The sequence below is a fragment of the Collimonas sp. OK307 genome (genome assembly GCF_900113705.1).
GTDB lineage: Bacteria > Pseudomonadota > Gammaproteobacteria > Burkholderiales > Burkholderiaceae_D > Collimonas.
Genome location: NZ_FOQI01000006.1, coordinates 1 through 230,686 on the forward strand (window position 1 = coordinate 1; position 230,686 = coordinate 230,686).

General features: G+C 56.2%; 208 protein-coding genes, 2 tRNA genes and 1 pseudogene (1 of these 211 cut by a window edge). 64 read left to right on the forward strand and 147 right to left on the reverse strand.

All coding sequences use genetic code 11. The annotated features are described in order from the left end of the window. Nucleotides 1-455 (reverse strand): aromatic amino acid lyase (locus BM205_RS09630; protein ID WP_139227229.1); only part of this gene is annotated, 455 nt, incomplete at its 3' end. Further along, nucleotides 452-1,729: an allantoate amidohydrolase gene (locus BM205_RS09635; protein ID WP_092414487.1), complete on the reverse strand. Its 1,278-nt coding sequence runs from the start codon at nt 1,727-1,729 to the stop codon at nt 452-454. The genes BM205_RS09630 and BM205_RS09635, both read right to left, overlap by 4 nt. Before the next feature lie 337 nt (nt 1,730-2,066). On the opposite strand from BM205_RS09635, the gene BM205_RS09640 reads away from it, so the two are divergent. Next, a complete protein-coding gene (locus BM205_RS09640; protein ID WP_175511224.1) occupies nt 2,067-2,930 on the forward strand; it encodes a MurR/RpiR family transcriptional regulator in 864 nt (287 codons plus the stop codon). A gap of 151 nt (nt 2,931-3,081) precedes the next feature. Here the strand turns inward: BM205_RS09640 and BM205_RS09645 are convergent, their stop codons facing one another. Next, nucleotides 3,082-4,080, reverse strand: a complete 999-nt coding sequence (locus BM205_RS09645; protein ID WP_092414294.1) for a sulfonate ABC transporter substrate-binding protein — start codon at nt 4,078-4,080, stop codon at nt 3,082-3,084. Between the two features lie 386 nt (nt 4,081-4,466). On the opposite strand from BM205_RS09645, the gene BM205_RS09650 reads away from it, so the two are divergent. Together BM205_RS09650 and BM205_RS09655 are read left to right on the forward strand one after the other, a co-directional pair. Then, nucleotides 4,467-6,173: a sensor histidine kinase gene (locus tag BM205_RS09650; RefSeq protein WP_254783827.1), complete on the forward strand. Its 1,707-nt coding sequence runs from the start codon at nt 4,467-4,469 to the stop codon at nt 6,171-6,173. Nucleotides 6,174-6,185: 12 nt separating this feature from the next. Further along, nucleotides 6,186-6,872 carry a response regulator gene (locus BM205_RS09655; RefSeq protein ID WP_092414295.1) on the forward strand — a complete coding sequence of 229 codons (687 nt, stop codon included), beginning with the start codon at nt 6,186-6,188 and terminating at the stop codon, nt 6,870-6,872. An 84-nt stretch (nt 6,873-6,956) separates the two neighbouring features. Here BM205_RS09655 and BM205_RS09660 read toward each other — a convergent pair whose 3' ends face one another. From BM205_RS09660 to BM205_RS24260, 18 genes are all read right to left on the reverse strand, one after another. After that, a complete protein-coding gene (locus BM205_RS09660) occupies nt 6,957-8,519 on the reverse strand; it encodes a hypothetical protein (protein ID WP_092414296.1) in 1,563 nt (520 codons plus the stop codon). Between the two features lie 62 nt (nt 8,520-8,581). Beyond that, nucleotides 8,582-9,862 (reverse strand): glycosyltransferase family 2 protein, encoded by a 1,281-nt coding sequence (locus BM205_RS09665; RefSeq protein ID WP_254783829.1) that lies wholly within the window; start codon nt 9,860-9,862, stop codon nt 8,582-8,584. Beyond that, nucleotides 9,820-10,587, reverse strand: a complete 768-nt coding sequence (locus tag BM205_RS09670; RefSeq protein ID WP_092414297.1) for a class I SAM-dependent methyltransferase — start codon at nt 10,585-10,587, stop codon at nt 9,820-9,822. The genes BM205_RS09665 and BM205_RS09670 overlap by 43 nt, the downstream gene beginning before the upstream one ends. Before the next feature lie 65 nt (nt 10,588-10,652). Beyond that, entirely contained in the window at nt 10,653-12,203 is a 1,551-nt protein-coding gene (locus tag BM205_RS09675) for a hypothetical protein (protein WP_139227230.1), read from the reverse strand. Between the two features lie 188 nt (nt 12,204-12,391). Continuing rightward, nucleotides 12,392-13,303 carry a type II secretion system F family protein gene (locus BM205_RS09680; RefSeq protein ID WP_092414299.1) on the reverse strand — a complete coding sequence of 304 codons (912 nt, stop codon included), beginning with the start codon at nt 13,301-13,303 and terminating at the stop codon, nt 12,392-12,394. An 11-nt stretch (nt 13,304-13,314) separates the two neighbouring features. Then, a complete protein-coding gene (locus BM205_RS09685) occupies nt 13,315-14,307 on the reverse strand; it encodes a type II secretion system F family protein (protein WP_092414300.1) in 993 nt (330 codons plus the stop codon). A 13-nt stretch (nt 14,308-14,320) separates the two neighbouring features. Next, the gene (locus BM205_RS09690) at nt 14,321-15,667 is read right to left on the reverse strand and encodes a CpaF family protein (RefSeq protein ID WP_092414301.1); all 1,347 of its coding nucleotides are present in this window, start codon (nt 15,665-15,667) and stop codon (nt 14,321-14,323) included. Between the two features lie 70 nt (nt 15,668-15,737). Next, nucleotides 15,738-16,889 (reverse strand): AAA family ATPase, encoded by a 1,152-nt coding sequence (locus BM205_RS09695; RefSeq protein ID WP_092414302.1) that lies wholly within the window; start codon nt 16,887-16,889, stop codon nt 15,738-15,740. Between the two features lie 17 nt (nt 16,890-16,906). Continuing rightward, nucleotides 16,907-17,335 (reverse strand): TadE/TadG family type IV pilus assembly protein, encoded by a 429-nt coding sequence (locus BM205_RS09700; protein ID WP_092414303.1) that lies wholly within the window; start codon nt 17,333-17,335, stop codon nt 16,907-16,909. Beyond that, the gene (locus tag BM205_RS09705; RefSeq protein ID WP_092414304.1) at nt 17,332-17,775 is read right to left on the reverse strand and encodes a TadE/TadG family type IV pilus assembly protein; all 444 of its coding nucleotides are present in this window, start codon (nt 17,773-17,775) and stop codon (nt 17,332-17,334) included. Before BM205_RS09705 ends, BM205_RS09700 begins: the two co-directional genes overlap by 4 nt. Nucleotides 17,776-17,786: 11 nt before the next feature. Continuing rightward, nucleotides 17,787-19,058 carry a Tad domain-containing protein gene (locus BM205_RS09710; protein ID WP_092414305.1) on the reverse strand — a complete coding sequence of 424 codons (1,272 nt, stop codon included), beginning with the start codon at nt 19,056-19,058 and terminating at the stop codon, nt 17,787-17,789. A gap of 63 nt (nt 19,059-19,121) precedes the next feature. Beyond that, the gene (locus BM205_RS09715) at nt 19,122-19,328 is read right to left on the reverse strand and encodes a Flp family type IVb pilin (RefSeq protein ID WP_092414306.1); all 207 of its coding nucleotides are present in this window, start codon (nt 19,326-19,328) and stop codon (nt 19,122-19,124) included. Nucleotides 19,329-19,447: 119 nt separating this feature from the next. Next, nucleotides 19,448-19,654, reverse strand: coding sequence for a Flp family type IVb pilin (locus BM205_RS09720; protein ID WP_092414307.1), 207 nt, complete (start codon nt 19,652-19,654; stop codon nt 19,448-19,450). A 164-nt stretch (nt 19,655-19,818) separates the two neighbouring features. Continuing rightward, complete coding sequence (locus BM205_RS09725; RefSeq protein WP_092414308.1) at nt 19,819-20,091, reverse strand: hypothetical protein; 273 nt, start codon at nt 20,089-20,091, stop codon at nt 19,819-19,821. An 11-nt stretch (nt 20,092-20,102) separates the two neighbouring features. Continuing rightward, a complete protein-coding gene (locus BM205_RS09730; RefSeq protein WP_254783831.1) occupies nt 20,103-21,734 on the reverse strand; it encodes a type II and III secretion system protein family protein in 1,632 nt (543 codons plus the stop codon). A gap of 26 nt (nt 21,735-21,760) precedes the next feature. Then, nucleotides 21,761-22,600 (reverse strand): Flp pilus assembly protein CpaB, encoded by an 840-nt coding sequence (gene cpaB, locus BM205_RS09735; protein ID WP_092414309.1) that lies wholly within the window; start codon nt 22,598-22,600, stop codon nt 21,761-21,763. A gap of 30 nt (nt 22,601-22,630) precedes the next feature. Then, on the reverse strand, nt 22,631-23,215 hold the full coding sequence (locus BM205_RS09740; protein WP_092414310.1) for an A24 family peptidase: 585 nt from the start codon (nt 23,213-23,215) through the stop codon (nt 22,631-22,633). Nucleotides 23,216-23,286: 71 nt separating this feature from the next. Then, complete coding sequence (locus tag BM205_RS24260; protein WP_175511225.1) at nt 23,287-23,433, reverse strand: hypothetical protein; 147 nt, start codon at nt 23,431-23,433, stop codon at nt 23,287-23,289. Nucleotides 23,434-23,832: 399 nt separating this feature from the next. On the opposite strand from BM205_RS24260, the gene BM205_RS23990 reads away from it, so the two are divergent. After that, nucleotides 23,833-24,210, forward strand: a complete 378-nt coding sequence (locus BM205_RS23990) for a hypothetical protein (RefSeq protein WP_139227231.1) — start codon at nt 23,833-23,835, stop codon at nt 24,208-24,210. Nucleotides 24,211-24,279: 69 nt separating this feature from the next. On the opposite strand, the gene BM205_RS09745 is transcribed toward BM205_RS23990, so the two are convergent. The 11 genes from BM205_RS09745 to BM205_RS09795 form a co-directional block, all read right to left on the reverse strand. Then, complete coding sequence (locus tag BM205_RS09745; protein ID WP_092414311.1) at nt 24,280-25,140, reverse strand: hypothetical protein; 861 nt, start codon at nt 25,138-25,140, stop codon at nt 24,280-24,282. Nucleotides 25,141-25,418: 278 nt separating this feature from the next. Further along, nucleotides 25,419-26,207, reverse strand: coding sequence for a GntR family transcriptional regulator (locus BM205_RS09750; RefSeq protein ID WP_092414491.1), 789 nt, complete (start codon nt 26,205-26,207; stop codon nt 25,419-25,421). Between the two features lie 31 nt (nt 26,208-26,238). Further along, nucleotides 26,239-27,849 (reverse strand): gamma-glutamyltransferase family protein, encoded by a 1,611-nt coding sequence (locus BM205_RS09755; RefSeq protein ID WP_092414312.1) that lies wholly within the window; start codon nt 27,847-27,849, stop codon nt 26,239-26,241. Nucleotides 27,850-27,857: 8 nt separating this feature from the next. Then, nucleotides 27,858-28,820 (reverse strand): ABC transporter ATP-binding protein, encoded by a 963-nt coding sequence (locus tag BM205_RS09760; protein ID WP_092414313.1) that lies wholly within the window; start codon nt 28,818-28,820, stop codon nt 27,858-27,860. 18 nt (nt 28,821-28,838) lie between these two features. After that, nucleotides 28,839-29,810: an ABC transporter ATP-binding protein gene (locus BM205_RS09765; protein WP_092414314.1), complete on the reverse strand. Its 972-nt coding sequence runs from the start codon at nt 29,808-29,810 to the stop codon at nt 28,839-28,841. Nucleotides 29,811-29,857: 47 nt separating this feature from the next. Then, nucleotides 29,858-30,754 carry an ABC transporter permease gene (locus BM205_RS09770; RefSeq protein ID WP_092414315.1) on the reverse strand — a complete coding sequence of 299 codons (897 nt, stop codon included), beginning with the start codon at nt 30,752-30,754 and terminating at the stop codon, nt 29,858-29,860. After that, nucleotides 30,751-31,698 carry an ABC transporter permease gene (locus tag BM205_RS09775; protein ID WP_092414316.1) on the reverse strand — a complete coding sequence of 316 codons (948 nt, stop codon included), beginning with the start codon at nt 31,696-31,698 and terminating at the stop codon, nt 30,751-30,753. Before BM205_RS09775 ends, BM205_RS09770 begins: the two co-directional genes overlap by 4 nt. 30 nt (nt 31,699-31,728) lie before the next feature. Then, complete coding sequence (locus BM205_RS09780) at nt 31,729-33,180, reverse strand: ABC transporter substrate-binding protein (protein WP_371326479.1); 1,452 nt, start codon at nt 33,178-33,180, stop codon at nt 31,729-31,731. A 292-nt stretch (nt 33,181-33,472) separates the two neighbouring features. Then, on the reverse strand, nt 33,473-34,231 hold the full coding sequence (locus tag BM205_RS09785; RefSeq protein WP_092414318.1) for an MHYT domain-containing protein: 759 nt from the start codon (nt 34,229-34,231) through the stop codon (nt 33,473-33,475). 150 nt (nt 34,232-34,381) lie between these two features. Continuing rightward, nucleotides 34,382-35,965, reverse strand: a complete 1,584-nt coding sequence (locus BM205_RS24435) for a carbohydrate-binding protein (RefSeq protein WP_139227232.1) — start codon at nt 35,963-35,965, stop codon at nt 34,382-34,384. A gap of 482 nt (nt 35,966-36,447) precedes the next feature. After that, complete coding sequence (locus BM205_RS09795) at nt 36,448-37,485, reverse strand: cupin-like domain-containing protein (protein ID WP_175511226.1); 1,038 nt, start codon at nt 37,483-37,485, stop codon at nt 36,448-36,450. A gap of 546 nt (nt 37,486-38,031) precedes the next feature. Here BM205_RS09795 and tkt point away from each other — a divergent pair. Continuing rightward, nucleotides 38,032-40,107: a transketolase gene (gene tkt / locus BM205_RS09800; protein WP_092414319.1), complete on the forward strand. Its 2,076-nt coding sequence runs from the start codon at nt 38,032-38,034 to the stop codon at nt 40,105-40,107. Here the strand turns inward: tkt and BM205_RS09805 are convergent. From BM205_RS09805 to BM205_RS09820, 4 genes are all read right to left on the reverse strand, one after another. Next, nucleotides 40,093-41,403, reverse strand: coding sequence for a glucoamylase family protein (locus BM205_RS09805; RefSeq protein ID WP_092414320.1), 1,311 nt, complete (start codon nt 41,401-41,403; stop codon nt 40,093-40,095). The two genes, tkt and BM205_RS09805, sit on opposite strands and share 15 nt — an antisense overlap. Continuing rightward, nucleotides 41,400-43,073: a phosphoglucomutase (alpha-D-glucose-1,6-bisphosphate-dependent) gene (gene pgm, locus BM205_RS09810; protein WP_092414321.1), complete on the reverse strand. Its 1,674-nt coding sequence runs from the start codon at nt 43,071-43,073 to the stop codon at nt 41,400-41,402. The genes BM205_RS09805 and pgm overlap by 4 nt, the downstream gene beginning before the upstream one ends. Before the next feature lie 67 nt (nt 43,074-43,140). Next, entirely contained in the window at nt 43,141-44,169 is a 1,029-nt protein-coding gene (gene gnd, locus BM205_RS09815; RefSeq protein ID WP_092414322.1) for a phosphogluconate dehydrogenase (NAD(+)-dependent, decarboxylating), read from the reverse strand. A gap of 76 nt (nt 44,170-44,245) precedes the next feature. Next, nucleotides 44,246-44,485 carry a hypothetical protein gene (locus BM205_RS09820; protein WP_092414323.1) on the reverse strand — a complete coding sequence of 80 codons (240 nt, stop codon included), beginning with the start codon at nt 44,483-44,485 and terminating at the stop codon, nt 44,246-44,248. A 310-nt stretch (nt 44,486-44,795) separates the two neighbouring features. On the opposite strand from BM205_RS09820, the gene BM205_RS09825 reads away from it, so the two are divergent. Then, complete coding sequence (locus BM205_RS09825; RefSeq protein WP_092414324.1) at nt 44,796-44,948, forward strand: DUF3309 domain-containing protein; 153 nt, start codon at nt 44,796-44,798, stop codon at nt 44,946-44,948. Between the two features lie 114 nt (nt 44,949-45,062). On the opposite strand, the gene BM205_RS09830 is transcribed toward BM205_RS09825, so the two are convergent. Together BM205_RS09830 and BM205_RS09835 are read right to left on the reverse strand one after the other, a co-directional pair. Further along, on the reverse strand, nt 45,063-45,365 hold the full coding sequence (locus BM205_RS09830; RefSeq protein ID WP_092414325.1) for an ElaB/YgaM/YqjD family protein: 303 nt from the start codon (nt 45,363-45,365) through the stop codon (nt 45,063-45,065). A gap of 70 nt (nt 45,366-45,435) precedes the next feature. Beyond that, a pseudogene (locus BM205_RS09835) lies at nt 45,436-45,588 on the reverse strand (ferritin-like domain-containing protein); the annotation flags it as partial. 299 nt (nt 45,589-45,887) lie between these two features. Between BM205_RS09835 and BM205_RS09840 the strand changes: the two are divergent. Continuing rightward, nucleotides 45,888-47,156, forward strand: a complete 1,269-nt coding sequence (locus BM205_RS09840) for an NRAMP family divalent metal transporter (protein WP_092414326.1) — start codon at nt 45,888-45,890, stop codon at nt 47,154-47,156. A gap of 105 nt (nt 47,157-47,261) precedes the next feature. Here BM205_RS09840 and BM205_RS09845 read toward each other — a convergent pair whose 3' ends face one another. Then, nucleotides 47,262-47,747, reverse strand: coding sequence for an RcnB family protein (locus tag BM205_RS09845; RefSeq protein ID WP_092414327.1), 486 nt, complete (start codon nt 47,745-47,747; stop codon nt 47,262-47,264). A gap of 571 nt (nt 47,748-48,318) precedes the next feature. On the opposite strand from BM205_RS09845, the gene BM205_RS09850 reads away from it, so the two are divergent. Next, the gene (locus BM205_RS09850; protein ID WP_371326475.1) at nt 48,319-57,078 is read left to right on the forward strand and encodes a glycoside hydrolase family 94 protein; all 8,760 of its coding nucleotides are present in this window, start codon (nt 48,319-48,321) and stop codon (nt 57,076-57,078) included. Between the two features lie 21 nt (nt 57,079-57,099). On the opposite strand, the gene BM205_RS09855 is transcribed toward BM205_RS09850, so the two are convergent. From BM205_RS09855 to dctP, 11 genes are all read right to left on the reverse strand, one after another. After that, the gene (locus BM205_RS09855; RefSeq protein WP_092414329.1) at nt 57,100-58,026 is read right to left on the reverse strand and encodes an ACP S-malonyltransferase; all 927 of its coding nucleotides are present in this window, start codon (nt 58,024-58,026) and stop codon (nt 57,100-57,102) included. A 185-nt stretch (nt 58,027-58,211) separates the two neighbouring features. After that, nucleotides 58,212-59,357, reverse strand: coding sequence for an ABC transporter substrate-binding protein (locus BM205_RS09860; RefSeq protein WP_092414330.1), 1,146 nt, complete (start codon nt 59,355-59,357; stop codon nt 58,212-58,214). A 100-nt stretch (nt 59,358-59,457) separates the two neighbouring features. Then, complete coding sequence (gene mdcB, locus BM205_RS09865) at nt 59,458-60,390, reverse strand: triphosphoribosyl-dephospho-CoA synthase MdcB (protein WP_092414331.1); 933 nt, start codon at nt 60,388-60,390, stop codon at nt 59,458-59,460. Then, nucleotides 60,390-61,070 (reverse strand): malonate decarboxylase holo-[acyl-carrier-protein] synthase, encoded by a 681-nt coding sequence (gene mdcG, locus BM205_RS09870; protein ID WP_092414332.1) that lies wholly within the window; start codon nt 61,068-61,070, stop codon nt 60,390-60,392. Before mdcG ends, mdcB begins: the two co-directional genes overlap by 1 nt. Continuing rightward, nucleotides 61,054-61,764 carry a biotin-independent malonate decarboxylase subunit gamma gene (locus BM205_RS09875; protein ID WP_092414333.1) on the reverse strand — a complete coding sequence of 237 codons (711 nt, stop codon included), beginning with the start codon at nt 61,762-61,764 and terminating at the stop codon, nt 61,054-61,056. Before BM205_RS09875 ends, mdcG begins: the two co-directional genes overlap by 17 nt. A 2-nt stretch (nt 61,765-61,766) precedes the next feature. Next, nucleotides 61,767-62,666, reverse strand: coding sequence for a biotin-independent malonate decarboxylase subunit beta (locus tag BM205_RS09880; protein ID WP_092414334.1), 900 nt, complete (start codon nt 62,664-62,666; stop codon nt 61,767-61,769). Further along, the gene (gene mdcC / locus BM205_RS09885) at nt 62,663-62,977 is read right to left on the reverse strand and encodes a malonate decarboxylase acyl carrier protein (RefSeq protein ID WP_092414335.1); all 315 of its coding nucleotides are present in this window, start codon (nt 62,975-62,977) and stop codon (nt 62,663-62,665) included. Before mdcC ends, BM205_RS09880 begins: the two co-directional genes overlap by 4 nt. 80 nt (nt 62,978-63,057) lie before the next feature. Then, on the reverse strand, nt 63,058-64,719 hold the full coding sequence (gene mdcA / locus BM205_RS09890) for a malonate decarboxylase subunit alpha (RefSeq protein WP_092414336.1): 1,662 nt from the start codon (nt 64,717-64,719) through the stop codon (nt 63,058-63,060). Then, nucleotides 64,719-66,068 (reverse strand): TRAP transporter large permease, encoded by a 1,350-nt coding sequence (locus tag BM205_RS09895; RefSeq protein ID WP_092414337.1) that lies wholly within the window; start codon nt 66,066-66,068, stop codon nt 64,719-64,721. The genes mdcA and BM205_RS09895 overlap by 1 nt, the downstream gene beginning before the upstream one ends. Next, the gene (locus BM205_RS09900; RefSeq protein ID WP_092414338.1) at nt 66,065-66,655 is read right to left on the reverse strand and encodes a TRAP transporter small permease; all 591 of its coding nucleotides are present in this window, start codon (nt 66,653-66,655) and stop codon (nt 66,065-66,067) included. Before BM205_RS09900 ends, BM205_RS09895 begins: the two co-directional genes overlap by 4 nt. Next, nucleotides 66,652-67,671, reverse strand: a complete 1,020-nt coding sequence (gene dctP / locus BM205_RS09905) for a TRAP transporter substrate-binding protein DctP (RefSeq protein WP_092414339.1) — start codon at nt 67,669-67,671, stop codon at nt 66,652-66,654. Before dctP ends, BM205_RS09900 begins: the two co-directional genes overlap by 4 nt. Before the next feature lie 195 nt (nt 67,672-67,866). Between dctP and BM205_RS09910 the strand changes: the two genes are divergently transcribed. The 3 genes from BM205_RS09910 to BM205_RS09920 all read left to right on the forward strand — a co-directional run bounded on the left by BM205_RS09910 (nt 67,867) and on the right by BM205_RS09920 (nt 69,426). Then, entirely contained in the window at nt 67,867-68,556 is a 690-nt protein-coding gene (locus tag BM205_RS09910) for a GntR family transcriptional regulator (RefSeq protein WP_092414340.1), read from the forward strand. A 4-nt stretch (nt 68,557-68,560) separates the two neighbouring features. Continuing rightward, complete coding sequence (locus BM205_RS24270) at nt 68,561-68,863, forward strand: hypothetical protein (RefSeq protein ID WP_175511227.1); 303 nt, start codon at nt 68,561-68,563, stop codon at nt 68,861-68,863. Between the two features lie 197 nt (nt 68,864-69,060). Next, nucleotides 69,061-69,426 (forward strand): MerR family transcriptional regulator, encoded by a 366-nt coding sequence (locus BM205_RS09920; RefSeq protein ID WP_092414341.1) that lies wholly within the window; start codon nt 69,061-69,063, stop codon nt 69,424-69,426. 41 nt (nt 69,427-69,467) lie between these two features. Here BM205_RS09920 and BM205_RS09925 read toward each other — a convergent pair whose 3' ends face one another. Next, on the reverse strand, nt 69,468-70,103 hold the full coding sequence (locus tag BM205_RS09925) for a GlcG/HbpS family heme-binding protein (protein ID WP_254783833.1): 636 nt from the start codon (nt 70,101-70,103) through the stop codon (nt 69,468-69,470). Nucleotides 70,104-70,195: 92 nt separating this feature from the next. Continuing rightward, nucleotides 70,196-71,218 (reverse strand): AraC family transcriptional regulator, encoded by a 1,023-nt coding sequence (locus tag BM205_RS09930; RefSeq protein ID WP_092414342.1) that lies wholly within the window; start codon nt 71,216-71,218, stop codon nt 70,196-70,198. A gap of 212 nt (nt 71,219-71,430) precedes the next feature. On the opposite strand from BM205_RS09930, the gene BM205_RS09935 reads away from it, so the two are divergent. From BM205_RS09935 to BM205_RS09975, 9 genes are all read left to right on the forward strand, one after another. Then, entirely contained in the window at nt 71,431-72,411 is a 981-nt protein-coding gene (locus BM205_RS09935; protein WP_092414343.1) for a quinone oxidoreductase family protein, read from the forward strand. Between the two features lie 10 nt (nt 72,412-72,421). After that, a complete protein-coding gene (locus BM205_RS09940; RefSeq protein WP_092414344.1) occupies nt 72,422-73,270 on the forward strand; it encodes a TauD/TfdA dioxygenase family protein in 849 nt (282 codons plus the stop codon). Nucleotides 73,271-73,321: 51 nt separating this feature from the next. Beyond that, nucleotides 73,322-74,386, forward strand: a complete 1,065-nt coding sequence (locus tag BM205_RS09945) for a beta-keto acid cleavage family enzyme (protein WP_092414345.1) — start codon at nt 73,322-73,324, stop codon at nt 74,384-74,386. 23 nt (nt 74,387-74,409) lie between these two features. After that, nucleotides 74,410-75,816: an MFS transporter gene (locus BM205_RS09950; protein ID WP_092414346.1), complete on the forward strand. Its 1,407-nt coding sequence runs from the start codon at nt 74,410-74,412 to the stop codon at nt 75,814-75,816. Beyond that, on the forward strand, nt 75,816-76,469 hold the full coding sequence (locus BM205_RS09955) for a DsbA family oxidoreductase (protein ID WP_175511228.1): 654 nt from the start codon (nt 75,816-75,818) through the stop codon (nt 76,467-76,469). Before BM205_RS09950 ends, BM205_RS09955 begins: the two co-directional genes overlap by 1 nt. Further along, nucleotides 76,466-76,801 (forward strand): Rieske (2Fe-2S) protein, encoded by a 336-nt coding sequence (locus BM205_RS09960; RefSeq protein WP_092414348.1) that lies wholly within the window; start codon nt 76,466-76,468, stop codon nt 76,799-76,801. Before BM205_RS09955 ends, BM205_RS09960 begins: the two co-directional genes overlap by 4 nt. A gap of 197 nt (nt 76,802-76,998) precedes the next feature. After that, on the forward strand, nt 76,999-77,571 hold the full coding sequence (locus BM205_RS09965; RefSeq protein WP_092414349.1) for an RBBP9/YdeN family alpha/beta hydrolase: 573 nt from the start codon (nt 76,999-77,001) through the stop codon (nt 77,569-77,571). 196 nt (nt 77,572-77,767) lie between these two features. Next, complete coding sequence (locus BM205_RS09970; RefSeq protein WP_092414350.1) at nt 77,768-78,946, forward strand: porin; 1,179 nt, start codon at nt 77,768-77,770, stop codon at nt 78,944-78,946. Between the two features lie 395 nt (nt 78,947-79,341). After that, complete coding sequence (locus tag BM205_RS09975) at nt 79,342-79,836, forward strand: SgcJ/EcaC family oxidoreductase (protein ID WP_092414351.1); 495 nt, start codon at nt 79,342-79,344, stop codon at nt 79,834-79,836. A 152-nt stretch (nt 79,837-79,988) separates the two neighbouring features. On the opposite strand, the gene BM205_RS09980 is transcribed toward BM205_RS09975, so the two are convergent. Further along, the gene (locus BM205_RS09980) at nt 79,989-82,193 is read right to left on the reverse strand and encodes an OsmC domain/YcaO domain-containing protein (RefSeq protein WP_092414352.1); all 2,205 of its coding nucleotides are present in this window, start codon (nt 82,191-82,193) and stop codon (nt 79,989-79,991) included. Between the two features lie 201 nt (nt 82,194-82,394). Here BM205_RS09980 and BM205_RS09985 point away from each other — a divergent pair, with 201 nt between their 5' ends. The 3 genes from BM205_RS09985 to BM205_RS09995 all read left to right on the forward strand — a co-directional run bounded on the left by BM205_RS09985 (nt 82,395) and on the right by BM205_RS09995 (nt 86,728). After that, a complete protein-coding gene (locus BM205_RS09985) occupies nt 82,395-82,778 on the forward strand; it encodes a DUF2946 domain-containing protein (RefSeq protein WP_092414353.1) in 384 nt (127 codons plus the stop codon). A gap of 87 nt (nt 82,779-82,865) precedes the next feature. After that, on the forward strand, nt 82,866-85,232 hold the full coding sequence (locus tag BM205_RS09990) for a TonB-dependent receptor (RefSeq protein ID WP_254783834.1): 2,367 nt from the start codon (nt 82,866-82,868) through the stop codon (nt 85,230-85,232). A 35-nt stretch (nt 85,233-85,267) separates the two neighbouring features. Continuing rightward, a complete protein-coding gene (locus tag BM205_RS09995) occupies nt 85,268-86,728 on the forward strand; it encodes a PepSY-associated TM helix domain-containing protein (RefSeq protein WP_092414355.1) in 1,461 nt (486 codons plus the stop codon). Nucleotides 86,729-86,758: 30 nt separating this feature from the next. On the opposite strand, the gene selD is transcribed toward BM205_RS09995, so the two are convergent. The 3 genes from selD to BM205_RS10010 all read right to left on the reverse strand — a co-directional run bounded on the left by selD (nt 86,759) and on the right by BM205_RS10010 (nt 89,691). After that, nucleotides 86,759-87,817: a selenide, water dikinase SelD gene (gene selD / locus BM205_RS10000; RefSeq protein ID WP_092414356.1), complete on the reverse strand. Its 1,059-nt coding sequence runs from the start codon at nt 87,815-87,817 to the stop codon at nt 86,759-86,761. 66 nt (nt 87,818-87,883) lie between these two features. After that, the gene (mnmH, locus tag BM205_RS10005; RefSeq protein WP_092414357.1) at nt 87,884-88,945 is read right to left on the reverse strand and encodes a tRNA 2-selenouridine(34) synthase MnmH; all 1,062 of its coding nucleotides are present in this window, start codon (nt 88,943-88,945) and stop codon (nt 87,884-87,886) included. A 92-nt stretch (nt 88,946-89,037) separates the two neighbouring features. Further along, on the reverse strand, nt 89,038-89,691 hold the full coding sequence (locus BM205_RS10010; RefSeq protein ID WP_092414358.1) for a TetR/AcrR family transcriptional regulator: 654 nt from the start codon (nt 89,689-89,691) through the stop codon (nt 89,038-89,040). 131 nt (nt 89,692-89,822) lie between these two features. Between BM205_RS10010 and BM205_RS10015 the strand changes: the two genes are divergently transcribed. Then, nucleotides 89,823-90,674, forward strand: coding sequence for a metal-dependent hydrolase (locus BM205_RS10015; RefSeq protein WP_254783835.1), 852 nt, complete (start codon nt 89,823-89,825; stop codon nt 90,672-90,674). Nucleotides 90,675-90,792: 118 nt separating this feature from the next. Beyond that, nucleotides 90,793-91,398 carry a DUF2242 domain-containing protein gene (locus tag BM205_RS10020; protein WP_175511229.1) on the forward strand — a complete coding sequence of 202 codons (606 nt, stop codon included), beginning with the start codon at nt 90,793-90,795 and terminating at the stop codon, nt 91,396-91,398. Between the two features lie 77 nt (nt 91,399-91,475). On the opposite strand, the gene BM205_RS10025 is transcribed toward BM205_RS10020, so the two are convergent. After that, on the reverse strand, nt 91,476-93,404 hold the full coding sequence (locus BM205_RS10025) for an autotransporter outer membrane beta-barrel domain-containing protein (RefSeq protein WP_175511230.1): 1,929 nt from the start codon (nt 93,402-93,404) through the stop codon (nt 91,476-91,478). Between the two features lie 230 nt (nt 93,405-93,634). On the opposite strand from BM205_RS10025, the gene BM205_RS10030 reads away from it, so the two are divergent. After that, the gene (locus BM205_RS10030) at nt 93,635-94,102 is read left to right on the forward strand and encodes an Lrp/AsnC family transcriptional regulator (protein ID WP_092414362.1); all 468 of its coding nucleotides are present in this window, start codon (nt 93,635-93,637) and stop codon (nt 94,100-94,102) included. A gap of 76 nt (nt 94,103-94,178) precedes the next feature. Here the strand turns inward: BM205_RS10030 and metC are convergent, their stop codons facing one another. Further along, complete coding sequence (gene metC, locus BM205_RS10035) at nt 94,179-95,378, reverse strand: cystathionine beta-lyase (protein ID WP_092414363.1); 1,200 nt, start codon at nt 95,376-95,378, stop codon at nt 94,179-94,181. Between the two features lie 316 nt (nt 95,379-95,694). On the opposite strand from metC, the gene ilvD reads away from it, so the two are divergent. From ilvD to BM205_RS10060, 5 genes are all read left to right on the forward strand, one after another. Further along, nucleotides 95,695-97,569 carry a dihydroxy-acid dehydratase gene (gene ilvD, locus BM205_RS10040; protein ID WP_092414364.1) on the forward strand — a complete coding sequence of 625 codons (1,875 nt, stop codon included), beginning with the start codon at nt 95,695-95,697 and terminating at the stop codon, nt 97,567-97,569. A gap of 334 nt (nt 97,570-97,903) precedes the next feature. Beyond that, nucleotides 97,904-99,163, forward strand: a complete 1,260-nt coding sequence (locus tag BM205_RS10045) for a TIGR03862 family flavoprotein (RefSeq protein WP_092414365.1) — start codon at nt 97,904-97,906, stop codon at nt 99,161-99,163. A gap of 34 nt (nt 99,164-99,197) precedes the next feature. Next, the gene (locus tag BM205_RS10050; RefSeq protein WP_139227234.1) at nt 99,198-100,061 is read left to right on the forward strand and encodes a hypothetical protein; all 864 of its coding nucleotides are present in this window, start codon (nt 99,198-99,200) and stop codon (nt 100,059-100,061) included. A gap of 237 nt (nt 100,062-100,298) precedes the next feature. Next, on the forward strand, nt 100,299-102,935 hold the full coding sequence (gene mutS, locus BM205_RS10055; protein WP_092414367.1) for a DNA mismatch repair protein MutS: 2,637 nt from the start codon (nt 100,299-100,301) through the stop codon (nt 102,933-102,935). Further along, on the forward strand, nt 102,935-103,903 hold the full coding sequence (locus BM205_RS10060; RefSeq protein WP_092414368.1) for a hypothetical protein: 969 nt from the start codon (nt 102,935-102,937) through the stop codon (nt 103,901-103,903). Before mutS ends, BM205_RS10060 begins: the two co-directional genes overlap by 1 nt. Nucleotides 103,904-104,040: 137 nt before the next feature. Here the strand turns inward: BM205_RS10060 and BM205_RS10065 are convergent, their stop codons facing one another. Further along, nucleotides 104,041-104,583: an FKBP-type peptidyl-prolyl cis-trans isomerase gene (locus BM205_RS10065; protein ID WP_092414494.1), complete on the reverse strand. Its 543-nt coding sequence runs from the start codon at nt 104,581-104,583 to the stop codon at nt 104,041-104,043. A 105-nt stretch (nt 104,584-104,688) separates the two neighbouring features. Between BM205_RS10065 and BM205_RS10070 the strand changes: the two genes are divergently transcribed. Both BM205_RS10070 and BM205_RS10075 read left to right on the forward strand, forming a co-directional pair. After that, nucleotides 104,689-105,810 (forward strand): cupin domain-containing protein, encoded by a 1,122-nt coding sequence (locus BM205_RS10070; RefSeq protein WP_092414369.1) that lies wholly within the window; start codon nt 104,689-104,691, stop codon nt 105,808-105,810. A 696-nt stretch (nt 105,811-106,506) separates the two neighbouring features. Continuing rightward, nucleotides 106,507-106,815: a hypothetical protein gene (locus tag BM205_RS10075; RefSeq protein WP_175511231.1), complete on the forward strand. Its 309-nt coding sequence runs from the start codon at nt 106,507-106,509 to the stop codon at nt 106,813-106,815. Nucleotides 106,816-106,867: 52 nt separating this feature from the next. On the opposite strand, the gene BM205_RS10080 is transcribed toward BM205_RS10075, so the two are convergent. From BM205_RS10080 to htpX, 8 genes are all read right to left on the reverse strand, one after another. After that, a complete protein-coding gene (locus tag BM205_RS10080; protein WP_092414371.1) occupies nt 106,868-107,644 on the reverse strand; it encodes an MBL fold metallo-hydrolase in 777 nt (258 codons plus the stop codon). Nucleotides 107,645-107,723: 79 nt separating this feature from the next. Then, nucleotides 107,724-108,899, reverse strand: coding sequence for an outer membrane protein assembly factor BamC (gene bamC / locus BM205_RS10085; protein WP_092414372.1), 1,176 nt, complete (start codon nt 108,897-108,899; stop codon nt 107,724-107,726). Between the two features lie 58 nt (nt 108,900-108,957). Beyond that, the gene (dapA, locus tag BM205_RS10090) at nt 108,958-109,836 is read right to left on the reverse strand and encodes a 4-hydroxy-tetrahydrodipicolinate synthase (protein ID WP_092414373.1); all 879 of its coding nucleotides are present in this window, start codon (nt 109,834-109,836) and stop codon (nt 108,958-108,960) included. A 140-nt stretch (nt 109,837-109,976) separates the two neighbouring features. Next, a complete protein-coding gene (locus BM205_RS10095; protein WP_092414374.1) occupies nt 109,977-110,564 on the reverse strand; it encodes a class I SAM-dependent methyltransferase in 588 nt (195 codons plus the stop codon). A gap of 71 nt (nt 110,565-110,635) precedes the next feature. Next, on the reverse strand, nt 110,636-111,838 hold the full coding sequence (locus BM205_RS10100; RefSeq protein ID WP_092414375.1) for a tryptophan--tRNA ligase: 1,203 nt from the start codon (nt 111,836-111,838) through the stop codon (nt 110,636-110,638). A 37-nt stretch (nt 111,839-111,875) separates the two neighbouring features. Beyond that, nucleotides 111,876-112,541 (reverse strand): site-2 protease family protein, encoded by a 666-nt coding sequence (locus BM205_RS10105; RefSeq protein ID WP_092414376.1) that lies wholly within the window; start codon nt 112,539-112,541, stop codon nt 111,876-111,878. A gap of 158 nt (nt 112,542-112,699) precedes the next feature. Further along, nucleotides 112,700-113,323, reverse strand: a complete 624-nt coding sequence (locus tag BM205_RS10110) for an L-threonylcarbamoyladenylate synthase (protein WP_092414377.1) — start codon at nt 113,321-113,323, stop codon at nt 112,700-112,702. Between the two features lie 76 nt (nt 113,324-113,399). Beyond that, nucleotides 113,400-114,284, reverse strand: coding sequence for a protease HtpX (htpX, locus tag BM205_RS10115; RefSeq protein ID WP_092414378.1), 885 nt, complete (start codon nt 114,282-114,284; stop codon nt 113,400-113,402). A gap of 176 nt (nt 114,285-114,460) precedes the next feature. Between htpX and BM205_RS10120 the strand changes: the two genes are divergently transcribed. Further along, nucleotides 114,461-115,600: an SLC13 family permease gene (locus BM205_RS10120; protein WP_092414379.1), complete on the forward strand. Its 1,140-nt coding sequence runs from the start codon at nt 114,461-114,463 to the stop codon at nt 115,598-115,600. A 25-nt stretch (nt 115,601-115,625) separates the two neighbouring features. Here the strand turns inward: BM205_RS10120 and BM205_RS10125 are convergent, their stop codons facing one another. The 11 genes from BM205_RS10125 to dkgB form a co-directional block, all read right to left on the reverse strand. Beyond that, nucleotides 115,626-115,940, reverse strand: coding sequence for a cytochrome C oxidase subunit IV family protein (locus tag BM205_RS10125; protein WP_092414380.1), 315 nt, complete (start codon nt 115,938-115,940; stop codon nt 115,626-115,628). Between the two features lie 8 nt (nt 115,941-115,948). Then, nucleotides 115,949-116,641, reverse strand: coding sequence for a heme-copper oxidase subunit III family protein (locus BM205_RS10130; protein WP_092414381.1), 693 nt, complete (start codon nt 116,639-116,641; stop codon nt 115,949-115,951). Nucleotides 116,642-116,665: 24 nt separating this feature from the next. Further along, a complete protein-coding gene (locus BM205_RS10135; protein ID WP_092414495.1) occupies nt 116,666-117,307 on the reverse strand; it encodes a cytochrome c oxidase subunit 3 in 642 nt (213 codons plus the stop codon). Nucleotides 117,308-117,312: 5 nt separating this feature from the next. Further along, nucleotides 117,313-119,064, reverse strand: a complete 1,752-nt coding sequence (ctaD, locus tag BM205_RS10140; RefSeq protein ID WP_092414382.1) for a cytochrome c oxidase subunit I — start codon at nt 119,062-119,064, stop codon at nt 117,313-117,315. Between the two features lie 18 nt (nt 119,065-119,082). Next, nucleotides 119,083-120,270 carry a cytochrome c oxidase subunit II gene (locus tag BM205_RS10145; protein ID WP_092414383.1) on the reverse strand — a complete coding sequence of 396 codons (1,188 nt, stop codon included), beginning with the start codon at nt 120,268-120,270 and terminating at the stop codon, nt 119,083-119,085. Nucleotides 120,271-120,381: 111 nt separating this feature from the next. Beyond that, on the reverse strand, nt 120,382-120,882 hold the full coding sequence (locus BM205_RS10150) for a hypothetical protein (protein ID WP_092414496.1): 501 nt from the start codon (nt 120,880-120,882) through the stop codon (nt 120,382-120,384). A gap of 233 nt (nt 120,883-121,115) precedes the next feature. Beyond that, the gene (locus BM205_RS10155) at nt 121,116-121,946 is read right to left on the reverse strand and encodes a 3',5'-nucleoside bisphosphate phosphatase (RefSeq protein WP_092414384.1); all 831 of its coding nucleotides are present in this window, start codon (nt 121,944-121,946) and stop codon (nt 121,116-121,118) included. Between the two features lie 316 nt (nt 121,947-122,262). After that, nucleotides 122,263-123,165, reverse strand: a complete 903-nt coding sequence (locus tag BM205_RS10160; RefSeq protein ID WP_092414385.1) for an alpha/beta fold hydrolase — start codon at nt 123,163-123,165, stop codon at nt 122,263-122,265. Between the two features lie 52 nt (nt 123,166-123,217). Continuing rightward, a complete protein-coding gene (locus BM205_RS10165; protein WP_092414497.1) occupies nt 123,218-124,243 on the reverse strand; it encodes a patatin-like phospholipase family protein in 1,026 nt (341 codons plus the stop codon). Nucleotides 124,244-124,437: 194 nt separating this feature from the next. Then, a complete protein-coding gene (locus BM205_RS10170) occupies nt 124,438-125,436 on the reverse strand; it encodes an aldo/keto reductase (RefSeq protein ID WP_092414386.1) in 999 nt (332 codons plus the stop codon). Nucleotides 125,437-125,506: 70 nt separating this feature from the next. Then, nucleotides 125,507-126,316 carry a 2,5-didehydrogluconate reductase DkgB gene (gene dkgB / locus BM205_RS10175; RefSeq protein WP_092414387.1) on the reverse strand — a complete coding sequence of 270 codons (810 nt, stop codon included), beginning with the start codon at nt 126,314-126,316 and terminating at the stop codon, nt 125,507-125,509. A gap of 407 nt (nt 126,317-126,723) precedes the next feature. Between dkgB and BM205_RS10180 the strand changes: the two genes are divergently transcribed. The 5 genes from BM205_RS10180 (at nt 126,724) to BM205_RS10200 (ending at nt 132,076) form a co-directional block, all read left to right on the forward strand. Further along, nucleotides 126,724-128,958, forward strand: coding sequence for a TonB-dependent receptor (locus BM205_RS10180; protein WP_175511232.1), 2,235 nt, complete (start codon nt 126,724-126,726; stop codon nt 128,956-128,958). Nucleotides 128,959-128,988: 30 nt separating this feature from the next. Beyond that, nucleotides 128,989-129,675, forward strand: a complete 687-nt coding sequence (locus BM205_RS10185) for a Fe2+-dependent dioxygenase (protein ID WP_092414389.1) — start codon at nt 128,989-128,991, stop codon at nt 129,673-129,675. Nucleotides 129,676-129,945: 270 nt separating this feature from the next. Then, entirely contained in the window at nt 129,946-130,533 is a 588-nt protein-coding gene (locus tag BM205_RS10190; protein WP_254783839.1) for a 2OG-Fe(II) oxygenase, read from the forward strand. Nucleotides 130,534-130,709: 176 nt separating this feature from the next. Beyond that, nucleotides 130,710-131,489 (forward strand): slipin family protein, encoded by a 780-nt coding sequence (locus BM205_RS10195; RefSeq protein WP_175511233.1) that lies wholly within the window; start codon nt 130,710-130,712, stop codon nt 131,487-131,489. A 92-nt stretch (nt 131,490-131,581) separates the two neighbouring features. Beyond that, nucleotides 131,582-132,076 (forward strand): DinB family protein, encoded by a 495-nt coding sequence (locus BM205_RS10200; RefSeq protein ID WP_092414391.1) that lies wholly within the window; start codon nt 131,582-131,584, stop codon nt 132,074-132,076. 20 nt (nt 132,077-132,096) lie between these two features. Here the strand turns inward: BM205_RS10200 and BM205_RS10205 are convergent, their stop codons facing one another. Both BM205_RS10205 and BM205_RS10210 read right to left on the reverse strand, forming a co-directional pair. Further along, entirely contained in the window at nt 132,097-133,518 is a 1,422-nt protein-coding gene (locus BM205_RS10205) for an HdeD family acid-resistance protein (RefSeq protein WP_092414392.1), read from the reverse strand. A 31-nt stretch (nt 133,519-133,549) separates the two neighbouring features. Further along, nucleotides 133,550-134,437 carry an alpha/beta fold hydrolase gene (locus BM205_RS10210; RefSeq protein WP_092414393.1) on the reverse strand — a complete coding sequence of 296 codons (888 nt, stop codon included), beginning with the start codon at nt 134,435-134,437 and terminating at the stop codon, nt 133,550-133,552. A gap of 122 nt (nt 134,438-134,559) precedes the next feature. Between BM205_RS10210 and BM205_RS10215 the strand changes: the two genes are divergently transcribed. Genes BM205_RS10215 through BM205_RS10225 form a run of 3 tightly spaced genes read left to right on the forward strand, consistent with a single transcriptional unit; the run spans nt 134,560 to nt 136,207 of the window. After that, complete coding sequence (locus tag BM205_RS10215; RefSeq protein ID WP_092414394.1) at nt 134,560-135,012, forward strand: hypothetical protein; 453 nt, start codon at nt 134,560-134,562, stop codon at nt 135,010-135,012. 34 nt (nt 135,013-135,046) lie between these two features. Beyond that, on the forward strand, nt 135,047-135,652 hold the full coding sequence (locus tag BM205_RS10220) for a pyridoxamine 5'-phosphate oxidase family protein (protein ID WP_092414395.1): 606 nt from the start codon (nt 135,047-135,049) through the stop codon (nt 135,650-135,652). Between the two features lie 30 nt (nt 135,653-135,682). Continuing rightward, nucleotides 135,683-136,207 carry a DUF1697 domain-containing protein gene (locus BM205_RS10225; protein ID WP_092414396.1) on the forward strand — a complete coding sequence of 175 codons (525 nt, stop codon included), beginning with the start codon at nt 135,683-135,685 and terminating at the stop codon, nt 136,205-136,207. A gap of 148 nt (nt 136,208-136,355) precedes the next feature. Here BM205_RS10225 and BM205_RS10230 read toward each other — a convergent pair whose 3' ends face one another. The 7 genes from BM205_RS10230 to prpB form a co-directional block, all read right to left on the reverse strand. Then, a complete protein-coding gene (locus BM205_RS10230) occupies nt 136,356-136,769 on the reverse strand; it encodes an SRPBCC family protein (RefSeq protein WP_092414397.1) in 414 nt (137 codons plus the stop codon). Nucleotides 136,770-136,917: 148 nt separating this feature from the next. Next, nucleotides 136,918-138,498 (reverse strand): isocitrate lyase, encoded by a 1,581-nt coding sequence (locus BM205_RS10235; protein ID WP_092414398.1) that lies wholly within the window; start codon nt 138,496-138,498, stop codon nt 136,918-136,920. Between the two features lie 490 nt (nt 138,499-138,988). Beyond that, nucleotides 138,989-139,468 carry a pantetheine-phosphate adenylyltransferase gene (gene coaD, locus BM205_RS10240; RefSeq protein ID WP_092414399.1) on the reverse strand — a complete coding sequence of 160 codons (480 nt, stop codon included), beginning with the start codon at nt 139,466-139,468 and terminating at the stop codon, nt 138,989-138,991. Next, on the reverse strand, nt 139,468-140,658 hold the full coding sequence (prpF, locus tag BM205_RS10245; protein ID WP_092414499.1) for a 2-methylaconitate cis-trans isomerase PrpF: 1,191 nt from the start codon (nt 140,656-140,658) through the stop codon (nt 139,468-139,470). The genes coaD and prpF overlap by 1 nt, the downstream gene beginning before the upstream one ends. A gap of 27 nt (nt 140,659-140,685) precedes the next feature. Then, nucleotides 140,686-143,280 carry a Fe/S-dependent 2-methylisocitrate dehydratase AcnD gene (acnD, locus tag BM205_RS10250; protein ID WP_092414400.1) on the reverse strand — a complete coding sequence of 865 codons (2,595 nt, stop codon included), beginning with the start codon at nt 143,278-143,280 and terminating at the stop codon, nt 140,686-140,688. A 93-nt stretch (nt 143,281-143,373) separates the two neighbouring features. Further along, nucleotides 143,374-144,525 carry a bifunctional 2-methylcitrate synthase/citrate synthase gene (gene prpC / locus BM205_RS10255; RefSeq protein WP_092414401.1) on the reverse strand — a complete coding sequence of 384 codons (1,152 nt, stop codon included), beginning with the start codon at nt 144,523-144,525 and terminating at the stop codon, nt 143,374-143,376. Nucleotides 144,526-144,582: 57 nt separating this feature from the next. Next, complete coding sequence (prpB, locus tag BM205_RS10260; RefSeq protein WP_092414402.1) at nt 144,583-145,470, reverse strand: methylisocitrate lyase; 888 nt, start codon at nt 145,468-145,470, stop codon at nt 144,583-144,585. A gap of 262 nt (nt 145,471-145,732) precedes the next feature. Here prpB and prpR point away from each other — a divergent pair, with 262 nt between their 5' ends. Continuing rightward, the gene (gene prpR / locus BM205_RS10265; protein ID WP_092414403.1) at nt 145,733-147,379 is read left to right on the forward strand and encodes a propionate catabolism operon regulatory protein PrpR; all 1,647 of its coding nucleotides are present in this window, start codon (nt 145,733-145,735) and stop codon (nt 147,377-147,379) included. A gap of 96 nt (nt 147,380-147,475) precedes the next feature. On the opposite strand, the gene BM205_RS10270 is transcribed toward prpR, so the two are convergent. The 6 genes from BM205_RS10270 to BM205_RS10295 form a co-directional block, all read right to left on the reverse strand. After that, nucleotides 147,476-147,550, reverse strand: a tRNA-Val gene (locus BM205_RS10270). A 94-nt stretch (nt 147,551-147,644) separates the two neighbouring features. Beyond that, a complete protein-coding gene (locus tag BM205_RS10275) occupies nt 147,645-149,909 on the reverse strand; it encodes a RelA/SpoT family protein (RefSeq protein WP_092414404.1) in 2,265 nt (754 codons plus the stop codon). A 10-nt stretch (nt 149,910-149,919) separates the two neighbouring features. Further along, nucleotides 149,920-150,270: a RidA family protein gene (locus BM205_RS10280; protein ID WP_092414405.1), complete on the reverse strand. Its 351-nt coding sequence runs from the start codon at nt 150,268-150,270 to the stop codon at nt 149,920-149,922. 41 nt (nt 150,271-150,311) lie between these two features. Next, nucleotides 150,312-151,178 (reverse strand): alpha/beta fold hydrolase, encoded by an 867-nt coding sequence (locus BM205_RS10285; protein ID WP_092414406.1) that lies wholly within the window; start codon nt 151,176-151,178, stop codon nt 150,312-150,314. Nucleotides 151,179-151,422: 244 nt separating this feature from the next. Continuing rightward, the gene (locus BM205_RS10290) at nt 151,423-152,076 is read right to left on the reverse strand and encodes a 3-oxoacid CoA-transferase subunit B (RefSeq protein ID WP_092414407.1); all 654 of its coding nucleotides are present in this window, start codon (nt 152,074-152,076) and stop codon (nt 151,423-151,425) included. A gap of 47 nt (nt 152,077-152,123) precedes the next feature. Next, the gene (locus BM205_RS10295; RefSeq protein ID WP_092414408.1) at nt 152,124-152,822 is read right to left on the reverse strand and encodes a CoA transferase subunit A; all 699 of its coding nucleotides are present in this window, start codon (nt 152,820-152,822) and stop codon (nt 152,124-152,126) included. A gap of 173 nt (nt 152,823-152,995) precedes the next feature. Between BM205_RS10295 and BM205_RS10300 the strand changes: the two genes are divergently transcribed. Continuing rightward, nucleotides 152,996-153,571 (forward strand): LuxR C-terminal-related transcriptional regulator, encoded by a 576-nt coding sequence (locus BM205_RS10300; RefSeq protein ID WP_092414409.1) that lies wholly within the window; start codon nt 152,996-152,998, stop codon nt 153,569-153,571. Nucleotides 153,572-153,581: 10 nt separating this feature from the next. Here the strand turns inward: BM205_RS10300 and BM205_RS10305 are convergent, their stop codons facing one another. Further along, on the reverse strand, nt 153,582-154,001 hold the full coding sequence (locus tag BM205_RS10305) for an acyl-CoA thioesterase (protein ID WP_092414410.1): 420 nt from the start codon (nt 153,999-154,001) through the stop codon (nt 153,582-153,584). Between the two features lie 408 nt (nt 154,002-154,409). On the opposite strand from BM205_RS10305, the gene BM205_RS10315 reads away from it, so the two are divergent. Then, the gene (locus BM205_RS10315; protein ID WP_092414412.1) at nt 154,410-156,101 is read left to right on the forward strand and encodes an electron transfer flavoprotein-ubiquinone oxidoreductase; all 1,692 of its coding nucleotides are present in this window, start codon (nt 154,410-154,412) and stop codon (nt 156,099-156,101) included. Nucleotides 156,102-156,179: 78 nt separating this feature from the next. Here the strand turns inward: BM205_RS10315 and BM205_RS10320 are convergent, their stop codons facing one another. The 23 genes from BM205_RS10320 to BM205_RS10430 form a co-directional block, all read right to left on the reverse strand. After that, on the reverse strand, nt 156,180-156,737 hold the full coding sequence (locus BM205_RS10320; RefSeq protein WP_092414413.1) for an NUDIX domain-containing protein: 558 nt from the start codon (nt 156,735-156,737) through the stop codon (nt 156,180-156,182). A gap of 118 nt (nt 156,738-156,855) precedes the next feature. After that, on the reverse strand, nt 156,856-157,176 hold the full coding sequence (locus BM205_RS10325; protein WP_092414414.1) for a DUF2818 family protein: 321 nt from the start codon (nt 157,174-157,176) through the stop codon (nt 156,856-156,858). A gap of 4 nt (nt 157,177-157,180) precedes the next feature. Then, the gene (gene nuoN / locus BM205_RS10330) at nt 157,181-158,686 is read right to left on the reverse strand and encodes an NADH-quinone oxidoreductase subunit NuoN (RefSeq protein WP_092414415.1); all 1,506 of its coding nucleotides are present in this window, start codon (nt 158,684-158,686) and stop codon (nt 157,181-157,183) included. Between the two features lie 79 nt (nt 158,687-158,765). After that, complete coding sequence (locus BM205_RS10335) at nt 158,766-160,256, reverse strand: NADH-quinone oxidoreductase subunit M (RefSeq protein WP_092414416.1); 1,491 nt, start codon at nt 160,254-160,256, stop codon at nt 158,766-158,768. 58 nt (nt 160,257-160,314) lie between these two features. Further along, the gene (gene nuoL / locus BM205_RS10340) at nt 160,315-162,432 is read right to left on the reverse strand and encodes an NADH-quinone oxidoreductase subunit L (protein ID WP_092414417.1); all 2,118 of its coding nucleotides are present in this window, start codon (nt 162,430-162,432) and stop codon (nt 160,315-160,317) included. An 85-nt stretch (nt 162,433-162,517) separates the two neighbouring features. Beyond that, nucleotides 162,518-162,826: an NADH-quinone oxidoreductase subunit NuoK gene (nuoK, locus tag BM205_RS10345; RefSeq protein WP_092414418.1), complete on the reverse strand. Its 309-nt coding sequence runs from the start codon at nt 162,824-162,826 to the stop codon at nt 162,518-162,520. Nucleotides 162,827-162,838: 12 nt separating this feature from the next. Continuing rightward, complete coding sequence (locus tag BM205_RS10350; protein WP_092414419.1) at nt 162,839-163,495, reverse strand: NADH-quinone oxidoreductase subunit J; 657 nt, start codon at nt 163,493-163,495, stop codon at nt 162,839-162,841. Nucleotides 163,496-163,586: 91 nt separating this feature from the next. Next, nucleotides 163,587-164,075 carry an NADH-quinone oxidoreductase subunit NuoI gene (nuoI, locus tag BM205_RS10355; protein ID WP_092414420.1) on the reverse strand — a complete coding sequence of 163 codons (489 nt, stop codon included), beginning with the start codon at nt 164,073-164,075 and terminating at the stop codon, nt 163,587-163,589. Between the two features lie 17 nt (nt 164,076-164,092). Continuing rightward, on the reverse strand, nt 164,093-165,160 hold the full coding sequence (gene nuoH, locus BM205_RS10360) for an NADH-quinone oxidoreductase subunit NuoH (protein ID WP_092414500.1): 1,068 nt from the start codon (nt 165,158-165,160) through the stop codon (nt 164,093-164,095). Further along, entirely contained in the window at nt 165,160-167,502 is a 2,343-nt protein-coding gene (gene nuoG, locus BM205_RS10365) for an NADH-quinone oxidoreductase subunit NuoG (RefSeq protein ID WP_092414421.1), read from the reverse strand. The genes nuoH and nuoG overlap by 1 nt, the downstream gene beginning before the upstream one ends. A 126-nt stretch (nt 167,503-167,628) precedes the next feature. Continuing rightward, nucleotides 167,629-168,924, reverse strand: coding sequence for an NADH-quinone oxidoreductase subunit NuoF (nuoF, locus tag BM205_RS10370; RefSeq protein ID WP_092414422.1), 1,296 nt, complete (start codon nt 168,922-168,924; stop codon nt 167,629-167,631). After that, nucleotides 168,921-169,412, reverse strand: a complete 492-nt coding sequence (nuoE, locus tag BM205_RS10375; protein ID WP_092414423.1) for an NADH-quinone oxidoreductase subunit NuoE — start codon at nt 169,410-169,412, stop codon at nt 168,921-168,923. The genes nuoF and nuoE overlap by 4 nt, the downstream gene beginning before the upstream one ends. Nucleotides 169,413-169,549: 137 nt before the next feature. Continuing rightward, a complete protein-coding gene (locus BM205_RS10380; RefSeq protein WP_092414424.1) occupies nt 169,550-170,803 on the reverse strand; it encodes an NADH-quinone oxidoreductase subunit D in 1,254 nt (417 codons plus the stop codon). Next, nucleotides 170,803-171,399, reverse strand: coding sequence for an NADH-quinone oxidoreductase subunit C (locus BM205_RS10385; protein WP_092414425.1), 597 nt, complete (start codon nt 171,397-171,399; stop codon nt 170,803-170,805). The genes BM205_RS10380 and BM205_RS10385 overlap by 1 nt, the downstream gene beginning before the upstream one ends. Nucleotides 171,400-171,408: 9 nt before the next feature. Continuing rightward, nucleotides 171,409-171,885 (reverse strand): NuoB/complex I 20 kDa subunit family protein, encoded by a 477-nt coding sequence (locus tag BM205_RS10390; RefSeq protein ID WP_014005578.1) that lies wholly within the window; start codon nt 171,883-171,885, stop codon nt 171,409-171,411. Between the two features lie 3 nt (nt 171,886-171,888). Continuing rightward, nucleotides 171,889-172,248, reverse strand: coding sequence for an NADH-quinone oxidoreductase subunit A (locus BM205_RS10395; RefSeq protein ID WP_092357601.1), 360 nt, complete (start codon nt 172,246-172,248; stop codon nt 171,889-171,891). 201 nt (nt 172,249-172,449) lie between these two features. Continuing rightward, a tRNA-Leu gene (locus tag BM205_RS10400) sits at nt 172,450-172,534 on the reverse strand. A gap of 84 nt (nt 172,535-172,618) precedes the next feature. Next, a complete protein-coding gene (secG, locus tag BM205_RS10405; protein WP_092414426.1) occupies nt 172,619-173,047 on the reverse strand; it encodes a preprotein translocase subunit SecG in 429 nt (142 codons plus the stop codon). 76 nt (nt 173,048-173,123) lie between these two features. Next, nucleotides 173,124-173,873: a triose-phosphate isomerase gene (gene tpiA / locus BM205_RS10410; protein WP_092414427.1), complete on the reverse strand. Its 750-nt coding sequence runs from the start codon at nt 173,871-173,873 to the stop codon at nt 173,124-173,126. A gap of 138 nt (nt 173,874-174,011) precedes the next feature. Continuing rightward, complete coding sequence (locus BM205_RS10415) at nt 174,012-175,007, reverse strand: threo-3-hydroxy-L-aspartate ammonia-lyase (protein WP_092414428.1); 996 nt, start codon at nt 175,005-175,007, stop codon at nt 174,012-174,014. 92 nt (nt 175,008-175,099) lie between these two features. Next, nucleotides 175,100-175,885, reverse strand: coding sequence for a peroxide stress protein YaaA (yaaA, locus tag BM205_RS10420; protein ID WP_092414429.1), 786 nt, complete (start codon nt 175,883-175,885; stop codon nt 175,100-175,102). Between the two features lie 112 nt (nt 175,886-175,997). After that, nucleotides 175,998-176,249 (reverse strand): transcriptional regulator, encoded by a 252-nt coding sequence (locus BM205_RS10425; RefSeq protein ID WP_092414430.1) that lies wholly within the window; start codon nt 176,247-176,249, stop codon nt 175,998-176,000. Between the two features lie 90 nt (nt 176,250-176,339). Then, nucleotides 176,340-176,849, reverse strand: a complete 510-nt coding sequence (locus BM205_RS10430; protein WP_092414431.1) for a GNAT family N-acetyltransferase — start codon at nt 176,847-176,849, stop codon at nt 176,340-176,342. Nucleotides 176,850-176,916: 67 nt separating this feature from the next. On the opposite strand from BM205_RS10430, the gene BM205_RS10435 reads away from it, so the two are divergent. The 4 genes from BM205_RS10435 (at nt 176,917) to BM205_RS10450 (ending at nt 180,358) form a co-directional block, all read left to right on the forward strand. After that, nucleotides 176,917-177,837, forward strand: coding sequence for a DJ-1/PfpI family protein (locus BM205_RS10435; protein WP_254783841.1), 921 nt, complete (start codon nt 176,917-176,919; stop codon nt 177,835-177,837). 30 nt (nt 177,838-177,867) lie between these two features. After that, a complete protein-coding gene (locus tag BM205_RS10440; RefSeq protein ID WP_092414432.1) occupies nt 177,868-178,356 on the forward strand; it encodes a putative toxin-antitoxin system toxin component, PIN family in 489 nt (162 codons plus the stop codon). 84 nt (nt 178,357-178,440) lie between these two features. Then, nucleotides 178,441-179,643: a pyridoxal phosphate-dependent aminotransferase gene (locus BM205_RS10445; protein ID WP_256381760.1), complete on the forward strand. Its 1,203-nt coding sequence runs from the start codon at nt 178,441-178,443 to the stop codon at nt 179,641-179,643. A 22-nt stretch (nt 179,644-179,665) separates the two neighbouring features. Next, on the forward strand, nt 179,666-180,358 hold the full coding sequence (locus BM205_RS10450) for a glutathione binding-like protein (protein WP_092414433.1): 693 nt from the start codon (nt 179,666-179,668) through the stop codon (nt 180,356-180,358). Nucleotides 180,359-180,388: 30 nt separating this feature from the next. On the opposite strand, the gene greB is transcribed toward BM205_RS10450, so the two are convergent. Beyond that, a complete protein-coding gene (gene greB, locus BM205_RS10455) occupies nt 180,389-180,943 on the reverse strand; it encodes a transcription elongation factor GreB (protein ID WP_092414503.1) in 555 nt (184 codons plus the stop codon). 128 nt (nt 180,944-181,071) lie between these two features. On the opposite strand from greB, the gene BM205_RS10460 reads away from it, so the two are divergent. Together BM205_RS10460 and BM205_RS10465 are read left to right on the forward strand one after the other, a co-directional pair. Next, nucleotides 181,072-181,998 (forward strand): methylglyoxal synthase, encoded by a 927-nt coding sequence (locus BM205_RS10460; protein ID WP_092414434.1) that lies wholly within the window; start codon nt 181,072-181,074, stop codon nt 181,996-181,998. 232 nt (nt 181,999-182,230) lie between these two features. Continuing rightward, complete coding sequence (locus tag BM205_RS10465; RefSeq protein WP_092414435.1) at nt 182,231-183,448, forward strand: EAL and HDOD domain-containing protein; 1,218 nt, start codon at nt 182,231-182,233, stop codon at nt 183,446-183,448. A 15-nt stretch (nt 183,449-183,463) separates the two neighbouring features. On the opposite strand, the gene pnuC is transcribed toward BM205_RS10465, so the two are convergent. From pnuC to BM205_RS10480, 3 genes are read right to left on the reverse strand one after another with little or no spacing between them, the layout of a single operon-like run. Beyond that, nucleotides 183,464-184,069 (reverse strand): nicotinamide riboside transporter PnuC, encoded by a 606-nt coding sequence (pnuC, locus tag BM205_RS10470; protein ID WP_092414436.1) that lies wholly within the window; start codon nt 184,067-184,069, stop codon nt 183,464-183,466. Continuing rightward, nucleotides 184,069-185,295 carry a phosphotransferase enzyme family protein gene (locus BM205_RS10475; protein ID WP_092414437.1) on the reverse strand — a complete coding sequence of 409 codons (1,227 nt, stop codon included), beginning with the start codon at nt 185,293-185,295 and terminating at the stop codon, nt 184,069-184,071. The genes pnuC and BM205_RS10475 overlap by 1 nt, the downstream gene beginning before the upstream one ends. A 19-nt stretch (nt 185,296-185,314) precedes the next feature. Next, nucleotides 185,315-187,525: a TonB-dependent siderophore receptor gene (locus BM205_RS10480; protein ID WP_371326476.1), complete on the reverse strand. Its 2,211-nt coding sequence runs from the start codon at nt 187,523-187,525 to the stop codon at nt 185,315-185,317. Between the two features lie 291 nt (nt 187,526-187,816). Between BM205_RS10480 and msrB the strand changes: the two genes are divergently transcribed. Continuing rightward, a complete protein-coding gene (gene msrB / locus BM205_RS10485; RefSeq protein WP_092414438.1) occupies nt 187,817-188,302 on the forward strand; it encodes a peptide-methionine (R)-S-oxide reductase MsrB in 486 nt (161 codons plus the stop codon). A 210-nt stretch (nt 188,303-188,512) separates the two neighbouring features. Here the strand turns inward: msrB and BM205_RS10490 are convergent, their stop codons facing one another. From BM205_RS10490 to BM205_RS10515, 6 genes are all read right to left on the reverse strand, one after another. After that, nucleotides 188,513-190,522, reverse strand: a complete 2,010-nt coding sequence (locus BM205_RS10490; RefSeq protein ID WP_139227235.1) for a YncE family protein — start codon at nt 190,520-190,522, stop codon at nt 188,513-188,515. Nucleotides 190,523-191,114: 592 nt separating this feature from the next. Further along, entirely contained in the window at nt 191,115-192,023 is a 909-nt protein-coding gene (locus BM205_RS10495; RefSeq protein ID WP_092414440.1) for a 23S rRNA (adenine(2030)-N(6))-methyltransferase RlmJ, read from the reverse strand. A 170-nt stretch (nt 192,024-192,193) separates the two neighbouring features. Continuing rightward, nucleotides 192,194-192,724, reverse strand: coding sequence for a hypothetical protein (locus tag BM205_RS10500; protein WP_092414441.1), 531 nt, complete (start codon nt 192,722-192,724; stop codon nt 192,194-192,196). After that, entirely contained in the window at nt 192,724-192,978 is a 255-nt protein-coding gene (locus tag BM205_RS10505; RefSeq protein ID WP_092414442.1) for a GlsB/YeaQ/YmgE family stress response membrane protein, read from the reverse strand. Before BM205_RS10505 ends, BM205_RS10500 begins: the two co-directional genes overlap by 1 nt. Nucleotides 192,979-193,178: 200 nt before the next feature. Next, entirely contained in the window at nt 193,179-194,930 is a 1,752-nt protein-coding gene (locus tag BM205_RS10510; RefSeq protein WP_092414443.1) for a ClcB-like voltage-gated chloride channel protein, read from the reverse strand. 42 nt (nt 194,931-194,972) lie between these two features. Further along, nucleotides 194,973-195,320, reverse strand: a complete 348-nt coding sequence (locus BM205_RS10515; RefSeq protein WP_092414444.1) for a winged helix-turn-helix domain-containing protein — start codon at nt 195,318-195,320, stop codon at nt 194,973-194,975. Between the two features lie 247 nt (nt 195,321-195,567). Here BM205_RS10515 and modA point away from each other — a divergent pair, with 247 nt between their 5' ends. The 3 genes from modA to BM205_RS10530 all read left to right on the forward strand — a co-directional run bounded on the left by modA (nt 195,568) and on the right by BM205_RS10530 (nt 197,755). Next, on the forward strand, nt 195,568-196,284 hold the full coding sequence (gene modA, locus BM205_RS10520; protein ID WP_254783849.1) for a molybdate ABC transporter substrate-binding protein: 717 nt from the start codon (nt 195,568-195,570) through the stop codon (nt 196,282-196,284). A gap of 81 nt (nt 196,285-196,365) precedes the next feature. Next, nucleotides 196,366-197,043, forward strand: a complete 678-nt coding sequence (gene modB, locus BM205_RS10525; RefSeq protein WP_092414445.1) for a molybdate ABC transporter permease subunit — start codon at nt 196,366-196,368, stop codon at nt 197,041-197,043. Between the two features lie 10 nt (nt 197,044-197,053). After that, nucleotides 197,054-197,755: an ATP-binding cassette domain-containing protein gene (locus BM205_RS10530; RefSeq protein WP_092414446.1), complete on the forward strand. Its 702-nt coding sequence runs from the start codon at nt 197,054-197,056 to the stop codon at nt 197,753-197,755. A 50-nt stretch (nt 197,756-197,805) separates the two neighbouring features. On the opposite strand, the gene BM205_RS10535 is transcribed toward BM205_RS10530, so the two are convergent. From BM205_RS10535 to BM205_RS10560, 6 genes are all read right to left on the reverse strand, one after another. Beyond that, on the reverse strand, nt 197,806-198,894 hold the full coding sequence (locus BM205_RS10535) for a porin (protein ID WP_092414447.1): 1,089 nt from the start codon (nt 198,892-198,894) through the stop codon (nt 197,806-197,808). Between the two features lie 201 nt (nt 198,895-199,095). Continuing rightward, nucleotides 199,096-200,172, reverse strand: coding sequence for a 4-hydroxyphenylpyruvate dioxygenase (hppD, locus tag BM205_RS10540; protein ID WP_092414448.1), 1,077 nt, complete (start codon nt 200,170-200,172; stop codon nt 199,096-199,098). Nucleotides 200,173-200,217: 45 nt separating this feature from the next. After that, nucleotides 200,218-201,480 carry a Glu/Leu/Phe/Val dehydrogenase dimerization domain-containing protein gene (locus BM205_RS10545; RefSeq protein ID WP_092414449.1) on the reverse strand — a complete coding sequence of 421 codons (1,263 nt, stop codon included), beginning with the start codon at nt 201,478-201,480 and terminating at the stop codon, nt 200,218-200,220. A 42-nt stretch (nt 201,481-201,522) separates the two neighbouring features. Beyond that, nucleotides 201,523-202,317: an ABC transporter ATP-binding protein gene (locus BM205_RS10550; RefSeq protein WP_092414450.1), complete on the reverse strand. Its 795-nt coding sequence runs from the start codon at nt 202,315-202,317 to the stop codon at nt 201,523-201,525. Then, nucleotides 202,317-203,264 carry an ABC transporter permease gene (locus BM205_RS10555; RefSeq protein WP_092414451.1) on the reverse strand — a complete coding sequence of 316 codons (948 nt, stop codon included), beginning with the start codon at nt 203,262-203,264 and terminating at the stop codon, nt 202,317-202,319. Before BM205_RS10555 ends, BM205_RS10550 begins: the two co-directional genes overlap by 1 nt. Before the next feature lie 163 nt (nt 203,265-203,427). Beyond that, a complete protein-coding gene (locus BM205_RS10560) occupies nt 203,428-204,405 on the reverse strand; it encodes an ABC transporter substrate-binding protein (protein WP_092414452.1) in 978 nt (325 codons plus the stop codon). 203 nt (nt 204,406-204,608) lie between these two features. Between BM205_RS10560 and BM205_RS10565 the strand changes: the two genes are divergently transcribed. Then, nucleotides 204,609-205,085 (forward strand): Lrp/AsnC family transcriptional regulator, encoded by a 477-nt coding sequence (locus BM205_RS10565; protein ID WP_092414453.1) that lies wholly within the window; start codon nt 204,609-204,611, stop codon nt 205,083-205,085. A 91-nt stretch (nt 205,086-205,176) separates the two neighbouring features. On the opposite strand, the gene aceA is transcribed toward BM205_RS10565, so the two are convergent. The 5 genes from aceA to BM205_RS10595 form a co-directional block, all read right to left on the reverse strand. After that, nucleotides 205,177-206,472, reverse strand: a complete 1,296-nt coding sequence (gene aceA, locus BM205_RS10570) for an isocitrate lyase (protein WP_092414454.1) — start codon at nt 206,470-206,472, stop codon at nt 205,177-205,179. A 291-nt stretch (nt 206,473-206,763) separates the two neighbouring features. After that, nucleotides 206,764-209,133, reverse strand: coding sequence for a TonB-dependent receptor (locus BM205_RS10575; protein WP_092414455.1), 2,370 nt, complete (start codon nt 209,131-209,133; stop codon nt 206,764-206,766). Between the two features lie 170 nt (nt 209,134-209,303). Further along, complete coding sequence (locus BM205_RS10580) at nt 209,304-209,639, reverse strand: hypothetical protein (RefSeq protein WP_092414456.1); 336 nt, start codon at nt 209,637-209,639, stop codon at nt 209,304-209,306. Between the two features lie 356 nt (nt 209,640-209,995). Then, entirely contained in the window at nt 209,996-210,784 is a 789-nt protein-coding gene (locus tag BM205_RS10590) for a hypothetical protein (RefSeq protein WP_139227238.1), read from the reverse strand. 64 nt (nt 210,785-210,848) lie between these two features. Further along, entirely contained in the window at nt 210,849-211,061 is a 213-nt protein-coding gene (locus tag BM205_RS10595; protein WP_092414459.1) for a hypothetical protein, read from the reverse strand. 192 nt (nt 211,062-211,253) lie between these two features. Between BM205_RS10595 and BM205_RS10600 the strand changes: the two genes are divergently transcribed. The 4 genes from BM205_RS10600 (at nt 211,254) to BM205_RS10615 (ending at nt 214,542) form a co-directional block, all read left to right on the forward strand. Continuing rightward, nucleotides 211,254-212,312 carry a methionine ABC transporter ATP-binding protein gene (locus BM205_RS10600; RefSeq protein ID WP_371326477.1) on the forward strand — a complete coding sequence of 353 codons (1,059 nt, stop codon included), beginning with the start codon at nt 211,254-211,256 and terminating at the stop codon, nt 212,310-212,312. After that, the gene (locus BM205_RS10605) at nt 212,312-212,971 is read left to right on the forward strand and encodes a methionine ABC transporter permease (RefSeq protein WP_092414460.1); all 660 of its coding nucleotides are present in this window, start codon (nt 212,312-212,314) and stop codon (nt 212,969-212,971) included. The genes BM205_RS10600 and BM205_RS10605 overlap by 1 nt, the downstream gene beginning before the upstream one ends. 40 nt (nt 212,972-213,011) lie before the next feature. Beyond that, entirely contained in the window at nt 213,012-213,827 is an 816-nt protein-coding gene (locus tag BM205_RS10610; RefSeq protein WP_092414461.1) for a MetQ/NlpA family ABC transporter substrate-binding protein, read from the forward strand. Between the two features lie 136 nt (nt 213,828-213,963). Then, nucleotides 213,964-214,542, forward strand: coding sequence for an ATP-dependent Clp protease proteolytic subunit (locus BM205_RS10615; protein ID WP_092414462.1), 579 nt, complete (start codon nt 213,964-213,966; stop codon nt 214,540-214,542). A gap of 114 nt (nt 214,543-214,656) precedes the next feature. Here BM205_RS10615 and metE read toward each other — a convergent pair whose 3' ends face one another. Beyond that, the gene (metE, locus tag BM205_RS10620; RefSeq protein WP_092414463.1) at nt 214,657-216,945 is read right to left on the reverse strand and encodes a 5-methyltetrahydropteroyltriglutamate--homocysteine S-methyltransferase; all 2,289 of its coding nucleotides are present in this window, start codon (nt 216,943-216,945) and stop codon (nt 214,657-214,659) included. Nucleotides 216,946-217,083: 138 nt separating this feature from the next. On the opposite strand from metE, the gene BM205_RS10625 reads away from it, so the two are divergent. After that, entirely contained in the window at nt 217,084-218,004 is a 921-nt protein-coding gene (locus BM205_RS10625; RefSeq protein WP_092414464.1) for a LysR family transcriptional regulator, read from the forward strand. A 21-nt stretch (nt 218,005-218,025) separates the two neighbouring features. Here BM205_RS10625 and BM205_RS10630 read toward each other — a convergent pair whose 3' ends face one another. The 7 genes from BM205_RS10630 to BM205_RS10660 all read right to left on the reverse strand — a co-directional run bounded on the left by BM205_RS10630 (nt 218,026) and on the right by BM205_RS10660 (nt 227,509). Further along, nucleotides 218,026-218,625: a CVNH domain-containing protein gene (locus BM205_RS10630; RefSeq protein WP_175511235.1), complete on the reverse strand. Its 600-nt coding sequence runs from the start codon at nt 218,623-218,625 to the stop codon at nt 218,026-218,028. Between the two features lie 83 nt (nt 218,626-218,708). Then, nucleotides 218,709-219,233 carry a tetratricopeptide repeat protein gene (locus tag BM205_RS10635; RefSeq protein WP_092414507.1) on the reverse strand — a complete coding sequence of 175 codons (525 nt, stop codon included), beginning with the start codon at nt 219,231-219,233 and terminating at the stop codon, nt 218,709-218,711. Nucleotides 219,234-219,241: 8 nt separating this feature from the next. Next, nucleotides 219,242-220,441 carry a trans-sulfuration enzyme family protein gene (locus BM205_RS10640; protein WP_175511236.1) on the reverse strand — a complete coding sequence of 400 codons (1,200 nt, stop codon included), beginning with the start codon at nt 220,439-220,441 and terminating at the stop codon, nt 219,242-219,244. Next, complete coding sequence (locus BM205_RS10645) at nt 220,438-221,838, reverse strand: pyridoxal-phosphate dependent enzyme (RefSeq protein ID WP_092414466.1); 1,401 nt, start codon at nt 221,836-221,838, stop codon at nt 220,438-220,440. The genes BM205_RS10640 and BM205_RS10645 overlap by 4 nt, the downstream gene beginning before the upstream one ends. Before the next feature lie 194 nt (nt 221,839-222,032). Beyond that, on the reverse strand, nt 222,033-224,897 hold the full coding sequence (locus BM205_RS10650; protein ID WP_092414467.1) for a TonB-dependent receptor domain-containing protein: 2,865 nt from the start codon (nt 224,895-224,897) through the stop codon (nt 222,033-222,035). A 546-nt stretch (nt 224,898-225,443) separates the two neighbouring features. Then, nucleotides 225,444-226,844 carry a sensor histidine kinase gene (locus tag BM205_RS10655; protein WP_371326478.1) on the reverse strand — a complete coding sequence of 467 codons (1,401 nt, stop codon included), beginning with the start codon at nt 226,842-226,844 and terminating at the stop codon, nt 225,444-225,446. Further along, nucleotides 226,841-227,509 (reverse strand): response regulator transcription factor, encoded by a 669-nt coding sequence (locus BM205_RS10660; RefSeq protein WP_092414468.1) that lies wholly within the window; start codon nt 227,507-227,509, stop codon nt 226,841-226,843. Before BM205_RS10660 ends, BM205_RS10655 begins: the two co-directional genes overlap by 4 nt. Nucleotides 227,510-227,686: 177 nt before the next feature. Between BM205_RS10660 and BM205_RS10665 the strand changes: the two genes are divergently transcribed. Further along, a complete protein-coding gene (locus tag BM205_RS10665) occupies nt 227,687-228,082 on the forward strand; it encodes a MerR family transcriptional regulator (protein ID WP_092414469.1) in 396 nt (131 codons plus the stop codon). Between the two features lie 29 nt (nt 228,083-228,111). After that, nucleotides 228,112-228,501: a carboxymuconolactone decarboxylase family protein gene (locus tag BM205_RS10670; RefSeq protein ID WP_092414470.1), complete on the forward strand. Its 390-nt coding sequence runs from the start codon at nt 228,112-228,114 to the stop codon at nt 228,499-228,501. Between the two features lie 343 nt (nt 228,502-228,844). Here BM205_RS10670 and BM205_RS10675 read toward each other — a convergent pair whose 3' ends face one another. Beyond that, nucleotides 228,845-229,780 (reverse strand): LysR substrate-binding domain-containing protein, encoded by a 936-nt coding sequence (locus tag BM205_RS10675; protein WP_092414471.1) that lies wholly within the window; start codon nt 229,778-229,780, stop codon nt 228,845-228,847. A 199-nt stretch (nt 229,781-229,979) separates the two neighbouring features. On the opposite strand from BM205_RS10675, the gene BM205_RS10680 reads away from it, so the two are divergent. Continuing rightward, nucleotides 229,980-230,686, forward strand: the 5' portion of a protein-coding gene (locus tag BM205_RS10680) for an MFS transporter (protein ID WP_092414472.1). It continues 610 nt past the right edge of the window; 707 of the gene's 1,317 nt are visible here — the first part of the coding sequence; it begins with the start codon at nt 229,980-229,982; its stop codon lies off the right edge, out of view.

Genomic DNA, 230,686 nt, shown 5'->3' on the forward strand with positions numbered 1-230,686 from the left:
AGGTCGCCGGACGCGCCGACCGACCCTTTTTGCGGCATGATTGGATGGATACCGGCATTCAGGAAGGCCAGCAGACGATCGACTACTTCGACCCGCGGCGCCGAATAATTGCTGGCAAACGCATTGGCGCGCAACAGCATGGTGGCGCGACTGACTTCTTCCGAGAACGGTTCGCCGATACCGGCGCAATGGGCCTTGATCAGCTGGGTCTGGAACAGCTCGATGTGTTCGACCTTGATACGGGTGTCTTTCAGCAAGCCGACGCCGGTGTTGAAGCTGTACATCATCGGCGCTTCATCGTGCATCCAGGTCGATTCGATGTAGTCGCGGCTTTCTTTCAGGGCGGCGCGTGAAGAGTCGGCCAGGGTCACAGGCAAGTGCGGCGCACGGGCGACGTCGACTACTTGCTGCGCAGTCAGGTTGAAGCCATCTATGGTGATATTTGTTTTCGTCATTTTCTATTCGATTCAGATTTAAAATTTTCTACAAAATTGGTGAAAACATTGGCAGCCGTTTCTGCGTCTTCTACTGTCATGGTCTCTAGCGGATGATGAGAGATGCCGCCGTTGCCACAACGCACAAACAGCATGGCGACATCTGCGATTGCAGCCATCGCCATGGCGTCATGTCCGGCGCCGGATGGCAGATACCGCACCGGCGATCCGCACCGCTCGACTGCCGCTGCCAGTTGCGTTTGCAGCCAAGGGGCGCAAGGGACGCTGGCCGCCTCGTGCGTCTTTCGGGTCTGGATGATCACGTTGCGGCGTTGTCCGATCTTCTCGATTTCAGCCAGAACGTCGGCCGTCGCATGCCGACGCACCGTATCCTCGCCAGCACGGATATCTATCGAAAAAATCGCCTTGCCCGGGACTACATTGGCAGCACCGTTCGGCACATTGAACTGGCCGACAGTGCCAACCAGTCCCGGTGTTCCGCTACAACGCCGTTCAATGTACAAGCCGATTTCCGCTGCTGCCATGGCGGCGTCGCGCCGCATATCCATCGGCACGGTGCCGGCATGGCCGGCCAGGCCTTCAATCTCAACCATGAAGCGCGAGGCGCCGGAGATCGCGGTCACGATTCCCACTGGCAGGTCTTCGCTAAGCAGCATTGGCCCCTGTTCGATGTGGACTTCAACAAAAGCCAGCACCGATTCAGGTGCATAAGCCGCTTTCGCCAAGCCGACAGTATGGAAGCCTGACGCCGCCATCACCTCCCGCATCGTGTGGCCATCCTCATCACGGTTATCCAACACCGCCATATCGAAAGTGCCAGCCGCCGCACGGCTGCCGAGCAGGGTCGCCTTGAAGCGCACGCCCTCCTCTTCGGCGAAACCGATGACTTCAAGTGCAAACGGGAAGCGCTTGCCTTCGGCATTCCATCGCTGAACGCAGGCTATCGGTAGCAAGACGCCCAGATTGCCATCGAAAATGCCGCCATTGCGTACCGAATCGAAGTGCGACCCTGTCAAAAGAGCGGGAGCGCCTGGCGTCAGCCCCTCATAACGGCCGATGACATTGCCGGCCGCATCGCGCCGTACGTTCATGCCGGCTGCGCACATCCAGTCGGCCAGCTGCGCCGCAGCACCGTGGTGGGCCGGCGTCAGATAGGTGCGGGTCATCATGCCCGCCGTTTCTGTATGGACGGCCAGCGCCTGGGCGTCGGACATGATGCATTGGCCGATTTCGTTCGGATACTCTAGTGCCGGGTTAGACGATAACGTACTCATTTTTGGGCCGTGCTTTTCCATCTTTGTCTCCTAAGGTTTGAACACTGCCAAGCTTTATTGTTCTGTAAGCAAGGTGATGCGTTTTATGCGTCTACGCTTTTCAATCTTTCGCTGAATGTGGCAAGACGCATGCGTTTCTTAGTACTTATTCGTTGCCTGCTGCTTAAACCGGAAGTGAGGGATAAAGAACAACTTCCGCCACCTTGCTTTGGCAATTCTCTTTATTGGTAATTTATTTTCACGCACGACTCATTGAAAATCTTTTTTCACTTCGTGTCAAATCTTTTTTTCACATCGTGTAAAATAATTTTTCACTCGCATTTCATAGATGCAACTCATGACTAAAACAACATCTTCCGCGGCGGCGCTGTCGACGCGTATCCAGCAACATCTCAGTCAACTGCCCCAAGCTGAAAAGCGCCTGGCCGACATGATCCTGGAATCGCCTGGCCACATGGCTAGCTACTCGGCATCTGAAATCTCAAAAATGGCCGGCGTGTCCAATGCCACGATGACACGGCTGGTACAGCGTCTCGGTTATCAAAATTACGATCAGATGCGGCGCCTGGCCCGACAGGGGCAGGATTGGGGCTCACCGCTTTACCTGCTGGACCGGCCGGAACAAAACACCGCTGAAGATGGCGCCGACTTGTATGAGCAACATATCGCCTCCAGCACGCAGAACATTCGCGGCACGTTTGCCGGAATATCGCCCACGCTAATCAATGAAATCGGCAAGAAAATCGCCACGGCTCGCCAAGTGAGGATTTTCGGGCAGCGTAACAATTATTTTTTTGCCTCCTACCTGCGCTGGCAATTCATTCAGTTCCGCAGCAACGTTTATGTGTTGCCGGTGTCAGGAGAAACGATCGCGGAATATCTGGTCGGCCTGGAGCCTGAAGATCTGTTCATCGTCTTTGGATTGCGACGACGTAATCCGTTGCTTGCCGACTTGATTGCGGCGGTCAGCAGTTTCGGCGTAAAAACGCTGCTAATCACAGACTCTTCCAACCGTGGCGACCTGGGAGCGGACTGGGTACTCAAATGCGATACGAAAAGTCCGATACCGCTCGACAACCACACTGCGGTAATGGCGCTTTGCCACGTTTTGTCGGCACAGGTAATTGAAAAGGTTGGCAATGCCGGCCGGCAGCGATTGGTAAAAATTGAAGAGTTGCACGCAGCATTAAGGGAGTTGTGAGTTCCGCTCCCCATAAGGGCAAGTAAGGCGCCGGAACCGACCGGACTAAGCGAGAACAGAACTTTGAAGTGAAACCGCTTGTCCGGGCGACATGAAGATCATCAACCTGACATTAACGGCTAATCCAACTATCAGCAACTATCAGCAACTATCAAGTCAACGACGCCGGCCCCGCCTCGCGCACGTCGATTTTCTTCGGGATCAGTTTCAGATCGAAGAACGTATCAGCAATAACCTGCTGCTCAGCCAGGATCGATTTGCTGATCGGTTCGGTGCCGAACGAGGAGCGCTTGACCAACACATCGACGATGGGTTTCGGTATGCCCCATACCGCTGCCAGTTCGGCCGACAGCTCATTGCGATTGGCACTGCCCCAGACATCGATCTTGTTCAACTCGTCAATCGCTATGCTGAGCACATCGGCATTCTTGAGTGCGTAGTCTTTTGAGGAAAAGTAATAGGCGCGATTCTTGACCACGCCGGTAGCGTCGGCCAGGATGCGCGCCGACAGGCTCTGTTCCGCGGCAGCCAGATACGGATCCCAGATTGCCCAGGCATCTATCGCGCCTTTTTCAAATGCTGCCCGCGCATCTGCCGGCGACAGCCAGACCGGGGTGACGTCGCCATAGTTCAGGCCGGACTTTTCCAGCAACCTGACCAGGAAGTAATGCACATTCGAACCCTTGTTCAGGGCAATTTTTTTACCCTTCAGATCGGCCACGGTCTTGATGGCAGAATCGCCCCGGACCAGGATTCCCTCCACTGCCGGCCGCGGCACAGTTGCGGCGACATAAGCGATGGGCGTGCCATTGGCTTGCGCAAAGATCGGCGGCGCCTCACCGACATCGCCGAAATCGATGGAGCCGACGTTGAGCGCTTCCAGTTGCACCGGCCCGGCAGAGAACTCGATCCACTTGATCGTTACCCCCAGCGGCGCCAACCGCTTTTCCAACGTCCCGCGCTTCTTGAGCAGGCTTAACAAGCCTTTCTGATAACCGATCCGGAATTCCCGCTGTGCCGCATGCGCCAGCAATGGCGATAAAGCCATGGCAGCAAAGCCCAGGCCCAGGCCGGCCTGTAATAGTTGCCGGCGTTTGCCGGAGGCGCTAACGTTTGGTTTGTTCTTGTTCTTGCTATGCACGATGCTCATGTTGTCTTCCCTGGCTATTGGTGATTTCGAGTATACGAACACGGTTAGTTTCGTGAAAGTAATCATTGCTTCCATGCATATACGGTTTTTACATAGATGACCGTTGCTCGACAACACGCCGCGACCAAGCCCCCAAAACTCTCTCCTGACTTATTTTCCGTTCCGCGCAACACCGCTGCTCGAATAAGCCATCGCGACATTGACAATCCCATAAGGAATGTGCAGTATATAAATCAACACCAACAATGTTTAACAAAAAATTACAAACACAGAAACATTGTCAAAAGACATTATTTTATTTGGTGGTTTCCAGATACAAGCGCGCCTAATTGGCGTATCCGATAAACAAGGAGCGCGCAAGGAAACAAAGGGAGAGGATCACGTCAATGTCTTGGCGCGAAAACACTATGCCGGCATCCAAGTTGGACGAACAAAATGAAATCGCGGCAAGTCTGACCACAGATGCCGCCGATGCGCTGATGGTTGCCCGGATGCGGCTGGTCTTGGCTGTTTCGGGTTTACTGGCGATTTTTGTCGATCCTTCCGGCTTGAGCGGTGTCGACCATTTCACCTGGCTCGCCTTTTCCGGTTATATCGTTCACAGCATTGCCATCTACATTTTTTCGCTGCTTAACATACCGTTCTCGCAAAGCAAGCTGATCCACTGGCTGGATATCTGCTGGTATGCCTTGATCGTTTTGTTTACTGGCGGCATCAACAGTTTTTTTTCCCTGTTCTTCTTTTTCGCCATTCTCACTGCGTCTTTTCGCTGGGGTTTCGAAGAAGGCGCGCGAATTACCATCGCGTCAGCGCTGATGCTCATCTTAAGCGGCTTGATCACCGAGACCGGGCAAGATCTTCCGCGGCTATTGTTGCGCACCACCTTCTTGCTGACGTTCGGCTACATGAGCGCGCGCTGGGGGGAGTCGAAAATAGAACTAAAACGTCGCATCGCCTTGCTTCGCGATGTCAGTCGGCTATCGAATCCTCGTTTCGGGGTCGATCACACCATTACCTCTGTCCTGAAAAAAACATTAACATTCTTTAAAGGCAGCAGCTGCATTCTGGTGATGCGGGACAAGGATTCCGCGATCTATTCATTGCGGACTATAAAAGAAGGCGATGCGGAGCAATCGATCAATGCCATAGAAGTTCGTGCAGAAGCGGCATCACGGCTCATGGCTTTTTCCCAGGATCATGTCGTTGCGTACATCCGCCCGCTCGGACCGGCCATGTCAATATTCGGAGGGTCCCTGACGTACGACAGTGCGAGCGGAAAATGGATCAAACGCGATGAGGAAAAAAGCCAGAACATGGCCGAGTTGCTGGCGACAGATTCCTTTATCAGCGTTCCATTGTCATTACGAAAAGGTGACGGCCGCATTTATGTAGTCTCACAGAAGAACAGATTCAACAAAACGGATGCCCTGTTTTTGAGTCATATCGCCGAACAGGCATTTCCCGTTATCGAAAACATTGAAATTCTCGACCGGATGGCGTCGGAGGCCGTCACCCAAGAGCGGAAAAAGATCGCGTTGGATATTCACGATACTGCGATCCAGCCGTATATCGGCTTGAAAATGGGACTCAGCGCCGTGCGCAATAAAGCTTCTGCCGACAATCCGCTGATCGAGGATATCGACAAATTGATGGCAATGGCAGCACAGGTCATCGGCGATTTACGTCGTTATGCCGGAACATTTAAAAACGCACACGGACAGACTGAACCGGTATTTCTTGTAGTTCTACGTCAGCAAGCTGCGCAAGTCAGAGAATTCTATGGGATCGATATCGAGATCAGCATGGAGGGCGAACTCAACGTCAGCGATCGCCTGATTGCCGAGGTAATGCAAGTCGTGCGCGAAGGGTTGAGCAATATATGCAAGCACACCGTCGCGCAACGGGGATGCGTAAAACTCCAGTGTGTAAACGGATGGTTGAAGATTCAGATCGAGAATGAAGGCGCCGGCGCTCCGCCAGTCGATTTCGTGCCACGGTCTATTACCGAGCGCGCTGCCGCGCTCGGCGGAAGGGCGCACGTGAAGTCAGGGACGGACGGCGGAACATCCGTACATGTCGAGATACCCGTTTGAAGAGGTTAAATCATGAAGCCGGCAGAAGAAAGCATTCGCGTAATGTTGATCGACGATCATCAGACCATGCTGTGGGGACTGGGTAAATTGATCGACGGTGAGAAACCACGGATGGAGGTGGTCGGGACCGCGCGAGGCTGTGAAGAAGCCCTGGCCAAGTTTGAACAACTGGCCCCGGACGTGATTTTGCTGGACCTCGACCTGGACGGAAAAGACGGTCTTGATATCCTGCCGGCCCTGCTAGCGAATGGTGTGTCACGCGTATTGATCCTGACCGGCGAGCGCAGGCAAGCGACGTTGGATACGGCGGTTCTCAGGGGGGCTCGCGGGATAGTGCACAAGGACGCATCGGCGGAACAGGTGCTGAAGGCAATAGAAAAAACCCATCAAGGTGAACTTTGGCTTGACCGTGAAGCGCTTGGCAGGGTATTCGGTGAACTCATGACTCCTGTCGCTGTGCGCAAACCTGACTTTGAAGCGGAAAAGAAAGCAACCCTGACCGCCAAGGAACAAAAAATCATTCACACGATTGTCGAGGGAAGCGGCGCTTCGAATAAAACACTTGCGCAGCGGCTGTTCATCTCCGAACACACCCTGTGCAACCATTTGACCTCGATATATCACAAGCTGGATGTGAGCAATCGCCTTGAGTTGTACGTTTATGCGATCAAGCACCAATTGGGGAATCCTAATCCTTGATTGCAATTAAATGGGCAAGACAGCGAGCTCCAGGCGGACTACGCTGCAACTAAACGCGAGATCACCCCCAATACCGATCTACGGTCATTTTTTCAAGACTCGATAAAGATCAAAACGCGCATCGGTAGCCATAATCGACAATCTCGCAGAAGGAAATGATGCGAACGTTGCATGGTCCGCCACCCAAACGTAATCGTAATCCTGTAACACTCGGTCCCAATCCGGATTTTGACCGCGTGGTATTTCTGGCCCGGGCATGGGCGCCTTCGTCAACCGGAACTGTGGTGTGAGACTGACTGGCTGGGCTCCGGGCTGCGAGTAAAGCGACGGCACAAAGGCGGAGCGAGAAATTATGGCAAGACATGGCAAGAAGATGCCGAACATATCGACAAAAGTATCATTACTTTTCTCTTTCGAAAATGCGACAAACACGCGCGTTCCCGTCGGCAATTTGTCCAAGGCCTTGGTTGCGGAGGCGGTCAACGTGTCCGCTTGCTTCCAATAATCAACGATGACGATGGTCCGGACAAAGAGTAGGCATACGAGAAAGCTCGCGAGCAAGATCCGCAAACTCGGCGTCATATTCGATTTGAAGTCCGTACTTCCTAAGAAAATAAATGCGAGAGCGGTAAGTAACCGCGAGTCTGCCATCCACGACCCATAGAATTCGTGTGGCACAAGAAGATATGCAATGCCCACGAAACTAAGCGGTAACACCATCGAACGATGAACTACAAGCCAACCGGAGAAATGCCCTCGTATTAAAATAGTGCTCACGACAATCAACGTAAAGCCATCTAGCAACTTCTCGTAATTCATAAAAAAGACCGACACCAAATAAAATGGCTTTGCCAGAAGCGTGCCCATGATAAATTGGGGCAGCGTAAGTCCATGCAGGTCGATTTTTTGCAACTCCCCTGTCGGGCTGAACATCAAGAAAAACACAATCGGCACTATCAATGTCACGGCTAAAATACCTAAGGCACGCCAACGGCGCGCGCCCTCCTTCCCGAGCCCGACATGACGGCATTCGTAAGCTGCGACTACGAGTGCAAAAAAGGCAAAAGCAGACAAATGGCACAACAAAAGCAGTATTGCAATTAAAGAAAAGGCAAACATATGCCACCATCTAGGTGCACTGCTAACCAGGATCCAGGCAGTGATCGCCCAAAGTGCAACACCGATTCCGAACAGGAAATTCACCACCCCAAAGAGAAATATCTGATTGTAGAGAAAAAGAAATACCATAAACGGCCACGGCGAAAAGCGGCGGTGAAGTACGTAATGAAGGGCAATGGTGCCGCTTGATATTAATAGTAATAACAGGCCTAAAAAGAGCTTACCCGCCAACTCGAGCCCGACAATTGAAGCAAGCCCCGGTACCACGGCATCCATTGCCAAGTTCGGTATCGCTGCCCAGTGAATTTCATAAAAATTGTTCAGATCAGCTAATCGCCCGGCGTTGAGAAGGATATGCATGCGGGCGAGGTGATTGGGGTAGTCCGACAGCATAGGCAACGAACTATTGAAGATTGGAAACTGGACAATGGCTTGCAGGCCAATGAAACCAATCCCGTAGACCCAGCGTATGTTCCGCCCTAGCCATCGTGATAGAGGGGAGTATTGGCTAGAAATCGTTATGCTCAACTTAGTCTCCCTGCATATTTATTTTTCCTGTAAAACATGTGTGTCGTTTGCTTAATCTCACCTCAACGGGCCAAAGCCCGCATTGAATGAGCCGGAGGAAAATGACGCACGGAAGTTTTGTCGCAATGCGTCTCTGACCCGACTAATTTGTCAGCGCCCTCTTCGATCGGCTCGACGCTGGCCCGAACTGTTGGCGGCATACGCTGGAAACTGGTTACGGGCCGGCAGGTCTTCAAAAAATAAAGCGGTCGGTGCTTGCTTTCGTCGAACATACGGGCGAGATACTCCCCGATGATGCCGATACTCAGCAGTTGCATACCACCGAGAAACATGATCGCAACCAGCAAGGATGGATAGCCCGGTACCGGATTGCCATAAATCAGTGTGCGCAAGATCATGTAGAAGCCATACCCAAACGCCCCTATAGCGCTAACCATTCCGGCATAGGTAGCCACCTTGAGCGGGATGCCCGTAAAAGAGGTGATCCCTTCGAGCGCGAAGTTCCACAGCTTCCAGTAGTTCCACTTTGTGGCCCCCGCGAAACGGGGTGCGCGCCTGTAAGGGACGGCCTTTTGCGGGTAGCCGATCCAGGTAAACAGGCCCTTCATGAAGCGGTGCTGCTCACGCAACTGCGCAATTGCTCCGACCGCGCGTCGACTCAACAAGCGATAGTCGCCGGTGTCTTCGGGGATCCGGATCTGGCACATTTTCTGGATCAGTCGGTAAAACAAAAACGCGGTGACCTTTTTAAACATGCCCTCGCCGTCACGGCAAGTGCGCTTGGCGTATACAACGTCGTAGCCGGCAAGCCATTGCGCGATAAGTTCGGGAATCAGTTCCGGCGGATCCTGCAGATCGGCATCGATGACGATCACGGCATCGCTGTCGGCGTGATCCAGGCCGGCGGTAAGCGCAATTTCCTTGCCGAAATTGCGGCTCAGGTCTACCAGCATCACGCGCGCATCTCGCGTCTGCAGTTCGTTGACAACATCGACCGTGCCGTCGGTACTGCCATCGTTGACGTAAATGATCTTGCTGCTCATGTCCAGCGTATCGAGCACGGCGCACATTCGCATGTGGAATTCGGGCAAGACTTCCTGTTCGTTATATACCGGGACCACAATCGACAGCGATCTCCTGGGAGCTTGTTCTATCTCCATTTTATCGAGTAACATCGCTTTCCCCTCCAAATCAGAAAACATGTGACGCCCGATCAATGCATCTGAAAAATTAACAGAAACACGATGCAGGTCTATTGCAAGTCCGGTACATGCATAAGTTCCGCCAGCGTTCAGCACAACTATCTCTGGCGCGCCGTGCGCCCGATGTAATACTGGGTCCATAACAGCCCGGAGCCAGCCGTGCCTCGCAACTTCCGCTCCAGCCACTGCTCCAATCTCAACCCGAATGCCCCTCCAAATTCGGCAACCAAGGGCAGGTATAGCCCTGACTGGTATCGTTCCGTAACCTCAAAACCGGCGGCGACCATCTGACTCTCCACCGTGCGCGCCGTCATCAGATTGATGTGGCCAGTTTCCAGTATCGGTTCGCCGTAAATACGCCGCACCAACTGAATCACACCGGGAAGAAAAGCGACCTTAGCCGCCAGTTCGAGCGGACTGTAGCGCTGCGGCGTCGACAATACCAGCACCCCGCCCGGCTTCAGCAAACGCTGCATCCCGCTCAACGCTGCCGCCGAATTGGCAATATGTTCAACAACTTCGGTGCACAGAATGAGATCGAAGCTGTGCTCAGGCAAGGACGAGGCGCATATATCGTCCCGCGTCAGTTGCAAGTTGGGTAGGTTTTGCCGCAGGGGCGCGGCATGATTCAAGTAGGCTGCTTCGATGTCGGTCGCGTACAGTTCGTCAAACAGGCTCGCCAGCACAGGCAGGTAGACACCAGAGCCGGGGCCAACCTCCAACGCGCGCGCATGGGCAGGCGGCGCACAGCGGCGCAACGCATCAAAAATCCAGTCGCGCCTGGTGCAATGCAGCCAGCGTCGGGTCGGATTGCTGGAACGGTACAACGTTTCCTGCAGCGCCACCAATTCAAGTTCGGAAGCCATGCCATCTCCTTCTGGTTCCTTGGTCCCGGCTTGGATGCCGGGTTGTAATTTGTTCGACAGGACTACTAACCTGGTCCTTGGTTAGTCGCCTTGCTCAGCAGCGCCTGAAATTTCGAGGTATTGCGCAATAAAACTGAATAATGCCGGTCGACATAAACTTCTTTGAAGCTGCTATCCACCAACAAGAGCTGCCGGATCGGTGCGTCTTTGCCAACGATGACGAAGTCGATCGAAAGTCTGTCGAATTTCTCTTTCCAATTGGCTTTACCTTCATAGATGTCGAGGAAATCCAAAAAAAACTTATCGCCGTATACATCCGCGCGTCCGTCAATAAACACTTTCAAAGCCGGCGACAAACGATAAATCAGGTAGCCTCCGTTACCGTAGCTATTGAACATGTTGCCCGTAATGCCACTGGCCGCAACGAAGCTGGCGGCGTTGACCGGCAGCAAGTCATCGGTTTTCTCTTTGTCACCGGCATGAAAGGTCGGCGCGTAGGCCATCAGGCTGATAATAAAAATGACCAACACGATCCAGTTCAATGCAAATTCGCGTTGACCTATCTCGCTGCTGTTGCCCAGCCATTTGAAATACCAGCGCGCCAAACCCGATCGATGCCAACTCGCCGAAATAGCGGCTACAGTACCTCTTGAAAGCGCGAGAGCAATGAAAGGGATAACGGTTAAAACAGCCACAGGAATATGCCGTATCGCCAAGAAGCCGGTCACAAGGAAAAATATTGGAATCACCACTTCCGTGGTATCAGGCTTGCGTGATGCAAAAATGTAAGAAAGAATAAAGATCAGGACTAACGTCAAGTATGCTTTCGGGCCAAAATCACGGAAGTTCGGACTTTGCCATTCCTGTATCCGCTCGTTCGCCGCCATGCCCAACACCTGGAAAGGATATAACCAACGCGCCAAGAATTCCGGGTTGACCAGGCTTGCCAACGCTGTAGCGCATGTAATCTGCGTTAGCCAGACCAGGCGCTGTTTTTTTTGGGACTCTCTCACACCCGTCCAATAACCGATCCATTCGCACACCGTGAACAGGCCGATGAGGGCGATGCCGATCACGTAGCCGCCGTGGGCGTTTACCCAAATGACCATCAGGAGCGGCAGCAAAAGCAGGGATCGTCCTGCGTTGTAGTATTTATGGCTCAGCAGCACAAACAAGAAAATGGCGAAGAAAGCATAGGTAATCAGTTGTGGGCGCGGTGAAATGCTGCCCGCAAAAGGGACAATGGCGACAAGCATCAGGACAAACGCGACCGTCGGTGACTGCCCGATTCGCCGCGTAAGGACGAAGACAAGGCCGAGGGCGGACATAGCGAAAGTGATTGTTAACAGCTTGACGCCTAGCGGCCCCAACCATGCGAACATACCGTACAGTACGACCTCGAAGAGCCACTCATGTAGTACCCAGGGTTGTCCGAAACGTGTGAATGAGAAGATGTCGCCGGCCGGCAGCGCATGATGGGAGAAGATGTACTCTCCCGTTTTGAGATGCCAAAAATAGTCGGGATCAATCAGAGGCTGAATAAAAAGCAGAAACAGGAATGCGGCAATGAACGACAGCCTTGTTTTATTGAGTAGTGCGGTTATGGTCATTAACATGATGGCAGGCTTTTATGTACTTCGACATGAAAGAACCGTTCTGAAATGAATCAGCACAAACGATCTTGTGAAGGCTAATAACCAGAAGCTGAAAAATTCGCATCCCTCAAGCATTGCAACTGGCAAGGCCTCCCCATTGGCTGGGTGCGTTCTATTGTGCCCAGCCCTTTTGGCACCGTTTCAATCTCTTAGTGTCCCCCGCTCAGCATCGGCAGTATGGTTCTGATAATTTGAATAACAGCCGGCCCCAAGATGACCATGATGATTGACGGAAATATGAAAACCACCAAGGGGAACAGCATTTTTGTCGGAACCTTGGCAGCCATTTCCTCGGCACGCACTTGCCTCTTGTGCCTCAGGTCATCGGAAAATACCCGCAAGGACTCGCCCATGCTTGTTCCGAACTTGTCTGCCTGAGTCAACATGGTGGCGAACGTACCTATTTCCTCAACCCCCGTACGCAGCGCGAGATTACGCAAGGATTTCTCTCGTGTCCCCCCGGCTCTCATTTCCAGATTAGTCAAATGCAGCTCCTCTGCCAGGGCGACACTTTTCATCCTGATTTCGTCAGCCACTTTGGTGAGACCTGCGTCCAGTCCTAAACCGGCTTCGACGCAAACCAGCATCAGATCAGCTGCATCAGGGAAGCTTTCAAAAATTTCCCGCTTACGCATGCGGATCTTCCAATTGAGCAGAAAATTAGGCAGGTAACAGCCGATCATGGCTGCCAGCATCAGGTACAGCAAAAACGTCAGGCCGTCATAATCCATAATTGGTCTCAGCGCCAGGAATGCCAGGGCCGCAAAGACAAGGGGCAGTAATGTCTTGATGCCAAAATAAACCAGCCGCGCATCGTCATACCTGATTCCGGCATTGAGAAATTTTATGCGCAGCGGTGATGCTTCCCAATTACCGGTTGGCGAAGACAGCTTGGCAAAGGGGCCAACCAGATTGACGATGGTTTCAGTCCATTGCGGCTTCTCTGCCGGATTGGACATTGCTTGCAGCCGCTGTTCTGTTTTGGTTGGCGCCAGCCATAAAAACAATCCTGCCAGTGCCAACGTCACAGTGAAGAAAACGAGTATGGATAGTATTAGCATTTTATTCTCCCCTATACCCGGATTCTGACGATTTTTCTTAGAACAAGAATGCCGACAACCATCAATATGAGCATGTATTTGATTATCGCTATGCCGAGAGGATCGTGCCACAAGGGCGCCATGAAATCCGGATTCAGGAGACTCATGACTCCGCCCAACGCGAATGGCATTACTCCCAAAATCCAGGCAGATAAGCGTCCCTCGGATGACAATACCCGTATCTTGGAAAATAGCTTAAGGCGCTCACGAATCAAGCGGCTCAGATTGCCAAGCACCTCGGTCAGGTTGCCGCCTGAATCGCGTTGAATCAGCACCGCGACCACGAAGTAGCGCAGATCGGTAATCGGTACGCGCTGGCTCAGATTAGTCAACGCTTGTTGCATCGATACGCCGAAATTGACTTCATCGTGGACGATGCGGAATTCGCCGGCAATTGGCTCCGCCATTTCGTCCCCGATCATTTGCAAGCCGGACGAAAATGCATGCCCGGAACGCAATGCCCTAGTCACCAAATCCAGCGCTTCAGGCAATTGCTGTTCAATCCTGGTCAAACGACGGCTCCGCTTATAGCGTACATAGAGTAGAGGCAAAGCGGCCAATGCAATACCAACCGGCGCCCCCAACAGGATGGTTTGATGAATCAGCGAAGTCATCGTCAGGCAACCCGCTACTCCCAATGCCAGGCATGACAGCAGGAGCTTGGATACGGTCCAGTCCAGGCCAGCCTGCAGGATGAATTTATCCAAACTACGCGCTCTGGGAAGGTTCAGCAATATGCGTTCGAATACAGGTATTTCACTCAGCATCCGCTGTTTCAACAGTTGCGATTGCTTGGTTTGATCAAGCGAGGCTGAGAGTGCTTGCAGGCGCTTCGCAATTTTTTTTGCTTGCGGCCCCCTGTATGACTTCCACATCATATAGAAGCCTTCCAGAAACACGACCACCGCGACGAAAACAAGCACCGCTATGATCAGGAAGACGTTACCGCCGAGTGATTGCAGCATGATTGCCCTCCTTTCATTGATAGTGTCTAGCGGGATCGAACATGGCGTCTGGCAATGCAACGCCAAACGAGCGGAGACGTTCCGTAAACTTCGGCCTCACGCCCGTCGCATGGAAATAGCCTTGGACCTCGCCGTCGAGGCCAATACCGGTTTGCTTGAAAGCGAATATTTCTTGCATGGTGATCACATCACCTTCCATGCCGGTCAGCTCTTGAATGCTGGTGATTTTCCGCTTGCCATCGGTCAGTCTGATGGCTTGAATAATTACTGTAATGGCTGAAGCAATTTGTTGTCGCGTGACCTTGTGAGGCAGGTTGACATTTGCCATGCCAACCATATTTTCGAGCCTGGATAGCGCATCTCGCGGTGTATTGGCATGGATGGTAGTGAGCGATCCTTCATGGCCAGTGTTCATCGCCTGCAGCATATCGGCTGCTTCGCCGCCGCGCACTTCGCCAATGATGATCCGGTCAGGCCGCATCCGCAGCGCGTTGCGCACCAAAGCACGCTGGGTAATCTCGCCCTTCCCTTCGATATTCATTGGCCGCGTTTCCATGCGTACCACATGCGGCTGCTGCATCTGCAGCTCGGCGGCATCTTCGATGGTGACGATCCGCTCCGATACCGGAATGTAGCCGGACAGGATATTCAGCAATGTCGTCTTGCCAGCGCCGGTGCCGCCGGAGATGATCATGTTGACTTTAGCTTTGCTCAAACCCTCAAGCATGATCGCCATATCCGGCGTCAAGCTCTTGAGCTCGCTAATCAGGTTATCCATTTTGAGAGGAATATGCGCGAATCGGCGAATCGACATCATGGGGCCGTCCAGCGCCACCGGCGGAATGACCGCATTGACCCGGGAACCGTCGGGCAGCCTGGCGTCTACCATAGGGCTGGACTCATCAATCCGCCGTCCCACCAACGACACGATTTTGTCAATAATGCGCAGTAGATGTTTTTCGTCAGTAAAGGTGACGTTGGTAAGCTCCAACTTGCCCTTGCGCTCCACATAGATCTGCTCATAAGAGTTGACCAGGATATCGGACACGGTCGGATCGGCCATCAGCAATTCAAGCGGCCCGAACCCAAGCATTTCATGCTGGATGTCGCGGATAAGCGAGCGTCGTTCGACATCGTTGATCGCCGCTTGTTCGTCCTGAAGCAAGCGTTCAACCATCGTAGCGATTTCTTGCCGCAGCATTTCGGGGGCCAAGGTTTCCAGGGCCGTCAAATCGAACTTGTCCAGCAGCTTGAGATGTATCCTGCCTTTCAATATCTTGTACGCATCGCTTGCGACCGGTCCCTGTTGCCGCTCGACCGACTCTACCCTGACGGCGTTTAATTTTTCTCGGAAAGACATGTTATATGCTCCGGTTACGCATGCTGGTTGACACTGAGATTCGGTTGAAAATTTGCGGCTCCGGGCTCTTTCATGCCCGTCTGAATAGCCGGCCTAACAGACTGCGACTTTCTTCTTCCCTGGGACTGAGCGATAGCGCGAACGCGGCCAGATTCTTGGTCACCGCATTGGAGCGCGCCGCTTCAATCATCGGGTCCCCGTGATTGATCGATGCGTTGACCTCTTTATACGAATTGGGAACGGTGTGCAAAGTGATCGCCCCTAAAGCGTCCCGTATATGATCGATGCCAACGTCCCCGCTCCTCTCGAAGCGATTGACGATAAGCTCGACCTTGTCCATCGGATAGCCCAGCGATTTGAATATTGTCAGCAGTTTCTTGGCATTCCGAATGTATGGCAGCCCTGCTTGTAATACCGGGAAAATCCGGTCGGCACGATCCAGTGCCTTGATCGTCAACGTGTCCAGGGTTCTGCCTACATCGAGCAATATGAAATCGTATTGGGTTACTGCCAGGTTGAGGATGACGTCAACATGCTCAGGCTTCATCTCCATGGCTTGCGCAGGATCTTCCGGCGCTGCAAGTATGCTGTAGTTGGGCGCCACCCTGACCGTGCTGGCCGCCAGAAACGTGGCATCCAGCCGGCTGATATCCCGAGCGACGTCAGCCAGAGTCGAGGCGGGTGTGCCATCATGCACAAACGATAATGCCTCACCAAATTGCAGATTCAGGTCTATCAGCAGTACAGACTTGGCTTCCGCCAGCTGGTAGCCGAGATTGGTCGCCAGGAAAGTGGCGCCACTACCGCCTTTGCATGGCATGAATGCCAGTATCCGGCCAAGATTCCTGGCATGGCTGCCGATACGCTTGGCTGCGATGCGGCTGACAGCGGCTTCCAGCGCACTGGCAGTCACCGGCGAAGGCAACACTTCTCGCACGCCTGCACGCATCGAGTTGATCAGGAATTCCGGCGTGTGCGTGGCGCAGAGCAAAATGACTGCAATGCTCGGGTGATGGGTTGTGACATATTCGACCTGGGCAAGTTCGGCCGGATCACAGCACATGCCTTCAACCAGCATCAAATCCGGCTGCTCCTGTTCGGCGACGACACGCATCCGGCTTTTACCGCCTTCAACCAGCGTGGCCGAGTGCGAGTGTGCACCGAGCATCCTGCCCATCTCTTGCAGGCTGTTGATATTGGGAGAAATCACTGCGATCTTCATTTTCATTTCCCTGAGCGTTAGGAACAAATTGCTGCACTGTTCGGGTCTTGCCGCATGACTTCCCGTGGTAAATAAGTAGAGAAAACAGGCATCGGTATCGCGGCAAGTTTCGCGCTGCCGGCAATGGGCGATATCCATTGATAGTTAAGACCGGTGATCGTCACCGTTACCCCTACACAGGTAGAAGCGGTACAGCCCGACGGAGCCCACGCCAGACTGATGCCTGTAATCTGTGGCAAAAGAGTTTGCATCTTCGCCAGAACCACCGCCTGCTTAGTCGTGTCATCGCAGACAACGGCGTACCGCGCTCCAGCTCGAGTGGCCTCGTTTGCTGCATTCCAGGTAAAAAGCATGCGGCTGAAATCTGTTATTCCCAACAAAAAAGTCAGGAAAAGGATCATCACCAAAGCGAACTCCACAGCAGTAGCTCCAGATTGATTTTTCATATTGAGCTCCGCATCACCGCGCTGATATTGTTGTAAGTAATGGTGCCGTTCGTGCCAGCGAACGAAAGACTAAACACACTCCTGAACAAAGGCTGGAATTGATAGCCGCTCACCGTAACCGTCACGGTATTGATCAGAGGATTAGAGCCTGCCGTTACCCAGGTCGGCGTTATTGTCACGGTTGTCGAGTCAAGACCAAGCGCCAAAGGTGTTCCAGTTCCGGCAGTATTGCCGTAAACCACCAAATTTTTGGCTTCCGCGGTATGGGTTCCCGGCGTTTGCACGGATAGATAACGAACCGCATCCCGCACTGACTTGGTAATGATGTTGTACTGGTACATGGCTCGGCCAAATTCCGTTGTAATGAAAGTTAACAGCAGCAACAATGGCAGGATCAGGGCAAATTCAACGATCGCCGTGCCTTTCTGTCTGGTTTTCATGGCAAACCCTCTTAGCGAACTAAAACCGGGACAAGCGGGCCGGCCGCACCGCCTGCTAGCCCATTCGTTGTACATGGACTGCTCGTAGTGCCGGCATTGCCTAGAAACTCCAATTGCACTGTTGCTGTAGGCCCGCTTAACGGCTGCAACATGAACATGCATACGTAATCAATCACCTTGTTCGAGGTATTGACGACAGGTGAGGTCACCAACCTTCTGCTAAAGCCGTATAAATTGTGTTCGCCCCCGGCGCCAGGTGTAGCCAATGTTTTGAAACCACCTTTCATAGACAAACCCGTAATAGTATCTCCGCCGTTCACGCTGGTTCCGGTATTGTCATAAGAGGCAAAGGCCGCACGTTTCGTGGTGAAGTTGGCTGCACTCGGATCTGAGCCCGCTGCCGGCGTCCCCGACCAGGCGTTTTGTGGAACTGCGTTGGTCCAATTGGTCGAGGTATACGCATAGCCCGAATAATCGGGATGATTGACGCTGGGACCGGGATCATTATTCTTATAGATACCGAAACGGTAATTCCACGTGGCATCCACTGAAGATTGGATGCCCGGGGTTCCTAATGTATCGCCCAGCTTGGTGCCGCAATATCCTGGTTCGCCAAGTTCCGTTTTTGTCTCACTCGCGTTCGTGCTGCCGTTCAAGTTGTACCATCCCATTTCACCATTCGACTGCGTGCCATTGCCGATCATGTTGACCCACTCGCCGATCTGGAATCCGTAATTCGGAGCGGTTCCGGTTGCCTTGGGTTTCAATCCAACCGGGATCGGGCACGTGGTTTGGGCACTTGCACGGGTCGCCACCGCGAGCGCCAGTACATTTTTTGTATTCGAGTATGTCGCTGTATCACCGGAAAAAGCGCCCATGGATTGCAGCAACCACATTTTCACGCCTGACTGCGTATGCTGACATTGCGCATACTTGGCCTTCGTCGGATCGACAGTGGCAACATAGGCGGAGTCTTTGAAGGTAATATCTGCGTTGACGAGTGCCCCTTGGCCACTCCATGTGGCAGATTGGAAATTGACGCCGTTCAAGTTTCCCGCGGTCTTTCCGGCACTCCAAGCACGTGTCAACGCGGTGCCCTCGCCGTCAAGCTCTTGCGCTGCAGCCAAAGCACAACTGTCCATCGCCGTTTGCAATTCTGTTTTCACGACGAACAGATGACCAAAGTCCAGTGCAATTGCCATGAATCCCAGCAGGAGCAGCAGGACGAGCGATACGGTAACTATCACTGCCCCGTCCTGGCGATGGCTAACAACATGGCTCACGATGATGCCTTTTTTAGAATGGTTATAAAGTAATTTTTTCGAATACCTGGTTAAATAACAAAATCAACTGCATGCCGCTGTCGTCAGGCAGTTGGCTACGCGAGCAATAAAATTTGTGAAGTAGCCACCGGTGCCAAGCCCCTGCAATGCAAGAACCAGTGCAATCGACACGACAGCGATGATCAGCGCATATTCGACAACTTGAGCGCCTTCTTCCTCCTTGAGCAACTGAGCGAACATGATATTTTCCTTTGCTGCGTCAATATTCATTTAGTAGCGGCACGACTGAATTCTGGTGATTTAACTTGACCTTGAACCGCCATATTCAGAGCGGTGGTCGCGCGACCGTTAGCGGCCGCGGCGCCACCATCGATTTCTGCTGCCGTCCCTTAAGAGCAATTTGATGTGGAAAGGCAATTGTTAACACGGCTGATAAAAGTGCTGAATGTGGTGCCAGTCGTTAATCCCTTGAGTGCCAAAACCAGCGCAATCGACACGACAGCGATGATCAGCGCGTACTCGACAACTTGAGCGCCTTCTTCGTCTTTCGCAAAGGAGCGGATAGAATGCTTGGTAGCATTGAGAATGGTGTTCATTTTTTACCTCTCGAGAGTAGTTGTGAATCAAAATTTATGGCTTTGATGCTGCATCGGTATTACTTACTTCTGCTACTGAACTAAAAAGAACAAATGCCACCTTTTCCACTGACAACTTATCCTGTTGCCTTGATCATTAAAATCGCTGATGCATCAATTTGACGTTATTGGGCGCCGCCTAGACTGCCTCCAATATTGATAACATTGACCGCTGGCGGCGGCGACCTGAAAGTGCCTTGATAAAGAATGATGGCTTCCCTGCCTGCTTTGCCATCCATGCCTGCCACCTGATCCGGATTCTTTCCGGCGTCAGGATTAATGGTCATCTTGAGTTTGGCTTCGCGCACGGCGTCGCCGAACCTGGTGTCGTAGTTGGGAGTCACCGTCGAGCAGCCCGCCGTCAGGACGAGCAACAGTGCGATTGCGAGCTTGTTCATGGACTTTCCTTTTATTTGATTTCAGGAGCGGCGGCGGCAACAGAACCGACTTCGATTTCTGCGGCTGGAACTGGTGTTGCAACAGCGACTGGAACTGGTGCTGCGACAGCGGCTGGAACTGGAGCTGCCGCAGGGGCAGGAACTGGTGTTGCTTGTGCGGCTGGGACCGGTGCTGCGGCAGGGGCAGGAGCCTGTGCCGGAGCGGAGCCTTCCAGGCTGCCGTTGAAATACACTTCACCACGACTAGGTACGACATGGTTATCCGTCGGCAGCACAGGTACTTCCGCCAGCGGCTTCACCAGGTGCGGCGTAATCACGAATAGCAGTTCCGTCTGATCGGTCTGGAACTCTGAACTCCTGAACAGCGCACCCAGGACCGGCACTTCGCCTAAACCAGGAAATCGCTTCATGGACTCAGTGACGTTGTTCTTGATCAGGCCGGCAATGGCGAAACTTTGGCCATCGTTGAGTTGCACTGTGGTGTCTGCCCGGCGTACAGTCAGCGATGGCAGCACTGCAGTGACGCCACCGACAGTGGTGAACGGCGAGCCGACCTGCGACAGGTCCGACACTTCCGACACCATCTTCAAGTTGATCCGGGTGCCGTCCAGCACGGTCGGCATGAACTTCACGCCGATGCCGAACTCCTTTTCTTCCAGCGTGATCGTCGGTACGCCATTGTTGTTGGTTTGCGAGACCGGAATGAAAATCTTTCCCCCCGACAGGAAGCTGGCTTGCTGACCGCTGATAGCCATGATGTTCGGTTCAGCCAACACCCGCACCAGTCCATCATTCTTCTGCCCATCCAGGTTTACCGCGGTCCTGCCGATCTTCAACGCCTGCAGCAAGCCACCGCCGTTGCTCAAGAAACTGGACAGCAAGGAGAAGCTATTGCTGCCGCCGTTGCTGGCGCGGGTCAGATTGACACTCGCCCCAAGTTTGTCGAGCAGCGTCTTGCTGACCTCGGCAATTTTCACTTCCAGCATCACCTGTTGCGGGGTCATGATGCGGAGCATGTTGACCACCTTCTTGCCATCACCATAAGCAGTGGCCAGGCTCATCGCTTCGTCGAGCTTGACGGCGTCAGTGACTTTGCCGGTCAGCACCAGTGCGTTTTCTGCTCCCCGCACTTTAATCCCGGTTTCTTCAGGCATCAATTCGGTTATCTTGGCTTGCAGGCTGCCCGGATCGACGGTGACGATGATGTCCTTGATGACGCAGCGCCCATTCGCACCCTGCAAGACCACATTCATGGATCCGGTCTTCCTCCCTAGAAAGAACAGTTCTGTAGGACTGAGCAGCGTAATTTCTACGTCTGCCACGCCATCGGAACCTGCCTGTGCCGGCGCTGGCGGCGCATTCCCCGGTGCTGCCGGTGCGTTCTTGTCGGTCGTTGCAGGAGGCTTGCCTGCCCGGCTCGACGATTGACCGCCAATCAGCATGCGCGCCGCGGGTTCATCCAACCTGATGACACTCGATTTGCCGAGAGTGACATAAGTTACAGGATCGACCGTTACGGATCCGCAAGGTTTCAAACCTGAGGAGCCTGGGGCGTGAGTTGCAAAAGGCGCGGTTGCCGCGAAAGCGCCACCTGTCACAGTCAACGCAGCGAAGAAAATCGCATTTTTGTAGTTGTTATTCACTTGAACTGCTCCCTAGATTGTTTTAGTTAAAAACAGTTAAGTGCCCGGCTGCCGTTCTGAATGACCTCGACGCATTCCGAGGCTGAAGCTACCGCTGGCCTGCTGCGCGCTATCCTGGGCTTGGCCGCCGCAACCTTGGTCGGTAACACTTCTTTTTCTACGTGCTCTCCAAACAACTGGCTCTTGGTAATGCCTGCGGTGTCTACCGTCTTCTGATCCACCTGGTTGCGCAGCACCAGCGACAATGTACCGACACTGCGAGCAAGATCAAGTTTCTCCGCGTCTTCCAGCGACAACTCCAGTGTCACGGCACTGACCACCTTGGGCTTGGTATCGTCCCGGCCCGACTCCTGTGCTACCGCCAACACCAGCACATGTTCCAGGACGGTCTTGCTGATCTGCTTGCTCTCTTCGCCGTTGCCCTTGTCCTGCTGCGCATTCACCACGACGTCGACATAATTGCCGGGGAGTGCGAATCCGGCTACGCCGACCACGTCATTGACGCGCACAGTCATTGCGCGCTTGCCCTCCGCAATCACAGCCGAAAGACCGCCTTGCGTACCGACCGGCGCCAGCTTGCCTTCGAGAATGGCTTCGCCGCGTAGCACGCCGACTTTCACCACCCGATCCTGCACGTCCTTGATTTCCTTGAATGCGCCCGCTGGCACCGAACCGCTGGGCCAGTCGATGGTCGACAGCATTTGTGGATTGATCTTGCTGCCCAGTTCGATATCGGTCACGGCTACCACGACCTTGTTGGATGCGATGTTCCCTTGCTGCGATACCCATCCCGCCGCATAGACCGCGGCTCCGAGACCGATCGCCGCTGCCAGTAACAGCAATCCAAGTGCTTTGATGTTTTTCATATCCGGTCCCTGTCAGGTCTGACTTGTCGTCTACAAATAACCCAGTTGATTCGCCACCACATAACCAAACGTGCCAATTCCAATGCTGACGCCGTATGGCATTTTTCCTACCGATTTGCTTGCTTCCAAACTCACGTCTGGCTTGATGCCTCCGGCCGCAGAGAACACCATGGTTTGCACGATATTTTTTACGTTGGTGAAGATGCGCCCCAACGCTTTGTTAAACAACGCGAATCCCAATGCAACCAGGCCGCCTGCAATAAAAGTGGCGATGACTGCAAACACGATGTACGGCACGCCAAGGAACGCCCCGACCATCGCCATAAGCTTTACATCTCCCGCCCCCATCGCCTTGATTGCATAGAGCGGCAACATCATACAAAAGCCCAACAGCATGCCCTCGAACCCCCATAGCAATCCCGCCGGCAGCGAGGCCGCCGCCGCCGTGCTGTAGATCAGGCCGAACAGCGTGCCGCTCGCGGTCAGCCAGTTAGGTATCTTGTAGGTGCGGCAATCACTCACCGCGGCAATAATGAGCAGGATGAAGAGCACGCATATGCGTGGATCTTTCACCAGCATGCCGAGGAGTTGAAGTAGCGCGTAAAATTCTTGCATGATCAGTCTCTGTGCTCAGTGATAAGACATGTACCCGGAAAATCTCTGCAACTTGAAATCGACGTGATTTCTTATACTTCCTTGACCAGCGCCAGCAGCATCAGCAAACAAACCACGACGATAAGTGCGCCTACCAGCGCAAACTCTATTAGCGACGCGCCAGTATCTTCCATCAGGAAATACCGGGCGACATGCGACAGATCCTTGGAAAATCGCATAGGTTTCTCCTGAATGATTTTTCATGATTGGCTCGACTTGCCTCAACTAAGCGGCAATGTTTGTATTGTTGAATGGAGTATAGGCAGGAGGAAAAGCGGGGGCATGAACGATGAGTCCTAATTTGAATAGGACCGAGCGCCTTTTTTTTGATCAGGGAGGGCAGGAGTAATCCACTAGGACGGTCAGGAGAAATCCATCCGAAACGTATTTCTTACGCCGTGTGACCGCTCACCTAAATGATGCAGAAAAAGCGTATCAATGCTGGCTGGCAACTGGGAAACGCGCTGGCGGATCATCCCGGCATAAGTTGCTGTAAAGTTCAAAAATAATTTCCACACAGATTCATCCTGCCCGCCCCGCCAGATCTGGTTACGACTGAGAATTAGTAGCGAGTGACGATGCGCGGCAGAACGCAGCGTCTGTCGCAGCCGAATGTGCAGAGCCAGCCATTTTCTGCCCTCAGCCTGCCAAGGCTGATTTCCGCTCCTGATGCCAGAGGCGGAACGGGGGTTTTATTTCAAAGCCGGCAAGGTATTGACGCCGGCGAATTGCGGGAGATTTCAGACACCTCCCCGATGATGTTAGTTAGCGACGCTCGCCGCTCTGGTGTATCCGTATCGATGATGACGGCCACGGGGGCAACATTTTTATGCGTCAATGTCAAACGCCTGTCATATTATCCCGCTAAGATCTATCCCAACCTCATATATGGCTATCGATATGTGAGTAGATTCATCAATAGCCTTGTCACTTTGCAGATACCACTGGACGGCTAGAATCTTCTCACATATCGATAGCGTCCCTTCCCCGGCTATACGATCTTAAGCGAGCAATTTCACTTTCACTCAAAGTGGAGGCGGATTGGGCTGCAGGTATTCCTGTCCCGTGAGGTGCATCCGGGCGCCCAGCGGGCCGCCGACAGCATAGGGCAAGGAAGTAAGTAGCGAGTTCGCAAAGTCCCCCTTATATAACTTGGAACCCTGGTGGCTCAAATTTGAATTGGCGTCGATGTAGATCGACTCGCCAAGTCCTGACCATAGCCGGCAAAAACCGTAGTCCTCCGACAGATAGCGGCGTGTAACAGGATCGAGCATGACATCGAAGAAGCGGTAATGCAGCCCGCGGTCGGGGACATCAATGGTATCGGGTACATAGTTAAGCTCAGGATAGCTGGCGATCAACCGCTCGAACACGCTACGCTTGATCACCATGAAGCCGGTCGGCGCCTCCTCCATGCGCATGAAGCCGTCGGGTTGCACTTCCAGGTTGATCTGGTTGTCGCCATCGACAATTCTTGCATTGACCGTATAGCGCGTATATCCCGCCTCGAATTGCTGTTGGGTGGTTCCTGCCGGCAGGCCTTGCTGAGGCCAGTTTTCGCGTTTGAGCGGATATACCCCCGCCGCAATATCGTAGCCTGACCGCAGTAACCGGAATGCGGCTTCGGAGGAAAATCCGATGTCGGCGTCGATCCAGAACAAATGCGTCCATTGCGGGTTGGCGAGAAATTCGGCGACGCAGTTGTTACGCGCGCGCGTCACCAGGCTTTCTCCCTGATGCATGAAAACCTGCATCGGCATGCCGGAGCGCTCGGCTTGAATAGTAAAATTCAATAGCGATGTCACATAGTTCTGGAAATACTTTCCGTCATGGCTAGGTGTCATGATCAGGGGGCAAATACGTGTGAGATCAACCGGTTCTGGCATCTTCGTTTCTCTTGTCGATTTATTGTTGTTAACTTAAGACACACTTTGAGAGGTGAGCCCCGCTCATTTTACCAATATACGATGCGACGAGCAGCACGAACTAAGCGACGATAAGTGAATCGCCTCTCTCCGTAACCGTGATGTGGGGTCAGAGTCGAGTTTCGCGATAAAGCCTGCGAAAGTCACTCTGACCCCGCTTAGTGGACCACGGAGCAGGAGTCGCAAAACAAAAAAAACAAACCGACGATAAGTGAATCGCTTCTCTCCGTAACCGTGATCTAACGCATCACCTTGACCTGCACATACGCCAAGCGTTCAGCGCCAGCGGACGCCCGCGCGCTGTGCAGGCGATGCAAGGTAATTTGGGTGACGTCGACATGACCGTCTTCGATATGTGCAGTCATCAGCTTGACTGCATCGGCGGCGCCATGGGCGCCTATTTGCGCCAGGATCGCGACATGTTCGTCATAGGTCGACTGTACACAATCGCCATAGATGAAATCCAGACGGCGCACGATGCGGATGCGGTCGGTCAAACGCTCGAAAGTACTGGCCATTTCCAGGTTGCCGGCGGCGCGCACCAGCGCCAGGTGGAATTTCTCGTCAAGCATCGCTACCTTGCGTCCATCGCTTAAGCGTTCAGATGGCGGCACGCACCATATCGCCTTTTGCTGTTCGATCAACGCGGTATCGATAGCGCTGGCTGGTCCCGCGCACAGCTTGCTGATGGCATGGATTTCGATCAGTTTGCGCAATTCGTATAAATCTTCAAAGCGCTTGAAATCGATGGGCACCACTTCCCAGCCGCCCCGTACATAACCCTGCATCAAGCCATCGCCCTGCAGGCGCTGCAACGCTTCGCGCACCGGGGTGCGCGAGACATTGAAGTAGGCGGCGATTTCAGTTTCGGTAATCTGATCGCCCGGCAACAGGCGCATGTCGAAAATATCTTCGCGCAGACGACCGTATACATAGTCAGGTAAAGACACGCCTTTTGGCGCAAAGTCGCTACCGGCGTCGCTAACCGGAGCGATTACCTGCGGGTCGGTACCTGAGATTGTTTTCATGATTTCCGTCATTGCGTTGTTGCGTCGTTATTTACCAGGCCGCCACACAACCATCCGTACGCGGCTCGGTACCGCCGCATAACACGCCGTGCTGATCGCGCCAGATAATCTGGCCGCGGCCGAAACCGAGTTGATTGGCTGACCATGACGCCTCGTGTCCGAGGCCGCGCAAACCGCGAAACAGGTGCTCGGCGCTGGTGTGCTCGATGCTGACATTATTACCGCCCTCCCATTCCCAGCGCGGAGCGTCCAGCGAGGATTGCGGATTAAGGCCGAAGTCTACCGTGTTCATGATCATCTGCACATGCCCCTGCGGCTGCATGAAGCCGCCCATCACGCCGAATGGACCTACCGCCTTGCCATCCTTGGTCAAAAAACCCGGGATGATCGTGTGATATGGCCTTTTTCCAGGTGCCAGGCAGTTCGGATGGGCTGCATCGAGCGTGAAATTGTTACCGCGGTTATGCAAGGCGATGCCGGTTCCCGGCACCACCAGCCCGGACCCGAAGCCCATGTAATTGCTTTGGATGAAGGACACCATGTTGCCTTCATCATCGGCGGTGCTCAGATACACGGTGCCGCCGCGCGACGGCTGTCCAGCCACAGGCAACGCCGCGCGGGCGCCTATCAATTGGCGGCGCTCGTCGGCATAAGCATCGGACAGCAGATCCTCGACCGCGACCCGCATATGGCCGCTGTCGGCGATATGCGCCAGGCCGTCCGCATAAGCCAGCTTGATGGCTTCGATCTGACGGTGACAGGTCAGCAAAGTATCGCGTTCGCTGAAATCGAAGCCTTTCAGTATATTCAAGGCCAGCAAAGCGACAAGGCCATGGCCGTTAGGCGGAATTTCCCATACATCATAACCGCGGTAGTTACTGCTGATCGGCGCTACCCACTGCGGCTGGTATGCCGCCAGGTCGGCACTATCCAGATAACCACCGGCAGAGCGTACAAAGGCAGCAATCTCTCCGGCGAGCGCGCCACGATAGAAACTGGCGCCATTGTCGGCAGCGATCGCGCGCAAGGTATCGGCATGTCCCTGCGACCGCCAGACCTCACCGGCGCGCGGCGCCCGGCCGCCCACATTGAACGTATCGAACCAGGATTGAAAATGCGCGTCCTTGAACTCCTGTTGAAATAACTTGTATGCCTGCTGCCAGGCAAACGCCACCATCGGCGATACCGGATAGCCGTCTTGCGCCAGCGCGATGGCACCGGCCATGGAACGCTCCAGCGGCAGCTTGCCGAAACGCTCTGCCATGCCGGCCCATGCACCTGGCGTGCCGGGTACAGTGATCGGCAATGCACCGTATTTCGGCATGCTTTGATGCCCGGCCGCATGCAGTTTATCGATCGAAATTGCGCGCGGTGCAGCTCCGCTGGAGTTCAAACCGTGCAGTTCGCCCTTGTGCCAGATTAGTGCAAAGGCATCGCCACCGATACCATTGGCGGTCGGCTCGACGACGGTCAGCGCGGCAGCGGTAGCGATCGCCGCATCGATGGCGTTGCCGCCGGCTTGCAGGACCGTCAGCCCGGCATGTGCAGCCAGCGGCTGCGAGGTAGCCACCATGCCACGTTTGGCATACACCGCGCTACGGCGGGAGGCATAGGGATAATGATTGGGGTCGAAGGTGAACATGTTTTCTCTCATCGATAAAGGTGGCAACTTACGTATTCACCGGCAGCGAGCGCGGTCGTCTGCGGCGCCTGGGTTTTACAGATTTCCATGCAAGATGGGCAGCGTGGATGAAAATGACAACCGGACGGCGGCGCCGCCGGATTCGGAATACTTCCCTGCAGTACGATGCGCTCGCGCACCTGGTCCGGATGCTCGCGCGGTATCGCCGACAACAAGGCTTGGGTATACGGGTGCTTCGGAAAGTTATAGACGCTTTCGCAGCTGCCCGATTCGACCATGCGCCCCAGATACATGACGCCGATGCGATCGCTGACATGACGGATCACGGCCAGATCGTGCGATACGAACAGATAGGTCAGCCCCAGCTCTTTTTGCAGATCCTGCAGCAAATTCAGGATCTGCGCCTGGATCGAAACGTCCAGCGCCGACACGGCTTCATCGGCGACCACCAGTTTCGGCCGCGTGATGATGGCACGCGCGATGCCAACCCGTTGCCGCTGGCCGCCCGAAAATTCGTGCGGATGCCGGTCGGCATAACGTTGGCTCAGGCCAACCAGATCCAGGATGTCGGCCACTTTGCGCTTGCGGGTGGCGCGGTCGAACAGGCCGTGCACGATCAGCGGCTCTTCCAGCACCTCCCCGATTGTCATGCGCGGATTCAGCGACGCGAACGGATCCTGGAACACCATTTGCATATTGCGCCGCATCGCACGCAGCGCAGACGGCGACAACCCGGTCAGCTCCTGCCCCATGAAATTGATGTTGCCTGCGGTCGGTTCTATCAGCCGCAATACGCTGCGGCCGGTGGTCGACTTGCCGCAACCGGATTCGCCGACCAGGCCCAGCGTCGCGCCCTCTGCGATATCGAAGGAGACATCGTCGACAGCCTTGACCGGTGGCGCGCCACGGCGCCCGGACGAAAATTGCTTCTTTAGTCCGGTAACGTTCAACAAAGTATGGGAATTGGTCATATCGTCTTTACCTTGAGTTCAGTTCGAATTTAAGTTCGGATACCAGCAACGCGCCAGATGATCCAGACTAACCGCCGTCAATTCCGGCATCGTACTGCGACACAATTCTGCTGCTTTCGGACAGCGCGCGGCAAAGCGGCAACCGGCGCCGGCAGTGCCTGGCGGCGGCACCGAGCCTGGAATTGCTGTCAGCGGCTGCCCCGGTTTGGCCGCCAACGCCGGCCGGGCGCGCATCAACGCCTGCGTGTAGGGATGAGCCGGCGCATCGAACAGCTCGCGCACGCTGCTCTGCTCCACCACCTGCCCCGCATACATCACGACCACCCGTTCGCACATTTCCGCCACCACACCTAGATCGTGGGTGATCATCAGAATCGCCGTGCCCTGCTCACGCTTGAGTTCGCGCATCAAATCCAGGATCTGCGCCTGTATCGTGACATCCAGCGCCGTGGTCGGCTCGTCACAGATCAACAGACCCGGATTGCACAGCAAAGCCATGGCGATCATCACTCGCTGCCGCATGCCCCCCGACAGGCTGTGCGGATATTCATCGACCAGTTGCTCGACCCGCGACAAACCGACCCGTTGCAACATCGCCAGCACCTTGTGGTCAATCTGGCGTGAAGAAAAAGTGCTATGGACACGCAGCATTTCACCCAGCTGTGCTCCGATCTTGTGCAACGGATTGAGCGAAGTCATCGGCTCCTGGAAAATCATGGCGATCTGCTTGCCGCGTATCGCCCGCATGCCGGCCTCGTCTACCGTCAGCAAATCACGTCCGTCATAGCGCACGGCGCCACTCAGCCTGGCCTTGCTGGCCAACGGGAACAGACGCAATATCGACAACGCCGTTACGCTCTTGCCGCAGCCGGATTCGCCCAGCAAGCCGACGGTCTGGTTGGCGCCGACTTCGAATGAAACACCATCCACCGGCGCAATGCTTTTGCCGTGGCTGATAAATTCGACCTTAAGATTACTCACTTCCAGCATGGTTCATCTTTCTGGCGTTTGTCGGTTACAGTTCAGCGTTCGGCATTTCAGCGCTTCAGTTTTGGATCAAATACTTCGCGAATGCCGTCGCCTAGGAAATTAAAACCCAGCACCACGGCAAAAATCGCGATCCCCGGCCACAAGGCCAACGTCGGATTGCTATTCAGGTAGCCTTGGGCGATATGCAGCATCGAACCCCAGCTCGGGTCTTCCGGCCGCGCTCCCAGCCCCAGGTATGACAAGCCGGCTTCGGCAATGATCGCCGACCCCATCGCCAGGGTAGCCTGGATCACCAGCGGCGCCATCGCGTTCGGCAGTACGTAACGCCACATGATGCGCAAGTGGCCTGCGCCCACCGAGCGTGCCGCCATCACGTAGTCGAGATTGCGGATGGTCATGGCCTGGCCGCGCGCTAGCCGGATAAACGCCGGCGCAAAGCCGATGCCGACCGCTACCATCGCGTTGTAGAAACCGCCACCCAGCGCCGCGGATAATGCCAGCGCCAGGATCAGCGACGGAAAAGCTTGCAGTGCGTCGACAATCCGCATCACTACCCATTCATCCCAGAAACCGCGGAAATACCCGCTGGCGATGCCGATCGGCACGCCTACGCAAAATGCCAGGCCGACCGCAATCAGCGCCGCCTGCAGCGAAATGCGTGCACCGAACACCATGCGGGAAAAAATGTCGCGGCCCAGATCGTCGGTACCCATCCAGTGCGCGGCGCTCGGCCCGGCCAGGATGTTGCTGTAATCCTGATCGAAAACCGGATCGTGCGGCGCCAGCAGCGGCGCCAGCAAAGCCACCAGTATCAGCAGCGCGATGATCAGTGCGCCAATCACCGCCATGCGATTGCCCGCGAAACGACGCAGGCCGAGCCAGCGTTGGCGTTGCGGCAGTGTTTCGGCGACAACTGCCGCTGTTACCGGTAACGGGCGGCTCATGCGTACTCCCTGGCGATGCGCGGATCGATCATGCCGTACAGCAGATCCACCGCCAGATTGACGATCACCACCATCAGCGCGGCAGCCAGCACGCCGGCCTGGACGGTGACGTAGTCACGCTGGAAGATCGCATCGACAATCATCTTGCCCATGCCGGGAATACCGAAAATGCTTTCAGTGATTACCAGCCCGCCCAGCATGCCGGACACCATCAAGCCGCTGGCGGTCACCACCGGTATCATGGCATTGCGCAAGGCATGGCCGATCACTACTTGCCAGTCTTTCAAGCCTTTGGAAAAGGCGGTGCGGATATAGTCTTCGTTCAGCACTTCCAGCAAGCTGCTGCGCACCATGCGCATCAGGATTGCCGATTCGCGCAGACCGGTTGCCAGCATCGGCATCAGCATCGCCAGCAGGTTACCGCGCCAGTCTTCGCTGAACGGCACATAACCCGAAGCCGGCAACCAGCCCAGCTTGACGGCAAACAGCACGATGAACATCATGCCCAGCCAGAAATGCGGCACCGACATGCCGAACAGAGCCCCTAGGGTACTGAAGTAATTGGCGATGCTGCGCGGCCGGGCTGCCGCCAGTATGCCGGCCGGTATCGCTATCAGCACCGCGATGGCAAAGCTGCCCAGCGCTAGCTCGATCGTTACCGGCAGCCGTTGCAGCAACGCATCGGCGACTGGCGTGTGATCGACAAAAGAACGCCCAAGATCACCATGCAGCGCCGCCCACAGCCAATGGAAATACTGCACGTAGAGCGGGTCGTCGAGGCCGAGTTGCGCGCGCAAGGCCAGGGCGGCTTCGGGCGTAGCTTCCTGGCCGAGGATAGCCGTGACGGGATCGCCCGGCAGTATCGCCAGCAAGGAAAATATGACGATGCTGACCAGCAGCAAGGTTGGCAGCACGAGCAAGATGCGTTTCAGCAGTTTAGGCATGGTCTGGTGAGCCGGCAGGCGTATCTGTATCTACTTTGCCAGCGTTGCTGTGCGGATCACGCCGTCGGGAATGAACCTGAAACCTTTCACCGCCTGCGAAATACCGAATAGCACATTGTCGTGATTCAGGTAAACATAGGGCACTTGCTTGAGCAGGATTTGCATTGCCTGGTCGTAGGAACTTTTGCGCTTGGCGATGTCGTTTTCAATACGTGCTTGCTGCAACAGCGTATCGAGCTCGGGGCTGCCGTACCTGGAATAATTCAGCGAACCGTTAGTGACTACGAAATCGTAGATATTCTGATCCGGATCGGGACGGCCGCTCCACCCCACCATCAACGCTTCATAGTTGCCGGCCTTGCCGACCTCGATCTGGGCTGCCAGTTCGGCTTTTTCAAGCGTTACGTTAATACCGGCCGGACGCAGCATGCCTTGCACCATCTGGCCGACCTGCAGATCTTCCGGCGTAGTCGGCAAGATCAGGTGGAAAGCAAAACCGCTTTCCTTGCCGGCCGCTTTCAGCAAAGCCTTGGCGCGCGCCAGATCTACCTTGGGTGGTGCATCGTCGGCGCCGTGTGCAAATTGCACCTTGCTGAACGGCGAATGGCCAGGCGAGACGGCGCCGTTGTAAACTACCTTGGCAATCGCGGCGCGGTCGATCAGGATATCCACCGCTTGCCGCACTTCCGGCTTGTCGAAGGGAGGTTTCGCGGTATTGAAATAAAAACCGCGAAAACCCAGCGATGGCTGGTTGATCACGCTGTACCTGGCGGCTCCGGAAAGATTGCTCAACTCCTTGTAGGGAAAGCGATTGGTGATGTCGACCTGGCCGCTGCGCAGGTTGTTGAACGCCACATTGACGTCGTTCATGATTTTGTACACCACCTGATCCGCCTTGGGCAGGCCGGCTTGCCAATAATCGGGATTCTTGTCGAGCGTCAGGCTCGCACCTTTCAGGCGCCCCTTGTAAATGAAAGGGCCGGTGCCGACCGGGTTGTTGACATAGTCGTCACCGAATTTCCTGATCGCCGCAGGTGAAGAAATCATGCCGGCGCGATCGGTCAGGATCGACAGGAAAGGCGCAAACGGGGTCGACAACTCGATCTTCAAGGTGGCCGCGTCAACCACCGTGATTTGCTTGATGTACTTGAGATCGTTTCTACGCAGCGAATTCTTTTCCTGGGCGCGCAGCAGATTGAATTCAACCGCCTTGGCGTCGAATGGCGTGCCGTCCTGGAATTTGACGCCCTTGCGCAGGAACAGCGTATAGGTCTTCTGGTCGTCCGAGACAGTCCAGCGTTCGGCCAGCATCGGCACGATCTTGCCGCTCTCATCCAGATCCAGCAATTTGTCGAAAATACTCTGGTACACCATGCGCTCGGCGATCATTGACGACTGGCTCGGATCGAGTTTGCCGGGATCGTTGTCGAGTGAAATATTGATGGTCATCGCCATGGCGGAACAGCCGGCTGCGGTCATCATCAATGCGGATACGATCTGTAACGGCAAACGCTTGTTCATTCTTCATCCTTTGTTATGGGAGACGATGCGGCGCGACGATCATATGATGTCGCAAGTCTACATTGATGTATACAAGAAAGTAGACAAGCATTAATTGTGCCAATGCTGCGCCAATGAGCGTGCCAAAAACGTGCCGAGGCGCGGACCATGGCAGATGACTTGATGGATGACTTAGCTCAGGATGGCGAACGCACTATTTTCGTGACGCCAGGAAGGAAAACGGGCGATGCGAGTGCATCGCCCGCACATATTATTAACCGGCTTGCAGCTTGGCCTGATCGATGCTGTGCCCGGATACCACCCAGAATATATACAGCAGCACGGCCGAAGCCACGCCAAAGACCCAGATGCCAAGATCGTCGCCGCTGATCTGCCACATGCTTGCCGGCAGGTCGGCGCTGCAGATCATGCTGGCGGCACTCATGCCGACATAGTGCATGCTGCACACCGCCACCCCCATGACAACGGCGGCGACGATCCGATGTGACAATTTAGTCAGGTTGAACGCCAGCCATAACGCTGCCGCCGCTGCAACGATCGCGATGCCCACGGAGATACCGACAGTGGCTGGGTCCAGCGACATGATTGCACTTTGATGCATTGCGTACATGCCCATGTAATGCATCACGCATACGCCCACCCCCGCCAGCAAACTGCCCGCAAGCCAACCCGACAGCGTGAATTTTCCGCCCTTCCCGGCCAGATAAAGCGCAATCCCGGAAATCGCTATCGCGGCAATGAGCGATATGACGGTCAGCAGCAAATCATAAGTAATCGGTACTGCCAGGCGATATGCCTGCATGCCAATAAAATGCATGGACCAGATACCGATGCCTCCAAGTGCGATCGCAGCGCATAACGCCAACTCCCAATCCAGGCTACCGTTTATCCGGAACATCCATTTGGCACATTGCAAAGCGAGCAGTGAGCCAAGAAAGGAAATGAAGTAAGACAGCAAAACCAACGCCAAGGAATATTTCGGCACTAACAACTGACCCAATACTGGTTCCATTGCACACCTCCCGTTTTTTTAAAAAACAAATGACAATCCCTCTCTCTACAATGGCGAAATAGCTTCGCCTCCTGGCAAACACGATGCCGAATGCATCGAAAAAAGCCGGCTCGCAAGAGCCGGCTTTTTACCAGGTTACCTACCGATAAATCAAAGTCCGAGATCGCTGATGAACCGGTTGGTGTAGGTCATGCCGGTGTCACGGTCGAACGACCAATGATGCAAACCGGCGATCCCGTTCGCTTTGACCCACGCCGACAAGGTGTCGGTGTCGGCGATGGTGAAAGTCTCGCCGGGAGTGTCGTTTGCACCAATCATAGGCGTCAGCTCGATTTGGCTATACGGAACCTTGTAATAGCCGTGGAAGTCCATCGCCGCCTGGATTGCCGACTGCCCCATTTGGCAAGCGCCGCCGCTTACCACGCAGTTGCCGACAGTGGTCGAGCCATAGTCCATCGTCATCAGGTTGACGTAATAGTTTTTAAGGCCGGCCGATTGAATCGCTTGCATGACTGCGATCCCCATCGCACCCAACGGGTTGGGCGAAGCCGCTCCCATATCTACCGCAACCGATGAGCCGCTCTGGCTAGTCGCATTGGTAGCAATGGTGAAGCTGAAGCGCAGGTTAGGATACTTGATCTGGGCGGCCTGGACACGTGCTACCAGATTGTTGATGTCGGATTGGCTTTGGCCGTCTTCGATATCAAAATCGACGCCGATCAGGTTGGCGGAGTTGTAGGTATTGATAAAGGTGTTGAAGCCGGCGTCGGATGTACAGGTGAATGCGCCGGCAGAACCGCCGGTGGAAACGATGTACTTCTTGCCGGCAGCAACGAAGGACTGCACGTTGGTGGCAATCATCGCTGGTGAGATACCTCCCCAATTTTCGGAACCGCAACCGGCTGTTGCAAACGCCCAGGTGAGTACGGTGTTATGCGACGGCATGGCGCTGGTGACCGGCAGCGACGTGCCGGTTGCCGTGCTTTGCATGCCGCCTGTGTTCCAGTTGGCATCGGCCGTGACGTCCTTGTATGGACTGAACACAAAACCTGGCGTTGGTGTTGGTGTTGGAGTCGGAGTCGGAGTCGGAGTCGGCGTTGGCGTTGGCGTAGGTGTCGGCGTAGGTGTCGGCGTAGGTGTCGGAGTTGGTGTCGGAGTTGGTGTCGGCGTACCGCAAGAGCCTCCGGCTGTCCATAAGGTCGGCGATGCGGCTGGATTCCAGCCCGCGCCTGCATAATCGGTTTGAGTGACCAATGCCGTATATGGCGAACCGTTATAGCTGACTACTTCACCGACCGTGTAAGAACCGCCATCGGCCCAGACCACGCAACCGGGAGTCGGAGTCGGAGTAGGCGTTGGAGTCGGTGTTGGGGTGGGCGTTGGAGTGGGCGTCGGTGTAGGAGTCGGTGTCGGCGTGGGAGTTGGCGTACAGGCACCGCCGGAAGTCCACGGTTGTCCGCTGCCGGTGACGCCATTGTTGGTGGATGGATTCGCCCCTTGCGTCCACCAGTTTGCCGTGTAATTCACACTACTGTAGCTGGCAATATTGCCGGTATTGTAGGCCACGGTGGTATCCCACGCGGCGGCGCAAACCGGCACGCTGGATTTTGCGCTGGCGGAAATCTGCTTCTGGCTGGCGCCTGCGGTAGTGTCTTGCGAACCACCGTCGCTGCAGCCTGCCAGCATGCTGCTGATCAGCCCCGCGAGCAAGGTGATACGTAAATTTGTTCTCATGCGTCACTTCTCCTCATATCAAATGATGATGTGCGAGAAGCGAGCCGGGATATGCGGAGTCAGTTATCCGCAAATCCGACATGCACCTGCGCACTCCCTAAGCTGAGTCTGTTATATGTTTTTAAACTCACAGCTGGGCTGAGAATGGAGTCCGCAAAAATGAACGTCAAGTGGTTTAAAAAATTTACCGGGAAGCCAATACCACTTGAAAAACAGTTGAAATTTAAACTTGGAAAATTCTATGGTTTTTAAAATCGAAAAGAAAATTTCAACTGAAATTAAATTCTGCAAGGCAATAAAAACCTATCTGAAACTGTCGTTTCCTCTCTCTCCGGCAAGGGGAAATCAACGCTCGCGACAGTTCAAGGAAAAATGCCGACGCCAGCGATGCCATACCACTTTGGCAAAGGTCGTCATGTGGTCTTAGATATGCAAAAATCATCTTTGCCGAAATGCCTGCCGGCGCAGGCTGTGCCGAAGGGTTACAGCTCGTTATAGGTCGAATAGATCGTGCTGAAATTGTTGTCCGGCCGGAAGTTAATCAACGACACGGTTACGCTGGCCTCCAACCCTTCCACATAGTGCCAGCAGCCGACCGGCAGAAACAGCAGCTCGCCCGGCGCCAGTTCGCATTCAAGCACCTGCACATTGCGCATCAGCGGGAAACGATCATAGTCGATGGCATAACCGTCGATCGGCGTATAGCAATGATGGTGGTTGTAGACATACGCTACCTCGCATGCGGGGATCAGCTTGATACGCTTGCGGCCGATGACCTGCGCCATGAAGTTATTGGTCAGGTCATGGTGAAACGGGGTGCGCGTGCCTTTCGGACCCAGCCAGAGAAAACCGTCGTCCTGCGAATCCGGATTCAGGTATTCAGGCAGACGCCCGATGTCTTGCCACAATCCTGCCAGAGCCTGGCGATTAGCTGAGGAATTGTTGGCCGTCATGTAGAAATCGTTGCTCTCCTGCGCGCCATCGATCATTTCCAGGTAGCTGGCCAATGGCATCTTGCGCTTATGCAGGGTGGAGTTGATTTCATAGTTGGCATCTTGCGAACGCCCCATCTGCACTTCAACTTCACGCTCGCCGAAATGCTCGCGGAAGAAATTGAAATTCCACTTCGTCATCGCCGGCCACGCGTCCAGCATGCCGGTGATGATCACCGGCTTATTCAATAGATAATATTGGCGATAGAACTCGTCACCCGATAATTGATGGCTGCGTTCAATCACGGCGCTGTCAGGCGTCTGCCGATTCAGGGTACGGTAGATATCGAGAACCCAGTCATGCTTCTTCAAACGGTTCTTGATGCGCTGACCTGCCTGGCGTGCGCCTAGCAAGTAAGGATTGGCCAGCGCAGCCTGCATTTCACGCGTTGCTTCGTCCGGCGTCACTCCCTTGGAAACCAGGACGTTGAACAAGTCTTGCGGATTCGCTTCGAGCGCTATATTTTCACCGATCCAGCGGCGCCAGTCGTCATTGATGATGCTTGCACTGTGCTCAGCCTGCCCCATGAATTGTCTCCGTAGTTCCCGATCCCGCACGCCAATTGATATTTACGCTCACGCTCTTACTGATATTGCCTTCCGGCAGCAGAGTGCAACATTGGGATAATACGGATGAAATTGCAAGTGGTTTTTATTGTAGTCGGCAGCGGCAACGCCCCGTAAAAAATAAACTTTTTCTATGTGGCTTAGCGAACAGATAAATGCACCGTAGTTGGCTAAAGTTATCCCATCTTCCCTGCCAGGCCTCCGAAGCCTGGCGGTTCAAGCCTAGCGATAAGTACGCTGCGCCTGCTTTGACGACGAGATTGCATTACAACCAATTTCATCGGGAGACGTAAGTGTAAATATCGGACTACCGGGGCTGGCGGTCGGGAAACATACCAGCACCAAATTCCTCAATTCTTCAATTCCTGTATTACTGCCAGTTACATTAAACCGGCGAAAAGCGCCGCAAAGAATGCTATCGTTCTTTGATCGTGTGTTGCGTTTGCGTTGTGTCGGACTACCCCAGACGATCTCCAGATCCCCCCATCGAATTCAAGGAGTTGCCGAATGAGCTCAACGCTTTCCACCTCTGCACTCGACGAATTGTGCGTCAATACCCTACGCTTCCTGTCGGTCGACGCTGTCCAGCAAGCCAACAGCGGCCATCCGGGGTTGCCGCTCGGCGCGGCGCCGATGGCGTATGTTCTGTGGACGCAGTTTCTCAAGTATCATCCGGCCAATCCCCATTGGTTCGACCGCGATCGTTTTGTACTGTCGGCGGGCCATGGTTCCGCTTTGCTGTACAGTCTGTTGCATCTCACCGGTTACGACCTGCCGCTCACGCAGCTCCAGCAATTCCGCCAGTGGGGCAGCCGCACGCCGGGCCATCCCGAACGGGGCTTGACACCTGGCGTCGAAGTCACCACCGGTCCGCTCGGCCAGGGCTTTGCCAACGGCGTCGGCATGGCGATGGCGGAAGCGAATCTGGCCGCTCGCTACAATCGCGGCGACCTGGATGTCGTCAATCATTTTACGTACGGCATAGTGAGCGACGGCGACCTGATGGAAGGTATCGCCTCGGAAGCCGCATCGCTGGCTGGCCATCTGCAGCTAGGTAAGTTGATTTACCTGTACGACGACAACCGGGTCACTCTCTCCGCCGGCACCGACATTACGTTTACCGAAGATCGGGCACGTCGTTTCGATGCTTATGGCTGGCACACGCAAATAGTAGAAGACGGTAACAACCTGGCATCGATAGCACGTGCGCTGGACGCCGCGCGCGGCGAGACCGGACGGCCCTCGCTGATACTGGTACGCACTCATCTTGGGTATGGCTCGCCCAACAAGCAAGATAATTTCGAAGCACATGGTTCGCCGCTTGGCGTCGAAGAGTTGCGCTTGACAAAACAGAGGCTTGGCTGGCCGGAGCAGCCCTGGTTTTATATTCCCGAGGCCGCTGCTGCTCATTTCCTCGAAGCCGGTCAACTGGGGGAAAAGTCGGAATCGGCCTGGCATGCGAAATTCTCCGTCTACCAACAACAATTTCCCCAGCTTGCGCTGGAACTGCAACAGCTCATGCAAGGCGGAGCGGCAGCTTTGCCAGCCGGCTGGGATGCAGATATCCCGCAATTCCCGGCAGATGCCAAAGGCATGGCGACACGGGTCGCATCGGGCAAGGTCATGAACGCTATCGCCGCGCTTCTGCCGGCACTAATCGGCGGCTCGGCAGACCTTGATCCTTCTACTTATACCGCATTGAAAGGCACGGGGGATTTCGAACCCGCCGACATCATTGCAGGTGACAGGCAAGGTTCTGACGGCGGCGGCTGGAGTTATGCCGGCCGCAACCTGCACTTTGGCGTACGCGAACTTGCCATGGGCGCGATTATCAACGGCATGGCGGCCCATGGCGGCGCGCTGCCGTTCGGCGCTACCTTCCTGGTTTTTTCGGATTACATGCGGCCGGCCATCCGCCTTGCCGCGCTCATGGGCTTGCAGGTGATCTATGTGTTTACCCATGACAGCATCGCGCTGGGCGAAGACGGCGGCACCCATCAACCGGTAGAACAACTTGCCAGCTTGCGGGCGCTGCCCAATCTGCTCGTGCTGCGTCCGGCAGACGCCAACGAAACCGCGGTTGCCTGGCGGGTAGCGGTGCAATCGCATGAACGGCCGGTGGCGCTGGTGCTGACACGGCAGAATGTTCCGACCCTGGACCGCAGTCAATTTGCAGCGGCCGAAGAATTGCAACGTGGCGCTTATATCCTGACCGATGCGCCTGACGGCAAACCGGATCTGATTCTGATTGCAAGCGGTTCGGAAGTCGGGCTGATCGTGGCTGCGCGGCTGCAACTGCTGGCGCAAAACATCCAGGTGCGGATTGTCTCGATGCCGAGCTGGGAACTGTTCGATGAACAGCCACAGGCATATCGCGACACGGTGCTACCGCCGGCAATCGGCGCAAGACTGGCGGTGGAAGCTGGCGTCGCGCAAGGCTGGCATCGCTATGTCGGCGATCACGGCGACGTGCTGGCGATAGATCATTTTGGCGCCTCGGCTGCGGGTGAAGTTGTGATGCGCGAGTATGGTTTTACCGTCGACAACGTGTGCCAGCATGCTCTGGCGTTATTGCGCTCCTAACCAGCCGCCGGTGAAACCGGCGCGCTGCAAACCGTTTTTGATATAAGGGCAATTCCGCATCAGCCGCCACAGCATCTCGCTGCGATAGTTCTCGATCATGAGAATCATCGGCCCCTGGTCGATGCCGAAATGCCAGGGCGATACCCAACCGTAAGGGTTGGAACAGTTACAGGGGAAGCTCGGATTGAACGTCGCCTTGAAACCGTAAGGATTGCCGGTTTTCAGGCCGACCTGATGCACAAAATAATCGATGGTCGGCAATACGATTTCCGGCGCAAACGGCAGCGAAGCCACCACTACCCACGGCGCAATGGTGCCGTCATCGGGGCCGTGCGGTACGCCGCGTGCCACGTAGTCAAAAAATTCACGTTGGACACCGTTGACATCGAGCGTCGCCGGACCGGGGCCGTCGCTAGCGGTAATGCCCCAACAATACTCGCCGTAACCGGCAAAGCCACCGGGATTGGCGATCGCATATTGCTGCTGGACCAGCGTGGCGCGACGGCTGTTTTCGAAATAATCAATGCCTTTGCTGCGCATGGGGCTGTCTTGTATGCCGCGGAAATCCACCCAGATGTGCGACAGCTGATGCGTGAACATGGAGCCGGAATAGAAGTAATCGTAACCGTAGTTATCCTGCCACTGATAGGCCGAAGTCCAGTCGCCATAGCTATCTGCAGGCAAGGGATGGGTTGGCGAACCCAGCCCGAGGACGTACAACAACAGCGCCTCGTCGTAACCATCCCAGCGGTTAGGCAAAAACCCGGACTCTGGCTTCCATCCCATGGACACCGCCTGACCGCCATTCTGCGCCCATGGCCAGTCGACGCGCAGATAAAGCGCTTCGGCCAGTCTGCGGATTTCTCCTTCGTCGGCATTAACCGGGTCGTCGAAATAGCTGCCGGCCGTCAGAGCTCCGGCCACGAAAAAAGTAGTATCGATCGTCGACAGCTCGCATTGCCAGGCTCGGCGGCCGGTTTTCATATTCAGAAAATGATAGTAAAAACCCCGATAGCCGGTGGCGTCGGGTTCCGGTCCTTGCTGGCTGTTCCAGAAAAATTGCAGGGTCCTCAGCACCCTCTTGTGCGCGGCCTCGCGCGTGATGAAACCACGTTCTATCCCAACCGGGTACGCCGCAAGCGCCAGCCCCACGGCAGCAATGCTGGCAGGCCAGCCAAGCGCCGTTTTGTCGATCACCAGACCATTAGAGCGATTGGTCTCGTGCATGAAATAACTGAATGATTCGCGCTGCAGCATGTCCAGTTCGACTGCTGCCGTCAGCGCTTTGCGGTTCATGTTTTTGTTACATCCGAAGATTGCGAGCCGCCTGCCAGAGCGGCGTCGACAATCGATTGCGCTTCCTTCACGATACGCTGCAAATGATCCTCGCCTTGAAAGCTCTCCGCGTAGATCTTGTAGATATCCTCCGTACCTGACGGCCGCGCAGCAAACCAGCCACTTTCCGTGACCACCTTCAAGCCCCCTATCGGAGCCTGGTTACCCGGAGCCGTGGTAAGGATATGCTGGATTTTTTCGCCCGCCAGCTCATCGCGCTGCACTTGTTGCGGCGATAATGCCGACAGCATTTTTTTCTGCGCCGGCGTAGCGCTGGCCTCAACCCTGGTGCTTACAGGATCACCCAGTTCAGCCGCCAGTTTGCGGTAAACCTCACCGGGATCCCGGCCGCTGCGTGCAGTGATCTCCGCCGCCAGCAAGGCTGGCGCCAGGCCATCCTTGTCGGTAGTCCAGACCGAACCGTCAAGCCGCAGAAAAGTGGCGCCGGCACTCTCTTCGCCACCAAAACCGAGTGAGCCATCGCTCAAGCCGCCGGCGAACCACTTGAAACCGGCCGGCACCTCATATAGCTTGCGATTCAGCCTGGTGCTGATGCGGTCGATGATCTGGCTGCTGACAACCGTCTTGCCGACGTTGGCATCCTTCGACCATAAGGTCCGGTGCTGGAACAGATAGTCGACGGCAACCGCCAGGTAATGGTTAGCCGGCAGCAGCCCCGCACTTTTTGTGACGATGCCGTGGCGGTCATGATCGGTATCGCAGGCAAACGCAATATCGTAACGATCCTTCATTCCAAGCAGGCGCTGCATGGCGTAGGACGACGACGGATCCATCCGAATCCGGCCATCCCAATCGACTGTCATGAAACGGAAAGTCGGATCGACTTCGTCGCTGACCACGGTCAGGTTCAACCCGTAACGCTCACCAATCCGTTCCCAGTAATGCGCGCCGGCGCCGCCCAGCGGATCAACGCCGAGATGAATCCCGGCGCCGCGGATTGCCGCCATATCGATCACCTGGTCAAGCTCGTTCACATAGGTGTTGAGATAGTCGTAGCGATGTGTGGTGGCAAGGCGCAGCGCCTTCTCCACCGGCATTCTTTTGACATCCTTGAGAGCATTTTTCAGATAGACATTAGCTGCAGCCTCGATCCAGCCTGTGACATCGGTATCTGCCGCGCCGCCGTTCGGCGGGTTGTACTTGAAGCCGCCGTCTTCCGGTGGATTGTGCGAGGGAGTTATCACGATACCGTCGGCAAAACCGGTGCTACGGCCCTTGTTGTATCTGAGGATAGCGTGCGAAATCGCCGGCGTGGGCGTGTATTCGTCGCCCTCCGCCAGCATCACATCTACACCGTTGGCGGCCAATACCTCAAGCGCGCTGGCGCAAGCAGGAACTGACAGCGCATGGGTATCGATGCCTAGGAACAGCGGGCCGTTAATACCCTGTTTACTACGATAAGCGCAAATGGCTTGCGTGATAGCGAGAACATGCGCCTCGTTAAAGCTATGCGCGAAGGACGACCCGCGATGCCCGGAAGTACCGAAGGCGACGCGCTGTTCGGGAATTTCCGGATCCGGGACATTCGTGTAATACGCTGAGACCAGCCTCGGCACATCGACCAATAATGCCAATGGCGCCGGTTTTCCGGCCAGGGGGTTTATTTTCATCATCTTGTTCCTGGACAGCGGCAACTAATATTTTTGATGCTTTTAATATCTTCGTGCACTACCGTCGTCAATCTTCCTGTGGTTTAACCGGCTTTTCTATATGGCCGCCGAATCCTTGCCGCATGGCCGACAAGACCTTATCGGCAAAATCGCCTTCGCCGCGTGAGCTGAAACGTGTAAAAAGAGCTGCGCTCAAAATCGGTACCGGCACCGCTTCGTCGACGGCGGCGTTAATTGTCCAGCGCCCTTCGCCTGAATCCGACACGCGGCCGGCGTACCGGTCCAATTGCGGATCGTTCTGCAGCGCACCGGCAGTAAGATCCAGCAACCACGAGCCGATCACGCTGCCGCGCCGCCAGAGTTCGGTGATCTCGGGCAGGTCCAAATCATATTGATAATGTTCCGGATTGCGCAGCGGCGTTGTTTCCGCATCCGTATCGTGGCTGCGCTTGCCGATATTGGCGTTGCGCAGGATGTTCAAGCCTTCGGCATAGGCGCCCATGATGCCGTACTCGATACCGTTATGCACCATCTTGACGAAATGCCCGGCGCCTTGCGGACCGCAATGCAGGTAACCCTGCTCGGCACTACTGTCGGACTTCTTGCGGCCAGGCGTAGCACTTGCCGCATCAACTCCTGGCGCCAGCGTGGCAAAAATCGGCGCAATATGCTGCACAGCGTCCTTATCGCCGCCAATCATCAGGCAATAGCCGCGATCGAAACCGGCGACGCCACCGCTGGTGCCGACGTCAATGTAGTGGATGTTTTTTTCTTTCAATTCGATGCCACGGCGAATGTCATCGTGGTAATAGGAGTTTCCGCCGTCGATCACGATGTCGCCGGCGTCCAGCAGTGGTGTCAGCAGCGCCAGGTTTTCGTCGACCACAGCCGCCGGCAACATCAGCCACAGCACGCGCGGCTTGCTCAATTTGCTCACCAGGTCTTGCAACGACGATGCGCCTGTCGCACCGGGATGCACCAACGCTTGGACCGCATCCGGATGCAAGTCATATACCACGCATTGATGATCGCCTTTGGTCAGGCGCCTTACCATGTTGGCGCCCATGCGCCCTAACCCAATCATCCCTAGCTGCATCGTGCATCTCCTCGCTGAATAATCTTCACTTTGGAATCTTCCGGATTTGACTGTATTTTTACATCGCTTTTTAACGCTATTCTTTTCTTCGGTCTTCTATCATCGAAATGGCAACAACGCGGGCCTCCGCCTCAGCTTCCCGTTCGCTGGAAAATACGACATCAACCGCGACCCGTTGCGACGGAAAAATGTCATTTCTATGCATGGGATTGGTGGATGGCGCATAAATGGCCAGATTGGCTACCCAGTCTTCGCTGTCAGGCAACTGGATTCCGGAACATTCGATTTCGTAGTCACCAATTGTTTCGGTAAGCATTGCAGTCTCCAGGCGGTGTGAAAAATCAGTCTACCGGTATCTATCCCTATTTTTGTCGCATTTTGCATTCTGTCACAATAAACGCGGCACTTCCGATCAGACCATGTTTTGATCAATGCTACTACTGTAAATATCTGCAGAAAATCCGATTTCCAGGCAGGCGATTTTTTGTGCGGCAGCGTACAGACCGTGCGATCTTTCCCCACTATCTTGGTTCCATACTTAGCTGAAAAAATAACAGCGTTAAGTTCCTGTTGCAAGCTGCGCTCGTGCTTGCGAACCAGTCTTTTCACTTCTTTAGGAGCCAAGCATGGGCACCATCTTACTCATTCTACTGATTCTCGTCGTCATCGGCGCTCTGCCGAGCTGGCCGCATAGCCGCAACTGGGGTTACGGCCCAAGCGGCATTACGGGACTGATCGTTGTCATCCTGATCGTCATGTTGCTGACCGGGCGACTATAAACCGGCTTCGAAAAAAAGGTGGCGCAATCTAGATCTGGGATCTGCGCCACACCGTTTCCCGAGAGCTCGGAGAATCGTCTTAACACCGCACTATCGCTGCGCGCAGCCGTAGCTTTATTTTTTAGCCAGGATCACTCCGGCCAGAAATCCTACACCTGCAGCCGTAGCCAGCGCGCGCCACGGATTCTCTCTTACATAGACTTCGGCCGAATCCGCCATTTCCCTGCCGGCGACAATCGCATTAGCTTGTGCATCCTGGGCAGTGACCACGGCCTTGTCGAGCAGGCGCATGCCACGATTTCGCATTTCCTCTGCCTTGTCGCCAGTCAAATCAGCGGCTGCCAGCAATAAAGCCTGCGCATCCTTGATCAGCTTTTTTACGTCATCATTGACGACCTTCAAATTGTTTTCCAACATAGGATTCTCCTCGGATGGTGTGAGACGCGATCTTTGCGCCGGTATTATTCAACAAAATCATGCGCAGCACTCAAGCCAGCAAATCCCGCATATCATCAGCGTGTTCACCTTCCTTGACCATGATGCCGACCAGCATATGGCGCGTAGTCGGATCGCTGTCGCCGATGCGTTCGGCAATCAGATTGGCTTTGATCATGGCCTTGACGTCACTGACATCATCATGAATTCCGACGCACGATATCAACGGCAATTCTGTGCTTAAGCAATGTATCCAATGTATGTCGTATATTGCGAGAGATCGGTACGCTGACGCACATACTGCCAGTTTTAGTGCCTGACATATCGGCAAGTTCCCGTATTCATGGTTCGATAGCGTACAGACCAGGATAGCGTTCAACAATAAGCTTTTTTTGAGCAATAGCATGGAAACGCGAAATTCCTGCTGCAATGCACGAAGAAAAAAAACAACGCTGCTAACCTCAAACGAATAACAAGACTGACTTTCCGGCAAGCCGCTCACGAATGAAAAATCCAAAATCAAAAGAAAGCTGGTTAAGAAAACTCGGTCCGGGCCTGATTACCGGCGCCGCAGATGACGATCCTAGCGGCATTGCCACCTATTCCCAGGCAGGAGCGCAGTTTGGTTTCAACCTGTTGTGGACGCTGTTTCTGACCTATCCGCTGATGGTTGGCATCCAGATGGTCAGCGCGAAAATCGGCCGGGTCAGCGGCCATGGCCTGGCTACCAACATTCGCCGTCATTACCCGCCTTGGCTGTTATATGGCATCGTCGGCCTGCTGCTGGTGGCCAATACGATCAATATCGCTGCCGACGTTGCCGCCATGGGGGAAGCATTGAGGCTGCTGGTGGGCGGCCCTGCGCATTTTTATGCCTTGGGCTTCGGCCTGTTGTCGCTCGTGCTGCAAATTTTCATTCCCTACGATCGTTACGTCCGCCTGCTGAAATGGCTGACGCTGGCTTTACTAGCCTATGTCGGCACCGCCTTCGTGGTGCATACGCCGTGGACCGAGGTGTTCGAAAAAACCGTCTGGCCGCACTTGTCCTGGAAGCCTGAATACATCACCACGGTAGTGGCTGTATTCGGCACCACCATCAGCCCTTACCTGTTTTTCTGGCAAGCGTCGCAGGAAGTGGAAGACCTGCAAGCCAGTCCGGACGCGAAACCGTTGAGAGATGCCCCGGACCAGGCCCACGCCAACTTTCGCCGGATCAAGATCGACACCAGCCTTGGCATGGGCTTTTCCAACATCGTCGCCTACTTCATCATGCTGACGACCGCAGTCACCCTTGGCCTGCACGGCATCACGAATATACAAACCTCGGCACAGGCGGCTACGGCATTGCGCCCGATTGCGGGCGAGTTCGCCTTTTGGCTGTTTAGCGCGGGCATCATCGGCACCGGATTACTGGCTGTCCCGGTACTTGCCGGCTCGGCCGCCTATGCCATGGCGGGAGCGTTCCATTGGAAAAACAGCCTGGAACTGAAACCTGTGCTGGCCCGGAAATTCTATGGGATCATCGCCATCTCGACCGCCATCGGCGTAGCGCTCTGCTTCGCCCCCATCGATCCGATCAAGGCGCTGTACTGGAGTGCCGTGATTAACGGCGTCATTTCGGTGCCGATCATGTGCGTGATGATGCTGATGGCTGCGCATCCGAAAATCATGGGGCGATTCGTGATCACCGTCAAATTGAAAAGATTAGGCTGGCTCTGCACCGGGGTCATGGCTGTCGCGGTGCTGGCGATGTTTTGGACGCTCGGGAAATAGGCCGGAATCCGTGAAGCGCCCCAAATAAAAAAGCCCTCCTTTATGACCACTCAGGAGAGCTTTCTGTTGCAAGCCGTCAGCTACAAGACGGTAAACACGGCTTTGTCAGTTATTCAGGAGAAGCTGCAGGATGATACCGGTGGAAATCGCCACCAGCACGTAGTCGCCACCGGTTTGCACCCACTGATAACCGCGCGGCGGTGCATTCAGATGGTGGCCACGCCAGTCATTAACCACATATTGCCGGTTGCGATATTCAGGTGGCAGACGCTGGCCACGGTAAAATTCATGGTTCGGTCCGGCGCCACGTTCGCCTTGGTGACCGCGATTAGCCTGCCCGAAATCCCGGTTATCCCGGTTATCCCGGTTATCCCGGTTATCCCGGTTATCCCGATGATCCTGTGGCCTGCCTTGATTGTTGCGGTTGTCGTGATTGTCTCGGTTGTCTCGGTTGTCTCGATTGTCTCGGTTGTCGCCTTGACCGTCTCGTTGCTGGTGATCATTACGATCGCCGAAATTTTGAGCGAAGGCAGATCCGCCGGTGGTCATGGTTATCGCCATGATGGCGCAAACAATGGGTTTGAAGTTCATATTCGGCTCCATTTATTGGTAAGTATCATATTCGTCGCGTGCACTCGGGCGCGGGCCTCATACCTATCCTGACAGGGCCTGCTTACAAGATAGGCTTACCAAACTGAAAACTCTGTGCGCCAGCGCACCTAACTTACCTGACATTTGGCAACGCGCAGAAAGACGTCGACGCAGTCTGACGGAGCAGATGCGACGCGTTATGTTGCATTGCGCCACATTACATTGTGATTTTCACTATGTGCGACAGCGCACTGAGTTTATCCGGCATTTCACTTAACCTTGACCAATACCGTCAGCGCAATAAAATTAACGGGGCGAGCTCCAATTGATGTTCAAAGAGCGCCCGAAGAAACTGCTAAGCTGTAAAGCGCAGGCTGGCCCACAGCACACCAGCCGGCATTCCCGCTGCCTCAAATTCTATCGTCCCCTGTCGGACGCCTCTCTTGACAGCGAACTTGTGCTGTTGCCTGAAGCGCTATTTTGCAGGGCCAGAATCAGATCCTTGACAACCATGTCCACGCTCTGCGATCCGATTCTCTTCAGTTTCATTACATAAATAGAAACGTCAGAATTGAAAACAGACCCAAGATCTCTCTATGACAGTTTACTCGGCATAAAGAACGCATTGCTACCCGGCAGCATGCGTAACGGACCGGCAGAGGACGAGCTACCACTGCGCGCGGAACTGTTCAGCGCCTTGCAGATGGAGCAACACGGCCGTATCCTGGCCAATGCGCACAAACTCAGCAGCGAACGCGCGCGCGACCAACTGCTATCGCGTCTGGCAGACAATGAAAATGTCATCATCGATGCCTGTAACCAGCTGACCGAAGCAATCCAGGCTAGCCGCCAGATCACGCCTGCCGCTGAATGGCTGCTCGATAATTTCTATCTGATCGAAGAACAGATCCGTACCGCCAAACGTCATTTGCCAAAAAACTACAGCAAGGAATTGCCGCGCCTGCTGCGCGGCAATTCAGCCGGCCGGCCGCGCGTCTACGACATTGCGCTGGAAACCATTTCGCACGGCGATGGCCGGGTCGATCCCGAAAGCCTGAGCCGTTTCGTCGCCGCCTACCAGCAAGTTACCCCTCTGAAACTGGGTGAATTGTGGGCGATCCCGATCATGCTGCGCCTGGCGCTGATAGAAAACCTGCGGCGCGTCGCGGCCCATCTAGCCAACACACGCCTCAATCGCAATCTGGCCGACTCCTGGGCCGACGCCATGGCGGAGAGCGCCGAAAACGACCCCAGCAACCTGATCCTGCTGGTGGCCGACATGGCGCGCTCCAACCCGCCGCTGGACAGCGCGTTCGTCGCCGAACTGGTGCGCCGCCTGCAAGGGCAAAGCCCGGCACTGACACTGCCCTTGACCTGGCTGTCGCAACGCCTGACGGAATCCGGCCAGACCATCGAGCTGCTGGTCCAGTCTGAAACACAGCAGCAAGCCGCCGACCAGGTATCGATCAGCAACAGCATCGGCAGCCTGCGCTTCCTGAGCGCCATGGATTGGCGGGAATTCGTCGAAACCATGAGTGTGGTCGATCATGTCTTGCGCAAGGACCCGGTCGACGTTTATGCCCGCATGGATTTTTCCACGCGCGATCACTATCGGCATGTCATTGAAAAGATAGCCCGGTACAGTCCGCTGTCGGAATCCGACATTGCCGAACATGCGGTACGCCTTGCCGGCGCCGAGGCGACAGGTGTCGACCAACGCACCGGGCATGTCGGCTATTACCTGGTCGGCAAAGGCTTGGTGCAACTGGAACAAGCCGTCGCAGCCAGGCTTCCGTCGATGGAAGTGCTGCGGCGCGCGGGCAAAACAGCCCCCTTGGCCGCCTATATGGGCAGCATGCTGTTGATTACATTGGTAGTCACCGGTGGTATCGTCGCCAAGGCCTATGCCGACGGCGCAAGCGTTTGGCTGCTGGCATTGGTAGCCGCACTCGCTTTGGTGGCTGGCAGCCAGTTTGCGCATGCCATGGTCAACTGGGTGATCACCTTGGTCGCCGTGCCGCACCCGCTGCCGCGGATGGATTTTTCGAGCGGCGTTCCAGCCGAATCGCGGACGCTGGTGGTGGTGCCGACGATCATGTTCACCAGACAAAATATCGACAACCTGAGTGAAGCGCTCGAAGTACGCTACCTGGCCAACCGCGACGCCAATCTGCGCTTTTGCCTGTTGACCGATTTCGCCGACGCAAAAACCGAAACGATGCCGGAAGACGAAGGCCTGTTGCAGCATATCGAGCACAACATTCAAGAACTGAACAAAAAATACTTCCAGGATGAGGATAGCAATTTCCTGCTGCTGCACCGCCCGCGGCGCTGGAATCCACCAGAAAACACCTGGATGGGTTACGAGCGTAAGCGCGGCAAACTGGCAGATCTCAACGCATTCTTGCGCGGCGGTGCAAAAGACTGTTTTTCGCTTATCGTCGGCAATACGGAAAATTTGAGCAATGTCAGATACGTGATCACGCTCGATACCGATACCGAATTGCCACGCGATGCCGCCAGAAAATTCGTGGCCACCATGGCCCATCCGCTGAACCGCGCGCACTACGATGCCAGCCGCCAGCGCGTGGTCGAAGGTTATGGCATCCTGCAACCGCGCCTGGCGGTCAGCCTGCCCAGCGCCAGCGCCTCGCGCTACGAACTGTTGTGCGGCGGCGAAACCGGCATCGACCCTTACACCCGCACCGTATCGGATGTCTATCAGGATCTCTTTGGCGAAGGTTCTTTTGTCGGCAAAGGCATCTACGATATCGACAGCTTTGAACAGACATTGAAAGACCGCATGCCGGAAAACCGCGTGCTCAGCCATGATCTGCTGGAAGGTTGCTACGCGCGCTCCGGTTTGCTCAGCGATGTCCAGCTGTACGAGCAATATCCCGCCCGCTACAGTGCCGACATCAACCGTCGCCATCGATGGATACGCGGCGACTGGCAGATCGCTTCCTGGCTGCTGCCGAGGGTGCCAGGTGCACGTGACGCGGCAAGCGGCAAAATCGGCCATCACCGTAATCCGCTTTCAGCCTTGTCGCGCTGGAAGCTGTTCGACAACCTGCGGCGCAGCATAGTCCCGCTCGCGCTGACAGCCTTATTGCTGACCGGCTGGATCGGTCTGGCTTCAGCCTGGTTCTGGACCTGCGTCGCGCTCGGCATCCTGCTGATTCCCTCCATCTGCGCCAGCCTGTTGAGCCTGCTCAGAAAACCGGAAGACGTACTGTTTCGCCAGCATTTTTCCGCATCGCTGCGGGCAGCCCTTCAGCATTTTTCCCATGCGGCCCTGACCTTGATTTTTTTGCCGTATGAGGCCGCAGTGAACCTGGACGCCATTATCCGTACGCAATGGCGGATACTGGTTTCACATAAAAAACTACTGGAATGGAATCCATCCAGCGAAGTCAATCGCAAGACTGCGAACGGTTTGCTGTCCTACTACAGATCGATGTGGATCGCGCCGGTGATTGCCCTCGCCACGGCGGCGTGGCTGGTTGTCAGGAATCCAAGCGCGCTGCAAGCCGCTACGGTCGTTTTGCTGCTGTGGTGGCTATCTCCCGTTATCGCGTGTTGGATCAGCCAGCCGATTGCTCGCCGCATAACCCAGCTGTCTTTGGAACAGACTCGTTTCCTGAAATCGCTGTCGCGCAAGATGTGGCTGTTTTTCGAGACCTACGTCGGCCCGGAAGATAACTGGCTGCCACTCGACAATGTACAGGAACACCCGGTGGCGGTGGTCGCGCGCCGTACCTCGCCCACCAACATCGGCCTGTCCCTGCTGGCCAATCTGACCGCCTATGATTTCGGCTACATCCCATCCGGCCAGCTGTTGGAAAGAACCCAGAACACCTTCCAGACCATGGCTTCCCTGGAACGTTACCAGGGACACTTCTACAACTGGTACGACACCCAATACCTGAAACCGCTGCACCCGATCTATGTCTCAACAGTGGATAGCGGTAATCTTGCCGGCCACCTGATGACTCTGCGCCCCGGCCTGACCGGCTTGCTGGATACGCCGATATTCAGCGCCAGAGTATTTTCCGGCATTCGCGACACTTATGAAATCCTGCGCGATACGGCGGGCGGTGGTCCGCTGGCGAAACTGGTCCAGTTCGAAAAAGATCTGGAAGCTGCCTGCCAATCTGCACCAGCTACACTGATGGTAGTGCACGATTGCCTGCAAAGACTGAGCCATTGCGCGGCAGGTTTCGTTGCCGGCCTCGACACCGTTCCCGACACCCAGCTCAATGTCTGGGCCCGCGCTCTGGCCAGCCAGTGTCGTGAAGCTTTGCACGAGTTGAATATCCTGACACCGTGGATCCACATGCTGTCGCCGGCGGAATGGATAAATGATTTCCCGCAGCTGGACCAGATTCCCACCTTGCGGCAACTGGCGCAAAACCATGCCAATCTAGCGCCAGTGCTTGAAGCGAAGTTTGCTGCGGACGATGGTTTGCAGCAAACCCACGCGCAACCCGGCCTCAGCCAACTGGTGGCCAAGGGCAGCAGTCAAGCCGCCGAGCGCATGCTGCTGATCGAACAGCTGGTGACACAAGCTGCAGATTTTTCCCGCATGGAGTACGGCTTTCTGTACGATCCCGCCACACATCTGCTGGCCATCGGCTACAACGTCAGTGATCGCCGGCGCGATGTCAGTTTCTACGACCTGTTAGCCTCGGAAGCCAGGCTGGCCACTTTTGTCGCCATCGCCCAGGGCCAGATCCCGCAGGACAGCTGGTTTGCGCTAGGACGCCAACTCACCGTCGCCGGCGGCGAGCCGATCCTGTTGTCGTGGAGCGGCTCGATGTTCGAGTACCTGATGCCTCTGCTGGTCATGCCGAACTTTGAAAATACCTTGCTGGCCCAGACTTACCGGTCTGCGGTAAAGCGGCACATCGAATACGGCATGCAGCGTGGCGTGCCATGGGGCATTTCGGAATCGGGATATCACACTTTCGACGCCAGCCTGAATTATCAGTATCGCGCATTCGGCGTGCCTGGCCTCGGTTTCAAACGCGGCCTCGGCGACGATCTGGTGATCGCTCCATATGCGTCGATGATGGCGTTGATGGTAGCGCCGGAAGAAGCATGCCGCAACCTGCAGCAATTATCGGCTGAAGGCTTCGAAGGCGAGTACGGTTTCTTCGAAGCGATCGATTACACGCCGTCGCGGATTCCACGCGGCCAGCAAAACGCGGTAATCCGCTCATTCATGGCGCATCATCAGGGCATGGGATTCTTGTCGCTAGCCTATTTGCTGCTCGACGCTCCCATGCAAAAGCGTTTCGAATCGGACCCTTTGTTCCAGGCCACCATGTCGCTGCTGCACGAACGTGTGCCGAAAGCCAGTGCAACTTATTCTAACACCACGGAGCTGGCCGACATCCGTACTGCAGCAGTCGACCAAGGCATGCAAATGCGCGTGCTGCAGCGTCCCGATCCACGTACTCCGGAAGTGCAGCTCCTGTCCAACGGGCGTTATCACGTGATGATCACCAGCGCCGGCGGCAGCCGCAGCCGCTGGAACGATCTGGCCGTCACCCGCTGGCAAGAAGACAGCACCCGCGATAACTGGGGCACCTTCTGCTATGTCCGTGAATTGAACGCTGGCGAACCCGGCCATTTCTGGTCGACGGCATTCCAGCCCACACTGGCGCCGCCCGATAATTACGAAGTGATCTTCTCCGAGGGCCGCGCTGAATTCCGGCGGGGCGACAGCAATTTCGACATGCATACCGAAATCGTGGTGTCGCAGGAAGACGACATCGAATTGCGCCGTACCCGCATCATCAACCGCTCGCGTACACGCCGCACCATAGATATCACCAGCTATGCCGAAGTAGTGCTGGCGCCAGCCGCCGCCGATGCCACCCATCCGGCATTCAGCAATCTGTTTGTCCAGACCGAGATCATCGCCGCGCAACGCGCCATCCTGTGCACTCGCCGTCCGCGTTCGATGAATGAAAAAATGCCGTGGATGTTCCATCTGATGGCGCTGCACGGCGCCGATATCGGCACGGTATCGTATGAAACCGACCGCATGCAGTTTATAGGCCGCGGCAATACCGTCGCCGCACCGCAAGCGATGCGCGATCCGGAGCCGTTGGCGGGCAATGCCGGCCCGGTGCTCGACCCTATCGTCGCCATCCGCTATCAAATCACGCTTGAAGCAGAACAGACTGCCACCATCGACATGGTGACCGGTATCGGCGACTCGCGCGATGCGTGCCTGGGCTTGATCGAGAAATACCAGGACCGGCATCTGGCTGACCGCGTGGTCGAATTGTCCTGGCCGCATAGCCAAGTGGTGTTGCGTCAGCTTAACGCCAGCGAAGCCGACGCGCAGTTATATAGCCGGTTGGCCAATTCGGTTATTTACGTCAATCCGCTGCTGCGTGCCGACGCCAGTATCCTGATCCGCAATCACCGCGGGCAATCCGGCCTGTGGGGTTACGCCATCTCCGGCGATTTGCCGATCGTGCTGGTGCAGATCAAGAGCCAGGAAAACATCGAGCTGGTGCGCCAACTGGTGCAAGCGCACGCGTATTGGCGCTCGAAAGGGTTGATGATCGACCTGGTCATCTGGAACGAAGACCACGCCGGCTATCGGCAATCGCTGCAAGAACAAATCCTGGGACTGATTTCATCGGTTACCGGCGCCCATGAAATCGACCGCCCCGGCGGCATATTTGTGCGATTGATCGATCAGATATCCGATGAAGACCGGATTCTGTTCCAGTCGGTGGCCAGGGTGATCTTGAGCGACAGCCGCGGCACGCTGGTTGAGCAAATCAACCGGCGCGACCTGATGGAAATCCGCGTGCCGCGCCTGACACCGGCATTAGGACAGGCGCCATTTTCCGTCGCACAGGAGATTGAAGTGCCCAGCCGGGACCTGCTGATGGAAAATGGCCTTGGCGGCTTCTCGGCGGATGGACGCGAATATGTGATCACCACCTCCAGCACCCAGGTCACGCCGGCGCCATGGGTGAATGTCATCGCCAACCCGCAATTCGGCAGCGTCATTTCGGAAAGCGGACAAGCTTACACGTGGGGTGAAAACGCGCATGAATTCCGCCTGACGCCTTGGGCTAACGACCCCGTCAGCGACATCGGCGGCGAAGTATTCTATTTGCGCGACGACGAGAGTGGACACTACTGGTCCCCTACCCCGCTGCCGCGCCGCGGTACGGGCGACTATGTGACACGGCACGGCTTCGGCTACAGCGTGTTCGAACACATTGAAGATGGCATTGTGTCCGAGCTGACCGTGTATGTCGCAATGGATGCATCGGTTAAATATTCGGTACTGCGGGTGCGTAACGAATCCGACACGGTACGCAAGCTGTCTGCGACCGGTTATGTCGAATGGGTGCTTGGCGATCTGCGCCCAAAATCTGCCATGCATATCGTCACTGAAACCGATCCGGCTACCGGCGCGTTGTTTGCACGCAATCCCTACAACACCGAATTCACCGATCGTACCGCGTTCTTCGATGTCGACGCCGGCGCCCGCAGCATCAGCGGCGACCGCAACGAATTCATCGGCCGCAACGGCTCCTTGCAAAAGCCTGCGGCGATGGAACGTGTCCGTCTGTCAGGCAAGATCGGCGCCGGCCTGGATCCGTGCGCAGCAATGCAGATGCAATTCGAGCTGAACCAGGGGCAGCAACGCGAGATCGTGTTCATCCTCGGCATGGCCGATACCCGCCAGACCAACGTCAGCAACCTGGTGCAGCGCTACCGTGGTGCGGCTGCAGCGCAGGAGGCCTTGCAAGCGGTACATGCGTTCTGGGAGCGGACGCTGGGTGCAGTCCAGGTCGAAACACCTGACCAGGAACTCAATCTGCTCGCCAACGGCTGGCTGATGTACCAGGTCATCTCCTGCCGCCTGTGGGCGCGTAGCGGATACTACCAGTCCGGCGGCGCGTTCGGCTTCCGTGACCAGTTGCAGGACGCCATGGCGCTGGTGCACAACCAGCCGCAGCTGTTACGTGCCCAACTGCTGCTATGTGCTGCCCACCAGTTCATCGAAGGCGACGTCCAGCATTGGTGGCATCCACCTACCGACCGTGGCGTGCGCACTCATTGTTCCGACGACTACTTGTGGTTGCCGCTGGCGGTTCATCGTTACGTCAGCAGTACCGGCGATAGCGGTGTGCTGGACGAAAGCACGCACTTCCTGGAGGGTCGTGCGCTCAACCAGGATGAGGATTCATACTACGACCTGCCAGGCCGTTCAAACCAGGTGGGGACACTCTATGAACATTGCGTGCGGGCCATCGAGAGAGGCTTGAAATTTGGTGTGCACGGCCTGTCCCTGATGGGATCTTGCGACTGGAACGATGGTATGGACAAGGTGGGGGACAAAGGCAAAGGCGAAAGCGTATGGCTTAGTTTCTTCCTGTATGACGTGTTGACCGGCTTCGCTGAAATAGCCGAGATTCACGCGGACCAGGCTTTCGCCGACCGCTGTCGTTCTGAAGCAAGGCAACTACAGCAAAATATCGAAAAAAACGGCTGGGATGGCGGCTGGTACCGTCGCGCCTATTTCGACGACGGTACTCCGCTCGGCTCTGCCCAGAACGTCGAATGCCAGATCGATTCGATTTCGCAGAGCTGGGCAGTATTGTCTGGCGCCGGCGATCTGCACCGCGTGCAGATGGCGATGCAGGCAGTCGACAAGCGACTGGTACGCCGCACTGAAGCCATTATCCAGTTGCTGGACCCGCCGTTCGACAAATCCGACCAGGATCCGGGCTATATCCGCGGCTACGTTCCAGGTGTACGCGAGAATGGCGGGCAGTATACCCATGCCGCAATCTGGACCGTGATGGCCTTTGCCAAGCTGGGGAATCATTGGCGCGCCTGGGAATTGATGCGGCTGATCAATCCACTCAACCATGGCAAGACTGCCAGGAAAATCGCCACTTATAAAGTCGAGCCTTATGTTGTCGCCGCTGACGTCTACGCCAGGGCGCCGCATGTCGGCCGCGGCGGCTGGACCTGGTATACCGGATCGGCAGGATGGATGTATCGCCTGATCGTCGAATCGCTGCTTGGCCTGAAACTGGAAGGGGACAAACTGCATGTCACGCCATGCCTGCCGCACGACTGGGATACTTATCGGATGAATTACCGCTACCGGGATACCATGTACAAGATTGTAGTCACGCAAACTGCGGCCGGCGGTGCTGGCACTCAGGTTAGCGTTGACGGGGTGATGCAAATGGATGCGGTGATCGTCTTGCAGGATGACAAGCGCGAGCATGTGGTGGACATAACGCTGCCTGTGCAGCCAGATGCGAAAAAACCCTGACAGCGACGCAATTCACCAGTTTCACAAGCGTTGCAGCCAGCTGCGCACACCCTGCAGTGACCGGAACTCGCTCACCGAACGGCAGGCGATATGCGGATGACGCGCCTGCAGCATCCGCGACAACGCCGCGCCCGGCCCCAGCTCCAGCGCGACTGTGATGCCTTGCTCGGCACAGGCATCCATGCAATCGCTCCAGCGTATGGTTTGTGCCAATTGCTGTGACAACGCCGTTATCGCTTGCTCTTTTTTTGTCAGCACTTGCCCGCTCAGGCCCGAGAGCACAGGCACCGGCGGATCTATCAAAAGCTGCTGGCGTAGCTGCTGCGCAAATGGCTGGACTGCGTCAGCCATCAGCGGAGTATGGGAAGCCACCGTTACCGGCAGTACTCGAATCCTCCCATCCAGGCGTTCAATCTCGCCGGTTGCCGTATGCAGGTCCTGTGCAAGACCGCCCGCGATGCAGCTATCGGCTTCGGTCTCAATCGCCACATATAAACGGTATGGCGCCAGCAAAGGCGCTAACCTGCTGACAGTAATGCCGCTAACCGCGAACAGGATTTGAGGCGATGCCGGCTGCAGGCACGCATCCATCAATACTGCACGCGACATCGCCAGCTGCATCGCTTGCGGCGCAGAAATGGCGCCGGCGACATGGTAGGCAGCGATCTCGCCGACGCTATAACCGGCTACCAGCGCCGGCGGTGGCAACAACGGCTGCAAAGCAGACCAGACCGCAGCTGCAGCCGCCACAATCAGCGGCTGCGCCACCCGGTTTGAAAATAACAAGGTATCGTCAGCCAGTATTTGCTGCAGCGGCTGCCCCAGCACGGTGTCTGGCAGCCATTGTTGCAGCAATTCCGCGGTGGCCGGATCGGAGCGCGGCAGATCGAACATCGCAGCATGCTGCCCACCCTGCCCAGGGCACAGGATTGCCAGGCGCGGAGTCATGTCCGATCCGCCATGTGGTGTGGCTTAGAGCCTGTTTGAAATCTATTCATCAGCATCGGCATGTCCCCTCTCCCACAAATCGACGACATAGTGATGTGGGGTCAGAGTCAACTTTCGCAGGCTTTATCGCGAAACTTGACTCTGACCCCGGTTAGTTCGTGCTGCTCGTCGCATAGACCGTCAATTTAACGCAGTACGTAGCCATCCTTGCCTATCACTGTCAACTCGATGAAATTCAGGCCGTCGCGGCTGTTCGGGCCATATTTAAGCGTCATGCCGCCGATATCGTAACCGCCCATGCCTTCCAGGCCGCTGACCAGGCTTTCACGGGTCGGCTTGTTGCCGGCGCGGCGCAAACCTTCTACCAATACCTTGGCGGAAATGAAGCCTTCCAAAGTGGGATAGGAGTCAGACAATTCGGTGCGTGTCTTGAGCGCAGTCATGAATTCCTTGGATATCTGCGTGCTCGAACTTCTTGGATTCGGGAATACTTGCGTCATGCCGAGGCCACGCGCATCTTTACCCAAACCTTGCAAAAACACCTGCGAACTGACATTCGACAACGCAATCAGTTGCTGCGAGCCGCCAGCCTCGCGGTACAGTTTGATAAACGCGGCACATGGCTTGGCGGTGCAAATCAACAGTACTGCTTGTGGCTTGGCATCGAAAATCTTCTTCACTGCACCTTCCACCGCCACCGTGTTGCGCTCGTAATTGGCGATAACCGGCTCCGGCAACTTATGCTTCTTGATCGCCTGTTTCAAACCTTCCAGCGCGTCGTTGCCAAATGAATCGTTGGACACCAGCACCGCATAACGCTGCAATCCCATGCCGGATAACTGATCGATGGCGTTGCCGATTTCGTCCCGATATTTGGAGCGCACATTAAACAGATAGTGCTGCATAGGTTCATGTAGCGACGTAGCGCCGCTAACCGGAGCGATCAAAGGCACTTTGGCCTCATTGATGGCGCCCATGATGGATTCGGTGGTCGGCGTGCCGCGATACAGGAACAATGCAAACGCATTCTTTTCATTCAGCAGCTTACGGGTATTTTCAACAGTGCGCTTAGGCTCAAAACCATCGTCGAGCGACTCCAGCACGATCTTGCGGCCGAACACGCCGCCTTGCTTGTTGACGATGTCGAAATACAATTGCGCGCCGGCGGTTGCCTGTTTTACTTCCTCTGCCGCGGTGCCGGTAAAACCGGCCGACTGGCCGATCACGATGGTGTTGGAGGTAATACCCGGTTCTGCGTTAGCGCTACCAATTGCAAGTAAGCCAAACAAGCTCAGCAAACTGCTGCCGACTGCCAAAGACAACTTCTTCATTTCTGCTCCAGAGAGGATTAGGATTAATCAATTAATTGGTCGACGCATCAAGTATTCGGTCGCGACGGTAGCTACACGAGCAATCGGCAAACGGTCCCGATCACCGCAAGTAGCTAAGTCCATGCATGAAATAGGTGGCGGCCAATAAGTCGGCGGCGCCACCGGGCGACAGCTTATCCCGAATAAATGTATTATGGCAACTAATTGCGCGTTCGCGCCAATCTTCTGTTGCGCAGCCGCCTGCATCCAGAAATTGACGGGCGCTGGTTTTCACCTTATCGGCGCCGGCCAGCCCGCCCCGATGGTAGAGATTGGTGTCGTTGATCGTTGCCATCAAGGTGAACAAGGTATCGATAGCGGCGGCATCGTAGCCGCGCCCGGTTCCCAGCGTTTGCAGAAAACGCGGCAAGGCCAGCTCAAACAAGGACGGGAAGCCAAGTGCAGCCTCCTCGCTGGCGCCACTCACCGCATATTTTTGCGCCACCAGCGTGCCGTGCGAAGTTACCGCCCGATCCTGCATATGGCGGCTCAAACCGTCGCCCCACTGAATCAGCAAGCTGGCGCGAATCGCGGCAGCCGACAGCGGCATGCAGCGGGCATGACAATAACCCGCCGTTGCGCAGAGCATGCCAAGACAAAAAATCGCCCCTCTATGGGTATTGATGCCGGCAGTGGCTCGCAACATGGTTTGCTCGGCATCCATACCCAGTTGCTTCAACACGGCAAACTCCTTGCCTGCCATGCCTGCCTGCGTAATCCGTATGAAATAGTGGCGTAGCGCAAACAAGCTGCGCATGAAAGTGACAGCATCCATGTCGGCGTGACTGCCGCTGTCCACTGGCGACACCAGGCCGGGCTTTGGATAAAGTTGTAATTCACGGTACAGGCTACGCAAGGCCAACTGGCCAACCGTCAGGCAATATGCCCGCTGCTGGCGCAAATTCTGCTGTTGCGCCAAGCCGTCGCGGCGCAACTGCGGCGACTGCGGCAGCGACGGCTGCGCTCGCGTATCGGCACGGCGATTAGTCAACATCACGCACCTTCCAGGGTAGACATCAGTGCTGCCAGCGGTGTCAACTTGACCATGTCCCCGGTCTTGACCAGTACGCGTTGCTGGTTGTCCGCCTGCAGCGCCTGCCAGCATTCCTTCCAGGCCACAGCCTGCCCCTCCGCAAAGACGATCTCGCCATCCAGCGGCAACCGGGCCGCATGTTGTGCCAGCAAGCCGAGGCCGCGGGTCAATTCTTCGGCGCTGCCGGGCGCGAACAGCAGATCGATATCCGAACCCGGTCTTACATAGTTTTGCCGGGTCAGGATTTGCCAGGCCCACGAACCGTATATTCGCATCGCTATGCCGCCATCCCGGCAATCGCCGGCAAAGGCATGCAGCGCGCCGCTCCAGGCGGGTGGCGCATGCTTCAGGGCAGCGCGCAATGCCAGCGGATCTGTAATCCTCTGCACGTCGGCAAGCTGCGCCTTGAACGGGATTCTGGTCTTGTTGCCGTTGCTATCAGGTGGCAGCGCCAACCCAAGGCATAACTGGTCTTCCGGCGTGTCCGCTTCACGGCGGCGCAAAACCACCGGCCAGTCATGGCGCTGCCAGCGTTGCAGCACGGCTTGATAATTCACCTCGGCTGCCACCGCCGCCATCGTTTGCGCTGTGCGTTGCCAGCCGTCGGCGCTCAGCCAGACCAGGCTATGGCGGGCCAGCATAATCCATCACAGCCTGGGTTACCTGCCAGGCGTGGCTGCGGCCACCGCGTTGCAGGCCCGCTGCGCTGCGTTGGTCTTGCGGGCTAGCCTCGCGCAGAGCGGTTACCAGTTGCCCGGCCAGATCGCCATCCCAGATCGCTTCGATACCGCCCATACGCAGATAATTGACGGCGCCGGGTGCAAACACAGGATTGCCCTTGGCCAGTTCCGTCAGCCTGGCTTCCGGCACCTTGGTAATCCTTGCCATGGCGGGCAAACCCATGACCCGGATGGTGGCGTCCGGCAAGGCATAACAGGCATCGGCCATCAGCCCGCTGGTGATGAAGCCACCTGACAATGCCTGGTCGTAGACCAGTCCGACGATCTTGTGCTGTTGCCGCCGCGCCAGGTCGATGCACTTTGCCAGCTGCGCCATATAACTGTTAATACCCAGCATTTCATCCCGATGCCGCAGGCGCTGGCCTTGGGTATCGACCAGGATCACGATCGATCGCTGCGGATGCTGACGCACGGTCGCCAGGATCGCCTGCGCCTGCAACAAAGCGATTTCAACGCCGATCGCAGCGTGGCCGGTAGTGCCGATCACCGTCACGGTGTTGCCATCGACCTCTGCCGTGCCGCTCAGGAAATCATCTTTCTCAACCACGGTATGGCCATCGGGGAACAGCGTCGCTGCAAGGGTTTTCCAGTCCATGCTCAAGCTCCCAGCCGCAATTCGGCAGTGGCGGTAACGAAAGCGTCTGCTTCCAGCATCGGCAGCTGCGCGGCGTCGATCACGCCGATCAAGCTCCAGATTTCAAGCGGATCGGCTGCAGCGCCAAAGCGATCGATGCGATTCTGTAAAAATTGCTGTTCTGCTTCCAGCGCCTCCAGTGTCAACGGAATGTTGCCGGCTTTGGCATGGGATTCTTGCGCAATATCGAAAGCTGCTTGTCGAAACGCGGCGCTGCTGTCGGCCACCAGCATCTGGCAATCACCCAGCAAATAGCGATGCTTGCCGCCGCTGGTGCGCCACACCAGGGCACGGTCGCGTGAATCGAATTCTTCGACGCCGTTGGCAGTCTCTATCACCTCGGGCCCCGACATCGCCAGCCGCCCTTCTTCCGACATCACGATCGCATTGGCGCAGCGGGCGACGATGCCCATGCCGCCGAAACAACCGTTGGAACCGCCGACCAGCACAATCACCGGAATGCCGGCAGCGCGCACCTCAAGCAAGGCACGCATGACTTCGGACACGGCAATCAGGCCGGCATTGGCTTCATGCAAACGCACGCCGCCGGTCTCCAGCAACAGCAACACGGCATACGGACGGTCACGCAGAGCGCGCTGCAACAAACCGGTAAGCTTGGCGCCGTGCACCTCGCCCACCGCGCCGCCCATGAACCCGCCCTCTTGCGCCGCCACGAATACGCACTCGCCATGCAGCCGCCCCTGGCCGACCGCCACGCCATCGTCAAACGATACCGGCGCATCCAGCTGCCCCAGATGCGGGCTGACGGTTCTTAGCGCGGGTGGCAGGAACTCATAAAAACTGTCGACATCCAGCACCGCAAACAAGCGTTCGCGCGCGTTCGCTTCCAGGTAGCTGCTCATGGTGTTTTCCCGGTCATTGCCTGCAACGCCTGATCCAGGCGCAAGCTGACCACCGCCGGGGTGGCTCCCATGTCATTGATCGCGATACGGGCGTCGGCCAGTTGCCAGCGGTCCTGGAAATCGCCCAGCACAGCTTCCCAGATAGCACCGAATCCGCGCGCAGCAGTCCTGATTTCAATCGTGCAGGCGCCGTTCAGCGCAACCGATTCCACCAGCACTTCCAGGTTGCCCGAACTGACCACGCCGGACAGCTGGGCAGTGGGCGGAAGCCGGTGCTTACCATGCTCAAAACGAAAATTCAAAGTTTCCACGAGACCTCCATACAGCAATGCTTTACACCAACTCAAGTCTTGCCTCAGCTCATTACGTCAGCTCAATACTGCTGCCATCTTTACCAGTTCCTGAAGCGTCTCGGCGGATTGTACAAACCGCCCGAGGCGCGCACCAGATCCTTCATGCTTTTTGCCGCCAACAAGTCGCGCGTCGCCAGCCGTTTATCTATGCCGAGATCCTCAGGCCGCTGGATGATTCCCCGATCACGCAGGTTTTCGACCATGCGCTTGTCGCGCCCCAGCCCGACCGGGGTGTAGCCGGCAACGCCGCGCACTGCCTGCTCGCGTTCTTCGTCGCTGCGGCATAACAGCAAATTGGCCAGTCCTTCTTCGGTCAGGATGTGGCTCACGTCATCGCCATAAATCATCACCGGTGGAATCGCCATATCGGCTTGCTCAGCCAGCTCCCAGGCGTCCAGCCGTTCGACGAATGCCGGCTGCATGTGCTCGCGGAAGGTCTCGACGATTTGCACCACCAGTTTTTGTCCACGTGGAATCAGGTTCTTGCCTTCACGCGCCTGGCGTCCGGCTTTCAGCCAGGCCGGGCTGGCATGACGCCGGCCGCGCGCATCGGCGCCCATATTCGGCGCACCGCCGAAACCGGCGATGCGACCGGCGGTCGCAGTCGATGAATTGCCTTGCAAATCGATTTGCAGGGTCGAACCGATGAACATGTCGCAAGCATAGTGGCCAGCCATCTGGCTGAAAGCGCGGTTGCTGCGCATCGAACCGTCGTGACCGACAAAAAAAACATCCGGACGGGCCCGGATGTATTCTTCCATGCCGAGTTCTGAACCGAAGGAATGGATAGACTCGACGAAACCGGCCTCGATGGCCGGAATCAGCGCCGGATGCGGATTAAGCGCCCAGTGCTTGCAGATCTTGCCTTTCAAGCCCAGCGATGCGGCATAAGTCGGCAAAATCAGCTCGATCGCGGCAGTATCAAAACCGATACCGTGATTCAGGCGCTGCACCTGGTATTCGGCATAGATACCCTTGATCGCCATCATCGCCATCAATACCTGGATCTCGGATATCTGCGCCGGATCGCGGGTAAACAATGGTTCGATGTAGTGCGGGGTCGGCGCTTCCACCACGAAATTGACCCAGTCCGCCGGGATATCCACGCGCGGCAGCACATCGACTATCTCGTTAACCTGGGCGATCACGATGCCGCCACTGAAGGCAGTGGCTTCGACAATCGCCGGTGTGTCTTCGGTATTCGGCCCGGTGTAGAGATTGCCGTGGCGGTCCGCCGCCTGCGCTGCGACCAGGGCCACGCGCGGCGTCAGGTCGACAAAGTAGCGGCCGAACAATTCCAGATAGGTATGAATCGCGCCGATATTCAATTTGCCGGCCGCTACTAGCCTGGCGAGGCGCACCGCCTGCGGTCCTGAAAAGGAAAAATCCAGGCGATCGGCGACACCGTTTTCAAACACATCCAGGTGTTCAGGCAAAGCCAGCACCGACAGCAGCATGTGCAGGCCGCTGATACGGCTGGAATCGAGCCTGGCCAGGGCTTTGGCCAGGAAATCGGCCTGTTTCTGGTTATTCCCTTCCAGGCAAACCCGGTCGCCGGATTCCAGCACGCTGTATAGCAAGTCCGCAATCCGTCCGGTGTCTACCAGTTTGCCTTTGCAGGCACTGCCAAGGACGTTGGCGGCGCGCTGCAGGCGCTGTTCGCGATTGGTATTACGTAAATCCCAGCGCCGCCCGTCCATTACCTTACTCCCATCAACATATCAGGCAATCCGGTGACAATGCCCGGGAACAGGCAAAGCAGGATGATCGCCAGGAACATCAGCAGCAAGAACGGCAACGTGCCTTTGATCACATCCGATAACGGAATATCGGGCGCAATGTTCTTGATGACAAACAGGTTCAAACCTACCGGCGGATGGATCAAGCCCATTTCCATCACCACCGTCATCACCACGCCGAACCAGATCAGGTCGAACCCTGCTTCGCGCAGCGGCGGCAAGATGATCGGCGCGGTCATCAGGATGATCGATACCGGCGGCAGGAAAAAGCCGAGCACGATCACCATCAGCAAGATTACCGCCAGCAGCAGCCACTTCGACAGATGCAGGGCAACCACCCATTGCGCCGCCGACTGGCTGATATGCAGGTAACTCATGACATAGGAATACAGCAAGGACATGCCGATAATCAGCAGCAGCATGCAGGATTCCTTGATGGTCGAATTCAGGAACGGCATCAGGTCGCGCGGCCGCCACATGCGATACACCACTGCTATCAGCACGATCGCCAGCAATGCGCCGAGACCGGCGGTCTCGGATGGCGTGGCAAAACCGCCGTACAAGGCAATCATCACGCCGATCAGCAAAATCAGGAAAGGCAGCACGCGCGGCAGCATTTCAACTTTTTGCGCAAGGGTGAAATGCTCATCGTCCAGATAGGCCGACTTGACGCCGCCCTGGCTGTAGACGGCATGGGCAATCCGGTACTCCTTGCGCGCCCGGTACACGGCATAACCGGCAAACAGGATCACCAGCAGCACGCCAGGACCGACGCCGGCCAGGAACAGCCGGCCCAGCGATTGTTCCGACGCCACCGCATACAAGATCATGGTGATTGAAGGCGGCAACAGAATACCGAGCGTACCGCCGGCAGCGATGATGCCGGCAGCAAAGCCCGGTGAGTAACCGCGTCGCCGCATTTCCGGAATGCCGGCAGAACCGATCGCCGAGCAGGTTGCAGGCGAAGATCCGGCCATCGCCGCGAACAAGGCACAGGCAAAGACGTTGGCGATGCCGAGACCGCCCGGCACCCGGTTCAGCCAGGCATGGATCGCCGAATACAGATCGCGCCCGGCCGGCGATTTGCCGATGGCCGCCCCCTTCAAGATGAATAGTGGAATCGACAGCAAGGTAACCGAGGCGATTTCTTCGTACACGTTCTGTGTAACCGTATCAAGCGAGGACGCAGGCATGAAGAAATACATGAAACCGGTTGCGACGACACCGAGCGCAAACGCAATCGGCATGCCGGAACACATCACGACAATCGTGACAATGCCATACAAGGCACCTAAGGCAAGCGGACTCATTGCTCTCCCGAGACAGTTTTAGAATTGGCAGACGTGCTGCGGTCGGTCAGGCGTGTCAATACTTGCACCAGTATCTGCAAGGTCAGTACTGTCATGCCGAGCGCCATCAGCGAATAGGGAATCCACAATGGCGGTGCAAAAGTGGATGAGGTGGTCTGGCCTTCCGACCATGCTTCATGGAACAACGTCCATGATTTCCATGAAAAGAACCCACAGAACAGGAAAGAGATCACATCAACCAGCAGTAAACGCACCGCGTTCACTCCGGCCGGCAGTATCGAAGACAACGCTTCGATGCCGATGTGGCCGCGATACGACTGGGCGTAACCGGCACACAGGAAGATCACGCCAACCAGCATGAATACCGTGGCGTCGTCCTGCCAGTCGGTAGGAACATGAAAGAAATAGCGCGCGACCACTGAATAAGTCATGATCAGCGCTGTCAACATCAGCGCTGCCATGGAGAGATACAGCGCCAGTTTATTGAAGCGTTCGAGGACTCCGGCCAAGACCGCCACTACCGGATTATCCGGCATGGCAGGCAAGACGGGTCCGGCAGTCGGCTTCGTGTCGAAGCCGTGGCTCATAGGAGTTTCTCAGCCAGCTTCAGCAATTTTGCGCAGTTGTCGTTTCTCGCAGCGTAATCCTTCCACGCTGTGGTACGTGCGATGTCCTGCCACTTCTTGACCGTCGCCGCGTTCAGGTCGACCACCTTGGCGCCGGCTTTTTGATAGACCGCAGCTACGCCGGAATCGTCGAGCCGCGCAGCGTCAATGGCAAACTTCTCCATCTCGGCGCCAACGGCCATCACCGCTACCTGCTGTTCCTTGGTGAGGCGATCGAAGGTAGCCTTGGAAATCATCAAAGGTTCCAACATATACCAATAGGCTTTATCGCGGCCGGTGGTCAGGCTCTTGGACACTTCTTCCAGGCGGAACGAAATCAGCGAGGTAGATGACGTCATGGCGGCATCCATCGCCCCGGTCTGCATCGCCGCATAGATTTCGTTGGACGGCAGCGTCACTACCGCGGCGCCGGCTTCTTTCAGGATCAAGTCCATTTCACGCGAACCGCCGCGCACCTTCAGCCCCTTGGCATCGGAAGGATCGACAATCGGCTTGGTGCGCGACGCCACACCGCCGGCCTGCCAGATCCAGCTGACGATGATGACGCCTTTTTCGAGCAGGATGCGCGACAGTTCCTTGCCGACTTCCGCATTCTTCCAGGCCGCGCCTTGCTCGTACGAAGTCACCAGGCCAGGCATCAGGCCGATGTTCACTTCCGGCACTTCGCCGCCGGCGTAGTTAAGCGGCACCAGGGAAAAATCCAGGGCGCCTTTGCGCATTGCAGAGAATTGGGAGTTGGTCTTCATCAATGAAGAGCCGGGATAGATTTCGAATTTCAGGCTACCGTTGGTGCGCTTGCTGACTTCAGCGGCGAACACGCGGGTCAGGCGATCACGGAAGTCGCCTTCACTGATGGTGCCCCCGGGAAATTGGTGGGAAATTTTCAAGGCGCTCGACTGCGCCCAGACTGACGACATCGACCAGAACGGTGTGCTCGCCAGCGCGCCCAGCACCGCTCTTCTGCTGATTAAAGACATATCCCCACTCCTCTGTTGGAAAATTATCGATACAGTTTTAGCTACTTTTCACGCCATTATTGCTGAAGATAGATGCTATGTATTCTTCTTTCGTTTCCTTGTATACACGATATTCCATAAAACATTTTCATGTCAACGAATAAATACGCTTTACAATCAAATCTCGGTACACATAATCCCAGAAACGGCCAAATTATGCTCACAACAAAAAATCGCTCGGAATCGCTACGCGAAACCATCGAAGAAATGATTGCAGTTGGTGAGTTTCGCCCGGGCCAGCATCTCGATGAAACCGACCTGGCTATCAAGTTCGGCGTTTCTCGCACGCCTGTGCGGGAGGCCTTGATCCAGCTGGCTTCGATGGGCATCGTAGTAACTCGCCCGCGACGCGGCACCGTAGTTGCCGAAATCGGTCCACGCCAGCTGGTGGAAATGTTTGAGGTGATGGCGGAGCTGGAAGCCATGTGCGGACGCCTGGCGGCGCGCAGGATGTCCGGCGAAGAACACGCCAGCCTGCTGGCGGCGCACCAGGCCTGCATGGAAGCGCGCGACGCCCACGATCCCGACACCTACTTCTATAAGAACGAAGCCTTCCATGGCGCCATCTACGAAGGCAGCCACAACGCCTTCCTGGTGGCCCAGGCGCAATCGCTGCAGCGCAGGTTGCGGCCATATCGACGGCTGCAGCTGCGGGTGCGCGATCGTTTGAACGTCTCGTACCAGGAGCATGACGGCGTAGTGCAAGCCATCATCGCCGGCGACAGCGAGCTGACGGCCGACTTGCTGCGCCAGCACGTGACGGTTCAGGGGCAACGCTTTGCGGACCTGATCGCCTCGCTGCAGCAACTGACTGTGAAGCCGGAGCCGCTGTATAAATATAGCTAGCTTCTTGCAGCGGCCGGGCCTGGCCGCTACGCACTGGCAAGCACTGCAAGACGCCGAAGACGACTTCCATCAGCGTGAAGCCGAGAATAATCACGCTGGCTCCATGGGCGACAGCATAGATTTGCCATGCCGCAAAAAGGAATCGCGCCGCCGCATCGTAGCGGCCGAATTGCTGCTGCGGATCGCGGATACGCAATACAGCCCACACCGTGACAACAGATCCCAGCAAGTTTGCCATCAGCATGTGGACCGGCTCGAATGCTGGAAATCCGCCGGCCAGTTGCCACCTCTGCACCAGCCACAATAAACTCGCGTGCACCGCGGCAAAGGTCCAGGGTGTGGCAAAGCCGATGGTGGCCACCAGGTCGTACCAGGCACTGGCGCGGACGATGCGGCGATATTGCGTTTGATCGATCATTTTCTACCCTCCCCTCAAAAGAATGAATGAGCAATCAGGGTAAAGCCTCGGGTACACTCCAAGGTCAAGCAAAACCGGGAGAAAAAATGCGCATCGGCAGTTTAGCTTCGGCCAGCGGCCTTAGCCGCGATACATTGCGTTTCTACGAGGAGCGCGGATTGATACGCTCCGCGCGCGGCAGCAACGGTTATCGGATCTATCACCCCGAAACCGTCGAGATACTCGGATACATCCGGACCGCCCAAAAACTGGGGTTCAGTTTGAATGAGATCGGTGCTAGCTTGCCTGACTTGCTGGACACGCCAGCGCCCGACGAAGCGGTTGCCGCATTGCTGATGGAGAAAGTGGCGATCATCGATCAGAAGATTGCCGAACTGGCTGACCTCAAGCGAGAGTTGCTGGGACGGGTGGCATTGAAGTGTCCGCTACTGAGCACGCCTGAAGCCGGGTAGATAAAGCACCAGGGTTTCATGCTGCGAACTGTGCCGCCGCATTACTTGACCGTATCGGCGGCAGCTTTACACACAGTAGCGTCCTGATCGCCGGTGCCGCCACTACAGCCGATCGCACCGACAAGCTTTCCGCCTTCTAGGAGCGGAAACCCTCCCGGCGATGCCACCAACCCTGCATCCAGCGTTTGCACGTATCCATGCCCGGTTTCGAACTGATTGTAGAAGAGCCGTGTCTCGCGACGAAATCTCGCAGAGGTGCGTGCCTTGTTCTGCGATATCGCAATCGACGCCAGTTGCGCGCCATCCATCCGTTCGAATGCGAGGAGTTCGCCATGCGTGTCGACGACCGCAATATTCATTTTCCAGTCGTGTTTCTTCGCTTCGTTTTCCGCAATCGTGAGCAGCCTCTTCGCGGTGTCCAGACCAATCGTGGCGCCATAGGGAATGTCGAATGGCATCTTGTCGGGCGTCCCGCCCGCCGAGGGTTGTGAGGCGGGGGCTTGCGCCGTCGCGGCGGCTGCCACGACCAGGCAGGCTGCGCACGCGATCTGGATGAGGCTTTGCATCGCATCTTCTCCCATGGATTGGCGGAAGCCGCCCGCATGATACTGTGCCGGAGCATTGCGCACGCTGGGCTGGTTGTTTTCAACTCTAGTGCGGCGCAGAGTGGCGCGCAAGGGTCATTTGTTCAGTTTTCACCTCAAAATGATGCAGCGCGCAAAGCAGCGTGGGCTTTTTTTCCTTTGCACGGCGCTTTGGTGCAATTGGATCAGGCGGGATTGTTAATGTGCTGTTTTACGTGGGTTTTCCGCCAGGTCGCCGGCGCTTCTCCGAACTCGGCTTTAAACCATCTCGTAAACGAGCTTGGCATAGAGTAACCCAGGAGCGCCGCCACGCGCCCCAGAGAAAAATTGGGATTTTCCATATAGCGCACGGCCAGGTCACGCCGCGCATTATTGACCAGATTCGAGAAAACCTCCCCCGATTCCGACAACTGGCGCTGCATGGACCTGACATTCAATCCCATACTTTGCGAGATTTGCTCTATGGTTGCATGTCCGGCAGGCAAAGAAAGATAGATCGCTTTTTCGACATCGGATGCTAGAGAGTGCTCTGTTTCCCGTCGCATGGTATCGACATAATTTTGCGCATACTTCGCCATTTTTGAATCTGCGCGCAGGTTCGGCGAATTCAGGTCGGAAGCGTGGCAAACGATACCGTTGAATTCGCTGCCAAACTCAATATGTACACCGAATATCCGGCGATAAATATTTAATTGCGGTGGCGCCTGGTGGGTAAAGTTCACACTGAGCGGCAACCAGCGTTCGCCGATCAATGCATTAATCGTGCGGAATAGCACGCCCAGAGCCAGTTCGATGGCTTGTCGCGATGACAATTTTTTATCAGCCACGATTTCTTCTTTGATGATCACTTTCTGATCTGCGGCCTCAACGTGAATAGCCAGTGATTCATTCAGAAGATGTTTGTATTGCATGAGCGTCGACAACACATCTTTGAGCGTTTCTTGATGCGCGATTAGCAAGCTCATCACACCGAAATCGGATAGGTGCCGTGATTCTGCCATCAAGAGACCAAAAGTCGGGCAGTTTGTCCGATCCGCAGAATCTTCCAGCAACTGAATTACAGCGCCGACAGGAATTTTCTGATCGGGATCCGCCAGCAAACTCTTACTCAGACCGACCTTTTGCAACAGACTTTGAGGATTCAACCCAAGGCTATGCGCGACTTCAAAATAATTGGTAAGCGCCGCTGCCCTCACAAGCATACTCATAGGAATCTCCTCCTTTAACCGGCTATAGCGTGATTTGCTCAGCGATTTATTTTTGTCATGAAATGCGTATTTTTCGCTTTTATTATGCAACGTTTGTCATGAAATGAAAAGTTTATGCCGCCCAATGCGAAGCAAACAAGCTATGCCTCCAGTATATTTTTCTTCATGCGAACAACTCGCGAAAAAATAAATCAGAAAACTGGAGATAGAGAATGTCTAAATGCGTCCGTTTTTACGAAACCGGTGGGCCAGAAGTTCTGCGCTATGAAAATGTGGAAGTCGGGGACCCTGGTCCGGGACAGATAAGGCTGCGGCATGTTGCCGTCGGACTGAACTTCGCCGATACCTATTTTCGTAATGGCACCTACCCTGTGCCCTTGCCGTCGGGGATGGGAGTCGAAGCCTCGGGGGTGGTGCAAGCCGTGGGGAGCGGGGTAACTGATTTTTCGATCGGTGACCGTGTTACCTATACTGGTTTCCATACTGCATTGGGTGCTTACAGCACCGAGCGTCTGATCGATCCAGCCTTACTCATCAAGATACCGGAAACGATCGCTTTCGAGACCGCCGCCGCAATGACCATGCGCGGCCTGACTTCCGCCTATCTGATGCGCCGTATCCATGCATATCAGCCAGGGGACAGCATTTTGTTGCATGCAGCAGCCGGCGGCGTCGGTTTGATCGTCTCCCAGTGGGCAAAAGTTCTCGGACTGAGGGTGATCGGCACCGTATCCTCCGATGCCAAGGCGGCACTCGCATTAGCGAATGGATGCGACGAAGTCATTAATTACAGCCATGAAGATGTCGCCAAGCGCACCCGCGAGTTGACAGATGGACGCGGTGTCGATGTCGTGATTGACGGTGTGGGTAAAGATACTTTCATGCCTTCGCTGAACTCGCTCAAACGTCGCGGCTTGCTGGTCTGCGTCGGGACGGCTTCTGGTTCCATTCCGCCATTTGACCCGGTTCTGCTGGCCATGAAGGGGTCTATCTATATGACTCGCCCGGCGCTAGCCGATTACATCGCCGATCCGGTTGAAAAGGCTGCGCTGGCAAACGAGCTATTTACGCATGTCGCCGGCGGTAAAATCAATATTCAGATTAATCAGCGCTACAGTCTGGAAGACGCGGCGGCGGCCCATCACGATCTGGAGTCGCGCAGCACCACGGGTTCCTCCATCTTTATTATCTGAGGAGACGATCATGCGTATTGAGCAATTGACTTGCAGCATAGGTGCAGAGGTGATTGGCGTCAATCTTGCTGATGCGGTACACGATGATGCGCTGTTTGCCGAAATCAGAGCACAACTGGTCAAGCATAAAGTACTGTTTTTGCGCAATCAGGACATTAGCCGGGCCGAACACGTGGCCTTTGCGCGTCGCTTCGGCGACCTGGAGGAGCACCCGGTAGTCGGTAGCGATCCAGAACATCCAGGCCTGGTGCAAATTTACAAGACACCTGATCAGCCGAATGCACGCTATGAAAATGCCTGGCATACCGATGCTACATGGAGAGAGGCACCGCCATTCGGCTGCGTATTGCGCTGCGTGGAGACACCGGATGTCGGCGGTGACACGATTTGGGCAAATATGGTTCTCGCATACGAAAATCTGCCTGAAGACATCAAGAACAAAATTGCGCCATTGCGTGCACGTCACAGCCTTGAAGCCAGTTTTGGCGCCGCCATGCCTATCGAAAAACGACTGGCATTGAAAGCACAATATCCCGATGCAGAACATCCTGTAGTCAGGATACATCCCGATACCGGCGAAAAAATTCTGTTTGTGAATGCATTTACTACGCACTTCACTAATTTTCATACACCAGCCAATGTTCGCTTCGGGCAGGATTGTGCGCCTGGTTCCAGCCACTTGTTAAATTATCTGATCAGTCAGGCCAACATTCCCGAATACCAGGTGCGCTGGCGCTGGCAGAAAAACAGCGTTGCTATCTGGGATAACCGCAGCACGCAGCATTACGCGGTCATGGACTATCCGCCGTGCCATAGAAAGATGGAGCGCGCAGGCATTGTCGGCGACGTGCCATTTTGAAATTCAGAGTGAATTTTTTTAAATAAAACAGAATATTTCAAGGAGTACACCATGCAGTTTCTCGACGATTCATTATTTCCGGAAAATCAACACAAGGTAGTCATCACAGTCGCACCGTATGGTCCGGAATGGGAGCCACGCGATTTTCCGGAAGATATTCCGGTCACCATGGAAGAACAAATTCAAAAAGCGGTCGATTGCTATAACGCTGGCGCAACAGTATTGCATTTGCATGTACGTGAACTCGACGGCAAAGGCTCCAAGCGCCTGTCGAAGTTCAATGAATTGATCGCAGGTGTCAAGGCAGCAGTGCCAGACATGATCATTCAGGTCGGCGGTTCGATTTCATTCGCGCCTGAGAGCGATGGCGAAGCTGCCAAATGGCTGTCAGATGATGCCCGTCATATGCTCGCTGAGCTTTCGCCGAAACCAGACCAGGTGACTGTAGCGATCAATACGACGCAGATGAATATTACAGAGTTAATGATCCGGGAAGAACTGGCAGGGACTTCATTAATGGAACCTGGCTATTACGAGGCTTACCGCGAAATGATCGTACCTTCCGGACCAGGCTGGGTAGAGGAACACTTGCGCCGCTTGCAGGCAGCCGGCATCCAGCCGCATTTTCAATTAACTGGAATGCATGCGCTGGAAACGTTGGAAAGACTGGTTCGCCGAGGCATCTACACTGGTCCCTTAAATGTGACATGGATTGGCATCGGCGGCGGTTTTGATGGCCCAAATCCTAACAATTTCATGCAATTCGTTAATCGCCTTCCCGATGGCGCATGTTTGACCGCTGAATCTCTGATGCGCTACGTAGTACCCTTCAATATGATCGCGATGGCGATGGGTTTCCATCCACGCTGCGGTATCGAAGATTGCATCATGGATCAGCATGGAAAGCGCATGACGTCTGTACAGCAGATCGAACAGTGCGTGCGCATTGCCCGCGAACTGGGTCGTGAAGTGGCAACGGGTAAGGAAGCTCGGGAAATTTACAACATTGGTGTTCAGTACAAGAACGCAGACGAGACTCTGGCAAAACTCGGTATGGCGCCTAACCGCGTGAAAGGCCAGCGAGGTTTTCCGCTGCGGGACGCGCAACCACAATAAATAACAGCCATACATCGTGATAAATGCAAACCGGAGCAGAAATATCTGCCCGAGTTTGCAAACATAGAATCGCAAAAATAAAGCGATCTACACTGGAGACAATCTTGGCTTATAACTACACATCATCCGGCGCGGACGCAAGTCCTGTCGTCAATGTCACACGGCGTTACGCCTGGCTGGTTTTTGCACTGACCTTTGGATTGCTGATCTCTGACTACATGTCGCGTCAGGTGCTCAATGCAGTATTTCCATTGATCAAAATCGAATGGAGTCTATCCGATTCCCAGTTGGGTACTTTAGGCGGCATCGTCGCACTGATGGTCGGGCTGCTGACATTCCCGCTTTCTTTGCTCGCTGATCGCTGGGGGCGCGTTAAAAGCCTGGTACTCATGGCTGTACTGTGGAGTCTGGCGACGCTTGCCTGCGGTTTGTCGCAATCGTATCACCAGATGTTCCTGGCACGCTTTTTTGTCGGCGTCGGCGAAGCTGCTTATGGAAGCGTCGGGGTGGCACTGGTGTTATCCGTCTTTCCTGCCAACTTGCGTTCCACGCTGACGGCCGCATTCATGGCTGGCGGGTTGATAGGTTCAGTTCTTGGCGTAGGCTTTGGGGGCGTGCTGGCGACGCACATTGGATGGCGCTGGGCGTTTGGATGCATCGCCTTGTTCGGACTGATACTGGCTATTCTATTTCCATTGATCCTCAAAAAGAACATGGCTGCTTTGGATCGCCCGAATACGGCCAGATTCCTGTCCGATTCTAAAACACACAAAGATCAACCTGCACCCCTCATGGGTTTGTTCTCGACGAAGTCCGTGATGTGCGCTTATGTCGGGAGTGGGCTGCAACTGTTCATTATCAGTGCCCTGGTCGGCTGGATGCCGAGCTACCTGAACCGGTCTTACCAAATGAAACCTGATAAGGCGGGCATTCTGGCCGCAGCGTTTTTGATAAGCGCCAGTTTAGGCATGGTTTTGTGCGGCATAGTGTGTGATCGCCTGGGACGCAATTCGCCGGTGCGGAAAGTGAAACTGGTCATTGGTTTTTGTATTATCAGCGGCGCCTTGTTGATGTTTGCATTTCAATTGCCTGTAGGTTCTACGCAACTCATTTTTATTGCTTTTGGAATGTTTTTTGCCGCCGGATCGGCTGGCCCGGCTGGCGCCATGGTCGCCAATCTGACTAGTCCTGCCATACACGGCACCGCATTCGCGACATTGACTTTGGCAAATAATTTACTTGGCTTTGCGCCTGGTCCGATTGTGACCGGAATGCTGGCAGACAGATTTGGCCTGCAAGCGACATTGCAGTTGATTCCTTTAGTCAGCATAGCGTCAACTCTGGTGTTCATGATTGGCAAGCAGTATTACGAAAACGATCTGAACAAAGTCGCATCGCTGGCTGCAGAAAAAAATATTGCGACATGCTAATGAAAAACAATTTACACATTGACGTCAGTTTTGATCTGATCTGTCCCTGGTGCCTGATCGGTAAAATCAGTCTGGAGCAGGCGATCAGTAAAATATCGGAACAATATCCGTCGGTCGACGTGACTGTGAAATGGCATGGCATGCAGCTGCTGCCAGACGTGCCAAAGAATGGACTGCCATTTCAGACTTTCTATGAACGACGATTGGGTAGTCCGCAAGCTGTGTCTTTGCGTCAACAACAAGTCAATGAGGCAGCGGCTAAGGTAGGTTTGCATATCAGGTTTGATCGTATGAAGACATTTCCGAATACGGCAAAAGCACATGCATTGCTTACCTACATGTCGACGTTTTCGGGTGGAGAAAAAATCGAACAAATGTTGGATCGTTTGTTTAGCGGATATTTCTTCCTTGGTGAAGATATTGGCAGCGATGAACTGCTTTACGAAATCGCACAAGCGGCCGGGATTGGACGAGAAATGTTTGATGAGTGGCTGGAACGCCCGGAATCGAATGTCTTGATGGATGGGGACCTGTCACAGGTCAGCGGTGTTCCGCATTATGTCTTCAATCAAAAGATCGAAATGAGCGGGGCACAACCTCCCGAGCAACTCTTCGCTGTCATGCAAAATCTATTGGAAAGCGAAACGCAATGACAGTCACACCGCACATGCCTGGCAGAACGGATATATCCACCGGCCAAAGAATGTTTGCCCGCATTGATGGAAGAGATATTGCGATTTTCAATGTCGACGGGGATATCTATGCAATTGATGATAGCTGCCCGCACTCAGGGGCGTCGTTGTTTCGCGGCACGCTGGATGGTTACATGCTGAAGTGCCCTGCACATGGTCTGAGTTTCGATATTCGAAGCGGTTGCATGAAATATGGCGCGGGCATGGCCGTCCGCACTTATGCAAGCAAATTGGTTGATGGAGAAATCGTTTTCGATTTCCCGGAAATAAAGAATGCAGAGAAGCCGGCATGAATTGAAAGAACTGATGATCGTTGGCGTTAAACCGGTTCTTTTGATGGTCACTGAAACGACATGGTTAACCCGTTTCGTTTTATCCATGCCGAGCATGCAGCCGAGAGGCTGAATTTTCACTAAACGCTTGAATTAAGGCTGACGCAATCTGCGTGAATGCCAGGCACCGCTTCGTTCGTAATATTTGGAAAATCGATATGTTAGATCAAAAAGACACCACAATTTTAATTGTTCCGGGACTGAGGGATCACGTGCCGGAACATTGGCAGACTTTACTTGAAGCACGATTGTCGGCATTCAGATCGGTTCCCCCTCTGGAAACAAATAAATTGGATCTTGCGGCAAGGATCGCGGCGATTGAGAAAACAATCAATGCAATCGACGGCCCGATCATCGTCGTTGCCCATAGCGGCGGAACCATCATGTTCGCTCACTGGGCGCAAAGACATTCAACTGAAAAAATTCTGGGTGCTTTGCTGGCTGTCCCGCCGGATTTTGAAAAACCACTTCCAGCGGGATATCCGACTATCGATGAGTTCGGAGAAAACGGATGGCTGCCAGTGCCGCGCGCACCGCTTCCGTTTCGTTCCATCGTCACCGTCAGCGAGAATGATCCATTGGGTGATATCGCAGCTGTCAGCGCATTAGCCAACGAGTGGGGAAGTCAAATCGTCAACCTGGGCAAGGTCGGACATTTGAATCCGGCTTCAGGATATGGAGATTGGCCGGAAGCGGATGCGCTGATTCAACGACTCATCGATGAGTGTTGAGAGCCGGGAATTTCTGCGTTTCATACTCAATAGCCGATTCATCTTAAAGATCAAAAAACAAAATTTCTGCCTCAGGAGAAAAAGTACAAAGCGATAAACCTCAAAAAACTTGATTTGCTGAGAATCGTGATGATTCTGTCTGAGTTTTCAAAAAAGTAGTTTGCTTCATCATTCTAAAAATATATCGGGGACAAAAATGAAATTGAAGTTAACAAGCATTGCGGTAATGTCTTTATTTACCTGCGCAGCATCTGCGCAATCTTCGGTCACCATCTATGGCATGGCCGATTCCGGGATACTGTCGATATCGAACAATTCCAATCCTGCCTTAGGTTATCTGCCCAATTCAACTAATGGCGGTGCAGTTGTCGGTGTCAAAGATGGCGGGATGGGGCTGAGTTTTTGGGGTATCCGTGGTTCCGAGGATATCGGTAACGGAATGAAGGCTAACTTCAATTTGCGCGGCAATTTTTCTACACAGACAGGTGCTGGCGGCGGCCCCAATTCTTCGGGTGGACTTTCCCTGTTCAATCAGGAGGCCAATGTAGGCATTTCCGGCGATTTTGGTTCGATCAAGGCAGGTCGTGTGATCGCACCTGTGTTTTACGCATTTGCCGCAACAGATGTTCGTGGCGGCGCTTATTTTGGCAGTAGCTTAACCGGATTGATCGGCTTAAATAGCGCAACAGGAGCTTTTGCCGGCAGCAATTCGAATGCCCCCATTGCCACCATCTACAATGACAATGCCATCGTCTATGTTTCTCCAAAAATATCGGGGATCACTGCCAGTTTTGAGTACGCATTTGGTGAAGTTGCGGGAAATACCTCCGCGGGAAGACAAATCGTTGGGACCCTGGCTTACGATGATCCTCATTTGAAACTGGACGCTATTTATTACACCGGAAATGACAATGGCATCGTTGCCTCGCTGAACCCCCAGGGGCACACCACCAATCGCCTGATGCAGATCGGTGCGATGTACACCTTTGACGCGTTATCGTTAAGCATAGGATATTGGAAGGCGGAAAATCCCACGTTTCCAGGCGCCGGAACGAATCCGGCCAAATTTGGCGGTGCTGCGACGACAGGTAGTCTTAACATGATTAACTATGGATTAGGGTATCGCATTTCTCCACTGCTCAATCTGACCTCCGGCGTGTACAGCATCAAAGACAACAATAACAGTGCCAATAAATCCGTCATGTATGTGGTCGGTGCCGATTACGCGCTGTCGAAGAGCACCAAGTTGTACCTGGAAGCAGCTAACGTCAATAACCACGGCAGCAATATGAATCAGTCTCCCGTCTATGCGCAACCGGTAACGGCAGGAGTGACTACGCATGCGTGGATGGCAGGCATCAACCATAGATTTTAAGTTCTTAACGTCAGAAGCTATTGACGCTATTGAAACCATTGCCACCGATTCCATGTGATGAATGGTGGCTATTGTTGATTTACCGAGATGGCCCCAAGCGATGCCTGCAGACCATCGCAGGCATTTATTCAAAAATAAACAGGCTTCAAGCCAATTCGAGCGAAAGATTACCTCCCGCAACATTGGCATTAACAGCCAATATCGCCCCCGTTGCTTGGCAATTCGTTGATCACGTCCTATATTAAGAATGCTTGTTTGGCAATTGGCGGGGTTGCCACGGGGGTTGCCATTTATGGGCGATGTCCGGCTCCTCTTCGAAAAGAGCGCCCAAAAGTGTATGCATAACGATTGCGGTTATGCCCTACCGTTTTTCGATCACCATTAGAGGATCGCAAATGAGGAACATCTCTACCCTGTCAGCAGCACTTGCCGTTGTTCTCGCAGGCTGCGCCCCGGCGCCATCGGAGTCAGGATCCGCGTCAACACAGTCCGCACACACGGAAATCTGCAAGGCAACCAGCGAACAAGAAATCTCAGCCTTGTTTGACCGATGGAATCGCTCGCTGCAAACCGGCGACCCGCACAAAGTTGTCGCCAATTACGCCGAGCACTCTGTCCTTCTCGCCACCGTGTCGAACAAACCGCGACTGACCCCGGCTGAGAAGGAGGACTACTTCCAGTACTTCCTTAAAAGCAAGCCGATGGGGAAGATCGACTGGAGAACAATCGAGATCGGCTGTAATACTGCGATTGACGCCGGACTCTATACGTTCACCTTTGGCGCTACGGGTGCGCAAGTCAAGGCTCGCTACACATACACCTACAAATGGGACGGAAAGCAGTGGTTGATCACAACTCACCACTCTTCCGCAATGCCAGAGAAGAGCTGAAGCGCCAAAGGGCAAAACCCTTCAGTTCAGCCTGCAGGTTCGAGATTTTCTGTTGAATTCAATCGGTGCATTTCGACAGCCACAGACGGTTGCCCTGGTGTCGAACACTGGGGGATGAACGGCATCAGCCCATCCCGCAATGACTCGTAGCCCTAACTGGCTGTAGCCACCACATTAGCCCGGGCCTTATGCAATTTTTTGTAGCTGTCGATCAGGCGCTGGTGCCTGTCGAGACCCTCCAGTTTCATACTCGTTGGGGTTAACCCGAAGAAGCGCACACTGCCGTCCACTGAGCCCATTACCGCGTCCATCCGAGCGTTGCCAAACATCCGGCGGAAATTGACCACGTAATCGTCCAGTTCCAGGTCGTCATCCAGCAGCACTTCTAACACCACATTCAAGGCTTGATAAAACAAGCCGCGTTCGACCGTGTTGTCGTTGTACTGCAGGAAGGCGCCCACCAGATCTTGCGCCTCCTCAAATTGCTGTAAGGCGAGATGAATCAGCAGTTTCAACTCGAGAACTGTCAGTTGCCCCCAGTCCGTATTCTCGTCAAATTCGATACCGATCAATGTGGCGATATCAGAATGTTCATCGAGCTCATTGCTATCCAAACGGTCAAGCAGCGTTTCCAGGCTGGCATCGTCCAGGCCATGCAGATTCAAAATATCGGCGCGGAACAACAGCGCCTTGTTGGTGTTATCCCAGATCAAATCTTCTATCGGGTAAATTTCCGAATAACCCGGCACCAGAATCCGGCAGGCTATGGCGCCTAAATTGTCATACGCCGCCGTGTACACCTCTTTGCCCATGTCTTTGAGAATACCGAACAAGGTCGCGGCTTCTTCGGCATTGGAGTTTTCACCCCGGCCTGAAAAATCCCATTCAACAAAATCGAAATCCGCTTTTGCACTGAAAAAGCGCCATGACACGATCCCGCTGGAATCGATGAAGTGTTCGACAAAGTTATTTGGCTCAGTCACGGCTTCACTTGTAAAGGTGGGCCGGGGTAATTCGTTCAGTCCTTCAAAACTGCGACCCTGCAGCAACTCCGTCAGACTACGCTCCAGCGCCACCTCCAGGCTTGGGTGCGCGCCGAACGAGGCAAACACACCGCCTGTCCGCGGGTTCATCAAGGTGACGCACATCACCGGGTACACTCCTCCCAGCGACGCATCCTTCACCAGCACCGGAAAGCCCTGCTCTTCCAACCCCTGAATGCCGGCCAGAATGCCAGGGTATTTCGCCAGCACTTCCTGCGGCACATCAGGCAAAGTGATTTCACCTTCCAGAATTTCGCGTTTTACCGCCCGTTCGAAAATCTCCGACAGGCATTGCACCTGTGCTTCGGCCAGCGTATTACCGGCACTCATGCCATTGCTGACGTAGAGGTTTTCGACCAGGTTAGACGGAAAATACACCACCTCGCCGTCCGACTGCCGCACAAACGGCAGCGAACAGATACCGCGCTGCACATTGCCGGAGTTGGTGTCGACCAGATGCGAGCCACGTAACTCGCCGTCTGGATTGTAAATTTGCAGGCTGTACTCATCCAGGATTTCGGCCGGCAGCGCATCTTTACGGCCAGGCTTAAACCAGCGCTCGTTCGGGTAATGTACAAACTCCGCGTTAGCGATGTCTTCGCCCCAAAACGTGCCGGCATAGAAATGGTTGCAATTCAGCCGCTCGATATACTCGCCCAACGCCGACGCCAACGCGCTTTCCTTGGTTGCTCCCTTGCCATTGGTAAAACACATCGGCGAGTGCGCATCGCGGATATGCAGCGACCATACATTGGGCACAAGATTGCGCCACGAAGCGATTTCAATCTTGATGCCCAGGTTCGCCAGAACGCCCGACATATTGGCGATGGTTTGCTCCAACGGCAGATCCTTGCCCGCAATATAGGTGCTGACGTCAGAAGCCGGCTTCAAGGTCAGCAACGACTGAGCATCGGCATCCAGGTTCTCTACCTCTTCAATGACAAACTCGGGTCCGGCTTGCACCACTTTTTTCACCGTACAACGCTCGATCGAACGCAAAATACCCTGGCGGTCTTTGGCAGAGATATCCGCCGGCAACTCAACCTGAATCTTGAAAATCTGCTGGTAACGGTTTTCCGGATCGACAATATTATTCTGTGACAGGCGGATATTTTCGGTAGGAATATTGCGAGTTACGCAATACAACTTCACAAAGTAAGCTGCACACAAGGCTGACGAGGCCAGAAAATAATCGAAGGGGCCAGGCGCCGAGCCATCGCCCTTATAGCGGATAGGCTGGTCGGCCACTACCGTGAAGTCATCGAACTTGGCTTCAAGACGTAGCTTATCGAGAAAGTTGACCTTAATTTCCATGGGGGAATTCTAAAATTGATGTAGCCGCTATTATCCGTCGCCACGCAGGTACCGTGCAATTTATCGATGTTTTTCTCGAACACCGCCAATGTCCGCCCTTCAAAGCCAATACAATCTTTCCATATAGTCCACTTATTGCCATCGCGATATAATCCGCTTCGCATCTCACCTCTCCGGTGTTGAAATCCTCGTAAATCACCCATGTTACGTATCCGCCGTCAAAAACTCGTTGTCTGGGCTTGCCTGTTTGCCATCTGGCTGGGGATCCTCATGCCGACGGTTTCGCAGTCTCTCAAGGCCGCGGGAACGATACAGATATACAACGAGATTTGCACCGCGGCCGGACTGGTGCATGTCGATCCGGCTGACAGCGGCAAGTCTTCTGCGCCGAGCGCCGATCACTGGAATGCTTGCGGCTACTGTACTTTGCTGGCCAATAGCCCGCCGCCGGCGGTTTCTTTCGATTTGCTGCCGATACGCGCCACGGTCGCCGAGCATACCGGCCTGCCGCTATATAGCTACATCCCGCCACGCCCGTTCCGCGGGCAGACTCACCCGCTCGACCCTCCCCTGACTCTTTCCTGATTTCCATTACCGGCATCCGAGATGCCGCCTAGCTCCGGTTGCACCTGCAATCCGGGGACGATTATCGTTTGAAGTCCAGGGGAATTTATGTTTGATTTGCTCACGCAAACCAAGAGTGTTTCAACGCGCCGCTACTTGTCGTCGCGGCATCTATCAAGACAGTCGTCGAGATTATCCACGTCGATGCGGCCGCTGCCGCTATCCCTCATGCTCGCCCTGCCCATGCTGTCGCAAAGCGCATGGGCGGCCGAGGATGATGTCCACGCAGTGCACGAGGTGTTTGTCACCGCCGCCAGGGAAAAGCGGGTGCTTGATCCCAACCTGCCCGCCAGCAGTGAACGCATCACCGCGGCGCAATTGGAGAATCTCAATATCGTCAATACCGAAGACGCGTTGAAATACATGCCGAACATGGCAATTCGCAAACGCTTCATCGGCGATGAGAATGCCACCATCTCGGTGCGCGGCAACGGTACTTCCCAGACCGCGCGCGGCCTGGTGTATGCGGATGGCCTGCTGCTCAGCAATTTCATGGGTAACACACATAGCTTCCCACCGCGCTGGTCCATGGTTTTTCCGGAAGATATTGCGCAGGTGGATGTGATCTACGGCCCGTTTTCTGCACTGTATCCGGGCAATTCCATGGGGGCTACGGTAGCGATCACCACCAAGATGCCGACAAAACTGGAAGCGATGGCCAAGGCACAAGTCTTCAGCCAACAGTTCAACCTGTTCGGCGTCGACCGTCATTTCGACGGCAATAAAAGCACGGCGGCTATCGGCAACAAGGTAGGCGACCTGTCCTTCCTGCTTGGCATAGACCATCTCAGCAATGCCGGTCAGCCATTCGTCTATGCCAGCCAGCCGCGCTCTACGCAAGTTGCGACTGCCGCTGCGATTCCGGTCACTGGCGCTTATTCATATACCGACCCTAACGGCGCTCCGGCCACCATCTTCGGCGTCAATGCCGAGGGCGCCGAGCGCGCGGTGCAGGATCTGTTCAAGTTCAAGGCCGTCTACGATATATCGCCGGTACTGCAGGCCGGCCTCACTTTCGGCTATTGGCGCCAGCAGGTAAGCAACAGTACCCAGACCTTCTTGCGCGACGCCAACGGCAATCCCGTGTATTCAGGCCTGGTCAATATCGGCGGCTATCAATACAACCTGCCGGCATCGTTCTTCGCGCCGGCTGCCAGCGAAAGCGAGAACCAGCTGTATGGTTTGACGCTAAAAACCCGTAACGCCAGCGGCTGGAACTACTCGGCGATTGCATCGTATTTCGATGTCTCGAAGAGCATTTCCAGATCTGCCAGCAGCGGACTAGCCAGCAATCTCAGCGGTGTCGCCACCTACGGCGACGGTTCGGGCTGGAAAACTCTGGACCTGATGGCCGACTACAAACCGGCAACCATCAACGCCGGCAGCCATTGGCTGACTTTCGGCTACCACTACGATAATTATTTCCTGGAAAATACCACGCTCAACCTGAGCAACTGGCGCAGCAACGATGGCGGCAGCTTCAACAATGCTTTTGCCGGCAAGACTGAAACCCAGGCCCTGTTTGCGCAAGACGCCTGGCAATTGAGCCAGCTCTGGAAGCTGACCTACGGCTTGCGCCATGAAGACTGGCGCGCTTATGATGGCGCACGCGCGACCAGCGCTGCGGCCCAGCGCTACGACAATCGCAACTTGTCGTACTGGTCGCCCAAGGCGGCATTGTCCTATCAGGCTACATCCGACCTGACAATTCGCTTCTCTACCGGGCGCGCCTATCGCTTCCCCACCGTCAGTGAACTGTTCCAGGGCAGCCTGACCGGCTCCACGCTGGTCAACAACGATCCGAATCTCAAACCGGAAAACGATCTGGCGAAAGAGCTGAGTGCAGAATGGTCGCATTTCAACGGCGTGCTGCGTATGTCTTTGTTTGAAGACGACGTGAAGAACACCTTGTTCAGCCAGACCAACACGACAGTGTTCCCCAACGTTACCAGTATCCAGAATATAGACCGGGTACGCTCGCGCGGGATCGAGTTCAGCTATTCGGCCGAAGACGTTTTACTGCGCGGACTGGATCTGAGCGCCAGCGTCGGCTACACCAGATCGATCATCCTGGAAAACAGCAAAAATCCGGCTACCGTCGGCAAGAACTTTTACCGCATCCCTTTGTGGCGCAGCAACCTGGTGGGCAGTTACCGCATCAACGACCAGGCCAACGTGATGCTGGCGGGACGCTATTCGGGGCGGCAATACAACACGCTGACCAATACCGACATCAACCCGGACACCTTCGGCGGCACCAGCTCGTTCCTGGTATTCGACACCAAACTGACATTCAAGCCGACTAAAAATACCGAGCTGGGACTCGGCATAGACAACCTGACCAACCGCCGCTACTACGTCTACTACCCTTACCCGGGCCGGACGTTCTACCTGGAAGCCAAGGTCAGCCTGTGATCGAGTCGAGCCATCATTTTTAGCAAGGAACAGTCATGCAAACAATCATTGAGCAACAAGCGCAAGATGAGACAGCTTCAGTCTCCTCCCGCAATTACCGCATCCTTTGGCGCTGGCATTTTTATGCCGGCTTGTTCGTGATGCCTTTTTTAATCGTGCTGGCGATTACCGGCGCAATCTACGTTTTCAAACCGCAAATAGAAAACGTTTTGTACGGCGACAAATTGTTCGTGCCCGCCAGCACGCAGGCCAGGCTTGGCTACGACAAACTGCTCAGCATCGCCGCCACCGCGCTGCCGCCGGATGCAACGGCCAGCTCGATTGCCGTCAGCCAGGATCCGAGGCGCAGCACCGAAGCGGTGTTTCGCCTGCCTTCCGGCGACAGCAGCAGCGTGTATGTCAATCCGTACACCGGCCAGGTGCTGGGCACGCTCAGCGTCGAACACAGGCTGATGAAACAGGTGCGCCAGATCCATCGCGATTTACTGCTGGGAAGATGGGGCGGCTGGCTGATGGAACTGGCGGCCTGCTGGACCCTGATCATGGTCGGCACCGGCATCGCCTTGTGGTGGCCGCGCAAGCAATTTTCGGTGTGGGGTACTTTGTTGCCACGCCTCGGCTTGCGTGGACGGGCGATCTGGCGCGAGTTACATCTGGTGATCGGTATCTGGGTCTCGATCGGCGCGGTGTTCTTCATCATGAGCGGCTTACCGTGGTCCAGCTTCTGGGGCAAGAATTTTCAGGCTGTAGTCACCTGGGCCAGCTTTGCACAGCCGCCAGCAGCAGCCAAGAGCGCTCACGTCCACGGGGCGGATGCGCCCGCAGGCGACCATGGCGCAATGGCGAGCATGCCCGACATGCCAGCCGTGCCGAAGAAGATGCAAGATCTGCCTCTTGCCGAGATCCCGTGGGCTGTAGGCGCTACTACAGTGCCGATGTCACAGCTCATTCATCAGACCATGCAGCATCAACCGCTGGCAATCGATCAGGTCGTGGCGATCGCTGGACACAACGGCATGCAGACCTATCAACTCGCGTTGCCAGGTAAAGGCACCGATGTTTTCACTGCATCCTATGCACCGGGCGCCGGGGAATTCGTGCGTTCGGATCTTGATCGGCAACGCACGCTGCATATCGACCAGTACAGCGGAAAAATCATGAAAGACCTGCGCTTTTCCGATTACAGCCCGGTCTCCAAGTTAGTAACCTTGGGCGTCGCCCTGCATATGGGGGAATATTTCGGCTTGGCGAACCAGCTGATTTGCGCAGTTATCTCATTGACCTTGCTGGGAATGGCGGTTACCGGATTCGTGATGTGGTGGAAGCGGCGCCCGCAAAACTCCATAGGGGCTCCAAAGCGCGTACTGCAGCCGACACCGTCGATCAAACGCTGGAAAAGCTATATGGCGATCCTCGGCATCATCTTTCCACTGATGGGAGCGACGATGCTTGCCGTATGGCTGGGCGACACGCTGTTTTTCAGGAAGCGGGCCTGAATGTCCTGAACCGCTAGAACCCAAACCCGGTCAGGAAACCACTTCCACACGATTGCCGCCTGCCGCCATTTCACCAATGACAGCAGCGTCGGCAAAACCTTCGCGCCGGAACAGCTCCAGCACCTGTTCCACCGCCGCGGGATCGCAAGAAACCAGCAAGCCGCCCGATGTCTGCGGGTCGCTCAGCAAGCTGCGCTGTACCGGAGTAATGCTGTCGGCCAGCGTCACGTCATGCCCGTAGCCGCTCCAGTTACGGCCGGAGGCGCCGGTGATATATCCCTGCTCGGCCAGTTGCTGCACTTGCGGCAACAAAGGGATCGATCCCATTTCGAGCCTGGCCGATAACTTCGCAGCGCGCGCCAGTTCCAGCATATGCCCCAGTAATCCGAAACCGGTGACATCGGTCAACGCGTTAACCCCAGCCAGCTCAGACAACAAGCGGCCCGGCTTATTCAGTTTGGTGGTGTTGCTGATGAGCGCCGCATAACCGGCGGCGTCCAGCTTGTCTTTTTTCAATGCTGCCGACAAAATGCCGACACCGATCGGTTTGCCCAATATGAGTTTATCGCCAGCCTTGGCGCCGGCATTGCGCTTGACCTTGGACGGATGGACCAGGCCCAGCACCACCAGGCCATAGATCGGCTCGACCGAATCGATGGTGTGGCCGCCGGCAATCGGGATGCCTGCCTCCGCACAGATAGACTCGCCGCCCCGCAGAATCTTGCCGATGACTTCCACCGGCAATTTGTCGATCGGCATGCCGACCAGGGCCAGCGCCATGATCGGTGTGCCGCCCATGGCATACACGTCCGAAATGGCGTTGGTGGCGGCGATGCGGCCGAAATCATAGGGATCGTCGACGATCGGCATGAAGAAATCGGTGGTCGCAATCAAGGCCTGCTCATCGTTGAGCTTGTAGACAGCGGCATCGTCGGCGGTTTCAATCCCCACCATCAATTCTTTCGGCACCGGGAAGCCATTTGAGTTCTTGAGGATTTCCGCCAACACCCCCGGCGCGATCTTGCAGCCGCAACCGCCGCCGTGTGAAAAGGAAGTCAGCTTGATGTTTGGTTCAGCGAGATCGGGCATAGAGATCCTGGAATTGAGTCTGTAAAGAATGTAAATGAAGCATACGCCTCATCCGGGCTTATTTGCTTACTTGTCCTGATGCAGCTGTCTTGCCACGCGTTGAAAAGTGGCGTCTGAAATATCAGGAAGATCCAGTATCCGCGCCTCGGAAAACTGATCGAAATTTCGCTTGATCGATTGCCCGTAGGCCGGATCATAATGTTTCAGCAATAGCTCATCAACCAGTTCCTCGATCCGGCCGGATGAACTCAGCTGCTGCCAGTAAGCGACCTTCTCGCGCCCATGGACGTAGGTCAGGCAAGCCAGCTGGGTATTCAGCAAAGCGGGATCGGTCACGAAGTGGGCATAATCTTCCAGCAGCAACCGCACGCGATCCGGCCGCGACAGCGCAACCGCAAAACATGGCGAGCTGCGCACGATGTCCATCAACACTTCCGGCACCCGCAGATTGCCAACCTTCTTGCTCTCGGATTCGACAAATACCGGATACTGCGGATCGAAACGCTGTAGTGCATCCCAGATACGGCTCTCGAAAGTCTTTTGCGAAGGCTGCAGTTCGGTCGGCAAATTGCCCAGCACCGAACCGCGATGCGCCGCCATCTGTTCCAGGTCGAGTACTTGCGAGCCCTGCTGCGCCAGCACTTGCAGCAAGCGGCTCTTGCCGCTGCCGGTAGGACCGCAAATCACCTTGAACCGGAAACGCTGCGGCAACTCGGCCAGGCTGGCGTTGACGTATCTGCGATAGGTCTGGTAACCGCCATCGAGTTGCACCACCGGCCAGCCGATTTTTGCCATGACGTGCGCCATGGCGCTACTTCTGTTGCCGCCGCGCCAGCAATAAACCAAAGGCGCCCATTCGCGCGGCTTATCGAAAAACAGCGTTTCAATATGGGATGCAATATTGCGCCCGACCAGTACCGCGCCCAGCTTTTTCGCTTCAAATGCATTGACCTGCTTATACATGGTCCCCACCTGCACCCTCTGCGCGTCGTCCAGCACCGGGCAATTGATGGCGCCGGGAATATGGTCCTCGGCAAATTCCGACTGGCTACGGACATCGATAATGGCATCGAATTGCTTGAGTTGAGGAAGGATTTCTTGAAAAGAAAGCAATGCAGGGTATTTCATTCGCGTTTTTCTAAATCAATTTTGGGCTGGCGGAGCGACCGTCGTCATGCATTATAAGCATTTACCCGGCTCCATTAAATTGCACGTATTCATCAGGAATCATCCTGCTGCGACAACATGCCCCAGGCCAGCCGCACCAGCTCATCTTCAAACTCAATGCTGCCGAGCAGCGGCGATTTTTCCAGCGAAGCGCTGCGGATGGCGCCGATAACGGCCCGGGTAACCACGAACATCATGGCAGGCGTCGGCGGCCTCAGCTTTGGATGGTGGATTCTTTGCATACTGATGGCAATCCGTTCCGCCGTCTCGCGCAAGGCCTGGGTAATATCTTCGTGATGATCGTGTTGCCAGGCAAAACGTATCATCGCGCGCTTGGCGCTTCTGCCGCTGCCCAGACCGTCGATATTGATGCGGATGAACTGGCGCAGGAAGGTTTTCGGTTCGAGCTGGTCTATCTGGTTCTCGGCGCTTTCCATCAGTGCATCGAGCTCATCCATCACGCGCCGCCGCTCGCGCGCGATTAGCGCTGTCAATATGGCCTCCTTGCTCGGGAAATACTGATACAGCGTGCCAATCGAAAACCCGGCCTTTGCCGCCACTTTATTGGTAGTCAGGCCGGCTTCGCCTTCGCTTTCCAAAATGTGAGCAGTGGTCTGAAAAATAGTCTCGATGGTGCGCTGCGCGCGCTCTTGCGTGGGCAGTTTTCGCATGATTTCAGAGGAAGAAGCAGGATTGGGCTTGGCCATGTAGACACCTGTCGAAAACTGAGCAACTTGCGAGTTTGAAAACTGAATAAAGCTCAGTATAGTACTTCTATCGATGCATCTATCGTTACCTTATATTGTTACCTGATATCGCTATTCCATAAAGGCAGTCCGTGAACACATCCAATCCATTAATGGTAAGAAAACTATTGGTAGACCTGTCGCAAGGCTTCCCACGCCACTGGCTGGCTGGCAAAGCTTTCCGCACGCAATTCTTCAATGCCTTGTCGATGAGCTTTCCGGTCGGCGAACAAGAGTTCATCGACTCCGTGCGCGCCTCCGCGTCGTCCCTGCCGAAGGAAGCCAGATACGCGTCCCTGCACGCCACCATCCAGGATTTTGTCGGCCAGGAAGCTACCCACCGCCGGGTGCATACCTTGTACAACGCAGAGCTGGAAAAACAAGGGCTGGTCAATCACTGGCAACACTGGGCCGCCGACATGATCGCCTTAGGCAACAAGCGTAATGTGCCGGCAATAAGCAAGCTGGCCGTTACCGCCGCCTTTGAACATTACACCGCGGTGCTGGCCGATCTGACCTTGCGCTACCCCGCAGTACTGGAAGGTGCAGACCCGATGCTGGCAACCCTGTGGCGCTGGCATGCGGTGGAAGAAACCGAGCACAAGGCGGTTGCTTTCGACTTGTACCGCGCGTTAGGCGGCAGCTACAGGAAACGGGTGCGCTGGTATGCTTTTGCCATGATGCGCCTTAATGTGATGGCAACCAGACAAACCATCAACAATCTCTGGCATGACGGGGTTTTGTTCAAACCCGGCATCTGGATCGATGCTGCACGCTTCTTTTTTGGCCGCCACGGCCTGGTTTGGCTTACTGCGATCCCTTTGCTCAGCTACCTGAAACGCGAATTTCATCCTTGGCAGCATGACAACCGGGAACTGGCCACACAATGGCTGACCGCCAATTCTGAGCATTATTCCATCGTGCGCGGGCCGAAAGAGGCTTGAGCAATTGCAACGAAACTCCTGAACTTCTGTCGAATCGCCTGAATATTGAACGCGCGATGGACTAAAATGCCAGCGCCGCTTTAATTTAGCCTTTAGTCGAATCAAGGAGTTTTCGTTTATGTCCAGGATGTACAGCTTTTCGCGCGCCACGCTGCCGGTTTTGCTGGCTGGCGCCCTTGCCGCCTGCTCGACCACCAAGCCAACGGTCTATCAAGGCGAGGAATTCAGCGAAACCAGCACGTTTTCCCACGATTTCGCCACCTCTGCTCCGGCTACCTGCGAAGCGGCGCGCCGTACCTTGCTGAGCCAGGGTTACATCATCAAACAGGCCAAAGACGATCTGGTCGACGGCCACAAGCACTTCCAGCCGGAAAGCGACGTGCACGTGGAAATCGAATTCCATGTGGTCTGCGCCGCCAACGGCAAGCAGGGCAAAAGCACCACGTTGTTTGTCAGCGCCACCCAGGATCGTTACGCGCTCAAAAAAACCAACAACTCCGCCAGTGTCGGCCTGAGCGTGCTGGGTTCGGTATCGATGCCGATTGGCAGCACCTCCGACTCATTAGTCAAGGTCGCCAGCGAGACGATTCCAGCCGGCCAATTCTATGACCGCTTCTTCGGCTTGATTGAACACTACCTGGGTCTTGACAGTGGTTTGCCGGTTGCGGATTTCGAGGATAAGCCGGTGCTGCCGGTCAAACCTTCGGCAAAAACCTCCGAATAACACCGCCCAGGAAAAAGGCCGCCAATGTATGAAACACTGGCGGCCTACAACCTCTATTCAAAACTTCAGCGTGTTGCTTAAAACGCTTTCTTCAAGCCCACCTGGAAAGAGTTGGTCTTGTTACCGCCGGCAAACTGGCCGCTATAACTGGCATAAGCGCTGAAATCGGTCGCCAATGCAATGCTGGCGCCAAGTTCCAGGCGTGCGCTGTTGGACGGCCCCAGATAGGCAGGTAAACCGAAGCTGCCGGCCATGCCGACGACATTGGCGCGCACATCGCGCTCACTGTCATCAAACTCTTTTTCCCACGCCAGTTTGGCAAACGGTTGCACCGTATATTTACCCAGCGCCAGCTTGCTGCTGATTTGCGCGCCCAGGCTGGAGACTAGCGAGTTGCGCGTCTGCGATTGAAAATTCATCGCGGTGCTGTCGTTGCCATTTTCCATGTAACCGCCAACATTGACTTGTTGCCAGGTCAACGTACCGACCGGGCTCAGGACTGCTGCGCCAAGGTCGAAATCGTATTGGCCGCCTACACGCAACACGAACTGATGACCATTGGTGCTGCCGGTTTCGGCGCGGGTAGCCGCTCCCAACGCAATGTTACGCGTCACGTCCTTGTACTGCAGCGAACCGACCATGCCGATGCCGTTAAGCGCCCAGGCGCCGTCGCGGTATTGGGTATAGGCCGACAGCATGGCTTGATCCAGTTTGAAGCCGCCGGTATCGCTGCCGAAATTCGCCCGGTTATGGGCAAAGCCGAAAGCGCCGCCAACCGTAACGTTTTGATTGACCGCATAGTCGACGCCAACCGACAAGCTGTTGGAGGAACCGTCCAGGCCAGGATTATTGCCGTTGTGATCGAGGCTTTGGTGGGTATTGTCATACGCCGCATAAGCTTCGACCTGCCCCGCCCGCGGCGTCAGGCGCAGACGGTCATCGATCACGCGGGTGAAAGTCTGAGCGCCGGCCAGCGGCGCTTCCGCCAGCATGCCGATCTGGCCCGGAGCCTGCAATACCGATTCAACATACTGCGCCAGGAGGGCATGGCCGGCGCCGGTTGGATGAACGCCGTCAGCGAACAGGTAGGTCTTATTGGCATTCGGCGCAACCAGGGTCGCAGTCGTGCAATTCCCTGAAGAACTGGTGGTGCAGGCCGGCGTCGTGACGTTGGTAAAGCCGTACAAACCTGGATTGGCGATCACTTCATGCAACGCGCCGAAGGCGTTGAGCGCAACGATATTGCCGCCCAGGCCGCTCAAGCTGCTGTTCAGGCTTGCATTGAAACTGGTCGAAGCCGCCGTCCACAAGGCAGACAGTGCCGGAATCGCCGATCCCTCGGGAGTGCGGCCGACGTCCGGTAAATTGATCACGATCACGGTGCCGGCGCCGGCTTGCTGCAATTGCTTGACCAGGCCCGCCACATTGCCGGCTTCTCCGGCAACTTGTTGAATGGTCTGTACCGCGGTCGCCGTTTGCGTTGCCGGATTCAGCAAACCGGCGATATTCGTCTGGGTGTAGCCGAAGATATCGTTGGCGCCGGCCCAGACCGCATACAGGCCCTTGCTGTCCAATCTTGGATTGGCGGCCAGATAACCCTGGACCTGGCTAGTCACCGTCGGCACCAAAGGTGCTGTGGCAGCATCAGGCCAGCCGTTCTGGCTGGTCACGCGGGCGCCGCCGACAGCATAGTCGGTACCGCCCGCAGGCTGCACGCCGGACGGCGTCAGTACCGCGGCGGGATTGGCGGTCGTGCCGTATTTGTGCGCCACGATTTGCGCCCAGACCGGATCGGGGTTGGTGGTGAACGATCGCTGCTGGCCGACACCGGTAAAATACCCGCTATCGGTCAACGAGTCGCCGAAAAACACCATCTGGGAAAAGTTCGCGGCGCTTGCCGGCGCACAAATGATAAAGCCGGCGCCGAATACTGCCACGGTGCGCGTCGCCATCGTCAATGCACGGGCCATGGGGCGCAGGCGGAATTTGGGTAAAGATGATTGCAATTGTGTCTCCTTCTTGTCTTGTATTTGTAGATATTGCGCAGTTAATATCTTCCACCCCGCCATCGTTGTCAATCAAACTGCATAGACAAAACATTCGGAATACAACGGCGTTGCGTACGCATCACCGACCCCGATGTCATACAGGTTGGTTTTCGCACCATTTGTGCCAAACTGTGTTACGTTCGCCGCAAAAAAACTGATGCAGGCCGCCCTCTACATTCAAACCGACCATGGATAAAATAGACAAACAAATTCTCGCCATATTGCAAGAAGACGCCAGCACGCCGGTGGCGGAAATCGCCGAGAAGGTCAATCTGTCATCGACGCCGTGCTGGCGCCGCATACAGAAACTGGAAGAAGATGGGGTGGTATTGCGCCGGGTGGCGCTGCTGGATGCCGAAAAACTGAATGTCGGCGTGACGGTATTCGTGTCGATCAAGACCAATCAGCATAACGCCAACTGGTACGCCCAATTCAGCAACACGGTAAAACTGATTCCCGAGGTGGTGGAGTTTTACCGCATGAGCGGCAACATCGATTACCTGTTGCGGGTCGTGGTGCCGAACATCGCCGCCTACGACGCGGTATATCAGAAGCTGACGCAGTCGAACGCCCTGTTCGACGTCAACGCCAGCTTCGCGATGGAACAAATCAAGCACACCACTGCGTTGCCGCTTGATTATGTCGGATTGGACTGATGCAACCTGCGCCTTTTAGATGATCTTTAAAAACTCCGTCATCCCCGCGAACGCGGGGATGACGGAGAGGTTCCCATTACAGCGCCTGCTCCATGCGTTTGAAAGCCTGTCCCATGTCGGCCATCAGATCATCGATATGTTCCAGGCCGACATGCACCCGCACCAGCGGATTCTGGTAAGTCGTCGCCGAGGCTACCCGGGTTGGCGGCTTGTCCAGCGGTAACGCCAGGCTTTCAAAACCGCCCCACGACAAGCCGATGCCGAACAACTGCAAGCTTTCAAAGAATTTAGACAGTGCAGGACGGCCGACCTCTTTCAATTCAACCGTGAACAAGCCGCTGGCGCCAAGGAAATCGCGTTTCCACAGCTTATGGCCGGGATCGGATGGCAACGCCGGATGCAGTACCCGCTCGACCAGCGGCTGCGTGCGCAGGTATTCCGCCAGCTGGATACCGCTCTCCCAGTGCTGACGCAGGCGCACCGCCATGCTGCGCATGCCGCGCAAGGCCAGGTAGATATCGTCCGGGCCGGCAGTCTGGCCGAAATCGTGGGCGCCGTGCTTGAGGATGCACCAGGCCCGTTCATTGGCGCTGGCGACACCCAGCAACGCATCCGAGTGACCGACGATGTATTTGGTAGCGGCGTGGATCGACACATCGACGCCGTGTTCGAACGGTTTGAAAAACAGCGGCGTGGCCCAGGTATTGTCGAGCAATACGTAGGCGCCGACTTTATGCGCTTCTTCGGCGATGGCCGGAATATCCTGCACCTCGAAGGTCCACGATCCAGGCGACTCGACAAACACCACGCTGGTATTCGGCCGCAGCAAGGTACGGATTTCGCCGCCGATCAAAGGATCGAAATACTCCACTTCAATGCCCATGCGGCGCAGTACGCGATCGGCAAAGGTCCGGGTCGGGCCATACACGCTGTCGGTAATCAGCACGTGGTCGCCGCTTTTGACGAAAGCCATGATGCTATGGGTACAGGCAGATAACCCCGATGGGAACACCAGGCAGTTGTGGCCGCCTTCCAGCGTCACGATCGCCTGTTCGAAAGATCGGGTGGTCGGCGTGCCGAAACGGCCGTAGTTGGACATCGGATTGTCGATCTGGCGGCTGGCTTCCCAGTCTTCCAGGTTGTTGGCGATGATGGTCGAACCGCGGAACACCGGCGTATTAACCATTCCCGCGAAACGCGCCGGCTCGCGGCCGCAATGCACCAACTGCGTATCGACATGCGTGGCCGGCGAACCTGAAGAATTATCGGAAGACATAAGAAGTACTCCATGCTGAACTGTACGGCGAGATTACCTGGGACTATTGTAGAGTTGTGGACGTGGAAAATTATTGCAACAAACCCCTTCAAATAAGGATTTATTAGAATAATTTTCTAATATTTACACAATTAAAAGAAATTATTCACACAACAACAAGAAAATCCGCAGCTTGCCACTTAGTCATCCGTAAAATATCAAACGCGATATATATGCAAATCATATTAATACCGCACAAATCATATATTTGACATGGCGTTATGGGCAAGGCACTCTAGCAATAGCCCCAAAGCCATTATTTCTGGAGATGTAAATCATGCCGCAATATCGTTCCCGCACCACCACCCACGGCCGCAACATGGCCGGCGCCCGCGCCCTGTGGCGCGCCACAGGCATGAAAGACGGCGATTTCGACAAGCCGATCATCGCCGTGGTCAACTCGTTTACCCAATTCGTCCCGGGCCACGTCCACCTGAAGGATCTGGGCCAGATGGTTGCGCGCGAGATCGAAGCAGCCGGCGGCGTCGCCAAGGAATTCAATACGATTGCGGTCGATGACGGCATCGCCATGGGCCATGGCGGTATGCTGTACTCGCTGCCGTCGCGTGAACTGATCGCCGATTCGGTCGAGTACATGGTCAACGCCCATTGCGCCGACGCGATGGTGTGCATCTCCAATTGCGACAAAATCACCCCTGGCATGTTGATGGCGGCAATGCGCCTGAACATCCCGGTAGTGTTCGTTTCCGGCGGCCCGATGGAAGCCGGCAAGGTAGTTGAAAAGCTGCCAGGTGTTGCCGTGATCGATCAAAAGATTTTCAAGATCGACCTGGTCGACGCCATGATCAAGGCTGGCGACGCCTCGGTCAGCGATGCCGACATCGCTGAAATCGAACGCTCGGCCTGCCCGACCTGCGGCTCCTGTTCGGGTATGTTTACCGCCAACTCGATGAACTGCCTGACCGAAGCGCTCGGCCTGGCCCTGCCCGGCAACGGCACCATTCTCGCCACGCACGCCGACCGCAAGGAATTGTTCCTGCGCGCCGGACGCCTGATCGTTGAACTGGCCAAACGCCACTACGAGCAAGACGATTACTCGGTCCTGCCACGCAGCATCGCCAGCAAGGCTTCGTTTGAAAACGCCATGACGCTGGACGTCGCCATGGGCGGCTCGACCAATACCGTGCTGCACTTGCTGGCCGCAGCGCAGGAAGCGGAAGTCGATTTCAAGATGGCCGACATCGACCGCATCTCGCGCCATGTGCCTTGCCTGTGCAAGGTAGCGCCGATGACCGACAAATACCATATCGAAGACGTACATCGCGCCGGCGGCATCATCAGCATCCTGGGTGAACTGGCGCGCGCCGGCTTGCTCGATACCAGCCGTCCGACGATTCACGCCAAGACCCTGGCCGACGCCATCGCCAATAACGACATTACGCAAACCCAGGATCCGGCAGTGCACAAGCTGTTCAGCGCAGCTCCCGGCGGCGTGCCGACCCAGACTGCGTTTTCGCAAGAAAAGCGTTTCACCAGCCTGGATACCGACCGCGACAACGGCTGTATCCGCAACAAGGCGCACGCCTATTCGCAAGACGGCGGACTGGCGGTTTTGTACGGTAACCTGGCGGAAAACGGCTGCATCGTTAAAACCGCAGGCGTCGACGAAAGCATCCTCACGTTCAGCGGCCGGGCCCGCGTCTTTGAAAGCCAGGACGATGCAGTGGAAGCGATTTTAGGCGATACGGTTCACGCCGGCGACGTCGTCATCATCCGCTACGAAGGACCGAAAGGCGGCCCCGGCATGCAGGAAATGCTGTATCCGACTTCGTATATCAAATCCAAAGGATTGGGTAAATCCTGCGCGCTGTTCACCGATGGCCGTTTTTCGGGTGGTTCGTCCGGTCTGGTGATCGGCCACGCCTCGCCGGAAGCGGCAGAAGGCGGCGCCATCGGCCTGGTGGAAGAAGGCGACACCATTGAAATCGATATCCCAGAGCGCCGCATGCACCTGAAAATCAGCGATACCGAACTGGCGCAACGACGCGCTGCGATGGAAGCCAAAGGCAAGGATGCCTGGAAGCCGGTCAACCGCCAGCGTTACGTGTCGCAGGCATTGCAGGCCTACGCTGCGATGGCCACTTCGGCCGACCGTGGCGCGGTGCGCGATATCAGCCAGTTGAAGCGATAAGCGCGATAAGCGGACACGCCGGTTTGTATATCAACGCTTGTGTCGTAAAGTTTATTTAACAATAAAAATGTAACTCTCTGTAAAAGAGGCCGGTGCAAACCGGCCTCTTTTTGCTTGTATTCCCTTGCTGGCGCTCAATTTTCGCACCTCGCCAGACTCCTCCCCAAGTCATATTCTTCGTCACGATATGGTAAAGTTGCGAACTGTTTCCTGTGGCAGATCCTGCACGACATTACCGCAATCGATTCCCTGGCGAATCTTATGGCAGTCCCTGCATGTCTTCCCGTTAACGCTAACCCCTAAACTACACTATCGGATTGGCATCTAGCAACAGATGACGTCGTTGAATAATTCCGGAATGCAAAGAAAAACAGTCGCTATTATTGGCGGCGGCCCCGCCGGCCTGATGGCTGCCGAGGCACTGGCTGCAGGCGGCGTGCAAGTGGATGTTTACGACGCCATGCCGTCGGTCGGCCGCAAATTCCTGCTGGCCGGTAAAGGCGGCATGAACCTGACCCATTCCGAACCCTACGACGCCTTCCTGTCCCGCTACGGATCGCGCGCGCCGCAGATTGCGCCGTTGCTGGCCCAATTCACTCCGGACGCGTTACGCGAATGGGTCCATGGACTGGGCATCGAAACCTTCGTCGGCTCATCCGGCCGCGTGTTTCCGACCGACATGAAAGCAGCGCCGTTACTGCGCGCATGGCTGCATCGCTTGCGCCAGGCCGGCGTGCGGTTTCATATGCGTCATCGCTGGCTGGGCTGGACCGAAACCGCAACGCTGTGCTTCGACACCCCGCAAGGACTACAAGCTGTCAGCGCCGACGCCGTAGTGATGGCGCTAGGCGGCGGCAGCTGGGCACGCCTGGGCTCGGATGCCAGGTGGGTGCCACTGTTAAGCCAGCGCGACATTGCCATAGCCCCGCTGCAACCCTCCAACTGCGGATTCGAGGTCGGCTGGAGTGAATATTTCCGTAGCCGCTTTGCCGGCGATTATTTGAAATCGGTCGCCATCGCCGTGCAGCATGAGGGTGACCCTGACGCTCAACCGCCATCGCGTAAACAAGGCGAGTTCGTGATTACCGCCGAAGGTATTGAGGGCAGCTTGATTTATGCCCTGTCGGCCGGCTTGCGTGATCGGATTTCTGCCAGCGGTACTGCGGTGATTCAGCTCGACCTGCTGCCGGACTGGCCTTTGCAGCGGGTGATCGACGAAGTAACGCGGCCGCGCGGCGCACGTTCCTGGTCTAGCCATCTGCAAAGCCGGTTGGGACTGAAAGGCGTGAAAACCGGCTTGCTGCGCGAACTGGTCTCAGCCGCCGATTTTGCGGACCCACTGCTTCTGGCGCACGCCATCAAGGCATTGCCGTTAACCTTGCTGGCTGCCCGCCCTATCGATGAAGCCATCAGCAGCGCCGGCGGCGTCACATTTGAAGGCATGGACCAGCAGCTTATGTTGAAAGCCTTGCCGGGCGTCTTTTGCGCCGGCGAAATGCTCGACTGGGAAGCCCCCACCGGCGGCTACCTGTTAAGCGCCTGCATGGCCTCAGGACGGGCTGCCGGCAATGGCGTTTTAAGCTGGTTGCAATAATATGACGACGGCTGAATCGATGAGGGAAGGAAGTGTGAATCCAGGCGAACTATCGCAGGCAGAGCAGCAGCAAGCCGGTCAATGGCGCATTTCCAAGACCGTTGGCGTGCTGGTTTCCGTCCTGGTCCACGTCATCGGCATCTGGTTCTTGCTGACCAAGCTGTCGGTCGAGATCCCGATTTCTTCGCCATCGCCTGGCAATATGGGATTGCTGCTCATCAGCGAAGCGCCGGCGCCCAGGAGCGTGCCGACGCCGCAACTCCAGACGCCTCCCGCCAAGCCGAAATCCGCCCCCAAGCCACGCAAGACAGAGCAAAAACAGGCACAGCTTCGCAAGCCGGTCTCGCCATCGGCACCGCAACCGACCATCCCGCCGCCGCCCGACGCGCCAAAGTACGAGCAATCGGTGCAGGAGGATTTTTCTTCGCATCTCCAGGCCGCACGCGAACGGCGCGAAGCGGCCCAGGCCCAGGAACGCGCCGAAGCCGGCGAGACCGTGGAAGAAGCAGCGCAATCGCCGAACGACATCGCCCGCGCCAACATCCAGGCCCAACGAGGCTGGATGGGTATCGACAAGGATAAATCCGGTGGCATATTCGAAGTGCGCGATAAAACGCCGTTCAGAGCCAGTTTGATTTTCCGCGGCTGGAACGCCAACGCCAGCCGCAGTGCGCAGCAGAATATCCCGGTTGAACGCGGCAGCGATGAAAGCATCGAAATGGCTATCGTCAATAAAATGATAGAGATGATCCGCAAGAAAACCAGCACCGACATTCCCTGGCGCTCGCAGCGCCTGGGCCGCGTCATTACGCTCAGTGCCCGCTTGAAAGATACCGCCGAACTGCAACAGTTCCTGATGCGGGAAATGTTTTTCCAGGATAGCGCGCCGCCTCGCTAAGACTCCGGTTTAGCCAAGCCGGTTGCCTGCTGTCGCGAGGGGGATCTAAACTGCAAAGAAATGGCAGGTAAGCTTTGTTCCGCTTACAATATCGCCTATTCCCGAATATGAGGGCCTGTTAGTCCTAATTTGGGAGTGCTAATTAGGACTAACAGGCCCTCCAGATCAGGCGCCATTCGACGCCTGAGAAAGAACCCATTTAATGCAATCAAATTTTCAACAACAACGGGCCGCCCGATGACGGTAGCGGCACAAAAAGTTTCACCTGGCATGCAGCAATATCTCGGCATCAAGGCCGACTATCCGGACACGCTCGTGTTTTACCGGATGGGAGATTTTTACGAACTGTTTTTCGAGGACGCGGAAAAAGCCGCGCGCCTGCTGGGCATCACGCTGACCGCACGCGGTACCTATAACAATGCGCCAATCAAGATGTGCGGCGTACCGTTCCACTCTGCCGATCAATATCTGGCCAAGCTGATCAAGCTGGGTGAATCGGTGGCGTTATGTGAACAAATCGGCGACCCGGCCACCAGCAAGGGGCCGGTCGACAGAAAAGTGCTGCGCGTGATTACACCCGGCACCTTGACCGACTCCAACTTGCTGCCGGAAAAATCGGACCAGCCTTTGCTGGCGTTATACGTTACCCAGCAACGCAAGGTGATGAAGGTTGGCCTGGCATGGCTATCGATGGCCAGCGGCGCGTTGAAGATGATGGAATTCGCTTGCGATCCGGAGACGCTGGATACCCTGCTGAAGCAGGAACTGGAACGAATCGCACCGGCCGAGATTCTGGTCGCCGATATGGTGGAGGCCATGTTGGCCAGCAACGTGGTCGACAAGACCACCACCGTGCCGGAATGGCATTTCGACATTGCCCACGGCCTGAAATCCCTGCTGGATCAGCTCGCGGTCAGCAACCTGGGCGGTTTCGGCGCCGAAGGCTTGAGCGCTGCTATCGGCGCTGCCGGCGGCCTGCTGCGCTACGCCCAGTCGACCCAGGGGAAGGGCTTGCAGCATGTGCGCACGCTCACGGTTGAAACCGAAAACGAATTCATCGGCCTCGACGCCGCCACCCGCCGCAACCTGGAACTCACCGAAACCATACGCGGTCAGGATGCGTCATCGGGCGCGCCTACCCTGTTTTCACTGCTGGATCACTGCCGCACCGCGATGGGATCGCGCTTGCTGCGCCATTGGCTGCACCATGCCAAGCGCGATCAAACCGTTGCGCGCGGCCGCCACGCGGCGATCGGCGCCTTGATTGCAGCCGATACCGGCAACGCCATTTCGAGCACGCTGAGCGCGGTACCGGATATCGAACGCATCACCACCCGCATCGCCCTGCTGTCGGCGCGGCCACGCGACCTGGCTGGTTTGCGCGACGGTTTGCTGCAACTGGATTCCCTCCGCGCCGACATCGCCATGTGTGGCAACGACAACCAGGCGCCGCTGCTGCAGGAACTGCAATTTGCGCTGGAAACCCCGGTCGATTGCCTGCAGTTGCTGCAAAGCGCGATCGCCACCGAGCCATCGACCATGGTGCGCGATGGCGGCGTCATCGCCACCGGTTTCGATGCTGAACTGGACGAATTGCGCGGGCTTTCGGAAAACGCCGGCCAGTTCCTGGTCGACCTCGAAACTCGCGAACGGGCGCGCACCGGGATTGCCAACCTCCGCGTCGAATATAACAAGGTGCATGGTTTCTACATCGAAGTCACGCATGGCCAGACCACCAAGGTGCCGGATGATTACCGCCGGCGCCAGACCTTGAAGAATGCCGAGCGCTACATCACGCCGGAATTGAAAGCGTTCGAAGACAAGGCTTTGTCAGCGCAAGAACGCGCGCTGATACGCGAGAAAGCGCTGTACGAACAGATATTGCAAGATCTGGCGCCGCATATCGGCACCTTGCAAAACATCGCCCACGCGCTGGCGCAACTCGACACGCTGGTGGCCCTGGCCGATCACGCCGCACGCCACGACTGGTGCGTGCCGCAACTGGTGACAGAACCGTCGATCCAGATCGTGCAGGGACGCCATCCGGTAGTCGAAAAACAGATTGAACGCTTCATCGCCAACGACTGCCAGCTATCCACAGAACGCAAGCTGTTGCTGATCACCGGCCCCAACATGGGCGGTAAATCGACATTCATGCGCCAGGTGGCGCTGATCACCCTGCTGGCTTACGTCGGCAGTTACGTACCGGCCGACAGCGCAGTCCTGGGTCCGATCGACCGTATCTTCACCCGTATCGGCGCCGCCGACGACCTGGCCGGCGGCCGCTCCACCTTCATGGTTGAAATGACCGAATCGGCTGCCATCCTCAACGGCGCCAGCGAAAACTCGCTGGTGCTGATGGATGAAGTGGGCCGCGGCACGTCCACCTTCGACGGCCTGGCGCTGGCATGGGCAATCGCCCGCCACCTGATCGACGCCACTCGCAGCTTCACCCTGTTTGCGACGCACTATTTCGAGCTGACCCAATTGCCTGATGCGCACCCGTCGGCGGCCAATGTGCATTTGTCCGCCGTCGAGCATAAAGACAGCATCGTCTTCCTGCATGCCGTGCAAGCCGGTCCGGCATCCCAGAGTTACGGCTTGCAGGTAGCGCAGCTGGCCGGCGTACCACCGCCGGTTATCCGCGCCGCCCGCAAGCACCTGGCTTTGCTGGAATCGCAATCTATGCAGCCGACGCCGCAATTCGATCTGTTCGCGCAAGTCGCCAATATGGATGCCGACAGCGATAACCGGACATTGGATAGCGAGTTGATGATTGCCCTGGATAGCATCGATCCCGACGCATTGACCCCGCGTGAAGCGTTGGAGCAGCTATATCGCCTTAAGCACCTCACTGCGACGCAAAAAGCCTGATGAACGCCTTCGCCCTCCGCAAATTGCCACTTCTTCGGCCAGCGTTATTGCTGACGCTGGCGCTGATGGCAGGCTGCGGCGCGGCGCAGGCTGAAACCACCAGTTTCAGTTTTGGCGTAATCGCACACGTCTTTCGCAGCGGCGCGGATGAAACCCCGTTACACGACGCCATCAGCGAAACCGATGCCGATAATCTTGCCTTCGTCGTGGCAAACGGTATCAAGGCCGGCAGCGAACCTTGTACCGACAAGTTGTACGGCCGTCGCAAGGCATTATTGAACAGCGCAAAAAACGGTTTGATCGTATCTTTATCGGCCAGCGACTGGGTTGCATGCAAAACCTCTGCCGACCGTTCCGCCGCGATAGAACGCCTGAGCCGGATCCGCGACTTGTTCTTTTCTGATGAATTTTCTTTTGGCGACAGCAAGATTCCGCTGATCAGGCAATCGACCTCACCCAAATTTCGCAGCTACGTAGAGAATGCGCGCTGGGAAATCGGCAATGTGGTATTTGCCACGATCAACCTGCCGGCCACCAACAATCACTATCTGCCAGAAGGCGGCCGCAACAGCGAATTCGAGGACCGGCAAATCGCCAACCGGGAATGGCTGCAACGCATTTTCCTGAATGCATCGCAAAAGAAGTCCGATGCGGTTGTCTTGTTTTGCGATGGCGATCCGTTGGCTATCCAGCGCCACCGCGTCTTCGACTTTAATGTCAAGCGTGACGGGTTTGCCGAGATCCGTCAAAAGATCAGTTCTCACGCAGCGCATTTTGAAGGCAAGGTGCTGGTCATTCACGGGCCACATGGCAGCAGTACGCCACACCCCGCGAGCATTGAGTGGCAGCGCAATCTTGGGGATCTGGAAATCCCGGGTGGATGGCTGAAGATAACCGTGAACCCGGCCAATCCTAAGCTGTTCGAAATTGGCAAGCCTGCCGATTCGCAGACACTCTCGCGACGATAGCTCTACCGCAGTAATGCCATGAGATAGGGAGTGAGACCGGGGCCAGGGCCACCTGAAAACAAAAAGCCGCAGAGCATGATGATCTGCGGCTTTTTCATTGCACCGTCCTGATTACTCCGGCGCACAACACTAATGAATTAGTGGATAGGATGACTGCGGAAATGGTCGTCCGCACCATCGTCGTCCTGATCGTCGTGATGATGACCGTGGGCGCCGTGAACGTGTTGATGGGCGATTTCTTCTTCCGATGCGGCGCGGACTTCCGTCACGCTCAGATCGAAACGCAGGGCAATCCCGGCCAGCGGGTGATTACCGTCGAGCACAACCTTGTCGTCGGCAATGTCAGTCACCGTGAAAATCAATGCCTGCTCTTCTTCATCCTCGTTGTCTGGCGTGCCCTCAAATTGCATGCCGACTTCCAGCGGTGTCGGCAAGCGATTGCGCGGCTCTATCTTGACCAGATTCGAGTCGTACTCGCCAAACGCGTCATCCGGCTCGACCTGCAGCTCGGTTTGATAGCCGACTTCCTTGCCATCCAGTGCTTCTTCGATTTTCGGCAACGTGTTTTCGTAACCGCCGTGCAAATACACCATCGGTTCGCTGCTTTCTTCGATCAGATTGCCTTGGGCATCTGACAATTTGTAGCGCACAGTCACTACCGTATTTTTGGCAATCTTCATGATCATTCCTTTCATTTAACATGCGTTGGGATTATACCTGCTGATTACACGCCAATTCGTGAGCAGGGCCTAATTTTGCGGCAGACAACCCGATATAATGACGAAATGAAAAATTCCACACTCCTGGGCGGCCTGTCCCCCGCACAATTCTTACGCGATTACTGGCATAAAAAACCCCTGCTGATTCGTCAAGCCCTGCCCGGCTTCAAGCCCCTGCTGTCGCCTGAAGCCCTGTTTGAACTGGCACAGCGGGACGACGTCGAATCACGCCTGGTGACGCACTTCAAGAAACAATGGCAAGTAACCAACGGTCCTGCCACCGATTTGCCCGGTACCGACCAAAAGGACTGGACCCTGCTGGTACAGGGCGTCAACCTGCATGACGACGGTGCGGATGCCCTGTTGCGCCAGTTCCGCTTCATTCCCGATGCCCGGCTGGACGACCTGATGATCAGCTATGCCACCGATACCGGCGGCGTCGGTCCGCATTTCGATTCTTACGATGTGTTTTTGTTGCAGGCTCACGGCCAGCGGCGCTGGAAAATAGGCGCTACCCAAGACCTTACCCTGGTAGAAGGCAGTGCGCTGAAGATACTCAAGAATTTCAAGCCCGAGCAAGAATTCATCCTGGAACCTGGCGACATGCTCTACCTGCCGCCACAGTACGCCCATGACGGCACCGCAATCGGCGAATGCATGACTTATTCGATCGGCTTCCGCGCCCCGCCATTTCAAGAGCTGGGCGAAGCATTCCTGCAGTTCATGGCTGATTCCATCGACCTGCCGGGGCGCTACACGGATCCCGACCTGGAACCCAGCAAGCATCCGGCAGAAATCGGCGCCGGCATGTTGTCGCAGATCTCGGACGAACTCAATAAAGTCCGTTTCACCGAGGACGACATTGCCATTTTCGTCGGCGAATATTTATCCGAACCGAAAGCCAGCGTATTTTTCGAATCACCGGCACGACCTCTGACGCTAGCGCGCTTTACCGCTGCATTAAACAAACGTGGCGTGGCGCTATCGCGCAAAACCCAGATGCTGTATCGCGGCAAGCATGTATTTATCAATGGCGAGTCATTCGCCGCCGGACGTGCCGATAAAATATCATTGACGCTGCTGGCAGACCAGCGCAGGCTCGACAGCGAAGCCGCCGCAAAAGTCTCCACCGACGTGCTTGAGGCGCTCTACACCTGGTATGAAGATGGCTGGATTACACTAGGCTGAACTGCGCCCGACCCATCAGCCATAAAACAATAAGGGACAGTATTTTATGGCTGATGTTTATTATGGCTGATGTTTTAATAGGCATACGGGATTAAAAATACTCTCCTTAATCCCGAAATAGAATACATAATATTTTGAATAAGACGTTATTTTAATGTCATTAACAATAAAACAAATACTGGATTAGCTGAATTACTTAATCCGACTTGCATAAGCATTATCTGCAAGTAGCATTATTTAACAAATTAGCCGCCAAATGTATGTATCTCAAAATATCTACCGAGAGTAGCCATGCAACGCCGGCGAATGTACTTTCGGCCGCAATTTGAACGAGCGCAGCAAATCGCACCCGCCGACGAAATAGAAGCGGTTACCAGCACATCTGAAATCGCTGTTGCGTTGATACAAATTCTTACCAAATAGCAAACCGTTAATGTCATATTTAACAAATTCCAGCTATAATTCTGAGCTGGAAAGTTTTTGTTGCATCGCGATGCGCAGTCTTGGCAAAGCACTGCGAAAACGTCCTGTAGAGCGATAATTACCGGTAATTATTCATCGCAAAAATTTTGATTACTACTGAAGGAACATTCATGAAAAAAACACTGTTGATCGCATCCCTGTTGGCTCTGACTCTGGCTGCTTGCGGCAAAAAAGACGAAGCTCCTGCTGCTGACGCTGCTCCTGCTGCATCTGTTGCTGCTCCTGCTGCTGCTGACGCTGCTGCATCCGCTGCTTCCGACGCTGCTGCTGCTGCAACTGCCGCTGGTTCCGCTGCTGCTGACGCTGCAACTGCTGCCGGCTCCGCCGCTGCTGCTGCTGGCTCCGCTGCTGCTGATGCTGCTCACACAGCTGTTGACGCTGCTGCTGACGCTGCTAAAGCTGCTGCCGCTCCTGCTGCTTCCAAGTAATCATTGGTTGCTTAAAAAAAGCCGACCCCCGGGTCGGCTTTTTTATTATCCGGAATTTCGGATGAAGATCGAATCCGCGCCTCGCCGTAGTTGACCGCTTCAAACTTCAAGCGTCGCACATCACGCATGACACATCCCGCACCACCTTACATCTCGATCCAGTCGAAGCCCTCTTCCTGGCACGCGATTGTCACTTCCACCAATTCGCTGTGACGTGCACCACACAGCGCCGCGTACGCCAACTCCGGTAAATTGTTACGCGCGCTCAGGTGCGCACCGACCACCTTGCGCAAGCGCGACTGATCCAGTGCTGCCAGGATTTCACGCGCGACATCATTCGATAAATGACCGTACTGGCCGCCGATACGACGCTTGAGCGATGGCGGATATGCCGAATCGCTGAGCATCTGCCGATCGTGATTACATTCCAGCACCAGCGCATCGCTACCGCCGAGGACTTGCACCAGATGTTCGGTGAGCTTGCCGGCGTCGGTCAGCACGCCGAGCCGTTGATCGCCGTCGGTTGCCACGTATTGCACCGGCTCGCGCGCATCGTGCGGAACCGTATAGGGAATTAATTGAAGATCGCCGATGGCGAAGCTGTCGCCGTCGCGGCAAAAACTGACCGCGACGTCGGCGGCGCTGTCCTGGCGCACGGCTTGATAGGTACCATAGGTGAGCCACACCGGCAAGCGATGACGACGGGCGAATTTGAAAACGCCGCCGATATGATCCTGGTGCTCGTGGGTGACGATAATTGCGGAGAGTGCGGCGCCATCCAGACCCAGGCGGGCCAGGCGGCGTTCGGTTTCCCGAATGCCAAAGCCGCAATCAAGCATCACGTTTGTGGTCGTGCTGCCTGATGTTGCTGAAATCAGCAATGCGTTGCCTTCGCTACCACTACCCAGACTTGCGAATTTCAAGAGTAGTTCCTGGTTCCTGGTAGCTTCCTGGTAGCGTTAACCATGGCGTCGCATTGCATTTTTACGACTGACGGCCAGCTTACTTCAGCTGCTCGTTCAGCAAAACCAGGATCTTGTCGGAAGTTTTCGACAGTTCAGGCTTGCCATCCTTGTTCAACACGGCAACCTGGCTGCCGGCATCAGAGCCCTTGACCAGAATACGGTAACTAGCCGCATTTTTTGCCTTGTCGCTATCCGAGCTGCTGAAAATCTTGGCGAAGAAACCCTTGTCCGATTTCTTGTCCTTGGCATCGGCATCCTGATCGACGTAGCGCACGAAATAGGTACCTTGGGTACGGTCGCGATCTTCCACCGTGAAGCCGACACGGTCCAGCGCCAGGCCGACACGGCGCCATGCGCGGTCGAAACCTTCATCGACCTGTACGTAATCGCCGGCAGCGTTCTTCACCAGCTTGGAACGTGCTTGCAACGATGGCGCATTGGCAACTGCAGCCTTAGCCTTCACTTCGTCGCTGCCCAGACGCACCATCAGGCGCGACAGGAATTCAGCTTCCAGTTGCGGATCCGAAGGACGTGCGGTCCAGATGCTCGATTCCTTTTGCGCGCCGGACAATACTTCTTCCGCGCCGCGCTGGCTGATGTAAATCTCGGTAGTACCGTTAGGGCCGCGTTCCAGGCGGGTGCGGAACTTGTCGCGCTCACCGGTCGAATACAGCGAATCGAATACCTTGCCGAGCGTATTGCGAACGAAATCCTGCGGAATCTTGGCACGGTTTTCAGCCCAGTCGGTTTCCATCACGCCGGTTTCCGAATTTTCGATATTGATCAGGAAGCCAGAATCCTGCCAAAAATCCTTGACCTTAGGCCACAGGCTTTCCGGACTGGCATTGACCACCAGCCAGCGCTGCGAACCATCGCGCTCGATGTGCATGTCAGGGGTAGCGTTAGGCGCAACCGTCGAGACAGCAGCAGCCGGACGTACGCTCTGATCCAGGTTATAGCCGGAAGCAGTCGCAGTGCCTGCATTCGCCTCAGGAATCGCATAACGATTTTCGCGCTGCAACTGGGTCAGGTCAGGAGGCACATCCAGCTTTGGCGCCGTCACCTTGCCTGCGCTTTTATAATCAATGCGATCCGGCTCGAGCACCGAACTGATCGACGAGCATCCTGCCAGACCGGCTAGCGCCAAGGCGATGACAGCGCTACGTTGTGTGAGACTGATTTGAGTCGATGAAATGTTCTTGCGAATAGTCATGTGGATACAGGATCAAAAAGACGAGAGAAGTTCTAGGGAAAACGCCTGTCAGCGCAGCTTATTTTAGTACACCCGATTCACGCAGTGCCGCCCGCACCGTTGCATGAAACTCGGCGGCCAGCGGCACCAATGGCAAACGGATACCGTCAGACATCATGCCCATCTCTGTGAGCGCCCATTTCACGGGCAAAGGATTCGGCTCAACAAACAATTTATTATGCAACGGCAAAAGCTTGTTGTTCAGTTTGACAGCTTCAGCAACATTTCCGTTCATCGCAGCGACGCACAGCAAGTGCATATCGCGCGGCGCGACGTTGGCGGTGACCGAAATATTACCCTTGCCGCCGCAGAACATCAGCGCCATTGCAGTCGCGTCGTCGCCGGAATAGACGGCAAAATCAGCCGGCGCCAGGCGGATCAGATCCGAACCGCGGCCGATATTACCGGTTGCATCCTTGACGCCGATAATGCCAGGCACTTGCGCCAGGCGCAGGATGGTCTCGTTGCTCATGTCTGCCACGGTACGGCCAGGGACATTGTACAAAATGACCGGCAAATCGACCGACTCGGCGATTTTCTTGAAATGCTGGTACATGCCTTCTTGCGTCGGCCGGTTGTAGTAAGGCACAACCTGCAGCGATGCATCGGCGCCGGCTTCCTTGGCGAAACGGGTCAACTGGATCGCTTCTGCAGTGGAATTGCCACCGCTGCCGGCAATGATCGGAATCCGTTTGGCCGCATGGTCGACCGCCAGCTTGATCAGGGCACAGTGCTCTTCCACCGTGACCGTCGGTGACTCGCCTGAAGTACCGACGATGACGATAGCGTCGGTTCCTTCGGCGATGTGCCAGTCAATCAGCTTTCGCAAACCTGGCAGGTCGAGACTGCCGTCGGTGTGCATAGGAGTAACGATTGCAACAATGCTGCCCTTGATCATGATCGTGAATGCGAAAAAATAAAAGACTGATTGTAGCGGATCGCCGTGGCTATGGGTTATTTCAACTTGTAAATCAGCTTACAAATACAATTGTCCTACGGAAATACCGCATAAGCCGCTCGCGCCCTGGAACGAACCGTTTACGCGATACGCAAGCTTAAAGCGGCATCACCGCCTTGCTCAGTGGCACACTTGATGGCGCAAATCCGCTGCACCATAGCCGGTTTCGACCCATCTACAAAGCCATCCTCAAAGGCCACCACACGCCAGTTGCCGGCAGTATCGGCCGCCAGCAAGGCTGACAATTCGCCGGGCTGCAGTAAAAAATCGGGATTCGACGGCTTGCCAAATTGCTCATTACCGACGGCAAATGTTTCATAGAGCAGAACACCCTGCTTTGCCACGCTGTCCAATATCGCGGGAAACAAGGGGCGGTGCAGGTAGTTCGTCACTACCACGGCGCTGAACCGATGGGACTGGAACAATGCTGCAAGTGCATCCGAGGGGCCGGCTTCCAGCTCGATCTGCTGCGTAGCGATATCGGTCATGCCGGCAGCGTCGATCTCGGCCAGCAACCCCGGATTGCGGTCAACCGCCAGCACCTGCAGGCCTCGGTGCGCCAGCCACAGCGCATGGCGGCCATTGCCGCAAGCGAGGTCGAGCACTGTGCCATCTGGTATCAAGCCGCCGAAGCGGCCGACCCAGGGCGAGATTGAATTTATCGCCACGTTTATATTTAATGAATTAACAATAAAGGATTGGCTTAAGAGCGGATATTCCGATTTCAGCCATGAGAGCCTTAGCTATAACTCAAGCCCATCGCCTCGCGCACATCGCGCATCGTATCCTGCGCCAGCTTGCGCGCATGATCGCAACCGTCTGCCACAATCGCCCGCACCAGTGACGGATCGTCAAGATACTGCTGCGCGCGTTCGTGCATCGGCTCTTGTTCCTTGATGATGGCATCGATCACCGGTTGCTTGCATTCGAGGCAACCAATGCCCGCGCTACGGCAGCCCTTGGTGACCCATTCCCGGGTTGCATCGTCGGTATACACCACATGGAATTGCCATACCGGGCATTTATCCGGATCGCCGGGATCGGTGCGGCGCACCCGCGCCGGGTCGGTCGGCATGGTGCGGATTTTTTTGGTAACCACGTCCTTGTCTTCGCGCAAGGCGATGGCATTGCCATAACTCTTCGACATCTTCTGGCCGTCCAGCCCCGGCAAACGCGAAGATTCAGTCAGCAGCGCTTGCGGCTCGGTCAGAATCAGCTTGCGGCTACCCTCCAGGAAACCGAACAGGCGCTCACGATCTATCATCGACAGGTTCTGGGCGTCGTCCAGCATGGCCTTGGCCTGGCCTAGCGCGTCTTCGCTGCCCTCCTGCTGGAATTCAGTACGCAGTTCGTTGTAGAGCTTGGCGCGCTTGCTGCCCAGCTTCTTGACGGCTTCCTGAGCCTTTTCTTCAAAGCCCTTTTCCTTACCGTACAGATGGTTAAAACGACGCGCGATTTCGCGCATCATTTCAATGTGCGGCACCTGGTCGTCACCCACCGGCACCTGGCTGGCGCGATAAATCAGCACGTCGGCGGCCTGCAGCAGCGGATAGCCGAGGAAACCGTAGGTCGCCAGATCGCGGTCGGCGAGCTTTTCCTGTTGATCCTTGTAGGTCGGCACCCGCTCCAGCCAGCCCAGCGGCGTCGCCATGGACAGCAGCAAATGCAGTTCAGCGTGCTCCGGCACCCTGGATTGAATGAACAGCGTGGCTTGCGAGGGATCGACCCCAGCCGCCAGCCAGTCGATCAACATATCCCAGGTACTGGTTTCGATCTGGCTGGGATCGTCGTAATGGGTGGTCAATGCATGCCAGTCGGCGACAAAAAACAGGCAAGGCAGCTCGGATTGCAGCCTCACCCAGTTTTTCAAAGCGCCGTGATAATGGCCAAGATGCAAAGCGCCGGTCGGGCGCATACCAGAGACAACACGGTCAGGGTACATAGTTAGTGTGAGCGGTCAGAATAAAATGGGATCAAATTCAGTTTAACAAGAATAGCAGCGGCGACACGATCAATTGCAATGCGCTACTGGCAATCGTCATGACCGGCGTCATCCAGAAATACAATACTTTCAGCAGCACCAGCGCCATCACGATGAAGAAACCATACGGCTCGATCTGTGCGAATTTGTAGGCGTATTTATTCGGCAGCAAACTGGTCAGGATGCGGCCGCCGTCCAACGGCGGGATCGGAAACAGGTTGAAGGCGAACATCACGAGGTTGGTCAGGATGCCGGCGCGGGCCATCAAGACAAAGAAATCTTGCTCGCCCTGCTGACCAGACACCTTCAACCCGATCAGCACCAGCAGCCAGATCAGCGCCATCACGAAGTTCGCTGCCGGCCCCGCCAGCGCGACCCAGGCCATGTCGCGCTTGGGCTTGCGCAATTGGCCGAAATTGATAGGTACCGGCTTGGCATAGCCGAACAGGAAGGCGCCGCCGGTAGAGAAATACAGCAATATCGGGATCAGGATGGTGCCGAACGGATCGACGTGCTTGATCGGATTGAGGCTCATGCGGCCCATCATGTAGGCGGTGGAGTCACCGAAATACTTGGCGGCGTAGGCATGTGCGGCTTCGTGCAGCGTAATCGCGAACAGCACGGGCAAGGCATACACTGCGACGGTTTGGATAAGATCATTCATGGGCGGGATTCTATCAGAGGGGCGCTAAGGCACGATGAAGCTGGCGACAAAAGAGCCGCAAGCTGGCTGTATCGGGCGGGGAAGTTTCAAAAAGACAATAAGGGCAACGTATCGAATATCGGGAACAGTGCCCTTACCTCACGCTAATCATCCAACCATCACAAACCAAACAAACCGGCATCGCCACGTCCTTGGCGTATCAGTTCCGGTTCGTCGCCGGTCAGGTCGATCACCGTGGTCGGTTCCAGGCTGCAGGCGCCGCCATCAATCACCAGTTCGATTTGCTTTTGCAGTTGATCGCGCACTTCTTCCGGATCGGTCAAGGCATGTTCTTCACCCGGCAAAATCAACGTGGTGCCGATCAACGGCTGTCCGAGCTCTTCCAGCACCGCACTCACGATACTGTGCTGCGGCACACGCAGGCCGATAGTCTTGCGCGCCGGATGGCTCAGGCGCCGCGGCACCTCTTTGGTCGCTTCCAGGATGAAGGTATAAGCGCCCGGCGTTGCGCTTTTCAGCTGGCGGAACTGGCGATTATCTACCTTGGCGTACAGCGAAATCTCGCTCAGGTCGCGGCACAGCATGGTCAGATGATGCTTGTCGTCGACACCGCGGATACGCCGGACGCGCTCGACTGCATCCTTGTTGTCCAGCTGGCAGACCAGCGCATAGCAGCAATCCGTCGGCAACGCGACGATACCGCCGGCCTGGATGATTTGCACCGCCTGCTTGATCAGCCGCAGCTGCGGATTGTCTGGATGAATTTGGAAAAACTGGCTCATGGCTCGCTATTTTAAATCTAAAAATGAAAAGCGGCGCTAGCCTTGAGACTAGCGCCGCCTTGCGTACTATAGAAAATTACAAGGCTGTCGCTTGTGGATCGCGCAACGCTGCAATACGTTGTTCTATCGGCGGATGGCTGGAAAACAGCGCCATGAAACCCGGCTTGTCGTTGATGCCCAGCGCTGCCATCGACTCTGGCAGTGTCGCCGGCGCAACCCCGCCCAGCCTTGCCAGCGCACGTTGCATCGGCAAAGCGCTCCCCAGCAATTTGGCGGAACCTGCATCTGCACGGAACTCGCGATGACGCGAAAACCACGCGACGATCATCGATGCGCCTATCCCCAGCACGATCTGCGATACCAGTACAGTCGCCATGTAGCCGATGCCAGGACCATCATTATTGCCACGCGACAAAGCGCGATCGACAGCATAACCGATGACGCGCGACAGGAACACCACAAAAGTATTCACCACGCCCTGGATCAAGGTCATGGTCACCATGTCGCCATTGGCGATGTGGGCGATCTCGTGGCCCAATACCGCTTCGACTTCCTCTTTGGTCATACTTTCCAGCAAACCGGTGGAAACCGCGACCAGCGCCGAATTCTTGAAAGCACCGGTGGCAAACGCGTTCGGATCACCCTGATACACTGCTACCTCTGGCATGCCGATGCCGGCACGTTGCGCCAGTTTGGTCACTGTATCCACCAGCCACAGCTCGGTCGAATTGGACGGTGTGGTAATGATGCGGGCGCCAGTCGACCATTTCGCCATCTGCTTGCTGATCAGCAGTGAGAAAATCGAACCGGTGAAACCGACCACCAGTGAAAACACCGCCAGCATCGGCAGGTTAAGACCGGCGCGTGTCAGGAAACGGTCCACGCCAAGCAACGACAAAACGACGCTCATCACCAGCATCACAGCGATATTGGTAGCGAGGAACAAGAAAATACGTTTCATGTAGAAAACTCCGGAATGGGAAAGAAGTGTCTTTAAAATAAGGTCGCCGACGCAAATTTCAAGAGCTGCGAAGGTTGAGGGGGCAATTATGCCAGACTGGCGGCCTGTCAAAACAGCACATTTAAATAATATTTAAACAACAAACAATCGCTTCACTCATCCCCTAAGAAACTTGCATGCTTGAAATCACTGAACCAGCCACCCGCCCCTCCTTCATCCGTCAAATCAGCCGACCGTTTCTACGCGATCGCCTGATGCACCTGTTGCTGATCGCCGCCATCATTCTGTCCATCCTTTCACCGCAACCATTCACGGAATACCGGACCTGGGTCGACTGGAACACCATCGCGACACTGGCCGGCATGCTGCTGCTGACCACAGGCATCGAAGTCAGCGGCTACCTGGAACACCTGGGGCGGACCATCATCAACCGGCTGCAGCAGGAACGCGTGCTGGCCATCTTCCTGGTGTCGGCGTCGGCCCTGCTGTCAACCGTGCTGACCAACGACATCGCGTTGTTCATCATGGTGCCCCTGACCGTCGGCCTCGGTAGCATCAGCGGCTTGCCGATCGGCCGCCTGGTCATCTTTGAAGCATTGGCGGTGAATGCCGGCTCATTGCTGACGCCGATCGGCAATCCGCAAAACATCCTGCTGTGGCAACGCTCGCATCTGTCCTTTGCCAGCTTCACCTGGCAAATGGCGCCGTTGGCCGTAGCGATTTTTTTGCTATTACTGCTAGCGACCTGGTTTTGCTTCCCCAAACAAACCATACACGTTGAACTGGAAGACAATCCGGCCTCTTATCGGGTCGGCTTGCTGCGGACTTGCGGGCTGCTCTACCTGGCCTTCGTGGCGTCGGTGGAACTGGGGCATCCCGGCTGGGGCTTGCTTGGCGTGGCGGCTGCGGCGTTATTATTCTGTAGGGAAATCATCGCCAAAGTCGACTGGAGCCTGCTCCTGGTGTTTATCCTGATGTTCATCGACATCCGCTTGCTGACGCAGTTGCATTTCATCCAGGACTGGGTGGCGGCGATTCCGCAATTTTCCCGGCTTGAGCTATTTATGACGGCTTTGCTCGGATCACAGGTCATCAGCAATGTTCCGGCGACTATCCTGCTGGTCAACTATTCCGATGCGTACAAGGTGATTGCTTACGGCGTCAACGCCGGCGGTTTCGGCCTGGCGATCGGTTCGCTGGCCAATATCATCGCGCTGCGCATGGCGCCGGAACGGCACCTGTGGCTGCGCTTCCACCTGTATTCCTTTCCCTTCCTGGTGTTGTCGGCGCTGATTGCCTGGCTGTTGCTGGCTTAAATTCCGGTCTCTGCTCCCGTAGCCGTCAACGGAAGAATAAAAGCCTGGTGAGGAACGTGTAATCGGCTTCAGTCGCCATCAAGCCCACCAGCACCAGCAAACACCCGGGCGGCAGCAAGATCGCTATAACCAGCGCCAGGCGCTCCCAGGCCATATGCATGAAGAAGGCGACGATCAGTCCCGCCTTCATCAGCATCAAGACCAGGATCAGGGTCCAGCGCAGGTAACTGTGAAAATTGAAGTAGTCGACCAGATAGGAAAGCGTGCTGAGCACGAACAGCAGGCCCCATATCTTGAGATACAGGCTGATCGGATGTTGTTGTCCTGTGGCGGAAGTCATGAGCGCACCTACCAGAGATAGAACAAGGCAAAAATGAAAACCCAGACCAGATCGACAAAGTGCCAGTACAAACCGGCGATTTCGACAATCTGGTAATTCCCGCTCTTTTCGTAGCGGCCCTTCAGCAACCGCACAGCCACCGTAATCAGGTAGATCACACCCGCGGTCACGTGCAAACCGTGGAAACCGGTGATCATGAAAAAGGTCGAGCCGAATTGCGGCGCGCCCATCGGATTGCCCCACGGACGCACGCCTTCCTGCAAAATCAACTTACTCCATTCGAACATCTGCATGCTGACAAAACACACGCCGAAACCGGCGGTGGCAAGCATCAGGATGGCCGCCTTTACGCGTTCGCGGCGATAGGCGAAATTTACTGCCATCGCCATCGTGCCGCTGCTGCTGATAAGCACGAAGGTCATGATGGCGATCAGCAAGAGCGGCACCTCGGTAGAGCCGATCTTCAGGCCGAACACCAGACTCGGATTGGGCCAGGGAATGGTGCTGGAGATGCGCACCGTCATGTAGCCGATCAGGAAGCAGCTGAAGATGAACGTATCGGACAGCAGGAAGATCCACATCATGGCCTTGCCCCACGATACCTGGAACGCCTGCCGGTCCGAAGACCAGTCTGCCACCAGTTGCCGCCAGCGGCCAGGGACAGGCGCTGTTGCAGGTGATGGCGCGGTTGTCATGCTCATACATCCTCCTTTATCGCAGCGCCGTCAACGCGTGCCGCAAACCAGCCGTACCAACTCCGGCGTCAGCCAGCCCAGCGCAGCAAACAACACAACCCAGACCGCCAGCAGGAAATGCCAGTAACGCTCGCATAGCCGAACGCGCCAGGCAAGGCGGCGCCGGTCTGGCCGCCACGCAGTATTCGCGGTAAGCCCCCAGGCCACCAGTCCGCCAGCCACATGGAGTCCATGCATGGCTGTCAGCAGATAGAAAAAACTGGCGGCTGGATTACCGCTGGCCGTCACATGCATACTCATCAGAACTTGCCAGCCCCACCATTGCACGCACAGGAACGTAAAACCGCAGACACCCGCGGCGATCAGCAAAGTACGCGTGCGTTTCACTTGCAATGCGCGCGCAGCGACCGCGGCAAAATGCAACAAAACGCTGGACAGCACCAGCATGGAAGTACTGAGCCAAAGCTGCCACGGCATCGCCAGCGGTGACCAGTCATTGGCGTCCATCCGCATCACGTACGCTGCCAGGAATAGCAGGAACAGTGCGGTCGCGACGCCCATGAACAACCACAGGGCGACACTGACAGCGTCGCTACGCTGATTGCCCGCAAGGCCGTATCCTGGCTGCAGGTAACCGCCCGCCGGCGGCTTCAAAATAGCGGCGTGAGTCATGTCAATCATGCCAATGCCTCCTTAGCGATGCGCGATTCGGCATCTCCCGCTACCGGTGGCGCATTTTGCGCAATGAAATCTTGTGGCGCGCCCGGCACGCTGTAGGCGTATGCGCCGCGATAAACCACCGGCAGCTGAGGCCCCCAGTTGCCATGGGTAGGCGGAGTGTCCGGGGTCTGCCATTCCAGCGACGCCGCACGCCATGGATTCGGCGAGGCCGGCTTGCCGCGAAAGACACTCCAGATCAGATTAAAGATAAACAAGAGTTGTGCCGTCGCCACCACCAAGGCAACTACGGTGATGAAGGTGTTCAGCGATTGCGCCGAATCGGGAATGAATTTATAGCCATCGAAGACGTAGTAACGGCGCGGCATGCCAAGAATTCCGAGATAATGCATGGGAAAGAAGATCGCATAGGTGCCGAGGAAAGTGACCCAGAAATGCAGCCTGCCCAACCGCTCGTTCAGCATGCGGCCGCTTACCTTCGGATACCAGTGGTAAATCCCGCCAAAAATCACCAGCAAGGGCGACACGCCCATCACCATGTGGAAATGCGCCACCACGAAATAGGTATTCGAGAGCGGGATATCGACGCTCACATTACCGAGAAACAGTCCGGTCAGGCCGCCGATCAGAAAGGTACTGATGAAAGCCAGCGCAAACAACATCGGCACCGTCAGGTGGATATCGCCATTCCACAGCGTCAGAACCCAGTTGTAAACCTTGATCGCGGTGGGCACTGCAATGATCAGCGTGGTGGTGGCAAAAAAGAAACCGAAGTACGGATTCATGCCGCTGACGAACATATGGTGCGCCCACACCACCACGCTCAGCACCCCGATCGCCAGAATCGCCCACACCATGGTGCGGTAACCGAAGATGCTTTTGCGCGCATGCACGCTGATCAGGTCCGACACGATGCCGAACGCCGGCAAGGCTACGATATACACCTCGGGATGACCGAAAAACCAGAACAAGTGCTGGAACAGCAAGGGACTGCCGCCTTTGTAAGCGGTGACCTGCCCCATCGACACCAGCGCCGGCATGAAGAAGCTGGTGCCCAGCGTCCGATCCAGCAGCATCATGATGCCGCTGACGAACAACGCCGGGAAAGCCAGCAGCGCCAGGATGGTCGCAACGAAAATCCCCCATACGGTGAGCGGCATGCGCAGCAAGGTCATGCCCTCGGTACGCAACTGCAGCACGGTGGTGACGTAATTCAAGCCACCCATGGTGGCAGCGACGATAAAGATCAGCAGCGATACCAGCATCAGGATGATGCCCCACTCATAACCGGGCGTGCCCGGCAGGATCGCCTGCGGCGGATACAAGGTCCAGCCGGCGCCGGTGGGCCCGCCCGGCACGAAAAAACTGCTCATCAGCACAATCACAGAGACCAGGTAAACCCAGAAACTCAACATATTCAGGTAAGGAAAAGCCATGTCGCGCGCACCCACCATCAACGGAATCAGGTAGTTGCCGAAACCGCCAAGAAACAGCGCGGTGAGCAGGTAGATCACCATGATCATGCCGTGCATGGTCATGAACTGGTAGTAATGCGGGGCATCGATAAAAGCGAATTTTCCGGGGAAACCCAGTTGCAAACGCATCAGGTTCGACAGCCCCACGCCCACCAGGCCGGCCAGGATGGCGACGCTGGCGTACTGGATCGCAATCACCTTGTGATCCTGGCTCCAGACGTATTTCCGGAAGAAGCCTTGCGGTGCATGGTGCGCGCTGTCGTCGGTGTAGGCCATGGCGTTCCTCGATTGACGTTATGGAGCGGATTTTTGTGCCTGCTGCGTAGACTGGGCTGCGGGCGGCGTACCGAAAGATTTGATGTAAGCTACCAGCGCCTCCAGCTCGGCATCGCTTATCTCGATTTTCGGCATCATCGGTGCAAAGCCCTTGACCACGCGCGCCTGCGGATTGCGGATGAAATTCTTCAGGTAAGCTTCATCCACCAATGCGGTGGCGCCGTTCTCCATGGTTTCGGTTTTACCGAACAAACCCTTCCAGGTCGGACCGACGCGCGGGCTGCCATCCACCGTATGGCAGGCAACACAGGCTTTAGATTCAGCCAGCGCCTTGCCCTGCGCGACCAGCGCATCGCCAGCTGGAGCTGCAGTGACGGCGCCCGCTGCAGCTACCGCCTGCGCCACCGGAGCAGGCGCCGCCATGGTCTGGGCGAACGTCGGTTGCGCTTTCATCCATTTCTGAAAACTTGCTGCATCCTCGACCACGACGTAACCGCGCATGCCCGCATGGCCGACGCCGCACAGTTGGGCGCACAAGACTTCGTAGCGGCCGATCTTGTCCGGCGTGAACCAGAATGAAGTCACCATGCCCGGCACCATGTTCATGCGAGCACGGAACGGCGGCACGTAAAAATCGTGCAGCGTATCCAGCGACCGCAACAGCATCCTGACCGGCTGGTTGATTTGCAGATGGAGTTCGTTGTTATTGACCAGCACATTATCCTGGCCGCCGGGATCGGCTGGATCCAGTCCGAACGGATTGGCGGCGCTGATCAGGTCGACGCTGGAACGTCCCAGCTTGCCGCTGGCGCCCGGATAGCGAAAGCGCCATTGCCATTGCTGGCCGATGACCTCGACATCCCGCGCATTCGCCGGCACCGTGACGTAAGCCGCGTAGACAAACAGGCCAGGCGCCAGCAAGCCCATGATGGCGATGCTGGTGGCAATAATCAGCCAGCGTTCGAGTTTCTTGTTGTCTGGCTGATAGGCCGCGCGACGCCCTTCGCGATGACGAAAGCGCAGCAGCGTGTAGACAATGAAAAGATTGATAACGACGAAGAAAATAGCGGTGATGACCAGCGTAATGGTCAGTGTATCGTCCATTTGCCGCCAGTTCGATGCCAGCGGAGTTAACCACCACGGGCTGAGAAAATGAAACAGCAGCGAGGCGACCACCATCAAGACGAGTACAACAGCCATGGCCATAGCTATCCTATCTCTGACAAATATGCCGATCCGCGGACCAGAGCCATAGCCCTGATCCGTGTCGGTTCACAACAACCCGGCCTTCGCCTTTATTGCGTTGTTATTGCGTCCTTATTGCCCTATCGGCCGTTCCAGCTTCCAGTAAATGATTGCCGCCGTCATACCGAAAATCAAATGGGCAACCACGGTCGCCCAGCCGCGCATCTCAGCAAACCACGAGAAGAAGCGGGCCATGCCGTAAAAATTGAACAGGTAGACGACCAGGCCGAACACAGCGCCGGTCAGCAAGATCATGCCGACGCTGGAGTCAAAGTGGAAAGGAGCAATGATGGTGGCCAGAATCAGGCCTAAAACGATGCCCAGCACATAGTGGGTGGCAAGGGCCACCGCTACCACGCCGACACTGAAAGTGCCTGCCTGCATCGTATCCGGTCCGAGGACGATGGCGGCAACCATGCGCGAGGTGATCCAGGGGCTGGTATCCATGAACAGAGTTGACCAAAGCAATTCCAGCACCATCACAACCGCACCGGCGGCAAAACCGGAGACAGCTGCAGCTGGCCAGTCTGGCAAGCGATTCTCCATGTGATGCGAATGCATGTGAAGTTCCATGATGACCTCCAGAAAGGCAATAACCAACAACCACTCCGTCGTTGCGGACATGGCAAGACCTTGCTGCAATACTCACAGCTGCAGGCTCTCCTTCAGAGTAGTACAGAATCATAGACATGCAAAGGGAGTAACTATGCTGCGACGCAGCAGGCGACACTGCCGATGCAGGAGCAATCGAGAGAAACAGAGGAAGTTGTCATGCTTGCGGAATTACAGAATTCCCGATTACGGAATTACCAGTTGTGCCAGACCGGTGTGACGCTGTCAGGCAAAGGCGGCAAGGCGCCAAGATCAACCCGCGACTCCGCCGGACTATGGAAATCGGAGCCGCGCGAGGCCAGGAAACCATAGTTGGCGGCGACCTTGGCGTAATAAGCGTATTGGTCTGGCGTATGGCTACCGGTCATGACCTCGATCGCAGCGCCGCCGAGTTGCTTGAACTCGCTGAAGAAGGCGTCGAAAGCCAGGTCGCTCAATTTATAACGCCCCGGATGCGCCACTACCGCCACGCCGCCGGCGCCGCGAATCCAGCGCACTGCCTGTTCCAGCGAAGCCCAGCGATGCGGTACATAACCGGGATTGCCCTCGGTCAGGAAATTACGGAATACTTCACTGGTATCGGCGCAACGGCCGATTTCCACCAGATAACGGGCAAAATGGGTACGCGATATCAGATCGGGATTGCCGACATGTTTCAAAGCGCCTTCGAAGGCATCGGGAATTCCCACCGTCGCCAGTTGCGCCGCCATTTCATGCGCGCGCCGTTCACGTCCGCCGCGGGTTGCGATCAGCCCTTGCACCAGTTCAGGATTGGTTTCATCGATCTGCAAACCGACGATGTGGATAGTCTGGCAAGCCCAGGTAATAGAGATCTCGACCCCGGCCACATACTGCAAATCAAGTGCCGCCGCTGCCGCCCGTGCTTCGCTGATGCCGCCTACTTCATCATGATCGGTCAGCGCCCAGATATCGACGCCATTCGCCTTGGCGCGCGCAGCCACTTCCTTCGGCGCCAAAGTGCCGTCGGAAACATTGGAATGGCAATGGAGGTCAACGTTCAACATCAATAGTCCGTACAGGGAAGGCAGCAGTCATGCTGCAATTGTACGCTCCTTGGGATGCGCATGCTGCGAGCGCACATTTACTTGCCATCAGGATACTAATCCACACGCCAGTTTGCCATCTGATCTTCCGCTCAGCGATGCTTCAAGCTGTCATCCTCAATCGGCAAGCCCCGCAAGACTGCCGAATTGGCTGGCGACCGGGTTCATGGCCCTGGCCCATGAACTTGGATTGCAACGCGCGGCAGTCCATCCCGCCCCTGCCGGCAAACTGATCATGCTGTTTCTGCGTAGCTTGATTGCCACCGCAAAAATACAGTCAGTCAGGCCGATTGTGCTCAGACGTCTCTAGCAGGAACTGTTCAATCAAACCCGCCAGCGCCTGCGGCTGGTCATGATGCAGCATGTGCCCGGCATCCGCGATGACCGCGCTCTTGGCGTGCGGCAGCTGGGCGATACGGCTGTCGATCTGGTCGCGCATTACTTCCTTGCCTCCCATCCATTGCCACATATTGGTATGTTCCGCCTCGACACATAGCACCGGCGCCGTGGTGGCGCGCCAGCAGGCCAGCATTTCCTCCACTCTCGGCAGCACCGGATTGATGATTTTATGAGCGGGATCGGCCAGGATTTCCCATCGTCCCAAATCATTCTGGCGCGACCAGTTCGCGGCCAGGAATGCCGCGCGCTGATCGCTTAAACGCGGATTGGTTTTCTGCAAGCGCGCTGCCACTGCGGCCAGGTCCGGATAACTCTGCAAGGCAGCCGCTTCGGCCAGTTGATCCAGCCATTTGGCGTAACGCTTTGGCGCCAGCTCGGCCGGCAGATGTTCGCCGCCGAATCCCTCCAGGTTGATCAGCGCCTTGATCCGTTGCGGCCGGGTGCCCGCATACAGCCCTACCGCGTAGCCACCCATGCTGTGCCCGAGCAAATTGACCGGCGCATCGGCTGAATAATGCTGCAAGATGATATCGAGGTCGGCCAGGTAATCGGGAAACCAGTAACTGTCCACCGGCGGTCCCTCGGTCAGGCCAAAGCCGCGCCAGTCCGGCGCGATCACATGCCAGTCGTGCTGCAGGCAATCGACCACGAATTGAAATGAGGCAGATACGTCCATCCAGCCATGCATCATGAAAATTTTCGGAGCGCCGGCGCGGCCCCAATGACGTATGTGATAACGCTGACCGCGCAGCGGAAGGAATTCAGAACGGGATACTTTCATTTGCATGTGTGCACACTAACCTGGAAATTTAAGCAAAGAACTAAGCAATAAATTAAGCTAAAAACTGCTCGAGATTGAAATTGGATTGCAGGTCGGCGCCGGAAAACTTCTCCGTCAGCCAGTGTTCCGCGCGTGTGCGGCCAGCATCGCGCAAGGCGTGGATGAAAGATGCTTTGGTATTGAGCTTGCTGGCGACGCTCAGCTGGCTCATCAGGGCGTCCGAATCGATCACATGGATGCGTAATTCCTTGAGCCGCTCATGCATTTTGCCACGCGCCTCCGGATCAGCCTCGGTTTCACGCTTGGCCAACGCCAGCCCGCCCAGCTCGGTAAAAAAAGTGGAGCTGAAACTGATCTCGCTCAAGCGCTGGCCGATTTCGTCGGTGCCGGTGGGCGTCAGCGGACGGCGGAAAGGATGCAGCAACACCGCCAGGATATCGGGCGAATTACACAAATGCAGCAGAGGAAAGATCGGCGGATTAGCCGTCAGGCCGCCATCCCAATAAGCCTCGCCGTCGATCTCGACCGCGTGGTGCATCGATGGCAGGCAGGCCGATGCCAGCAAAGCATCTTGCGTCAGATCGCTATTCCGAAATATGCGTAAGCGGCCGGTGCTGACCTGGGTTGCGGCGATGAACAGCTTGACTTTACCCTCTGCACGCAAACGCTCGAAATCAATCTGCTTGCTAAGGATATCGCGCAAAGGATTCAGATCAAACGGGTTGAGTTGATACGGTGAGAACATCCTGGTCACCGAAAACATGTGTTTCAGCAACGCTGATGAGGTCGCCTGCGCGGCGATCCCGGCCTCGCTCAGTGCGTCCGGCCGCATGAAACTGTAAAGATCCCTGGTACTGACGCTATCCCAGAAATCCGCCAGCGCCTGCCGCGCGCCATCACGACCGCCGATAGCCAGGCCGTAACTCAGCGCCACCGCGTTCATGGCGCCGGCGCTGGCGCCGCTGATGCCCTCGATCTCGATCCTGGGATCTTCCAGCAGGCGATCCAGGGCGCCCCAGGTAAACGCGCCGTGAGAACCGCCGCCCTGCAATGCCAAAGTCATTATCTTGTTTTGCATGAGAATCATCCCTGAAGATTGCTATCGGTTGAAATCAGATCTGTCTCCGCATTCTAAGCTGATGACCAGGTGCAGCCATACGCTTCTTTTCCCCTAATTTACCAATCTTTAGCCCGACGCGTTTGCTGAACGCGAATTAGGGGAAATCGATTAAGATGCTTTATGGCAAGTCACTCATTTGGCGGCGGTGTTGACTACGGCGTTGGCAGCGGTGCATTGGCCGCGACCAAACCTTGTTTGCGCAGCGCCAGCCAGAACCCGGCGGGAATATGCGCTTCCGCCAATGCCAGGTTCTCTGCTATGCGTTCAGGCCGGCTGGCGCCCGGGATCACCGCCGCGACCGCCGGATGGGCTAGCGAAAACTGCAATGCCGCAGCCTTGATATCGACATTGAATTGCGTGGCGATAGCCTGGAGTTGCCGGACCCGCTCTGTCATTTCCGGCGTAGCCTTCTGATATTCGAAATGCGCGCCGCCAGCCAGGATACCGGAGTTGTAAGGCCCACCGACAACAATCCCGGCGCCGCGTTGTTCGCAGGCGGGCATCAGTTGCGCCAGCGCATGCTGGTGATCGAGCAAGGTGTAGCGGCCAGCCAGCAAGAAACCATCGGGATCGGCTCGCTGCAAGGCCAACACGCAAGGTTCGACCCGATTCACCCCCAAACCCCAGCCCTTGATCACGCCTTCCTCACGCAAACGCGTCAATACCTTCGCTGCGCCATTGATGGCGACATCGAACACTTCGCGCCAGTTTTCACCATGGAAATCCTGGGCGATGTCGTGAATCCAGACGTAGTCGATGCGGTCGGTACGCAAGCGCTTCAGGCTATCTTCAATCGAGCGCAGCGTGCCGTCGGCGGAATAGTCGTAGATGACCTTGTTCGGCAAGCCATGCACGAACAAACCACCCTTCTCGCCCATATCGCGGGTACTGGTGTCTTCGACCTCATCGAGGATCAAACGTCCGACCTTGGTGCTCAGCACATATTCATCGCGCGGGTGCGTGGCCAACGCTTCGCCCAGACGCAATTCGGCCAGGCCAGCGCCGTAAAAGGGCGCGGCGTCGAAATAGCGTATGCCGTTCTGCCAAGCTGCCTCTACCGTATCCAGCGCTTCCTGCGGCGGAATATCGCGAAACATGTTGCCCAAGGGGGCGGTGCCGAATCCTACTTTGCCGGGTAAATTGATACGCATGGTATTTCCTCGAATAGATTAAACAGTTGCTGCTTTTGCGACGTTAGCGACGTTGGTGATGTTTGTGACATCAATCCCAGAGCGGCGCCAGGCCATCCGGATTAGCCAGCCGCTCGTTGCGCTCAAGGCCGGCGATCTGCGCCATGTCCTCGGCCGACAGCACAATGCCCTGCAGCTTGAGGTTGCTTTCCAGATTGGCGCGTTTGGTCGACGATGGGATCACGGCGAAACCTTGCTGCAGCGCCCATGCCAGGGCGATCTGCGCCGGATTTACCTGATGCCGCTCGGCGATACGCGCAATCACTGGTTCCTGCATCACTTTGCCATAGGCTAGCGGCATATAAGCCGTGATATGGATACCGTGGCTGCGGACAAACTCCACCACCTTGCGGTTCTGCAAGAACGGATGAATCTCAACCTGCTGGGTCGCAATCTCCGCCGCACCGACAGCCGCGATAGCTTGAGTCAGCTGGGTGTTGGTGAAATTGGAAACGCCGATCAGCTTCGTCAATCCTGCCGCCTTGGCTTCGGCCAGCGCCGCCATGTAATCCGCGACCGGGATTGCATCCTTTGGCGACGGCCAGTGGATCAGCGTCAGATCCAGTTGTTCCAGCCGCAACTTGTGCACGCTTTCCTTCAAGCTGGGAATCAGCTTGTCGTGCGCCAGGTTGTCGATCCAGATCTTGGTGGTAATGAACAGTTCATCGCGCGCCGCACCACTTTCTGCAATCGCCTGCCCGACCTCTGCTTCGTTGCCGTAGATCTGCGCAGTATCGATATGACGATAACCGACCTCGATGCCGGTGCGAACCGAGTCGATCACCACCTGGTCCTTCAAGCGGAAGGTGCCGAGGCCGATGTCAGGGATGCTGATAGTCATGGATGTCCTTTGAAATTGAATGAGAGCCGATCAATTGGAGATGAACGGCGAAAGACGTACTTTGCACCCATTTTTTGTTGCGAAAAATACATATATCGTCAAATGATATTTGCCACGACATCAACAATCATCGGCTTGATCAGGCCAAAAATGGAAACAATGGGAAATATGACAAGCTGTTGCTTATCAGTCGTTTTTTATAATTCCCCTACTGGTTCAACTATTAATTCACATTGAATCTCATTTATAATCGCCTTCATCAATTAAATCTAAATAAGAATCGATTACACAATCACTCTCATTTACAATGCTATACATACCAGCCAGCAAAACGGGTTCATACGCCGTGATAGCCAGCCAAAAGTCTGCTTCCTCATCGAAGCCAAACCTTTTTGACAACTAAAACAATGAACCGCCTTAACCCGATTGCCGCTGCCCTGGTCGCAGTGTTCGCCGCTCCCCTGCCTTTGTACGCGCAACAAGCCCCTGCCCCGAAAGCCCACCCCGCACCAGCAATGCTGCAGGAAGTGACTGTAGAAGGCAGCCGCGGCGATTTCAACGCCAACGGTACCTCCCTCACCAAGCTGTCGGCCGACCTGCATGACGTGCCGCAATCGGTAGTAGTGGTGAACAAAGCGCTGATGCAATCGCAAGGCGCGAGCTCGCTGGCGGATGCCCTGCGCAACGTTGCCGGCATTACGCTGGGTGGCGCAGAAGGCGGCCAAATCGGCAACAACATTAATTTGAACGGTTTTTCCGCTCGCACCGACATCTACCTGGACGGCTTCCGCGATCGCGGCCAGTACTATCGCGACACGTTCGCCATCGATCAGGTCGAAGTGCTGATGGGGCCGTCATCGATGCTGTTCGGCCGCGGCTCTACCGGCGGCGTAATCAACCAGGTGACCAAAAAAGCCAACCTGCATGAATCGACTGAAGTCTCTGCTTCAGCCACCACCAACGGTTTGGTTCGCACCACCGCGGATTACAATCATCCGCTGTCGGATACGTCCGCAGTCCGCCTCTCGGCCATGGCGCAAAATGGCAAGGCCACTACACGCGACCAGACCGACGTCCAGGATTTCGGTCTGGCCGGCTCTTATGTATTCGGCATCGGCACCCCGACTGAAATTACCTTGTCGGCCCTGGTGCAGCACAATCACGACATGCCGGATTACGGCCTGCCGCCGCTCAACGGCCATCCTGCTCCGGTCGACCGCAATACCGCATACGGCCTCGACAGCGACCACACCAACCAGGATGTGGCAGCGCTGAACGCCACCGTCAGGCACAAGATCACGCCGGACGTCGTGTTGCGCAACCAGACGCAATTCAACTATGTCCGCACCAGTGCAGTAGAAACCGCGCCCAACACCATTGGCACCGTTTCGGCCGCCGGCTTTACCGCGCTGACGCCGTCAGCCATCAGCGCACTGCCGTTGAGCAGTTTGTACGTGCGCGGCCAAAGCCATGACCGCGACATCCGCGACTATTCGATTTTCAACCAGACCGAACTGTCGGCCAATCTCAGCACCGGCAGCATCAAGCATGAGCTTCTGATCGGCCTGGAACTCGGCCATGACGGTTACGACAACCAAGGCTACTACCGCAACGGCAGCTGCAACGGCGTAGCATTGAATGCTACCTCGACAGTAGCCGGTTACAACGACTGCGTACCGCTGGTCAATCCGGGCTATAGCACCGCCGGCAGCAATGTCGCCAGCCAGGCCGGCAACCGTGCCGGCGGCTCCGCCAACACGATTGCCACCTACGTCAACGACACGGTGACGCTGACGCCTGAATTCAAACTGGTCGGCGGCCTGCGCTTCGACAGATACATAGCCAGCATCACCAATTCGCTGAATTCGACCACCGCGCCTGCGGCCGCCAAGAACACCGCCCTCGCCTCTGCCCAGCAGACGGTCAACTTCACCAGCGTTCGCGCGGGCGGCATCTGGCAGCCAAGCACCGAGCAGTCTTACTACCTGTCCTACGGCACGTCGTTCAACCCTTCGCTGGAACAGTTGACCGGCACCACCGGCCAGCAAAACCTCGATCCGGAAAAGAACCGTTCCTACGAACTGGGCGGCAAATGGGATCTGCTCAAAGGCAAGCTGTCGCTCAACTCGGCCATCTTCCAGATCACGAAAGAGAATGCGCGCAGCCAGATCACCACCGGTGTGTATGAGCTGGATGGCACGGTCAGGGTCAATGGCGCACGCGCCGGCGCCGTCGGCAGCATCACCAAGGACTGGCAAGTCGCGCTCGGCTATACCTACCTCGACGCCAAGGTGATCCAGTCTTCCGGACTCGACGGCACGTTGGGCAAGATCCCGGTCAACACGCCCAAGAACACGCTGACCACCTGGTCCACCTACAAGGTCGCACCGCACTGGGAAGTCGGCGGCGGCGCCACTTACATGTCGGAGCGCTACGCCAACCCTACCAACACCGTGCAGGTCGGCGGCTATACACGTTGGGACGCAACGGTGGCTTATACCCAGCCGAAATACGATATACGCTTGAATTTGTTCAACCTGACCAACAAGATGTATTACGATTCGTTGATCCAGTCCGACGGCGGACGTGCGGTGCCGGGCAACGGCCGCACCGCCATGCTGTCGGTCAACTATCGTATGTAGTCGGGGACGCCTAGTCATAAAGAGTCGTTCATGCTGATTGCCATTCCTAAAGTTCTCAACGCGCAGCAGCTTGACGCTGTGCGCGACTTGCTAGACCAGGCCGGACCGGCGTGGGTCGACGGCCGCGTCACGGCTGGCTACCAGGGCGCGGCACTCAAGTTCAATCAGCAGATCGACGAACGCTCCGAAGTGGCGTTTCAATGCCAGCAGATCATTCTGGAGGTATTGGAGCGCCACCCGCGCTTTATCAGCGCAGCGCTGCCGAATACAGTCTATCCGCCGATGTTCAACCGCTACGGCGAAGGCATGACCTTCGGCGCCCACGTCGATGGCAGCGTGCGGATCCATCCGCATGACGGCCGCAAGCTGCGTACCGATATCTCAGCCACCCTGTTCTTGTCGGACCCGGCTTCATACGACGGCGGCGAATTGCAGATTGAAGACAGCTATGGCATGCACTCGGTAAAACTGGCAGCTGGCGATATGGTGATTTATCCGGCCACCAGCTTGCATCAGGTGACGCCGATCACACGCGGTGTGCGCACCGCCTGTTTCTTCTGGGTACAGAGCCTGGTGCGTGACGACGCGCAACGCAGCATGCTGTTCGACATGGATAACGCTATCCAGAAACTGAATCAGACCAACGCCGACGAACAAGCGCGGCGCACCCTGATCGGCTGTTATCACAACCTGATGCGGCAATGGAGCGAGACCTGAATATCACCTGAATATCACCTGAAATTCGCCTGGCACTGTAGCAAGCACTAATCTGCCGCGGTGTTACACTGATTCGCTAGCCTCACGCTTCGCTTGCGCGAACTGCTGATGGCGGCATCGTTGAAACAACACTCCTGGCGCCATTTCCGACGCCACTCCTGGATTATTGACGATTTGCAGTTAATGCACGTTTTCCAGCAAAGAGTGGTTGTGATGTTTCCGGAGTTCCCAATTTCGCCCGAGTACCTCAGCGAGGCTCTGCAGCCGCATTTGGCCGATGATTTGGCCGAGCATGGCTGGTCGCAGCAAAACATTTTCCTGCCGGAGCAACTGACGCTGGAGCTGGCCGCCGAATGCCGTTTGCTGGCAGCCAGCGGCGCCCTGAACGCTGCCAGCGTAGGCCGCGGTACGGCTCAGGCAATACGGACCGATATCCGTGGCGACCGGATTCTTTGGCTTAAAGCCGGACAATCGCCGGCGTGCGACAGCTATCTGCACATCATGGAGAACCTGCGCATAGCGCTCAACCGCGCGCTTTATCTGGGGCTGGTGGATTATGAAAGCCACTTTGCCCTTTACGGGCCAGGCGCCTCCTACCAGACCCACCTTGACCGTTTCCGCGACGATGACTGCCGTACGGTGTCGGTCATCATCTATCTCAATCACGACTGGCTGCCGGAACAAGGCGGCGCCTTGCGTTTGCATCCGCAAGGCGAATCCGTGCAGGACATTTCACCTATGGGGAGCCGCCTGGTGCTGTTCCTGTCGGCCGACATGCTGCACGAAGTACTGCCGGCGACGCGCGACCGCCTGTCCCTTGCCGGCTGGTTCAGACGACGGCCCGCCTTAGATAATTAGTTGCAAATTAAGAAACCTCCGATCCAGCGCAGGCCGATGCGCCTGGGATAGGTTCGGCATGTCCATGTCGCGTACGGTGACCTATACTGTTTGTATGACTTGCCAGTTGTGAGCCAACGTATCCGGTTGCCGGACAACCAGCGCAAGGTCATCCTCGACAAGGAAGGAGGCACAAAATGCCCTGGAATTTCGCCTGGTTCGGACTGGTCGCCTGCATTTTCGTATTGATCATCCTGCTGAATGCGGCAGTGTACATTTTTCGGGAATATGAACGGTGCGTGGTCTTCACCCTGGGACGGTTTTCCGGCGTCAGAGGGCCGGGACTGGTGCTGCTGATTCCAGCCATTCAGCAACTGGTCAGGGTGGATTTGCGGACCGTCGTGCTGGAAGTGCCGACACAGGATGTGATCTCGCGCGACAACGTCTCGGTGCGGGTGAATGCGGTGGTTTATTTCCGCGTCATCGATCCCAAGAAAGCCATCGTCGAAGTCGCCAATTTTTTCAACGCCACCAGTCAGTTGTCGCAAACCATGTTGCGTTCGGTGCTGGGTAAACATCAGCTGGACGACATGCTGGCCGAGCGCGAAAAGCTGAACCTCGCCATTCAGCAGGCGCTCGATGCGCAAACCGACTCCTGGGGCATCAAGGTTTCCAATGTCGAAATCAAGCAGGTTGACCTGACCGAATCGATGATACGCGCCATCGCACGGCAAGCTGAAGCGGAGCGTGAACGGCGCGCCAAGGTGATCCATGCCGAGGGTGAGCTGCAAGCATCTGAAAAGCTCTACCAGGCAGCTCACGTCCTGGCGCAGGAACCGCAAGCAATCCTGCTGCGCTACCTGGAAACGCTGACAGTGATTGGCGCCGACAAGAACACCACGGTCGTATTTCCATTGCCGATGGATCTGCTGTCCTCATTCCTGGGAGATAAAAGGAAGACGCCGCAGCAGAATTAAAACCGGCAGTCGTACAACGCTTTTTTGGCGCTGCCATATAATTGGCTCTCCAAAAATCATCGTCCCCCGGCGCGCCAGGAATACCTTCAATCATGCATCCAATCACGATCGACACCCTCGCTGCTTTCCCGCTGCAGCTAGAAGCGCATTTTGCCGCCATTCCTACCGAATTCCGGCACTGGACGCCGGCCTCCTGGGATGGCGTACCAAGTGAACCGTTCACCGCCATCGAGCAGATTTGCCACGTGCGCGACATCGAGATCGACGGCTATCAACTGCGCTTCCGACGCACGCTTGATGAAGCCAATCCGCTGCTGGCTTCTATCGATAGCGACGCCCTTGCCAGCGAGCGCGATTACGGTGCCGCCAATCCCGGCGCGGTCTTTAGCGCATTTCGCGCAGCGCGGGCCAAGACCGTTGAACTGCTGTCAAGCCTGAATCAAGAACAGTTCAAACGCAGCGCCGAATTTGAAGGTTATGGCCCTGTAACGCTACGCGGCCTGGTGCACTATCTGTGCAGCCACGACCAGCAACACCTGGCGGGCTTGCAGTGGCTGCTTGGGAAAATACAGACCGCGCACCGGTAACACGGCTCGTTGACCAGGCTCTATGACGTAATTTTCTCGTCATTCGCCGGCGCCGGCTGCATCGCCGTTTTTTGCTCCTGCCGCCATTCCCGACGCGAGCGTGACATTGTCCGCATAGCCAGGCGCGCCATCTTCAACCAGCCAAACGGCCTTGGGTCGGCCAACATGCTCATGGCGCGGGCATAATCCAAGGTAAGCCCTGGCGTCCACGCCATGGTTTTTGCGCGCTTGCGGATCTGCGCGGCGACCCATAACTCCGGCGTCAGGAACAAACGCACAAAAGCAGCCCAGCCCCTGTCGCGGCCGCGCGCCTTGCCTACAACCCCTTCAAGCGCCGCTTCCAGTGCACGAGCGACCGAACTTGAACAATTTCTATAAGTCAGGTTATAGGTAGTGTCTCGCCTGTAATTTTCCCAAAAAACGCGCAGCCGTTCAGCGCTGTAATTCCTGATCCGGACCTTGGCCGTCGACTCGCACCAGGCACGCGATTCAGTTGGATAGTCAGGCTGAAACACGCCCGGCACGTCGTTGTCGCGGGTGGCCCGCAGCAAACGACTGAACTCGTCCGGCGACCTGTCGATTTCGACCCCGGGATAGAGGCTGATGTAGACGCCTTCAGGTGTTTCAAGCGCCGCATGGCCGGTCGAAATAACGCCGGCGGAATCAACCGCGGCAATATAACGATCGATGATCGGCACCCTTTGCGCCGGCATCTTTGACGAGCCGACCGGCGTCCATACATGGACTGTCAGAGCCCTTTCATCGGCGGCGGGCGGCCCATCCCATTCAACCGGATTCTCGGCTTCGCTCCCGGCATATTGTTGAGCAGATTGTTGAGTGGATCCACCACCTGCATTTTGCAGCACCGATTCAATAGTCGCCGAGGCCGACAAACGCCGTACCCGATATGCCAGCAGCAACATATGCCAGCCGCCGAATGCGAGCCCCAGCCCGATACAGTAAGGTACGGTGCCGACGTAATGCGTCGGATACGGCTGATAAAAGAAAATCGCGATGGCGCATTCGACTATGCCGCCGGCCAATGCCAGCCGCCAGCGCGGATACCGCACCAAGGTGGCGGAGATAGACTGCAGAAGTCCGTCAGCCAGAAACATCGTGCCGAAAATCATCGACAAAATGAAATTGCCGTGATGGTGCCCCGCCAGAATAAGGAGTGCGGCAATCATGAACGCCAATGCTTTGACGATGCGCAAAATGCGTTGCCCGGCAACTCCCGTCCATGCTACCGCCAGAGTTGCGATTCCTTCGATGAGCAAAAAATAGGCGAAAAAACTGATCGGAAAATATAGCGCGCCATCCAAGGCGTCGATAAAAATCGCCACGCCCGCAACCGCCCATATCCAGCCGATGATCCTTAGCCCGCGCCAGCGATCGCGCAAGCAGTCGACACCCAGCAGCAGCAATACCAGACGTAATAACATGTGGTTACCTTTCGATCATCATTGATAATAATCAGAGCACTGCCAGTATAGCGGCGGCAAAATCCTGCGCGGCCTCCTGCGGCAGATTATGCCCTGCAATCGGGATCACCCGGCGCTGATACGGCCCGGTAAAAAATTTCCCGTGCTGCCCGGAGCCGCCTTTCAAACTGACGCCATCGCCCGCACCGTCCAGCACCACGGTGGGCACGCCAATCGACGGCTGCGCAGCCAGCAGCAACTCCGTTCCCTCAAACGCGGGATCACCCGGCGCCAACCCAAAACGATGACGATATGAATGGATGACGACGTCAACGAAATCAGGGTTATCGAAGGAAACCGCGCTGCGCCGGTAAGTCGCTTCATCGAAATGCCAGTTAGGCGACCATAGGCGCCATAGCAGTTTGCAAAATTTATAGCGATTTTTTTTCAGCCCTGCCCGGCCACGCTCACCATGGAAATAGTATTGATACCAGTAGCGCAATTCGTTTTCCGGCGTCTGCGGGCTTACCGATGCTGCAATATCCTGGATATTGTAACCATCCAGGGACACCAGGCCTCGTGTGCGTTCTGGCCACAAGGCAGCCACGATGCACGCAGCGCGGCCGCCCCAGTCATAACCCGCCAACACCGCGTCCGGGATCGCCAAAGCATCCATCAATGCCAGCAAGTCATGCGCGAGCGCCGCTTGCTGGCCGGAGCGCGGTGTGTCGGCAGACAGAAATCGCGTCGGCCCGAAGCCGCGCAAGTAAGGCGTAATGACACGGCAACCGGCTGCTACCAGCACTGGTGTGACGTCATCGTAAGCATGGATATCATAAGGAAAACCGTGCAGCAGCAAGACTGTACGGCCGTTGGCAGCGCCGCTCTCGCTCTCTTCGTAGGCAACATTCAGGACACCGGCGTCGACTCGCTTTAACATGACACTCCTCCGATTTTTTTGCGCCCCCCGGCAGATCAGTCTACCGATGAATCTCGATCGATGAAACCTCCCTGACGACAACACCGGGGCAGATCCATCATCATTTGGTGTATCCTTCCCGGATGAACAACGAAACCGACATCCAACTCAGCGGGCCATTCAGCGTGACCGACGCAACTGGCCGTAGTCATAATATAAATGCAATTCGTATTTTCGACGAAGGCTATGGAATCATCGACGTCTATGTCGATTTCGCCTCGGCGATCGGCAAAGACCGTCTGTATGAAGACAAGGTGCTGATCGCCCAGGTCCTGGGCCAGCTGCGCAAGATCGGTTATGTCGGCCCGGACTTCGGCCATGGCGATCTTGGTTTGCAAGATGACAAACTGATCGTGCTGGAAGCGCCGGAAGAATTCAACGCGTACGCGGCAAGCAAAGGCTGGAAGAACCTGGCTGACGAATTTGCCGAGGATGACTACGCGGACGAAAGCTACGAAGGCGACGCCGACAACAGCAACGAGCAGGCTGCATCAATCTCAAAACTTGACGCCCTCAAGAATAAATTCAAATCCTGATTTTCATTAAAAACGTCATATCGACCTCGACGACATGCTTACCAACATCGAGCAACTGGAAGAAATTTACGGCAAACCGCATGAACGCTCATTATGGAAAGAAATAGATTTCCTGAATGAAGACTACCAGGCCTTTGTCAAAGCCTCGCCATTTGTCGTATTCGCTTCCAGCGGGCCTGGCGGCATGGATTGCTCCCCCAAGGGAGACACCCCGGGATTCGTAAAGATTCTGGATGAACGCACGCTGGCAATTCCCGACCGTCCCGGCAACAATCGCATCGACACCCTGCGCAACATCATTGCCGATCCGCGCATCGGGCTGCTATTCATCATACCCGGCATCGGCGAAACCTTGCGCGTCAACGGCCGCGCCGAGATTTCCGCAGAGCCGACGCTGCTCGAACAATTCGCAGTGGATGGCAAGCTGCCGCGTACGGTCATCATCGTCAAGATAGAAGCAACTTACTTCCACTGTTCAAAAGCCCTGGTGCGCTCGAAACTGTGGGACCCTGCCCGGCAAATTGAACGCGCCGGCTTTCCGAGCCCTGGAGCCATCCTGAAACGTTTGAGCAACGGCGGTTTTGACGCCGACACCTACGACCGTGATTTGCCGGAACGCGTAAAAGCGACTCTCTATTAACCAATTACAGCAACCACAATCACGACAGCAATGACAGCCTACGTAGCCCTTTTACGCGCAATCAATGTCGGCGGGACCGGCATATTGCCAATGACGGAACTGGCTGCCCTATGCAGCGGACTGGGCTTCGGCCATGTTCGCACCTATATCCAGAGCGGTAACGTGATCTTCGACAGTCCGCTGAGCAAAGACGCCGTGCACCAGGCGTTGGAACAAGCCTTGAACAAGACGATGGGCAACCCTGTCGATATCATGCTGCGCACCGCCGCGGAGTTGGGCGCCATACTGAAAGCCAATCCATTCCCTGCAGCGGAGCCATCGAAAGTAGCGGTGGTTTTTTGCAGCGGCAACCTGCCCAAAGACTGGCTTGAGCTGCTACGCATCCCCGGCAGCGAGGAAGTTCAGCCGGGGAAGAAAGAAATCTATATTCACTATCCCGAAGGCATGGGTAAATCGAAACTGAAGCTGCCGCCGTCAACCGGCGCCGCTACCGCGCGCAATATCAACACGGTAACCAAGCTGCTGGCGCTGGCCGCCGCGCTACCCTCTACTTAGGGCCTGTTAACATTTGATTTGGGAATGCGAACGCGTGGCAGGCGTTACAGGCCTAGGCGCGACGACACGACGTAGTGGTGCTACGGCAAGGAGGAGTAACGACGGCATGTTACGCCTGCAGCCGTTCCCGGAGGGTTCAAACCAAATGTTAACAGGCCCTAAGCTCTGCGAGCTTTTTCAGCGCCCCCAGCACTTCCGGGAAATCCGCGGTTACCATCGGCCCGAAATCGGCCGCGGCCGGCCCGGTAATCTCCGTGCTGTAGATGACCTTGCTGCCGCCGGCAGCCAGTGGCACGATCTTGTGATGCACCAGTACGCGGGTGCCGTCTATGATCGTCTCGTCGGTAAAACCCTGGTTCTCCTTGACGTCGATCAAGGTCGTGGTAAACACCTCCTCGCCGGGAGGCTGCATCGAGAACGTAGTGCCAATCGCAAATGCGCCATGGATCTCGATGTTATCAATCCCCTGGTTCCACTTTTTCCAGCCCTCTACGTCTGCAAACAGCTTCCAGATCTGCTCAGGTGCAGCTGTTGTTTCAATGCTATCTTCGTGAGTCCACATGATGTTGTCCTTGTCTGAGGAAGGATGGATTGCAGGACGTTAATTGAACCGTTAATTCAAACGTTAATTTAGCATGACTACAGAACGGTCTGACCTGCGCACAAAAAAAGCTCGCCGCAGCGAGCTTTTTTTACACCAGACTCAGTTATCAGAATTGGTTCATCGTGTTGTCTTTACCAGATGCTTTCAGAGCAGCTTCGCCACTGAAGTAGTCTTTGTGATCATCGCCGATGTCTGAACCGGCCATGTTCTGATGCTTGACACAAGCGATACCCTGACGGATTTCCTTGCGCTGAACGCCAGCAACATAACCCAACATGCCCTGGTCACCGAAGTATTCTTTTGCCAGGTTGTCAGTCGACAACGCCGCAGTGTGGTACGTCGGCAAAGTAATCAGGTGATGGAAAATGCCTGCTTCACGCGCCGAATCGGCTTGGAAAGTGCGGATTTTCTCATCTGCAGCAATTGCCAATTCAGTTGCGTCGTATTCAACGCTCATCAGCGCAGCGCGTTCGTAAGCAGAAACGTCTTTGCCTTGGCTTTTCATCAGGTCGAAAATTTGCTGGCGGAAGTTCAGTGTCCAGTTGAACGACGGGCTGTTGTTGTACACCAGCTTGGCATTTGGAATAACTTTACGAATCGCTTTGATCATGCCGCCGATCTGAGCAATGTGCGGCTTCTCGGTTTCGATCCAAAGCAAGTCGGCGCCGTTATTCAGGGATGTAATGCAATCCAATACACAACGCTCTTCACCGGTACCTTCGCGGAACTGGAACAGATTGCTAGGCAAACGCTTAGGGCGAAGAAGCTTGCCGTCGCGCTTGATGACTACGTCGCCGTTGCTCATGGACTCGGTAGAAACTTCTTCAACGTCCAGGAACGAGTTGTATTGATCACCCAAATCGCCTGGCTCGCGAGTTACCGCGATTTGCTTGGTCAAGCCTGCACCCAGCGAATCGGTACGCGCAACGATTACGCCGTCGTCGACACCCAGTTCAAGGAACGCGTAACGTATGGCGCGAATCTTCGCGAGGAAGTCTTCGTGAGGAACAGTTACTTTACCGTCTTGATGGCCGCACTGCTTTTCGTCGGAAACCTGGTTTTCGATCTGGATGCAGCATGCACCCGCTTCAATCATCTGCTTGGCCATCAGGTAGGTCGCTTCAGCATTACCGAAACCGGCATCGATATCGGCAATGATTGGCACTACGTGGGTGACGTGATTATCAATTTTGTCCTGGATCGCTTGCTTGGCGGCGCCTTGCGCACCGTCCAGCTGGCGGAACAAACCGCCCAGCTCGCGGGCATCGGCTTGACGCAGGAAAGTGTACAACTCCTTGATCAGGCCGGCTACGGCAGTCTTCTCGTGCATGGACTGGTCTGGCAACGGGCCGAATTCGGAGCGCAACGCAGCAATCATCCAGCCCGACAGGTAGAGGTAGCGACGGTCGGTGTTGTTGAAGTGCTTCTTGATGGAAATCATCTTCTGTTGCCCGATAAAACCATGCCAGCAACCCAAAGACTGGGTGTATTTGGACGAATCGGCGTCGTAGCTTGCCATGTCATCGCGCATGATCTTGGCAGTGTATCTGGCGATATCCAGACCGGTTTTGAATCTGTTCTGGGCGCGCATGCGTGCGGCGGACTCAGGATTGATCGCGTTCCAGGCACTACCTTCTTTGTCTTTGAGACCGGCAATGGCTTTGATGTCGTCTTGATATTGTGACATGTGTATATCCTAGGTAATAAAGCAAGATTAAAAAAAACGAATTGTGTGTCGGTGCATCTGTTCACTCTCGTATCAAAACCAGAGTGGTGAAATCGAAGCAAACTGCATGAAAGAATAATAGCGGCTTTTTTCGAGATAGGCTATGTCTTATATAAGACATATGACTTAAATTAATTCGTTTATTTTCAATGCCCTATATCCGGTTTTTTGCTATGCGAAATTAAATTTCAAAAAAATGAATTCAGATTTCTGATTTTCTCCGCACCTGCATCCCATAATGTGGAGCCAATTTTTCGTATTGTGGAATATCAATGGGCCACGCGAATCCGGCGTAATGATTTGGATAGTTGAAGCAGATCGTCAGAACTGACGATTTTTTGGGAAAAGTCGTTTGATACCAAGGCGTGACCTGCCGTTCGCAGGCGCAGAGGAAGGCTTACCCGGGTCGGCCCCGGGGATTTGCCGTTTTTGATTTACGATTTTGATTTATTCAGCAACGCAGCTTCGCGTTAAACCTTGCAACCACCGACGGAAATACAAATTTCGAAACATCGCCCCCAAGAATGGCAATTTCACGCACGATGGTGCCGGAGATGAACTGGTATTGGTCCGACGGCGTCAAAAACAAGGTCTCTACATTCGGTATCAGGTGGCGATTCATGCCGGCCATCTGAAATTCCAGTTCGAAATCGGAGACGGCCCGCAATCCCCTCACGATGACCCGCGCATCGTGAGCGCGGACGAGGTCGCCCAGCAACCCGGAAAAACTTTCGACCTGCACATTGGCATAATGTCCCAGCTCTTCACGGGTGATCGCCAAACGCTCTTCAAGCGTAAAGAATGGTTTCTTCTTTTTGCTATCGGCCACGCCGACGATCAGGCGGTCGAACAAACCTGACGCACGACGCACCAGATCTTCATGACCGCGCGTGAGCGGATCGAATGTTCCTGGATAAATAGCTGTAACCATCAGAACGTATCGCCAGGCACGCGTACCCACCCTTCCATCAACACCCGGGCGCTACGACTCATGATGGCTTTGTTCACGCTCCATTCGCCGTTTACCTGGCTAGCTTCCGCGCCAACGCGCAAGGTGCCCGATGGATGCCCGAAGCGCACCGCACTTTTCGCCCCGCCGCCGGCGGCAAGGTTCACCAGCGTGCCGGGGATCGCAGCGGCGGTGCCGATGGCAACCGCTGCCGTACCCATCATGGCGTGATGCAGCTTGCCCATGGATAACGCACGCACCAGCAAGTCGATATCGCCGGCGGCGACCTGCTTGCCGCTGGAGGAAACATAGCTGGCTGGCTTGGCGACGAAGGCTACTTTCGGGGTGTGCTGGCGATTGGCTGCTTCATCAAGATGCTTGATGAGGCCCATGCGCAACGCGCCATGCGCGCGAATGGTCTCGAATTTGGCCAATGCGTCGGCATCTCCGTTAATCGCGTCCTGCAGCTCTGTACCGGTGTAGCCGATCGCTTCCGCATTAAGGAAGATGGTCGGGATGCCGGCGTTGATCATGGTGACCTTGAGCGTGCCGACTCCCGGAACCTCGAGATCGTCAACCAGGTTCCCGGTGGGAAACATGGATCCGCCCTCACCGTCTTCGTCAGCTGCCGGCGCCATGAATTCAAGTTGCACCTCCGCCGCCGGGAATGTGACGCCGTCGAGCTCGAAGTCACCGGTTTCCTGCACGGCGCCGTTAGTGATGGGCACGTGTGCGATGATGGTCTTGGCGATATTCGCCTGCCAGATACGCACAGTTGCCATGCCGTTTTGCGGAATGCGGACGGCATCGACCAGGCCGCTAGCGATCGCGAACGAACCAACCGCGGCGGACAGGTTGCCGCAGTTACCGCTCCAGTCGACAAATGCTTTATCGATGGCGACCTGACCGAACAGGTAATCGACATCGTGATCGGGCTTGCTGCTCTTGGACAGGATGACCGTCTTGCTGGTACTTGAGGTCGCCGCACCCATGCCGTCAATCTGCTTGCCGTAAGGGTCCGGGCTGCCGATGACGCGCAGCAGCAGCGCGTCACGCGCTGCGCCGGGTACCTGCGCTGCTTCGGGTAAGTCTTGCAGACGGAAGAACACGCCTTTGCTGGTGCCGCCACGCATGTAGGTGGCGGCAATCTTGATTTGAGGTAGGTGTGTCAAAGCGTGAGCCATTTTGTGTTGTCCTCTTCAGGCAGCCGTTGACGATTCGAGGAAGTCCTGAGCGAAGCGCTGCAGCACGCCGCCCGCTTCGTAGATCGAAACTTCTTCTGCGGTGTCAAGGCGGCAAGTCACGGGTACTTCCACGCGCTCGCCGTTCTTGCGGTTGATGACCAGCGTCAGCGTCGTGCGCGGCGTACGCTCACCAATCACGTCGAAGGTTTCGGTACCGTCGATGTTCAAGGTGATGCGGTTGACACCGGGCTTGAACTCCAGCGGCAGCACGCCCATGCCGACCAGGTTGGTGCGGTGGATACGCTCAAAGCCTTCCGCCACGATGGCTTCCACGCCTGCCAGGCGTACGCCTTTGGCGGCCCAGTCACGTGAGGAGCCCTGGCCGTAATCGGCGCCGGCAATCACGATCAGCGGCTGCTTGCGCTCCATGTAGATCTCGATGGCTTCCCACATGCGGCTGACCGTGCCTTCCGGTTCCATGCGCGTCAGCGAGCCCGCTTTCACTTTGCCGTTTTCCATCACCATTTCGTTCTTCAGGGTCGGATTGGCGAAGGTGGCGCGTTGAGCGGTGAGGTGATCGCCGCGATGGGTGGCGTAGGAGTTGAAGTCTTCCTCAGGCAAGCCCATCTTCGCCAGGTACGCACCCGCTGCGCTATCAAGCATGATGGCATTCGATGGCGACAGATGGTCGGTAGTAATGTTATCGCCCAACACCGCCAGCGGCCGCATGCCTTTCATCGTACGTTCACCAGCCAATGCGCCTTCCCAATACGGCGGGCGACGGATATAGGTAGTCTGCGGACGCCAGTCGTACAGCGGGCTGACTTTCTCGCCGTTATCGGCGACCACGGCAAACATCGGTTCGTAGACCTTGCGGAACAACTCCGGCTTGACGCTGGAGGCGACGATGGCATCGATTTCCTCATCGGACGGCCAGATGTCTTTCAAGGTCACGGGATGACCATCGGCATCGATGCCCAGGATATCTTTCTCGATGTCGAAACGGATGGTGCCTGCTATGGCGTAGGCCACCACCAACGGCGGCGAGGCCAGGAAGGCTTGCTTGGCGTAAGGGTGGATACGGCCGTCGAAGTTTCGGTTGCCCGAGAGGACAGCAGTAGCGTACAGATCGCGCTCCACTACTTCCTTCTGGATAACCGGATCCAGTGCGCCGCTCATCCCGTTGCAGGTAGTACAGGCAAACGCCACTACTCCGAAGCCCAGTGTTTCCAGTTCCGGCATCAGCCCGGCAGCTTCCAGGTACAGTGCAACCGCCTTCGAACCTGGCGCCAGCGAGCTTTTCACCCACGGCTTGCGAGTGAGGCCACGAGTATTCGCGTTGCGCGCCAGCAGGCCGGCGGCGATCATGTTGCGCGGATTGTTAGTGTTGGTGCAGCTGGTGATGGCGGCGATGATCACGGCGCCGTCTGGCATCAGGCCTGGCTCATTCTCTACCTTGCCGCTGATGCCGCGGGCGGCCAGTTCGGAAGTCGGCACGCGATTGTGCGGGTTAGACGGTCCGGCAATGTTACGCACCACGGAAGACAGGTCGAACTTGATGACGCGTTCGTACTCGGCGTGCTTCAGAGTGTCGGCCCAGAGACCGGTTTCCTTGGCGTAGATTTCCACCAGCTTGACCAGTGCATCATCGCGGCCGGTGAGTTTCAGGTATTTGATGGTTTGCTCGTCGATGTAAAACATCGCAGCAGTGGAGCCGAACTCCGGCGCCATGTTGGAAATGGTTGCGCGGTCGCCCAGCGTCAGGTGGGAGGCACCCTCACCGTAGAATTCGAGATAGGAGGAGACAACCTTCTGCGCACGCAGAAACTCGGTCAGCGCCAGCACGATATCGGTCGCAGTGATACCCGGCTGCGGCTTGCCGCTCAGCTCAACGCCGATGATGTCCGGCAGGCGCATCCAAGAGGCGCGGCCCAGCATCACGCTTTCTGCTTCCAGGCCGCCGACACCAATGGCGATCACGCCCAGCGCATCCACCATCGGCGTGTGACTGTCGGTGCCGACCAGGGTATCCGGGAAAGCGACGCCATCTTTCACCTGCACCACCGGCGACATGCGCTCGAGGTTGATCTGATGCAGGATGCCGTTACCCGGCGGGATCACGTCGACGTTCTTGAACGCCTTCTTGGTCCAGTTGATGAAATCGAAGCGGTCTTCGTTACGACGGTCTTCGATGGCGCGGTTCTTGCCGAACGCATCCGGATCGAAACCGCCACACTCAACCGCCAGCGAGTGGTCCACCACCAGTTGTGTCGGCACAACCGGATTGACCAGTGCCGGATCTCCGCCCTGAGCGGCGATCGCATCGCGCAGGCCGGCGAGATCGACCAGTGCGGTCTGGCCCAGGATGTCATGGCACACCACACGCGCCGGGAACCATGGGAAATCCAGGTCGCGCTTGCGCTCGATGAATTGTTTCAGGGAGTCGGTCAGGGTCGCGGGGTCGCAACGGCGCACGAGGTTTTCGGCCAGCACGCGCGAGGTGTACGGCAGCTTGTCGTAGGCGCCAGGCTGGATGGCGTCAACCGCGGCACGCGTGTCGAAAAAATCCAGCTTGGTGCCAGGAAGGGGTTTGCGGTTTGCTGTGTTCATGGCTCAGTCAAGAAAGGGGTAATAGTCGGGCTCAGGCTTTACTGTACTTAAGGACCATAACGAACCGTACGGCCCGTCATGGTCCTTGAGCGATTAGCGTTTGCCGATCGGTACAAACTCCAGATTATCCGGACCGACATAATTAGCCGACGGGCGAATGATCTTGTTATCGATACGCTGCTCGATCACGTGCGCGGCCCAGCCGGACGTACGGGAAATCACGAACAGCGGTGTAAACATCGCGGTCGGCACACCCATCATATGGTACGAAACGGCCGAGAACCAGTCCAGGTTCGGGAACATTTTCTTGACTTCCCACATCACCGACTCCAGGCGCTCGGCGATGTCGAACATCGCAGTCGAGCCCGCTTCCGACGACAACTTGCGCGCCACTTCCTTGATGACCTTGTTGCGCGGATCCGATACGGTATAGACAGGGTGGCCGAAACCGATCACCACTTCCTTGTTCTCTACCCGGCTGCGGATATCGGCTTCTGCTTCATCCGGATTGTCGTAACGCTTTTGGATTTCCAACGCCACTTCATTCGCGCCGCCGTGTTTCGGACCGCGCAAGGCGCCGATTGCGCCGGTGATTGCAGAGTAAAAATCCGAGCCTGTACCGGCAATCACGCGGCTGGTAAAGGTGGATGCATTGAATTCGTGTTCCGCGTACAGGATCAGCGAAACGTGCATCGCTTTTACCCATGAGTCCGATGGCTTCACGCCATGCAGCAGGTGCAGGAAATGGCCGCCGATGGAGTCGTCGTCGGTTTCGACTTCGATGCGCTTGCCATTGGTACTGAAGTGATACCAGTACAGCAGCATGGAGCCGAACGACGCCATCAGGCGGTCGGCGATGTCGCGTGCGCCTGGCGCATTGTGGTCATCTTTCTCAGGCAGCGTGCAGCCCAGCACCGAGACGCCGGTGCGCATCACGTCCATCGGATGCGATGCGGCAGGCAACGCTTCCAGCGCGGCCTTGACGCTGGCTGGCAAGCCGCGCAAGGATTTCAACTTGGTCTTGTAACCCTTGAGTTCAGCGGCAGTCGGCAACTTGCCGTGCACCAGCAGATAAGCGATTTCCTCGAATTCGCAAGTATCGGCGATATCCAGGATGTCATAACCACGGTAATGCAGGTCGTTGCCGGTTTTACCGACGGAACACAGCGCAGTGTTACCTGCGGTCACGCCGGACAGTGCGACGGATTTTTTTGGTTTGAAACTAGTTACTTGTGCTTCACTCATTTTTGTCTCCTGACGGAAAGGAATAGGTATAACGGGTATGTCTTAAATACGGATGTCTTATTTCTTCTGGGCTGCAAACAGGGCATCCAGATGCTGTTCGAAATCGTGATAGTTGATGCGGTCATACAATTCCATGCGTGTCTGCATGGTATCGACCACGTTCTTTTGCGTGCCGTCGCGGCGGATTGCGTTGTACACGTTTTCGGCGGCCTTGTTCATTGCGCGGAAGGCAGACAGCGGATACAGCACCAGGCCGACATCGGCTGATTTCAACTCTTCTACCGTAAACAACGGTGTGGAACCGAATTCGGTGATGTTGGCCAGTACCGGCACCTTGACGGCAGCGGCAAACTGTTTATACATCGCCAGCTCGGTAATCGCTTCCGGGAAGATCATGTCGGCGCCGGCTTCGACGCAGGCCATCGCGCGATCCAGCGCCGATTCCAGCCCTTCCACTGCGAGCGCATCGGTGCGCGCCATGATCACGAAATTGTCGTCGGTGCGGGCATCGACTGCAGCCTTGATACGGTCGACCATTTCCTGCTTGCTTACAATTTCCTTGTTCGGACGATGGCCGCAGCGCTTGGCGCCGACCTGGTCTTCGATGTGGATTGCTGCCGCGCCGAACTTGATCATCGATTTGACGGTACGGGCTACATTGAAGGCGCTGGCGCCGAAACCGGTATCCACGTCGACCAGCAAAGGCAGGTCGCAGACATCCGTGATGCGTCGCACGTCGGTCAGCACGTCGTCCAGATTGGAGATGCCGAGGTCGGGCAAGCCGAGCGAACCGGCCGCGACGCCGCCGCCGGACAGGTAAATCGCCTTGAAACCGGCGCGCTTGGCCAGCAATGCGTGATTTGCGTTGATCGCACCGATCACTTGCAACGGGGATTCTTCTTGCATCGCCTTGCGGAAAGCCGCGCCTGCGGAATGTTGACTCATATCTTCTCCTGATGGATTGCTAATTTGTTTCATGCAGACGTCTGCATCGGGACTTTCCCTTTATAGAGCAATCGCTGTGCCACGCGGTGAAGCACGGCCAGATAAATTTGCGAAAAATATAAATTATTCAATAAAATCAATAAGATACAAATAAAAATTGGCACAGGAAAAATTCATCCGGCATCAAAATAAACAACGAAATTGTTTCAATTGATGTTACATTGATGCATATTGAAACACATCTGTTACGTATATTTGAAACATGCAACATCCACCTCCCGCCCGACGTAAGGCCGGCGAAGCCGGCGACCCCAACCAAAAGCCCGTAATCTGGACTGTCTCGGTCTCACGCCTGTCCGACCTGTTTCGCGACATTACACTGGAATACGACGACCGCGCGATTATCGAACCCATTGATCTGGGATTCGACGAAGCCGCACGCTACATCCGGGAACGGATGGAAACCGAGCGCTGCGACGCGGTGATCTCCGCCGGCTCCAACGGCGCCTATCTGAAAAGCCGGTTATCGGTCCCGGTCGTCATCGCCAAGGCCAGCGGCTTCGACGTGCTGCAGGCATTGTCGCGCGCGCGCCAGATCACGCCCGATATCGGCATCATCACTTACCAGTCCACGATGCCGGCGCTCAAGGAATTCCAGAATGCATTCGGCATCAATATCCAGCAACGCGACTACGCGACCGAAGAAGATGCGCGGGCACAAATCAATGAACTCAAGGCCAGCGGCGTCAAGGCGATTGTCGGCGCCGGCCTGATCACCGACCTGGCCGAAGAAGCCGGGCTGGCCGCGGTATTCGTCTATTCCGCCGCATCGATCCGCCAGGCTTTCGACGACGCGCTGGAAATCGCGCGGTTGACTCAACTCGAATCGAACCGCAGCCACAGCCGTAGTCCGCCGCTGGCCGACACGCTGCGCGCCAAGCATGGCCTCAACGATTTGCGCGGCGATTCGCCGATGATGGAAACCCTGCGCCAGTCGATCGTACTGTATGCCAAATCGCAGGCCACTGTGCTGATCCAGGGCGAAACCGGCACCGGCAAGGAACTGGTCGCGCAAGCGATTCACCGCGAGAATCCGCGCGCGCTCATCGGCAATAAACCGTTTGTCGCAGTCAACTGCGGTGCGATTGCAGAATCGCTGCTGGAATCAGAACTGTTCGGCTATGAAGAAGGCGCATTCACCGGTTCGCGTCGCGGCGGCCACGCCGGCCTGTTCGAAGCGGCCCATCGCGGCACGCTGTTCCTCGATGAAATCGGCGAAATGCCGCTGGCGCTGCAGACGCGCTTGCTGCGGGTGCTGGAAGAACGCGAAGTGGTACGGGTTGGCGGTACGAGGCCGATTGCGGTTGATGTGCGCATCATCAGCGCCACCCATTGCGACCTGGAACAGCGGGTACGCGAAGGCCGTTTCCGCGCCGACCTGTTTTATCGCCTGGCGGTATTGAGGCTGACGCTGGCGCCGTTGCGCGAACGCCCGGAAGACCTGATCGCGCTGGCCGAATGGTGCCTGAAAAAGGCGCTGGCCGCCCTTGGCGCCCGCCCGCACCCGAATCTGCATGCTGAAATCGTCGCTTGCGCCCCCCTGCTCGGCGCCTATGCCTGGCCGGGCAATGCGCGCGAGGTACGTAACCTGATGGAAAGGCTGGCGCTGTTCCTGGCGGCTGAACCGCTGCAGGCATTGTCGCCGGCCTTCATCCTCAGTGTTGCGCCGGAATTTGCCCAGGTAACGATGCCAATGCCCGGAATCGCGCAGGTAACCACAAGCGCCGCACCGCCGACCGTAGAGAGCATCGCGCAAGTATTGGCCCGTTTCGGTGGCAACCGCGAAGCAGCAGCCAAACATCTCGGCATCAGCCGTACCACGCTATGGCGCAAGATCAGGAATCAATGATCAACGGCAATAAGGATTTCAGGTGCGATTAATTGGAATGCAAGGGAGAATATTGACATGCGCCAAAGAGAAGCCGCATGGATAAAGACTTTGAAATGGTGGGAAGTACAAGTTTCGAACTTGTGACCTATCGCGTGTGAGGCGATCGCTCTACCCCTGAGCTAACCTCCCGGAGAGGTCGCTATTATGGCATAAAATTTCCGGTAAATAAAGCAGGTGCTGAGACGATTTGACCCACTCCCCTCCAGCCCCTGCTCCGCCAGCCTTATTGGCGCTTGGCTTCCAGCACCCCTTTTACGTCGCGAATCACGGTCAGGGCTTTTTGCAGCTGGGCAGTGGAAGCGATTTCCGCAGTGAACGCCATCCGCGCATGGGCCTTGGCACTTTGGGTGCTGACGCCGATGACGTTGATTTTTTCACGTAAAAACACTTCCGAGATATCCCGCAGCAGGCCTTGGCGATCGCTGGCAAGCACGAAGATATCCACCGGATAGACGGTTTCCGCTTCGGGCGCACCCCAAGTGGTCTGGATCACGCGCTCTGGCGCCTTGACGCGCATTTCGGCGAAGTTCTTGCAATTTTCGCGATGGATCGACACGCCTTTGCCGCGCGTGATGAAACCGACCACCGGATCCGGCGGCGCCGGCTTGCAACACTTGGCCAGTTGCGTCATCAAACCATCGGTGCCTACCACCAGCACCCCAGACTTGCCGCCATGCGCCACGCTTGAGGCGCGGCTCTTGCGGGTAATCGCCGCTTCTTCCAGTTCGCTGCTGTGCTCGACCGGCCTGGTGCCGTCATCGTGCAAGGCTTGTTCTACATGGCGCAGGCTGAATTCATCCTTGCCCAACGCCAGCAGCAGATCTTCCAGCTTGGCAAACTCAAGCTTGCGCGCCAGTTCTTCCAGGTTGACTGCGGTCTTACCTTCGCGCTGCAAGGTCTTGTCCAGCATGCTGCGGCCGGTGGCCAGAGTCTCTTGCTGCTCGATTGCGTTGAACCAGGCCCGTACCTTGGAACGGGTGCGAGCGCTGGCGGCGTAGCCCGGAGTCAGCCAGTCGCGTGAGGGACCGGCGCCGCCGGGAGCGTTTTTGGCGGTAATGATCTCTACCGTCTGGCCGTTCTTCAACGGCGTATTCAACGGCACCATGACGCCATCGACACGCGCGCCGCGGCAGCGATGTCCGACATCGGTATGCAGGTAGTAGGCAAAATCGATGGGCGTAGCGCCGCTAGGCAGTTCGATCACGCGGGCTTGCGGCGTCAACACGTAGATGTGGTCGTTGAGCGTGGCTTGCTTGAGCTTTTCCAGCCATTCGCGGCGGCTGTCTTCATGTTCGACAACCGCATCCACCACTTCGCTTTTCCAGGCCAGCAATTGACGCAGCCAGGCGATTTTTTCGTCGTATTTCTGCGCCGAGAAATTGGAGCCGCCGGCTTCCTTGTAGCGCCAGTGGGCGGCCACCCCGTATTCGGCGAAATGGTGCATTTCATTGGTGCGGATCTGCACTTCGAGCGCCCGATCATCGTCGGCCGTTACCACCGTGTGCAGGGATTGGTAGCCGTTTTGCTTGGGGCGTGAAATGTAGTCGTCGAATTCTTTCGGGATCGGAATCCAGATGTTGTGGACGATGCCGAGCACGGTATAGCAAGTCTTGACGTCATCGACAATCACACGGAATGCGCGGACGTCATACAGCTCCGAAAAATCGAGTTCCTTGCCTTGCATCTTGTTCCAGATGCTGTAGATGTGCTTGGGCCGGCCTGACACTTCGGCCTTGATGTCGGCCGCTGCCAGTTCGCTGCGCAAACGCGTGATCGCGGCATCGACAAAACCTTCGCGTTCGATGCGCCGCTCTTCCAGCATCTTGGCGATGCGCTTGTAAGTCACCGGATCGATGAAGCGGAACGACAGGTCTTCCAGCTCCCACTTGAGCTGCCAGATCCCGAGCCGGTTGGCCAGCGGCGCGTACAAATCCAGCGTCTCGCGTGCGTACTGGCTGGTGCGCGCGTTTTCCATCTTGTGCTCGGAAAAATAGCGCAGCGTAGTTACCCGCGAAGCCAGCCGCACCAGCACCACGCGCATGTCGGTCGCCATTGCCAGCAACATCTTGCGCAAGGTTTCCACCTGGCTGGCGGCCTGTTGCGCGGCATTTTTTCCGCGCATGACTTCTTGCGGCAAGCCGAAGGTAAATCCATGCAACCGCATCAGCTGCCGGACACCGCCTACCAGGTCCGAGATTTCCTTGCCGAATCGCTGTTCGATCGTGTCGGCATAACTGGCATCCAGCAAAGGCAATTCGAACAGCAAGGCTGCGATCCGGGTTTCGACGTCGGTATCGAGCACGGCCAGTATGCTGGCTACACCTTGCGAGAAATCGAGTGTACTCTGGCCGGTAGCGATGAAGTTATCGGCATACAGCGGTTCGACAAAAGCCAGGGCGTCGAGCACGCGCGCGCTATCCACGGCACTCAAGCCGGCGGTGCACTGCTGGATTTGCGAAGCGCGTTGTGTTGCAGTGAGCGAAACCATGCTTACATCTTTATTTTTGTGCTGCGACCACGATAATTTCTATCAGGATTTCCGGACGGGCCAGCTTGGCTTCCACCGTCGCTCGTGGTGGCGCATTGCCGGCCGACACCCATGTATCCCACACCGCATTCATGCCATCGAAATCCTTGACGTCGGCCAGGTAGATCTGGCACGACAGGATGTGATGCTTGTCGCTGCCGGCTTCCACCAGCAAACGATCGATATGGGCCAGCGATTCACGCGTCTGGCCTTCGATGTTCTGGGTTGTATCTTCTGCCAGTTGGCCAGCCAGGTAAACGGTGCCGTTGTGGATGGCGACTTCTGAAAGTCTCTTGCCGACATGCAGGCGTTGGATAGCCATAATTCGTCTCCTGAATTTAAAAAAACTTAAGCAATAACAAATCAGCCGATCAGAAAATCGGTGACAACTTTTATCTGGTCGGTATGCAGGAAGGTCGGTGCGTGGCCAACGCCAGCCAACTCAACCAGCTTCGCCTTCGGCCCGCTTTCCGTCATCAGACGAGCGGTCTCCGCCGACAGCAAATCGGATTCGGCGCCACGCACCAGCAAGGTCGGGCAAGTAATCGACTGGTACGCTTTCCACAACAGCGTTTCCGACAGCTTGAAGGTTTCCGGACTGGTCGAGATGAATGGCTGGGCCAGTTTCAAATCGTAATGACGGATCCATTGCCCTTCCTCATTCTGGCGTAAGACATCGCTAGCCAGCTTATGCCACTCGATGTCGGTGTGCGGGCCGAACGATGCCGAGATGGCGCGAATATAGGCCGCAGCCTCGTCAAATGTGGCGAAGCGCATGTCGGCGCCGATATACAGGCCGATACGCCCCATCGCCTCTGGATTCAGGCTGGGGCCGACATCGTTCAATACCATCTTGCGCAGCGGATTTTCCGGTAACGAAGCCAGTCCGATACCGATCAGGCCGCCCATCGAAGTGCCGACCAGATCGACGGTTTCGGCATTCAGCCGCGCCAGCAAAGTCACCACGTCGTTCAGGTATTGCGGCAACACATAGTATTGCGGATCGCGCAGCCAGTCGGAGCGGCCGCGGCCGACCACATCCGGGCAGATTACGCGATAGGTGTCGCACATGGCGCGCGCCAGCTGATCGAAATCGTCCGAGACGCGAGTCACGCCATGCAGGCATAACAACACATTGGGATTGTGCGGATCGCCCCACTCCTGGTAAGCCATCTTGTGCAAACCGGCGGGCGAAATACATTGGACAGTCTTGTGCGCGGCTATGGTCATTGCGATCCCGTTTCGGTAAAGACTTGATGGATGCGGCAAGCAAAGCTGAGGAAAACTTTATGTTTTGCTTTGCGTATAAACAACATCTTATCGCATATGCGGGTACCCTTGCACGTTACCTCACGCAGAACTGCCCGAAATGGCAGTTGTCGATTAAATACGATCGCCTTTCAACCGGCTTCCGCGGGCAAAAAAAAACGGCGTTTGACACTCGGTGCCAAACGCCGCTTGATCACCGCAAATTTCAGTGCAGTGCGCTCAGATCCAACGGTGCACCGGTTTGCGCAACGATATCTTGCTGGCTGACGCCCGGCGCCAGTTCGACCACCTTCAAGCCTTGCGGCGTCACATCCAGCACGCCGAGATCGGTGATGATGCGATTAACGACGCCAACGCCGGTCAGCGGCAAGTTGCAGGCATCGAGAATCTTGTGCGAGGTGGAGCCATCCTTGGCCTTGGCAACGTGTTCCATCAACACCACCACCCTGCCGACACCAGCCACCAGATCCATCGCGCCGCCCATGCCTTTGACCATCTTGCCGGGGATCATCCAGTTCGCCAGATCGCCATTCCTGGAGACCTGCATCGCGCCGAGTATGGCGATGTTGATTTTGCCGCCGCGTATCATGGCGAACGAATCCGCCGAACTGAAATACGACGATCCGGGCAACGAAGTTACAGTCTGCTTGCCTGCATTGATCAGGTCGGGATCGACCGCATCGTCGGTCGGGAACGGGCCGATGCCCAGCAAGCCGTTTTCCGACTGCAGCCAGACTTCAATCTCTTGCGGCACATGGTTCGCCACCAGCGTCGGCAAGCCGATCCCCAGGTTGACGTAAAACCCGTCCTGCAATTCCTTTGCCGCCCGCGCGGCCATTTCATCACGTGTCCATGCCATGGTGTTCTCCGTATTTTCTTGTGTTGTTCGCTAGCTTATGCCGTTCGTTATGCTGGACGAACCGTGCGCTGTTCGATCCGCTTTTCCGGCGTCGCATTAACCACGATGCGATGGACGAATATGCCGGGCGTATGCACCTGATCCGGATCGATCTCGCCGACCTCCACCAGATGCTCGACCTCCACCACGGTGATTTTCCCTGCCATCGCCACGTTCGGATTGAAGTTGCGGGCAGTCTTGTTGAACACCAGGTTGCCGCTGCGATCTGCCTTGTAGGCTTTGACCAACGAGATGTCAGCCACCAGCGAACGCTCCATCACATATTTAGCGCCATCGAACTCGCGGATTTCCTTGCCCTCGGCGACCAGGGTACCGACGCCGGTTTTAGTGAAAAATGCCGGGATGCCAGCACCGCCGGCACGCAGCTTTTCCGCCAGCGTACCTTGCGGCGTAAATTCAAGCTCCAGCTCGCCTGCCAGGTATTGCCGCTCGAATTCTTTGTTCTCGCCGACATAAGAGGCGATCATTTTCTTGATCTGGCGGGTAACCAGCAGTTGCCCGAGGCCGAAGCCGTCGACACCCGCATTGTTCGAGATGGCTGTCAGGTTTTGCACGCCGGAATTGCGCAGCGCCAGGATCAGTGCCTCTGGAATGCCGCACAGGCCGAAACCGCCTACAGCGATGGTCTGGCCATCCTTGACTATGCCGGCCAACGCGCTTGCCGCGTCAGGATAAACTTTGTTCATACCGATGTCTCCTGTTTGTGTAAACTCGCACTATTATTGCTTTAGGTTCAGTCTGTTAGGATATGACGAAGTGATGCTTCCAACAATACCGTAAAAATACGAATTTCGAGCATACTGGCGAATTGCCGCCGGTATGGTGCAACTGTGTAACCAACATCTGACTGATTCATCAAGTGCCCTTGCCTAATATTGCTGTCGATTATGCTTCCATTTTTGCCCACGCGCCGATAGGCATGTGCGTCTCCGAACGCCGCATCATGCAGGTGTGCAACCTGGCATTGGCGAAAATGTTCGGTTACCAGCCTGGCGAGCTGAACGGCCAGTCGTTTCAGGTTCTGTATCCGACGCAGGACGAATTTGAACGCACCGGCGCCCGTATCGTGCCGATCATGAATGCCAAGGGAATCTATTCCGACGAAAGAATCATGCGGCGCGCCAACGGCGAGTTGTTCTGGTGCCATGTCACGGGCCACGCGCTGGTGCGGGAAGACACGCACGCTGCAGGCATCTGGACTTTTGAAGATTTGAGTGAAAAGCGCCGGGCTTCGGCCACCCTCTCGCCACGCGAGCGGGAGATTGCGGCGTTGCTGGTGGAAGGCAAGACCAGCAAGCTGATCGGCAAGCAGATCGGACTGAGCCCGCGCACGGTGGAAATGCACAGGGCCAATCTCATGAAGAAGTTCACGGCATCGACTTCCAGCGAACTGGTGCACCGCCTGCTGGGGATCTCCCAAAACGAAGGCGTTTAGAGCCTGATTCTTAAGCCGCGAGCACGGGATTAGTCAGCAGCTGACGCAGGTCATCAGGCAGAGGCATGGATTTCTCCAGGTCGAAATCAACCCAGACTATCTTTGCCGTTCCTTCGGCAAACACCACTTCCGGCAAGTCGGCACGGCGGATTTCATAGCTGGCCTCGAAACTCGAGCGGCCGATCGCGCCAATATAGGATTTGACCTCCACGTCGCAGGGATATTTCAATTGTCGCAAGAAACTGCACTGCGCATTGACCAGCACCGGCCCGTGACGCGAGTCAAAGTCGCTGCCTAGCTGCTGCAGCCATTCGATACGCGCCTGCTCCATATAGCGGAAATAAACGGTGTTATTGACGTGGCCGAGCGCATCCATATCGCCCCAGCGCATGGCAATGCGTGTGGTGTGAACGTGTTTTTTGTTTTCCATAGCGTTTACTTTCCTGACTACTCCATTTGGGGGGCTGCAACATGCGAGGAACCCCACTATACTGCCGACGAAACTAGGGCCTGTTAATACCTGATTTGGGAGATGCGTTCAAGCCAAAACGTGTGCTGGCAAGGCGCGTGGCGCAGCTGGGGCTGGTGCCCCAGCAAGCCATGCAACGCGGCCAGCGCACGTTTTGGCTTGAACCCTCCGGGAACGGCTGCAGGCGTCGCATGCCGTTGTTGCTGCTCCTTGCCGTAGTACCGCTACGTCGCGTCGCTGCGCCTAGGCACGCAACGCCTGCCGCGCGTTCGCATTCCCAAATCAGGTATTAACAGGCCCTAGCATTCTGCCGCAAAATCCCCCACAATTAGCACATCCGTTCGAAAATTAATTATAGGTAAAGAGACAATGACTCCAACCCAAGGGCAGAACCAACAGAGCCTCGTCGAGCAATACGGCCCACGCGAAGCCATGGAATATGACGTAGTGGTGGTCGGCGGCGGCCCAGCCGGCCTGGCAGCGGCGATCCGCTTGAAACAGCAAGCCGCCGAACAAGGCCGCGAAGTATCTGTATGCGTCTTGGAAAAAGGCAGCGAAATCGGCGCCCATATCCTCTCCGGCGCAGTGATGGACCCGCAGGCACTGACTGAGCTGCTGCCAGACTGGAAAGAACTGGGCGCGCCGCTGACGACCGAAGTCAGCGAAGACCGCTTCCTGTTCCTGACTGAGAAAAAAGCCTACAAGACGCCTAACTGGCTGCTGCCGGCCTGCTTCCAGAATCATGGCAATTATGTCATCTCGCTGGCGAATGTGGTGCGCTGGCTCGGCCAGCAGGCGGAACTGCTCGGCGTGGAGATTTTCCCGGGCTTCCCGGCAGCCGAAGTGTTGTATAACGACGACGGCTCGGTCAAGGGTGTCGCCACCGGTAATATGGGTGTGGACCGTCATGGCCAGCCGACCGATGCTTTCCAGCTGGGGATGGAACTGCACGCCAAATACACCCTGTTTGCCGAAGGTGCACGTGGTCATCTGGGCAAGCAGTTGATGGCAAAATTCGACTTGAACAAAGATAAAGATCCGCAAACCTACGCTATCGGCATCAAGGAACTGTGGGAAATCGATCCCAAATTGCATAAGCCGGGCCTGGTGGTGCACACCGCAGGCTGGCCGCTGGATACGCAAACCTACGGTGGCTCCTTCCTGTATCACCTGGAAAACAACCAGGTCGCGGTCGGCTACGTGGTCGGCCTGGCTTACGAAAATCCCTACCTGTCGCCTTACGAAGAATTCCAGCGCTACAAAACGCATCCGGAAATCAGCAAGTTTTTCGAAGGTGGCAAGCGTATTTCCTACGGCGCCCGCGCGATTACCGCCGGCGGCCTGCAATCGCTGCCTAAGCTGACCTTCCCTGGCGGCGCCCTCATCGGCTGCGATGCCGGCTTCCTCAACGCCAGCCGCATCAAAGGTAGCCACGCCGCCATCAAGACCGGCATGCTGGCCGCCAACGCCGCGTTTGAAGCCTTGGGTAACAATCGCCAGTTTGATGAATTGACCGCTTATAGCGAAGCATTCGAAAAATCCTGGCTGCATCAGGAACTGCACAAAGCGCGCAACTTCAAACCGTGGATGAGCAAAGGCTTATATCTCGGCACTTTGATGGTCGGTATCGACCAGGTTGTGTTCGGCGGCAAAGCGCCATGGACCTTGCGTCACACCCATGCCGACCATGAATGCCTGAAACCGGCGGCCAACTATGCGCCGATCAAATATCCGAAACCGGATGGCAAGCTGACTTTCGACCGCCTGTCGTCGGTGTTCATTTCCAACACCAACCACGCTGAAGACCAGCCGATTCATCTGACCTTGAAAGATCCGAACGTACCGGTGAATGTCAATCTGCGCGATTATGCCGGCCCGGAAGCGCGTTACTGCCCTGCCGGCGTGTATGAATTCGTGACTAACGAAGACAATACCGAACGTCTGCAAATCAATGCGCAGAATTGCGTGCACTGCAAGACTTGCGATATCAAGGATCCGACGCAGAATATTGTGTGGGTGACGCCGGAAGGTGGCGGCGGGCCGAATTATCCGAATATGTAATTTGCAAAAAAGGCTGCCTGCGCAGCCTTTTTTATGCCTGTCCTTTTGCCAAAAGAACTGAATGCCATCCAACGATTCTTAGGCCAGCTTCCAATTCCCTGCTACGATCTTTTCAAGCCAGAAGGTGCCGATTACCGTCTTGACGTCGGTAACCTTGCCTTCCCTCACCCAGCTCAGCATATCCTCAAGCGGCGCCTTGAACACATCCAGGAATTCACCGTCATCGAGCTTGCGTTCGCCCGCAACCAGGCCGCGCGCCAGGAACAATTCCAGATGCTCGTCGGCATAGGCAATCGCATTGTGAATCGTACAGACATGTTGCCATTCCGTGGCGGTATAACCGGTTTCCTCCAGCAGCTCACGCTTAGCGCAACTCAGGTGATCTTCACCCGGGTCGATTTTCCCGGCCGGATATTCAATGAACACGCGCTCCAGCGGATAGCGGTACTGCCGCTCAAGCAAGACCGTGCCATCTTCAAACAAAGGCAGGATAACCACTGCACCGGGATGCTTGATGTATTCGCGTGTGGTCAGTTTGCCGTCGGGCAGTTGCACCGTATCGCGCTGCACTTTGAGGAAGTGGCCGTCATAGGCTTCAGCGCTGGTGATCCGGGTTTCTTTCAGGTGACGATCCATGCGGGTACTCCGGAGGAAAGAGATGGGCAGACTAGAGAGGGAGATTGTAATGCCTGGAAGCGAAAACGGTGCCGAAGCACCGTTCCACGCTGGCGCTGCTAGTTGCAGCGGTGTTTTTTCAGCGATGTTTTTTCAGATACCGCAATACATAGCCTGGATAGGCCAGTACCAGGAACATGCAGCCGGTAACCGCATAAAATTCCCAGCGTTGCGTGAACGTGTTACCGATATTCGCTTCCAGGACGTAAGCCACTGCGCCAACCAGTGCATACAAGGCCAACAACTCCAGCAGCCGTACCCAGACCGGCTTGAACACAGCCTGGCTCTCGGTGCGGAATTTGAGCGGGATCAGTGCAAACAGCCGTTCATTAAAAAACGGCAGGTTGGCAGCCAGCAGCGCCAACAAAATCACAAACCAGCTGGAGAGGGAAACGTTCACGGAATCAGGACACCACTTTGCCGAGGAACGAAGTCAGCGTCTTCACTATAGCCGTGGTGGTCGCATCCATCAACATGCCGGGCCACAGGCCTAACACCAGTACCGCCATACCGTTCAAGCTGAGCAATACCCGCACATCGAGGTGCGCAACAATCGGCGAGCTATCTTGCGGTTCGTCAAAATACATCAGCTTGATCACGCGCAGATAGTAATAGGCGCCGATCAGGGAGAACACCACGGCGACCACCGCCAGCCACACCTGGCCTGTGCCGAGCACAGCCTGCAGCACGGACAGCTTGGCGTAGAAGCCCATCAGCGGCGGGATCCCTGCCAGCGACAGCATCAGAACCAGCATCACCGCGGCGAACCACGGACTGCGTTGATTCAGGCCTTTGAAGTCGTCCATGCTGTCCGCTTCGAAACCGGAGCGTGACAGCAGCATGATGACACCGAAGGTACCGAGCGTAGTCATCACGTAAGTGATCGAATAGAACAGCGCCGAACTATAGGCATTGGCTGCCGAGAACAGGTTGCCGTCGACCACGCCGGCCAGCAGGCCGAGCAGCATGAAACCCATGTGGGAAATGGTCGAATACGCCAGCATGCGCTTGATGTTGGTCTGTGCAATCGCGGTGATGTTACCGATCGCCATCGACAGCACAGCCAGCACGGTCAGCATTTGCTGCCAGTCGAAAGCCAGCGGCAACAGGGCTTCGATCAGCAGGCGGAAGCAAATCGCAAAAGCCGCCAGCTTAGGAGCGCCGCCCAGCAACAGGGTGACTGCAGTCGGTGAACCTTGATAAACGTCAGGCACCCACATATGGAACGGTACTACGCCAAGCTTGAACGCCAGGCCGGACACAATGAACACCACGCCGAATACCAGCACGGTCGGGTTGATGCCGCCGGAAGATGCAGCGCGGGTGACTTCGACCAGGTCGAGCGAACCGGTAGCGCCGTACAGCATCGACATCCCGTACAGCAGGAAACCGGAAGCCATCGCGCCCAGCACGAAATATTTCATCGCCGCTTCTGTCGCGATAGCGCTATCGCGGCGCAGTGCTACCAGCGCGTACAGCGACAACGACATCAATTCCAGGCCCAGGTAGATGCTGAGGAAGTTACTGCCGGAGATCATTACCATCTGGCCCAGCAAGGCAAACAGCGCCAGAGGGTAGAACTCGCCGCCGAGGTGGCCGCTGACCATGCCGCGTTCGCCCACATAACGACGAGAATACACCAGCGTGATGCCGACTGCGACATAAGAAAACAGCTTCAACAGGCTACTCAGAGGATCCGAGACAAACATGTTATGGAAGGTGTAGACCGTCTCCCCGCTTTGGAAAGCACCCAGCGTCAGTACGAAACACACGGCCAGCACGGCCAGCGTCAGGTAATAGGTGAGATGGCGCTTGGCATCCGAAACGAACATATCGATCAGCAACACGACCGAGGTCGCAATCAGCAGAAAGATTTCCGGATAAACAGGGATCAGATTCATGTTATTCATTTATTTGCCGCTTATTTTTGTGCACTGCACTTCTATCTAGTCAGTTGGGGACCGAATAATCTATCAGTCCCGCAACTCGTCAATTCAACTTGGTGATCGCGACATGCTTCAGCAGATCGGCTACCGATACTTGCATCGCATCGGTGAACGGCGCCGGATACACGCCCATCGCGATGACGGCAATCGCCAACACACCCAGCATGAAGAACTCACGTTTGTTCAGGTCCAGCATTTCTTTCACGTGCGAATTGGTCACCGCGCCGAACACCACGCGCTTGACCAGCCACAACGAGTACGCAGCACCCAGGATCAATGCGGTTGCAGCCAGCAGGCCGATCCAGAAATTGAACTTCACCGCGCCCAGGATAACCATGAACTCGCCAACGAAACCGGAGGTGCCTGGCAGACCGGAATTAGCCAGCGAGAACAACACGAACAACGCAGCGAAACGCGGCATGACGTTGACCACACCGCCGTACGCGGCGATCTCACGCGTATGCATGCGGTCATACAGCACGCCGATACACAGGAACATTGCACCGGATACAAAACCGTGCGAGATCATTTGCACGATACCGCCCTGCAAGCCGATGTCGTTGAAAATGAAAAAGCCGAGGGTGACGAAACCCATGTGGGCAATCGACGAATAGGCGATCAGCTTTTTCATGTCGTTCTGCACCATCGCCACCAGGCCGATATAGATCACGGCGATCAGCGACAGGGTAATGATGAAACCGGCCAGGTAGTGGCTGGCGTCAGGTGTGATCGGCAGCGAGAAACGCAGGAAACCGTAACCGCCCAGCTTCAGCATGATTGCCGCCAGTACTACCGAACCACCAGTTGGCGCTTCGACGTGGGCGTCCGGCAACCAGGTATGCACCGGCCACATCGGCACCTTGACGGCAAACGCCATCAGGAACGCCAGGAAAATCAGGATCTGCGCGGTCATCGGCAGCGGCAACTGATGCCAGGTCAGGATTTCGAAACTGCCGCCCGACTGGAAGTACAGGTACAGCAATGCAACCAGCATCAACAGCGAACCCATCAGCGTGTACAGGAAGAACTTGATCGCTGCGTAGACACGGTTGGTGCCGCCCCAGACACCGACGATGATAAACATCGGGATCAGCGTCGCTTCGAAGAATACGTAGAACAGCATGCCGTCCAGTGCGCAAAAAACACCGATCATCACGCCCGACAGGATCAGGAAAGCGCCCATGTATTGCGCGACTTTCTTCTCGATCACTTGCCAGGCGGAGATCACCACCATCACGGTAATGAAAGCCGTCAGCGGGATGAACCACAGCGAAATGCCGTCGATACCCAGGTAATAATTGATGTTGAAGCGGTCGATCCAGGCGGCCTTTTCAACAAATTGCATGCCGTGGAAACCGTTATCGAACTGGCTCACGAGCGGCAAGGTCACCACGAAGCTGACCAATGCGCCTAGCAGCGAAAGCCAACGCACCAGGGTTGGATTATCGTCGCGGCCCACTGCCAGGACGAGGATACCGAACGCGACCGGACACCAGATCGCGAGGCTGAGAAGAGGGAAAGTTGACTGCATCATATTTATTATTTATCTACCTTGCTGAGTTTGCCGAGTTTGCTGAATTTGCTTTAGCTGCTTATTTGGCAAACGGGAACGGCATGAACCAAACCAGGAAACCCAGCACGCCGATAATCATCACGAACGCATAGTGATATATGTATCCGGACTGCCAGAGACGGGTAATTTTCGAGAACCAGTTGACTGCCTTGGCGCTGCCATTGACGACCAGGCCGTCGATCAGGCCACGGTCGCCGGCGTTCCACAGGCCGCGACCCAACATGCGGGCGCCACCGGCGAACACCACATCGTTGAACTTGTCCATATAGTACTTATTGTCGAGCAACGTGAAGATCGGCAGGAACTTCTGCTTGATCGCTGCCGGCAGACGCGGATTGACCATGTAGCAGTAATACGCCGACGCTACGCCGGCAATCGCCAGCCACAACGGTGCCGAGCTGAATGCATGCGCGACCATGCCGGCCGGGCCATGGAAGTCATTGCGCAGCTCTTCCATTGCATGGTGCGCCTCATTGACGAAAATCACATTCTTGAAGAAGGTGCCGAACAGCATTGGCTCGATTGCGAAGAAGCCGATGATGGCGGATGGAATCGCCAGCAGGATCAGCGGCAAAGTCACCACCCAAGGCGACTCTTGCGGCTTCTGGCCAGGCGCCAGGCCGTGATGCTCGTGCTCTTCTTCATCGTGATGATCGTCATGGACGCCGTGTGCATCGTGCGCACCGTGTGAAGCATGCGCATCGTTGGCGGCATATGCTGCATGTTGATCGTGTCCATGATGGTCGTCATGTGCCTTGCCGAAGCGCTCTTCGCCATGGAACACCATGAAATACATGCGGAACGAATAGAAAGCCGTGACAAACACGCTTGCCAGCACTGCAAAGTAAGCAAAGCCGGAACCGAACAGCGTCGATGCGTGGGCCGCTTCGATGATGCTGTCCTTCGAATAGAAACCGGAGAAGAACGGTGTGCCGATCAATGCCAGCGAACCGACCAGCGAAGTGATCCAGGTGATCGGCATGTATTTACGCAGGCCGCCCATGTTGCGCATGTCTTGATCGTGATGCAGGCCGATGATGACCGAACCGGCGCCAAGGAACAGCAAGGCCTTGAAGAACGCATGCGTCATCAGATGGAACACTGCCACCGAGTATGCCGAGGCGCCCAGCGCCACGGTCATGTAGCCGAGCTGCGACAAGGTCGAGTAAGCCACTACGCGTTTGATGTCTGTCTGGATAACGCCGAGGAAACCCATGAACAAGGCAGTAATCGAGCCGATGATCAGGATGAACGACAACGCAGTGTCGGACAACTCGAACAGCGGCGACATGCGTGTCACCATGAAGATGCCGGCGGTCACCATGGTCGCGGCGTGGATCAGTGCGGAAATCGGGGTCGGGCCTTCCATCGAATCCGGCAGCCAGACGTGCAACGGGAACTGGGCCGACTTACCCATGGCGCCGATGAACAGGCAGATACAGGCTACGGTAAGCAACATCCAGTCGCTGCCCGGCAGGGTCAGTTGCGCCAGCGCGCCACTTTGCGCGAATACTTCGGTGTAGTTCATCGAGCCGGAATACGCCAGCAGCAAACCGATACCGAGGATGAAACCGAAGTCGCCGACCCGGTTGACCAGGAACGCTTTCATGTTGGCGAAAATCGCTGTCGGACGGGTGTACCAGAAACCGATCAGCAGATATGACACCAGGCCCACCGCTTCCCAGCCGAAAAACAGCTGCAGGAAGTTGTTGCTCATGACCAGCATCAGCATCGAGAACGTGAACAGAGAGATATAAGCGAAGAAACGGTTATAACCCTCGTCGTCTTTCATGTAGCCGATGGTATAGATATGCACCATCAGCGAGACAAAGGTCACCACGCACATCATCATCGCGGTCAGGCTGTCGACCAGGAAGCCGATCTCCAGCTTGACGCCGCCTACCGTCATCCAGGTGTACAAGGTACCGTTGAACGTGGCGCCGTCGATCACCTGCAGCAAGGTCTGCACGGAAATGATCAGGGCGATCAGCACGCCCAGGATCGTCACCGTGTGCGAGGTCTTGCGACCGACCAGGTTGCCGAAGAATTTGGTACCGAATAAGCCCGCGATCGCAGCGCCAGCCAGAGGCGCCAACGGTACGGCAAGAAGTAATTGTGGGTTAAGTTGCCCCGCCATGATGAACCTTATCTTTATTCGTTATGTGTCTGTGTATTCTTTATCTGCCTATCCCGGCAAGCCCGAGCTTGCCAGGACAAACCGCTTAGCCCTTAAGGCTGTCCAGATCTTCCACGTTGATGGTGTCCAGGTTACGGAACAACGCCACCAGGATCGCCAGGCCAATCGCCGATTCGGCAGCTGCTACGGTAAGGATAAAGAAAACGAAAATCTGTCCGGCCGCATCACCCAGGTAATACGAAAAGGCGATGAAGTTCATGTTCACCGCCAACAACATCAATTCGATTGCCATCAGCAATACGATGAGGTTTTTGCGGTTCAGGAAAATACCGACGATACCGATCGAAAACAGGATCGCGCCAAGGATCAGATAGTGAGCGAGCGAAAGTGCCATATTGCGTCCTTGTTATTTTTGTGGTGCCGCTGGTGCCGGCGGATTGGCTGGAGTGGCTGGCGCAACCGGGTCGACCTTGGCTTCCGATTTCATCTTCACGATGCGAACCCGGTCGGTGCTCTTGACCTTGACTGCAGCAGAAGGTGAGAAATACTTGGTGTCTTTGCGGCGGCGCAACGTCAGGGCGACGGCGGCGACAATCGCCACCAGCAGCACGACGGCGGCAATTTCAAAGGCGTACACGTATTCGGTGTAGATCAGCATACCCAGCGCCTTGGTGCTGCCGATATTGGCGGAGGCCGCAGGAACGTCGGCATCGGAACCTTGGAAACCGTGAAATATGACAGCAGCCATTTCCAGCACGATGACCGTGCCGACTGTCGCCGCCACCGGGAAGTACCCCCAGAATCCTTCTCGCATCTTGTCCAGGTTGATATCCAGCATCATCACCACGAACAAGAACAGCACCATCACCGCGCCGACATACACCAGCACCAGCACGATGGACAGGAACTCCGCTTTCAACAGCATCCAGATACCGGCCGCGGAGAAAAACGACAACACCAGGAACAGCGCTGCATGCACCGGGTTGCGTGCGGTAATTACGCGTAAGGCGGCGATTAGCAGCACCACCGAAAACGCGTAGAACAAGAAGGTCTTAAATTCCATAATGGCCTATAAACAAATTGTGGGATGGCATTTGAGACACGCCAAGGCTAACCTTGTGTCTACCCTGCACCGTCCCCAACTAATCAAACAATTAGCGGTATGCAGCATCCGCTGCGCGTGCCGCAGCAATTTCAGGTTCGTAACGATCACCCACCGCCAGCAGCATTTCCTTGGTGTAGTACAGGTCGCCACGTTTTTCACCGTGATATTCCAGGATGTGGGTCTCGACGATCGAATCGACCGGGCAAGACTCTTCGCAGAAACCGCAGAAAATACACTTGGTCAGATCGATATCGTAGCGCGTGGTGCGGCGCGAACCGTCTTCACGCTGCTCGGACTCGATCGTGATCGCCATTGCCGGGCAAACCGCTTCACACAATTTGCAGGCGATGCAACGCTCTTCACCGTTCGGGTAGCGACGCAACGCATGCAACCCACGAAAACGTGGCGATTGCGGCGTCTTCTCTTCCGGGAACAGCACCGTAATCTTGCGTGCGAACAGGTAGCGGCCTGTCAGCCGCAGTCCTTTGAGCAACTCCAGCAGCATTAAACTGCCGAAAAAATCCTTGATGGCTTCCATTTACACTAAACCTTCCATTACTTCCAGATATTCCACGGACTTTGAATCCAGGCTGCGACGATCACCAGGTAGGCGAGAATCAACGGGATAAATACTTTCCAGCCCAAGCGCATGATCTGGTCATAGCGATAGCGCGGGAACGAAGCGCGTACCCAGATGAACACCGACAGCAGGAAGAAGGTCTTCATGCCGAGCCAGATCCAGCCTGGAATCCAGTCCAGCATTGCCAGCGGCGATGCCCAGCCTCCCAGGAACAGCAATGTTGCCAGAACCGAGATCAGGATCATGTTGGCGTATTCGGCCAGGAAGAACATCGCGAACGACATGCCCGAGTATTCGATCATGTGGCCGGCGACGATTTCCGATTCGCCTTCCACCACGTCGAACGGGTGACGGTTGGTTTCGGCAATTCCCGAGATAAAGTAAATCAGGAACACCGGCAGCAACGACAACCAGTTCCACGACAGCACGCCGACACCATGATCGTAGAAGTAGCCCTTGCTTTGCGCCATCACGATATCGGTCAGGTTCAGGCTGCCCGACACCATCAGCACGATGACCAGGGCAAAGCCCATCGAAATTTCGTAGGACACCATCTGCGCCGAAGCACGCATCGCGCCAAGGAACGCATATTTGGAGTTGGAAGCCCAGCCGGCGATGATCACGCCGTAGACTTCCATCGAAGTGATGGCCATCACGAACAGCAGGCCGGCGTTGACGTTAGCCAACACAGTTTCCGGACCGAACGGCACCACTGCCCATGCAGCCAAAGCCGGCATGATGGTCATGATCGGTGCGATGAAGAACAGTACCTTGTTGGCGCGTGCCGGCAAGGTGACTTCCTTCAACAGCAACTTGAGGGCGTCGGCGATCGGTTGCAGCAAACCGGCAGGACCAACCCGGTTAGGGCCGAGGCGGATATGCATCCAGCCGATCAGCTTACGTTCCCAGTAAGTCATGTAGGCCACGCACAACAACAGCGGCACGACAACGACGATGATCTTGATCAGATTCCAGATCAGCGGCCAGATGAAACCGAACCAGTCGGCGCCAGTGGCATTGATGGCGGCGATGAAGTGATCCATCATGCTTTCTCCACTACGATAGAACCAAACATCGCACCCAAGGCTGCGGTCGAGGCATGCGAAGCGGCTACCCGCACCACATTTTCCGGCAGCGAAGGATCAATAGCCGCAGTCAGCGCAGCTGCGCCCTGCCCTTGTTTGAGATTGACGCGATCGCCAGCGGCGACACCCAGCTTTGCCGCCAGCGCTGCCGACAACCATGCTTGCGGCGCCTGGCCGTCAACGGTTTCCTGCAGCGAGGCCGCCCGACGCACTACCGCGTCGGCAAAATAGATAGGCACATCAGCGATACGCTCCAGCCCGCCGTTAGCAGACTGACCCGCAGCTTGCGGCGCCAGGTCACTGAAGTTGTTCAGGCGTGCCGACAGGTTGGCTTCAGCAACTTCACCGGTACCCAGCACTTCATCGCGAATCGCTTCGGAAGTGTCGTAGTCGAAACCTGTCAAGCCCAGCAGGTTGCCCAGTACGCGCAATACCTTCCAGGCCGGACGGGCATCGCCCATCGGACGGACGGTACCGTTGAAACTTTGGGCACGGCCTTCGCAATTGACGAAAGTACCGGAAGTTTCGGTAAATGGTGCAATCGGCAGCAACACGTCTGCGTATTCAGCGCCGTGCTTGTAGGCCGACAAAGTCACGACCATCTCGGCCTGCTTCAGCGCTGCAACAGCCACTTGCGGGTCGAAACTATCCAACTCCGGCTCTGCATTCAGCAACACATAAGCCTTGTGCGGCTGCGCGAAAATTTGTTGTGCATTGCGGCCCTTGCCAGCGGCTGGCAAGGCATTCGCCCAATAACCGCCGACAGTATTGCCAGCCTCGGTCATGTAGCCGAACTTGGCGTCAGTCTGCTGTGCAATCCATTGCGCCACCGCGTGCAGCTGCGAAGCTTGTGGATGCTGTGCCGCTGCGTTGCCGAGCAATACCGCTTTCGCAGCGCCGGACAACAGGCTGGCAGCAGTTTGCCGGGCTTCAGCCGACGCTTCGACATTCTCGAAGCCGGCGGGCGCTGCGATGCTCTTGGCTTGCGCCACAGCAACCGCCACCTGACCCAATACCGACAACCAGGCCGACGGTGCAGCGATCATCTTGTTAGCGACCGGCATCAGCAGATCGTCGTCAGTTGCATGCAGGATGCTCAGCTTGGCGCCGCGCTTGACGCCGAGGCGCATGCGTGCCGACAACAGCGGATGATCCTTGCGCAGGAACGAGCCGATGATGAAAGCGCGATCCAGTTGTGCGAATTCGTTGATCGACATGCCGAGCCACGGCATGACTTTGCCATCCAGGGCGAAATCGGATTGACGCAGGCGGAAATCGATGTTTTCCGAACCCAGGCCACGTACTACTTTTTGCAGCAGCGACAATTCTTCCAGTGTCGAATACGGCGTACCGACAGCGGCAATCGCGTCAGCGCCATGCTCATGGCGAATGTTGCGCAAACCGTGCGCCACATATTCCAGCGCAGTTTGCCATTCGACTTCCTGCCACTTGCCGTCTTGCTTGAGCATCGGCTTGGTCAGGCGCTCGGCGCTGTTCAAGCCTTCATAGGCGAAGCGATCCTTGTCCGACAGCCAGCATTCGTTGACGTCGTTATTTTCCAGCGGCAGCACGCGCATCACCTTGCCGGATTTGACTTGCACCACCAGGTTGGCGCCCAGGCCATCATGCGGGCTGACCGATTTGCGGCGCGACAATTCCCAGGTACGGGCGCTGTAACGGAATGGCTTCGATGTCAATGCGCCGACCGGGCACAGATCGATCATGTTGCCGGACAGTTCGGAGTTGACGGTCTTGCCGACGAAGGTAGTGATCTCGGAGTGTTCGCCGCGACCAACCATGCCGAATTCCATCACACCGGCGATTTCCTGGCCGAAACGGACGCAGCGGGTGCATTGGATGCAACGGCTCATTTCCTGCATCGAGATCAGCGGACCGGCATCTTTCGGCGCCACGACACGCTTCTCTTCTTCGTAGCGGGAAGACGATTTACCGTAACCGACCGCCAGATCCTGCAACTGGCATTCGCCACCCTGATCGCAGATCGGGCAATCCAGCGGATGATTAATCAACAGGAATTCCATCACGCTCTTTTGAGCAGTGGTCGCCTTGTCGCTGCTGGTGCGCACGATCATGCCGGCAGTCACCGGAGTGGCGCAGGCAGGCAGGGCCTTCGGCGCTTTTTCCACCTCGACCAGGCACATGCGGCAGTTGGCCGCGATGGAGAGTTTTTTGTGATAGCAAAAATGTGGGATGTAGGTACCAATCTTGTTGGCAGCATCCATTACCATGCTGCCCTCTTGGACTTCCACTTTCTTGCCGTCTATTTCGATTTCAACCATGGCTTTGCTTTTCTTGCCTAAGTATTCTTGCTTAGTGTGTTTGCTGGTTCCACCATTACCTGATCAGTTGGGGACAGAGTAATTCGCCACGCTGCGGTGGCTCTTAAACTCTTTCCCGCAATATAATCAAATGTATGCCGGCACCAAGCAATGCTTATGCTCGATGTGATATTCAAATTCTTCGCGATAATTCTTCAGGAAACCGCGCACCGGCATCGCTGCCGCATCGCCGAGCGCACAAATGGTGCGCCCCATGATGTTGCCCGCTACCGTATCCAGCAGATCCATGTCTTCCGGACGACCGTGTCCGGTTTCGATGCGATGCACCAGGCGATACAACCAGCCCGTACCTTCGCGGCACGGCGTGCACTGGCCGCAGGATTCCTCAAAATAGAAGTACGACAGGCGCAGCAGCGATTTCACCATGCAACGCGTTTCGTCCATCACGATCACGGCGCCGGAACCGAGCATCGAGCCGGCCTTGGCGATCGAGTCGTAATCGAGATCGGTATCCATCATGACCTCGCCCCGGATCACCGGTGCGGACGAACCGCCAGGGATCACAGCCTTGATCTTTTTACCACCGCGCATGCCGCCAGCCAGTTCCATTAGCTTGGCAAACGGTGTGCCCAGCGGCACCTCGTAATTGCCCGGCCGTTCGACGTCGCCCGAGATCGAGAAGATCTTGGTGCCGCCGTTGTTCGGCTTGCCCAGTGCTGCATAGGCTTCGCCGCCCATGTTCAGCAGGAACGGTACGGCTGCGAAGGTCTCGGTATTGTTGATCGTGGTCGGCTTGCCGTACAAGCCGAAGCTTGCAGGGAAAGGCGGCTTGAAGCGCGGCTGGCCCTTCTTGCCTTCGAGCGATTCCAGCAATGCGGTTTCTTCGCCGCAGATGTATGCGCCGTAACCGTGGAATGCGTGCAACTGGAAGTTGAATTCGCTGCCGAAAATCTTGTCGCCCAACGCACCGGCGGCGCGCGCCTCTTCCAGCGCTTCTTCAAAGCGCTCGTAGCCGGACCAGATTTCACCGTGGATGTAGTTGTAGCCGACCGAGATGCCCATGGCGTAAGCGCCGATGGCCATGCCTTCAATCAGCGAGTGCGGATTGTAGCGAATGATGTCGCGATCCTTGAACGTGCCAGGCTCGCCTTCGTCGGTATTGCAGACCAGGTATTTTTGTCCCGGGAACTGACGCGGCATGAAACTCCACTTCAGGCCCGTCGGGAAACCTGCACCGCCGCGACCGCGCAGCGAACCGGCTTTCAGTTCAGCGATGACTTGTTCCGGCGTAATGCCTTCGGAGAGAATGCGCTTGAGGGCGGTATAACCGCCGCGCTTGACGTAATCGGCGTAGTGCCAGTTGTCGCCGTCCAGGTTAGCCAGGATCAGCGGGTTGATATGACGATTATGCAAGCTGGTCATTTAGGGGTTACCTCACTGAGTTCCGCCAACAAGCCGTCAATCTTTTCGTTCGACATCCAGCTACACATGCGTTTGTTATTGACCAGCAGTACCGGCGCATCGCCGCAAGCGCCCATACACTCGCCTTCAACCAGGGTGAACTGGCCGTCCGCGGTGGTTTCACGGAAACCGATGCCGAGCTTGTGCTTCAGATGCTCCGCCGCCCGATCGCCGCCGGACAACTGGCATGGCAGATTGGTGCAGATGCTGATCTTGTGCTTGCCGACCGGCTTGGTGTTGTACATGTTGTAAAAGGTCGCGACTTCCTGCACCGCGATAGCCGGCATGCCGAGGTAATCCGCGACATCCTGCATGGTTTCCGGCGCCAGCCAGCCCTTTTCATCCTGTGCAATCGCCAGAGCGGCCATCACCGCCGACTGTTTCTGGTCGGCGGGGAATTTCGCTACTTCGCGATCGATCTTTTTGTATGTATCTTGACTTAACAACATGTGTTGGCCATTCGTGCGCGATGTTTTGCGCGAGTAGTTAATATTTGAAATACAATTTGAAATGCATTGACATGCGTAACAACCGTGATTGCTAACTGCAGGCTAAAGCAAATTCAGGCAGACTCAAAAGCACAGACTTAACGGTCAATTTCACCGAAAACGATGTCTTGCGTACCGATGATGGTAACGGCATCGGCAATCATGTGGCCCTTGGCCATTTCGTTCAACCCTTGCAAATGCGGGAAGCCAGGTGCGCGGATTTTCAAACGGTACGGCTTGTTAGCGCCATCCGACACGATATACACGCCGAATTCGCCCTTTGGATGTTCCACTGCAGCGTACGCTTCGCCCGGCGGCACGTGGAATCCTTCAGTGAAGAGCTTGAAGTGATGGATCAGCTCTTCCATGTTGGATTTCATGTCGACCCGCGACGATGGCGCAACCTTGTGGTTGGTTGTCATCACAGGACCGCCGTTGTTGCGCAGCCATTCTACGCATTGCTTGATAATCCGGTTGGACTGGCGCATTTCTTCAACCCGCACCAGGTAACGGTCATAGCAATCGCCGTTCTTGCCGACCGGGATATCGAAGTCGAGCAAGTCATACACTTCGTACGGCTGCTTCTTGCGCAAATCCCATTCGACGCCGGAACCGCGCAGCATTGCGCCGGTAAAGCCCATCGCCTTGGCGCGCTCTGGCGACACCACGCCGATACCGACCAGACGCTGCTTCCAGATACGGTTATCGGTCAGCAAAGTCTCGTACTCATCCACGTATTTCGGGAAGCGCACGGTGAAATCTTCGATGAAGTCCAGCAACGAACCCTGGCGATTTTCGTTCAGGGCATTGATGGCTTTTGCATTGCGTACCAGCGATGCCTTGTGCTGCGGCATGGTATCCGGCAGATCGCGGTAAACGCCGCCCGGACGATAATAGGCAGCATGCATACGGGCGCCGGAAACGGCTTCGTAGCAATCCATCAGATCTTCACGTTCGCGGAATGCATACAGCAGCACCGCCATCGCGCCGACGTCCAGCGCATGCGCGCCGATCCACATCAGGTGATTCAGCAGACGCGTGATTTCATCGAACATGACGCGGATGTACTGTGCGCGGAGCGGCACTTCAAGACCGAGCAGACGTTCGATTGCCATCACGTAGCCGTGCTCGTTACACATCATCGACACGTAGTCGAGGCGATCCATGTAAGGCACTGACTGCAGGTAGGTTTTTTGTTCTGCCAGCTTCTCGGTACCGCGATGCAGCAAGCCGATATGCGGGTCTGCACGCTGGATGACTTCACCATCCAACTCCAGCACCAGGCGCAAAACACCATGCGCGGCCGGATGTTGCGGACCGAAGTTCAGCGTGTAATTCTTAATTTCTGCCATTATTTGATCCCGTAATGTTCTTCACGAATCACCCGCGGTGTAATCTCGCGCGGATCAATCGTTACGGGTTGATAAATTACGCGTTTTTGTTCAGCGTCGTAGCGCATCTCGACATAACCCGACACCGGGAAATCCTTGCGGAAAGGATGGCCGATAAAACCGTAGTCGGTGAGGATGCGGCGCAAGTCGTTGTGACCTTCGAACAGGATGCCGAAGAAGTCGAAAGCTTCACGCTCATACCAGTTGGCCGAGGCCCAGATATCGGTCAGCGAGGCCAGCATCGGCATTTCGTCGTCCGGTGCAAACACGCGGACGCGCAGGCGCCAGTTGTGTCCGATCGACAGCAAATGCGAAACCGCCGCAAAACGGGCGCCTTCCCAAATACCGTCGCCATAGGTCGAATAATCGACGCCGCAGAGGTCGATCAGCTCTTCAAAACGGGTATCGGCGTGATCGCGCAGGACGCGCATCGCTGACAGGTAATTCGAAGCCTTGACCACGATCGTGATCTCGCCAAAGGCCACGGTCAGACTTTGAAGGTCGTCGCCAAGCGCATTGCGCACGGCGGCTTCCAGGGTTTCCAGTTTGGTCGTCATGGTGCTCTCTTAACGCGCAATCGTATTGGTGCGGCGAATCTTGTTTTGCAGCTGGATAATGCCGTACAACAGCGCTTCTGCAGTCGGCGGGCAACCAGGAACGTAAATATCGACCGGCACAATGCGGTCGCAACCGCGCACCACCGAATACGAATAGTGATAGTAGCCGCCGCCATTGGCGCAGGAACCCATGGAAATCACCCAACGCGGCTCCGGCATCTGGTCGTACACCTTGCGCAAGGCAGGCGCCATCTTGTTGCACAGCGTGCCCGCCACGATCATCACGTCAGACTGGCGTGGCGACGGCCGGAAGATTACACCAAAACGGTCCATGTCGTAGCGCGAGGCGCCGGCATGCATCATTTCAACAGCACAGCAGGCCAGACCAAACGTCATCGGCCACAAAGAGCCGGTGCGGGTCCAGTTGATCAGTTTGTCAGCCGTAGTGGTGACAAAGCCTTCGTTCAATACACCTTCAATAGACATGGCTTACTCCCAATCCAGAGCGCCGCGTTTCCAGATATACCAGAAGCCCACCACGAATTCAGCGATAAACACCATCATCGTGATAAAGCCCTGCCAACCGAGGTCGCGCATGGCAACCCCCCACGGGAAGAAAAATGCGGTTTCCAGATCGAACAAAATGAACAAAATGGCGACAAGGTAATAACGCACATCGAATTTCATGCGCGCATCTTCGAATGCTTCAAAACCGCATTCGTATGGAGAAGTTTTTTGGGAGTCGGGCCGATGCGGCCCAAGTACACGACCGAGCACTTGCGGGGCGATGCCAACCGCGATACCGATCAGAATAAACAGCAGGACGGGAAAATAATTTTCGAGGTTCACGATTTTGCGCCAGTAGTTTGAACAGTCGGGACTACAAGGAAGCAAGCTGGACATATCCAACCTGCTTCCTCGCAGCCCCTTTTGCAGAATGATTTGCCGGTTCGAATGCTCGAACCTGACGCCCCCAATCCGGCAAACCACGCCACAAGTTCCTCGACAAAAAGCCAGCGCAGGGGCAACCGTTGCTGGCCTCATATTCTTTGGTGCCGACGGCGAGACTCGAACTCGCACAGCTTTCGCCACTACCCCCTCAAGATAGCGTGTCTACCAATTTCACCACGTCGGCATAAGCGCGTATTTTAACCTGATTTAGTACTTTTGTTCAATGCACAATCGAGTTAAAAGTCAGCAATTTCACTCTTAAGACTACTTATTTAGGAATTTGATTCGACTGCGCGCTACCGGTCGATGGCGCAGGTACGGAAGCAGCCGCACTAGCCGATCCGGAAGCTGCTGCAGAAGCTGCAACCGGCTCTGCCGAAGTCGCAGGAATTGCTGCTGCAGGTGCCGGCGCCGAAGCTGCCGGCAGATTCTCCATCACGCCGCCGGTAACTGCCGAGCGATGATTACCCAAATATACCAACGTCAATGTCGCGATAAAGAAAATCGCTGCCGCCAGGCCAGTCGACTTCGACAGGAAGTTCGAAGAACCGGTAGCGCCAAACAAACTACCCGAGGCGCCCGAACCGAAAGCCGCACCCATATCGGCGCCCTTGCCATGCTGCAGAAGCACAAGGCCGATAATCGTCAACGCCGACAACACCTGAACGATGACAATGATGTTAAATACTGTGTTCATTTAATGATTTCCAATGAGAGTTAATTCTTTGTAATTCTTTATGATTCTTTATTTATACTAAATTACCAAATCCGGACTATCCGGCTGCAGCGACAATCGCCAGAAAATCAACTGACTTCAATGCTGCGCCACCGATCAAACCACCATCTATATCCGGCATGGCCAGCAATTCGGCCGCGTTATCGGGCTTCATGCTACCGCCATACAAAATCTTCACCTCGACTGCAGCCGCAGGATTCTTCCCGGCCAGCTTGGCGCGCAAGGCCAGATGCACATCTTGCGCCATCTGCGGCGTCGCCGTCTTGCCGGTGCCAATTGCCCACACAGGCTCGTACGCCACCACAATCTTCGCCAGGTCAGCTGCATCCAGCACATCCAGCACAGCTGCCAACTGCCGCCCCACTACCGCGTCGGTCTGGCCGGCTTCACGCTCAGCCAGGGTTTCGCCGACGCATACGATAGGTGTAACGCCAGCCTGCAAAGCACGTACCGCCTTCTGCGCCACCAGCGCATCGCTTTCAGCGTGATAAGCGCGCCGCTCGGAATGACCGACGATAGCGTACTGACATGCAAAATCCTGCAACATGCTGACTGCCACTTCACCGGTATAAGCACCGGCGACGTGCGCAGAAACGTCTTGCGCACCCCAGGCAATTGCCGATCCGGCAAGCTCAGCCTGGCATTGCGCGAAATATGGTGCGGGTACGCACAAGGCGATATCGCATGCCGGCGCTGTCAGGCCAGCCTTGATTTCCGCCATCAGTGCAGCATTGGCAACCAGACTGCCATTCATTTTCCAGTTACCCGCTACAAGTTTACGACGCATATTTACCAAGGCCTAGGTTTTCAATAACCCGGCATTCTAACGCGTCGGGGGGAAAGCGGTCAAACCGGCAAGAAATATATGGCGGCCGATTTTACAGTCGGGCTACAGGCTGACTGCTTCGCTTTAGCACCGGGCAACTCAAGAAAATGTTTTCGCGGCAGCAATACTACTTGCAAAAAGTGTCATATCAACATTGCCGCCACTCACTATTACACCGACTTTTGCGCCCGAAAACGCCAACGCCCGATGCATCACCGCGGCAGCAGCGAGGCAGCCGGCGGGCTCGACCACGATCTTCATCCGTTCGGCAAAAAACCGCATTTGCGTGCGCAGCTGATCGTCGCTCACGGTAATGATGTCTTTTACACATGCCTGCAGAATCGGCAACACCAACTTGCCGATGTGCTGCGTTTGGGCGCCATCGGCAATCGTGTCCGGTACCGGGATATGTACGATATTGCCAGTTCGCAATGATTGCTGCGCGTCGTTGCCCGCTTCCGGCTCGACGCCGATCACGATACAGCCGGGCGACAGGTGCGCCGCGGCGATCGCGCAACCGGATAGCAACCCGCCGCCGCCCGTGCACACGAACAAGTAATCGAGCGGCCCGACGGTATCGAACAGTTCTTTCGCCGCCGTGCCCTGGCCGGCAATCACGTCGGGATGATCATAGGCTGGAATCACTGCACAGCCGCGCTCATCCGAAAGACGCGCGGCAATCACTTCCCGGTCTTCGCGTTCGCGATCGTACAGAATGATCTCGGCACCATATTCACGTGTCGCCGCCAGCTTCATTGCCGGCGCGTTGCCGGGCATGACGATGGTTGCATGCACACCCAGCATGCGCGCCGCCAGCGCCATGCCTTGCGCATGATTGCCGGATGAGAATGCCACCACGCCGCGTTGCTTTTGTTCCTCGCTGAGGCAGCTGATGGCGTTATACGCGCCACGAAACTTGAATGCCCCTACGCGCTGAAAATTTTCGCACTTGAAGAAGATACTGGCATCTGCCTGGCGGTCGGCCTGACCGGAAGTCAGTACCGGCGTCCGGCGCGCCACGCCCTCCAGGCGCTTAGCCGCGGCGACGATATCCTGGTAATTGACGGCAAGTGCAGCAAGGTCGGCGGCAGCCATTTTGATCCTTTGTTCGATTCAGCTTAGAGCAACGCGTAGAACATCGATTCACAACGATTCACAACGATACGCAACGATACGAATCCCGGCGCCTATTCCGCCACGCGCCGGCGAAACATCCAGCGACCGCTATCGGAGTCCTGCGGGACATATTGGTAACCACCCAGGTCGAAGGCTTTGAGCTTTTCCGCATTGGTGATTTTGTTTAACGCCGCGTAGCGCGCCATCATGCCGCGCGCCCGTTTGGCATAGAAGGAAATAATCTTGTACTTGCCGTTTTTCCAATCCTCGAATACCGGCGTGACGATACTGGCGTCGAGCACCTGCGGCCGGACCACCTTGAAATATTCTTCAGATGCCAGGTTCACCAGCGTATCGGCGTTTTGCTGGCTTAGCTGCCGGAGTTGCTGGTTTAGCGCCTGGGTCACCGTATCGCCCCAGAAGGCGTAGAGATTCTTGCCGCGCGGGTTGGCGAGGCTGGTGCCCATTTCCAGCCGATATGGCTGCATCCGGTCCAGCGGCCGCAACACGCCGTACAAGCCCGACAGAATCCTGATGCGGCTCTGGGCATAGTTCAACTGGGTAGTGTTCAGGGAAGCCGCATCCAGACCTTCGTAGACGTCGCCGTTGAAAGCCATGATCGCCTGCTTGGAATTACTGCCGGTGAATTTCTTCGACCACGATGCAAAACGCGCCGTGTTCAGTTGCGCCAGCGGATCTGAGATTTTCATCATGCTACCGATCTGGGCTGGCGAAAGCTGCGTCAAAACGCTGATCAACTCTGCTGAATGCTCGATGAAATCCGGGGTGGTGTGCGTTTCGGTGGGGCTGGGAGTGCTGTAATCAAGGGACTTTGCGGGCGACAAAACGATCAGCATGTGACATCCAAATAAACAAAAAAAATAGCAGAATGTCCGCAATGATACCGAAACAAACATTTCGGCGCTGGCGATGCTGCCGCCGGCAACGGCTATCGAGATTCAGTCTGACTCAGTCGAAAGCACCTTCCGACAGATCACGCTCGAATTCAGCAACCCAGATCGAACCGTCTCCGGTGGGATATTGTTTTTTGCGGCCAGTGGATTTCCTGCTCACCGTGACAAAGCCGGTGAGCGCGAATATCTCGTCGGTTTTGGGATCCGTCGTGTCCACCTCATGCAAGTCAAAATCGTTGGCAGCCATATTTTGCGCCGCCAAGATCGCATGGAAAGCATTCTTTTCGTCCGGCTCGATTAGCTTCATGTGCGCCTCCCGAAGTGACAACAAATGACATCGCGAGTTCTTACCATAGCACGCTAACGCCCGCGGCGCTTGTCACCCGGGTCAGCTGTATTAAAATTGACTGCCAAACAATTTCGTCTCCGAACCGTCATCCTTCAGCTGCAGCATTTTTTCAAACTTCAGGCCGATTTTTTCCAGCACTCTGATAGATTGATGATTGTCGGGCGCGGTAATGGCGACGATCCGCTGCAGGCCGCAAGTACGCTTGCCATGCTCCAGCACTGCCGATGCAGCCTCGTAGGCATAGCCCTTGCCCCAGAACTCCGGCAAGAAGGCGTAACCGATATCGACATCCGGCAAAGTCTCTCTTTTGATCAGCCCGCATATGCCTATCGGCAGTGCTTCATCTTTCAATTCCGTCATATAGAAACTGAATCCATAAAGCTCTTGCGCCGCCATCGGCCCATTCAAGATCGCCGCCCGCGCCGCCTCCACCGTTCTGATGCCGCGGTCGCCGATGAACCGCAGCCACGCAGGCTGGGTCACCAGCTTCAGATAGAAATCGGCATCGTCCTCATTCAAGGTACGTAAAATCAGACGCTCTGTTTCAAGAACTTTCATGGCTTTGGTTTTTCCTTGGAGTGGGTAATTTACCTGTAGCATGGGAGCATAAGCACTAGGACGATAATTGTCTACCGAACCGGATTTCGAAATGAATGCGACGCAAAAAATTGTCCTGATCCCGATTCCCAACCTGGATTTCGATCCGAGCGAAGTGGCGGTTTCCTGGCGCATCCTGACTTCACGTGGACACAAGGTGCTGTTCGCCACACCCGACGGCAAGGCGGCCGCGGCCGATCCGCTGATGCTGTCCGGCGAAGGCCTGGATGCCTGGGGCTGGATACCGCTGCTCAGGAAAATCAAATTGCTGGGGCTGATGCTACGCGCCAATGCCTCGGCGCGCGCCGACTATGCGGCGCTTGAAGGCGACCGTGCATTCCAGGCGCCGCTGGCTTATACCGAGCTCGAAGTCGCGCACTATGACGGCTTGCTGCTACCCGGTGGCCACCGCGCATGCGGCATGCTGGCTTATCTGGAAAGCCGGCCGCTGCAGCAATTCGTCGGGGCCTTCTTCGACAGCGGCAAACCGGTGGCCGCTATCTGCCACGGCGTCGTCCTGGCTGCCCGCAGCCTGTCGCCGCGCAGCGGAAAATCTGTTCTGCATGGCCGCGTAACCACGGCGCTGACCTGGAAGCTGGAGCGTAGCGCCTGGACCCTGATGAAATTCTGCGGCCGCTTCTGGGATCCGGCCTACTACCGCACCTATGGCGAGCAGGATGGCGAAGCAACCGGCTATCGCAGCGTCCAGGCCGAAGTGACACGCGCCCTGGCGCAACCCGGCGATTTCATCGATGCGGAACCCGGCGTGCCGGACTATTTTCGCAAAAGCAGCGGTTTGTTCCGTGATATCGACAACGACGTCCGCCCTGCTTTCGTAGTACAAAACGGTAATTACGTATCGGCCCGCTGGCCTGGCGATGTGCATCATTTCGCTGCAACTTTCTCGCTCCTGCTGGAAGATGGCTTGACGGACTGGCAGCCGAGGTAAAATGCGCGCTACCGATTGATGGAAATCCACATGAGTTCTGAACTACCCGCAGTCCCAAACAGCCGCACTGACAAACCACGTATCGTCATCGACACCAATGTCTGCCTCGATCTGTTCGTCTTCCGCGATCCGCGCTGGGCTGGCTTGATGGCAGCATTGCAAAGCGGCGCAGTCGAAGCGGTTACCCGCACCGACTGCCGCCAGGAATGGCAGATGGTGTTGCATTATTCGCATCTCCCCATCACCGACGACACCCGGCCCGCCTTCAATGCCGAATTTGACGCCTTGATCACCTGCCTGGAAGCCGAAGCGCTGACACCGCGTACCGATATCCGCCTGCCCCTCTGCACGGATCGGGACGACCAGAAATTCCTCGAACTGGCTCTGGGTGCGCACGCCACAACCTTGATCACCAAAGACAAAGCCTTGCTGAAACTGGCGCGCAAGACGGCAAAGATTGGCCTTTTCGCCATCATTCCGCCGCAGGCATGGGGCACGCAGGCCGTCGCCCACACTTAACTCTCAGGAATTCGCTGCAGGCTGTGCAGTCTCGGACAAAACGCTAAAATGCGAGATTCAGACAGACACCGAGATTAATAGCAGATGAACCGTGATTTGAGAATTCCTGGCGGCGACGTTGCCGCAGACCGCGCTGCCGAGCAGCTTCAATCCAAACTCCCGAAGGTCGGCACTACTATTTTTACGGTGATGTCGACGCTCGCCAGTGAAAAATCGGCGGTAAACCTGGGGCAAGGATTCCCCGATTTCGATTGCGATCCGCTCTTGGTCGATGCGGTTAGCGATGCCATGAAGAGCGGCCTCAACCAGTATCCGCCAATGGCAGGAGTGCCGGCTTTGCGCCAGGCCATCGCCGCTAAAATCGAAAAACTGTACGGCTACAGCTACGATCCGGCTACCGATATCACCGTCACCGCCGGCGCCACCCAAGGCTTGCTGACCGCCATCATGTGCACGGTGCATGCGGGCGACGAAGTGATCGTGATTGAACCGGCGTACGACAGCTACGTGCCGGCCATCGAACTGGCCGGCGGCAAGCCAGTGCTGGTGCAAATGACATTGGGCGCCGATGGCTACGCCATACCGTGGGACCGGATTGCGGCGGCAGTCAGCCCTCGCACCCGCATGATCATGGTCAATTCGCCGCACAATCCGACCGGCAGCGTGCTGACCCCTGCCGATATCGACGCGCTGAAAGATATCGTGCGCGGGACCGGGATTCTGATCCTGTCAGATGAGGTCTATGAGCATATGGTGTTCGACGGCGTGCGCCATGAATCGATTTGCCGCCATCCAGAACTCGCAGCGCGCGCCTTTGTCGTCTCCAGCTTTGGTAAGACTTACCACGTCACCGGCTGGAAAATCGGCTATGTGGCTGCACCGCCGGCGCTATCCGCAGAATTCCGTAAAGTCCATCAATACAATGTTTTCACCGTCAATACGCCGGTGCAGCATGGCATTGCGCAATACATGCAAAATCCCGCGCCCTACCTGGAACTGCCGGCGTTTTATCAGCACAAGCGCGACCTGTTCCGGGATGGCTTGAAACAAACGCGCTTTAAACTGCTACCGGCCGACGGCACCTATTTCCTGTGCGTTGATTACTCCGCCATCTCATCGTTGAGCGAGGCCGACTTCGCGATCTGGCTGACTTCTGAAATCGGCGTTGCCGCAATTCCGGTATCGGCATTCTATCAGTCTCCGCGCGAATCGGGCATCGTCCGTTTCTGCTTCGCCAAACAAAACCAGACCTTGCAGCAGGCGCTGCAGCGCCTGGCGAAAATCTGAACACATAAAAAAGGAAAGAGTCATGATCGATGTCTATAGCTGGGCCACACCGAACGGTCACAAGGTACACATCCTGCTGGAAGAACTGGGCCTGCCCTATCGTGTACATGCAGTCGATATCGGCGCCGGCGATCAGTTCAAACCTGACTTCCTGTCGATTTCGCCCAACAACAAGATCCCGGCGATCGTCGATGCCGACGGCCCCGATGGCAAGCCGATATCTCTTTTTGAATCGGGCGCGATCCTGTTGTACCTTGCCGGCAAGAGCGGAAAATTCCTGGGCCATACCGATCGCGAGAAATTCAATACCCTGCAATGGCTGATGTTCCAGATGGGCGGGGTCGGGCCGATGCTAGGCCAGACTCACCATTTCCGCATCTACGCGCCGGAAAAGATAGAGTACGCCATCAATCGCTACACCAACGAAGCCAAGCGCATCTACGGCGTGATCGACAAGCAATTGTCACAGCACCCTTACCTCGCCGGAAATGAATATACGATTGCCGACATCGCCACTTTCCCGTGGCTTCGTTCCTGGAAAAACCAGGGCGTGGAACTGAGCGATTTTCCGCACCTGAAAGCCTGGTTCGATACGATCAGCGAACGCCCTGCGGTCAAGCGCGGCGTCGAAGTGCTTGCCTCGGCCCGCAAGCCGCTGACCGACGACAAGGCGCGGGATATCCTGTTTGGCGCTCAGCAATATCAAAAAAGATAAAGGATGTAGGGTGGTCGCGCAGTGCCCACCCTACGGCTTTGGATAGCTAACCACCAATATTTCCAGCTCATCAAGCCCCGCCGGCGTCATCAGGGTTACGCTGTCCCCTTCATGGGCTTTGGTCAAGGCGCGCGCCACCGGGGAAATCCAGCTGATCTTGCCATGCAGCGGATCTAGTTCATCGATGCCGACGATAGTCACCGTGTGCTCTTCGCCAGCATGATTCCGGTAAGTCACCGTGGCCCCGAAAAACACCTGGTCGCGACCATGATGCACGCTCGGATCAACCACCTCTGCCAGATCCAGCCGCTTGGTTAAAAAGCGGATGCGGCGGTCGATTTCACGCAGCCTCCGCTTACCATAAATATAATCGCCGTTTTCGGAACGATCGCCGTTCGAAGCCGCCCAGGAAACGATCCGCACCACTTCCGGCCGATCCACATCAATCAGACGCAACAGCTCGTCTTTCATGCGTTGATAGCCTTCCGGTGTCATGTAGTTCTTGGTGCCAGGCGGGATCGGCGGCAGTCCGAATTCCAGATCGTCGTCATCGCCCTCAGATTCTTTTACAAATGCCTTGTTCATAGCTGACATTGTAGTTCCAATTACACTGCGACTACCGATTTGACTCCGGAACATGGCTTTTCTTGCATGGCGGTATGGTAAAGTCAGGCTGGTGCAATGTTGCCCGTACTGACCCCAGATTCCGTCATATGCCTGCCAATTCCTCCCGCAATGCCTCTTCCGCTCCGTTCCGGATCGGCCTCGCTACCAGCCGTAGCCATCAGCACGGGGCCGATTCTGCGCTGGCGCAGCTGCTGACGGGCAGCCGTCAGCTCATCGAGCAGCAACTGAAGCCGCAACTGATCGTCGTCGGGCGCACGCTGGACGCCATGCAGCAGCTAGGTTTGCTCACTGACTATCCGCACATCGAACGCTTCCCTTACGGTCGTCACGGCGGCCTGATGAAACTGGTGTCGCGGGTGGTCGACGCCGATCCGGCGCGCACCCTGGATGCGGTGATCTACCTGATGGATCCGGTTGATCCGTCGTCGACTTTCCCGGAAGCGGTAGCTTTGAAGCGGCAATGCGTGATTCACGGGAAGCCGTTTTTATCGACTCTGGCCGGCGCCCGCGAATGGCTGGAGCTGGAAGGCATGGCGGCCGGGGCCGCACCGAATCCAGCACTAGACCCGACTTTCAACCTGGCGCAGGAAGGCATCGCGCTGATTGCCCACGACGCCATGAAGGAGCGGATGCTGGACATCGCGGAACGTCATTTCCCGCTGCTCGACCAGTTTGCATTTCGCTGCGCCACCGGCACCACCGGCAGCCTGCTCAATAAGCTGGCGCAAAAAATCAAAGGCGAGGAAGCCGGGCGCAACTGGGTAAAGCCTTTCCTCAGCGGCCCGTTGGGCGGCGATGCCCAGATCGCCGAATTGATCCTGGATCGCCAGCAATGCCGGCGCGTATTGTTCCTGGAAGATCCGCACGTCGCGCGCCAGCATGAAGCGGATATCCAGTTGCTGGAACGCGCTGCCCGCACCGTCACCGACTACGCGCTGTGTATCAGCGATGCCGAGTGCGGCGAGCGCTGGCTGACCTTGCTGCACCAGCGCGCCGCATTGGCAAAACGTTAAGCAGTCGTCGGGATTCAGGTCACGCGTGGGCACAAAGGTGTGCCCACCCTCCTTCTTTCTTAATTCCGAGGTTACCTATCGGTAATCCGTGAAGATCCATTTTTTATAGTGGTCGTGGCACATTTTCCTGGAATTCAAGTTATCGGCTTAATTTTTAAAAAAAACAGCCGTTAACTCTGTTTAGGAAAATTGATTTTGCAGCATCCACCACCATCCACTATAAAAATCCAAGATGCGCCACGAAAATTTTATAGTTCGAGAACCTTTACTTGATCCGAAACAAGTCGTTGTCGGTTACGACCTCACCTGGCAGGAAGCCGACGATGCCGATGAGCAGACGAATGAATATGGTTTGCTTGCTTTGCTGGGTTTCGTCGCCGATCAGTTGAACGACAAGAAAACCGGCTGGTTGCTAGGCAATAAATTGCTGTTCCTCGAGGTATCCCCTGCCCTGCTTAAAAGCGAGGCAATCAAAAGAATGCCGGCTGCAAGCATCGTGCTGACTCTCAAGCACAGCGACCTGGCCGATCCCGACACCTTGGCAACGGTAAACACCTTGCGCGCCGAAGGCTATGGCATATCGCTGCGTGACGCAGAGCTGGCAGGCGCCGCACTCCCCGCCGACATCTCACATCTTGAAGTGCGATTTTCCGCCGGCGATTTCGCGACGCAGGCACGCCGCTACGCTGCGCTGAAAAAATCGTCGTTACGCATGGTCGGCCGGCCAGTCAGCAACTGGCAGGACTATGACGCCTGCGCCATGCTGGGACTCGATGCTTTCATCGGCAAGCTGCACTTGACGCCACGTCCGGGCAAACGCGCTACGGGCTTGAATCCGGCTCAGCAAAGTATTGTGCAAATCATGAACCTGGTCGCCCAGAACGGGAATCTGCAAAAAATTGAAGAAATCTTCAAACGCGATCCGAGTCTGTCTTATGCACTGCTGCGCTTCATCAATTCCGCTGCGTTCGGCTTGAAAACGGAAGTGCAATCGCTGCGCGCCGCCCTCGCCTTGCTGGGCTACGAAGCGCTGTTTCAATGGTTGTCCCTGTTATTGGCGACCGCCAGCAGCAGCGGGTATTCGCCGGTACTGATGGAAACGGCGATCGTTCGCGGGCGGTTCTCCGAGTTGCTCGGTCAAAAATACCTGCCTAAGGGCGAATCGGAAAACCTGTTTGTGGCCGGCATCTTTTCGCTGCTGGACCGCCTGCTGGGCGTCAGCATGGATGAGGTTCTCGCCAACATCAAACTATCCGACCAGGTGGCTGCGGCGCTGCTGACGCGTTCCGGACCGTATGGCCCTTATGTGGCGCTGGCCGAAGCTTGCGAGCTGAACTCGCCATTGGTCGCACCGTTGGCCAGCTCGCTGAAGATCAGCCCGACGGAAGTCAACCATGCGCACCTTTCGGCGCTGGCATGGGCGCAAAACCTGGGCGTGAAGGCCGCTTAGGCGTGGCGATTACGACTACGCTGCGGCGGCAGCTGCCGGCTGATTTCCGGCCAGTTGCCGCCGCCAGTTGCGCAAGCCGATAACGGCAAGCACGATGAACGCGGCATACAAACCCGCGGTCAGGTTCAGGTCCTTATAGATATATACGCCGACATAGACGATGTCGACCGCGATCCATAGCCACCAGTTGGCGATATATTTACGCGCCATCCAGAACTGGGCCACCAGGCTGAAGCTGGTCAGCGCCGAATCCAGCCAAGGGATGTGCGCATCGGTAAAACTGGCCATGACATAACCAAGCACTACGCTGCCTAACGCTCCAGCCAGCAGGCCAGCCAGCAAGCCGGATTTCGGCAAGCGTTGCGGTTGAATGTGATGGGTGTCCAGCTGGCTATTATCCTGGCCCGGCACGGCCCGGCTCCACTGCCACCAGCCGTACAACTGCATGACCGCAAAGATCAGTTGCAGCAGCAAGTCCGAATACAGCTTCGCGTCCAGGAATATGCGTGCATACAACAGCACCGAGACCAGGCCGATCGGCCAGCACCACAAATGGCGGCGCGCAGTCAGCCAGACTGCCAGGGCGCTGATGATGACTGCAACGATTTCCAAACCTGACATCAGGACTCCTGTGGATTGTTTTTATGGTCGCTGTTGCGGTTGCTACGCTGCTGCAGATGATCCAGCAGATATCGACCCGCATCGCTATTAAACCACTCGGCATGACCGAGGAAATAATTATCGTAGGCCAGCGCCGAGTTCTCGGCGGATTTCTGCACGCCGTGGAAATAAGCCAGCTCCGACAACGCAAATTCAGTATGCGCCAAAGGCAGCAATGCCGGCAAAGCAGCCGCTTCCGGCGCTGACAATGGGCGTACCGCCTCGTAAGCATCGAGCATGGCGTCGAGCTGATCGATATGTATCAGGCCGCGTTGATTGACTGCCGTTGATGGCAAAGCCAGCCATCCGATCAGATTACGCTCGACGGCAATGGCAAGATCGTAGGTGGCGCAGGTACGGTCGGCCAGCCCGAAATCAAGCACCGTTGTTACCGCAGCCGGCCCGTGCGCTTGCCACAGCAAATTGGAAGCATGCCAGTCGTTATGCGTCCATAACGGTGTCAAGCCACGCAACATGGGACTTAAACGCGCATGGAACGGCAACAGCACGCGCGTCACTTCCTGTTGCCAGTCACGCTGTGCCAGGTAGTCCGCCAATGCTGGCCGCTGCTGTATGTAATCCCCGATCCGGCTCAGCACTTCTTGCGGATCTTTAGCATTGAACAGGGTAAAGCCCGACGCCAGCAATTCGATGTTGCGCGCAGGTGCATCGTAACCGCGCGCAGCGAGATGCAGCCGTGCCAGCGCGCTACCTGCCGCGGCCGCATCCGCAGTGTCGACGAAAGGCGTCCATGAGGTCGCATCGCGATAGCGGTCAACGCCCTTCCCGACCCGCTGCACCTCGTAGGTCCAGTCGCCGTCGGCATGGGCGGTGCTGCCGTCGCTGGCTTGCAATACTTCGCTGACCGCCATTCCGTGCTGCCGCAGATGCAGCATGAAGCGGTGCTCATCCATCAATTCGTCCGCAGTCCGGATCGCCCGCAACAAGCGTTTTACAAATACCGGGCCCGATTCGGTGTCCGCCACACAAGCGCTGGAAAACGGCCGCGGGCTATGCCAGTTCAGGTGCGTGACTGCGCCGACCTGCGGATAGTGGCGCAATAGCCGCGCTACTTCATCCAGGGTCAATGCCGGCCAGCTCGACGCCACCGCATCCAGGCCCATGCCGTGGCTCATCACCGCAGGCGTGGCTTGGCCGGTCGCGTCATCTTGTCTTGGGTCGCTCATGCGGCGTTCCTGATCCCGATCAAAAGTCGTACTGTACCGACAAGCGGGCCGTACGTGGTGCGCCCAGATGCAGATAGCCGTCACCGATGTATTCGCCGACATCCTTCCAGTAACGCTTGTCGAACAGATTATCCACGCTCAGGCGCACCACAGTTGCATGACCCGACAAGCTGGTCTTGTAACGCAGGCCGGCATTGAACAAAGAATAAGCCGGCACGTCGACGTTGCCTTCCCGCGTAGCCGCTTTGCTGCCGCTGTATTGCCAGCCGCCCAGCACGCTCAGGCCGGCAATCTGCGGCACTGTGTAAGCGGCATACAGTGCGGCGCGCAGCCGCGGTACATTGATGGCTTGATGGCCGTCGTAAGCCGGCGTGCCTGTGTCCTCGGCGCGTGCCTGGATCATGGCCATGCTGGCAGTCAGCCGCAGCTGTTTGGTGACCTGGCCGGCTGCACTCAGCTCTATCCCGCGATGGGTTTCGGTACCTTGCTGGACATAGGTAAAACCGTTCTCGTCCGGCATCGGATATTCGTAAGGCTTGGTCATCTGGAATATCGCTGCACTCAGGCTGAGCTGGTCGCGCCAGTCGTATTTGACGCCGGCTTCGATCTGGCGCGATACGGTCGGCGGCAAGAATGCAAAGGCATTCTCGGTCCACCACGGCGCCTGGCCGCCCATCGTCAAACCCTTGCTGTAACTGGTGTACAGGGACAGGTCGGCTTGCGGCTTGTAGACCAGGGCGATCTGCGGCAACAACAATGTTTTGTCGGTGGCGCGCGTCGCCGCGCCGGTAACATCCAGCGCCCGTTCATTCACCCATACCTGGCGGGCGCCGGCGATCAGTTGCCATTGCGGAGTGAAACTGAGGCGATCGACCGCAAACAAGGCTTTCTGCCGGCTGTCGAGACGCAGATAAGAAGCATCCGGCGTCAACGGCGACGGTGCATAGACGATCGGATTCGGGTTATAGATATTATCGCTGCCGACATACTCGTTGACGCCGTCGCTCTGTGACACGGTGCGGCGGAACATGCTGCCGCCAAAGGTCAGGTCGTGACGCAGCTTGCCGGTATCCAGATGCCCTTGCAGCACGGCCTGCAACTGGTCGTTGCGCCGTGTGTCGTCAGGGAAACGATAATCGTAGATATCGAAATCGCCGCCGGCACTGAAATAGCGCGCTGGCGTTCCGCCATCGCCGCAGGTGGCGCCATAACCGCAGCCATACGGAAATGCCGAGTTATCGTCGATCACCACCCGGCTGCGGCTGGCCGCCAGATAGGCATGCCAGTCCGGCGTCAGGTCAAGATCCAGGCGCAGGTTGAGGTTGACCGAGTTGATCGTTACCGGCTTGGCCCACGGTTGCGCGCCCAGCAATTTTTCCGGCAAGACGTTGCTTGGGATGACGGTGCCCCCCAGCAGTTGATAGCCCGGTGCGGAGCGTTGCTCGCGGTGTTGGTACTCGGCGTCGAATTGCAGCCGCGCCTGCGGCGTGATCACCCAGTCGGCGGCCAGCGAGGCGAAGTTCCGCTCGCCATCGGCGTCGTTCACATACGAATGCAGGCTTTCGTGGGCGGCGTTGATGCGGATGCCGAACTGTTTTTGCTCGCCGAACAAGGTGCCGATATCGGCCGCCAGGTAACGCGAGCCGCGCGAGTCAGTCTCAAGCGTGACAGAGCGCACAGCGGCCGGACGTTTGGTCACATAGTTGATCAGGCCGCCGGGAGCAGCCATGCCGCTCTGCAGGCCGGCCAGGCCCTTCAGGATTTCAACGCTCTCTTTGTTTTCAAGCGCCACATTCTGTTCGCCGGCAATGCTCATGCCGTTGATCTGGTAACTCGACGCCAGATCCAGCGCAAAGCCGCGAATGGTGAAATTTTCGTAGTAGCCGACCGGCGCGTAATTGTCGCCGACCGCGGCATCGTTGCGCACCACTTCGCTGAGCAGGCGCGACTGCTGGTCATCCAGCTGGCTGCGGGTGATGACCGAAATCGACGCCGGCGTATCCAGCAAGGGAGCATCGCCGAAGGTCCCGATCGAGGCAGATCTTTTGCGATAACTGTCGGCGCCAGTTCCGGCACCGGTTACGGTAATGGTCGGCAACGTCGGTGCGTTGTCTGCTTTGGTTTGCGATTGCCCGGCCTGTCCGGATACATTTCCCACAGTCTCTTTTTGATCGGAAATGCTCTGCGCATGCGCCATGTGGGCGGTGGCAGCGGCAATCAGTGTAATCAACAGTTTTTTTCTGGTGGGCAATGGCAACGTACGTGTGCGGTTAGCGACAGAGTGAAATTCTTTTATATTTATCATTATATTGTTGTCATATATACATAAAAATACATACCAATTAATTAATATGCATATATGAAGTCTAAAAATCCGGGGGCGATTAAAACAGGACTCGCATTATCCGTCTTTTTGATTAGATTGGAATTAGAGCGTGCGCAATATCGACCTTTGCATCCACAGCCCCTATTTTTTCGTATACCGATGTGACGCAACTTGAAAACCAAAGGAGGTGCGCTCATGGTTAGCCGACGCAACGTGATCTTGAGAGCTGGCGCCGCGCTGTTGGCGGGTGGCCTGGCAATCCTCGGGCGGCGGGGGTTTGCTGCTGAAACGTTTGAAATCACCCATACCGATGCCGAATGGAAACAACGTCTGACGGCAGTCCAGTATGCGATCTTGCGGCAGGAAGGTACCGAGCGGCCGTTTTCCAGTCCGCTAGACCATGAGAAACGCGCCGGCACCTATTTTTGCGCAGGTTGCAATTTGGCGGCTTTTTCGTCCAGGAACAAATTCGACAGCGGCACCGGCTGGCCGAGCTTCTGGCAACCGCTGCCAAATGCAGTGGCCACCAGAACCGACACCACGTTCGGCATGAAACGCACCGAAGTGCATTGCCGCCGTTGCGGCGGCCATCTGGGCCATGTATTTGATGATGGGCCGAAACCTACCGGCCTGCGTTATTGCATGAACGGCGCCGTGCTAACGTTCAAACCCGAAGTCTGAGCCATCGGCCAGCCTTGCCCGCGACAGTTGCACCTACTTGGAATCGTGATAGATTCCCCCAGCGAATTCTCGTCTTGGCGGCAAAAGGTGTAACCCAGGCAGAGCGCCAGGGTCGTTCGTTTTCACCTGCTCGAAACAAGCCCAATAAAAAAAACGGCATACATATTGCATGTATGCCGTTTTTCACACTACAACTTATTCAAATGTAGCTTATGGGCCAACGGGCACAATAGCCAGCAGGGGATCGTTGGTGAGGCCTATTAGCATCAAGCCATCTCCAGACACAGCCATTTGACGGTCGAGCAGATTTTTTGCATAACCGGCGAATTTAAAACCACGTATTAAAGTGCCGTCAGCGCCATGCACCCATACGTCGGATGAGCTGTACGATCCAGAGATACCGCAAAAAACCCTGCCGTCGCTAGCAACTTTGACGTTGTTGGGATATGCATCCCCACCAGGAAGGGCGCTGATGAAACTCAAGTTGACCGGAGAAAGCGAGCTGCATCGATAAGGGGCGCCATTGGCTGTGTACACCCTGCTGCCATCGGCGCTGACAGCGATGTCTGCGCCATTGGACATCACTCCGCCACTGGATATGCCGATGACTCCCGTAGCCGGCACCAACGGCGAGACATTCAAGGTCCCGCCATTCAAGTCAGAGTAGTCGACGCTATAAGCCCAGGTTGTAGACGGGCTGATACCTTCGTTCTGAGCATAGATTTTTTTGCCGTCAGCGGTTGCCGTCAAATCCCCGACGTTGACACTGGTGTTCCTGATGAATTTGCCATTTGACGCCAAGTACGCGCTGCCGACGTTGGTGACGATGATTTCCACGCCGTTCGGCCGGATTGCTTTTATGCGCGTCGTGTTTGTCAATGCGGAGCTTAAGTTCCACGTGTTGATTTTGGCTGCGGTAGCCAAATCAATGACAACCAGACTGCTCGCAGCCAAGTCTAAGGCATACAACTTATCGCCGTTTGGACTGATAGTCATATTGCCAAGGGTGGCGCCGAGTCCAGTAAGAGTAGCAGTCTTTTGCGATGTATAAACATTGTAGACATCAATGGAAGATCCACCGTTATGGACATAAATCAGCGGACGAATCGGGTCGGCAGCGATATTTGTATAGGCTTGATTTATCCGCGTGATAGAGGCTGGCGTTGTGCTGCCTTTCCACAAGGCGACTTTAATCGGCTCCGGTGCGCTTATCGAAGGATTCGTGGAACTTAGGGTAACCGTCGCATAGCTGATCGCATTGGAAGGCAAGCTGGCTGGATTTGCACTAAGTGTAAGACTGTTCCCGCTCTTTGCGGTACTTAACCAAGCTTGATCCGAACTGGCATTCCAGTTGCCGCTAGCGCCCGAACTGTCATTGATCTGCAAAGTCCGGGTCAGACGCGACCAGGCCGGGGTTGCGGTCAATGCCACACCGGCTTCCGAAGCTAATATTGTATCTGAGGCAGGTTTGATAGTAAGCGTGACTGGCAGACCGACACTCTGGCCATCGTTTGATTTGATAGCGATTAAACCTGTATAGATCCCGACTTGCAACTTCGAAGGAAGGTAATCAAGTGTCAAACTCGTGTTCCCTGCCCCTGTCGCATTACTTAATTTTAACCAAGAGGCATCCGTTGTCGCGGTCCAGGTTCTGCCTTCTCCATGGATCGCGATAGTAGCTGAATCGGGCGCGACACCTCCTAGATACATGCTTTGGGTCAGCGCTACACTCGAACTTGCGCCAAAGGTCGGCAAGGTCGCAGGCGAGTTAACCTGGAAACTATAGGGTAACAGCATGGGCGACCCTGGAAACTGACTGGCGCAGTTACTGTCGCGACAAAGCTTGACCGTGAGATTTCCTTGGTGAGTACCTACGGACAAGGCCGGGGACGTATAGAGCGCAACGCTGTATTGCGTTGTCGAGTTTCTCGATATCTGCGTATTCGGCAGCAACACCCCGACATCATCGACGAAATAGGCATACACGGCGGACGCCCCGTTAAAGTCGGATGGCGTGTTGACCGTGGCAGCAAAATTGATTGTGCTCGACACGCCGGCAGTAAGTGCTTGGTTGATGGTGGATGGCGTGAAGGTCAACGCCGCAGCTGTAGCCCCCTGATTGTTCGAACCAGCTGCCGGTGTGGAGTCGCCGCCCCCACCGCCGCCGCCGCAGGCAGTGAGAAACAAGCTTATTAACAGGGGGAAAAACAGTCTTTTCATTATGATTATCTTTCTTTCACAAATTGTTTTTCAGGCCCAGATATTGAATATCTCAGCTTGAATTTTTTTGTTGACATAGTTTTAATTTCAATTTGATTGTAACAGTAAGTAATTATTTGTAACAATGCCAATATGTTGATTTTGGAAAATATTTTGAACTTATTGCTCCTATTGCCATTTCAACCAGTCCACCGCTAAGGCCTGATAAAGGGCGAACGTGGAGCGGCGCAGAACAGCAAGCTGAAATGCGGCGTCTCAGGCTGCACTCAAAGGCCACATCGAGGATGCTGACACTCTAAAAAGCGGGGATAGTTCATGCGATCGCAACGACACGCCACGATGGAATGCCGCTCGGGGCAATGTACTTATGGCGTGGAGGAAGGATGGGTAGTCACTGAGCGGCATCAATCGCGCGCTCGACGGGCATGCCGGTCTATTCCTGTGACCTGCAAAGTCTTTGATGATCAGGCGCGGCTTGCGGGAGTCCGTGCGCGCCCGGTTGATTGCTGTTCCGTTTTCAAGTTAGCCCTAAAAAAAATCCTGAGCAATTTCAAGCGAAATTCTCAGGATCTTCTTATCTCACAGTTCCGGACTATACCCGCCGGGTGCCGGTATCCACCGCCTTGGTTTGCCCCGACTCCAGCGTAAAGCCGGCACCGGAATCGGTGCCCAGCACCTTGACCAGGTAAGGCATCAATTCTTTCAGCATCGGTTCCAGCGTCCATGGCGGGTTGATCACGAACATGCCGCTGCTGTGCAGGCCGAAGCCGTCCGGCGATGGCGTCTTCACGGTCAGCGTGACGTTCAGCCAGCCGTTGGCCTTCATGCGCTTCAGCTTGTCCGGCATCTGGCGCGACTCCATCCGGTTCAACAGCGGATACCAGACGGCATAGGTGCCGGTGGAAAAACGGATCAGCGCATCTTCGATGGTGTTCTTGACGTGGCGGTAATCTTCTTTGACCTCATACGGCGGGTCGATCAGCACCAGGCCACGGCGCGACGGCGGCGGCAGCAATGCCTTCAGGCCGAGGAAGCCATCGCCCAGATGGATCATGACGCGTTTGCCACGGCCATTGCCGCGCGGGTTGCGCTCGGCTTCCAGGCGGCGGAAATTATCGGTCAGGATCTTGCCGTCGCTCGGATGCAGCTCAAACAGGCGCAGGCGATCCTGCTCACGCATGATGGCATCGGCGCAATACGGCGAGCCCGGGTAGTAGCGCAGCTTGCCGTCGGGATTCAACTGGCGCACTACGTCCACATACTCCGCCACCGCCGGCGGCAAATCCTTGCGGTCCCAAAGGCGGCTGATACCGGTCTCGAACTCGGCGTTTTTCGACGCATAACCGCCATCCAGCGCATATACGCCGGCGCCGGCATGGGTGTCGATGACCATGTAGGAGGTATCTTTCTGGCCCAGGTAGCGCAATAACTGGATGGTGACCAAGTGCTTCAGCACATCGGCATGATTGCCCGCATGGAAGGCATGGCGGTAACTCAACATAGGAAACTCTATCGTGGTGAAGTGTGTTACCACACTCTACATCAAAGAACCGGTCGGTTACTGTGTAGAAGTGCGGCGAGGTGGCTTGGGAACTGCATACAACTAAGCGCCCCGTGCGCAAACGACCCGCATTCTAACATTCCAGCAATCGATAAGAAAAAGCTATTCGATTAATCGATTTCAGCTTGCATTTTCAACATCTCTTCCGCCACCTTGACGCAAGCTTCGATATGCCGGTTTCCGATCGCCCGGAATGCAGAAAAACCAATCGCCGCCGACACCATCTGGCCGGCGATAGGCACCAGCCGGGTAGCGTTCTTCGACACCAGCTTGACGCCGCTGCGCGTGAGGATTTTAAGCATCAGCTCACGCGTCACCATCCGCCCTACCAGCGTGCTGCCGAGGCCGACGATAGTGCTATAGGTAGCTACCTTGAGTTTAGGCTGGAGCTTTTCGATCTGCTGCGGCGTCATGCCGAATTCGGCATTGATGTCTTCGATCAGGCGCGACAGTAAATGAATATCGACTGCGATATCGACGCCCATGATCGGCAGCGCCGAAGCACCCGCAGACAGCAGCGCGCGCTTGGCCACCATCTGCCGACAGCGCTGGCGCGCCGTATGCAGCGCATGTTCGGAAGCGGGAATCAGGATCCCCGCTTCCGCCCTGGCTGGCTTACGCCCACGCAGCCGGTCGAACATCAGCTCGCTGCCTTGCCCTTGACGAAGCCGTAAATCAACAACAGGATAAAAGCGCCGACGATGGAGCCGATAAAGCCCGCGCCCTGGCCGGCGTGATACCAGCCGAGAGCCTGGCCGATATAACCAGCCAAAAACGACCCGGCAATGCCTAGCAAGGTAGTCACGATAAAACCCATGTTCTCCCTTCCCGGATGAAGAAATTTAGCAATCACGCCGACCACGAAACCTACGACGATTGTCCACAGGATTTCCATTGATGCTCCTCAGAATTGTTGTTGGCTGCGGGCCGTTTGTTCTTGAAAAACCGACGGCCCGGCGTCCAATATAGAGCAAAGCTTGCCGTTACGCAGCGCCTGGACAGCAAATTTGCGGAAAATATTATCACATACTTATTATTTTAAATGAGAGCAAGGGGACTGTTTTAAAATCTCCGTCTAGGCGCCCCCGGCAGGATCTACGCATGGAACTCCTGCGCCCGGTCCAGCCGGAAATACGCATCCAGCAAGGACGTCTTGTAGACCGCTCCCAACAATTCCGGATCCTCGTGGCTGCGCACCACCGGCAGCCGCTCGCCCTGATGATCCAGGAAAGACTGCAAAGCGTCCCCCAGCGACATCTCCGGCGTCACCACATGCAGGAATTCGCGCCGCACAAAATCTTCCGCCACCCGCGTTTGCGTATCGGTCTTTTCCAGCAGGCAGGAAGTAATGTCTTGCAAGGCCACCACGCCGCAATAGCGATTACGCTGGTCGACGATGTAAATGTATTTCACCGGATATTTCAGGAACAGCCCGCTGATCTCAGCAAACGATGCCGTCAGCGGCAATACGGTATCCGCCGGCCGGATCAGTTCGCTCATGTGGATGCCGCGCAGGCGCACCCGCTCTTGGGCGTCGCGATTACGCTTGATCGTGATGTCATACATGGAAGCGCCGTTGATGCTGCGCGCAATGAAATAAGCCACGACGCAAGACAACATCAGCGGCAACACCACCTGATAACTCAAGGTCATCTCGAAAATCATCAGGATCGCCATCAGCGGCGCACTGGTCGCCGCCGCCAGGAACGCGCCCATACCTACCATCGCATACGCAAACGGCGCCGAGGTGGTGCCTGGCAGCACGACGTGCAGCACTTGTCCGAACAGATAACCGATGGCGGCGCCGACAAACAATGTCGGCGTGAAGATGCCGCCGACCGCGCCCGAGCCGGTAGTGATGGCGGTGGCCACCACCTTCAGCAGCAGCAGCAGCAATACGCTCCACCACACCCAGGGCGTATGCAGCAGCGAATTGACCACGCTATAGCCGTTACCCCACACCTCCGGCATCCAGATCGAAATCAAGCCCACCAGCAAACCACCCAGGCTCAGCCGCAGCGGCAATGGCAATGCGGTCTTGGTAAACAGTTTTTTGGAGAATCCCAACAAACGCAGGAATTGCGGTGCAGCGACGCCGGCCATGATACCCAGCAACACGAACCATAAAATCTCGATGCCGGCGATTGGTGGGAACGGCGGCATCTCGTAGGCCGGATGGTAGCCGGGCAATTCGCGCATGGTGATATTGGCGACCACCGATGCCACCACCACCGGGCCGAAACTCTCCATGACAATCGCGCCCAGCACGATTTCTGTCACAAAAAATGCGCCGGCAATCGGCGCATTGTAGGCCGAGGTAATCCCGGCCGCCGCGCCGCACGCCACCAGTAAACGCAAGCGGGCCGGGTTGAAATGCGTGACACGCCCTACCAGCGATGCCGCCAGCGCTGCCAGTTGCACCATCGGGCCTTCGCGCCCGATCGAGCCGCCGGAGACCACAGTCGCCAGCGAAGACAAACTGCGCAGCAGGCTCTGCCGCACCGGGATATTGCCGTCGCCGATGGCTACCGCTTCCATGTAGTCCGAGGTGGCGCTGGATGGCATGCGCTTTGCCAGCACCAGGATGACGCCGGCGATCAGGCCGCCGGCGGCCGGCAACAACAGCCGCATCGACCACGGCAAGCTTTTGGCCATGGCGACAAAACTGCCGCTCTGGCCGGTCAGCAGCAACTGCAAGCCGTAGATGCATTCACGGAACAGCACCGTCGCCACCGCACCCAGGAAACCAACCACCGCCGCCCACAACAGCATCGAGTGGCTTTCCGAAAAATGAAACTGCCGCTGCAGGCGAATCCGATATCTTAAAAGCGTGCTACGTGGGAGCATGGTGTGCGAAGGCAAGGAGAATGTGGTTGGAATGCTGCCGCGTTACCCGGCCATCAGCGCGTCGAAATACGCCATATCGGCAGCCACCGCCGCTTCCGCCTTGATTTGCATGGCTTGATAACGGGCGATGATCTCATGCCCGATTGGCGTGACCTGTGCACCGCCGCCTTTGGCACCGCCAGTCGCGGTCGCCACCAGCGGTGACTTGAAGCATTGGTTCATTGCCTCTACCAGCAACCAGGCGCGGCGATAAGACATGCCGATAGCGCGCGCTGCCGCAGAAATCGAACCGCTTTGATGGATGGCTAGCAACAGCGCCGCCTTGCCCGGACCGAAGGCGATTGCATCGCCCTGCATCACTCTGAGTCGAATCGATTTGGAATTTGCCATATGCGGGATTGTAGCAAGGAGGTAGACAGCGATTCAGGTATTTTATTGACAAGCACTTTGCGTTAGCAGGATTTTATGGTGTCTCGGCATGGTTACTACTCAGTTTCAATTCAGTACCGATATTATTAAAGTTGACCTTCGCTGTATCCTGCCATATATTTCGTTTTTGCCATTTGTCATTTGCCGCTCGGGAGATATTGTGATCTTGCTTCGTTTTAAACGCCTCGCTCTTGCTAGCGCCCTCCCTCTGTTGCTGTTGACGCCGGTAGTGCATGCAGCCGACCTGGTAGTTTCGGCCGCCGCCAGCCTGACCAATGCTTTCAAGGACCTGGGCCAGTCGTTTGAAGCCCAAAATCCGGATACCAAGGTGATACTCAACTTTGCGGCATCCGACGTCTTGCTGCAGCAAATCATCAAAGGCGCGCCGGCGGATGTATTTGCTTCCGCCGACCAGGAAGCCATGAACAAGGCCGAAGCTGAAAAAGCAGTGGTCGCCAGCAGCCGCAAGAATTTTGCGAATAACCAGATCGTGCTGATCGTGCCGGCCGACAGCCAGCTGCACATCCAGCAATTGCAGGATCTGACCCAGCCGGCGGTCAAGCGCATCGCTTACGGTAATCCGGCTTCGGTGCCGGTTGGCCGTTACACCAAGGCTGCGCTGGAACACGCGAACCTGTGGGATGCCGTTGCCGCCAAGGGCGTGCCTGCGCAAAACGTACGGCAGAGCCTAGATTACGTGGCGCGCGGCGAAGTCGAAGCCGGTTTCGTTTTCTCTACCGACGCGGCGATCATGCCGGACAAGGTCAAGGTTGCAATGCGCGTGCCCGCCCAAACTGCGGTCAGCTACCCGATCGCCGTCACCGCCAATACCAAGCAAGCTGACATGGCAGCCAAATTCGTCGCGTACGTTCTGTCGCCGACCGGCCAGGCCACACTGGCGCGCTATGGTTTCTTGAAACCCTGATGGCAGAGTGTTATCGTCAAGCTCTTCAATGCAGCATCAAGGGTAAGCAGTGAATAGAAAGCAGACGCGAAAGCAAAAGCCATGAACAGCGGCGTGTGGGTTGCCCTGACGCTGTCGTTGAAAGTTGCGGGCTGGGCAACCTTGCTTAACATGGTGCTCGGCGTTGCTGCCGCCTATGGCTTGTCACGCTGGCGCTCGCCGGCACGCGATCTGGTGGACGCCATCCTGACTTTGCCGCTGGTGCTACCACCGACTGTGCTCGGCTACTATTTGCTGGTACTGCTGGGTCGCCGCGGCGTGTTCGGCGCCTGGCTGGAAAAATGGGGCATCGAGCTGGTATTCACCTGGCAAGGCGCGGTGATCGCAGCCACTATCGTCGCCTTTCCGCTGGTGCTCAAGTCGGCCCGTGCCGCCTTTGAAAATGTTGATGTGCAATTGGAAAATGCTGCCCGCGTGCTGGGCGTGTCGGAGGCCGGTGTCTTCTTCCGTGTCACCTTGCCGCTGGCGTCCAAGGGCATCCTGGCAGGCGTGCTGCTGGCCTTCGCCCGTGCACTGGGCGAATTCGGCGCCACCTTGATGATCGCAGGCAATCTGCCGGGCCGCACCCAGACTTTATCAGTCGCCATTTACGAAGCGGTGCAAGCCGGCGACGACCAGACCGCCAACTTGTTGGTGCTGATTACCTCGGCCACCTGCATTGTGGTGCTGCTGATCGCTGGCCGCCTGCTACCGAAAAGCCAGCGGCGCAGGCAAACATGATGGATTTCCCATGACCATTGAAATCCGCATCAGCAAACATTTGCAAGCCGATGACCGTGGCTTCAATCTCGACATCGCCTTGCATACCGCAAGTAACCGTGTGGTGCTATACGGCCCCTCGGGCGCCGGCAAGAGCCTGACCCTGCAGGCCATTGCCGGCTTGCTGACGCCAGACAAAGGCCTGATACGCCTCAAGCAAAACATCTTATTCGATAGCGTGGCCGGCATTTGCCTGCCGCCGCAACAGCGCAAGGTAGCCTATCTGTTCCAGGACTATGCGCTGTTTCCGCACCTCACCGTAGCCCAGAACGTGGCTTTCGGTTTACGCTCGGGCAGCTTTAATCTGCGCCATCCGCATGATCATCCGTCAGTAAAGAAATGGCTGGCCTCATTCGAATTGAGCGCTGCCGCCAACAGCTATCCGCATCAGTTGTCGGGCGGCCAGCGGCAACGCGTGGCGCTGGCCAGGGCATTGGTGCTGGAGCCGGATATCCTGTTGCTGGACGAGCCGTTTTCCGCGCTGGATCTGAGTTTGCGCGACAGGATGCGGCGCGAATTGTCCGAGCTGCAAAAGCAGTTGAACGTGCCAATGATGGTGATCACCCACGACCCTGCCGACCTGGCCTTGCTGGGTGATGAAATATTCGAGATCCGTGACGGCATGATCGCGCCAGCGTCAACAGTAGCGCCAGCGCCGTTCGCCAAGGCGTAAAAAAAGCGCAGCCGAAGCTGCGCTTTTTTGTGATTGCCTGATTTCTTTACTTAGAAAATGTGACGGATACCAACGGCGACGCCAGTCACGTTGTCCCTGCCAACCAGTTCCGACAAAGCTGCGTTCTTAGCCTTGTTGTAATCCACCGTACCGTACACCTGGGTCCGCTTGGACAAAGCATATTCCGCAACGCCGACCAGCGCGTAACGTGTGCCGTCACCCAGGTTACCCAAGGTGGCGACCGTGACGTTCTTGCTCTTGTCATAGTAGCCGGCTGCGGTCAGCGACCAGGCTGGAGTTGCCTGGAACGTCGCACCCAGGAAGTAAGCATTGTCCTTGCGCTCGACACCGGCGATGCCGCCGTTGATGGCAGCTGCGCTATTGGAAACACCGAAATATGCAGGGGTGGTGCCAGTGCTGTCCTTGATCCGATAGTAGCCGCCGAACAGTTTGGCCGCGCCCAGGGTGTAGGTAAGGCTCAGGTTATAGGCTGTGTCTTTCCAGTCCGAATTGACCGCACTGACAGTTTGCTGAAAGCCGCCGCCAATGGCAAACGGGCCGGCGGTATAAGCCAGCGTACCACCGATCTGGCTGCCCCGCTTGACCGATCCAGCCTGCTCGCCCGCAGCATAGCTCACACCGGCAGCAAGGCCGCCGAAGGTGCCGTAGTACTTGAGCATGTTCGAATTGCGAACCAGGGTCGCACCAGCCGGCATCCAGGAATTCTGGTCGTAATTGCCGACGGTCAGCGGATCGAAATGGTCGGCCATCAAATCAAACAGCGGAGTTTGCTGACGTCCGATCGTGACCGTTCCGAAAGTGCCGCTCAGGCCAACGTAGGATTGACGGCTGAACAAGACACCAGGGCTGGACATGCCGCCGGTATCGGAATTGAAGCCATTCTCGAGACGGAAAACCGCTTTCAGGCCACCGCCCAGATCTTCAGTGCCTTTGAAGCCGATACGGCTGTTCGAGATCGCGCCGTTCGTAACTACGAAGTTATGCTGTCCGGCCGCGTTATCGCTGCTGAGATAGCGGATGCTGGTATCGACAATACCGTAGATGGTGACATTGGTTTGCGCCATTGCGCCACCGCTGACCAGCCCCGCCGCAGCCAATAACAAAGTGATTTTTTTCATGCACGTCTCCATAGGTTAAACATTTTTAGATTTTTTTTCGATTGCAAAGGCCACATATTGCTACGCCGCTTAAGCCATCGCTTTACCGCCACTGCTACAACATCGCGCTGCCACTTCAGCGCTGCCGGGGATAAAGCTGAACGGACATCATATCAGCACAACTTTCCCCCAAAACAAGTTGTTGTAAAAACCCCACTAGGTTTATTCCGATTTCAAGACGCCACGGCGTATCTGATCGCGCTCGATCGACTCAAACAGCGCCTTGAAATTGCCTTCGCCGAAGCCTTCATCGCCTTTACGCTGGATAAATTCGAAAAACACCGGGCCCAGGGTGGTCGCCGAAAATATCTGCAACAGCAGGCGTTGGCCCTGGTCGTCCGAGACGCCATCCAGCAGGATGCCGCGCGCTTGCAGTTCACCGGCCGGTTCGCCATGGCCAGGCAAACGCCCTTCCAGCATCTCGTAATAGGTTGCCGGTGGCGCCGTCATGAACGGCGTGCCCATTTTTTTCAAGGCGTCCCAGGTTTTAATCAGGTTGTCTGTTTGCAAAGCAATATGCTGGATCCCCTCGCCATTGAACTGCATCAGGAACTCTTCGATCTGGCCAGAACCCTTGGACGACTCTTCATTTAAGGGAATTCTTATCTTGCCGTCCGGTGCGCTCATCGCCTTGGATGTCAGCCCGGTGTATTCGCCCTTGATGTCGAAATAGCGGACTTCGCGGAAATTGAACAGTCGCTCGTAAAAGGCGGCCCAGTGCGCCATCCGGCCGCGATATACATTGTGGGTCAGATGGTCGATGGTTTTCAGGCCGGCGCCGACCGGATTGCGCTCGACACCCTCGATGAATTCAAAATCGATGTCATAGATCGATTTGCCCGGAGTAAAACGATCGATCAGATACAGCGGCGCGCCGCCGATGCCCTTGATCGCCGGCAAACGCAGTTCCATCACGCCTGTATTGATCTCCATCGGCTCGGCGCCACGCTCCAGCGCGCGCTGGTACGCCAGGTGCGCATCATTGACACGGAACGCCATGCCGCACGCAGACGGGCCATGTTCTTTGGCAAAATAATATGCCGGGCTTTTCGGCTCGTAGTTGATGATGAAATTGATATCGCCCTGGCGATACAGCGTCACGTCCTTGGAGCGATGACGGGCCACCTTGACGAAGCCCATGGCTTCGAACGCTGGCTCCAGCACGTTAGGCATTGGTGAAGCGAACTCGACGAATTCAAAGCCGCACAGGCCCATAGGGTTTTCAAACAGATCGGACATGGTGTACTCCTGCAAATAAAGTCTGGTGGACTGGGTCGAAACGGATCAGCTGCGGGTAGCGGCCGACTCCGATATTTCTGGCGTAATCAGTTGTTGCAAGGCGATTTCAAAAGCCACTTTTGCAATGCCCGTATGGCTGGTGGAATGGCTGTGGCATTTTTCAAGTGCAGCGGCCACCGTCGCCGAGACGTCGCCGAAAATGGCTTCATCCGATATCTCGACCTGGCTTTGCATCAGGAAAGCGAAGGCGCGCGCCATGCCGCAATTGGCGACAAAATCCGGTATCACGGCGACGCGGTTGTCGGCATGCTCATAGATCGGGCCGTAGAATATGTCGCTGTCGGCAAACGGTACGTTGGCGCCACTGGAAACCACTTCGAGACCGTTGGCGATCAACTGGTCCACCTGCTCCTGCCTGACCAGGCGTGAGCCGGCGCACGGCAGGAAGATGTCGGCGCCGACGCTCCAGATCGCCGCATTGCAAGCCTCGAACGACAGCATGTTCTCGGCGATCAGCTGATTCCCCTGCTTGGCCAGGAACAAGGCATGCACTTCTTCATGGCTGTAGCCATCGGCATTGATCAGGCCGCCATTGCGGTCAATGATGCCGACCACGCGCGCACCGGCCTTGGACAGGTAATACGCGGCAGTAGAACCGACATTCCCCCAGCCCTGCACGATTACGCGCTTGCCTTCTACGCTACCGCCATACAGCCGGTAGTAATGCAACACGGATTCGGCTACGCCCCAGCCGGTGATCAGGTCTGCCACCAGATATTTGCGGCTGGCAGCCGGCGTGTAGCGCACGTCTTCCACCACCTTGGCCACGCCCATGCGCAACTGCCCTACTTTCTGGATCCGCTCACTGTCGCTAGGCTGGAAATGACCATTTACGATTCCTTCCTGCGGGTGCCACAAGCCATAACTTTCAGTCATCGGAATCACTTCATGGACTTCGTCGACGTTCAGGTCGCCGCCGGTGCCGTAATAGGTTTTCAGCAAAGGCGTCACTGCCTTGTACCAGCGGCGCAGCACGCCGTCCTTGCGTGGATCGGCAGGATCGAAATCAATGCCCGATTTAGCGCCGCCGATAGCCGGGCCGGAGACGGTGAATTTGACTTCCATGGTCTTCGCCAGCGATTCGACTTCGCGCCGGTCCAACCCGCTGCGCATGCGGGTACCGCCGCCGGCAGCGCCGCCGCGCAGGGAATTGATGACGATCCATCCGCGCGCCGGGGTCTCCGCGTCATGCCATTCAAAGACGATTTCGGGCGCTTTGCTTTCAAACGCATTGAGTAAAGCCTTCATACTTCTCCTTGGTATATCTGTGGCGATAACAACGCCGCGTATTTAACCGAGCAACAACTTGTCGTCATCGATTTTTTCGCCGCGCGTGGTTTCAAACATGCGCAGCAGATCCGGAACATCCAGCCCGCACCGCTGTTCGCCATGCACGTCCAGGATCACTTTCCCTTCGTGCAGCATCACCGTGCGCGTGCCGTAATCGAGTGCCTGCCGCATGCTGTGCGTCACCATCATTGCCGTCAGCTGGCTGGATTCGACGATCTTGGCGGTCAGCGCCAGGATGAAGGCCGCAGTTTTCGGATCCAGCGCGGCGGTATGTTCATCCAGCAGCAAGATGCGCGACGGTTGCAACGAAGCCATCAACAGGCTGACTGCCTGACGCTGGCCGCCGGACAGCAAACCCATGCGATCGGACAGACGGTTTTCCAGCCCCAGGCCGAGAATGCTGAGCTTTTCCCGGAACAGTTCGCGCATGGAACGGTTCAAGGAGAAACGCAGACCGCGCTTCGAGCCACGCTTCCATGCCAGAGCCATGTTTTCTTCAATCGTCAGGCTCTCGCAGGTACCCGCCATCGGATCCTGGAACACCCGCGCCACCAGATCGGCACGCTGCCAGCTGGTCCGCCGGGTAGCATCGGTGCCATCAATCGTGATGCTGCCGCTATCCACCATCAGGTCGCCGCAGACCGCATTCAACATGGTCGACTTGCCGGCGCCGTTGGAACCGATTACGGTGACAAACTGCCCCGACGGAATCTCTAATGAAAGTCCGCGCAACACCTTGTTTTCGATAGGCGTGCCGGGATTGAAAGTAATTTCCAGATTATTCAGCTGCAACATCAGTTTTCCCCTTCCCGGGTGGCCGGCACGATACTGCCGCCAGAAGGTTTGAGCTTCCCATTGCCGCACAAGCGGCCGAAGCTGCGCTTGAAGTTAGGTATCAGCAGTGCGAAGCCGACCAGCAATGCCGTCACCAGATTCAGGTCCTGCGCCTTGAGGCCGATAAAATCCATATCCAGCGCCAGCGCAATGAAGAAGCGGTACAGCACGGCGCCGAAGATACACGCCGCGGTAGTAATCACCAGGCTGCGCGCCGGCACCACTGTTTCGCCGATGATCACCGCCGCCAGTCCGATCACGATGGTGCCGATACCCATCGAAATATCGGCGCCGCCCTGTGTCTGTACATACAGCGCACCAGCCAGCGCCACCAGCGCATTCGAGATAGCCAGGCCCCAGACGGTCTGGCGGTTGGTAGAAATACCTTGGGCGCGCGCCATGCGCGCATTGGCGCCGGTGGCACGCATCGAGAGTCCGGTCTCGGACGCAAAAAAGGCATCCAGCAAGATCTTGGCAATCAGTACGATCACCACCATCACCAACGGCTGTACCCAATAATCAGGCAAATCGCCGATGCGAATCATGCTGAACACCGTCGGCTCGCTGATCAGCGCCACGTTAGGTTTGCCCATGATGCGCAGGTTGACTGAGTACAAAGCAATCATCACCAGGATACTGGCCAGCAATTGCATGATCTTGAGATACACGTTCAGACAGGCGGTCACGCAGCCAGCCAGTCCGCCGGCCAGCAGCGCGACGAAGGTGGCGAGAAAGGGATTCCAGCCGGAGACAATCAAGGTTGCGGCAACTGCGCCGCCGAGGGGAAAACTGCCGTCGACCGTCAGGTCGGGAAAATTGACGACACGGAAAGACAAGAACACGCCTAGCGCGACCAGGCCGAAAATCAGGCCGATCTCGATGGCGCCAAGCGAAGCGATGAGCGACATATACTTCCTTTACTTCAATAAGCTACAGAACCGCCTCGCCAATGGCCGCGACAGCCAGGCCGGCAGGCCGTTGGCGAGGCGGTTCACCAACAAAACAAATCACCGGCAATACAGCGCCAGAAATACGACGGGCAGATGGCCGCGACAGCCATCCGCGCACATCTTATTGTTCGACCACCTTGGCCGACTTGATCAATTCGGGCGACAAGGTCACCCCCTGTTTCTTGGCAGCGTTAGGATTGACGTAGAGTTCAAATGTCGTACTGGTTTGCGAGGCGATCTTGCCGGCCGCTTCACCCTTCAGGATGCGCACCACGATCTTGCCGGTTTGACGGCCAAGATCGTAATAGTTCAAACCGATGGCTGCTGTCGCACCGCGCTTCACCGCGCCGGTATCGGCAGCGACGATAGGCAACTTGGCCTGTTCCGCAACCTTGACGATGCCTTCAAATGCCGACATGACATTGTTGTCGGTAGGTGCGTAAATCACGTCGGCTTTGCCGATCAGGCTCTGCGCAGCGCTAGGCACATCGATGGTGCGGGCAGCGGCGGCTTCGACCAGTGTCAGGTCGGTACCGGCCAGCAGTTTCTTGAGCGATTCGACGATCGATACCGAATTCGCTTCGCCCGGGCTGTAGATCACGCCGATGCGCTTGGCCTTAGGCACCACCTGGCGAATCAGATCGATCTGTTTGGCCAATGGCGACATGTCGGAAACACCGGTGACATTGGTGCCGGATGCATCCCAGCTCTTCACCAGTTTGGCAGCGACCGGATCGGTCACCGCGGCATACACGATAGGCACGGTCTTGGTGGCAGCCACCAGCGCCTGGGCTGACGGAGTGGCAATCGCCACCGCTACATCCGGCTGGCTACCCGCATACTTGCGGGCGATCTGCGACGCCGTAGCGTTGTTGCCTTGCGCGCTTTGGTATTCGAACTTCAGATTCTTGCCTGCCTCGTAGCCGGCGGCCTTCAACTCGTCCTTGACGCCATCGCGCACGGCGTCAAGCGCCGGATGTTCAACGATTGCGGTGACTACCACCGTTTTGTCGGCGGCATAGGCGGTGGAAGCGGATACGCCCGCCAGACTGAGCAACACTACAGATGCGATAGCGGAACGCAAGAAAGGAAATTTCATGACTTTGTCTCCAGATAAGTCAGTTTGGGTGCCGGGAATCGGCCTCTTTATTATATTGCAACAGAGGTTTTCTCTCTGCTGCGCCATATGTTATTTTGAAAAAAGTATAGCTTTTAACGTTGAAAATTGGTTTGCGAGTTGAGGCCGTTTTTCAATGGGTTATGAAATATAATTTCGTCACAAACCCATAAATCGAGAATAAATTGCACAAAATTGATATCGATCAAATCGATCGCAAAATGTTAACTTTTTTGCAGAAAAATGGTCGCGCATCCAACCTGGAGCTGGCGGAAGCCGTCAACTTATCAGCGCCGCAATGCCATCGCCGCCACCGCCGGCTGGAAGAAGTGGGCTTTATTGTCGGCTATGAGACCAGGCTGAGCCCCGCCAGTCTGGGCTTGAACGTAATTGCCTTCGTCCACGTATCGATGGAAAAAGGTCATATCAACGATTTGTCCGGATTCAGGACCGCCATCAACGAATGGCCGCAGATTCTGGAATGCTACTCGATTACCGGTGATTTTGATTATGTGCTGAAGGTCACCGCACACGATTTGAAAGAACTGTCTGATTTTCTGATGGAAAAGCTGATGCGCATGCGTGGCGTTAGCGGCGTCCGTTCCAGCGTCTGCCTGGATGAAATCAAATCAACCAACATGCTGCCGCTGCCTGCCGCCTAGCGTCGCGTCGGCCAAATGAAAAAGCCGCATCCTTGTGAGATGCGGCCTTTCAGGTTGTTGGCGAGATAATGCCAGTGACCTCTAAAACAGTTTAGGCAACCTTCGCTGCGAAGAATTGCTCATCTTCAGTAGAACCATGCAAAGCGGTAGTCGACGACTGGCCTTGCTGGATAGCCTGGGTCACTGCATCGAAATAACCGGTGCCGACTTCGCGTTGATGCTTGACCGCGGTAAAGCCCTTGTCGGCGGCAGCGAATTCGGCTTCTTGCAGTTCGACGAAAGCGGACATCTGGTTGCGTGCATAGCCGTGCGCCAGGTTGAACATCGAGTAGTTCAATGAATGGAAACCGGCCAGCGTGATGAACTGGAACTTGTAACCCATGGCGCCCAGTTCTTTCTGGAACTTGGCGATAGTTGCGTCGTCCAGGTTCTTTTTCCAGTTGAACGATGGCGAGCAGTTATACGCCAGCATCTTGCCTGGGAACTTGGCATGTACAGCTTCCGCGAATTTCTTGGCGAAAGCCAGGTCCGGCTTGCCGGTTTCACACCACACCAGATCGGCGTATGGCGAATACGCCAGTGCGCGCGAGATAGCCTGGTCGATACCCGGACGAGTCTTGTAAAAACCTTCGACTGTACGCTCGCCAGTCAGGAACGGCTTATCGTTTTCATCGACATCGGAAGTCAGCAAATCAGCTGCTTCGGCATCGGTACGAGCGATCACCAGAGTCGATGTGCCAGAAACATCAGCCGCCAGGCGCGCTGCGTTCAGCTTTTCGACCGCTTCGCGGGTTGGCACCAACACCTTGCCGCCCATGTGGCCGCACTTTTTGACGGATGCCAGCTGATCTTCGAAGTGCACACCGGCTGCGCCGGCATCGATCATCGATTTCATCAGTTCGTAGGCATTCAACACGCCGCCGAAACCAGCTTCTGCATCGGCCACGATAGGCGCGAAAAAGTCGATATCGTCTTTACCTTCCGACCATTGGATCTGGTCGGCGCGCTGGAAAGTATTGTTGATGCGCTTGACCACCAGCGGTACCGAATTAGCTGGATACAGCGATTGGTCAGGATACATTTCGCCGGCCAGGTTGGCGTCGCCGGCAACTTGCCAGCCCGACAGGTAGATCGCTTTCAAGCCTGCCTTGACCTGCTGCATCGCTTGATTGCCGGTCAATGCGCCGAGAGCGTTGACGAATGGTTCTTCGTGCAGCAGTGTCCACAGTTTGGCGGCGCCGCGTTTTGCCAGCGAATGTTCGATCTGTATCGAACCGCGCAAACGGACCACGTCTTCTGCCGAATAATTGCGGGTAACGCCTTTCCAGCGTGGGTTCTCGGCCCAGTCCTTGGCCAAGGCTGCTACTTGCTGTTCACGTGTAGTCATCGTCGCTCTCCTGTTAAAAACAAAAAGTAAAATCAAATCCGATGACTAAATAGTAGGCCTATCTGCGCGCAGCAACAATGTCTTATATAAGACATATAAGTATTTTTATTTCGTTTAAATTCAATGAGTTAACATTGATTTTTCGCGATGCGGAATAAAATTTCTGGGAGTGAAATGCGGAAATGGTGCTTCGCATTTTTGAATTTCATAATACGAAACGCAAATTCCGCATTATGAAATATTGCATTTAAAGACGGGGGCATCAACTCCCCGCCTTTCATTCAGAGCGATTTAGAACGATTTTGTCATCGACAGATAGAAACCACGCCGCTGCCCATACTGCGGTGCGCCGACGCCGATGCCGGAACCGTCACGTATCTCGTAGACCTTGTCGAACAGATTGATCACGCTTAAACGTGTGGTGAACTTGCCGATCGGACTATCGCTGAACACATGGCTCACTCCCAGGTTGACCTCGGTATATGCAGGCAGGTGATCGGTATTGGCGAAGCCGCTGCGCAAGCCGCTGCCGAACAACGCGTCCGCAGTCCATGTCGTGCCTTGCCACAGATAGGAGACGCCGGTCGATGCGGTGATGCTCTGGTCATGATCGAGATGCACCCAATTGTTGGCGATGTAATTGAGCTCCTCTTGCCCGAAGTTGTACTGGCTGGAAATGATGTTTTTACCCAGTGCAGTTGAGCGCGCCACATTCAGATAGGCGCCCAGATCGCCCTTGCGATAGTTGAGCGTCAGTTCCAGGCCGTAGACCTTGCCTTGTGCGTAGTTGAATGGCGTGTACAACAATGCCGATCCGAACTGTCCTTCATCCAGCAGGTTTTTCACCTTCTTGTAGTAACCGTCCAGCCCCAGCGTCAAATGCTGCGTCAGCTGATGATTGACGCCAAGATCGAAGTAATCCGAGCTTTCAGCCTGGACCGGACCGTTCTGGCTGCTAGGTGAGGCATTGGTGGTGCCGTTGAAGCTGGCGATGGTGCCGGACCCGATCAGCTCGCTGGCAGGCGGCGTGAAGTATTTGGCGTAACCGGCATGGAAGGTGGTCTGCGGCGTCATCTGATACACCACGCCGATGCGCGGACTGAACTGGCTGGCGGTGACATAGGCATTCACCCAGTCGGCGCGGGCGCCGTAGTTCACTGTCACTTTATCGCTCAGCTTCCATTCGTCTTGCAGGTACACGCCCGTCTGGTTGGTGGTCTTCTGATTGCTGTCGGCCAGCGAGATTGGCTGGGTAGACGTTTGCGCGCCGCTATCGTCCGCCGGGAAGGTCAGCGAATTGTCGCTGTTCTTCAAATTCTCGCGTGTGTAGTTGATGCCGGCGCGTATCGTATGGTTAGCGTTCAAACGGTAGCTGCCGTCAGCCTGCAAGCCGTTCGCCAGGCCGGTCCGCAATACCCGCGAGGCGACACCGGTGTACAAAAGATCACCGGTCTGGTCCGGTTCGAACAGCACTTTCGAGTAACGGCTGAATGCCGCCACCTGATAATCGATGTCCGAGCCGATTTTCCCCTGCAAGGCAAGAATCCCGTAGCGATTGGTTTCGCGTTGCCGTTCGTTCAGATTAGCTGACGGATAGTCGGTCACGCCGTCCAGCTGAAAACTCGGGGTCTGCCCTGCACTGTTCGGTATCTGGAAACGTCCATCCGAATTGCCCAGGATCAGGCTGACGCGCGTATCCGCATCAAGCAGATAGGAAAAATACCCGAACGCCTTGTTTTGCAAAGTCCGGTCATGCAAGGCGCTCGATGCGCCGGTAGGATTTTCGATACCGAGGTTGTTGGCTTCAAAGGAACCATTGATGTAATAGCTGAAGGAATCGGTGCTGCCGCTGACATCGCCGCTGACCTGGCGCGTGTTGTTGCTGCCGACCCGAACGCCGATATTGCCGCCATTGACCAGTTCGCCGTTCTTGGTATGAATATCGACGACACCTGCAGTCCGATAACCATATTGCGCCGGCAAGGCGCCGGTGAGGACGCTGACGCTGTCGACAAAGCGGGTATCCAAAGTCTGCCCGAAACCGGAAATACTTTCCGGCAAAATGATGCCGTTCAGCCGGTACTGCAAGTCGGCGTGGTCGCCCCGCACATGCAACTGGCCGAAGGAATCCTGCGCCACGCCGGGGGCACGCAGCAAGACTTCATTGAACGCAGTGTCCTCCCCTTGTGGCATGGCGGCGATTTCTTTACGGCCGATACGATAAATGCTACTGCCGGTTTCCACCTGGATCCCGTTCCGGGCGCGATCCAGCCGATCGGCTGTCACCACCACGGCACTGTCTGCCCTGACGGTGTTTGCCTGGCTGGCTTTCAACGTTATATCTGCGGTTGCGCCGGCCTCGTCAGCCACCGTCACCGTGCCGTTTTCGGATTGGAAGGACGGTTTGCCAACGCTGATGGCATAGCTGCCGGGAGCAATGTCGCTAAAGGCGAAGTGTCCTTGCTGATCGCTCTTGGTAGTGCCGACGGCCTTCCCGGTCGCGTCTTTCAAGGCGATGGTGGCGTCCGGTAAAGGATGGCCGAGTGCGTCATGGATGGCGCCGCTGATTTGTTTGGGGGCGGACTGCGCATAAGCTGCAGGAATAGCAAAGCCGTAGGCAAGCGCAATCAGGGCGCTCAGGCGCAACAGGCGTGTTTTCATTCTCAAACTCCAATAAGGGGAATAGCCCCGCGAATAACCCGACGCCGAGCTGCCGGGTTGTCATTTCCAGATCGGCGGTAAGCGCGGCAAAACGCGGCAACACGAACTGGAAATGACGCCCAGACAGCGTCAAGGCTGTCTCTGGTCAGAAATAATGGGATAACAGAAGGTCAGACATCGATGGTCGGCGGGGCTTGAGAATGCGGAATCAGGAAGTGTTTCTGCGCCGGTATAAAGGCGTAGGCCGGTTCGATCGCGGTGCGATACGCAAACACCAGGACCGGTGTCAGCACCGGTACCGGGATGGTTGGAACAGGAGACGGGAAATCGGCAGCCAGGTCGCAGCTGACACAGTCGGACGAAGTTTCGGCCAGGCTGTGATTATGAAATGCCATCCCGACCAGTTGCGTTACCAGGATCGCCAGTGCCAGCCATAGCGCGAACTGCTGCAAGCGCAGCTTGAAGCGGCGCCGGGCGTGGAAATGCGGTTCGACGATCAGCCGCATGCGAAGCTCGCTCGGCTACAGGGCACGGCACGCTCTTGCATATCTGCAGACGCGTCTGTCCCGCGCGCTAAGCGCAGCGATAACTTGACAGTAATGGTCTGAAGATACATGCGGTTTTGGCCTGGCTTATGTGGCTTATGTGGCTTATGTGGCTTATGTGGCTTATGTGGCTTATGTGGCTTATGTGGCTTATGTGGCTTATGTGGCTTAAGTGGTTTATTTGGCCGAAGAAAATCTATGGCGGCAAGCTGCAAGTGTAATCGCGAACCGGTATTGCTTGCAAGATAATTGCAACAGAGTTGCATAATTTTGTTGGCATTTAGTTGGCCGCGAGCCCGGACGACAACCAACCCTGCTTATGTGCTGGCGGCTGCAGCGGTAGCCGGAATATCAGCCACATCCATGTCGACCTTGATATATTCAATGTTCAATGTAATGGCCTCGCTGTAACGCAGCACGAAATAATCGCCGTCGACCCCGTAGAAGCGCGCCAGATCGTCTGCGACGGTGCTGCTATCTTCCTTATCGGCGACCAGCGGCCGCCGCATCACCTGCGACAAGATGAGACGATCCAGGCTGCCGCTGGCATCGACAAAAAAATCATCGAGGATGCCGGTAAACAATACCGCCTGTCCGGCCACATTCACAATCGCAGATACGGCAATCAGGTCGGGTTGCTGATCCTGGTCGAAATCGGCGCCAGTCAGCAGGTAATACCAGGGTGCCTGGTTAAAGCGTAGCCAGGGAACGAACCAGCCGGCGCCGGAGCGGTCCAGCCGAAAGCGGGTGATGGCGAGCCGAAAACAATTGGGCACGACCCAGGCGCCGGCATACAAACTCAGGAAATAAGCGCATATCCAGGAAAATTGCCGGGCAATCCCCTGAATCGCCCTGGCCTGGCTGGCGGGATCGGATGACAACAGTTCCAGCAACAATAGCGGCTGCAGCACATGCCCGAATAACACCGCAGCCCCGAGCAACCACAAAGGGTGGAAAACGCAGTTCCACAGCATCGCCTCGGTGACAATCTGTCCGAACGGAGAATAATCAAGGGAAATACGCTCCGCCCGCTTAAATCGGGAACGGGCAATAAAACCGGGGAGTAACAGCAGGAAGACGATTAAAGCAGGGAGCGCTACATTCATCGGCCAGGCTCTGGTTCTGGTTCTGGTTCTGGTTCTGGTTCTGCGGCCAGGTTCGTCATTCCGCTCAGGCGGCCTTGGGAACGACTTTGATACGGTACTGGACAGTCCCCTCTTGCGCAGAATGCAAGCTGATCACGTCTTCGTCATTGGAGACCGCGGTGGCTGTAGTGGATAGCGACGATTTGGAATTCTTGCTGGCCAAATAGGCGCGCAACTGCAGCGTCGCGCTAGGGTCAGCGAGAATTCTTTTGGCCAATTCGCTCTGGAGTGCTTTCATAGTGAGTCCACTATGCCATAAAAAAACATCTTTTGCATGATGTCATTCCACCAGCTTCATCCCGGCATCTTCATGCAACGGAAGCATGGTTCAACAGCACGTTTGTTATATACAAATAACTATATATAACTTTGGTGTATATAGGACCGCTGATAAGATTGCATGCCTGACTGAACACTGTGAAACAAACCCGTGATTCGTATCGAGCACCTGCATAAAACCTATCCGCTGGAACGCACAGCAAGACCAGCCGCCGCCGGCACTCCCGCCGCAGCATTATCCGACATCAACCTGCATATCAGGAAGGGCGAAATCTTCGGCATCATCGGCCGCTCCGGCGCCGGCAAAAGCACCTTGATCCGCACCCTCAACATGCTGGAGCGCCCATCCAGCGGAAAAATATCGATCGAGGGTGAAGACATCACTGCGCTGGACAATAACGGCCTGCATCGGCTGCGCCAGCGGATCGGCATGATTTTCCAGCATTTCAACCTGCTCAACGCCAAAACCGTGGCCGCCAATATCGACTGGCCGCTGAAGATTACCGGCAAGTACACACAGCAGGAACGCGCTGCCAGGGTAACCGAATTGCTCGACCTGGTCGGCCTGAGCGAACACCGTGACAAGTATCCGGCGCAATTGTCGGGTGGCCAGAAGCAGCGCGTCGGTATCGCCCGCGCATTGGCCAACACGCCGCACCTGCTGCTATGCGACGAAGCCACCTCAGCGCTCGATCCGGAAACCACGCAAGCGATCCTGCGCCTGCTGCTCGATATCAATCGCAAGCTGGGCCTGACGATTGTGCTGATTACCCATGAGATGCAGGTCATCCGCAATATCTGCGACCGGGTTGCAGTGATCGAGGCCGGCCGCATCGTGGAAGCCGGCGATGTCGCCGAAGTATTCCTCCATCCGCAGCACGCGGTCACCCGAAGCATGGTTGCTGAAAGCGCGCCGACAATATTTTCGGCCGAGACCGCAGTGCAGCCCTCTGCCTTAGCCGGCATCACCCAGCTGCGCGGATTGCTGGTGCGCCTGACCTATGTCGGCGACATCACCTACCAGCCGATCCTGAGCAGCATCGCAGCCGCCACGCCGGCGCTGATCACCATCCTGCAAGGCACCATCGCCCGCATCAAGGACACGCCATACGGCCAGCTGCTGGTGGAATTGCGCGGCGAACCGGCCGACGTGGCGCAGGTTTTCGCCACCCTGGATCAACACAATATTCGACATGAGGTGCTTACATAATGGACTTCTCTCTCATCGACTGGGGCGACATCTGGCAAGCCACCTGGGAAACCCTGGCCATGACCGGTTTTTCCTTGTTGTTCACGATATTGCTCGGCCTGCCGCTCGGGATCCTGCTGTTCATCACCGGCAAACGCCAGTTGCTCGAACAGCGCGGCATCTACCGGGTGCTGTCGCTGGTCGTCAACGTGTTGCGTTCAGTGCCGTTCCTGATTTTGCTGATCGTGATGATTCCGGTCACGGTGATACTGGTCGGTACTTCGCTCGGCGTACAGGGTGCGATTCCGCCACTGGTGCTGGGTACTGCGCCCTTCTTCGCACGTCTGGTGGAAAACGTGCTGCGTGAAATCGACCGCGGCGTGGTGGAAGCATGCCAGGCCATGGGCGCCGACAAGCGCCAGATCATCTTCGGTGCGCTGTTGCCGGAAGCCCTGCCCGGCCTGATCGCTGCCACCACCGTCACGGCAATTGCATTGATGTCGTACGCCGCCATGTCCGGCGTGATCGGCGGTGGCGGCCTGGGTGACCTGGCGATCCGTTTCGGTTACCAGCGCTTCCAGACTGAAGTCATGGTCACCACGGTTGCCGTGCTGGTGGTGCTGGTGCAGGTACTGCAGTTTTCCGGCGATCGGCTGGTCCAGCATTTCACACGTAAATAAGTCAGTTGTTTGTATTTTTAAAATCCAAAAGGGAGTGAATATGTCACAAAAATTATCACGCAAGTTTTCGTTATCGCTGGGACTGGCTGCAGCCGCGTTTTCGACCTTCAGCCTGATCGCTCCGGCGCAAGCTGCCGACAAGCTGGTGATCGCCGCGACACCGGTACCGCACGCCGAAATCCTGGAATTCGTCAAACCGATCCTGGCCAAGGAAGGCGTCGATCTGCAGGTCAAGGTATTCACCGACTACGTCCAGCCGGCGGTGCAGACCAACGAGAAACGGGTCGACGGAAATTTCTTCCTGCATCTGCCCTACCTGAACGAATTCAAGAAAAATCACAAGAACGATGTCGAAGTAGTCGTTACCAAGGTGCACGTCGAGCCGTTCGCCGGTTATTCAACCAAGTACAAGAAGCTGGCCGACTTGCCGGACGGCGCAACGGTCGCCATCCCGAACGACCCATCCAACTCTGGCCGCGCCCTGCTGTTGCTGTCACGTCAAGGGCTGTTGAAACTCAAAGATCCAGGCAATATCTCGGCCACACAAAAAGACATCATCGAAAATCCAAAACACTTGAAGTTCAAGGAACTTGAAGCGGCGACCTTGCCGCGCGTGCTGAACCAGGTCGACCTGGCCCTGATCAACACCAACTATGCGATCGAAGCCAAGCTCAATCCAGTCAAGGATTCGCTGTTTATCGAAGATGCCAATTCGCCTTACGCCAACTTGCTGATTGCCCGTCCGGACAACAAGGACAGCGCTGCAGTGAAGAAACTGGCGGTGGCATTGAATTCGCCGGAAGTGAAGAAATTCATTGAAGAAAAATACAAAGGCGCGGTGGTGCCTGCGTTTTAATTGATGCAGATGGAATAGGCGATCGGCCAGGATCGCCCATAACCGCCCATAAAAAAACCCCTCGCGATTTGCGAGGGGTTTTTGGTTTACACTGGCGATCTGACGATTCACAAAACATCGACCTTAGAGGCATATCATGGAAGAAAAAGTAGAAGCAAACCCATCTCAGCGCGATGCATTCCTTGAAGAAAAAGCATTTAAATCACGTACCGTGCTGGTCTTCGGCCAAATTAACGATACGCTTGCGCGGGATGTTGTCAGGCAGCTGATAGCCCTGTCCGGCGAATCCCAGGCACCGATCAATCTCCTGGTTTGCTCACCCGGCGGTCATGTCGAATCGGGCGACGTAATCCATGACGTCATTCGTTTTATCGATGCACCGGTCAACATGATCGGCAGCGGCTGGGTTGGCAGCGCGGCAGTCAATGTCTTCCTGGCAGTGCCTAAAGAACGTCGCTTCTGCTTGCAAAACACGCGCTTCCTGATTCATCAGCCAAGCGGTGGTGTCGGTGGCCAGGCTTCCGATATCGCGATCCAGGCGCGTGAGATTATTCGCGTACGCGAACGCATCGGCGCCTTGATCGCTAAAGAAACCGGGCAGAAACCGGAAAAGGTGATGGCTGACATCGACCGCGATTACTGGATGTCGGCGCCAGAGGCGATTGAGTACGGCCTGGTGTCGAAATCAATCGTGAGCTCCAAAGAGCTTTCGTAACTCCAGACCATGATCGGTTCCAATAAAACTGAAACCTGATCTGGCGCGCAATGAACAAAGGGGGGCAAGTAACACTTGCTCCCCTTTTTATGCCCTTGCCGATGTACCGCTTTATTATGCCGCCTTACGCTCCTGCGCCACACTCTCACGCAGGCGCTTGGCTGCCAGCACCATGTTCTCCAGCGCCTCGTAAGTTTCAGGCCAGCCGCGTGTCTTCAGGCCGCAATCCGGATTGACCCATAAGCGCGCATCGGGAATCACGCCGCGCGCCTTGTGCAACAAACGCTCCATCTCATCGACTTGCGGCACCCGCGGCGAATGGATGTCGTAGACGCCCGGACCGATATCGTTCGGGTAAGCGAACTGCCCGAAACCATCTAGCAATTCCATATCCGAACGCGAAGTCTCGATAGTGATGACGTCAGCGTCCATCGCTGCGATCCATGGCAGGATGTCGTTGAATTCCGAATAACACATGTGGGTGTGGATCTGGGTTTCGTCGCCGACGCCGGCAGCGCTGATCTTGAACGCCCGCACTGCCCAGTCCAGGTAATGCGGCCAGTCGCGTGATTTCAACGGCAAGCCCTCGCGGAAAGCCGGTTCGTCGATCTGGATCATGCCGATGTTGGCCTTTTCCAGGTCGCATACTTCGTCGCGCAAAGCCAGGGCGATCTGCAGCGCGGTGGTTTCACGCGGTTGGTCGTCGCGCACGAAAGACCATTGCAACATGGTCACCGGACCGGTCAGCATGCCCTTCATCGGCTTGGCTGTCAGGGACTGGGCAAACTGGCTCCAGCCCACGGTCATCGCTTCCGGACGATACACGTCGCCATAAATGATCGGCGGTTTGACGCAGCGCGAACCGTAGCTTTGCACCCAGCCGTTGGCGGTAAAGGTGTAACCCCACAATTGCTCGCCGAAATATTCAACCATGTCGTTACGCTCCGGCTCGCCATGCACCAGCACGTCGAGACCAAGCTGTTCCTGCTTCTCCACCACGACGCGGATTTCTTCGCGCATCTTGTCGAGGTAGTCCAGGTGACCGATTTCACCGCGTTTGTAGGCGGCACGCGCCTGGCGGATTTCCGCAGTCTGCGGGAAAGAGCCGATGGTGGTGGTCGGGAAAGCCGGCAATTGCCATTTGGCTTGCTGCTTGGCGATGCGCTCGGCAAAACCGGCAGAGCGTTCGGCATCAGCCGCGGTCACAGCCGCCAGGCGCTTTTGCACCAGCGGATTATGGATGCGGCTAGAGCTGCGGCGGCTGGCCTGGGCCGCACGCGAAGCGACGAATTGCGCTTCCACTTCGGTCGCCTTGCCATTCAATGCCAGCTTGAGGGTGACGATTTCAGCCAGTTTCTGGGTCGCGAACGCCAGCCAGCTTTTCAATTCGTCGTCGAGCTTGGTTTCGTTAGCCAAATCCACAGGCACGTGTAGCAATGAGCAGCTTGAAGCCACCCACAATCTGTCGCCCAGCTGCGCCTGCAATGGTTTGAGTTTGGTCAATACCTGATCCAGGTCGGTACGCCACAGGTTGCGGCCATCGACCACACCCAGCGACAGCACCTTGTCTTGCGGCCAGCCGGCAGCGATCTGCTCCAGCTGGTCGGCGCCGCGCACCAGATCCAGATGGACACCGGCGACCGGCAGCGAGCGCAGCAATTCAGCATGTTCGCTGACCTCACCGAAATACGTGGTCAGCAGCAATGCCGGCGCAGTGCCTGACAATTGCGCATAGGCAGGAGCAAAGGCGGCACGCCAGGCAGCGTCCAGTTCCAGCGCCAGGATCGGCTCATCGATCTGTACCGATTCGATGCCGGCAAGCTGCAAACGCTGCAGCAATTGCTGATAACCGGCCAGCACCTTGGGCAACAGATCCAGCTTGTGCGCGATGCCCGACTTGATCTTGCCTTGATACAGCAACGTCAACGGACCGACCAGCGCTACTTTTACGCGATGGCCGAGCGCACGTGCTTCGGCAATCTCATCGTGCAGCCAGTCGACGCCGCCATCGAACTGCACATCGGCGCTCCACTCCGGCACCAGATAGTGATAGTTGGTATCGAACCACTTGGTCATTTCCATCGCGAAGTGATGCTTGCTGCCGCGCGCCAGGGTGAAATAATCGGCCAGCGTCAACTGTTTCGGATCGAAGCCGAAGCGACTTGGAATCGCCCCCAGCAAAGCCAGCGTACCCAGCACCTGGTCGTACCAGGCAAAGTCGCCGACTGTCACGAAATCAAGGCCGGCATCGGCCTGGGCCTGCCAGTGACGGGCGCGCAGCGTGGCACCGGTGGCTCGCAATGCGGCTTCATCGGAAGCACCCTTCCAGAACGACTCCTGGGCAAACTTCAGTTCGCGGTGAGCGCCGATGCGCGGAAACCCTAATACGTGTGCCAATGCCATCTTTATCTCCGTAAAAAACAAATTCAATGACTCGCATGTTGGGGCAACCTGGATTATGATTCAAACGATAAATATTAAGAATCAACTTGAATTTTACTCATACACAGCATTTTAATTATTATTTAAGCAACTAACACCATGCAATCCATCCTGGAATTACGTCATCTGAAAACCCTGCACGCCCTGCGCGAAGCCGGTAACCTGCTGCGCGCGGCGACGCTGCTTAACGTTACCCAGTCGGCGCTGTCGCATCAGATCAAGCAGTTGGAAGATCATCACGGCACCACGCTGTTTGAACGCAAATCGGTACCGGTGCGGTTTACCCCGGCCGGCGAACGCTTGCTGAAACTGGCGGATGCGGTATTGCCGCAAGTGGCGGAAAGCGAGCGCGACCTGGTGCGGCTGGCGCAAGGCGTGGCCGGCCAGTTGCGGATTGCGGTGGAGTGCCATACCTGTTTCGACTGGCTGATGCCGGCCATGGATATCTTCCGCAAGCGCTGGCCGGAAGTGGAGCTGGATATCGTCTCGGGCTTCCAGGCGGACCCGGTCGGGCTGCTATATGAGCATCGTGCCGATGTTGCAATCGTGGCTGAAGTCGATCTTGACGAAAAGGTGGATTACCACGCCTTGTTCAGCTTTGAAATCGTCGCGCTGGTGGCGCACGATCATCCGCTGGCAAGCAAGGAATATCTGGTTGCGGAGGATTTTGCCGGCGACACGCTGATTACCTATCCGGTGCCGGATGACATGCTCGATGTAGTACGCCAGGTGTTGAAGCCGGCCGGCGTCCAGACCGCGCGCCGCACCACTGAATTGACAGTGGCGATGCTGCAGCTGGTGGCCAGCCGCCGCGGCATCGCTACCTTGCCGATCTGGGCTGCGCAGAATTATCTGACGCGCGACTATGTGCTGGCCAAGAGAATCACCGCTGGCGGCCTGACCGGGCGGTTATATGCGGCTTGCCTGCCGGAGATGTCGCAGCAATCGTATCTGGCCGACTTTGTCAGCACCACGCGCGAAAGCTGCTACGTCAACCTGCTGAGCGTGGAACTGCTCTGATTGCTACGGCTGCGGCCGGGACTACCGATCACATTGCAGGTAGCCGTTTATATTACTAAAGCTGCCGCTTCTGCAGGAGCGCAGGGAGATTGAAGAGCGTACCCTGCGGTTGTCGCTGCCGCCGCAGGTTGCTTCCAGCACACCGCCGCGTATCCCGATATCCGAGCAAGACTGGATGTAGCTCCCTGGCGGCAAGTCTCTGTTGGAACCGCCGTAGTTGTTGCCACCCCCGCCCATGCACTGCAGGTTGCCGTTGATGTTTTCAAAACTGCCGCTGCGGCAAGAAGACAGGGGAATCGCCGTCCTTCTTCCGCCATTGTCGCCTCCGCAAGTAGCTTCGAGCATGCCGCGCCGTACCACAATATCGCGGCAAGAATCGCGATAGCTTCCCGGGGGCGTCCAATTACTATCGCCATACCGGTCGTCGTATCGGTCGTCGCGACGATCACCGTACGAAGGACGGTCGTCGTCATATCCGCCATAAGCGACGACAGTTGGCGCATTGCCATAGCTGCCGGAAGCGGCAGGTGAATAGCCGCTATAGCCACTATCGTAAGCACCTGCGGCACAGGCGGTAAACATGCCGCAGCCAATGATGGCAAGCATGGATTTGATTGTCATTTTTATCTCCATTTAACGAAGCATTTAGTATGCTTTAATTATACTTCGACAAAACAGGGATTTCTCTTACGATTTCCTGGCGCTCAGGACCAGCTGGAAACCAAGGCGGTGCTCTTGAGAATTTCAGCGGCGTTTGCCGCCACCGAACGACTGTAGCGAGACAAATGCGGCGCCAGCGTACCCAGCGCCAGGCAAGCGGCTTCCGTCGCTCTTCCCTGCAACAGATAAGTCAGGGCCAGCACGGCCCGCGTTTCATCGTATAAGGCGGTACCATAACCAGCTTCTGTGTAACGCCGAAGTTGAGCGGCAAGCAGCTGCTCACTCTCTTCCAGCCGCCCCAGCAGACGCAAAGTACTGCCGAGCTGGATGGAGGCACGGGCCTGGCGAAAAGGATCGAGACCTTTGCTCGCCAAGGCGGCCCGATACAGCGGTTCCGCCGCCGATTCCAGCCCCGCTGTATCGCGCGCGCAGGCACGCTCGAACAAAGCCACGGCATCCTCCGCCGGCCGCTCTGCCGCCAGCGCATCGATACCGCTGACCAGCGCCGTCGGAGAAATCGCTTCGACCTGCTGCCATAGCGCGGCTACACGTGCTTCCCAATCTTGCATGGCGCCGCTCATGCTTTCATGGCTGCCAAGGCATTCTGCAGATCGTTTTTCAGGTCGGTAATATTTTCAACGCCGACCGATAACCTGACCAGCGAATCGCTGATCCCGAGCTTGGCCCGATGCTCTGCCGGAATGGTGGCGTGGGTCATGATGGCGGGATGTTCGATCAGGCTTTCTACGCCGCCCAGGCTTTCTGCCAGCGCGAAGATCTTGCAATGCTCCAGGAAACGTTTGGCGCCCGCCAGGTCGCTGTTCAGCTCTACCGAGATGATGCCGCCATAACCCTGCATCTGGCGCTGCGCCAGTTCATGCTGCGGATGCGAAGCCAAACCCGGATAGTGGACCCGTTTAACCTCCGGCAGGCTTTCCAGCCAACCGGCCAGTTCCAGTCCATTTTCGCAATGACGCTCCACCCGCAGCGCCAGTGTCTTGACACCGCGCAGGGCCAGGAAGCTGTCGAACGGTCCGGCAATGGCGCCCACTGCATTTTGCAGGAACGCCAGGCGTTCGCGCCATTCCGCCTGGCGTGCTTCGCGGCCGACCACGGCAATGCCGCCGATGATGTCGGAATGGCCGTTCAGATATTTGGTGGTCGAATGCAGCACCACATCGAAACCGAAGGTGAGCGGACGCTGCACCATCGGACTGGCGAAAGTATTGTCGGCGACGGCAATGATGCCGCGCTCTCGGCAGATCTTGGCGATCGCGGCCAGGTCGGCCAGCTTCAGCATCGGATTGGTCGGCGTTTCGACCCAGACCATTTTGGTTTCCGGCCGGATCGCCGCCAGCACGTTGGCCGGATCAACCATGTCGACGAAACTGAACGATAAGCCGGCGCTGCGCCTGCGCACCTTGTCGAAGAGACGATAGGTGCCGCCGTATAAATCGTCACCGGCCACCACGTGGGCGCCGCTATCCAGCAATTCCAGCACGTTAGCCGCGGCTGCCATGCCGGAAGCGAAGGCAAAACCCTGGGCGCCCTCCTCCAGGTCGGCGACGCAGCGCTCCAGCGCCCAGCGTGTCGGATTGTGGGAGCGGCCGTAATCGAGCCCCTTGTTGACACCAGGGCTTTGCTGCACGAATGTCGAGGTGGCGTAGATCGGCGGCATGATGGCGCCGGTAGTCGGATCGGGAGCTTGCCCGGCATGAATCACGCGGGTGGCGAAATGCATATCGGACGGATGCTCGGCATCGTTGCTGATGGTCATGACAGACTCCTTCGAAGATGGTTGAGCAGATCGAAACGGGTAATCAAACCGTAGAAGCCGTCGCCGTCGGCAATGATGGCGACCAGGCCACGGGCTAGCGTACTGCGTAGCGCATCGACACCTGCGGTCGGCGCCAGTTTTTCTATCGCACTGGTCATGGTGCTGCTTACCGGATCGCTGAAATGGGCGGCATCGGCGGCGACTTTCAGCAGGACGTCGGATTCATCGATAATCCCGATCACATGCTGGCCCCGCCCTTGCTCCTCCGCCTCCGCCTCCATCACCGGCAATTGTGAAACCTCTGCGCTGCGCATGCGGTTAAATGCCGTCATCAAGGTATCGCCAGGCGCCACGCTGATGACGCTGCCCTCGTCGTAACGACGGCCGATGATGTCGCGCAAATCGCCCAGCAGTTCGCGCTTGAGCAAACCCTGGTCGTGCATCCAGTTGTCGTTGTACATCTTCGACAGGTAACGCGTGCCAGTATCGCAAACGATGGTTACAACGCGTTTTGGTTTGCTCTGCTCGCGGCAATAACGGAGCGCTGCCGCCACCAGGGTACCGGTTGACGAGCCACCCAGGATACCCTCCGCACGCACCAGTTCGCGGGCGCTGCTGAAACTTTCTTCATCGCTGATCGTATACGTGTGCCTGACGCCGGACAGATCGGCGATGGAGGGCACGAAATCCTCGCCGATTCCCTCGACCGCCCAGGAACCCGGCGTCGATTCTATCTTCCCGGTATTGACATATTCGGCCAGGATAGAACCTTTGGGATCGGCCAGGACAAACTCCAGCTCCGGCTGCGCCTTGCGGAAAAACCGCGTAAGGCCGGTAAGCGTGCCCGCCGAACCGACACCGCAGACGATAGCGTCAAGCCGGTGCCCGCATTGCTCCCAAATTTCGGGAGCCGTACTTTGTTCATGCGCCAGGGGATTGCTTGGATTGTTGAATTGATCGGCATAGAAAGCACCCGGCATTTCACGCGCCAGGCGCGCTGCGTAATCCTGGTAGTACTCGGGATGGCCCTTGCCGACATCCGACCGCGTCATATGGACTTCGGCGCCGAGCGCTTTCAGATGCTGTATTTTCTCCACCGACATTTTGTCCGGCACCACCAGAATCACACGATAGCCCTTGGCGCAAGCAACCAGCGCCAGGCCCAGGCCGGTGTTGCCGGCGGTCGCCTCTATCACTATGCCGCCGGTTTGCAGACGGCCATCCTGTTCGGCCGCCTCGATCATGGACAGGCCGATACGGTCTTTGATAGAACCACCGGGATTTTGCGATTCCAGCTTGAGGAAAAGCTGGCAACAGCCGGTATCGAGCCGCGTCACTTCTATCAACGGCGTGTTGCCGATCAGGTCCAGCACTGCTGGACGGCTTGACAAGTTCATGAGCAGATCTTCCTGTTAGAAAATCGACAGCGCTTGCGCTGCCTGCTGCAAAAAATACGATCCGCCTATCTTATCAGTTCTTTACTGGAATATTTTGGTGCAGAAAATTCATGACAAACGCAAAAAAAAACAGGCCGGACGCAAACATCTCGTCCGGCCGGCATGACGCCGCTACTTCACAAGCAAAACCGCCTTTAGAACTTGTAGGTGCCAGTTATATAGAACTGACGTCCCAATGGATCGGTGTAGCGGGCGTCATAACCAACCTGGTTGCCGCCGCCTGCCGTTACCAGGGACAGCGGCGGAGTACGTGCAAACAGGTTTTTGATGCCAGCCGTGAATTCCAGCCCCTTTTTCACCGTCATCTTGGTTTGCCAGTCGAACGTGGTGTAAGAAGCCACGTTATGGTTAGGCATGGCGACGAAAGCACCGTAAGAACCATCGGGATTGACGATACGCACTGTTGCATCGTCTGCAACATAGGTTTGGTCGTGATAGCCCGAGCGGTAGTTGGCGGTCAGGGTATGGGTCCACGTATCCGATTGCTTCCATGAACCAGCCAATCTCGAAATGACACGGAACACCACGTTTTGGTCCGCACCATATTTACCCAGGCTGCTCTGAGTGCCGGTTCCCGGGAAATCCTGCTCGGCTTTCAGCATGTAGGTACCAGTCCATTGCAAGCTCATGTCGCCAATCGGCGTCTTGGTCTTGAAACTATGATCCCAGTCAATCCCTTGATACTTGGCGCTGGCCAGATTGACCGGTGTCTGCAAGAACGCAATTGTCTGCGATCCCTGGATCGGATCGTTGAACAGCGTGAACAGATTGGAATAAGTTGCTGGATTGGCGAATGCAATATTTTCCTGCAGGATGCTGATCTGGTTCTTGATACTGACTGTCCACAGATCAAATCCAATCGACACATTGCGTATTGGTTCGAGGCGGAAACCAACAGTGCTTTGTTTCGAAGTTTCCGGCTTCAAACCACTGGAACCGGAAAGCTGATTGCCACCTTGCAGCACGTCATACTGGGTCACGCCCTGGCACCCGGCGGCTCTTGGATCTGGCGCCGAAACTGGACATGGATGCTGTTGGGCAGTATTGCCGGTGAACTGCAGTGGCGAAGTGATCTGCGCCAATGTCGGCGCCTTGAAGCCCGTGCCGTACGAGCCACGCAGCAAGAACGAATCCACCGGTTGCCAGCGCGCAGAAATCTTATACGTGGATTTGCTGGCAGAGTTACCCTGTGTCGCCGAGCCAAGCGGATTGCCGGCCGAGTCAAAGTTTGAATCGTTTTTTGCTGCGTCGTAGCTGTCGTAACGCAGTGCAGCCGTGACATCCAGGGTTTTCATTACAGGCACCAGCATTTCAGCAAAAGTCCCGTAATTCTTCCTGCTTGCCGAAAACGGCAAGGCGCCTGCATTGCCGCCGATAATGGAATCGGTAAAATCCGGCTGAAGCGCGTTGGCGGTTTGTAGAATTGCACTTGGACTATCGGTGTGCTGCTCTTTGGTTGCCTCAATACCAAGTCCAAGTTGCGCCATGCCGCCCGGCGCCTTGAACAAGTCATGCGAGCCATGCAGGCTAAGGATATCGAGTTTGGACGTCGACTGATCCAGTGTCTGGTGCAATACGGCCGGAGCCAATGCCGCTACCGACGATCCGGCCGGCTGGAAAGGATCGAAACCACCAGCAGCGACAATGTTTTGAAATGTGTTGTTGCTGAGATAGCCGTTAACCGCCTTGTCGTAGAATTTATTTTGCGAATGGGTATAAGACGCGTTGTAATCCCAGCCCAATGCGCTGCCGTCGACACCGAACGCCATGTGCAAGGCATCGGTCCGATATTCATCGGTACGGCCGCCGGCATCAACCAGGCGCAGATTCATCACTGCTCCCGAGATATTGCCGGGATTTTCTCCGAGCTGAGCCAGATAAGGCGTCACGTATTTGGCATACAGGGGGCTGCTCAGCGACAGTGCCAAAGGCTGGGCGGCCGGCGCATATTGCGGTGTGATGGAAAAGCGTGAAGCTACCGCTTCGGCAAACAGCGTGGTATCGCTATTGAGCTTCAAATTGCCGGATAACACGAAACTGTCGCGCTGCGACTCTGGCACTAATTCGACCGTTGCAGCATAGTCGAATTTACAGTAGTTCCCCGCCTGGAAAGTATTCGGCCCGCAGCTGCCGTTTTTTAACAAGCTAGGGGTAAACTGGGTGGGATCCGAACCGTCGGCATGACGCAGTGAAACCCCGCCCGGCGCGGTGTAGCTGCTCAATTGATAGAGCGCATAGTTTTGGCCGCCGACACTGAACGGCACGACACCGCTATTGGCGAATCCACGTTGGCTGGCAACCAGGTTTTTTTGTTCATCGTGGCTGTATGCCATCAGCACATTGAAGCCATCTTTATCCAGATCGCCAAAGCCCTTGGAGATACCTACATTAAAACTCTTGCCGCCCGCCTTGGCTGGCGCATTGTAGGTTGCAGTAATCGTCGCTTCGGTGGAATTTTTCTTGAGAATGAAGTTGACCACTCCGGCAATCGCATCCGAACCGTAAAGCGCTGAAGCGCCATCGGTAAGGATTTCAACCCGTTCAACCGCAGCCAGCGGAATTGTCGCAAGATTGACCGCATAGTCATTGTTGGAAATCGCCGATTTGGCAATCCGCCGGCCATTCAACAACACCAAGGTATAACCGGAACCGATGCCGTGGATCGAGGCTGTCTCTACGCCGCCGCCACCGCCATTAACCGAGCTCGATTGCGGAATGAAACCTTGCATCGCTGGCAATGCCTGGATCAGGTCGGCTACGCTATTGGCGCCGCTCTTTGCAATATCTTCCTGAGTCAGTGTCTGGACTGGCAGAGCACCTTCTTTGGTGATGCGCTTGATGGATGAACCGGTAATTTCGACGCGCTGCATCTGTTGCGGTGAATCGTCAGTCTTTGTCTCCTGCGCCTGCACTGAATGAGCCAACAGCCCCACTCCTACCACTACGCTGCCGGAAAACATCAGTCGTAGCAAATGCGGCAATCTTCTTTCTTTTATCATCACAACTCCCTATGGGTAAATTTCAGAGCGAACTTTTAAGTTTTGTAAAAAATCGAACAGTTTTGTTAATCGCCTTCTGAGCGATGCTTTGGAAACCCATGCGCAACTGAAAACAGGTTTCTTCCGCAGCAATGCCACTTCTTGCGGAATCGCCCTCGAACCGCAATTTGTAATTGCCACTCGAAAACCTTTCCGCACAGACACTTAGCAACAAACATGCCACAAGACACTTCGGCACCGAGACCACGCCTCTCGCCCGGCAAGCCAGCAACGGCGCGCCAGAGCGCCAAGGAACGCGCGGTCGATGTAATTATGAAAATGGAAGATCGAGGTGTGATTGCGATACAACAACTCCCTCCCTCAAAAGAGTAACAAGGGTAAAAGTTGTGTCATTGGGAAATGATTTAGTGCATAGTTCTGGCCCCGGACTTGCGCCGGGGTCTTTGCCCTATTACTTCGACAACAGTTGTCGTTGCATGACGGCGGATAGCTTGATGACGTCGTTTGAGCAGGTCTGCAAAACGGCGGCATGCCGCTATTCGGTGCTTAATTGCGTAATTGAGCCGGCAATTTCGATGGCGTGCCCAAAATTGGGAATGGGAAATGCACTGAAAAAATCGTCCCGCCTGCTGCTCCGGGCTCGACCGTGATCCTGGCGCCATGATCTTTGGTGATATCGCGCACGATCGCCAGGCCTAAACCATTGCCGGCGACGTGATCGTCAAGCCGATGATAGCGGTTGAAAATCAATTCCTGCTCGGATGGTGCAATCCCGGGCCCCGAATCCTCAACCGAAAAAATCCCGCCATCCTTACCTTGCAGTGTATTGACCGTGACCGTGCCGTTTTGCGGGGAATAGCGGATGGCGTTGTCGACCAGGTTATCGATCAGATCCAGCAACAAGAAATGATCGCCCATTACGCGAGCCGGCTGCAAGTTGAAGCCAAGGTCGATATTTTTCTTGTGCGCCTGCTCGACAAAATGCTGGATCGATTCCTCCACCAGTTTATTGAGATCAACCACCCCCAACCGTTCCTTCTCGAACTTGGCCGGCTCGGCGCGCGCCAGCGTCAGCAACTGGTTGGTCTGGCGGATCATGCGCTCGGTCGACGACGTCATCAGCGCGATCGAATGCGCGCTTTCCGGTTCGTCCGCATGCTTCTGCAGCAGCCATTCCAACTGGGTCCGGAAGCCGGCCAGCGGCGTGCGTAACTGATGCGCGACATTGGCGAGAAAATTCTGCTGCGCCTTGGCATCCAGTTGCACTTTGTCCAGCAAGCCGTTGATGGCTTTCACTACCGGGCTAAGCTCGAGCGGCACATGCTGTTCGTCCAGCGCCGACAAATCCTCTCCACTGCGCGCATTCAGGTCCAGCTTCATCTTTTTCAGCGGCAGCAGGCCCTTGCTGACCGCCAGCCAGATGGCGGCAATCAGCACCAGCGCCAATACCCCCTCCAACAGCGCCAGTGCGATAAATATCACTGAACGGATATGCGTGCGTTTGCGCAAAGTTTCGGCGACGCCGATGAATACCGGCTGATTGCCGATCATGGTTTTCAAAGCCACGACTCGTACCGGTTCGCCACGCATGACACTGTCGTAAGGAGTCGGATCGTTCAATTGCTCGTTTTGCGACAGCACGGGAAAATCGGCATCGCCGGCCAGCAGCTTGCCCCGGCGATCACGCACCACCAGGAATATGGCGTCGAAATGATCGACCCGCAACACTTGCTCGGCTTGCTTCGACAAGTCGATTTCGACCTCTGCACCTGCTTCGTGCAAACGCGGAATCATGGCCCAGCCGGCATCCGCCAGGCTCTGGTCGAAAGCAATCTGGGCTGGAATCCAGGCCAGCCAGTAAGTCAGGCCGGCGCCAACTAAATTGACAATCAACAGCGGCACAATCAGCCACTTCAGCAAACTGATACGGATGCTGGACATGCTCATGGCTCGCTTTTTTCCAGCATGTACCCGAACCCGCGTATGGTGCGGATCTCGATCCCGGCATCGGCGATTTTCAGGCGGATCCTGGATATGTATACCTCGACTGCATTCAAGGTCAGCTCTGCGCCCCAAGGCAATATGGCGTCGATAATCTGCTGGCGCGACACCACGCGTGAAGCTTGCTGCAGCAGATATTCAAGCACCGCCCATTCGCGCACCGACAGATCGACCGTCTTGCCGTTGATTTTTGCACGCCGCGATGAGGTGTTCAGCGACAAGCCGCCCAGATGCATCTCAAGCGGTTGCGGCGCGCTACGGCGCAGCAGCGCGCGCACCCTGGCCACCAGTTCCTGGGTTGCGAACGGCTTCACCAGGTAATCATCCGCCCCCAGCTCCAGCCCATAAACCCGGTCCTGCACCGAGTCGCGGGCGGTCAGCAATAGCACCGGCACGTGGCTGCCGCGCGCGCGCAGCCGGCGAATCACCTCGAAGCCGTCGATACCGGGCAGGCCGATATCCAGCACCACCACCGAGATTTCAGTGCGTTGCAACAGTGCGTCGGCATCGTTACCGTTCTGCACCACATCGACCACCATGCCGTGGCCTTTGAAGATGCGCAAGATGCCATCTGCCAGCACCGAATCGTCTTCTACCAAAAGAATATGCATTGAATCCTTCGTCATTCCTGAAATCCGCTCAAATGAGGGGTCGCCCCATCGAGAATTGCCTTTATTGCAATCATGCGTAACAAACACCAATTTTAATCGGTAGGCGCTGCGTACAACGATGCCCTGCGATAATAAACGCTTGACCTAGAGCGCACTCTAACTTTTAGACTTTATTCCATGGCCACTACCATTACGATCCAACAAGCTGCAACAGCCACCGGACTCAGCATCCACACTTTGCGCTATTACGAAAAGATAGGATTGATCGATCCTGTCCCGAGGCAAAGCAATCAGCATCGCATGTATCGCCAGGAAGACCTTATCTGGATTGGATTCCTGCTCAGGTTGCGCGCTACCGGCATGTCGATACAGGAAATGCTGCGCTATGCCGAGCTGCGCAGGCTGGGGGAACAGATTGGTAGTGTGTCAGAGCGCAAGGTAATGCTGGAGCAGCATACGGTAGCGCTGGAAGCTGAACTGTTGGAGTTGCAGGAAACGCTGGTGATATTACGCGACAAAGTCGCTCTTTATGCCGACCTGGAACGAAAACTGAAAGCCGCCATCGACACATGACTCATTTGAATAATCGTTTGGAGAATCGCATGGAACAATGCACTTATGAAAGAGGTTTGCAACGTTTGAAAGAAGTGGACGACATCGCCGGCGAGAAAGTGATCGACAGCCTGGCCGACATTTCTCCTGACCTGGGACGCTATGTCATCGAATTCGGCTTCGGCGAAATCTATTCCCGTCCCGGACTCAGCTTGCAACAGCGCGAACTGGCCACGGTGGCGGCGCTGACGGCCATGGGCACGGCGCAACCGCAATTGAAGGTGCATCTGGCAGCCGCCTTGAACGTCGGCCTGTCACGCCAGGAAATTACTGAAACGATTATCCAGATGGCGCTGTACGCCGGTTTTCCGGCAGCATTGAACGGCATGTTTGCGGCGAAAGAAGTGTTTGCCGAACACGATAAGCTGGCAAGCTTGTAGACAAATGGCGCCGGAATCAAACCTGGTTCCGGCTCGCTCCGTTTGATCAGGACGGAGCCGCGGCACAGATTCCAGACGACACATCAACAGAAAACCTGGCATGTGCGATTAAACCAATTCCCGGAATGATGATCCGGAACACATCTGCCATGTGGACACCCGATAAAGTGTCCGACTACCAGACGATGCGGCCATGGTGGCGGCCTTCGCAACACAGCGCAGGTTGAACTCTGCTGTGATTGAAGTCTAAGGGAACCGCGCGTTTGCAGGAAATACTGATTTTGGATAGGGATATAAGAAAAAACGATGGCCCAACGCTTTCGTTAGATAGTTGCATTCAAGCTTAGCGCGCAAGAATTCTTGCATGCAACCACTCGCCACTACGGCACAACTCGTCAGCCACCTCCAGCACCAGACGCTCTACCGCCGCGGCCGCAGTGGTCAGCGGAATATTCCTGGATGCGCACAAGGTCAGCGTGCGCGACAACTTTGCACCGCTGATCGCATAAGCCGTCATCTCGCCGCGCTTGATTTCCGGCAGTAGCGGCGCTACCGGCAAGATGGTGGCGCCGATATCCGCCAAAATGGCCGATTTCATAATTGTCACCGAACTGATTTCGATCACGTTATCAAGCGTCAGGCCGGCGGCCCGGGCGACGCTCTCGATGCGAGGCCGCACGCCGTGCTGCATGCCGGGTAATATCAGTTTTGCCTTGACGGCGCGTGCGAAAGTCACGGAACGGCGTGTAGTCGCATACTGAGAGCCGGTGCGCGTGATAAACATCATTTCTTCTTCGACCAGCGGCGTGGTGGCGAATGAAGTCAGCTGGCCGTCATCGAACAACACCGCCAGGTTGATGCGCCCGGTCTTTAATTGCTCGATCAGGTTGCCGGTCAATTCCTCCGTCAATTGCAGCGAAATATCCGGATATCTTTCGCGCATTGCGGTCAGCAAAGGCAATGCCAGGGTGCCGGAAGCACTTTGCGGAATACCCAGCGCGACCGTGCCTGCAGGTTTGTCGGTTGACTGGGCGACAGCCGATCTGGCATCGCTTACCTGTTTCAGGATCGCTTGCGCATGTTCGTAGAAAATCTTGCCGGCGTCGGTGGCGATCACCCCTTGCGCGGAGCGATGCAGCAGCTGCGCGGCCAGTTCGTCTTCCAGTTGCTTGATCTGCTGCGTCAAGGCCGGCTGGGCAATATGCAACACCCGCGCGGCGCGCGACAGCGAACCATGATCGACAATGGCGACAAAATAGCGCAGTTGACGCAATTCCATAAAGCGCGGACCTCAAAATATGTGTGGACGGTATGCTGCGACAGCGCATAGCAGTGTAAACGACTTCGCCTGGCTCGCCGCGAAATCGCCACGTAGCCATTCCACACCCGTAAGGCTACAATGCCCTTCAGCAATATAACCAGATCGAGATTTGCAGCTGTCGTTTCTTATAACTAAACCAATAGGCCGAGAGAGAGACATGTCCGATAATCCAAGCGCAACAAGTTCAACCAGCACTTCCGCCAACAGCGCATTCGAAACAGCCACCTACGCCAAAGTGACCTGGCGCCTGCTACCCATGCTGTTCCTCTGCTATGTCGCCTCCTATCTGGATCGGGTGAATGTCGGCTTTGCCAAGCTGCAAATGCTGAACGACCTGAAATTCAGCGAAACCGTCTACGGCCTGGGCGCCGGGATTTTTTTCCTCGGCTACTTCATTTTTGAAATACCCAGCAACATGATCCTGCATCGGGTCGGCGCCAGGCTCTGGATCGCCCGCATCATGATCACCTGGGGCATCGTCTCCGGCGCCATGATCTTTGTCGACAGTCCGACCACGTTTTACATCATGCGCTTCTTGCTCGGCGTGGCCGAAGCCGGCTTCTTCCCCGGCGTTATCCTGTATCTGACTTATTGGTACCCATCCAATCGGCGCGGCAAAATGACGGCGCTATTCATGACCGGGGTGCCGATATCCGGCGTCATCGGCGGCCCGTTGTCAGGCTGGATCATGAAAGCCATGCCTGGCGTGCATGGCCTGGCAGGCTGGCAATGGATGTTTATCCTGGAGGCGATCCCTTCTTTGGTGCTGGGTGTGGTCGTGATCTTTTATCTGCAAGACCGGATCCGCGGCGCCAACTGGCTGAGCGAGGAGGAAAAGCAACTGCTCGAATCGCAGATACAGGC

What these genes read in the sequence shown, in the direction of transcription:
- BM205_RS09635 (WP_092414487.1), bottom strand. Translation starts at nt 1,729, where the DNA reads ATGAGTACGTTATCGTCTAACCCGGCACTAGAGTATCCGAACGAAATC.
- BM205_RS09640 (WP_175511224.1), top strand. Translation starts at nt 2,067, where the DNA reads ATGACTAAAACAACATCTTCCGCGGCGGCGCTGTCGACGCGTATCCAG.
- BM205_RS09645 (WP_092414294.1), bottom strand. Translation starts at nt 4,080, where the DNA reads ATGAGCATCGTGCATAGCAAGAACAAGAACAAACCAAACGTTAGCGCC.
- BM205_RS09650 (WP_254783827.1), top strand. Translation starts at nt 4,467, where the DNA reads ATGTCTTGGCGCGAAAACACTATGCCGGCATCCAAGTTGGACGAACAA.
- BM205_RS09655 (WP_092414295.1), top strand. Translation starts at nt 6,186, where the DNA reads ATGAAGCCGGCAGAAGAAAGCATTCGCGTAATGTTGATCGACGATCAT.
- BM205_RS09665 (WP_254783829.1), bottom strand. Translation starts at nt 9,862, where the DNA reads ATGGACCCAGTATTACATCGGGCGCACGGCGCGCCAGAGATAGTTGTG.
- BM205_RS09670 (WP_092414297.1), bottom strand. Translation starts at nt 10,587, where the DNA reads ATGGCTTCCGAACTTGAATTGGTGGCGCTGCAGGAAACGTTGTACCGT.
- BM205_RS09675 (WP_139227230.1), bottom strand. Translation starts at nt 12,203, where the DNA reads ATGTTAATGACCATAACCGCACTACTCAATAAAACAAGGCTGTCGTTC.
- BM205_RS09680 (WP_092414299.1), bottom strand. Translation starts at nt 13,303, where the DNA reads ATGCTAATACTATCCATACTCGTTTTCTTCACTGTGACGTTGGCACTG.
- BM205_RS09685 (WP_092414300.1), bottom strand. Translation starts at nt 14,307, where the DNA reads ATGCTGCAATCACTCGGCGGTAACGTCTTCCTGATCATAGCGGTGCTT.
- BM205_RS09690 (WP_092414301.1), bottom strand. Translation starts at nt 15,667, where the DNA reads ATGTCTTTCCGAGAAAAATTAAACGCCGTCAGGGTAGAGTCGGTCGAG.
- BM205_RS09695 (WP_092414302.1), bottom strand. Translation starts at nt 16,889, where the DNA reads ATGAAGATCGCAGTGATTTCTCCCAATATCAACAGCCTGCAAGAGATG.
- BM205_RS09700 (WP_092414303.1), bottom strand. Translation starts at nt 17,335, where the DNA reads ATGAAAAATCAATCTGGAGCTACTGCTGTGGAGTTCGCTTTGGTGATG.
- BM205_RS09705 (WP_092414304.1), bottom strand. Translation starts at nt 17,775, where the DNA reads ATGAAAACCAGACAGAAAGGCACGGCGATCGTTGAATTTGCCCTGATC.
- BM205_RS09715 (WP_092414306.1), bottom strand. Translation starts at nt 19,328, where the DNA reads ATGAATATTGACGCAGCAAAGGAAAATATCATGTTCGCTCAGTTGCTC.
- BM205_RS09720 (WP_092414307.1), bottom strand. Translation starts at nt 19,654, where the DNA reads ATGAACACCATTCTCAATGCTACCAAGCATTCTATCCGCTCCTTTGCG.
- BM205_RS09725 (WP_092414308.1), bottom strand. Translation starts at nt 20,091, where the DNA reads ATGAACAAGCTCGCAATCGCACTGTTGCTCGTCCTGACGGCGGGCTGC.
- cpaB (WP_092414309.1), bottom strand. Translation starts at nt 22,600, where the DNA reads ATGAAAAACATCAAAGCACTTGGATTGCTGTTACTGGCAGCGGCGATC.
- BM205_RS09740 (WP_092414310.1), bottom strand. Translation starts at nt 23,215, where the DNA reads ATGCAAGAATTTTACGCGCTACTTCAACTCCTCGGCATGCTGGTGAAA.
- BM205_RS24260 (WP_175511225.1), bottom strand. Translation starts at nt 23,433, where the DNA reads ATGCGATTTTCCAAGGATCTGTCGCATGTCGCCCGGTATTTCCTGATG.
- BM205_RS23990 (WP_139227231.1), top strand. Translation starts at nt 23,833, where the DNA reads ATGCGCGGCAGAACGCAGCGTCTGTCGCAGCCGAATGTGCAGAGCCAG.
- BM205_RS09745 (WP_092414311.1), bottom strand. Translation starts at nt 25,140, where the DNA reads ATGCCAGAACCGGTTGATCTCACACGTATTTGCCCCCTGATCATGACA.
- BM205_RS09750 (WP_092414491.1), bottom strand. Translation starts at nt 26,207, where the DNA reads ATGAAAACAATCTCAGGTACCGACCCGCAGGTAATCGCTCCGGTTAGC.
- BM205_RS09755 (WP_092414312.1), bottom strand. Translation starts at nt 27,849, where the DNA reads ATGTTCACCTTCGACCCCAATCATTATCCCTATGCCTCCCGCCGTAGC.
- BM205_RS09760 (WP_092414313.1), bottom strand. Translation starts at nt 28,820, where the DNA reads ATGACCAATTCCCATACTTTGTTGAACGTTACCGGACTAAAGAAGCAA.
- BM205_RS09765 (WP_092414314.1), bottom strand. Translation starts at nt 29,810, where the DNA reads ATGCTGGAAGTGAGTAATCTTAAGGTCGAATTTATCAGCCACGGCAAA.
- BM205_RS09770 (WP_092414315.1), bottom strand. Translation starts at nt 30,754, where the DNA reads ATGAGCCGCCCGTTACCGGTAACAGCGGCAGTTGTCGCCGAAACACTG.
- BM205_RS09775 (WP_092414316.1), bottom strand. Translation starts at nt 31,698, where the DNA reads ATGCCTAAACTGCTGAAACGCATCTTGCTCGTGCTGCCAACCTTGCTG.
- BM205_RS09780 (WP_371326479.1), bottom strand. Translation starts at nt 33,180, where the DNA reads ATGATGACCGCAGCCGGCTGTTCCGCCATGGCGATGACCATCAATATT.
- BM205_RS09785 (WP_092414318.1), bottom strand. Translation starts at nt 34,231, where the DNA reads ATGGAACCAGTATTGGGTCAGTTGTTAGTGCCGAAATATTCCTTGGCG.
- BM205_RS24435 (WP_139227232.1), bottom strand. Translation starts at nt 35,965, where the DNA reads ATGAGAACAAATTTACGTATCACCTTGCTCGCGGGGCTGATCAGCAGC.
- BM205_RS09795 (WP_175511226.1), bottom strand. Translation starts at nt 37,485, where the DNA reads ATGGGGCAGGCTGAGCACAGTGCAAGCATCATCAATGACGACTGGCGC.
- tkt (WP_092414319.1), top strand. Translation starts at nt 38,032, where the DNA reads ATGAGCTCAACGCTTTCCACCTCTGCACTCGACGAATTGTGCGTCAAT.
- BM205_RS09805 (WP_092414320.1), bottom strand. Translation starts at nt 41,403, where the DNA reads ATGAACCGCAAAGCGCTGACGGCAGCAGTCGAACTGGACATGCTGCAG.
- pgm (WP_092414321.1), bottom strand. Translation starts at nt 43,073, where the DNA reads ATGAAAATAAACCCCCTGGCCGGAAAACCGGCGCCATTGGCATTATTG.
- gnd (WP_092414322.1), bottom strand. Translation starts at nt 44,169, where the DNA reads ATGCAGCTAGGGATGATTGGGTTAGGGCGCATGGGCGCCAACATGGTA.
- BM205_RS09820 (WP_092414323.1), bottom strand. Translation starts at nt 44,485, where the DNA reads ATGCTTACCGAAACAATTGGTGACTACGAAATCGAATGTTCCGGAATC.
- BM205_RS09825 (WP_092414324.1), top strand. Translation starts at nt 44,796, where the DNA reads ATGGGCACCATCTTACTCATTCTACTGATTCTCGTCGTCATCGGCGCT.
- BM205_RS09830 (WP_092414325.1), bottom strand. Translation starts at nt 45,365, where the DNA reads ATGTTGGAAAACAATTTGAAGGTCGTCAATGATGACGTAAAAAAGCTG.
- BM205_RS09840 (WP_092414326.1), top strand. Translation starts at nt 45,888, where the DNA reads ATGAAAAATCCAAAATCAAAAGAAAGCTGGTTAAGAAAACTCGGTCCG.
- BM205_RS09845 (WP_092414327.1), bottom strand. Translation starts at nt 47,747, where the DNA reads ATGAACTTCAAACCCATTGTTTGCGCCATCATGGCGATAACCATGACC.
- BM205_RS09855 (WP_092414329.1), bottom strand. Translation starts at nt 58,026, where the DNA reads ATGACTCCGCGCCTGGCAATCCTGTGCCCTGGGCAGGGTGGGCAGCAT.
- BM205_RS09860 (WP_092414330.1), bottom strand. Translation starts at nt 59,357, where the DNA reads ATGAAGAAGTTGTCTTTGGCAGTCGGCAGCAGTTTGCTGAGCTTGTTT.
- mdcB (WP_092414331.1), bottom strand. Translation starts at nt 60,390, where the DNA reads ATGTTGACTAATCGCCGTGCCGATACGCGAGCGCAGCCGTCGCTGCCG.
- mdcG (WP_092414332.1), bottom strand. Translation starts at nt 61,070, where the DNA reads ATGCTGGCCCGCCATAGCCTGGTCTGGCTGAGCGCCGACGGCTGGCAA.
- BM205_RS09875 (WP_092414333.1), bottom strand. Translation starts at nt 61,764, where the DNA reads ATGGACTGGAAAACCCTTGCAGCGACGCTGTTCCCCGATGGCCATACC.
- BM205_RS09880 (WP_092414334.1), bottom strand. Translation starts at nt 62,666, where the DNA reads ATGAGCAGCTACCTGGAAGCGAACGCGCGCGAACGCTTGTTTGCGGTG.
- mdcA (WP_092414336.1), bottom strand. Translation starts at nt 64,719, where the DNA reads ATGGACGGGCGGCGCTGGGATTTACGTAATACCAATCGCGAACAGCGC.
- BM205_RS09895 (WP_092414337.1), bottom strand. Translation starts at nt 66,068, where the DNA reads ATGAGTCCGCTTGCCTTAGGTGCCTTGTATGGCATTGTCACGATTGTC.
- BM205_RS09900 (WP_092414338.1), bottom strand. Translation starts at nt 66,655, where the DNA reads ATGAGCCACGGCTTCGACACGAAGCCGACTGCCGGACCCGTCTTGCCT.
- dctP (WP_092414339.1), bottom strand. Translation starts at nt 67,671, where the DNA reads ATGTCTTTAATCAGCAGAAGAGCGGTGCTGGGCGCGCTGGCGAGCACA.
- BM205_RS09910 (WP_092414340.1), top strand. Translation starts at nt 67,867, where the DNA reads ATGCTCACAACAAAAAATCGCTCGGAATCGCTACGCGAAACCATCGAA.
- BM205_RS09920 (WP_092414341.1), top strand. Translation starts at nt 69,061, where the DNA reads ATGCGCATCGGCAGTTTAGCTTCGGCCAGCGGCCTTAGCCGCGATACA.
- BM205_RS09930 (WP_092414342.1), bottom strand. Translation starts at nt 71,218, where the DNA reads ATGAGTATGCTTGTGAGGGCAGCGGCGCTTACCAATTATTTTGAAGTC.
- BM205_RS09935 (WP_092414343.1), top strand. Translation starts at nt 71,431, where the DNA reads ATGTCTAAATGCGTCCGTTTTTACGAAACCGGTGGGCCAGAAGTTCTG.
- BM205_RS09940 (WP_092414344.1), top strand. Translation starts at nt 72,422, where the DNA reads ATGCGTATTGAGCAATTGACTTGCAGCATAGGTGCAGAGGTGATTGGC.
- BM205_RS09945 (WP_092414345.1), top strand. Translation starts at nt 73,322, where the DNA reads ATGCAGTTTCTCGACGATTCATTATTTCCGGAAAATCAACACAAGGTA.
- BM205_RS09950 (WP_092414346.1), top strand. Translation starts at nt 74,410, where the DNA reads ATGCAAACCGGAGCAGAAATATCTGCCCGAGTTTGCAAACATAGAATC.
- BM205_RS09955 (WP_175511228.1), top strand. Translation starts at nt 75,816, where the DNA reads ATGAAAAACAATTTACACATTGACGTCAGTTTTGATCTGATCTGTCCC.
- BM205_RS09960 (WP_092414348.1), top strand. Translation starts at nt 76,466, where the DNA reads ATGACAGTCACACCGCACATGCCTGGCAGAACGGATATATCCACCGGC.
- BM205_RS09965 (WP_092414349.1), top strand. Translation starts at nt 76,999, where the DNA reads ATGTTAGATCAAAAAGACACCACAATTTTAATTGTTCCGGGACTGAGG.
- BM205_RS09970 (WP_092414350.1), top strand. Translation starts at nt 77,768, where the DNA reads ATGAAATTGAAGTTAACAAGCATTGCGGTAATGTCTTTATTTACCTGC.
- BM205_RS09975 (WP_092414351.1), top strand. Translation starts at nt 79,342, where the DNA reads ATGAGGAACATCTCTACCCTGTCAGCAGCACTTGCCGTTGTTCTCGCA.
- BM205_RS09980 (WP_092414352.1), bottom strand. Translation starts at nt 82,193, where the DNA reads ATGGAAATTAAGGTCAACTTTCTCGATAAGCTACGTCTTGAAGCCAAG.
- BM205_RS09985 (WP_092414353.1), top strand. Translation starts at nt 82,395, where the DNA reads ATGTTACGTATCCGCCGTCAAAAACTCGTTGTCTGGGCTTGCCTGTTT.
- BM205_RS09990 (WP_254783834.1), top strand. Translation starts at nt 82,866, where the DNA reads ATGTTTGATTTGCTCACGCAAACCAAGAGTGTTTCAACGCGCCGCTAC.
- BM205_RS09995 (WP_092414355.1), top strand. Translation starts at nt 85,268, where the DNA reads ATGCAAACAATCATTGAGCAACAAGCGCAAGATGAGACAGCTTCAGTC.
- selD (WP_092414356.1), bottom strand. Translation starts at nt 87,817, where the DNA reads ATGCCCGATCTCGCTGAACCAAACATCAAGCTGACTTCCTTTTCACAC.
- mnmH (WP_092414357.1), bottom strand. Translation starts at nt 88,945, where the DNA reads ATGAAATACCCTGCATTGCTTTCTTTTCAAGAAATCCTTCCTCAACTC.
- BM205_RS10010 (WP_092414358.1), bottom strand. Translation starts at nt 89,691, where the DNA reads ATGGCCAAGCCCAATCCTGCTTCTTCCTCTGAAATCATGCGAAAACTG.
- BM205_RS10020 (WP_175511229.1), top strand. Translation starts at nt 90,793, where the DNA reads ATGTCCAGGATGTACAGCTTTTCGCGCGCCACGCTGCCGGTTTTGCTG.
- BM205_RS10030 (WP_092414362.1), top strand. Translation starts at nt 93,635, where the DNA reads ATGGATAAAATAGACAAACAAATTCTCGCCATATTGCAAGAAGACGCC.
- metC (WP_092414363.1), bottom strand. Translation starts at nt 95,378, where the DNA reads ATGTCTTCCGATAATTCTTCAGGTTCGCCGGCCACGCATGTCGATACG.
- ilvD (WP_092414364.1), top strand. Translation starts at nt 95,695, where the DNA reads ATGCCGCAATATCGTTCCCGCACCACCACCCACGGCCGCAACATGGCC.
- BM205_RS10045 (WP_092414365.1), top strand. Translation starts at nt 97,904, where the DNA reads ATGACGTCGTTGAATAATTCCGGAATGCAAAGAAAAACAGTCGCTATT.
- mutS (WP_092414367.1), top strand. Translation starts at nt 100,299, where the DNA reads ATGACGGTAGCGGCACAAAAAGTTTCACCTGGCATGCAGCAATATCTC.
- BM205_RS10060 (WP_092414368.1), top strand. Translation starts at nt 102,935, where the DNA reads ATGAACGCCTTCGCCCTCCGCAAATTGCCACTTCTTCGGCCAGCGTTA.
- BM205_RS10065 (WP_092414494.1), bottom strand. Translation starts at nt 104,583, where the DNA reads ATGAAGATTGCCAAAAATACGGTAGTGACTGTGCGCTACAAATTGTCA.
- BM205_RS10070 (WP_092414369.1), top strand. Translation starts at nt 104,689, where the DNA reads ATGAAAAATTCCACACTCCTGGGCGGCCTGTCCCCCGCACAATTCTTA.
- bamC (WP_092414372.1), bottom strand. Translation starts at nt 108,899, where the DNA reads ATGACTATTCGCAAGAACATTTCATCGACTCAAATCAGTCTCACACAA.
- dapA (WP_092414373.1), bottom strand. Translation starts at nt 109,836, where the DNA reads ATGATCAAGGGCAGCATTGTTGCAATCGTTACTCCTATGCACACCGAC.
- BM205_RS10100 (WP_092414375.1), bottom strand. Translation starts at nt 111,838, where the DNA reads ATGTACCCTGACCGTGTTGTCTCTGGTATGCGCCCGACCGGCGCTTTG.
- BM205_RS10105 (WP_092414376.1), bottom strand. Translation starts at nt 112,541, where the DNA reads ATGAATGATCTTATCCAAACCGTCGCAGTGTATGCCTTGCCCGTGCTG.
- BM205_RS10110 (WP_092414377.1), bottom strand. Translation starts at nt 113,323, where the DNA reads ATGAGCCAGTTTTTCCAAATTCATCCAGACAATCCGCAGCTGCGGCTG.
- htpX (WP_092414378.1), bottom strand. Translation starts at nt 114,284, where the DNA reads ATGAAACGTATTTTCTTGTTCCTCGCTACCAATATCGCTGTGATGCTG.
- BM205_RS10120 (WP_092414379.1), top strand. Translation starts at nt 114,461, where the DNA reads ATGCTTGAAATCACTGAACCAGCCACCCGCCCCTCCTTCATCCGTCAA.
- BM205_RS10125 (WP_092414380.1), bottom strand. Translation starts at nt 115,940, where the DNA reads ATGACTTCCGCCACAGGACAACAACATCCGATCAGCCTGTATCTCAAG.
- BM205_RS10130 (WP_092414381.1), bottom strand. Translation starts at nt 116,641, where the DNA reads ATGAGCATGACAACCGCGCCATCACCTGCAACAGCGCCTGTCCCTGGC.
- BM205_RS10135 (WP_092414495.1), bottom strand. Translation starts at nt 117,307, where the DNA reads ATGACTCACGCCGCTATTTTGAAGCCGCCGGCGGGCGGTTACCTGCAG.
- ctaD (WP_092414382.1), bottom strand. Translation starts at nt 119,064, where the DNA reads ATGGCCTACACCGACGACAGCGCGCACCATGCACCGCAAGGCTTCTTC.
- BM205_RS10145 (WP_092414383.1), bottom strand. Translation starts at nt 120,270, where the DNA reads ATGGCCATGGCTGTTGTACTCGTCTTGATGGTGGTCGCCTCGCTGCTG.
- BM205_RS10150 (WP_092414496.1), bottom strand. Translation starts at nt 120,882, where the DNA reads ATGGAACTTCACATGCATTCGCATCACATGGAGAATCGCTTGCCAGAC.
- BM205_RS10155 (WP_092414384.1), bottom strand. Translation starts at nt 121,946, where the DNA reads ATGTTGAACGTTGACCTCCATTGCCATTCCAATGTTTCCGACGGCACT.
- BM205_RS10160 (WP_092414385.1), bottom strand. Translation starts at nt 123,165, where the DNA reads ATGAAAGTATCCCGTTCTGAATTCCTTCCGCTGCGCGGTCAGCGTTAT.
- BM205_RS10165 (WP_092414497.1), bottom strand. Translation starts at nt 124,243, where the DNA reads ATGCAAAACAAGATAATGACTTTGGCATTGCAGGGCGGCGGTTCTCAC.
- BM205_RS10170 (WP_092414386.1), bottom strand. Translation starts at nt 125,436, where the DNA reads ATGCGTATCAATTTACCCGGCAAAGTAGGATTCGGCACCGCCCCCTTG.
- dkgB (WP_092414387.1), bottom strand. Translation starts at nt 126,316, where the DNA reads ATGACTATCAGCATCCCTGACATCGGCCTCGGCACCTTCCGCTTGAAG.
- BM205_RS10180 (WP_175511232.1), top strand. Translation starts at nt 126,724, where the DNA reads ATGAACCGCCTTAACCCGATTGCCGCTGCCCTGGTCGCAGTGTTCGCC.
- BM205_RS10185 (WP_092414389.1), top strand. Translation starts at nt 128,989, where the DNA reads ATGCTGATTGCCATTCCTAAAGTTCTCAACGCGCAGCAGCTTGACGCT.
- BM205_RS10195 (WP_175511233.1), top strand. Translation starts at nt 130,710, where the DNA reads ATGCCCTGGAATTTCGCCTGGTTCGGACTGGTCGCCTGCATTTTCGTA.
- BM205_RS10200 (WP_092414391.1), top strand. Translation starts at nt 131,582, where the DNA reads ATGCATCCAATCACGATCGACACCCTCGCTGCTTTCCCGCTGCAGCTA.
- BM205_RS10205 (WP_092414392.1), bottom strand. Translation starts at nt 133,518, where the DNA reads ATGTTATTACGTCTGGTATTGCTGCTGCTGGGTGTCGACTGCTTGCGC.
- BM205_RS10210 (WP_092414393.1), bottom strand. Translation starts at nt 134,437, where the DNA reads ATGTTAAAGCGAGTCGACGCCGGTGTCCTGAATGTTGCCTACGAAGAG.
- BM205_RS10215 (WP_092414394.1), top strand. Translation starts at nt 134,560, where the DNA reads ATGAACAACGAAACCGACATCCAACTCAGCGGGCCATTCAGCGTGACC.
- BM205_RS10220 (WP_092414395.1), top strand. Translation starts at nt 135,047, where the DNA reads ATGCTTACCAACATCGAGCAACTGGAAGAAATTTACGGCAAACCGCAT.
- BM205_RS10225 (WP_092414396.1), top strand. Translation starts at nt 135,683, where the DNA reads ATGACAGCCTACGTAGCCCTTTTACGCGCAATCAATGTCGGCGGGACC.
- BM205_RS10230 (WP_092414397.1), bottom strand. Translation starts at nt 136,769, where the DNA reads ATGTGGACTCACGAAGATAGCATTGAAACAACAGCTGCACCTGAGCAG.
- BM205_RS10235 (WP_092414398.1), bottom strand. Translation starts at nt 138,498, where the DNA reads ATGTCACAATATCAAGACGACATCAAAGCCATTGCCGGTCTCAAAGAC.
- coaD (WP_092414399.1), bottom strand. Translation starts at nt 139,468, where the DNA reads ATGGTTACAGCTATTTATCCAGGAACATTCGATCCGCTCACGCGCGGT.
- acnD (WP_092414400.1), bottom strand. Translation starts at nt 143,280, where the DNA reads ATGAACACAGCAAACCGCAAACCCCTTCCTGGCACCAAGCTGGATTTT.
- prpC (WP_092414401.1), bottom strand. Translation starts at nt 144,525, where the DNA reads ATGAGTGAAGCACAAGTAACTAGTTTCAAACCAAAAAAATCCGTCGCA.
- prpB (WP_092414402.1), bottom strand. Translation starts at nt 145,470, where the DNA reads ATGAGTCAACATTCCGCAGGCGCGGCTTTCCGCAAGGCGATGCAAGAA.
- prpR (WP_092414403.1), top strand. Translation starts at nt 145,733, where the DNA reads ATGCAACATCCACCTCCCGCCCGACGTAAGGCCGGCGAAGCCGGCGAC.
- BM205_RS10275 (WP_092414404.1), bottom strand. Translation starts at nt 149,909, where the DNA reads ATGGTTTCGCTCACTGCAACACAACGCGCTTCGCAAATCCAGCAGTGC.
- BM205_RS10280 (WP_092414405.1), bottom strand. Translation starts at nt 150,270, where the DNA reads ATGGCTATCCAACGCCTGCATGTCGGCAAGAGACTTTCAGAAGTCGCC.
- BM205_RS10285 (WP_092414406.1), bottom strand. Translation starts at nt 151,178, where the DNA reads ATGACCATAGCCGCGCACAAGACTGTCCAATGTATTTCGCCCGCCGGT.
- BM205_RS10290 (WP_092414407.1), bottom strand. Translation starts at nt 152,076, where the DNA reads ATGGCATGGACACGTGATGAAATGGCCGCGCGGGCGGCAAAGGAATTG.
- BM205_RS10295 (WP_092414408.1), bottom strand. Translation starts at nt 152,822, where the DNA reads ATGAACAAAGTTTATCCTGACGCGGCAAGCGCGTTGGCCGGCATAGTC.
- BM205_RS10305 (WP_092414410.1), bottom strand. Translation starts at nt 154,001, where the DNA reads ATGGAAAACAAAAAACACGTTCACACCACACGCATTGCCATGCGCTGG.
- BM205_RS10315 (WP_092414412.1), top strand. Translation starts at nt 154,410, where the DNA reads ATGACTCCAACCCAAGGGCAGAACCAACAGAGCCTCGTCGAGCAATAC.
- BM205_RS10320 (WP_092414413.1), bottom strand. Translation starts at nt 156,737, where the DNA reads ATGGATCGTCACCTGAAAGAAACCCGGATCACCAGCGCTGAAGCCTAT.
- nuoN (WP_092414415.1), bottom strand. Translation starts at nt 158,686, where the DNA reads ATGAATAACATGAATCTGATCCCTGTTTATCCGGAAATCTTTCTGCTG.
- BM205_RS10335 (WP_092414416.1), bottom strand. Translation starts at nt 160,256, where the DNA reads ATGATGCAGTCAACTTTCCCTCTTCTCAGCCTCGCGATCTGGTGTCCG.
- nuoL (WP_092414417.1), bottom strand. Translation starts at nt 162,432, where the DNA reads ATGGCGGGGCAACTTAACCCACAATTACTTCTTGCCGTACCGTTGGCG.
- nuoK (WP_092414418.1), bottom strand. Translation starts at nt 162,826, where the DNA reads ATGGCACTTTCGCTCGCTCACTATCTGATCCTTGGCGCGATCCTGTTT.
- BM205_RS10350 (WP_092414419.1), bottom strand. Translation starts at nt 163,495, where the DNA reads ATGGAATTTAAGACCTTCTTGTTCTACGCGTTTTCGGTGGTGCTGCTA.
- nuoI (WP_092414420.1), bottom strand. Translation starts at nt 164,075, where the DNA reads ATGGAAGCCATCAAGGATTTTTTCGGCAGTTTAATGCTGCTGGAGTTG.
- nuoH (WP_092414500.1), bottom strand. Translation starts at nt 165,160, where the DNA reads ATGGATCACTTCATCGCCGCCATCAATGCCACTGGCGCCGACTGGTTC.
- nuoG (WP_092414421.1), bottom strand. Translation starts at nt 167,502, where the DNA reads ATGGTTGAAATCGAAATAGACGGCAAGAAAGTGGAAGTCCAAGAGGGC.
- nuoF (WP_092414422.1), bottom strand. Translation starts at nt 168,924, where the DNA reads ATGACCAGCTTGCATAATCGTCATATCAACCCGCTGATCCTGGCTAAC.
- nuoE (WP_092414423.1), bottom strand. Translation starts at nt 169,412, where the DNA reads ATGTTGTTAAGTCAAGATACATACAAAAAGATCGATCGCGAAGTAGCG.
- BM205_RS10380 (WP_092414424.1), bottom strand. Translation starts at nt 170,803, where the DNA reads ATGGCAGAAATTAAGAATTACACGCTGAACTTCGGTCCGCAACATCCG.
- BM205_RS10385 (WP_092414425.1), bottom strand. Translation starts at nt 171,399, where the DNA reads ATGACGACCAAACTGGAAACCCTGGAAGCCGCCGTGCGCAATGCGCTT.
- BM205_RS10390 (WP_014005578.1), bottom strand. Translation starts at nt 171,885, where the DNA reads ATGTCTATTGAAGGTGTATTGAACGAAGGCTTTGTCACCACTACGGCT.
- secG (WP_092414426.1), bottom strand. Translation starts at nt 173,047, where the DNA reads ATGAACACAGTATTTAACATCATTGTCATCGTTCAGGTGTTGTCGGCG.
- tpiA (WP_092414427.1), bottom strand. Translation starts at nt 173,873, where the DNA reads ATGCGTCGTAAACTTGTAGCGGGTAACTGGAAAATGAATGGCAGTCTG.
- BM205_RS10415 (WP_092414428.1), bottom strand. Translation starts at nt 175,007, where the DNA reads ATGGCTGCCGCCGACCTTGCTGCACTTGCCGTCAATTACCAGGATATC.
- yaaA (WP_092414429.1), bottom strand. Translation starts at nt 175,885, where the DNA reads ATGCTGATCGTTTTGTCGCCCGCAAAGTCCCTTGATTACAGCACTCCC.
- BM205_RS10425 (WP_092414430.1), bottom strand. Translation starts at nt 176,249, where the DNA reads ATGAAGCTAATCGAGCCGGACGAAAAGAATGCTTTCCATGCGATCTTG.
- BM205_RS10430 (WP_092414431.1), bottom strand. Translation starts at nt 176,849, where the DNA reads ATGAAAGTTCTTGAAACAGAGCGTCTGATTTTACGTACCTTGAATGAG.
- BM205_RS10440 (WP_092414432.1), top strand. Translation starts at nt 177,868, where the DNA reads ATGAGTTCTGAACTACCCGCAGTCCCAAACAGCCGCACTGACAAACCA.
- BM205_RS10445 (WP_256381760.1), top strand. Translation starts at nt 178,441, where the DNA reads ATGAACCGTGATTTGAGAATTCCTGGCGGCGACGTTGCCGCAGACCGC.
- BM205_RS10450 (WP_092414433.1), top strand. Translation starts at nt 179,666, where the DNA reads ATGATCGATGTCTATAGCTGGGCCACACCGAACGGTCACAAGGTACAC.
- greB (WP_092414503.1), bottom strand. Translation starts at nt 180,943, where the DNA reads ATGAACAAGGCATTTGTAAAAGAATCTGAGGGCGATGACGACGATCTG.
- BM205_RS10460 (WP_092414434.1), top strand. Translation starts at nt 181,072, where the DNA reads ATGCCTGCCAATTCCTCCCGCAATGCCTCTTCCGCTCCGTTCCGGATC.
- BM205_RS10465 (WP_092414435.1), top strand. Translation starts at nt 182,231, where the DNA reads ATGCGCCACGAAAATTTTATAGTTCGAGAACCTTTACTTGATCCGAAA.
- pnuC (WP_092414436.1), bottom strand. Translation starts at nt 184,069, where the DNA reads ATGTCAGGTTTGGAAATCGTTGCAGTCATCATCAGCGCCCTGGCAGTC.
- BM205_RS10475 (WP_092414437.1), bottom strand. Translation starts at nt 185,295, where the DNA reads ATGAGCGACCCAAGACAAGATGACGCGACCGGCCAAGCCACGCCTGCG.
- msrB (WP_092414438.1), top strand. Translation starts at nt 187,817, where the DNA reads ATGGTTAGCCGACGCAACGTGATCTTGAGAGCTGGCGCCGCGCTGTTG.
- BM205_RS10490 (WP_139227235.1), bottom strand. Translation starts at nt 190,522, where the DNA reads ATGAAAAGACTGTTTTTCCCCCTGTTAATAAGCTTGTTTCTCACTGCC.
- BM205_RS10495 (WP_092414440.1), bottom strand. Translation starts at nt 192,023, where the DNA reads ATGTTGAGTTACCGCCATGCCTTCCATGCGGGCAATCATGCCGATGTG.
- BM205_RS10500 (WP_092414441.1), bottom strand. Translation starts at nt 192,724, where the DNA reads ATGTTCGACCGGCTGCGTGGGCGTAAGCCAGCCAGGGCGGAAGCGGGG.
- BM205_RS10505 (WP_092414442.1), bottom strand. Translation starts at nt 192,978, where the DNA reads ATGGAAATCCTGTGGACAATCGTCGTAGGTTTCGTGGTCGGCGTGATT.
- BM205_RS10510 (WP_092414443.1), bottom strand. Translation starts at nt 194,930, where the DNA reads ATGCTCCCACGTAGCACGCTTTTAAGATATCGGATTCGCCTGCAGCGG.
- BM205_RS10515 (WP_092414444.1), bottom strand. Translation starts at nt 195,320, where the DNA reads ATGGCAAATTCCAAATCGATTCGACTCAGAGTGATGCAGGGCGATGCA.
- modB (WP_092414445.1), top strand. Translation starts at nt 196,366, where the DNA reads ATGAACAGCGGCGTGTGGGTTGCCCTGACGCTGTCGTTGAAAGTTGCG.
- BM205_RS10530 (WP_092414446.1), top strand. Translation starts at nt 197,054, where the DNA reads ATGACCATTGAAATCCGCATCAGCAAACATTTGCAAGCCGATGACCGT.
- BM205_RS10535 (WP_092414447.1), bottom strand. Translation starts at nt 198,894, where the DNA reads ATGAAAAAAATCACTTTGTTATTGGCTGCGGCGGGGCTGGTCAGCGGT.
- hppD (WP_092414448.1), bottom strand. Translation starts at nt 200,172, where the DNA reads ATGTCCGATCTGTTTGAAAACCCTATGGGCCTGTGCGGCTTTGAATTC.
- BM205_RS10545 (WP_092414449.1), bottom strand. Translation starts at nt 201,480, where the DNA reads ATGAAGGCTTTACTCAATGCGTTTGAAAGCAAAGCGCCCGAAATCGTC.
- BM205_RS10550 (WP_092414450.1), bottom strand. Translation starts at nt 202,317, where the DNA reads ATGTTGCAGCTGAATAATCTGGAAATTACTTTCAATCCCGGCACGCCT.
- BM205_RS10555 (WP_092414451.1), bottom strand. Translation starts at nt 203,264, where the DNA reads ATGTCGCTCATCGCTTCGCTTGGCGCCATCGAGATCGGCCTGATTTTC.
- BM205_RS10560 (WP_092414452.1), bottom strand. Translation starts at nt 204,405, where the DNA reads ATGAAATTTCCTTTCTTGCGTTCCGCTATCGCATCTGTAGTGTTGCTC.
- aceA (WP_092414454.1), bottom strand. Translation starts at nt 206,472, where the DNA reads ATGACTACACGTGAACAGCAAGTAGCAGCCTTGGCCAAGGACTGGGCC.
- BM205_RS10575 (WP_092414455.1), bottom strand. Translation starts at nt 209,133, where the DNA reads ATGAAAACACGCCTGTTGCGCCTGAGCGCCCTGATTGCGCTTGCCTAC.
- BM205_RS10580 (WP_092414456.1), bottom strand. Translation starts at nt 209,639, where the DNA reads ATGCGGCTGATCGTCGAACCGCATTTCCACGCCCGGCGCCGCTTCAAG.
- BM205_RS10590 (WP_139227238.1), bottom strand. Translation starts at nt 210,784, where the DNA reads ATGAATGTAGCGCTCCCTGCTTTAATCGTCTTCCTGCTGTTACTCCCC.
- BM205_RS10595 (WP_092414459.1), bottom strand. Translation starts at nt 211,061, where the DNA reads ATGAAAGCACTCCAGAGCGAATTGGCCAAAAGAATTCTCGCTGACCCT.
- BM205_RS10605 (WP_092414460.1), top strand. Translation starts at nt 212,312, where the DNA reads ATGGACTTCTCTCTCATCGACTGGGGCGACATCTGGCAAGCCACCTGG.
- BM205_RS10610 (WP_092414461.1), top strand. Translation starts at nt 213,012, where the DNA reads ATGTCACAAAAATTATCACGCAAGTTTTCGTTATCGCTGGGACTGGCT.
- BM205_RS10615 (WP_092414462.1), top strand. Translation starts at nt 213,964, where the DNA reads ATGGAAGAAAAAGTAGAAGCAAACCCATCTCAGCGCGATGCATTCCTT.
- metE (WP_092414463.1), bottom strand. Translation starts at nt 216,945, where the DNA reads ATGGCATTGGCACACGTATTAGGGTTTCCGCGCATCGGCGCTCACCGC.
- BM205_RS10625 (WP_092414464.1), top strand. Translation starts at nt 217,084, where the DNA reads ATGCAATCCATCCTGGAATTACGTCATCTGAAAACCCTGCACGCCCTG.
- BM205_RS10630 (WP_175511235.1), bottom strand. Translation starts at nt 218,625, where the DNA reads ATGACAATCAAATCCATGCTTGCCATCATTGGCTGCGGCATGTTTACC.
- BM205_RS10635 (WP_092414507.1), bottom strand. Translation starts at nt 219,233, where the DNA reads ATGCAAGATTGGGAAGCACGTGTAGCCGCGCTATGGCAGCAGGTCGAA.
- BM205_RS10640 (WP_175511236.1), bottom strand. Translation starts at nt 220,441, where the DNA reads ATGACCATCAGCAACGATGCCGAGCATCCGTCCGATATGCATTTCGCC.
- BM205_RS10645 (WP_092414466.1), bottom strand. Translation starts at nt 221,838, where the DNA reads ATGAACTTGTCAAGCCGTCCAGCAGTGCTGGACCTGATCGGCAACACG.
- BM205_RS10650 (WP_092414467.1), bottom strand. Translation starts at nt 224,897, where the DNA reads ATGATAAAAGAAAGAAGATTGCCGCATTTGCTACGACTGATGTTTTCC.
- BM205_RS10655 (WP_371326478.1), bottom strand. Translation starts at nt 226,844, where the DNA reads ATGAGCATGTCCAGCATCCGTATCAGTTTGCTGAAGTGGCTGATTGTG.
- BM205_RS10660 (WP_092414468.1), bottom strand. Translation starts at nt 227,509, where the DNA reads ATGCATATTCTTTTGGTAGAAGACGATTCGGTGCTGGCAGATGGCATC.
- BM205_RS10665 (WP_092414469.1), top strand. Translation starts at nt 227,687, where the DNA reads ATGGCCACTACCATTACGATCCAACAAGCTGCAACAGCCACCGGACTC.
- BM205_RS10670 (WP_092414470.1), top strand. Translation starts at nt 228,112, where the DNA reads ATGGAACAATGCACTTATGAAAGAGGTTTGCAACGTTTGAAAGAAGTG.
- BM205_RS10675 (WP_092414471.1), bottom strand. Translation starts at nt 229,780, where the DNA reads ATGGAATTGCGTCAACTGCGCTATTTTGTCGCCATTGTCGATCATGGT.